Genomic DNA, 230,686 nt, shown 5'->3' on the forward strand with positions numbered 1-230,686 from the left:
ATCAGGAAGTAAAAAATCCGAAAGCAGCCGTCATTTCGGTAGTTTTGCCAGGGCAGGCTCCTCTAGAAGCAGAACCCGAGCAAATGACGCTAACATCCCAACTAGAGTCAGTAGTATTAGAGCCAGTAGTAGCGGCACCGAAGCCGAAACAGCGCGTGATTGAGACTGTGCCAACAGGTAGGCAAGCGAACACAGACTTGCTTGAAGCGAAAGAAGTGGCAGACGTTGCTTCAGCGCTGGAGCCTCAGTTTGACAGTGTCGAGACTGACAGCATAGAGCCGGAGGCAGTAGTACCCCCGCTAGATGAGTTGATCGAGGCTGAAGATGCACCTGTGACCCGTCGTCGCCGCCGCCGTTCTTCGGCAACAACGTCAGATTAGTGATGAGCCAAATCAAAGCTGACACGTATGCCAAACTTCGGGTGCTAAGTCAGGTTGAGTTTAAAGTCTTGACCTGACAAAATTTTTTGGCGCATACGCGTTGCTTCTTGCCTAGTTTTGATCGCCCTCGAGTGTCCTTTATGGAGCAACAACAACCTCTAACGCATCAGTTAACTCTGCCCGTTTTGGATGGCATAGTGCTGCCAGCACTGGTGGCTGGTGTAGACGAGGTGGGGCGGGGTGCCCTTTTCGGTCCTGTAGTAGCAGCGGCTGTGATTTTGTCTGTAGAGGCAGCGCCTATATTGACTAAAGCTGGTGTAACTGACAGCAAGCTTCTATCACCAGAGCGTCGGCTGCTGTTGGCAGAGGTAATTCGTGCTCATGCCCTGGCATATCAGGTAAGCTACGCTTCGGTCTGGGAAATCGATCGCCTTAATATCTTGCAAGCATCGCTGTTAGCGATGAAGCGCGCTGTACTTAAGCTAAAAGTAACACCAGCACTTTGCTTAATTGACGGTAATCAACGCATTCCAGGACTGGCGTTATCACAACAGACCGTTGTGCAAGGCGATCGACAGTCACTAGCGATCGCTGCTGCCAGCATTCTTGCCAAGGTTTGGCGTGACGAGCTAATGACACGTCTGGACGCCAAATACCCTGGCTACAATCTGGCAGCTAATAAAGGGTACGGCACGCCTGCCCATCGCCTAGCCTTACAAACGTATGGAGTTTCACGTCTGCATCGGCGATCATTCAGCCCGTGCCGCATCTAAAAGGTAACGGTGGGAAGTGAGAGTAAGGCAAAAGTCAGGCAATCGGGTTATTTGTCGGTGCAACAGACGGCTTCACTGCTGACATTTGACCCAGGTTTGAGCTTGCCCACGCACCGTAATCTGCTAAAAGATGGTGCATGAGGCGCTGCTTTACAGTCAGCAAAACGCTTTTAAGCAGCCCGTTACCGGTTGCTTCTAAAAATGGTTTTGGCGTAAAGTCGAGCGGTGGGGGCACATCAACCTGTACTTCTAGATCTGCCCTACCTTTCAAAACGGTTTTGCCGTTCGACTGCTGGGGCTGTAGCTTGCCCACCAGGTTCAGCTTAAAGCGCTGGTTAATGTACTCAACACCCCGAATTTCACAACCAACTGACTGTACGTACACGGTACCATCTGAATCAGCCCAAACGCGCAAATCTACAATTGGCTGAATGGTCAGCATCATGAAGTTCAACGGGCGCATCTTCAAGCGAAAACGATCGTCACCAAACGGCTCAATTTGGCTTGAAGCAGCGAGAGCAGCCACAACGCGCTGAGGCTGCCGCAAATAGTGTTGAATCGGAACAGGCTGCTCTGGAACTGCCATTTCAACAGCTTGAGAGGCAGTAAAGCGTGTATACATAGCTGAAAAGCCACGAGTAAGTGGTAGAAAAAATCAGGTAGTTACTATTAATCTTAAATAGATATGAAGGAATGTGACTGCACCTTTTTCAGTAGATCTACTTCAGTAGATTCACGCGCTTTCCTCTCACAGACTATTCTTGCAGAATTCTGAGCCACAACGCCCTTTTCGATGAGAAACATGAGAAGAATCATTGCTAGGGTGAGTTTTGATAGCGAGTTGATTTTCATCAGTAGAGGAAACAAATTCAGTCGGAGAACTAAATTAAGCACTACTTAGAAACTGGTTTCGACTGCGCTCAACCCGCCAGCCTACAGAACTGGGAGCCTTGAGCTTTTGACCTAAGCGCTCAACCCAAAGAGCACTCAAGCCGAGGGGTGCTTGGTCAAACGCGAAGTCGAAAGGCAGCTTATCAATCATTACGCCCAGCTACTTAAAGCTAAGAGAGTAATTAATGGGTAAATATAACTAAGTAAAGCTGTTTGGATTACTTACCAACCCGATCGCGCAACTGATTAGCCACCACTGATCTCATGCGTTATAGCTACCTGTCTTGCGGCTGAACAGGGTAATTTTAATGGCAAGCTAAGTAATGGCAGGCAGAACTAGAGAAGAAACGCTATGGCAGTATCGATCGCCCACCTAGGACCTATTGGCACCAATGCCGAAGCCGCTGCTCTTCAGTATGCAAGCTGGCTCACTGCAAGCACAGGACAAGAATCACTGCTCTGCCCTTACCCCAGCATTGCTCTCTCACTACGAGCCGTTGCTGAAGGTAATGCTGATGTAGCAGTTGTGCCGATCGAAAACTCGACTGAGGGCAGCGTTCCTGCCACATTGGATGGGCTATGGCGGTTTGGCAACTTGCAAATTCAGTGGGCGTTGATCTTGCCAATTTCACATGCGCTATTGTCTCAGGCTCCCGCGATCGACGCAATCCAGACGGTTTACTCTCATCCACAGGCGCTAGCTCAATGTCAAGGGTGGCTCGAAAAGTTTCTGCCCACAGCCCAGTTAATTCCCACTAGTTCGACCACTGAAGCGCTGCAATCGTTGGGGGAAGACGCTACAAGCGCCGCGATTTCTTCCCCTCGCGCTGCTGAATTGTATAACCTGCCTGTGCTCGCTGACTCGATCAACGACCATCCTGATAACTGCACGCGCTTCTGGATACTTAGCCAGCAACCGTCTCCTGGTGGTAGCCATACGTCACTCGCATTTACGGTTCACGATTTGCCGGGTTCCCTCGTTAAACCGTTACAAGTCTTTGCTAGCCGAGGCATTAACCTCAGCCATATTGAGTCACGTCCAACGAAGCGATCGCTTGGCGACTACTTGTTTTTTGTTGACCTAGAAGCCGATGCCCGCAAGCCCGACGTACAAGCAACGCTGGCAGAACTCGCCAAAGACACAGAAACGCTAAAAGTCTTCGGTAGCTATGATATTTTGCCCACTGCTAAAAGCTAAAGGAGGAAGGCCAAAGGCTAAACGTTTTGAGCATTAAGCTTGTTTTACCTTTTGCCTTTTCTCTACTCCCTGCTGCTTGCTACAGAGGGTTGAACAATGCTAACACCCAAAAACTCTCGAACAAGCTGAAGATAGGTTGACGGATCTTCTAGCATCGGAAAGTGAGCTGTGTCTGGTATTACGACGTATTGAATTTTGTCGCTTAAAGCAGCCGCTTGCCGCCCCATTTCAGCAGGGATGATGATGTCACGCTCGCCTGAAATCAGCAGCGTCGGGACAGTTAGACGTGCAAATTCTTGCGGCATCACCTCTGTTGCCTTTTTGCTGACGCAAGTAAAAATAGTGCCTAAGGCTGCACCATAATCTGCCATCAAAAAATCGTTCAGAAACGATCGACTAATAGCTGTAGGCAGGGGGCGGTGCAGAAAACGCTGCATGAACAGTCGATCGATAAATGGGAGTCCGTACAGCAAGCGTGGACGAAATTTGACGACGTACCCACCAAACTTATAGAAGGCATTAAAGGCTTTTTCGTCGTACTCAAAAATGCCGCTACAGGTAAGAACAGCGCGATCGACACGATCAGCATAGAGATTCAGGAAAAAAGTCGCAACAGACGCGCCCATCGAATGAGCATTCAAGGACACGCGCTGTAAGCCAAGCGCATCCAAAAGCCCAGCAAGATCGTCTGCGTAGCTTTCTAGCTCGTAGCTGAGTTCGGCAGCAGTTTCCGGTGGTTCAGCCAAAGGCGACTCGCTAACATTAGAGCGCGATCGCCCAAACCCACGCATATCGTAGAGAAGACAATCAAAGCGGTCGGAAAATTCCCTTGCTGTACTTTCCCAGTAGCGAGCAGAGCCACCCCAACCATGTATAAAGACAAAGACAGGTTTACCAGTAGGCTCCTGAGTGCCTGCCTCTGTAACCCACTCGTAATAGTGATTAAAACCGTTAACGCTGACGTAAGACATTTTTACAGATAGTAAACGTTGAGTGATGAGTTTCAAGTTCAACCGTCATGCAAAACTCATCACTCAACACTCACAACTATTTAAGCAGATTCAGGTTTTGTTAAGCTGATTCAGGCTTAGGCAACGACGATGGATGGATGATTAGTTCTGCGGTCGATCGCTTCTCAACCATCTCGCGCGTAATGCTACAGCGAGTCACGTCTTTACGAGAGGGCAATTCGTACATCACGTCTAGCATTAACTCCTCGACGATGCTGCGGAGCGCGCGAGCGCCTGTTTTGCGACGGTAGGCTTCTTGAGCGATCGCACGCACTGCATCCTGCCGGAACTCCAGCGTTACATTGTCCATTTTCAGAAGCTTTTGATACTGCTTCACCAGCGCGTTGCGAGGCTCGGTTAGAATCTCTGTCAGCGCATCTTCATCCAGCGGGTTTACTACAGCCATAACAGGCACTCGCCCGATAAACTCTGGAATCATACCAAACTTAACCAGATCATCCGGCTCCATGTGACGTAACACATCTGCCGTCCGTTTATCTTTCGGTTGTGCTTCTCCAGGCTGGATAAAGCCCATCGACTTCTTCCCAATGCGTTGCTCTACCGCTTTATCTAAACCAACAAAGGCACCACCACAAATAAAGAGGATATTGCCTGTATCAATTTGAATGCAGTCCTGATAAGGATGCTTGCGCCCACCCTGTGGCGGTACGTTGGCAACGGTTCCCTCCAACATCTTCAGCAGTGCTTGCTGCACACCTTCGCCAGAGACATCCCGCGTAATCGATGGGTTTTCACTCTTGCGAGCAATCTTATCGATTTCGTCAATGTAAATAATGCCTCGCTGGGCTTCTTCAACATCCAGATCGGCAACTTGCAGCAACCGCAGCAAAATGTTCTCGACATCTTCACCCACGTAGCCCGCTTCAGTCAGCGTGGTTGCATCAGCCACAGCAAACGGTACATCCAAAATTTCTGCTAGCGTTTGAGCGAGGAGAGTTTTGCCGCAGCCTGTAGGTCCGATTAAGAGAATGTTTGATTTTTGCAATTCAACGAGGTCATCAGTAGATGGCTTACTGCTGCCACCTTTTGATTGAATAAAGCTCAGACGCTTGTAGTGGTTGTAGACCGCAACCGACAACACCTTCTTAGCGTCATCTTGCCCGATGACGTGTTCATCAAGGTACTTTTTAATTTCTCTCGGTTTCGGGATCTGGTTAAGAGAAAGATTTGCAGACCGCGCCTTGCGTTTTTCGGGTGATTGTTCTCGCCGTGGCACTGGCTGCGGTGCTGCGGCGCTGGAATCGAACAACTCTTCATCCAGAATTTCGTTACAGAGGTCAACGCATTCATCACAAATGTAAACTCCCGGTCCGGCTATGAGCTTACGAACCTGCTCCTGAGACTTGCCGCAAAAGGAACATTTGAGATGGGAGTCATACTTGTTAGCCATATCTACCTCTTAGTTAACGGCGGCAACAGCCTCTCCAGCTTTAGGAAGATTTTGTCTGGAAATGACTTGGTCAACCAGTCCATAATCTTTTGCTTCAGCAGCGGACATGAAAAAGTCGCGCTCGGTATCCATTTCTACCCGTTCAAACGGTTGTCCCGTGTGGTGCGCCAGCAGTTCGCTCAACTTGCGCTTGTGGTAAAGAATTTCTTTTGCCTGGATTTCGATGTCAACGGCTTGCCCCTGAGCACCACCAAGGGGCTGATGGATCATGATGCGCGAGTTTGGCAAAGACATCCGCTTACCTTTAGCGCCTGCTGCTAGTAAGAATGCTCCCATGCTTGCTGCCAAGCCAAAGCAAATAGTAACAACATCAGAGCGTACTTGCTGCATGGTGTCATAAATTGCCATACCTGCGGTTACTGAACCGCCAGGGGAATTGATGTAAAGCTGAATGTCTTTTTCTGGGTCTTCAGCGTCCAAAAACAGCAGTTGAGCCACGATCGAGTCGGAAACGTTGTCGTCGATTGGTGTGCCCAGGAAGACAATGCGCTCTCTCAGCAGACGAGAGTAGATGTCAAACGCACGTTCACCGCGACCGGATTGCTCGACCACCATAGGCACCACATTGCTGGGACCTAGCGACGTGACATCTAGTGCATTCAAGCTGTTAATAGAGTAGTTAGGGGAACGGGATACAAACATAGTGGGTGTTATCGCCTGAAGTCACTGTAGACCGGGTTTACGAATCGGCATCAGCGATTTGCTGTGGGAATCGCATACGTATATCCAAACATTATGCCTTAACTAACTTGTGACTTGTGGGCGCATCGAGCGAAAAGCTCTGCTATTGTAGCCCGGTGTTGTGAGGCGTAGCGTCTTGCTCACATATCCTACTGACATAGGATAGACGAAATGTTACTCGCTGTCAGAGGATTCTGCTTTTGCTTTCGCCGCCTTACGTGCTTTTTTGGGTTTCTCGGTATCAGTAGTATTGTCGGTTGCGCTCGTCTCATCGCTAGCTCCTACGGCTTCAGTTGCTGGCAAGGCTGCGTCTAGAGCCACTGGTTCAGTTTCGGTTGCGTCAACGCCATCGGTGGTGCTACTAGCTTCAGTATCAACGACTGGCGTGACATCAATGGTGCTGTTAGCTGCTATTTCAGTTACTTCTGCATCATCGGCTTCCATGTCGTCCGCATCGGCATCATCCTCTGGCTTTGCCAGTGTGCCTTCAGGAACAAGCTCGACCGTAGACCGCTCAAGCAGCCAGTCCACAATTTTTTCTTTGAGTAAATCTTCGGTGACAACGGCTTGCAAACGATCGGGATCAATGTCGCGATCGCCAAGTTCTGCCATCAGTTCAGCCACTTTTGCCTTCACTTCATTCGGCTCAACCTTGATAGACTCCCGCTTAGCAACTTCGCCCAATGCCAGGGTGCGCTTGATGCGATCGATGGCCTCGGGGCGCGATCGCTCTTTCAACATCGGAATTGTGTCCTGGTTAAATAACCGCTTGACATCAATGCCCTGATTTTGGAGTTGCATCGCTGTCTGGTTGAGGAGATAGGTCATTTCTCGCTCAATCAAGGTTTCTGGCAGCTCAACCTCAATGTGTTTAAGCAGTTCATCTAGAATTGCCTGCTCTTTATTTGCCTTGGTTTTCTCGTCGGCTTCTTCGACGTAACGCGCTTCAAGTGACGATCGTAGCTCTGCCAGTGTTTCAAACTCACTGACTTCTTGAGCAAAATCGTCATCGAGTGCGGGTAGCTCTTTTTCTTTAATCTCTTTCAGAGTAATCGTAAAGATTGCGTCTCGACCAGCCAACGTTTCCTGTGTGTAATCGGCTGGAAACGGGATTGGAAGGTCTTTTGTCTCGCCTGGGTTCATCCCTACAATGCCATCAATGAAACCTTCAATGAACTTCCCTTCGGCCAGCTCTACCTGAAAGTCTTCCGCTTCGCCACCTGGAAATGGCTCCGGCTCGGCATCAGGATCATCGCTGACCAGCACGCCCTTGTAGTCAATAACAGTAGTGTCGCCGAATTGGGCAGCACGTCCTTCGACGGGGATCAAGGTTGCGGTTTGCTCTTGATATTGCTGGAGTACCTTCTCGACTCGTTCAGCATCGGGCTTGATTTCTTCTGCCTGAAGCTGAAAGTCAGTATATTGCTGGAGCGTTACCTCGGGCTGCACATCAACCGAAGCAGAAAACGTGAGTGCTGAACCAGGCGCAAACTGGCTCACCAACTCCTCAAAGGACGATCGCAGTTGAAAGTTACCCAGTGCGTCAATTTTTTCTTGCTCGATCGCCTGTTTCAGCGTCTCATCAATTAACTCTTCTAGCGCTGTTGCTTTCAATTGCATAGAGCCAAAACGCTGAACCAGCACCTGTCGTGGCACCTTGCCTTTACGAAACCCAGGAATATTGGCAGTACGAGTAAATTTTTGAATGACTTGCTCGTATGCCTTTTGAGACATTTCCGGCGTAATTTCAATTTCCAAGCCAATTTGGCTAGCGGGAAGTTTTTCCTGAGTAACTTTCATCGGTATATTCGCTACAGACAATTACTATTAGTGATGGATTCGGTCAGGCATGGCTCGAGGGTCGCAGAATCACTCACTCAACGTCAGACAAAGATCAAACATTCAAGAGCAGGCGATCGCTGTTCTCAACATCACCGCAGTAAGTAATCGTAACTGATTCTGCCAGAGGGTTAACGCTTAGTTTAGAAGAATCTTAACCATTGGGTCGATAGAGTGAAGCAAGATGGCAGCGATCGCTACAGAGTTTACTTAGGTTTACGAAAAATTGCGCCAGCCTTTGAACGCTACCCTCAGTTGTATGCTGGATGAAATGTATGCTGAATAAAAGTGCTAACTGAAGCCGCCGCAGCTTGCATTAATAACGTGTGATGAATGCGTAGAGCTTAAAGGCTCGTCATAAGGTAAGCAGACAGCAGTTAGCCCCAAGCGTAAGTTCATAGAGCAGTTGATTGTTTCTTGGCATGTAAGTTTCTTAGCGTGTAAATGATGAAGCTAAAAGCTGACGACTGAAAGCTCACACTTTTTATTGAAGGAGACTACGTTGGTTCATCCCTATCGGGTTGCTATTTTAGGGGCAACCGGTGCAGTCGGCACCGAACTACTAGAGCTATTGGAGCAGCGAGACTTTCCCCTGGCAGATCTGAAGCTACTGGCATCAGCACGATCGGCAGGACGGACGCTTACTTTCAAAGGAGAGCAGTTGCCTCTAGAAGCCGTCAATGACGATAGCTTCAAACAGATTGATCTAGTGTTAGCTTCGGCTGGCGCATCAGTGTCAAAGGCATGGGCAGCTAAAGCGGTTGCTGCTGGTGCTGTAGTTATTGATAACTCCAGTGCCTTTCGGCTGAACCCGACTGTGCCCTTGGTAGTGCCAGAGGTAAACCCCCAGGCAGCCGCAGCGCACCAGGGCATCATTGCAAACCCCAACTGCACAACGATTTTGATGGCAGTTGCCATCTATCCGTTACATCAAGTGCAACCTATCCGGCGGATTGTCGCAGCGACTTATCAGTCTGCTAGTGGCGCTGGGGCACGAGCAATGGAGGAAGTTAAAACGCAGACGCAGGCAATTTTGCAGGGACAAGAACCCGTCGCAGAGCTTTTCCCCTACCCACTGGCGTTCAATCTGTTTCCGCACAACTCTCCACTAAATGGAGAGGGCTATTGCGAAGAAGAAATGAAAATGGTTAACGAGACGCGTAAAATCTTTGGTGCTCCTAATTTGCGGGTAACAGCAACGTGTGTGCGGGTTCCCGTATTGCGGGCGCACTCTGAAGCAATTAACCTGGAGTTTGACCAACCGTTTGATGTGGCACAAGCGCGGGCTATCCTAAGTCAAGCCCCAGGCGTTAAGCTGGTGGAAGATTGGGAAGCAAACTACTTTCCCATGCCAATCGATGCCAGTGGCAAAGATGAGGTGCTCGTCGGGCGCATCCGCCAAGATCTATCCCATGCTGCTGGTTTGGAACTTTGGCTCTGCGGCGACCAGATTCGTAAGGGTGCAGCACTGAATGCGGTGCAGATTGCCGAGCTGTTGGTGCAGCAGAATTTAGTCCGACCAGCGATCGCTCTTGCCAATTAGAGCAATGAGCGGTTAGCTAGTGATCAGCATCTACCAGTCAGGCTGTTTAACCAGTCAATACATCAGTCCGACTGGCAAACAATTAACTAACAACTGAAACAATGTGGTGAATTTTGGACGTGTTTTAACTGCAATGATCACGCCGTTTAAAGAGGACGGCAGCGTTGATTTTGCGATCGCCGCCAAGCTTGCGTCCTACTTGGCAGAGCACGGCACCGATACGCTAGTCGTCTGTGGCACGACCGGCGAATCACCGACTCTGACCTGGGATGAAGAATACGAACTCTTCCAAGTGGTACGGCAAGCAGTGGCAGGCAACGCGAAGGTAATTGCGGGTACAGGGTCAAACTCAACGCGAGAAGCGATCGCAGCCACCCAAAAAGCAGCTAAACTAGGGCTAGATGGTTCGTTGCAGGTTGTGCCATACTACAACAAGCCTCCCCAAGAGGGGTTGTATCAGCACTTTAAGGCAATTGCGGAAGCTGCACCAGACATGCCGTTGATGCTTTACAACGTGCCAGGGCGCACTGGTCAGAATTTGCAGGCTGAAACAGTGGGTCGTCTTGCCAAAATCGAAAATATTGTGGCAATTAAGGAATCGACTGGAAATCTTGATCAAGCAAGTGAGATTCAGCGTTTGACACCACCCGAGTTTGCACTCTACTCTGGAGATGACTCAATCACTTTACCGCTGCTAGCAATCGGTGGTAAGGGTGTTGTCAGCGTTGCTAGTCATCTAGTTGGTTTACAGCTCCAGCAGATGATCCAGGCTTTTGAGACGGGTCAGCATGCGATCGCCACTAGGATTCACCTAGAGCTTCTCCCGTTGTTCAAAGCCTTGTTTATCACAGCTAACCCGATTCCTGTCAAAGCAGCGCTCAGGTTACAAGGTTGGCAAGTGGGTTCTACCCGTCTCCCGCTTGTTGATTCCACCACTGACTTGACTGAGACGCTAGCCTCAGTGATGGCAGAGTTAGCTCTCATTTAGGCATTAGCAACGCCATAAAGTTTCTCGACAACTAAATAGTTCACTACCTGCACCAACGACTTTTACCACCAAAGACGTTTGAATGACTGGCGCTAGTTTGAGCAGACCAACGCCTACACTCAATCCTTCGGAACGGTTTTATTAAAGCGTTTATCAAGAATTTTTATTCTTAAGCACCGTTATTGATTTGGGTCGCTGGCTGCAATTGTTTTAACCACCCTCAACTGCTCGTTTTTTACTCTTTACACCTCAATTAAGGATGCCAATGACCCAAAAGAACGCTTCACCTGTGCTGAAAATTATTCCCCTTGGTGGACTGCATGAGATCGGCAAGAACACCTGTGTCTTTGAGATCGATGATGAAATCATTTTGCTCGATGCTGGTCTTGCCTTTCCGACAGACGGCATGCACGGGGTAAACATTGTTCTGCCAGATATGACCTATCTGCGAGAGAACCGCCACAAAATTAAGGGCATGATTGTCACGCATGGTCACGAAGACCATATTGGCGGTATCGCATTTCATCTCAAGCAATTCGACATTCCTGTCATCTATGGTCCTCGTTTAGCCATGTCGCTACTGAAGGACAAGCTGAATGAAGCAGGTGTTGCGAAACGAACAGAACTGCGAACGGTTGGTCCACGCGACGTAGTGCGTTTAGGCAAATCGTTTTTCGTAGAATTCATTCGCAATACCCACTCGATGGCTGATAGCTTTACCGTCGCGATTCGTACCCCAGTCGGTGTGGTTATTCATACAGGCGACTTCAAAGTTGACCACACACCCGTTGATGGCGAGTATTTTGACTTTCAGCGACTGGCAGAATACGGCGAAAAAGGCGTTCAATGTCTGATCAGTGACTCGACCAATTCGGAAGTTGCAGGCAGCACACCCTCTGAACGGGCGGTCATTCCGGGTCTCGATCGCGCCTTCTCCCAAGCGCAGGGACGTTTGTTGGTCACGACGTTTGCATCGTCCGTTCACCGCATCAACATCATCCTAGAACTGGCGAAAAAGAACGGGCGCGTGGTGTCAGTGGTTGGGCGATCGATGCTGAATCTTATCGCTCATGCTCGTACTTTGGGTTATATCAAGTGCGAAGACAGCCTGTTTCAACCCCTGCATGTGCTCCAAAAGCTATCAGATGAGCATGTTTTGATCCTTACCACTGGTTCACAGGGTGAACCAATGTCAGCGATGACTCGCATTGCTAACGGTGAGCATCGTCAGGTCAAAATTCGTGAAGGCGATACAGTCGTCTTTTCGGCAAACCCGATTCCTGGAAACACGATCGCAGTCGTTAACACGATCGACAAGCTGATGATGAAGGGTGCCAAGGTCATTTACGGTAAGGAACATGGCATCCATGTGTCTGGGCACGGTTGTCAAGAAGACCAAAAGCTCATGCTGGGCTTAACCCGACCCAAGTTCTTTTTGCCCGTTCATGGGGAACACCGGATGCTGGTCAAGCATTCTCAGACGGCTCAGAGCGTTGGTGTACCGGCTGAGAATATGGTGATTATTGACAACGGTGATGTGGTGGAACTAACTGAAACCACAATGCGCGTAGCAGGCAAAGTGCCATCTGGTATTGAACTTGTTGATACGTCGCGCTCTGGAGTGGTCAACAATAAAGTGTTACGCGAGCGTCAGCAGCTTGCCGGTGACGGTATTGTTACAGTGGCTACAGCGATCGACTGGGCTGGTACAGTGATTGCAAAACCACAGGTACATTTGAGCGGTGTGGTGACATCGTTAGAGCGACCAAAACTGCAAACGGCAGTTGAGACAGCGATTAATGGCGTACTGCGCGATCGCTGGCAAGAATTTGCTCGGCCTGTGGGTACTGATGGACAGCTTGAGGTTGACTGGGTTGGTCTACAAACACAGATTGAACGCGAGATTCAACGGATGATGCGTCGAGATCTGCAAAGCAATCCGTTGCTAGTGTTTCTACTCCAAACACCGAATGAGCCACCTGTCCGAGAAGCAGCCCCTCGCGGTCGTCGTACTGCTGTCATTGCGTCGTAAGCGGATGATGGCGCTATCGGTAGCCAAAGCACGTTAGTCAAAAGCAAATTAAGCCGAGGCGTTAGTGATAGCGCCTCGTTTTTTGCGTTATACCCTGCTACGAGTAGCGGTCGTGCGGTCTGCCAGCACACAACTTGAAAGAGCGCGATCAGACGCAGCGCGCTTGGAGACCGCACACTCGTACAATGCCCGTTCGCGTGATTCTTGCCGAACTGAACCAGACATTGCCGCCTGTTGCAGCAGCATAAACGCATTAAAGTCATTGGCATCATACTTTTTCCGCAGAAGTTGCCGCAGTTGCTCTTCTGCTTCGACTGTCAGGCATCCAGTTGTAAAAGCATGTTGGACAATTTCACGAATCAGCATCATGGTAGGACTCGAAACCTTGCTAATACAATCAAATTGGTAATCAATGTAAAGAAAACGTTTTTAACGACTGATGTCTGGGCAGAATATGTTCTCTAAGAAAAAGTGAATTTGTCTTCGCCTATCTAAAAAATAAAGTTCTGTTAAAGATGTTAGAAAGTCGATGACGGAGGCGCAACGGAGTGAATAAAGTTATGTACCTAGGCTTTTAACCCATAAAGCCTACTGCTATCAAGGTAGAGACACTTGTTGATGCAGACAGCGGAGAGACTGTCTACAGAGCAGCAAGAAGCTGCTTAGAGTGTGATTTGAGTAATGGCGATGCGACCCGAGAAGCAGACATCGACATCACTCCCCACATCTCGCCGCCGCTTAGCGTACTCTCCCGCATACTGAAAGTAATCACCTTCAATACGATAGTTTCCGGGCAAAGGCTGCGTACAAGGTTGGCAAAAAACCATTTCTGGCATCGCTGTCGTCGCCTCTAGATGTGGCAAGTTGACGTTCCAAAACGTTCCAGGTTCCCAAGTACGCGAAAAAAGGGTCAGTAAAACCTGAGTCGTTAGGTGTGCAGCAAGGTTCCAATCGATCGCTCGTTTGCCCTGACGATAGTGCGATAAGGCAATGCCAGGGATGCGATACAGCGCTGCTTCGCGCACAGCCGCCACTGTACCGGAAATATAGACATCTGCCCCCAAGTTGCCGCCTGCATTGATGCCAGAGAGTACCCAGCGAGTATCGGGAGCCAAATGGTTAAGGGCGAGGCGGGTACAGTCTGCCGGAGTACCGTTAACAGCATATTCAGCCGTCGATCGCCGCTGTACGTGAATAGGCGTCGTCGTTGTTACCTGATGCCCACAGCCTGAGTGGGGCAATTGGGGTGCCACAATGATTGATTTGTCATCAATCTGACTAACAGCTTGGAGCAGCGATTGGATTCCAGGTGCGTCTACACCGTCGTCATTGGTCAAGATTAAAGTCATGAGAGTAAGAAACGTTTGAGTTTTGGGCGCTGCTGGATAGGCGTTAGTGCGTAAACTAAAGTAACAGGCGGAGCGGCGATCGCGGGTCTAGTAACAAGGTACAGGTTAGAGACTGAATGAGTGAGCTTAACGACCATGATCAAGCAGGATTTGGACTTATTCCTGCCTCACCACCTGGATTTCGATCGGGGTTTGTTGGCATTATTGGTCGCCCAAATGTCGGTAAATCAACGCTGATGAACTATCTGGTGGGGCAGAAAATTGCCATCACCTCTCCTGTAGCGCAAACGACTCGCAACCGCTTACGTGGCATTCTAACGACACCGACCGCTCAACTCATCTTTGTTGATACCCCTGGCATTCACAAGCCGCACCATCAGTTGGGCAAAGTCCTTGTCAAGAACGCCCAGGTTGCAATTCAATCGGTGGATGTTTTGCTATTTGTCGTAGACGGTTCGGTTGAGGCAGGCGGCGGCGATCGCTTCATCGCTAATTTGTTAACACATTGCCAAATACCAATCATTTTGGGCATCAACAAGGCAGATCAGCAGCCAGGGCAGGACGAAGTAGAAGCGCCAGAGAGCGAAGGGACAGGGGATGCGGATGCAGACAAGCAACAGTCAGATGTAGAAAGTAAGGCATCAAACACCAAAAACGCTGACAAAGCTGGCTTGACTCCTCACCCCACCGCCATACGGAAGCAAGATACGCCTCTCAGCCCTCACTTATTCGATCGCAGTTATCAGGAACTCGCCGCCAGCCAACAGTGGAACATTGCCAAATTCTCAGCGCTAACAGGCGAGGGACTAGAAGCACTACAGCAACAGCTCATTCAGCATTTGCAGCCGGGTCCTTACTATTACCCGCCCGATCTGGTCACGGATCAACCGGAGCGCTTCATTATGGGCGAGTTGATTCGAGAGCAGGTGCTGTTGCTAACGCGGGAAGAAGTGCCCCACTCAACGGCGATCGGGATCGATCGCGTTGAAGAAGAACCCACCATTACACGCATCCTCGCCACCATTTACATTGAGCGATCGTCCCAAAAAGGCATTCTCATTGGGAAGGGGGGAGAAATGCTGAAGGCGATCGGCTCAGCATCCCGTCAGCAAATCCAAAAATTAGTTGCAGGTAAGGTTTATCTAGAATTATTCGTCAAAGTACAGCCGAAGTGGCGACAGTCCAGCGCTCGGCTTGCTGAACTAGGCTACCGGGTCGAACCGTAGCTCAGTAAGTCTTCGGGTTAACCATCTAAATTGTCATCAGGTGTGACTGCTTAAAGCAGCGACAGGATGGTGAGGGAGCGATTGCCTTGACAGTGATACACTCTAGGCAGCATGAACAACCTGGCAAACGATTGTACGCTGCCAAGACCACCCATCGTACCTTGAACTGCTTGATAGTAGGCGATCGTGCCATGGACTGGGCAGCGAAAGCCGCCATGACGCGCTTCTAGCTCTTTCATCAATTCGTAGCCATGCTGGGGGCGCTCCGATAGAAGCCCAAGCAACATGAGTTTGATGTCCTCACGACGGGCGCGAGGCTCATCTCCCTACCCCCCGACAAACGAACCTCTATGCACTTCACCAATCGAGTGAACCGCAAGCACTAAGTGCAGACCGTCTGTCAGTAGCTCAAGCGGCATAGAGCATTGGCAGTTTGAGCCTCTGGTGGCAGCGTAAGATTAGTCGCACATTGCCGTTAACGGCTGGCGCTTCACAGGCGGTAGACAAAGTATAAATCAGTATCAGTGTGCATCGACCGGCCTGTGCAAGCGCTAGTTATGTGCAGGCACTAGATCTGCAAAATTGAAGAAGAGTATCGGGCTTACTGACGTCAACTTAACTTGCAATACTAATAATCTCAATCAATTGCCTACTCTAACAATCTCTTCTACAGAGCTATATTCTAGATAGCGCTCTATTTCTAAGACCCTATTCTTTACTATCGCCACCCGTCTATAGGCATTAGAATTACGGCTCACACTACCTGCTCCTTGAGGATAAATGTTATTTACCAACTCAAACTCCTTATCTCTAAATTCGAGCCACTTCAATTGAGCGCTTTCTAGAGCTTCTTGACCTTGGGAGCCAAGCTTAGCCTTTAGGTTTTTATAGACTCGATTTAGTTCTGTATCCCATCGATCGTACGCCTTGACCACGCACTGAAACTCACCGTTAGTACTTGAATTTTTTGCTATGCAATCCTCCAATTCTCTATCAATTGGATGCTTAAATATCAGCTCATAACTGACTGAATCAGGGCTAAGTAACCGAGGAAGGGTTGAGAGAAAATTTTTCCATTTAGAAATCTTTTCACCATAAATACTAAGGGTAGGAACATCAACCTGGACAATTCCCCTTTCCCAGTAATTTATCGTTGTTGATTCTGGAGTAGTTAATTCAAAATCCTGTTTGACTTGATCTGCAAGTTGCTTTGAAATTCTAAAAATTCCTTGTGACTTTTGCCCACCTTTAACTTTTGTAGTCGTTTCTGTAAAAAAAGACCACGCAAGACCGTAAAAAGCTCGATCCCTGTCAAACTCATAGATAGATATTTCGAATATTTTGGCAATGTAGACATCTAAAAAACTTAACTGACCGCCAGGATATACAGGTTCACCTAACCGTTCGTAAGGCAATGGTGCTACAAGTCTCCAAGGTCCTTGCGTTAGAGGCTCATAGCCTTCTACAGAAATTAACTCTGTAATTTCAAGAGGTGACTGAGATCTCAAATTCTCTAAACTTTCTTGCCCTTCTTGATACATGATGTAATCTCCTTTCTTTACACTCACATTCTAAACAATTCGATCAACTAGAGAAACATATCAATCAAGGACTGCCCATTGAAAACCTCTGTTCGATCAACTAGAGAAACATATCAATCAAGGACTGCCCATTGAAAACCTCTGGTGCAGCAGCATAACTATGTATTAAGTGTCAAAGCTGCTGCATAACACCCTGACTTTTCAGGATTATCTTGCATATTTGCGGGACAATATCCCTTTCTTAGGGAATTAAAGAGAAAATTTATAGTTTAAGTCCGGGAATTTGGGGTGTTATCCGTCATTTTTAATGGTTAATCCTGGAGCTTGAGGTGTTATCCAGCCTTTTTGCTGAATACCATCCTTAATGACGGAGTTATCAAGCATCGATCGAGTGCTGCCCCCCAGCACCTCGGTTACTTACTCAAGTTAAACCAACGATCGCTGGCGACCTCTAAACAGTTTGCATCTGCTTAAGCACCTGTCGGATGACGGTAGTGGGCACTTGATCGGTAACGATCGCGGCTCCAATCTGAGTGGGCAACACAAAGCGTACCTGTCCTGCTTCTACTTTCTTATCGGCTTGAAGAGAAGTGAGAATGGCATCAAGGTCAATGCCAGCCGGTAAGCGAGTCGGCAAGTGGGCGTTTTGCAGCAACGTGAGTTGGCGCTGGGCATCGGCTTTTTGCCAAAGTTGGAGCGCTACGGCAATCTCTGCGGCAGCAACCATGCCGATCGCGACGGCTTCGCCATGATTGACGACCTGATAACCTGTGAGGCTTTCGACTGCGTGACCAATCGTGTGTCCATAGTTCAAGATCGCCCGTAGTCCAGCTTCTTTTTCATCTTTGCTGACAATGTGTGCCTTTGCCTGACAGGAATGGGTCAGCATTGCTTGCAAGAGATCGGCACTTAGGTTAGCAAGCTGATCGAGCTGGGGCGCAGCTTCTAGTTGAGAGAATAGATCGGCATCCCAAATCACACCGTATTTGATGACTTCTGCGATCGCGGCACGAAATTCTCGAACAGGTAAGGTTTGTAAGACTTGCGGATCAATCAGCACCAAACGCGGCTGGTGAAAGGCACCAATTAGGTTTTTGCCATGAGGATGGTTGACCCCTGTTTTGCCACCGATCGCTGCATCCACCATTGCCAAAAGGGTGGTGGGTACTTGTACTACGTTTACACCACGTAGCCAGGTTGCTGCCGCGAAGCCTGTCATGTCACCAATGATGCCACCGCCAAGGGCAACAAAGGTAGACGAGCGCTCCAGATGGTTTGCCAGCGCTGCGTCGTAAATTTGGGTTAACGTCTCCAATGTTTTGTGTTGCTCACCGTCTGGTAAGAGGCAAGTCGCCACCGTAAAGCCCGCCTGCTCTAGAGCGGCGATCGCGCGTGTGCCATAGTGCTGAAAAACCGCTGGATTTGACACTAGCAAAACGTTTTTACCTAACTTTAGCGGTCGAGTTTCAGTGCCTTGCATCCAGGTACCAAGCTGATCCAGGCTACTAGGGGCGATCGCCACCTCGTATGAGTGCTGCGGAAGGTTAACGGGAATGAGAGCTTGCATGATGAGTGAGGAGAGGTGAGGTGAGGAGTGAGGGGATAGGAGTTAGAGCTTAAACAGGGGCATAGATGAGCAAAAGCCGGGCGAATGTCATGCTTCCCAGCAGACTTATTGGTTGAATGTCCTTTTGATTGCCCCTAGCGCATCAAGGCAAAAGTAAGCGACAAGTGATGATCTAGCAAAGAGCCTCTCTCGCAACCATTTTGTACTTCTGCCTTTTGCCTTCTGCCTTCTGCCTTCTTGCGCTACAGCTCTAGTTTATTCGCTTCGATCGCCCTGAAGTGCTCCATAGTTTTGTATAGTTTTGCTAGTCCTACGGAGCATACACATGGAATTTTTGCTTTTCCCCCTTCTCTTGGGTGGTGTCTTTACTTTAGCGATCGGGCTGTTTTTTACCTTCCGTGCCGCTAAGTTGATCTAGCTACCACTTTCTCCTGGCTGGTGATCGCGGTAACTGCCTTTTCTGGCTCTGTCTGATGAGTCGCTTTCTCTGCCAGATAAGCAGCTAGCTGCGTTTCAACTTCATGGCGCACAAGCTGACGGTAGTGGAGAAAATGCTCTAGCAAACCGCAGTTGCTCATATAAGGCACAAAGACTGCTGGGTTGCGCTGGAGCATTGAGAAAAGCTGCCGCCAGAATTGACCCCGTGTGCTGCGCTTAATGCCTTGCCGCCAAAAAATGGTCAATACAGCACGTAGTTCAACCCATTCCAACATCTGAAACGGGCGCTTGTGCGGTGCTGGTTGCATGTTCATAAAATGGCGATAGACGCGTGCGAGGTAACGACTGGGTTCGTAAAGCTCCCAGAAGCAATCAACGTATTCCTTCGCCAAATCTTCGATTGGGCGTGTAGGAATAAAGTTCATCAGCCCCATCTGTTGTCCAGTTAGATTTTTACTGGATGCCAGCAAGCGTCCTTCTTTTTCCAGCCGATGCCACAGGGCAGTATTGGGCAGGGCATGGAGTACGCCGAACATCGCTTTGGGGATGGCAGTAGCTTCGACGAACTCAATGATGCGATCGCCCGCTCCAACTTTTTCGCCGTCAAAACCGAGGATGAACCCTGCCATCACTGACAGACCTTTGCGGTTAATCGTTTGCACCGATTCGATCAGCGAATTGCGCGTATTCTGAAACTTCTGGGTCATTGCCAGACTTTCTGTATCGGGTGTTTCAATACCCAAAAAGACAGCCGTAAAGTTCGCGGCAATCATCAAGTCGAGCAATTCTTCATCCTGCGCCAAATCTACCGATGCTTCGGTACTTAACCGGAAGGGATACTGGCGCGCCGCCATCCAGGGACCCAGTTCGCGCAGCAACAGCTTCACGTTTCGCTTGTTGCCAATGAAGTTGTCATCCACCATGAAAACCGATCGCCGCCAGCCCAGATCGTACAGCGCTTGCAGTTCTGCCAACAGTTGCGCAGGCGTTTTTGTGCGCGGCTTGCGTCCATACAACACGATAATGTCGCAAAACTCGCACTGAAAGGGGCAACCTCGCGAGAACTGCACCGACATTTCAATGTAAGCGCTGAGATCCAACAGGTCAAAGCGTGGAACGGGCGTACCTGACACATCAGGCTTTTCACCCTCGGGTGCACGCAAAATGCCTGACGTTTCGCCTCGTTGCAGTGCGTCTACTAGCATTGGCAGAGTAATTTCTCCTTCATCCAAAACCAAAAAGTCGGCTCCCGCTTCCTGCGCAGCATCAGGTACAGATGTGACATACGGACCACCCACTGCTACCCGCTTGCCCCGGCGCTTGGCTTCATGAATGAGGTGGAGCAAATCAGGCTTTTGAACAATCATCCCCGATAGAATCACCAGATCTGCCCAAGCCCAGTCAGCTTCGGTTTCTGATCGCACATTGCGGTCAACCAGCCGAAACTCCCACGTCTGCGGCAGGATAGCAGCAACCGTAATCATGCCGAGCGGTGGCAGTGACGCTTTGCGATCGATTAGCTCCAGTGCTTTATCAAACGACCAAAACGATTCTGGAAACAACGGGTAAAGAAGTAAAACATTCATCAAATAAAAAGCCTCAAACCAAAACTGATAGCGTATGCAAAGTCACTCAAGCTTACCCCGTACTTTCAGCTTTACGTTGCTTGTTGAAGCGGTCAGGAGGCAGAAGGCAAAAGGCAGAAGGCAAAGGGCAAAAGGCAGAAGGTAAAAAGCTAACCGCTGATGGCTGAACGCTGAATACTGATAGCTGAACGCTCATAGCTCACCAGTACATCAAAAAAGGCTTCCCAAACAGCGATTGGGAAGCCTCAATGCACTTAATTACAATCAGTCACAGAAGCTAATGCTTTCAATTGCCTCATGGCAGCTCAAAACCAGGTATTGCGGGAAGGGTTTTGGGCTGCAAAATGAGTCCAGGTACCAAGCGTGGCAGCAATAAGCCAACCGCTGAAAAGTACTACTGCTAAGGTCAACATAAGTCCTCCTTTGAGTGATTAAGGTTCACTATTGGTGGTCTGTACCGAAGTACATGCTCACGCTAACAATGGGATCAAGCGCCTGCAACGTTTCTTAATGAAAACGAGGAATTGTAACGGATTGATACATGAACCTCAGTTGTAAGGTTTAGCCACTCATCCACAGTCCGGCTTCTAACCCTCGAAACCGTACACCTTTAAACCGAATTGCGATCGCCCCACATCATCACAGCGCATGAGAAGACGATCGCGCCCGCCTAGAAATCTGAGTAGTCCAATTGAGCCGCATTGCTCTAGTAGATTAATGTCCTATCTTCTCGGTAACAGTGGTGAGATTAATAGTGAACAACGGGCAGCAACCCCTTAGAATTTCAACTAGCAACCCATCTGGCACCACAAAGGGACAGCATGAGCGAACCAACCGAAACGATCTTTAGCAAAATTATCCGTAAAGAGATTCCCGCCGAAATTGTCTATGAAGACAACCTGGCACTCGCTTTTAAGGACGTAAACCCGCAAGCACCAGTGCATATTCTGGTGATTCCCAAACAGGCGATCGCCAAATTGTCGGATGCCGAAGCACCAGACCACGCTCTTATGGGTCACCTGCTCCTTACCGCCAAGCGCGTTGCCGAGCAGGTTGGTCTTACTAATGGCTATCGTCTTGTCATCAACACGGGTGCGGACGGTGGGCAAACCGTTGATCACCTCCACTTGCATATTCTGGGTGGACGATCAATGGGATGGCCGCCGGGGTAGGAGAGTGAAGGGAGTGAAGGGAGCAAGGAAAGGCAAGAGGGAGAGCGGCAGCAGCAATAGAAATGTTTTGCCTTTCAAGGTTTGCTCTTTCTAAGTCGAACCAAGGGGAATGTTGCAGCTTGTGCATTGCGCCCCCGACTTCTCTTGCCGCCTCCGCCTCCCTTGCCCCCTCTGCTTCCCTTACCGCTTCTCACTCTCCCTACACGCTAAAATGAACCTAGAGTCGGAGGTAGACCAACGGTTTATACACGCCCCCTTGCCCGCTTAATTGAGCAACTGCAACACCTTCCAGGTGTTGGTCCTAAAACAGCACAGCGATTGGCACTGCACATTCTCCGGCGATCGGAAGATGAAGTGAAAGCGCTGGCAAATGCGCTGCTAGAAGCCAAGCAGCAAGTTGGCTATTGTTCGGTTTGCTTTCACCTTTCAGCCGAACCTGTCTGCGAAATTTGTCGTACACCCAGTCGTGATAGCCAGACAATCTGTGTGGTTGCAGACTCCAGGGATGTCATCGCGCTAGAAAAAACTCGTGAGTATCGCGGTAAATATCACGTTTTAGGCGGCTTGATCTCGCCAATGGATGGCATTGGTCCCGAACAACTGCACATTCAACCGTTGATTCGGCGGGTGAAGCAGCAAAATATTGCTGAAGTGATCATGGCGATTAGTCCCAGCGTGGAGGGCGAAACGACTACGCTTTACGTTGGACACTTGTTGAAGCATTTTACAAAAGTCACGCGCATCGCCTTTGGGTTACCAATGGGCGGCGACCTAGAATATGCCGATGAGGTAACACTAGCGAGGGCTCTAGAAGGTAGACGAGAGTTGGATTAGAGAAGCGATCAGCAGCCAGCTTTTGATAGCCTCCTCTCTCTTCTAACTTTTGACCTGAAACTTGCTTAAACAATGACCGCGATCGCTCGCTTAAAACCATGCTTACGCTGGGCAATTCTGGGCGGAACGCTTTTCTTTTTGGGCACCGTCCTCAAGCAGCACTGGCAAAAGGTTCTAGCCATCCGTTTAGAAAGCACGGGTTTAGCCTGTCTGGCGATCGCCCTTGGTATGACGCTACTTGCCCATATCTGTGCTGGCGGTGTCTGGAGTCGTCTTTTGCAAGATTTTCGCCAACCGGTGCAGGGAGTTTGGCTGGTGCAAGCCTATTTGAAAACGACGATCGCCAAGTATCTGCCTGGAAATGTCTGGCACTACTATGGGCGCATTACTGCGGCAACAAAAGCAGGCGCAACACTGGAAACTGCCACCGTGAGCGTCTTGCTAGAACCACTATTGATGGCGGCGGCGGCACTATTAATCGCCTTAATGGGGAGTCAGCCGATCGCAGCACAGTATGGCTTGCCTGTTCTAATGCTTCAGTGGTTGAGCCTGCTGGTCGTTTTAGCGTCTGTGCATCCCCGCATCATCAATCCATTAGTGCGGTATCTCGGCAAACTGAAGCAAAAAGCGACTAAAGCGCCGTCATCAATGTCGTTTGATCTGAAAGATTATCCCCTGGTGCCATTGCTGGGGGAGGTTGGTTTTTTGCTACTGCGGAGTGCAGGCTTTTTGTTCACCTTTCTGGCACTTAGCCCAGTGCTACCGAGTCAACTGCCGCTTTTGGTGAGTGCGTTTAGTGTGTCGTGGCTGCTCGGTCTAGTAGTTCCAGGCGCACCCGGAGGCATTGGCGTTTTTGAGGCAACGGCGATCGCGCTCCTGGGTCAAACGTTTTCACCGGGACTCTTGCTTAGTGTCGTAGCGCTCTATCGACTGGTCAGCATTCTGGCAGAAGTCGCGGGTGCAGGCTTGTCCTGGTTGGATGAACGGCTGTGAGTGGAGGACACGTTCGAGCGATCAACGTTTTTGGACTGACTCACAACCTCAACACACAACTGCAAGAACTCAATTTGAGAACTCATGGGCCAGCAATTCTGCGATCGCCTCAAGTTCTTCATTTTTTTGAAGAAGATCATCATCTAATGGTGGTGAAGTTAGATGCTGTTTGTTCAGAGATAAAAAGTCAATGAAATCTAAAACTTTCAGGACTTTAACTTCAGATAGGGAATGGAGCTTCCGCTCAATTTCTGCAATTAATGTTTTCATTTTCTCCTACTTAAGATACGAAGTTGCCCAACCATAACGAACCGGATCTTTATTGAGAAGATACTCTGCAACATCTCTACGTTTATCTTTATCTTTTGTCATTCTGACAATTCTTTCAATTTCATCATCTGTATCATCTGCTCCACGTTCGGCTGCCATCTCAAACCACTTATCACCCTCTGAATATTCACATCGGTCATAGTAAATTGCCCCCATTAAGGTGTAAGGCTGGTGGCTATCAGATTGACATTCCATCGCTTGGGCCACACATTTTTCTGCCTCATCTAGCTGACCAAGATCCCGAAATGCTGCGCCTCTTGTAACTAGCAAAGCAGCTTTCAGATCAGATTCTTGAATCTTATTCCAGTTAACACTTTCTGTAACTTTTAGCGCATTTTCAGATTCATCTGCTTTACGCCAGTTACTACTTGCACTGGGTAAGTTCCACCTATTGCCAGTTCGTTGATATTCTTTTTCATAAAACATTGCCTCCAGCTTGTAATAGGCAATCGCTATTTTTCCATGTCGAGAAAGGCGCCTTTCTTCAATAAGTTGAATTACTTGTTTGGGATCGAGTCGCTCCCCTCGCTCAAGCTTGAGCATAATTTCATAAAATGGAACGACTGCTAATTGCCCCACGATCTGATATTTTACTTTCAGTATCCTAAAGTGATGTTCTTTAGCAATCTCTGCTGTTTTAAGCAACGCTTCCTTGAGCAACCACTGGATATCATCCTCAGTTATCTCAGATTCTATATTTTTAAGAATCAGAAATAATTTGCTGGAAGGTTCAGAACTTTTATATTGAGTCGCTTGATATTTGGCTTTGAGTTTTTTGAAGAACTTTACATCCTTACGTTTTCGATCGATCGCAATTAACTGAGTTAGTTCCTGTTGCTCAAGCCATTCACATTCGCTCTTTTCAAGATCTTGTTTCTCTTCTAGTTTCTTTAGAGTGATATAGAGCGGGCTAGAAATAGATGCTTCTGGAAAAGAGTCAATACGATACTTTGCCTTCAAGTCTAAGAATTTAACTATAGCTTTCCTCTCATCCTCCTGCTGCCAATGAATTTGTAGTGTTTCCTCAAAATCACGATCCAAGAGCCAATCAGCCTCAAAATCAGACAATGGTTCTCTTGCATCCAGTTTTTTCAGAATTGCATAGAGAGGTTCTTCAAAAAAGTGACCTAGATGCCTGGTTGCTTTATAGCTAGTTTTTAATTTTGAAAAATTCAGGATATCTCGAATCAAGCTAGTCGTTTCTACAAGGTCATAACTATCTAGCAACTCAAGTTCTGAGTCTGCAGGAAAATCTCCAACCTCTAATTTCCAAAGTATCGGATAAATTGGACTAGCAATTGAAAGCTCTAAGGTTTCTGGAATTTTGTACTTAGGTCGCAGGCTCAGGAATTCAATTTCTAGTCTTTTGAAATCATCTGCCTGGTACTGCTGCAAGGAAACAATTTCAATGGCTTTGAAAAGGGAGTTCTGTTTCAACCATTGCAACTCTAAGTTTGTGATCTGAATGCCTAGTTCAGCTTTTCTTAGTATCAGATATAGGAAACTATCAGATCTAGCACTTTTATACTGATCTACTTGATATTTCTCTCTAAGAGCAGCAAAGTGCCTTTTCTGTAGCTCACTATTATCCATGCCTATATGACATTCAGTATTGATCGCCTAATCCCATCTTACCCACTATGCAATCAAGGAGCTACAGTCTGATAGGGAGGAGCCTCAAAACCACCTAACAACTTATTGGACTGAAACTTTTCGTGTAACACCCCAAATGGGTGGATAGGCAGATGGCTTTCGGCTAACACCCTAAATCGGGTGGATAGGTAGAATCTTTCCGAATAGTGTGCTCATTGGGTGGATAGGCAAAACATTTCTATATATTTTCAGAGTCACTGCGTAGGTGAGCAAATAAACTATCAAACACACTGTATGCTCTTTCTCCACGCTTGCTTTGCATGGGTGCCTAAAGCGCTTCTACCCAGTCGATCGCACCATACTCAATGCCACTGCTTCCGCTACTTTAATGCCGTCAATACCAGCCGAGAGAATGCCGCCTGCATAACCAGCGCCTTCGCCAGCGGGGTAAAGACCATTTGTATTCAGGCTTTGGTAATCGTCTTTGCGCTTAATGCGAATGGGCGATGAGGTACGCGTTTCAACCCCCGTCAACATGGCATCCGGCATAGCAAAGCCTTTGATCTGTTTGTTGAAGGCAGGCAATGCTTCGCGGATGGCTGCGATCGCATACTCAGGCAAGCTTGTACTCAAATCACCCAAACGCACTCCTGGCGCATAAGACGGTTGCACAGTACCGAATGACTGCGAGGGGCGATCGGCGAGAAAGTCTCCGACTAGCTGCCCCGGTGCATCATAAGTGCCGCCACCGAGTTCAAAGGCGCGTTCTTCTAGGCGACGTTGCAGAGCAATGCCAGCTAGTGGATGACCAGGATAGTCATCGGGCGTAATGCCCACTACGATCGCGCTATTGGCATTGCGTTCGTTGCGCGAGTATTGGCTCATGCCGTTGGTGACAACTCGCCCTGGTTCAGAGGCAGCGGCAACTACCAGACCGCCAGGACACATACAAAAGCTGTAAACCGATCGACCATTCTGGCAGTGATGCACCAGCTTGTAATCGGCAGCGCCTAAGAGTTTGTGACCCGCCTGTTCACCAAAGCGACACTGATCGATCAATGTCTGCGGATGCTCTACCCGAAAGCCAATGGAAAAGGGCTTCGGTTCGATATAAACGCCGCGATCAAACAACATTTGAAACGTGTCGCGGGCACTGTGACCCACTGCAAGCACCACATGATAGCTGGCGATGAATTCGCCGCTGGCAAGGGTTACGCCCTGCACCTGACCGTTTTCAATATGCAGATCTTCAACGCGACTTTGAAAGCGAATTTCGCCGCCCAGCGCTTCAATGCGGGCACGCAGACTTTGGACAATGCCGACCAGCTTGAAGGTGCCGATATGCGGTTTGTTGACGTAGAGAATTTCCGGTGAGGCTCCAGAATTAACCAGTTCGTTCAGCACCTTCCGCCCATAGTGGTTGGAATCTTTCACCTGGCTGTAGAGCTTGCCATCCGAAAACGTACCCGCGCCGCCTTCGCCAAACTGCGCGTTAGATTCTGGGTTCAGCCCGTCTTTCTTTTTCCAGAAAGCAAAGGTGTCTACGGTGCGATCTCGCACCGCTTTCCCACGTTCCAGCAAGATGGGACGAAATCCCATTTGCGCCAGCATCAGTCCAGCAAACATCCCGCAAGGTCCAGTCCCAATCACAATAGGACGGCTTGTGAGCTTAGCCGGAGCGTGAGCCACTAGCCGATAGCTCATATCTGGCGTAGGCATCACATGGGGATCTTTCTTGAGCCGCTGGAGGAGTTGCTTTTCTTGGGTCGTCTCAACATCCAGAATATAAACCAGCGCAATTTCCCCTTTCTTGCGAGCATCATGGCTACGCTTGAAAATGGTGTAGCGAATTAATGCCTCTGGCGCAATTTGCAGCTTTTTGAGAATCGCTGCTGCGATCGCCTCTTCAGGATGGTCAAGCGGCAGCTTGATTTCAGTAAGTCGTAACATAATCAGAAATTAAGATTCCTACCTGTAGGAGCATTCCATGGAACGTCCCTACAGCATTTGTTATTAGAAGGGCTACCTTTCTATTTTGCCTTTTACCTTTTGCCTTTTGCCTCCTACCCTCTGCCTTCTCAATACAGTTCATACTTCATCAATTGGCAGGGCAACGTACCGTTCAAGACGGCGATTCGTTGAGACGATTTCAGCCCGATCGACTGCGAGAGTTCTTTATTGCCACTTAGCACAAACGCCGTCCAGCCTTTGAAACGATGTTTCAACACATTGCCTAGCTGTTTGTAAAACGCACCTAAATCGCTGTCTCGTCCTAACCGTTCACCGTAGGGCGGATTGCAAAACAATACGCCGCTGTCTGCGGGGGCGGCAACGTCGGCAAGGTCGATCGGCGCAAAATAAACGTGCTTCAGCACACCGCAGTTGGTGGCGTTGACGATCGCCTGCTCAATCACTGCTTCACTGCGATCACTACCCCAAACCGGTGCAGGCAGGCTTTCTCGCTGACTGTCTTCTGCTTCCTGGATCAGTTTTTCTAACAGCGGCAGGTCAGCATCCAGCCAGGTTTCAAACCCAAAATGCTCTCGAAACAGCCCTGGTGCAATATTGAGCGCTTTCAGGCTGGCTTCCAGCGGTAGCGTGCCAGAGCCACACAGCGGATCGTAAAACATCTGCTCTGGCTGCCAACCCGATAGCTGAATGAGCGCTGCTGCCAGCGATTCTTTTAAGGGTGCTGCACCTACAGCCGGACGATACCCTCGACGATGCAGGCTTTTGCCGGAACTATCAAGACTAACGGTACACACATCGCGATCGATATGGACGCTGATCTGCACATCCGGCGATTGCAACTCCACATCCGAGCGATCGCCCACTGTTTCTTGCTGCTGCTCGACGATCGCCGTTTTTACCTGGAGCGCTGTGAAGTGGGTATGGTTAAGCTGATCGCTTTTGCCCGTCGCGTTTACCGCTAACGTCATCTCTGGCGTGAGATGCAGCGACCAATCGATCGTCTGAATGCCACGATAGAGATCCTCCGCATCCTTACAAGGAAACTCACCCAGCTTCATTAAAATGCGAAACGGCAAACGTGCCCAAAGGTTGACGCGATAGAGGAGCGAGCGATCGCCCTCAAACGCAGCCCCACAGAAACCTGGTACGACGGCATGAGCGCCTAGTTGCTCTAATTCCTGAGCTGCCAGCGTTTCTAGCCCCCGTGCCACTGTTGCAAAGTACTGATTCATACTGGCTAATTCACGCAGACTATCTGCACCTAGAGATGCACTAGCATAACGTTCCTCGAAGTTTCTCGTTGCTTAAGTAGCCAGAGGTTATAGAATCGTCTGGGCTAAGGAGTGCGATGATCGATAGCACAGCAAACCCATGTAGACGGTTTTGTAATGTTCTGTGGGGAGAGTCTTTGTGTCTCAGCAAACGCAGCGTGGGTTCAGTCGCCGGACAATTATTCGCAGTCTTTTAGCAGCGGGTGCTTTTGGAGCCACGTCGCGCCTCTGGACAGGCTGTACAGCACCGCCTCAACAAGCAGCATCTCCAACGCCAACAGCCGAAAAACCGCTGACGATCGGCTTTATCTATGTCGGGGCAAAAGACGATTACGGCTACAACCAGTCTCATGCTGAAGGCAAAGCGGCTGTTGCTCAACTAAGCGGCGTGCAGACCGTTGAAGAAGCAAGCGTGCCAGAGACAAAGGAGGTGGCAGAAACGATGCGTAACATGATTAAAGACAATGGCGCAACCGTTCTGTTTCCCACCTCTTACGGCTATTTCAACCCTCATAGCTTGCAGATTGCCCGCGAGTTTCCAGAGGTGCAGCTTTTTCACCCCAATCAGCCCTATAAGGACGGCTATCCCAAAAACGTGGGTTCCTTTTTTAGCGAGCTGGCTGAGCCTGCCTATCTGGCAGGGATCATCGCTGCCTATGCGTCCAAAACAGGCAAGCTAGGCTTTGTCGTACCTAAACCCATTCCAGTGGTCTTGCGGGAGGTCAACAGCTTTACCTTGGGGGCACGCAGCGTTAAACCGTCGATCGTCGTACAGGCTATCTTCACAGGCGATTGGTCGTTGCCTGTGAAAGAAGCAGAAGCAGCCAATAGCTTGATTGACCAGAACGCCGACGTGATTACCGGACGAGTAGATAACTTGAAGGTCATCATTACAACTGCTGAAAAACGTGGAGTCTTTTCGTCTGGCTACCACATCAATCAGGCGAGTTTAGCGCCAAAAGGCTACTTGACCGGAGTAGAGTGGAACTGGGGTAAGATTTACGCCCAGTATGCCGAACTGATTCGCGCAGGCAAAACGTTGATGAATGGGGGGATTCCACCGATCGTTGCCGGTGGGCTGAAGGAAGATTTCTGTCGGCTGTCTCCCTATGGTGCGGCAGTCAGCAGTGAGGCACAAAAAGCGGCTGAAGCAGCAAGAGCGAAACTCTTAGACGGGAGTTTAGCAATTTTCAAAGGCGAACTCAAAGACAACAAAGGCAACGTAGTGATTCCAAGCGGCATTTCCTACACACTCCAAGATCCTAAATTACAAAGTATGAATTGGCTGGTAGAAGGAGTGCGCGGTAATCCCTAACGAAAACTTGGAGGAGAAAAGTCTGACCGCTAGCGTGTTCGTCGATCGCCAGCGTTAGTTACGCTCCACCATGCTTTGCCGTCGATCGATTGATACACAGGAGCGTTAAGTATGTATGTGCGTCGAGTTTCAGAACTGTCTGCACAAGGGGCAAAGGTTGTTTTACGAGGGGCGATCGACCGTGCCACTGCGATGGGTGTACCTCAATGTGTAGCGGTAGTGGACACAGGCGGCAACCTGTTGGTGTTTGAGCGGATGGATGGAGCCAAGCTGCACAGCCAATTTTCTGCCATTCAGAAGGCATTTACAGCTATCTCTGCTAAAGCGCCAACCGGGCAACTCCCCACCGAGCTAGCGTTTGGTATTGCGCTGGCAACTAACAACCGCTTTGCTACGATCGCAGGTGGACTGCCTATCGAGCTTGAGGGAGAAATTGTTGGCGCGATCGGCGTCGGGTCAGGCAATGATGAGGAAGATATAGAGGTTGCTCAAGCTGGCATCGAGGCGTTGCAAAACGCGATCGCACACCACGCTTAGCCCACTGCTGCCGAGTGTTGCAAGAGCGGAATTTCGATGCGGAATTCGCAACCCTTGCCCGGTTCTGACTCACAGGTAAGGCGACCATTGTGTCGATCGACAATGATCTGATAGCTAATCGACAGCCCCAGACCTGTGCCTTTGCCCACTGGCTTTGTGGTGAAAAAGGGATCAAAGAGGCGAGTTCGCACCGCTTCTGACATGCCAATGCCATTGTCGATAATCCGAATGACGATCGAGTCGCCTGTGGTCGATCGCTCCGTGCAAATGGTAATCGTACTAGGATTCTCTCGAAGATCAGCCGCCGATCGTTCCTCATCCGCAGTCTCCAAGGCATCGATCGCGTTTGCCAAAATGTTCATAAAGACCTGGTTGAGTTGACCCACGTAGCACTCCACGTCCGGCAACACACCGTATTGCCTAATGATTTGAATGCCGGGATGATCGGATCTTGCTTTCAGCCGACTTTGCAAAATCATCAAGGTACTGTCAATGCCGTCATGGATGTTGACCGCTTTCACGTCGGCTTCATCCATGCGCGAGAAGTTACGAAGTGCCAGCACAATTTTTTGAATGCGCTCGGCACCAACCTTCATGGAGGTTAAAAGTTTAGGCAGATCTTCTAACAAAAACTCTAGATCGATCGCTGCAATTTCCCCTTGAATCGCAGCAACAGGCTGAGGATAGTGCCGCTGATAAAGCTCAATGAGATGTAAGAGATCCTGCGTATAGCTAGTCGCGTGGTTGAGGTTGCCATAGATAAAGTTAACGGGATTATTGATTTCGTGAGCAATACCCGCAACCATTTGCCCTAGGCTCGACATTTTCTCGGTTTGCACTAGCTGCATTTGCGTTCTTTGCAGCGTTTGCAAGGTGTGTTCAAGTTGCTGCGTTTGTTGGCGTAACTGAGCTTCTGATTGCTGTAGAGCAAGCTCTGCTGCTTTGCGTTCCGTAATATCTTCGATCGTGCCTAACAAACCGATGACATTCGCTTCGGAGTCATGAATCGGAATCTTGTTGACATCAATCCAGGCTGGTTTGCCATCTGCCTGCAACCGCTGCTCGATTAAATGTAGCACGGGGGTATCCGTTTCCATCACGGCTTGATCTTGTTCCTGGTAGAGCTTGGCTTCTTCCGGTGTCCAACAAAAGTCGTAATCGCTTTTCCCTACGACATCGCTCAGAGCACGCAGACCCGCTGCCTTTGCCCAATTACGGTTGCAGCCCAAATAATTTGAATTAATATCTTTCCAAAAGAGCGCCTGCGGAATACTGTCCAGGACGATTTGTAGCAGTTCAGCGCTTTGATTCAACTCTTGAGCACGCTGTGCCTCAGTGATCATTGTCAGAATGCAAACGATACCTACGTTCTGACCATTTGCGTCGTACAGTGGTATTTTTTGAGCATCGAACCAGAGCTGTTCGCCATCATTTTTAAGGCGAGAAGTAAGGCGATGGCACTGCGGTATGCCCGAAAGCATGGCTTCGCGATCGCGTGCCTCATATGCTGCCGCATCCTCCTTGCTCCAGGGCAAATCGTATTCTGTTTTGCCTTGAATCATCTGCGGATCAGCCAACCCAATCAGCGTTGCCCAACTCTGGTTACACCCCTGAAAAACCGAGTCACGGTCTTTCCAAAAAACGCATTGTGGGAGATGCGCCAAGATGGACTGAAGCAAATTGGTTGGTGCTGGTACTGACATTGTGGGGGCAGAAATACGCATAGTCCTTGAATGGGGCATGACAGAATATTTGATCAATTAGATGGTATAAGAGACCTCAAAGCGTTCTATAGCATTGCATGAGCAGTCAAACGGAGCATCGTCTTGAGTTATGCAGATGTTTTGACGCAGCAAGCTAAAGATAGATTGGAGGGGTAGAGCGCTTAACCGAAGAGAATGTTCCCATCCTTCAGTGGCTCTCGAGCACCAAAGCTGCCTGGCAGTCGCCGTAGCACTTGATAGTTTGAGAGCTATCATCCTATTGTTCCCCTGGCAGCCGAAGGGATGGCAATGAGCTTGAAAGTAGTCAGTATGACTACTGCTGCAAGCATAAATGATGATGATTAAAGAACGGGTTAACAGTGAACCGTTAACGGTAAGCAGTGGATGGGAAGCAAGACAAGCCAACTTCAGGTGCGATCGACGCTTGATGAACTCAGTCCAGTGCTGGATTGGTTTAATCAACTGCATCAGCCTGCTATACCAAAAACAATTTGGATGCAGTGTCAGACTGCTCTAGCTGAAGGCTTAACCAATGCGATTCGCCATGCACATACGGGTAAACCAGCAGAGACCCCTATTGAAATTGTGGTGACAATTCAAGCCCGATCGATCGAAATTCGGATCTGGGATGAGGGTGCTGCGTTTGATCTAGCCCAACGACTGGCAGCACTACCGCAGACAGTCAGCCCTGATGCGATCGGCGGACGTGGACTATTGCTTTTGCAGCAATTTTCTGACCATCTGAGCTATGTGAGATCGGGCGATCGTAACTGCCTGCTCATCGTCAAACACTACGCTGCAATGGCTTAGATGGGTGTAGCAAGGCGTATCATGATGTTGCCTTTGCCTCAAATCGGTAAAGTGAGGGAGCATTTGCAGTAACCGAATCACGTGTTGCATAATCAGACGGTTCAACAAGGGGAACCCAGGCAGCATCGAGCGTTGCCGAAAGCAAAATGCGTTGATCTGTGCATCCACTCTCAATCTTAGTCAAACTCTGTGAGGCATCCCGATGAGCTATCGTATGAATCGCCGCGCCTATGCGGAAACGTTTGGTCCCACCGTGGGCGATCGCGTCCGTTTAGCTGACACTGATTTGATCATTGAAGTTGAGCAGGATTACACGATCTATGGCGATGAAGTTAAATTTGGCGGCGGTAAGGTAATTCGGGACGGCATGGGACAGTCGCCAATTACAAATGCCGATGGCGCAGTGGATACGGTGATTACCAATGCGCTCATTCTCGACTGGTGGGGTATTGTCAAAGCGGATGTTGGGATCAAGCATGGCAAGATTCACGCGATCGGCAAAGCGGGCAATCCCTACATTCAAGACAATGTGACGATCGTGATTGGTCCCGGCACGGAAGTCATTGCAGGCGAGGGCATGATTCTCACCGCAGGCGGGATTGATAGCCACATTCACTTTATTTGTCCACAGCAGATTGAAGTGGCGATCGCCTCAGGGGTGACAACACTCATCGGTGGCGGAACGGGTCCCGCAGCAGGCACCAACGCGACAACCTGTACACCTGGCCCCTGGAACATGCACCGGATGCTACAAGCAGCAGATGCGTTTCCGATCAATATCGGCTTTTTGGGTAAAGGCAATAGCGCCAAGCCAGAAGCACTGGTAGAACAGGTGGAAGCAGGCGCAATGGGCTTAAAGCTGCACGAAGATTGGGGCACAACACCTGCAGCGATCGATACCTGCCTGAGCGTTGCGGATGAATACGATGTGCAGGTCGCTATCCACACCGACACGCTGAACGAAGCAGGCTTTGTCGAGGATACGATCGCTGCCTTCAAAAATCGCGTCATCCACACCTATCACACCGAAGGCGCAGGCGGCGGACACGCACCCGACATCATCAAAATCTGCGGCGAGATGAATGTGCTGCCCTCCTCCACTAACCCCACCCGTCCCTATACGCAAAACACGCTCGATGAACACCTGGATATGTTGATGGTTTGCCATCACCTTGATCCAGCGATCGCTGAAGATGTTGCCTTTGCCGAGTCCCGCATTCGCCGCGAGACGATCGCTGCTGAAGACATCCTGCATGACCTAGGCGCGTTCAGCATGCTATCGTCCGACTCACAGGCAATGGGACGCATCGGCGAAGTCATCATCCGCACCTGGCAAACCGCACATAAAATGAAGTTCGATCGCGGGTGGCTGGCTCCCACCACTGAAGACGGCGTCGAAGCACACAACCGCAACGACAACTTCCGCGCCAAACGCTATATTGCCAAGTACACAATCAATCCTGCGATCGCTCACGGCATCGCTGCCCATGTCGGTTCCATCGAAGTTGGCAAACTAGCAGACCTGTGCCTCTGGCGACCCGCTATGTTTGGCGTGAAGCCTGAAGTGGTGATCAAAGGTGGCTTGATTGGCTGGGCACAGATGGGTGATGCCAATGCCAGCATTCCAACCCCACAGCCTGTTCATATGCGCCCGATGTTCGCTAGCTTTGGAGGCGCGATCACGGCGACATCTCTCACCTTTGTCTCCAAAGCTGCCCTCAAAAAAGGCATTCCTGACCAACTCGGCTTGCAAAAAAAGGTAGTTGCGTCTTCCGGCACCCGCACGCTCACCAAAAAAGATCTGAAGCTCAACGATGCCACACCCAAAATGGAGGTAGACCCCGAAACCTACGAAGTCCGCGCTGATGGGCAACTCCTTACCTGCGAACCCGCCACTGTCCTCCCAATGGCACAACGCTACTTCTTGTTTTAGTCCAATGAAGAGCAGTGTTACATCGAACTATGCCGTTTGAGTGGGACGAAACCAACGCTCAGGCTAATCTTGCAAAGCACGGAGTAGCCTTTGCTGCTACAAGAACCGTATTCGACGATCCACTTGCTGCCTTTGATGATGAGTGGCATTCGATCGACGAGAAACAGAAAATCAACATCGGGGATGATCCTAATGCGATCACGCCAAGATACCGATGCCCTCGTATAAGAGACGCACGTTAAGATAGGCTGGTATCCTGTTCTTGATAGGAAGTTCTTGAGAGAAAGCGGGCTGATCGCTAACGGCTGATCGCTAAAAGTATGGCTATAATTCGCCTGATTCTGCTGCTGGGGCTGGCTGGAGGTTTGTTTCTCCTGGTTCAGTTCAACTGGTCGCCCTTACCACTGACGTTTTTGGGCATCCAAACCCCTGCCTTGCCGCTGGCGATATGGGTTTTAGGCGCGATCGGGGCTGGCATTGTCACCAATTTGTTGATCACCAGTTTATTTAGCGTCTCCAACTATTTTGCTGTTCGTGCCGCACGATCGCGGATGCGGCAAGCACCGCGTCAAACTGGCTTTCAAGCGCGTTCGACCGCACCATCATCGGAACCAGCCTCCTACGCACGCACAGCAACCGCACAAGCAACTGATAATGATGCTGACTGGAACAACTGGGAAGGCTATGAGGAGCCTCGTCAAGCAACCAGTGCGCGATCGCCTGTAGACAAAGACCCCATCGATGATTGGGATGAAGAACCTGAGGATGATTGGGATCTAGATGATTTTAGAGATGAGCCTGTTGATGCTCGCCCTGCGTCAAGAACCCGCAATGACTACGAAGCCAAGCAAGAACCAAAAACTACGTCTCGTAACGGCTCTGTATACTCCTATAGCTATAGCGACCCCAAAGATTCTGGTGTGGGCAAAACCGAACCAGTGATTGGTCAACCAGTAGTGGATGCAGACTATCGTGTCATTGTACCGCCGCTTCGCTCGTTAGATGATACCCCTGCCCCTACAGAATCCCCTGATCCAGACAGTGCTGATGACTGGTTTGAAGATGAGTTTGACGATCGCACCCCTCGACGCGATCGTCGTTAAATAAACATTACTGAAAGTAACGTTTGCAAACGCCACAGCGAATTCAACTTGAAGATAGTAGCGTTGCAGGGACCACAGGTGGGCAGATGCGAGTGCGATCGTGCTTACTTCTGTCAAGTGCGATCGTCCTCAGACAATTTCCTCCTCCAGGTCAGGTTTTCAGTTCATAGGATTGTTAAAATCCTGTTACATTGTTGGTGCAAGCTAGAGGTGACAAGCCTTACCTCATTGCACAAACTCTAATTAATGAGGACTGACGGACTGCCGCTAGCTACAAGCACACAGCCAAACCTCGTAACCCAAGCTAGCATCTGTAAACCAAGAATCTGCCCTCATGCCCAACGCTCTGCCGCTTAAGAAGCATCAACTCTCAACAGTTCCATCACCAGCCTTACCCATAGCCATTGCACCAAGCCAGCGAGGATTATTTGTCGCTGGCTTCATTATGACGATCTGGGCAGGGAGCCTAACGCTACTGCTGATGTCGCCACAACAGCATTCTTTCTGGACACCGTTTGCCGTACTTTGGCAGACCTTTCTGTATGCAGGGTTGTTTGTCACTGCTCATGATGCTATGCATGGGGTTGTGTCACCGCATCCTAAAATCAATCGTTTCGTTGGCACTTTGACACTGCTGCTGTATGGTTTGTTTTCTTACAGTCAGCTGTTTAAGACTCACTGGCAGCACCATCATCACCCAGCGAGCGAGCAAGACCCCGACTTTCACAATGGCAAGTATAAAAATCCATTTGCCTGGTATGTTTGCTTCTTACAGCGTTATTGGAGCTGGGGGCGTTTTCTGGGGCTAATTGCGTCGTTTCATGCCATGCATTTGCTGCTCCATGTGCCAGAAGCAAACTTAGTGCAGTTTTGGATTGTGCCTTCCATCTTGAGTTCAATACAGCTTTTTTACTTTGGGACGTATCTGCCTCACCGTGAGCCAGCAGGCGGCTACCAGAATGTGTTTCGTACTCAAAGCTCGTATCGTCCTTTATGGTGGTCGCTTTTAACGTGCTACCACTTTGGGTATCACCATGAGCATCACGAATACCCCCATGCCGCATGGTGGCAATTACCTGCGATCGTCGCACGCAGGGTTGATTAAGCCCCTATTGTTGGTTAAGACCTTCTTGATTGCAGGCAAACCAGAGAGGCTAAATGCGACCAGCGCTGAACGTATCACACTGCCTAACGCTGCCCGACTTCAAGCCGCGGGTAAACCACGCGACGCGCTGCTCCGACGACCCATGTGTAAAGCTTTCTGGCACGACGTAGCCGCCTGATTGCTGTTGTAGATAGTCATCCCCAATCTGACTGGCGGTGTCCATTGCCGCTTTGACATCTTGTCCATTGATGAGGTTACGCTCGGCAGTGAAATGCCCCCAAACGCCAGCGAAGCAATCAGCCTGTAACTCCAGCCGGACGGATAAGTTATTGGCTGTTGCCTTGTTCGAGCGGGTTTGTAGTTGCCTTACTTTTGTAGCGATGCCAAGTTCATTTTGTACATGATGCCCGACCTCATGAGCGATCGCATAGGCGCGAGCAAAATCAGCATCGGCACCAGCCGTTGCCTGCACCTGCTTGAAGAAGCTCATATCTAGATACACTTTGTCATCAGCGGGGCAGTAGAACGGTCCAGCGGCAGCCTGGGCAAACCCACAAGCTGAATTGACTCGGCTACTGAAAAGCACTAGCTTCGGCGGTTGATAGGTTGCCTGAAGCTGCTGCTTGAAAACGCGACTCCAGGTATCTTCCGTATCGCCTAAAACGGCTCTTACAAAATCCGAATCACGATCCTGGATAGGTTGCCCTTGTTGTGGCGGGGTAGGAGCAACATCACCACCTTGCAACAAACTTAAGATCTGAAGGGGACTAACGCCGAAGATTAGTCCCCCTACAACAGCGATAATTAACCCACCAATACCGACACCGCCTACGCCTCTTGGCACACCCCCAGACCCGCCCCGGTTGTCTTCCACATTGTTACTGCGGCGCAGGTCACTCCATTTCATAATGTCTTTCCCGTTCGTGTGTTTTTAAGAGGGTGTGCAGGCTTTTCAGCACTGAGATGCCTTGCTTTAATATCTACAGTAATCAGCAAAGGCGATCGCTAAGGCAAGAATCAAAAGATACAGATTTATAAGCGTTGTTTGAATGTTGCGTCTGGTTCAAATGCTGCTGGAACCACAGTAAACAAAATCACTTCAAGCCTTTGCTTCTTCAGGGCTACAGCAGGGCAGTAATGCTATAAAACTTAGCCCTTTCTGTCGGTTACAGAGGTGCTGTCGAGATCAAAGAAAATCCTTCACAATAGAGAGATGAGCTGATCATCAAGCCTGAACAAGGCGCTGAACTTTAGAGTGTTCAAGCTATCTGAGCAGTTCTACATCTGCCAACTCAACAGCATTAATAGTGAGCGGATACGGAGATACGATCGTGAAGTGGCAATTACTAGGATTGGGACTCAGCCTCGCCGTTAGCACTGCTGCTCCGGCTTTAGCAGTCGCACCAGCTTCAGTCGATGCAGGTGATAATGTAGCGTGGTCAAAGGTCGTCGAGAATCCTTTTGACGGCAAAGTTGTTTACGACCGGAACTATAAGTCTGGGTTTGTCTTTGTTAGCAGTTGGTCGAAGAATGGCATTGGCGTAACCTACAATCGCATCGGATCACGGTTCATTGGTTACGACACCGGCTTTGGTTACTCTGGCTTTGGCTTTGGGCGCTATCGAAAAGGCTTTGGGCTGGGCTTGGGGCTGTTCTCTGATATTGAGCCAGTCTATAACTACTACCTGACTGAAAGTGTACCGGACTCGATCAGCCTTGCGATCGGGGGCAAAATTTATACCTATAAGGATGGACCCGTCTCGCCGGAGCTAGCGGTTGCCCTCGCCAGCGCACCGTCCGGCAACATTGCGATTCGTCTCATTTGGGATGACGGCAGGACGAAGGATACGGAGATTGGCAAAGATACTGTCAAAGCCTGGAAGACTGTTTTTCAGCCCTTGTGAGGTAGTGCTGTCGATCGCTCCTATTCCTTTTCCATCGCTGAGGCTGCACTGGGTAACCAGCGATTCGCGATTGGCATCCGCCAGCCTGTACCAAAGGCACGATCGGTTACTTTGAGACCCGGAGGAGCCTGTCGCCGCTTAAACTCAGCCCGTGTCACCAGCTTCACAATCATGTTCACAATTTGAGGGTCGTAACCGCCTGCCACAATCTCGTCAGGGGTTTGATGGCTGTGGATCAACCGTGACAGAATTGCATCTAGCGTATCGTAGTCAGGTAGAGAATCTTGATCGACCTGTCCGGGCTTGAGTTCGGCGCTAGGAGGCTTGGTGAGAATGTTGTTGGGAATGAGTTCAGTTTTAAGTTTTAAGTTTTGAGTTTTAAGTACTGATGGCTGATGGCTGATGGCTGATAGCTGATGGCTATTCAACCATCGACATAAGGAATAGACGCGGGTTTTGGGGACATCGGCGATCGCGGCTAGCCCACCGTTCATATCGCCATACAGCGTGCAGTAGCCAACTGCCATTTCAGATTTATTGCCCGTTGAAAGCAGCAGGTGCCCAAATTTATTGGAGATTGCCATCAGCAGATTGCCGCGAATCCGCGACTGAATGTTTTCTTCTGCCAGCCCAAATTCGGTGCCTGCAAAGAGATCTATGAAGGTCTGGTCATACGACTGCATGAGGTTGCCGATGGGCAAGGTTTCGGTACGCATCCCCAGATTCTCAGCTAGTGCTAGTGCATCTTTAACAGAATGATCGGAACTGTAGGTGGAAGGCATAAGGACACCTAAAACATTCTCGCGACCGAGTGCTTCCACGGCAATCGCTGCCACCAGAGCCGAGTCAATCCCACCACTTAAGCCAATCACAACTTGCGAAAAGCCGCACTTCTGGGCGTAGTCTCGTACACCCAAAACCAGCGCTGCCCAGATCTCAGCATCATCACTGTCGGGCACGGCGTTAACGACACTGGGTTGCAAATCACCATCCCGAAACTCCAGCAGCACCAAATCAGTTTCAAAGGCGCGGGCACGGCAGACCAGGTCGCCCTGACGGTTAAAGGCAACGCTACAGCCGTCAAAAATCAGGTCATCATTACCACCTACTTGATTGGCGTAAATGACGGGTTGGGCAAACCGAGTTGCACTGTGCTTGAGCATCGCTTCGCGTAGCCGCTGCTTACCCACTGTGTAAGGCGATGCAGACAAGTTGATGGTGAGATCAACGCCTTGCTGCGCTAAATCGGCGATCGGGTTTACCGTATAGCTGCGTTTGCCCCAAAATTCTTCGTCGTTCCACAGGTCTTCGCAAATGGTGACACCGATGTGGAGAAAGGGGGGTGGAGAGAGGGGAGAGGGGGAAGGGGGAAAAGCAGTTTGAGTTACTTCTGCCTTCTGCAATGCCAGCACAAAATGATTTGCCTGCTGCCCTGGCTCGAAATAACGGTCTTCATCAAACACGTCGTAGGTCGGCAATAAGCGTTTGTGAAAGACGTGGCGAATTTTGCCATCTTCAAGGAGCGCCATGCTGTTAAACAGGGGTTTGCCGCCATGCAAGAGGGAGTTCGGGTTAAGCTCTACGGTGCCGACTAGGGCGATGAGCGATCGTGGTAGGTCGTGAGCTAGCTGCTCTAGAGTTTTTGCCATCGATGCGACAAAACCAGGGTGCATAAGCAAATCGCGGGGTGGATAGCCACATAGCGAAAGCTCTGGAGTAAGCAGCAACCGTGCGCCCTGATCGGCTGCTTGCTGTGCGGCAGCAAGAATTTTTTGAGCGTTGCCAGCTAGATCGCCGATGGTCGGATTGAGTTGTGCGATCGCAATTTTCATAGGAACCAACAACTAAAAATTAAATAAACACTAGAGGCTTATCTTTTAACGGTGCAAAGGCTTCGGCATCAAAACGATAGAGACTTGCAGGTCTGCCAGCACCTCTGGAGGCTTTTACACCCGTATCGGAGAGAAAACCCATCTTGAGAAGGCGCGATCGAAAGTTGGAATAATCCGAAAAGTTTTCACCCAAAACCGTTGTATAGAGTTGATACAAATCGCTGAGTGTAAACAGTTCCGGCAGCACTTCAAAGGCGACTGGGCTATATTCCAGCTTGTTCCTCAAACGTCGATGACCGTATTCCAGCACTTTATTGTGGTCAAAGGCGAGTTGAGGCACTTGATCGAGCGGATACCAGGCAATGCCGCTTACACCATCAGCAATCAGCTCCGCTTCGGCAAAACGGACGAGGGCAAAGTAGCTGACAGAGAGATAACGGACGCCGTAGCTATGTGCAGACTCGCGTGGGTCGCGATCAGGACCGCCAAACGTATAAAGCTGCTCCAGATAAAGGTTACGGGCACGGATTTTCTCAGCAAGGATGCGGTAAGCAGCATCTTCGAGCGATTCACCATGTCGTACCAGCGTGCCAGGAAAACTCCACTGTCCCAAAAAAGGTTCTTCTTGCCGCATGACCAGCAGCACCAGCAAGCGATTTTGTGCCGTATCGACGGAAAAAATGACGTTGTCAACGCCGACTTTGAAGTCTGCAAGGGCGCGATCGCTCAATGAATGGGTTGGTGAATGGGCTGTTTTTCGTTGGAGGCGTTCTGGCATGGGTATAGGTGCTCCCGGTGGATGTAAGCTTCGATGGGAGGTGTCAGGGCATCAGTGTCTCCATGCTCACGATACGCGGTGGAGGATATATCGGGACCCGTCAAATCCGCGATCGTCAATCGTGCGCCTCTTTGCCTCAATTCTGCCAGAGCCATTTCATTTGGTATAAAGCCTGGTCTTGGAATAATCAGTAGATTAACCCGCTCTAGCAGCGTTTCAATTTGATACCAGTTAGGCAGTTGGTAAATCAAATCAGACCCAACGACTAAAGTGAAGCTGGCATCTGTCCAAAGCGTTTCGGCAATTTCAAGCGTATGAATAGTACGCGGTTTACTGAGTTCTGGGTAAAGGAGCAGGTTGTGGCGAGGTGGGTTAATGTCGTCCAGCAACAGTTGCAGCATTGCCGTCCGATGGAGCAGCGACGTTTCATGCGACTTAAAAGGATTGTCGGCTGCCCACACGGCAACGCGATCGAAGTGCTGCGATAACCAAACTAAGATTGCTTGATGTCCGGCGGTCGGTGGATCAGCGCTGGTGCCAAAAAGAGCAATGTTAAGCATGGGGAGTGGGGGAGGGGTAGAGGGGTGAAAGGGGGGCGAGGGGAAAGGGGAAGGAGGTAAAGGGGTGAAGAGAATGGCTGATGGAAGTAAAAGTGTCTGGGGAAAAGGGCGCAAAGGTTGATTTGAGGCTCTAGGGATGCCGTTGGCGTTGGGTCTGAGCGATGAGGTCGAGTAGTGCCGTGGACGGTTCGACTGGGAGAGAAACTGGCTCGTCAATCTGGCGTACTGTGGCGGGGAGGCTGGCAACCGAATGGGTTGTGCGTTGAGCGATCGTCTCTAGCGTTTCAGCCGAGTGCAGGCGCTGTCCTTGTTTCATCACTAGCTGCATGAGCGGTTGTTCTCCAGTGAAGGTATCGGGTGAAGGTTCTGCTGACCGCTGTTCTACCATCAACCCGAGGCGATCGCCCACAGCCTGCCCCTGCTCATAGCTCCGAAAAATCTGCTTGCGTCCCGGATAACTCACTTTGCCTGTAGCCTCTTTCATCACAGGGATGCCATCAATTTCTACCAGTTTATAAACACCATTTACAGGTGTCCCTGTTACCAATTGAGTGCCCAGTCCGTAGCCATCAACGCAGGCTCCTGCCGCTTGAAGTTGAGTAATCTTGTATTCATCCAAATCGCCGCTGGCAAAGATGGGGACACTTGGCAGGAGTTGGCGCACTTGTTGAGATAGAGCTGCTAAATCACCAGAGTCAATGCGAATGCCTACCAGCTCGATTTCGTGCTGTTGCAATTTGGCAGCGAGGTGTTTGGCGGCGGTGATCGTATCAAACGTATCAAGCAACAGCGGCGCACCGGGAAAGTAGCGATGAAAAGCGGTGAATGCCTCTGCCTCCGTGCCTTCAGTTGCTGCTAATGCCATCACCAGAGAATGCGCCATTGTGCCGACGGGTTTGCGTCCCAGCTTCAGTGCTGCCAGCACATTAGAGGTTGCATCCAAGCCTGCTGCCAGGGCTGCACGCGCTGCCCAGAGTGATGCCTGAGGGCTGAAGGCGCGTCGCGTACCAAATTCATACAGCGTTGCGTGCGGTCCTGCGACATCGCGCAAACGGGCAGCACGGGTTGCAATTAAAGATTGATAGTTGAGCGTGTTGAGCAGGTACGTTTCGACCAGTTGTGCCTGCCAGAGGGGTGCTTCCACACGTAGCAACGGTTCATTAGCAAAAACGATCGTGCCTTCGGGGACTGCCCACACATCACCGCTGAAACGGCTGTCTGCCAACAATGACCAGAAGCGATCAGGCGCATGGGTAAAAATACCACTTGCCTGTAATGCCTCAATCTGCGCGTCATTAAACGCAAAGCGTTCTAAATAATCGAGTGCTTGTGCCAACCCCATTGCGACCAAATACCCAAAGCCTGGGGGCAGCCGACGGGCGAAGAGTTCAAAGCTGGCACGTCGCTGATCCAACCCTTCACCCACATAGCAGGCGGACATTGTGAGCTGGTAAAGGTCGGTTAGCAGGCTAGAGTCCTGCGGCAAAACAGTAAGCGACTCATCTGTTAAAAGGGAAGGGAGCGATGCCGCTACGCTTGCAGTTATCTGAGGCGCGATCGAAGTGGCTTGTTTGAGCGGCGATCGACTCGGCTCAAAACGACCGTCACCGTCAGTTGCTTGCTTTGTAGTCATTGGCGTACCTGGGCGATCGACTCGTTGCAGTGGTTTTTCTAATTATAGTTAGAAAAACCAAAACTAGAAAGAGCAAATTGCATCGTTTATCTAATTTTTTTGTTTTAACGCCTGCAATAAGACCAAAAGACAAGGACAAAGCTGTTTGCCCACCATTAAAATTGTTTCTTTTATAGTAATTTTCATTAAAACAGGCGGCTTTCGGCTCTATTCTCTATGTCGCAGTAGCAATGCAGCGATGTCTATTCCTAGGCAAATCTGCATCAACAATCGCTTATGCAGGGATGAACTGCTTCTTCTGCCTACTGCTCATGAGAGCGTATCCTAGCTTTGCCTCAGGTCAGGAGCGTGACGCTACCAGCATCAAGGTCATAGCAACCGCCCACAATCTTTAAAGTGCCTGCTTGCAGCCGTTCTGCCAATAGAGGCGATCGCTTAAGTTGTGCAATTTGATAGCGCACATTTGCCAGGACTGCTGTATCAATTAGAGCGGCTGTCGCGGCCTTGTGAGGTTCGATCGCGGGCAAAATAGCTTTCACAAGGCTACCAATCGCACCCGGCAGCACTTCACTGTTGACCGCAGCCGTAACTGCACCACAGCGCTCGTGACCCAGCACCATCAAAACAGGCGTGTCGAGCAGAACGATCGCATATTCAATGCTGCCAATCACTTCAGGCGTAGCAATATTGCCCGCAATACGGACATCAAAAATATCGCCAACGCCCTGGTCAAAAATCAGCTCAACTGGCACCCGCGAATCGGCACAGCTCAAAATAGTGGCAAACGGATGCTGGGCTTGAGACACTGCCTGCAAGCGAGCCGCCGATTGATCGGGATACTGGGGGTGGTGCTGCCTGAACCGCTGATTTCCTGCCATCAGTTTTTGGAGCGCTGCCTCTGGCTTAAGGGGTTGAGCCGTTGTAGGGGATAACTCAGCCGCTTGCGCCTGTTTGCTACGCCAGAAAAACGTGCTAGCGGCTACTAGCAGACTTGCAGCACTACTGGCGCTTTGTTTTAAGAAGCCGCGACGATCGATGAAGCGTTCTCTAAAATCCTGTCTCTCCTGTTTCATAGTGCTTTTGTAGGGACGCGGCAATCAAACAAAGTTAAACCGTCATTAGCTGGTTATGTGCTGAATCGTTAGAGCGGGTATATCTCCTGGAACCAGAGTGATAATGTACATCTCGAAGGAAACGTTGAAGCTTCAGTATACGGATAAGCGATCGTCAATGCTGTGACACAAATGCCGTGACAGACTGATACGATCAACGCCATCAGGTTTCGACTTTGAATAGCGACTGTGGATAAGAATGAGAAAACGCATGCTCATACTGCGGCAGTCAGGCGTGTTGCCTTACCGAATGACAGCGGGAAAGGCAGAAGTGCTGCTCGTTACTTCCACTCGGCGTAAACGTTGGATTGTGCCAAAAGGTTGGATTGCGCTGGGTTTGAGTGCGGCTGACTCAGCCGCCAAAGAAGCGTTAGAAGAAGCAGGCGTGAGTGGTCATGTAGTGACACCCGCGATCGAAACCTATGTCGATCGCAAGTGGGGTTACCCGTGCGAGATGGAGCTTTTTCTAATGCGCGTTGAAACCGTGCTTGACGATTGGTCAGAAGCCAAGCAACGAAAGCGGCAATGGTTGAGTCTGTCAGAAGCAGCGAAGCGTGTCAAAAGTAAAACGCTCAAACACCTTTTGATCAGGCTTGAGGCACAGCCAGCGCTGCTCGACCAGCATTAACTTGACCCGTGTTAACGAGCGGGTCAAGGTGTACCGCCCTTCACTGGCAGAGCCAATCCCTCTGCTATGATGGGAAACGCCTCTCACTTTTCGGTCTGGAGGTAGATTTCGTGCAGGGTCAGGGCGATCGCGCCTGCACGTGACCTAAATTAGAGGTTGCGGTGGCTGTTAAGCGCCTGAGCCTCTTACCGTAGCTAGAACCCTTATTTTTTGAAACTGACCCGTGCCAAAACCATCTATACCCAAACGCAGCCCAGCCCCCGCGCAGCGTGCCCCTCAAACACCTGTCTTGCCCCCACCTTTGGGCTTTGAGTATCAAGCCTTTGGTTTCTTAGCAGGCGAATTGTCCGCAGGTAAGGAGGGTTACTCCTTACGTGTTGATAACAAGCTGTTGACGTTGAGCGGCTGTAACGATCGGTTGCAGCGCTGGTTAAACACGCAGGAACTCCCGCTCACAGGCTTTTTCGGCTTGTATCCTAAATCGACTCGCAGTGGCACAACCTTTTGGCTAAAAAGCTTTGAAGCCTCTGCACCAGCAACGGAATTGGGTGTTTTTAACATTGATGGTCAACTAGTTTCAACGAATGGCGCACAGCAGTTATTGCGGATTCACCGTAATCAACCCAACTCCACTGCAAAACCTTTTTTGATTAAAGTGTCAGGATTTTTACCAGAATCAAAGCTAGGACAGTTTTGGGAATTAGAGTGCCTATGGGAAGATGAGCGGTTCTCGCTCCTAGATGGGCGACGTTTTGAGCTTTAGCCCCCTAACAGCAGTGGGAGCGTTACTTCAATCAAATTGCTTAGAGACTGTATGGATGTGGCAGCAGGTAAAACAAGCCTACTTAGAGACTGAGTTTCGACTGCGCTCAACCCGCCAATGCACAGGACTGAGAGCATTGAGACTTCGGCATGAACTTTCGACCTGAGCGCTCAAGCCGAAGGGCGCTCAGGCTTCGACGTTGATCTCAGCCGAAACGTTGAGCATGGAGTCGAAATGCGTCTTATCAATCATTACGCCTAGCTACCTAGCATGACGAGTTGTTGCGTTCTCGCTGCCTAATGTTCAGAAATTAAGCGCAGTAGATCGTCAGTCGATACCTTGCTGCTCATTTCTGCGCCTTCGAGCAAGCTATCAGCTAGATCACGTTTTTGCTGGTGTAAATCGACAATCTTTTCTTCGATCGTATTTTTCGCCACTAGCCGATAGATGGTGACAGGGCGCTGTTGCCCGATGCGATGGGCGCGATCGCTAGCCTGATCTTCTACTGCTGGGTTCCACCACGGGTCCATATGGATCACATAATCCGCTGCGGTAAGGTTCAAGCCGGTACCACCGGCTTTAAGGCTGATTAAAAAGACATCACCTTCGCCTGCTTGAAAGGCATTGACGCGCTTTTTGCGATCGGCAGCGGGGGTACTGCCATCTAAATATTGGTAGGTGATTTTCTGTTCATCTAAATACTCTCGAATCAAGTGCAAGTGCGCCACAAATTGACTAAAGACTAGCGCTTTATGCTTGTTTTCTAATAGTTCAGTCAGCACTTCGCCAAACAGTTGCAACTTAGAACTCGGCAGCACAATTTCTGGTTTGACAAGACGCGGATTGCAGCAGGCACGCCGCAAGCGCATGATTTCTGCTAGCACTTGCAGATGTTTGGCACCTGCTGTGGCGTCACTGTCAGAGAGCTTGGCAATCGCTTCTCGCCGCAAGGCTTCATAGAAGGCTGTTTCTTCTCGACTCAAATCAACCTGTAAGAGAATTTCTGTACGAGAGGGCAACTCTTGCAGGACTTGATTCTTTGTACGACGCAGCAAAAAGGGCTGGATTAGTTTTTTTAAGCGGTTACGAGCATCTTTATCCCCATAGCGTTCGATCGGTGTCGCAAAGCGTTCATTAAACGTATCTAAAGAACCCAGTAGGCCAGGATTGATGAAGCGAAAGAGGTTCCACAGTTCGCCCAGATGGTTTTCGATCGGCGTGCCTGTCGTCAGCACTTTAAACCCGCCCTGCAGATTCATTGCAGCTTGCGATCGCTTCGTAGCAAAGTTTTTAATGGATTGTGCTTCATCCAGGACGATCGTTTGCCATTGCACCTTTGCCAGCATCTCTGCTACATCTTCTTGCTGCAATAACCCGTAGCTACAGACCACAAAATCGAACGGTTGTAGCTGATCGAGTGTTTTTTGGCGATCGCCCCCACCAAACTGCATCGCGTTCAACGTGGGTGCAAAGCGCTGCGCTTCACTCAGCCAGTTCATGCAAACGGAGGTGGGAGCCACAATCAGCGTGGGACCTTCGGGCGCACGGGTGAGGATCACTGCCAAACCTTGCAGCGTTTTGCCCAAGCCCATATCATCCGCAAGGCAGGCTCCTACACCCCAATGCGCTAGGCGTGCCAGCCAGCGAAAGCCCTCCATCTGATAATCGCGCAGATCGGCTTGCAGGGTTGATGGCAGTTGGGGTTCAAAGTTTTGGATCTCCTTGAGGCGCTGAATATGCGCCTTCCAGTGTTTGTCTGCTTTGAGATCTCCCACTTCTTCCATCCAGTCTTCGACAGCAACGGCTGCAAGGGGATGGAGTTTCACGCCTTTGCCCGATCGCTCTGAAAAGTTCCGTAACTCATCCAACCGTTTGCGAAATTCTTGCGTCAGCGCTAGAAATTGTCCGTCACCCAGAGGAATAAAGCGACTGGGGCTTTTTTCTAGCAGTTGCATGAGCTGCTGCATATCTAGCACGAGTTGGTCATTAACTCTCAACTCACCTTCGGTCGCAAACCAATCGTTCTGGCGCTTGATGTTGAGCTTGAAATCCTTTAGACCAGACTGGTGCGACACACGGAATTTTTCACCTTCAGGATGCTCAATAACAATGCTGTCGCCCAGCGCTTGCAGTTCCAGCAATAGCTCCAGGCAGGCTTCTGGGTCGTCGATGAGCCATTCGTTATCCTGCTTTTCTTGGTGCAAAAAGGTGGGGCAGGCTGCGATCGCGGCATTTGCCAGCGTCTTTTCTTCCTTCAGGTTGCGCGTTGTCTGCAAGCGTTTGCCCTCGATCTCTGCGATCACCGTTTCGCCACCCGCGCCGGGACGATAATAAGGACCACCCTGAGCAAACGGACGCGCCAGCACTGCTACTTTCAACCCGCCGCTAGCAGGCAACAGGTGAACGTGCGGTTTGGGATCAGCAGGCACCTCTTCGGTGATCACGCCGCCCCCAATATCGGAATGCACCGTGACAATGCTGGACACCGCGTGAATGGCAGCTAGCACCCGTTCCTTAGCGGCAGCAGGCACTTCCAGACGGTTTTGAGTGCCCAAAATTTCGGCAATGCGACGATGCTCTGGCGTAATGTCAATGATTTTGAGCCGGGTGGGGCTTTCTTTGACCGTCAGAATCTCTTTGTTGTCCTGAAGTGCGGGCGAAAATTGCAGCGCGAGTCTATCGTCTTTAATTTTCTTCACCAGCAGTTCGGGTTCGCCTTTTACCACCTCGACCCGCGTAGTAGGTGCGTCTTCCCAAAAAACGAGCGGATGCCCGGCCAGGAGCGCGATCGCTTTGTCAGTAAAGGTGTAGTCCGTTTTGTTGCCCCAGCCGTAAGCATAGGTTTTAATTTGAGCACAAAGCTTCAGGTCTTGTGGGGTGAGATAGCCAAATTCCTCGGCGTTACTTTTCAGTCGCTTGAGGGCGATCGGTCTGCCCTTGCTCCAGTCACCTTTGGCATTCAGGGTTTGCTCACGCGGTTGCAGCACACAGCCACTGGTGGGATAGAAAGTGATAAACCAGGCAAGGCGCTGAGTCATGTCCGCTTTCGCAACCGCCTGAGGCTGATCTTTCCGCAAGTGGGACAGCGCATTCAGGCTCAGTTCCCACGCTTCTTGCGGTTGGATGAGGTCTGCCAGCGATCGCAGCTTACTGTCGGGTAGCAAGGCGGCTGCTTGTTTGCCGTAAGGGCTACGCGGCTTAAGTTTAACAAGCAGGTCGCCAACGGTTTTTGCTATCCAGAGATAGCCAGCAGCGGCGGCATCGTCGTAAAAGGGTTCTAAGAGCTTCGGCAGGTACTTTTTCGCCTGATCCAAATCAACCCAGTAGAGGCACAGGCAGGCAATCAAGGTTTGCAAGCTGTTGCCAGCTTTGTGGGTGGCGATCGACATCTGACTCACCCATGCTTTTTTGCCCAGATCGCCCTGCTGAACTTTGATCACATTCTCTAGCACTGCATAAGTGGGGCTGAGCCAGTGCTTTGTCTGTCGTGCAATGCTGGTGTACTCTGCGGCTTCTTCGAGGCGATCGGCAGACCCATCTTTGAGCAACGCCAGGATAAAAAACAAGCCACTCATGGACTGGAAGTAGACCTTGCGTTTTCCCGTGCCTTGCTTCAGCGCTTTCAACGCGGTGGAGTACTGGGCGATCGCAATCGCATCGTCCCCTTGCAAAAAGGCGAGATGACCCCGCAGCGACGCAAACTGATGCTGATAGTCTTCTGGCACCCGCTCAAGCAGTTGCTGTGCTTCTGGCAAGCGACCCCGCAACAACCATTGCTCCGTAAGCACAACCCGTTGCAAAACGGCACTCTGCTTGACACCATGTTTGGCGCTCTGTTTGTCAGCATTGGCGCTATCGTCCTTTAATAACGCCACCGCCGCATCCGCCGCTGTTAGCTCCAGAATGGAATAGTTGAGGATGCTGATGAGTGCCCCTTCATATAGTTCCGACGGCAGCGTCCGAAACCATGCCGGATCAAAGGGGTTATTGCAGATTTGCTGATAGATATCATCCAGAGAAAGCTTTTCTTTCTGATAGCTGTATCTGTAATAGTCCTCTAACTGCTTATTAATGAATTTGAGATCTTTGCGGTAAACGCCAACCCGAATTTCGCGAATCAATTGGCGATCGTTCCCAAACGAAACTGGTCCATCTTTCCAGCGCCGGGGAACTGGAAAGCCCTTTTGCACTGCCTCAACCAGACGTTCAAAGCGATTGACCTTGACCGCATCACGAGTCGCAATTTCTGCCAGCAATGGATTACATTGAGGACCTGCACCACTAGCTTGAGTTAACACTCCCAACTCAATTAAGCGATCGATATATGGCTTAATTGTTACCGTTGTGAAGTGTTTACCGCCGCGATCGTTCTCACTAAGGTAATTCCAACAGTTGAGAAACAAAGCGCGACTCGTTGGCTCATAAATCACTGAAGACAGTTGCACCATCACTTGCTCTAGCAACGGTAACTTGCGATATATCTGAACAAGGTGACTGCGAACTTGTTCGGGGTGAGGAGCTGCCTGAGTCATGATGCTTTGAAGATAGCGCGATCGTTTTCATCAGCCGTTGAGACAAACAAAGTGGCGATCGAGATCAGACCAATCATTTTTCAATGGTCATAAATTCTCTCACATTGCGCCAAATTCTGCTGTTTGGCTCACCTAATGCCAGCAAACTGAGGTGTCTTAAAAGGGCAAACTGCGAAGTCTCGGCAAGATCCCCACCTTTTGTATTAGAAGCAACCAGCTAGGATTGAACCAAAGAAGCCGGAGATCTATTGGGATGTCACCGTTTTTGTGTAGACGACGCGCTTTCTCTTCAAGTGTAGAGTAGACACTTTAGAAGTGAGATCGCAGCCACTTCTTCACCCTTCACTTCTTTAACAGAACCAGAAATCAGAAGCGTCCTGACGCGATCGCCGCTAAGATGCACGCGCTACAGGATAATGAGGCTGGACTGTTTTTGCGTTGCCTCCTAGCGCTATCTGATGCCCATGAAGTTTCGTTCGTTCCTCACCGTTTTGGCAGTTGTGGTGCTGGTGCTGCTGTTGTCCAGCGCTGGTGGGTTCTACTGGTTAGTGGGTCGCAATCCCAGCCGCCTGCTAAGTAATGAGCAGGGAAGCGTTCCCGGTGCCGCAATTTTTGTGCCGAAGCAAGCGCCAGTCATGGCATCACTGCTGTTGAACCCCGATCAGCTAGAAGCCTTTCAACTGGTATCGACCCGACCAGCAGAACGACGAAAGGTACGGCAGGAGCTAGCCCAGTTGAAGCAAAGTCTGCTGGCAACGACGGGCCTGGACTACGAGCGAGACGTGCAACCCTGGCTAGGGCAAGAAATTACGCTTGCCGTGACCACGCTGGATATTGATCGTGATACGGCAAATGGGCAACAGCCGGGCTACTTAATGGCGATCGCGACTCAAGAACCACAGCGATCGCGCGAGTTTTTGGAGTTGTTTTGGCAAAAGCGGGCGATCGCAGGTAGCGATCTAGTCTTTGAGCAATACAAGGGCGTGAAAATCATTGCTGCCAAAGCCTCAGCAGCAGAACCCGAAAGCGTCGCTACAGCACGCAAACCGAAACCATCCAAGTATCGTCTGCAACTAGAAGAGCCATCCGCACCGCCGACAGCCGCACCTCTGCCAACGCTTGCCAGTGCGGCTGTCGGCGATCGCTTCATCCTCTTTGCCAATCATCCTAAAGTGCTGCGCGAGGCAATCAACAACGTGCAAGCGCCTGACCTTAGCCTTGAGCGATCGACCGTCTTCACTCAGGCGATCACGGCGCTCATCCAGCCACGAGTGGCGCTAACATTCATCGATGTGCCCAAGCTCACTCAACTACTAGGAAAGAAGCTGACCGCCCAGGCAGTACAGCCAAAAACGGCAACGAATACGACAGGAACACTAGAGAAGTCACCAACACTCAATCAAACACTCATCGTTGGATTTGCACCTAATCAATACGGTCTGCTTGCTGAAACTGCCTTGCTGGCATCAGACAGGCAGACAGCCGATAACGACGCTGAGACGAAGACAACAGCCTTGCCCTTGCTAGCTCAACCTGTGGGAGCCTTGCAGTATATGCCCAGCAGCAGCGCGATCGCCGCTTCGGGGGCAGACCTCGATCGTCTGTGGACGCAGCTTACAAACGGGTTAGCACCCTATAAAACAGCAGCCCAAATCCTTGAACAACCACTGCAAGCCTTGCAAACCCGCTGGCAGCTTGACATTTCCGCCGATGTGTTTAGCTGGGCGAAGGGCGAATATGCGCTGGCAATGGTGCCTCCTGACCCAATCAGCGCTCCTGGAAAGCAACCTGACTGGCTTTTTGCAGCGCAACGCCCACAAACTGAGGCAGGTCAGCAGGCGATCGCCCATCTTGACGACCTCGCCAAACAGCAAGGCTTGAATGTAGGACCACTTACGATTGGCGATCGCACCGTTTCAGCCTGGACACGCCTTACTGCCGCTACAAACCGTGTGTCGCAACCGCTCAACTTACAGGCAGACGTGCAAGGCGTTCATGCCTCTTTAGGCAACTATGAACTGTTTGCAACCTCAGTGGCAGCAATGGACACAGCCCTCAAAGCTTCCGAGCATCCACTGTTGACCGATCGATTGTTCCAGCAAGCAACAGCATCCCTCTTACAGCCCAACAACGGCTACCTGTATTTCGACTGGGCAGCTAGCCAGACCTTTTTAGAGCAGCGCTTTCCAGTGCTGAAAGTACTTGAGCTAGCAGGTAAACCACTTTTCAGTCATCTACGATCGCTCACCCTTAGCAGCTACGGCGAGCAAGCAGGTGTACAGCGTGGCGGCGCACTGATTCAGCTAGAACAGCGCTAGGGCGTGTTATCAATTAAGCTACAGCAGTCGAAAAGAACGTTAGGACAGACCTAAACCTTGAAACCTCCTTGGAGCAAGGGCTTCTCCTCATCCCTCATCCTTTTTGTTATCGATAACGGTAGCCACCAGAAAAATTGCCCCTAGAAAATGCTTCGAGCGCTTGTCACCTGTTATGGCAAGCGCTCAGCATGGCTTAAGTTTTGCAAAAAGTGCTCAATCAAAGGATGGCTGACACATCCTAGAAGTTCAACTTTAGAAGAAAGAAGAAGAAAGATCTAGAAGTTCAACCTTAGAAGCGCAGAGTCCTACTTAAAGCCTGAGGCAAGACTAAATCAAGCGGTACGGGCTTAAGCAATATTAGGTGGTAATTCTGAGTCAGGCATACCCTGAGTTTGCGCCAGGTAAGACGCAATGAGTTCACTCACGTGTTCGCGCTGAATTTCAGTCCCTGTAACAGTGTTGCCAGGTGTATCAAAGAAAATGATGCTATGGATAATCTCCATGGCTAGCATCTGAAAAAGAATATGTGTGACGGGTATGGGTAGCGCTATCATCTGCGGATCGTGCATCGGATAAGGGCTGTTTGAGACATCCTTCAAGCTAGAGAAGGCGTAAATTACGTTTTTCTCCAGTTCTACTTGTGACTGATTTTGTAAAGTTGTGATCGCCCAGTCTTGATCTAACGTCTGCACAATGTAGTACTGTTCATGACGCAGTTGTGACGCTAAAGATTTCAGCACAGGGGCGATAGCTGTAACTAAGGCAGGCGTATTACCGTCTTGAGGAGCATCGTTGATGAGTTCCTGAATTTGTTTGTCAATATTCATTTTGAAGAGTAAACTCCTAATTAAATGAGTAAGTTGTAAAGCTTCCCTGCTTTGATCTAGACGTTGCCATCGTATTGTGGTCACAATTAGTTCAATTAATTCCAGTTATCGTTGAGTATGTAAGTACCGTGGGGGATATCTGCCGAAGCGTGGAGGCAATTTTTCAACTACTGCTTGATGAGTTAAAGCTGTCAACTAATGCGTCTGAGCAAAATTGCTTGGATGTATCCGATCGACTGGCAAAAGAAGTCGCTCGCATTTGTGTTGAGAGTAAGCGTATTCAAGCGTCTGGCGAGATTGATACTTGGGCAACAGCACTGGCACGACACCGCCTTCAGCAATGCTTGCATTATTACAAGCTAGGCTCGAAGCGAGGACGGGTAGAACTGCACAGCACGCTCAGTGCGATCGTGTATCGTTACATTACTCCCCCTCAGACCCAATCAAGCTATCAAGCACGTTTGACGCTGATCGAAGACTTTCTTCAAAGCTTCTACATGGAAGCGCTGAATGCTTTTCGACGTGAGACTCAGCTACCAGTAACCTACCAGCCACGGACACTGCTACAACTAGCAGAATACATGGCTTTTACTGAACGCTATGGTAAGCGTCGCATTCCTCTACCGGGACGGCGTAATCAACAGCTTATTATTCTGCGTGCCCAAACTTTTTCACAACAACAGCCGCTCGAAACACTAGTTGATATCGAACGTGCGGCTGATGGTGGCTCTAGTGAGGGTGACAGTCAATGGACAGCTGCTTCCATGCAGCAAGTGCGAGAGCAAATGGTGGCTCAGGAGCCAGAGCCGACGGAGGATAGCTTGCGTCAGGCTGTTGTAGCTGAGTTAATGACGTACCTGGAAGAGCGGAAGCAAACCGATTGCGCTGATTACTTTGCGCTCCGTCTGCAAGATTTGCCTGCCAATGAAATTGAGGTAATCTTAGGGCTGACACCCCGTCAACGGGATTACTTGCAGCAACGTTTTAAATATCACCTCATTCGCTTTGCGCTCTCGCACCGCTGGGAACTGGTGCATCAATGGTTGGAGGTAGACTTAGAGCGCAATCTCGGTTTAACGTTGCAGCAGTGGCAGACGTTTCAGGCACAGCTTGATCCTCAGCAGACTGAGTTGCTGCAACTGAAGCGAAAGCAGCTAACTGATGCGGCGATCGCTCAGTCGATCGGCTGCACGATAACACAAGTTCGCAAGCAGTGGTTTAAGCTACTTGAGCAAGCTTGGGAAATGCGTAATTATTTAGTGTCCGGACAAAGTGCGTCTTCCGATGAATAGGAACATATGCCATGAATGATGACTCGGACGCTCTCCAGAGGAATCTGCTCGAGCTACTTCAAGATCTGGTTCTTTTTACCACTTCAGATGACTCTGAGGTGGTTAATCCAGTTATTGATGGGAGCGATGGGCAAAGCGGCGCTTCAGTAATGAGTGCGCCGGATTTACTCATTTCACAGGATGCACCCTCTGTAGATTCCAGCCAATTTAAATTCGATGCTTCCTCTCAACGGAAAAACTTACTAAAACTTGGAGAGACACCTGCTGTGCAAGACCGTTTTCATACCCTGTTGAAACATCGGTTACAAAGCGAGATTCAACAAAACCTCCCCCTGTTCCCCTGGGAAACAGAAGTTCATGATTACGAAACCGAAAGTACCGTTGGGTTCGTAGACTCGGCTGTACTTGCTGCGCCTCCCGCAGCCGTAAACCAGAGCATTCCAGCTCAAGTTTGGCTCCATCAATTAAAAACACTGAATTTGCCTGTTGCTTTACCCGATCGACTTTTGGGGCAATTGCTAGAGCGCTGTCAAAACGTCGTTCAATCCTCTCTTTTAGAGGGTGCAAAGCTTGTAAAATCTGTCGAGGACTTGTTTCCTGGTCAGTCTCAATCACTGAATCAGCTTGCAGGGATGGTGATGACATCACCTGCTCGTTCAGGTGCTATGCCGCCGCCCTCTGGTGCCAACTACCCAACTAACTACGAGTCAGCAGTTCCAGCCCAGCAAATGGTGTTATCGCTTTTAGCGGCACGCGAAATCATTGCAGCACTAACGCTGACGGTTTCTCTTAGGCAGCCAACCTTAGAGCGCCAGTGGCTTACTGAATTAGGGGCTTTAAGCTTACAAGTAGATTACGGCTTGGATGCAACGGCTGCAAAACTACGCATTCAAGGCACCTTGCCCTGTGGTGGAACGCTTACACTGCGGAGTGAGCATTTAGAAGCAAGCGCTCAACGTGCTACGGCTGGTGTCCTAAGTGTGGAGCTATTTGACCTTGCCCCCCATCAGTCTGGCGTGTTGGAAGTTTGCTTGCCTGAACAAAAGCCGTTAGTTTTTGCCGTTCGCATTACTGACTAAACTGTGGATGAACATAGGATGAACGTCAGGGTGACAACTTTAGTGCATCAGTTAGCCTTTTCAAGTCGTGGGTATGATGGATCTGGTTGCATGACGATCGGACGTTGAACGTTAAAAGTAGATTGGACAGTCTCACTGATGGCAGAGAGGAAGTTCAGAGAGTGATTTCTGTTTCTCAGGCATCGCTCTGGCATAACAGTTTTGGATCAGGGAAGCGAGTTTAACGTTGTCGTCATTGCAGCCAGCAAACCGCATGATCTTTTTACCTGCTGATGTTTAGTCATTCTGGGGCTGGTGTTTCTGAGGGTGCAACGGTAGGAACGATCGCAGCTCGCTTTAAACAGCGCTTGCAGACCCTACCACCGGAAGTTGAAGAGTCGCTCTTACTACGGATACTAGTGCAGGTGATGGTGCTAGCTGGGATCGCCGCAACAGACGTAGCGGCATCGACTAGCATGAGTGTCTGGGCAATCCCCTTAAGCATTACAGGAGCATTCTGGAGCTGGCGACAGCGGCACAAGCGCAACATAGCGGTAAAGTTCTGCATTGCGATCGGAATGCTGCTGGCAATGGCAGCCTTTTTTGTGGGATTACGAGCCGAACTAAATGATACGCGGTTGGTTTTAGCGGAACTACTGGTGCAGCTTCAGGTGTTGCACAGCTTTGACCTTCCACGTCGTAAAGATCTAGGCTACTCAATGGTGATCGGGTTAATCCTGATTAGCGTTGCCTGTACGCTGAGCCAGACGATGACGTTTGGGCTGCTGCTGTTGTTGTTTTTGGCGATCGCGCTGCCTGTACTGGTATTGGATTACCGTTCCCGGTTGGGGTTGTCGAACCAGTTTTATCAGTCACCGTTACAACGCGCAGGGCTGTCTCCCAAACGATGGCTCGGCTTTATGTCGGTGATTTTGGTCATCGGGCTAATTGTTTTTGCTTGTTTGCCGCGTTTTCCGGGCTACCAACTGCGGTCATTTCCTGTCAGCCCACAGATTCAGCAAGATTTTCAAGACAACAGCCGTATTATCAACCCTGGCTATGTGCGCCCAGGTGATGGCAAAGGCGGCGGTGGCACTCCAGATCAGGGTCAAGGGAGTGGACCGGGCAAACTGAATGAGAATTTTTACTATGGTTTTAGTAGTCGTATTAACCAGAACTTGCGGGGAGCGCTGAAGCCTAGAGTCGTACTGCGGATACGATCTCAGGCAGAGGGCTTTTGGCGAGTGCTGGCGTTTGATCGCTATCTTGGGCAGGGTTGGGAGATTTCTCAGAATGATAAGACAGTCACAATTACGCGCCCTGAGTGGTCATATCAGTTCTTTTTGCCGCGACCGATCACACTAAATAAAACGAAAGAAATTGTTCAGACCTACACGGCTGTTTCAGATTTGCCGAATCTACTGCCATCCCTAGCCCAGCCAAAGGAGCTTTATTTTCCGACACGGCAAGTCGCGATCGACCTTAATGGCAACCTGCGATCGCCCCTGGAACTGCGTGAAGGGCTAACTTATACGGTTGTTTCGGAAGTACCGTATCGCGATCGCACCCGCCTTAGAGAAGCGTCGCCGAACTATCCAGCCAGTATTGCGGCTGACTATTTGGATGTGCCACCCAAAATTTTGGCGCGGGTACGGAAGCGCACACAAGAATTGCTCGCAACCTCGCCGAAGCCAATTACGTCTGCTTATGAAAAAGCGCTCTTTTTAGCTCAAGTTGTAAAGCAGCGCTACACGATTCAGCCTGAGTTGCCATTTCTGGAGCCAGATGAAGACCTGGTAGAAGCCTTTTTGTTCAAGTATCAAGGTGGCTACCCGGACTATTTTTCGACAGCACTGACAGTTATGCTGCGCTCAATTGATATACCAGCAAGGCTTGTAGCGGGTTTTGGACCGGGAGAATTTAATCCCTTTACAGGTTTGTACGTCGTTCGTAATACTGATGCTTACGCCATTACAGAGGTCTTTTTTCCTAAATATGGCTGGTTTGGCTTTGACCCGATTCCTGGTCATGAGTTAATTCCACCGTCGATTGAGGAGAGCCAAACCTTTAATGCCCTGCGATCGTTTTGGCGCTGGGTAGCAGGTTGGCTACCGTCACCCGTTACCAGTTGGCTCAGTCGGATTTTTGGCACACTGGCTGGTTGGATCGCGATTGCTCTTACACGGTTAATGGGGCTGCTTTCGCAAGGCTGGGTTGGACTCTTTGCAGGCTTACTACTGGCGATCGCGCTCGGATTTATAGGTTGGCTTCTATGGCGTGGTTGGCGTAGTTGGCGCTACCGTCGCTGGCTGGCAAAACTACCACCGATGGAAAGTCTGTATCAGCAAATGTTGCATTGGCAGGCACTTCAAGGCTTTCGTAAACGTCCGGCTCAAACTCCGCTGGAATACGCGCAGCAGGCACAGACAGTTCAACCGCTAGCTCAGTCAAGGGCGATCGACGATATTTCTCAAGCGTATGTTCGCTGGCGCTATGGGGGTCAAGTCCCCAACCTTACTCAGCTAAAGCAACGATTGCGCGACTTGAAACGTCCATCAACGACCCAGCGCCGTGTTACTTTAAAGCACCTGCTCAACCGTTCAACTGAAACGTAAGGCTATTTAGAGCTACAGTCTGCACTTAAGGTAAAGCTTACGTAGCCGGATATGGACAGTAAGCCAATAGCAGTCATGATTCAGCAGTGTCCTGGTTAGCTGTTTGCAGACAAGTCGACTATTTTTGTAGCTGGGATCTATTGCGATAGCTTAGGGAATAACGTTATACGATAGACAAACTGATACAAGTAGGAGGGGAAGAAAGTCAGAGATGCCCCTACCTGACTCTAAGCGCTATAGCAGCAACGGTACTTTCTAGGCTTCATACAGTGCAGCATGATGCTTAGAATGGGTTGGAGAGGCATGACGCGGCTGTTCAATAGTTACAAAAGCCTTTCAATAGTCACAAAAGCCTCATTGTCAGAAGGAGCACAGATAACTTACTGCATGAAGATTCTGTGTATGCCAGCCAATCACTTGTCGGGGATGTTATTGTCGGATGGAGACGGGCATACTGTAGGTAATGACTCTGTACGTTAATACAATTCATATTTTTAACGTCCCGCTGTAGAAGTAACTTTGGATGAGAAAGCTTATTTCTAGCTACGTTGCTTGACTGCTACTGCTAAGGCAGTAAGATTTATTAAGGGATGATGGTCAAAGCTTGCTTTAAGTCATCTGTAGATCGAAGGGAAGAAAAATCCTAAGTTTTACATTGATATCTGTCATTACTTGTCCTGAGAGAGCTAGTGGCTCTCCACTTGAAACTTAAACCTCATTATCATTATGCTTCGACCAGAACATCGCCAACCCGTTAGCCTGGATCGTCTACCAACCGCTTCAGACCGTAGTACGATACAGCCAACGCAAAGCCGTGTTTTGGCTCAGTCTTCTGACATTGAGGCGCTAACAGAAAGCTTGATGCCCAAAGGTATTAGTGCCAGTAAGCAAGCTGTGATTGAACGTCTTATTACCATGTGGGCTACAGCGCCCGAGCGTGATGTGGCTTAGGTTTTGATACTATTGGTTCTCATCTGCCAAGTTGTGTCATGTCTTCCTCCAACCGTCTTCCGCTTCTGATTTCAGTTGGATTGGTACTTTCAAGGCTTACTAAATTAAGCTTCGTTGAGTAATATTTTATCCGACAACAATTTATTTATTAGCAACCTCATCTACAATAACGCTATGGGGTTGTTTTTACGTGTTAATGTTTCAGCTTGAGTACTGCTGGAGTAGAGTTTGGCAGCCGCAACTAAGAGCATCGATTGAGGGTATTGCGAAACTGGCTAAGATGGCACTGTAGTCTTAGCAGTCTGTGTTCCTCGATCGCCGCCCTATACTCGTCGGGCAGTTGGCAAAATGGTTAGTGAAAGATCTCTGAAGCGTCTTCGAGAACTGATTCAGCGCATTGTAGAGGCAGAGACTGACGACTTCTTTGAACTTGCGAAAATAGCTGGACTTAATCCTTCTAAAGATTTTTCTACTGCAAACTTGAGTGGTCTAGATCTGCGCTCTGCTCAACTGAAAGGGGCAAATTTTATAGCGACCGATCTCTCGCAAGCCAATCTAGTAAATGCCAACTTGGCGGAAGCTAATTTAATTAATGCCAACCTAATTGGTGCAAAGCTCATTAATGCCACTTTAGATAGTGCCAGTTTGGTAAGCGCTGACATGATGGGCGTTAGCCTGGTCAATGCCACGCTTTTGAGTGCAAACCTTACAGGTGCGAACTTGACTAAAGCCAATTTAAGTCATGCTGATTTACGTCGCGCTGTATTAGTTGGCTGCAAGCTAGATGGTGCCATTCTGTACTTGGCATCGCTCAATCATGTCGATTTACGCCGTTCGAGTCTGACAACGGCTAACTTTAGAAGCGCTAATCTCTATGGCACAAACTTGAGCTATGCCGATCTGCGAGGAGCAGACTTGACTGATGCAAATTTGGCAGGTGCGACCTTTGAAAAGGCATTGCTTGGTGACAATCAGGGGTTGACTAAAGAGGTGATAGCAGATTTGCAACAGCGTGGTGCGATCGTCGATCACTAATTAGCTGACTCTGATTAGCTGACTAAAGATTACTGGTCTTAGCCTCAACGGCTCTAGCATTGCTGCTTCCTGGCACAATAGATTCAATGCACTACGAGGCAGTTCAAATGGGGTATCGATGCGAATGGGCGACAGGACAGTCTGTTGACCTCGAAAACGTTGATGAACAGACTCGTGTGACCCTCACTAATAGCAGCCCAGGACAGCAGCAGCAGTCGAGCAACCATGTTCAAACAGGACGCTGGACTGCACCACCCGAAATCTGGCGAGTCGCGATCGGTCTTGTAGTCAAATTGCTTACAGCTCAGGGCGAACAGTTTATCTACATACAGGGCAACCAAGTTAGTACGTCAACAGAAGCGCCATCCTGGGGTGATGCTCAACCCCTGCCAGTACACGTTGATTCAATGCCTGCTGCCATGTCTCCAAAGCCTTCGATGGCACCCATGCTGCCTTTACCACCGATGAAAATGGGTGATATGCAGATGGATCAAACGACGATGACGATGCAGATGGGAAACATGCGGATGGAGATGAACCCGATCAAGGCATCGAGTAAGCCATCACCTCAAACAGGAGGAGAACAACCATCCACGTCGGCTGTGCAACGAAATTTTTGTAGTCAATGTGGTAGCACGCTTAAACCTAGCGATCGCTTTTGTGCGCATTGTGGACATCGCCTTGACTAAGCTTAAGTAACGCTGCAAAACCTCTGCCGTTATGCGTTCGCTGCTTTAACTATGAGCGTTTATGTTTCCATCGGCTAAGGGCAACGTAAACCAAAACTGGGAACCTTTGCCAGGATGGCTAGCAACACCAACCTGCCCACCATGTGCTGTAATCACTTGCCGACAGCGATGTAAACCTAGCCCAATGCCCGTCAGATGCTGGTTGTCGATGCCCCGCACATAGAGTTGAAACAGTCGATCGCATTGGTTTTGGTCCATCCCCCGCCCATTGTCTGCGATCGCGCAGTGGATCATGCGGGGCGCAGCCGTTGTGGTGTCGATCGTGGCGTTGAGTGTGATAGTCAAACCGGGTGCATTGTGTTTAACCGCATTAAGCAATAAACTCTCAAACACTTGCCGCAGTTGCTGTAAATCCGCTTTGATGGGCGGCAGATCGCAAGGTACCTGAGCGCAGAGAGTAACATGGTTTTCTGACAAAAGTGGTTTCAGATTTGACAGAGCAATGTCTACAACTTGATGCAGATGCACGGGCTGGCAATGAAGTACGGTTGCAGGTGTGTCATCTGTATGACCTTCTAAAAGAGAATTCAGTAGATTGAGCTGATGGTCGCAGCTCTGCACCATGCGATCAAATTTTCCACAGGGCACGGGTACCGCTTCACAGTCTTTATGACGGCTTCTTAAACTGTTTAGCACCATTAACATTCCCTGTACCGGAGTCCGTAGGTCATGGGCAACGGCATGTAGGAGCAAATCTTTCACCTGATTGAGACTTTGCAGTTCCTGCATTCGCTGCTGCAACTCGGCGGTGCGGGCTTGCACCTGTCCTTCCAAACTCACTGTAAGCGTTTGAAGGTGCTGATAAAGCTGCCCTTGCTGGATCGCAATTTCCACCTGTGTCGCAAGTTGTTCTAGCAAATTGGTTTCTAGCGGCAACCAGTGGCGCGGTCCAGAGCATTGATTGACCAGCAGAATGCCAAACATTTTGTGATGCACCATGATGGGTACACCAATGCTTGCTTTAACTTGACAGTAGCGATAGTACTCAGCAATTAGTGGGGGCTTGTCTGCTTGAGCGGTATCGTCGATCGCCTTCACAGGCTTTATATTGCAGGGATTCTCTGAGGTTTTTTGCTTAAAAAGTGCCTCGATTTCCTGAGCCACCCGCTGATCTGATACCCAGCCTTGCACTGAAGTCCAACCGGGGCTTACTGACTCGGCGACCGTCAAGTTGTGTCCAGATAAGCCCTGCCCACAGGGATCGAGCCGTATGATAAAAACCTGATCAGCTTGTAGCAAATGACGAACTTCAGAAACAGTCGTGTTGAGAATTTCGTCTAGCTCTAGCGATCGCCGAATGCGCTGTGCTGTCTCCGCCAATAACCGCTCACGATCTGCTGCAAACCGCAGTTGAGCTTCTGCCTGCTGCCGTTCCGCTACGGCTGCCGCCAACATCAGCACAATGCCCATCGTGACACCCACAAAAGTCTGGAGTAGGAGGGTCGCCTGCTGTGTGTTGCCATTTGCATCCATCAAGAAAGGTCCTCGATGTTGCGTTAAGCCCCAAAAGGCAAGACTAGAAACAATAAAACCACTTACTACGGTACCCTGTTGCCCAAACCGCAGCGCCGCCCAGACAATGGGAGCAAGCGGTAAGATTTCTAACGGATACCGTGCTTTACCTGCGTGCATAGAAGCACAAAAAACAAACCAGCTCACGCTTAAGAGCAGCGTTACCCACAGCAAGGCTTCAAGGGTTCGCCATCGACGCCATTGGTGCTGCAATTGCTGCCACCATACCGACGCATTTGACCCGAATGGAACATTGTTAGGCAGGGGTTTGCTCAACCAAACCAGCAGCAGCGGAGCCATGACCAAAATGCCAATGCTGTCTCCCAGCGCGATCGCCCACCACTGACTGCTAAATTGCTGCCAGGGACTTAGACCAGCGATGCATGCATAGAGAGTACGAATAGTGGCATTGGGTATAGGGGATACCACAACTGCCAACGCGAGAAATTTGAGGGCACCCCGCAGGCTGTTGAGAGACGAAGACCAGCCGACCTGACGCAGTAGCGCTTTGCCAACGATCGCGCTTAGCGTCGTGCCAACGGCAGTGACTAGAGCAGCTGCCCCTGTCACTCCTACCGATACGGCTAGCAAAGAACTTCCCAGGCTAATGCCAACCCAGACATTAGTGCTGCCCAGTAGCAAAACGCCCAGAGCAATGCCCGCAGGAAACCAGATCGGTGAGGCTTCTAAGCCCAAATTTGCTACGAAAACCGTTAACCTACCCACTACAAAATAGGCTAGTGCGATCGCTCCCGTCTTGAGCAGGTATGCTCCTAATGGCACGGTCTTACGCTCCCCAAACAAGGGCGCGATCGCGACAGCAGACTGGCTAATAGTTTCAGTACTAGCATCTCTTTTCCCTTCTGGATAGCCTCTAGTGTTCCACCAAGAATTGCTTGAGCGTTTAAAGCCCTCAAACGACTCTTTAGATCAGCAGTAAGCCGCCTACGTAGATGTGACGGATAACCCACCATACATACTAGGGTGGCGTGTTAAGCGGAGGGATGGCTTCCCCCATCTGGATGAGCAAAGTAAGCAGCGGCAGCCATCAGGATTAAGGGACTGTTACTCTACTGTTCTACGTCTGATGTTGTATTGACTGTCACTTTTGCTACAGGGCTTGCAGGGGTGGCGATCACAGACGATGCTTTCTGTGCTAACAAAACTGTCACGATATGCGACAACAGACCGACCGGACCCGCGAACAAGCAGAGTACAAGGGAGTGAGCTGTCCAGACATTTGTCCGCTGCCCTTCCCAATAGATCCAGCGACCAACGAATAAATCCATCACTAGAAAATGTGCCCAGCCTGTTGCAGCAGCTCTTTCATCGCTAAAAAACTGAGCAATGTCTGCTAGTTTTGGGTTGGAAAGTGCCTGCGCCGTTTCAGTATTCAGCGTACCGAAAATGAAATAAAGGTAGAGTAACGCTAAAGCAACAAAGGGCAAGTAGGATGTCATCACTCGTTTAGTGATGTTCCAGTTAGGAAGCACAATCATCAAAGCCCAAAAGGGCAAGACAAAAAGATTGGCACCGTCAAAAAGTTGGGCGATCGTCATGAGAGAGTATGTCAAAAGTAAATGGCAGTCGTACTAAGCGGTAGTTATGGTCAGTCTAATCCTGAGTGAAAGGTCGTGTCGAAACTGCAAGGGAAACCGTCAGGCTCGCTTATTTGTTACGCTTCGTAACAGATAGTTTTTCTGGTACGGTTATGTCCCTGCTTCAAGTCCACCATTTGCATAAAGCCTATCGCGCTCAAGGCAAAACGACCCGTGCTGTCAAGGATGTATCACTTGAGATTGAGGCAAAGCAAGTGCTAGCGTTCTTGGGTCCGAATGGTGCAGGCAAAACGACAACCATCAAAATGATCGCCGGACTTGTGCTGCCGGATGAGGGAACCGTGAGCATTGCCGGACGCGACCCCCATCGCCAGCCACAAGCACTACGATCGGTGGGAGCAGTTTTGGAGGGTAGCCGCAATCTTTACTGGCGGTTGACTCCATCAGAAAATCTGGAGTATTTCGGGGTTTTAAGGGGTTTATCACGACGGGTCGCACGGCAGAGATCGCGAGCGTTGCTCGAACGGTTTGAGTTGAGCCATAAGAGTACGACGCGGGTACAAAAGCTCTCGCGGGGGATGCAGCAAAAGGTGGCGATCGCCGTAGCGTTGATTCATGAGCCACCGCTGCTGCTGTTAGATGAACCGACCCTAGGGTTGGATGTAGAGGCAACCCAAACGGTGAAGCGTCTGGTGCGCGAGATTGCCAGCGAAGGTCGAGCAATTCTTCTAACGACACACCAACTTGACATTGCCGAGGAATTGTCCGATCGCGTCGCGATTATCAACAATGGCGAAATAGTGACTGAGCAGCCGACGAAGGCGCTGATCCAGCAGTTTTCCAGAGCAGTCTACCGGGTGGAGTTGTCTGAACTGCCTGACGATCGCAGCGCTAAGTTGATGGCTCTGGGCGCGATCGTGGAAGGCACGGTGATTCATATTCCCGACCCTGCGTTACTTTATCCCGTGCTAGAGGTTTTGAACCCCTTACCGATCATTCGACTCGAAACCGAACGCGCCACGCTCACCGATATTTTTCTGAAGCTGACTCAAGCGCCGCCAGCCCAAGCGACCCTAACGCCAATGAATGTACCTGGAGGTGCCCATGTTTGAACTTCTTTTAGCAGAGTTAACGCGGGCTGGTATTCAGTTTCGGCGCTATCTCTTTGAAGCGGTCGGCGGCATTGTGATTTCAACTGCCGTCTTTTACGGGCTTTTCCTTAGCGTCAGCTACATTGCTGGTCCGGGGCTAGCGTTTGGCGATCGACTGGACGCCATTATTGTTGGCTACGTGCTTTGGACGCTGGTGCTGTTTATCATGGCAAACATTTCTGGCACTCTACAGCGAGAAGCTCAAACCGGCACGTTAGAGCAACTCTTTATTTCGCCCTTCAGTGCCTCACAGGTGTTTTTGGCGAGGGCAGTGGCGGATCTGCTGCTACAAGCGGGTCTAATCGCTGCCATTTTGGTGATTATCATGGCGTTAACTGGGCGCTGGCTAGCCTTTCCGCTGACTCTTTGGCTACCACTGCTAACAGTGCTGTTAGGAGCCTACGGATTGTCGTTTGCGATCGGCTCCCTAGCGTTGATGGTCAAACGTATTCAGCAGGTGTTGGGGATTTTTCAGTTTGCGCTCCTGTTTTTGCTTAGTGTACCAACTGAGGAATGGACGGGGAACCTGCGTCTGCTCGGTGATTTGTTGCCCATGAGTCCTGGTGCAGGGCTGTTGCGAAACGTCATGGCGCGACAGCAAGCGTTGGATCTACAGCAACTCAGCATTGCCCTAGTAAATGGTGGAGTTTACTTTGCGATCGGTCTCGTCCTTTTTCGTTGGGCAGAACGCTACACAAAGCGCCACGGCAACCTCAGCGACTACTAAGAAAACGTCTACGTAGCTGGACGTAATGATTGATAAGCTGCATTTCGAGATCAGCTGCATTTCGATTTTGCATTCGACTGAGCGCTCACGCCGAAGTCTCCATACTCTTAGTCTTGTATAGGCGGGTTGAGCGCAGTCGAAACTCGGTTTTTGGATGGTGATGGTGCTTCATTTAGCCCTTCTACTTGCAAACAGAATACTTGTAGGAGCAGGTTTAATAAAAAGGTGAGCGGCTAGGAAAGACTCTGACAAAACCGTATCCAACAGTCAATTTCTGCTTGGATCTCGTAAGGTGATTCTGTCGAGCCAACATTGTGGAACGAAAATGAGCCTGCGTACCGTCATTGCGACAAGATATGTCACCCCATTGCGCGAGGGTGGCTCACTGCCTGCCATAGTGGAAGCTGATGATGATGGCATGTATGTACTTAAATTTCGTGGCGCTGGTCAGGGAGCCAAGGCACTCATTGCCGAATTGGTAGCAGGAGAAATTGCCCGCACCATCGGGTTGCCAGTGCCTGAAATCGTCTTTGTTGAACTGGATGCTGACCTTGCCCGGACGGAACCTGACCCAGAGATCCAAGACCTGATTCGGGCGAGTGCTGGTCTGAACATTGCACTTGATTATTTACCTGGCTCCATTACATTTGACCCAATAGCAGGAAACGCTGAAGCCGATCTTGCGTCAGCGATCGTCTGGTTTGATGCGTATGTAACTAATATCGATCGCACGCCGCGCAATGCCAATCTGCTAGTCTGGCATCGGCGACTCTGGCTGATCGATCACGGTGCGGCGCTCTACTTTCACCACACCTGGAACCGTTACCGCGATCGGAGCCGTGACCGCTTCCCTGCGATTCAAGACCATGTGCTGCTCCGCTTTGCCAGTAGCCTACAAACGGTTGATGCAGCCTTAACCGAACGGCTCACGCCAGAACGCATTCATCAAATCGTGCAACTGATTCCTGATGCCTGGTTAGTAGACTCACCTTTTAGCGATAGCCGCCAACATCGCGATGCCTACAGTGAGTATTTGCTGAGACGATTGGAGCTACCGCGTGTTTTTCTAGAGGAGGCGCTCCATGCACGATCGCTTAACGTATGATTACGCCATCATTCGCGTGGTGCCAAAAGTAGAGCGCGAAGAGTTTGTTAACGTTGGTGTCATTGTTTCATGCGCTAGCAGTCGCTTCCTTGAGGCTCGCATTGAGCTGGATGAGCAGAGACTGTTGGCGATCGATGCCACGTTAGATCTAACGACAATTCGAGATTATCTAGCCGCCATTCCAATTGTTTGTGCAGGTGGTAAGCAAGCTGGCTCGATTGGTCAACTGCCGCAACGGGAGCGCTTCCACTGGCTCGTAGCACCCCGAAGCACCATGATCCAAACATCGCGGGTACATACAGGGCGTTGTAACCACTTACCTGCCATCATCGAACATTTGCTTAACACAATGGTACGTCCGTTGCGCACAACCCATTCGGCAATGACAACAGAGCCAACAGGAGGATACGAACAGCCGAAGTAACATCAGTGGGAAATGTTTCGGATGATACATTCTCAAGCGGAGCGATCGCCTTAATTGGAAAGCAGAGCCGCGATCGCTAACGCAGCCATGCCAGTGTCACGAAGGGCAGTGTCTAGCAGCCATCATCCCAAAACCGTCACCTAGAACCTTTAGTGGTTTGCTTCCACATAGCTCGTGTTTTTGGCAAGTCCTTGCGAATCAAAAATCATGCGATAGAGAGCGCTAACCAATGTCCCCTGATCAGTTAAAGTCCATAAAGTCTATGAATCAACCTGTTAAAGGCAACGCTATGTCTTTTGTCGATCGCTCCTTTGCTCTCTCACACCGTTTTGGGTACGTAGCTGCACTTGGAATGCTCGTCGGTGCATGCAGTAGCCCTACCCCTACACCGACTGCTTCTCCCTCAGCCCAGGCAAGCGGTAACGACTATACCGTTGGCATGGTCATTGTTGGTCCTAAAGATGACGGTGGGTGGAATCAGGCACAGTATGAGGGGATGCAGGAAGTCGTGCAAAAGGTGCCAGGGGTCAAATTTGACTATGTAGATAAGGTCAACCCTGCCGATCGCCCCAACGTGAAGGGCGCGCAAGTTGCTGACGAACTGATTGGCAAAGGTGCCAAGCTCGTGATCTTCAACTCCGACGACTTCAAAGACGATGCCCTGGCAACGGCAAAGAAACATCCAAACATCACCGTAGTCCATGCCTCCGGCGACTATGCATGGAAAGACGGCAAAAACTTCAAAAATCAGCCCAATCTCAGCAACATCATGGGGCGCATGGAATACGGCAAGATGATGGCTGGTTGCGCTGCCGCCTTAGGCACTCAAACAGGCAAAATTGGCTATCTGGGTCCCTTGATTAACGATGAAACCCGTCGCTATGCCTCGGCTGCCTATCTGGGTGCCAAATATTGCTGGGAAAACTACCTCAAAAAGAAGCCAGCCGATCTGAAGTTTAAAGTGACCTGGATTGGCTTCTGGTTCAATATTCCTGGCGTGACGCTTGACCCAACAAAGGTGGTCAATGACTACTTCAACGGCGGTTATGATGTGGTGATGTCGGGTATCGACACGCCTGAAGCCGCTACCGAAACGAAAAAAGCAGCGGCGGCAGGTAAAAAAGTGAAGTATGTTCACTATGACTTAAAGACAGGCTGCAACCTCGCTCCTGATGTGTGTCTTGGCGTACCCTACTACAACTGGGGTCTGCCCTACACCGATGCCGTCAAGAAAGCTAAGGACGGTAAGCTCACCAGTGAATTTGTCTGGCTGGGTCCCGATTGGAAAGACATTAACAGCCCTGACTCGATGATTGGCTTCTTACCTGGTAATGCACTGGGAGAGCAAAAGGCGACGATCGATACATTTATCAAAGGGTTGGGCGATGGCAGCGTCAATCCTTATAAAGGTCCGTTGAACTTCCAGGATGGCTCAGCGTATCTCAAGGCAGGTGAAACGGCGACTGAGCAACAGATTTGGTATATGCCGCAACTGCTAGCAGGCATGGAGGGGTCGAGTAAGTAGAAAGGTATAAAGGCTAAAGTATGAAGGCTAAAAGCTTTTACCCTTTAGCCTTTTCCATTCCCTTCGTCGCTTCTGCTATGAAAGTCGAGCTACAAAACATCTGCAAGCGGTTTGGCACGGTTCAGGCGAACGATGACGTTTCGCTGACTGTAGAGGCGGGCAGCATTCATGGACTGCTGGGCGAAAACGGAGCGGGCAAAAGTACGTTGGTGAAGGTGCTGAGTGGCTTTATTACCCGCGATCGCGGCACTCTGCTCCTTGATGGTAGGCCTGTAGAGGTGAAAACGCCTGCCGACGCGATCGCCGTTGGCATAGGGATGTTGCACCAAGACCCGCTCGATTTTCCGCCATTGTCGGTACTGGACAACTTTTTGGTCGGCAAATCGGGCAGTCTCTTTACCAACCGACGGCAAGCCTTTCGGGACTTTCAACGACTGGCGGCACAGTTTAACTTTGCTCTCAACGCTAACGAAAAGGTCAGCAACCTTACTGTTGGCGAACGGCAACAGCTTGAAATTTTGCGTCTGTTATCGCTGGGTGTAAAGACACTGATTCTAGATGAACCAACCACCGGCATTTCGGCATCGCAGAAAGACGAACTCTTTGCAGCGGCAGAACAACTGGCGGCACAGGGAAAGTCGATTATTTTTGTGTCGCACAAGCTGGAGGATGTGAACGCACTGTGCGATCGCGTTACCGTCATGCGTCACGGGCAGGTCGTTGGCAATTTGGAAATTCCCTGCCCTGACGAAGCCCTAGTAGAACTGATGTTTGGGCGCGAACTGGCACCACCTGTAAAACCAAAGACGCGGCAAGACGCGATCGCCCTGGAATTAAAAACGATTAGTCTAAGCACCGATCGCCTCAGCGTTAAAATTCCCGATCTCACCGTGCATCAAGGCGAAGTCATTGGGCTGGCAGGGCTGGAAGGCGGTGGTCAACAACTGCTGCTGCTGCTCTGCGCGGGGTTGCTCAAAGCGTCATCTGGCACCATTCGGGTCAATGATGTGGATATGACCGCCAAACTTTACCGCGAGTATCTCACGGCTGGCATTGGCTATTCACCTGCCGATCGCCTGCGAGATGGACTCATTCGAGGGCTATCCATTCACGAACACGTCGCCCTTCGCACACCCCCCAACGGTTTCTTTGTTGACTGGAAAGGGACGTTAGAAAAAGCGCTGCACGCGATCGCCCTGTTCAACATTCGTGGCAAACCCCAAACGCACGTCGAACGGCTTTCTGGCGGCAACCAGCAGCGGACTCAACTTGCCCTCCTACCTGTACCGCTCAACCTGTTACTGATGGAACATCCCACTCGCGGGTTGGATATTGAGTCGGTGCTCTGGGTCTGGCAGCAACTCATCGCTCGATGTGAAGGCGGCACTGCCATCATCTTCACCTCTTCTGACCTGGATGAAATCATGCAGTACAGCGATCGCGTGATCGTCTTCAGCGGTGATGTCGTCTCAGAACCGATCGATGTCGCAGAGCTGACGGTCGATCGGTTAGGGCAAATGATCGGTGGGAAGATGGGCGCTCAGTCTCAGAAACTATCCGTCAGCACCTAATTTGACTCTTTACAAGCCATTTTCTGCCTGTTCACCTTTGGGCAAGGACATTGAACGAACGGATGAGCAAAGTCCACAGTGGGTATTTGCTTCACCATCGCGGACATAGCGATCGCACCACCGAACTTTACCGTTGCTTTAACGTTAGTAACCACGCATGAAGCGTAAGTAACCACAGCTTCATCATTACTTACTCACGCTTGAGTGAACGTAACCATAGCTTGTCTGGAAGTAACCAACGTTTGAGCATAAGTAACCAACGTTTGAGCATAAGTAACCACAGCTTGAGCGTTAGTAACGATGACTTGAGTAGAAGTAACCACAGCTTAAGTGGAAGTTAGACGGCGTGTTTACGGTATACGCTCAATGATCTGGAGGCTTGCGATGCTCGATTTAGTTGTGGGGACAACCAAGCTTATAGCCCTTGTAGAAGGTTAATATACAGACAAGCTGCGGTCTAACGACCTCAATCAGGCTCTTAGACCGCGAGGTTTCAGCCTAATTATCTAAATCGAGATCTTAGACTGCAAGCGTCTGTCTAAGTGCCCTAATTAGGGTAGATAGACGGACGACATCTATCTAAACAGTAGTTAGCTTGCAGCATAACAAAATAGCAGTAGTTTTTAATGCCTGGTATCACGCAATTTTTTGAAACTGATTTCCCTGGGATTTTCTCCCTAGAGGTTCCAGTAGTTGTTCGACAAAGCACAAAGGAACATGTAGTTAAAGAAAGAATATTATTGGATTTTGAAGCACGAGTAAAGTACATTACGTTACTGCTTCCTCAAGGAATAGAGATCCGGTCGTTCCTCCTCTACATAACTACGAACTATATTGAACTGCTTAGTCTAAAGCAAGGAAAGATTTTAGTACCAGGGGGGAAAAGAATTCCAATAGGTACTAAGCTAAACGTGCAGGACTTAGGAGTGCAGGGAATAAATCTGATTTACAACGATTACAGTGGTCCTGAAGTTGATGCCAACACCCTTCCATTCACGGGTCGAATTTTTATTTATTCTGAAGAGGAGGTAGATTCAGACTTTCAAGCTCAAATCATTAGTCACGCTGAACCCCTCGGCATCCACTTTAGATTTCGAGGACCATTGTTTGCACAGGAACAAACTAGTCATATGGAGCCTATAGCGTTTATTTCACATGACTCTCGCGATAAAGACACGATTGTGCGTCCTCTTGCACAAGAGCTTCAAAGGATGATGCTTTCTGTTTGGTACGATGAGTTTTCTTTAGAAGTTGGAGATAGCTTAAGGGGAAGCATTGAGGCGGGACTGAAGCGATGTCAGAGGTGCATTTTTGTGCTTACTCCAAACTTCTTGGGCAAAGGTGGATGGCCCAAACGAGAGTATGATTCTATTTTTACAAGAGAGCTAGTAGAAGAACGCAACTTGATTCTGCCAATTTGGTCTGAAGTTACAAGAAACGAAGTTTTTGAATACAGCCCAACTTTAGCTGATCGTGTTGCATTGAATTGGAATCTAGGTCTTGATGAAGTTGCCAGTAGGTTGTACCGCAAACTAACCAAAGATGGAAGTTAAAGCTACAAGCTAACAAGCCCGTTGCACACTGAATCAAGGGGACGATTGGTTGAGCGGGAAGGGTTGCGGCGGCGGGTGAACGGACCCGTTAGACAGCCTTAAGTTGTCGATAGGGACAATATGAGTTTAGCCATCAAGGTTTAGAGACAGCTAGTGCGATCGTCTCTCTCGCCATCAATTAGGTTAAGCACCGTTAAGCTCTCGCCTGCAAATCATTGGTCGCAGCGAAACCAAACAACACTTATGCTTGAGCGTTTGAAAAGTGATACAAAAGAGAGCTTAAACAATGAAACCTAAAGAGTTTTATGTGGTGATTGAACGGGATGAAGACGGTATTTATGTGGGTGAGGTGCCGCAACTTAAAGTGTGCTATAGCTAGGGTGAAACTGTTGATGAACTAATGCAAAATATCCGTGAGGTCATTGCAATGTGCCTTGAGGAGCTTGAAGACGAAACAACCACTGAGTTCATTGGCATTCAGAAAGTGGTGGTCTAGTGGCAAAACTCCCTAGCCCAACTGGAGAAGAACTGATCGCTGCGCTTCAAAAGATTGGCTTCTCTGTAGTGAGGTAAAAAGGTAGCCATGTTTGCATGAAGCACGAAGACAATCGAGTGGTGTCTATCCCTGTTTATGCCCGTAAGACGATTGGCAAAGGTCTACTTCTGAAGATTCTTCGCGATGCTGATTTGACCAAAGAGGACTTGATCAATTTGTTGGGATGATTGGGCTACCGGAAAGAGGTTTTTGAGTACGATCGCTCAGGCTTAGCGACAAGAGGCGATCCGAGTCATTGTTAAAAGAACCCCTACGGCACTATTAGAGTCGCTGTCTGCCCTTCAACCAGGCAAACACATCATTCACGGTAAGAGCCAACGTTAAAGTGGGCAACACTGGAAGCACGTCATCACCGATCAATTCAGTCGGTAGTTGCTCTGGGCGAAACACTAAAATTACCCGTTCCTCTGGGTCAATTAACCAGCCCAACTGGGAACCATGCTTCAGGCAGTGCAGAATGTTGCGAATAACCTTAGTTGTTGTTTGGTCTGGCGAAAGAATTTCAATTGTCCAGTCAGGATAAGTTTCAAACGCATTGGCAACTTCACCATTTGCATCAAACGGAATCCGTTCCCAGTGGAAGACTGTGGCATCAGGCACGATCGATCTGCCACCAAAAGTACAACGTAATTCTGGGAATGCCATTGCGACCTGAGCAGCCTCTGCGATCTCATTGATCTGCTCACAAAATCTGAGTTGGAGACGAGAGTGTTTCCCCTGAGGCATCGGCTTTTGTTCTACTCGACCGTCGATAAATTCTCTCGCTGGCTTTGTTTCTGGTTGTTTTAGAAACTCTTCGAGTGTAAGGGTTGAGGGCTTTACAACACCTGTCATGTAAAAATGCTCCTGTCGCATCAATCACAGTTTGGCTTGGTGTGGCTGATCCTTGTAAGCGACTGTTTCTTTATGCTACTACCTCACCAAAGCGCGATCGCCCCTCGCTGTAAGGTTGGTTGAGTACCGTCAAGCATCTGTCAGGTGTCGGTTGATGCGAAACTCAACAGCAAGCGGTGCGATTGTTCATCTTCCTAATGCTATTGTTCTTCTCACCAGATGATGTAACGATGCCAAGACGGTAGAATCCTACACATCTAAGATCGAGTAGAACCTACTAAATTAAACCGATCGTGCTTACTTCTACAGCTATTGCGTGACACCCACGAGTCATTAATGTCTAAAACGTACTACTACCAGCTTGGCTCGATCGTCCTTGCCCTCATCTTGATTGCCGTCATCATTGTGCTAGCTGGCGCGTCTCCAGTGCAGGTCGTTAGCCGTATGTGTTCAGGCGCGTTCGGTACACCCGATCAGTTTGCGCGAGTCATTGCAACGTTAGCTCCGCTGCTGCTGTGTACCTGTGGCTTGCTGTTCACCTTTACGGCTGGACTGTATAACTTGGGGATTGAAGGGCAGATTGTGGCAGGTGGGATTGCCGCAACGGCTGGTATGCGCTTACTGCAAGATGTGCTTCCGGCTCCGTTGGTGATGCTGCTGGCGATCGTCATTGGCGCAGGCGGCGGCTTACTGTGGGGTTTATTGGCAGGCATTTTGAACGTCTACGGTCGCATTAACGAGATTTTTGCGGGACTGGGACTGAACTTTGCGGCACAGGGTTTGGCACTGTATCTCATTTTTGGTCCCTGGAAGCGAGAAGGCGTTGCATCTATGAGTGGTACTGAGCAGTTTCGTGAATCCCTCTGGCTACCAACCATTGGCAACACCGAAGCGAGTCCTATTTCACTGCTGCTGGCGATCGCGGTGCTTGCTTTGACGATCGTTGTGATGCGCGGCACCTACTTTGGCTTGCAGCTTCGAGCCGTTGGTCAAAACCTGAGAGCATCTTACGTCCTGGGCATTCCATCAGTACGTCAGTTGCTGAGTGCGTTTGCCATCTGCGGTGCGTTTGCAGGCATTGCCGGAGCGTTGCAAGTGCTCGCGGTTTTCCATCGCCTGATTCCTAGCATTTCCAGCAATCTCGGCTTTCTGGCATTGCTGATTGCCATGCTGGTGGGCTTTAATGCCTGGTTGATTCTGCCTGTCTCGTTCTTCTTTAGCGCTCTCAACATCGGTAGCCTCCAATTACCGTTGTCGCTCAATCTAGAATCATCTTTGGCAGGTGTAATCCAGGGAATGCTAGTGCTGTTTGTCCTGCTCGGTCGTGGGTTGAGCGATCGCAAACGCGCTGATGCCAGTTCTGGTACACCGCAAACCCGTCTTGAACCACCCACTGAGCAGTTGGGAGTCAAGGTTTAAAGGTAGCGCCAGAGTAAGCTCATGGTGTGCCAGGAATGTTTAAAAAGGCGTTGGGTTGGCTTGTCAGTGGATCGGAGGTGTTCAGCAAACTGATCGTCCTACTAAACACCTCCTCAAGAGCAAAGTATGCCCAGGCATCGCTCACCGAAATTGTCACCATCATGACCGGACGCATTGTGTCTGAGGCATCCATCACCATCTCCTTATTGGGTCGGAATCTAGATGCCTATGGAATTGTGACTGACCCAGAATTTTTGGCAGCGTTGCAAGCTGCGATCGCCACCTTTGTAAACGCGATTCAACAGGGTCAAACGGAAGGGACAGACTAGATTGATTGAAGGAAAGCTGTTCGATACGAACTAGAAGAATTCTTCAGCATGGAACCAGCCATTTTCTTTTCAGTTCCAGCCTTTCACATCACTTCCGCCGATAGTGTGCGGTCATGAAGTGATGCCACTGTCCATCATCACCCAACATATGCGAGGTCATGACTCGGTAATCGTCACTCTTGAACTCGATCACATCCCTGTACTTTGCCATCTTCTCATCGCCCGTCATGGAAGGTCCGTCCGAGTTGAGCGTTAGCACCGTTTCATTAGCATCCAATTCGCCCTCGTATACCCAGAGGTAGGTCATCATTGACCCAATCCAGGTGCCGACATAGCGCTGCTTTTGTGGGTCGTAGCCGAGAGTCATCAGTGTTGTTGCCGCACCGCCACCCGGCATCTCGCCCTGCCCTTCAGCTAAAAACCAAAGTCCACCCACGGATCGTACAGTCTCAGTTCCCGTTGGGTTTTCGGTAGGTTGACCTGATTCCATTTTTACTTCAGTTTCATATGTCCACTCCCCAACGAGTTTTTGCAGCCACTGATGCTCTTTTTGTGGCTCAGCATGCATGGGTGAGTCCGGTTGTGTTTGAGTTGTTTCCATTGTTTTTGCTCCTTGTGATGAATGATTTGGGAAAATTATTTGCTTTTCTCTTCCCTATACCGGATCTGTTGTGCTCTCAACTTTGCGTGGTAGCACTTGGCTCCATGTAGACGAGTTCCCAAATGTGACCGTCTAAATCCTGAAACCCGTGTGCGTACATGAAGCCGTGGTCTTGAGGTTCGTTGTAGGTTGTGCCCCCAGCGGCAACTGCCTGATGAACCAGTTCATCCACTTTTTCTCGGCTCTCAGTGGATAAGCACACCAGCACTTCAGTGCTTTTTGTGGCATCACAGATTGCTTTGGGTGTGAACGTCTTGAACTTCTCATGAGTCAAGAGCATGACGAAGATGGTTTCGGAGACAATCATGCAAGTAGCCGTTTCATCGGTGAATTGAGGATTGAACTGAAAGCCGAGTTGAGTGAAAAACTCGATCGACTGCTTGAGATCTTTGACGGGTAGGTTGACGAAAATTTGAGTACTCATGGTTTTCCTAATGTGATTTGTTGCCGTAGGAGTGGAAAGGTGTTGTGGATTGAATTTAAGGGCGATTACGAAGGCTCAAGTTACTTGCTCGCAGTTGATCATCCATGGTGTACCAAACTGATCAATCAACATGCCAAAGCGGACAGACCAGAAGGTTTGAGCGATCGACATCTTAACTTTTCCGTTTTCTGCTAGAGCGTGAAAAATGCGTTCTGCGTCGGCTGGTTCGGCAACGCTAATCTGCACGTAGAAGCCTTGAGGTGCTTCAAAATAATCAGGTGGACTGTCAGATCCCATCAATAGGCGATCTCCCAGGTCAAGACAAGCGTGCATGATTTTGTCGTGCCATTCAGCAGGTACGTGTTCTGCCGAAGGTGCTTCTTTATGAGTCATCATCATGGTGATCTTGCCACCAAGACATTGTTCATAGAACTTGAACGCTACCTCACAGTTGCCGTTGAACATGAGGTAAGGATTGATTTTCATGATTTACTCCTTGTGTTTAGTGCATGTAGGGGCGAGTTTAGATGGATTGCTTTGGTGTGTTCGATCGAGGTGCCAAACGCGCCTGGACAATCGTTCTACGGGTTGAGCGTGAAAACTGCTTGAGAGGTTTGTGGATCAAATGGCACTGAGATGTGTTCATGCAAAATCTGCCAGTTGCCCTGATTTTTCTGGCAAACAGCGGTGGCGCGCATCCACATTTGCATGGCGGGGTGGTCTTGTTCTCCCTTAAAGCGAAAGAGCCAGTGGGCAAACGCCAACTCGTCATTGACAGTAATGGTGAGGTCTTGTGTTTCCATCCCGAAAGCATCTGGAAAGTAAGGCAGGCAGTCTTTCCACAGTTGGCGAACTGCGTCTTTGCCTTGAGTTTGGAACGGGGGTTTGACATCAAAGAGAATGACCTCAGCGGCATAGCGAGACATGATTTGATCCACGTCTTTGGCACAAATGGCACGCTGTTGATCGCTAATCAGTTGACGAATTTCAGCTTCGTTGTCTGTATGAATGCTTTCTGGTGCCATTGTGGTGTCAGAACCTTGCATTTCCTGAAATCCGGCAGCGGCTTGCTGCACATCTTCTGGGAAATCCTCGAATTCCTGCACTTGGCGGATTTCGATCGTCTCGTTCTCTGAGGCAGGACAGCGAGATGCCCAGGCGATCGCTTCCTCTTGCGAATTCACTTGAATCATCCAGTAGCCACCCAGCACCTCTTTCACCTCGGGGGCAACCCCTTCTGTTACTTTTGGGTTTCCTCCCTTGAATGTGACTCGCGCTCCTACTGATGGGGGGCGCAACCCTTCAACGGTAAGCAGCACACCAGCCTGTTGAAGAGCTTCGTTGTATTTCATCATGGCTTCAATCGCTTTAGCATCCGGCATCACATCGGGAGCCGCACTCTCGTAACCTTTAGGAATCATGAGCATCATAAAGCGCATTACAGTCTCTCTTTGGGGTCTAAGTTTGTGGATAAAGGTTGTGGATAGTTGGATCGAGACGATCGGCAAATGAGCCGACCTAAAACAGGTAGATATTAGGGTTCTGGTAAACCCGCCACTTCAAGCACGGGACGAATCTCGACCGTGCCAACTCGCGCACCTGGAATCTGAGCAGCGATCGCGATCGCTTCATCGAGATCCTGCGCATTAATCAGAAAGAAGCCGCCCAGTTGTTCGCGCGTTTCGGCAAAGGGTCCATCTGTCACAAGTGAGTTACCCTCGCGCACCCGCACGTTGGTTGCCGTGGCGACGGGATGGAGCGGAGCGGTTGCCAAATACTGTCCCTTCGAGCTAAGTTGCTGCGCGAGTTGTGCAGATTCGACGTAACATTTCTCCCGCTCGGTTTCGCTCAGGGCGTTTTCATCCATGTAGATCAGCAGTAAATATTTCATTCGCTTGCCTCCATGCTTTCTCTTTGCAAGTAAGTCGAACGAGGTTAGCTCAAATCGACACCTCGCAGAAAATTTTTATCATTCGCTACGATCGAGCCTGACTGTCTTCGGTTCCTTCTGTAATTAAGTCGAACGGCAATGGCTCAAATCGACAGCTTGCCAAAATTTTTAGGTCAGGTATGGTTCTAAATGCAGAAACAGATGTCACCCAGGCGATCGCCTCGGTTTATCGCACTGATTGGGGGCGGATTGTTGCCACTCTGATTCGGCTGATAGGAGATTTCGATCTGGCTGAAGAAGCAGCACAGGAGGCTTTTGCAGCCGCCGTAAAACAGTGGCAAGCCAGTGGGATTCCTGATCTTCCGCGTGCCTGGCTCATCCGCACCGCTCGTTACAAAGCGATCGACCGTCTCCGACGACGGACACGGATGACGGAAAAATTGGAATGGTATGCCGCCTCTGGGTTAATTCCAAGTAGTGAGGAGCCAGCCTATGACTCGGATGAAATTCCGGATGATCGCTTGCGGCTTATCTTCACTTGCTGCCATCCAGCACTGGCGATCGAGACTCAGGTGGCTTTAACGCTACGAATGCTAGGCGGGCTGGAAACAGACGAAATTGCTCGCGCGTTCCTCGTACCCACAGCAACAATGGCACAACGACTAGTGCGTGCTAAACGCAAAATTCGGGATGCAGGTATTCCTTACAAGGTGCCCGACACGGCTGATCTGTCTTCACGGATCGGCGCAGTGCTGACAGTGATCTATCTCATTTTTAATGAGGGCTATGCAGCGACCAAAGGCGAGGCACTGGTGAGGGCTGACCTTTGCACCGAAGCCATTCGGCTGGCGCAACTGGTGAGGCAGCTCATGTCGCCCCAAACATCCTCAGAAGTAACGGCACTGGTAGCACTGATGTTGCTCCACGACTCCCGACGCGATGCCCGTTTGGATGAGGTTGGCGATCTAGTGCTGCTCGAAGATCAGAACCGTCAGCGCTGGAACCACCAACAGATTGCTGAAGCGTTGCCCCTTGTGGAAGAAGCATTGCGCGGTGGGACGGGGGTGTTTGCGCTGCAAGCGGCGATCGCAGCACTTCACTGTCAGGCAGCACGAGCCGAAGCAACAGACTGGGCGCAGATCGTGCAGCTTTATGAGGTGCTGGAACGGTTACAACCATCTCCGATCGTGTCGCTGAATCGGGCAGTGGCGATCGCCATGGTAGACAGCCCGCAGACAGCGATCGGGCTGCTGGATAGGCTTGCCACCGAACTCGACGGCTATCACCTGTTCCACGCTGCCCGTGCCGATCTACTACGCCGCATCGGAGCCTTAGAGGAAGCCGCTCAGAGCTACAAGCGAGCACTCACACTGGTCACGAATGACAGCGAACGTCGCTTTCTGGAGCGTCGGTTGCGCGAAGTTCAGCCCTAGAGTTCAGCATTGCTGGATAGGAACTGCGCTCCTAACTTCTGCAAGCGTCGTCCAATCCATTTGACGGGTGATGCCTTATCCACTCATCTTTTAGGTAATGACTGTTGGCTTATCCATCCCTGTATGAGTATGAATGCCAGCAATTTCATCTGCGATTTTGATCAGATCAGCAAGTGCTTTTTGAGGATCAAGCTGATGTTTGGCGATGTTCGGTTCGTAGCTTTCGAGATAGAGTCGTAGCGTTGCGCCCTGAGTACCCGTGCCCGAGAGCCGGAACACAATGCGAGAATCATCGGTAAAGCCAATCCGTACACCCTGCTTGGTGCTGATGCTGCCATCGATCGGATCGGTATAGCTAAAGTCATCCGTAAAGGCAACTTCGTAGGTACCAAACTTTTTGCCCTTTAGCGTGGGCATTTGCTCATAAACGCCTTGCATCAGTGTGGCAGCGCGATCGCTATCGACCCCTTCATAATCATGGCGTGAGTAAAAGTTGCGTCCGTACTGCTGCCAATGTTCTGTCACAATTTGCTCAACCGATTCTTGTCGAACTGCCAGGATGTTGAGCCAGAACAACACTGCCCACAGACCATCTTTTTCGCGGACGTGGTTGGAGCCTGTACCAAAGCTTTCTTCACCGCAGAGTGTAGCTTTGCCAGCATCAAGCAGATTGCCAAAAAACTTCCATCCTGTTGGCGTTTCGTAGGCTTCAATGCCAAGACGCTTCGCTACACGATCGGCAGCCTGACTCGTGGGCATCGATCGGGCAATGCCTGCTAAGCCATCTTTGTAACCGGGCACCAGTTTGGCGTTGGCGGCGAGCACAGCGAGGCTATCGCTAGGGTTCACAAAAAAGTGACGACCGAGAATCATGTTGCGATCGCCATCCCCATCAGAGGCGGCACCAAAGTCCGGTGCATTCTCGCCAAACAGCACCTCGACCAGATCATGCGCGTAAACAAGGTTGGGATCAGGATGCCCACCACCAAAGTCTTCTAAGGGAATACCATTCTGCACGGTGCCAGCAGGTGCACCCAGCGTGCCTTCAAACAGCGCATGAGCGTAGGGACCTGTGACCGCGTGAAGCGAGTCCATGCACATCCGAAACTGTCCGCTGGTCAAGAGCTGACGAATGCGATCGAAATCAAACAGCGATTCCATCAACTCAGCGTAATCTGCTACCGAGTCAATCACTTCAACGGTCATAGCGCCCAGAGAGAACTGACCGAGTTGATCGAGATCGATCGCCGGCGCGTCCAAAATTTTGTACTGGTCAATGACCTTACTGCGGGCAAAAATCGCGTCTGTCACCTTTTCGGGCGCGGGACCGCCATTGCCAGTGTTGTACTTAATGCCAAAGTCTTCTTTGGGACCGCCTGGATTGTGGCTAGCCGAAAGAATAATGCCGCCAAAAGCGTTGTTTTTACGAATGATACAGGATGCCGCAGGAGTAGAGAGGATGCCGCCCTGCCCCACTAGCACACGCCCAAACCCGTTTGCAGCTGCCATTCTAAGAATCAGTTGAATCGCCTCACGGTTGTAGTAGCGACCATCGCCACCGACCACCAGCGTTTGCCCTTCAAAGCCCTCTAGACTGTCAAAAATAGACTGAACAAAATTTTCCAGATAATGCGGTTGCTGGAACGTAGGCACTTTTTTACGCAGCCCAGAGGTTCCCGGTTTTTGATCAGCAAAGGGAGTGGTTGAAACGGTTTGTATATTCATGTAAATAGTCTTCTTACGCCGATGGTTGGGTCGTTACATTAGGGCGATCGCTGTCTGAACGTTAAGCAGAGAGGCGATATTTTTGGTGGGTGATTGATTGCCCGTAGGGGCACAACAATCTTATGCCCCTAACGAACGTATTGCCTTCTCGCGTTGAATCAGTGTCCGCTCCAAGCGCTTGCCGTCCGCAGATGCTACCCGCACACGATTATAAGCGCAATTGTTTCGATCGCTTAGTCTGACGCATCCTCGTGCGCAGGGGCAGTAGCAGCAGGCGTACCCGGGTATCGCCAGTTCAAAATTTCGGGCATATCAACACCGTACTCATAGGCATAGCGGATACACTCAATCTGCTGGTTCTTAAACGCTTCTTTGGCATGAGCGCCCGCCACATGAAGGCTGGGCACACGATCAATCACATCCATCGCAATGCTGTAGCGATCGATCTGGTTTTGAATTGCCAGTTCCAGAGGCGTGTTGATACTCCCTTTTTCCTTGTAGCCGCGCACATGGAGATTGTTATGGTTAGTGCGGCGATAGGTCAGCCGATGCACCAACCAGGGATAGCCGTGGAAGTTGAAAATAATTGGCTTATCAGTGGTAAACAAGCTATCAAAGTCGCGATCGGATAACCCATGCGGATGCTCCGTCTCTGATTGCAGCTTAAACAAATCAACTACGTTAATAAACCGCAGCTTGAGATTAGGAAAATGCTCCTTCAGCATCACGCTTGCCGCCAACGCTTCTAGTGTAGGAATATCGCCCGCACACGCCAGCACAACATCCGGTTCAACGCCTGCATCAGTGCTTGCCCACTCCCAAATGCCAAGCCCTTTAGTACAGTGCTGAATGGCTGCATCCATATCCAGATACTGCAAGTGCAACTGCTTGTCAGAGACAATGACGTTGACGTAATCCACACTCCGCAAGCAGTGGTCTGCAACCGACAGCAACGTATTGACATCAGGCGGCAGATAAATGCGAGTGACACTTGGGCTTTTGGTAAGAACAACATCCAAAAAGCCAGGATCTTGATGGGTAAAACCATTGTGGTCTTGCCGCCAGACCGTTGAGGTAATGAGCAAATTCAGCGAAGAAATGGATGCCCGCCAGGGAATGTGATTGCAGATATCCAGCCATTTGCAGTGCTGGTTAATCATGGAATCGATCACATGGACGAAGGACTCATAGGTGGAGAAAAAGCCATGCCGCCCTGTAAGAAGGTAGCCTTCTAGCCAACCTTCTAGCGTATGCTCACTCAACATTTCCATGACCCGACCATCTGCCGCTAGTTCGCCGCCATCAGCATCTTCGGGAAGGTACTCTGCAAGCCAGAGTTTTTTGCTTACCTCGTAGATGGCTGAGAGCTTGTTAGAGGTGTTTTCATCCGGTCCAAAGACGCGGAAATTGGTCATATTGAGGCGCATGACATCGCGGAGAAACACACCCAGCGGTCGAGTATTCTCTACCTGAAGGTGCCCAGGCGGAGAGGTAGCCGCAGCGTACTGGCGAAAATCAGGCAACTTGAGTTCTTTCCGCACTGAGCCACCGTTGGCGTGAGGATTTGAGCCTATACGGCGAACACCCTTAGGTGCGATGTCTTTTAGCTCTGCCAGCAGCGCCCCGCTCTCATCAAAAAGTTCCTCTGGCTTATAGCTCCGCAGCCACTCTTCCAAAACTTCAAAATGTCCGTCGTTTTTGGTTACATCGGACATAGGCACTTGATGGGCACGCCAAAATCCTTCAACCTTGTGTCCATCCACTTCACTAGGACCCGTCCAGCCCTTGGGTGTCCGTAAGACAATCATGGGAAAGCGGGCACGTTTGGCAATGCCGGTGCTGCGAGCCTCGGCTTGAATCTGTTTGATTTCGGCAATGCAACGATCGAGCGTAGCAGCGAGCGCCTGGTGCATCGTTTCAGGATCAGACCCTTCGACAAAGTAAGGGTTGTAGCCATAGCCCTTAAATAGAGCTTCCAGTTCCTCATGACTGATGCGAGACAACAGTGTGGGGTTGTTGATTTTGTACCCATTCAAATGCAAGACAGGCAAGACAGCCCCATCGCGAATCGGGTTGATAAACTTGTTGGAATGCCATGCGGTTGCTTGCGGTCCTGTTTCGGCTTCACCATCGCCCGATAGCGCCACCACAATCAAATCGGGATTATCGTAAGCGGCTCCATAGGCATGAGCGAGACTGTAGCCCAGTTCACCGCCTTCGTGAATCGAACCGGGAGTTTCGGGAGTGCAGTGGCTACCAACACCACCCGGAAAGGAGAATTCCTTAAAAAAGCGCTTCAGACCCTCTGCATCTTCGCTCTTACCTGGATAGATCTCAGAGTAGCTGCCTTCTAAGTAACAAGGACCAAGAAAACCGGGCGCACCATGACCAGGACCAACCACATAAATCATGTTGAGGTCTTGCTGTTTGATGACCCGATTTAAGTGTGTATAAAGAAAGCTAATGCCAGGGCTTGAACCCCAGTGCCCTAACAAACGACGCTTGATGTGTTCTGGCTTGAGTGGCTCCTTTAAAAGCGGGTTTTCTCGCAAGTAAATCATGCCAACCGCGAGGTAATTACAAGCACGCCAATACGCGTGCATTTTGCGTAGTTCTTCCGGTGTAAGTGGTGCTCCCTCAACGGTCGATCGCGCGGTTCCGAAGGCACTAATGGAGTGGTCAAGGGCTGGTTTAGAAGGCGTTGCTACCATGATTTGTAATCCGTTTGCTGAAGGTTTGTGTGAATCGGTTTACGTCGGCACGGATGGTAATGAAACTTATTTTTGAGGCTCTGTTTTTAAGAGTCGAGTTGGAGTGGTACTGCCAGTCAGCAAAGGCAAACCAGCAGTCAATCAGACATCCGTTACTAAAGCGTCAAACTGAGCATTCGGACAACAGACTACTTTAGGTAGCCATTAATCTTCATAAAGAACATCTGTCGATCGAGCGATTCTGTTCCAGTGACGCGCACTTAAACCAGCACTTACTTCCTTAAGGCTCATGCCTAAATCTGAATAAAGCTTAAATCAGACTGAAATTCTGCCCAGCGTCGTTGTACTTGCTCACAACACTCAGCAGGAGAAATCGCCAGATTTTGCAGTAGGTTAATATCTACAGCTCCATTGCCAATGACCAAAACGACGATCGCCTCAGTCGGTTCGTAAGTTACGATCGCGCTCAGCACGGCTGTGACAGCCTCTGGCGCTAAGGCAACCGCTTGCAGATAGCCTTCTGCCTGAGCGTGCGGAATGAACCACTGCTGAAAAGCTACAGTATCCACACTCCAATCGATCGAGGGGGTGACTGTATCTACCACATCGCACACGACAACACCACGACCGTGCTGCTTATAACCGATCCAGGCAGAGTAGCCGATTGTCAAAAGATGGTGGTGAATGAAGCGATTCTGCCAGTAGCCAAAGTATCCCTGCCAAAGTTCATTTCGCGGTCGCATTGGCTTCTTCTCGCTGGTTTGCTGCTTCCAATCCACTTCGGACAGCACGAAACATCCCAAAGCGGCAAAGACCCGTGCCAAATGCCAGTCGCATCAGCAGGAGCGTCGGCACTTCTCGCAGTGATTTGAGCAAACCTGCGACACCAAACCGCACCAACCCACTTGGCCGAGCAATGCCTTGCCAGATGGAATCAAGCCAGGACGGTAGGGTTGGTTCCGTCCAGTCTGCAGTGATTACGTCTCCGGCAACATAGCCCGTTGCTGCTAACAATTCAGCAAACCCTTCAATGCTGGCAAAAGCGGGGTGAGACCACTGATCAAGCAATTGCCGCATCACGGGTCGTTCCCACGCATTAAGCGGCGTTTGGCGATCGTCGCGTTGGTTCCAGTCTGCCACTACCAGCACACCACCTGGTTTCAGCACGCGTAGCAACTCTCGAGCAAAAATAGCTTTATCGGGCATATGAGGACCCGCTTCGATCGACCAGACCACATCAAAACTGCCATCTGGAAACGACAGCGCCATTGCATCATCCACCCTAAATTGAGCGTTTAGCCCGTCTGGTGTCAGTGCTTGAGCACGCTTCACTTGCTGAGGACTGATAGTCACTCCGGTGACGGCAAACCCGTAGGCTTCTGCCAGAATGCGACTGCTGCCGCCAATACCACAGCCCACATCTAAGACCGTTGTGCCGGAAGGTAATGTGTCTAACCCGCCCCAACGCACCATTTCATGCACAAAGTCAGACTTCGCTGCCAAAAAATCCTTGCGTTTTGGTGGCACACCATAGTGACCGAGGTGAATGTGCTCGCCCCAGTAGAACTCTAAAATGCCATCGTCTGTCCATTCGTCATAAGACGTGGCAACAGAGTCCGCGTTTTGATAGCGACGAGCCGTAAGGAGATAAAAAGCAATGCCTACTATTAATAAGGCAAGGAGAATACCAAGAACGAAAAAGAAACTCATAGGGTTCAGCGGAGCGTATGCCGTAAACTGCGTTGATGGTTTAGCACAAAGGCAGTGTAGAGGGTAAAAAGAGCGATCGCCCAGACAAGCTCGCGCATAAAAAGCCGCAAGAGCACATCAGCCGTAAAACCGTGTATTCCCACCCATTGATTCACAAACAAAATGCTGCTCTGAGCAATGCCAAACCCTAGCAGCATGACCACTCCCAGCCACACGGCTTGCCCCAACCAACCTCGATCGCTAAACTTGGGCTGCATAGAGGCGAGCAAAACAACTGCAACAGTGCCCAACCCCATCGTGACACCCCACAAGAGTGCGATCGGGCTTAAAGGATAGTCTCGCAAAGCGAAACCATAAACCTGATTGACAAACCAAATCAAGGCAACAGAGGCAACTGCCTGCTTACGACGAAGGGTAATGCCTGCCAGCGCTGCAAAACTAACTAGCGGCACATGAGGATAGATCAGGCTACTGGCACTACCAATTGCAATCAAGCTATAGCGCCACAGCCGACTGGCTGCCACAGCCTCGCGTCCGATTCCCCACCTGGGATCAAAAAAATTTAGACCCAATCTGTACCTCGCAGAAACTGGTAAACCACGATCGACGGGCATTCTGACTCCTACAAGTTAATCGCAAGCAGCACATAGTAAAGCACTGCTGACTTTAGTTCACAGTTGCGGGACAGCGCCGGATTCAAACCGGACTTTCCCCCTTGTGTTTGACGGCTGCTCCCCATCAAAACCGATCATGTTCTCAACCCTAACACGGTTGAACGAAGGACTGAAACGGCTGTACTCGATCGCCATACAGCAGTAAGCCGCGATCGCTGTAAACACGTTGTCACAGCTTCACCTAACAGGCAAATTACTTTTTACGGCAATTGCTGTAGAATGAGCGGGTGATAATGATTCTCATTGTATAAACATGGTTCCTCTCAAAGTAGGGTTACAACGATCGAGCCGTGCCCGTCGGTTGTCGATGATCGTTGTATCTGTGATCGCCCTTAGCTTAGGCAGTTGTGCAACCAATACACCTTCAGATCAGACACAAGCGTCCCAAGCAGCATCATCTCCAGTGGCAGCGGCTAAAGAATTGCAGATTGTCACCACGTTTCTACCGATGAGCCAGTTTACAAAGGCGGTAGCGGGCGATCGGGCAGACGTGATCCAACTCTTGCCTACCAATGTGGGTCCCCATGATTACCAGGCGAAACCAGACGATGCCCAAAAACTGGCTAAAGCCGATGTGCTGGTGCAAAACGGGCTAGAGACAGAAGATTTTTTGGAAGATCTGGTTAAAAATGCAGGCAACGCTAATCTCCAAATTATTGACTCTAGTAAAGGCATTCAAACCATTGCCACTGAAGATATCGAAGGTAGCCATAAAGAGAATCACGACCACGATCATGAAAATGAGAAAAAAGCTGAAGCCGGACATGAGCATGGAGCATTCAATCCCCATATTTGGCTTGACCCTAAACGCGCAATTCAACAGGTAGAAAACATTCGGGATGGGCTGATTACTGCCGACCCTGCTGGCAAGGAGACTTATACTGCCAATGCGGTCGCTTTCACTCAGAAATTGCGGGATCTGGATGCCGAAACCGCGAAGCTGCTGCAACCGTATGCAAATAAAACCTTTGTCGCCTTTCATGACTTTGCACCCTACTTTGCCCAAAGCTATAGCTTGAAAGCCAACTTTCTGGTGGATGTACCAGAAGAGAACCCATCGCCTGCTGATGTCAAGCAGGTGATTGATACCGTTAAGGCAACCAATCTGAAAACACTGCTAACGGAACCGCAGGGAGGGCAAGATGCCTTTGCTGCGCTGTCTAACGACCTAAATGTGGGAGTCAGCACCTTTGACCCGATGGAAACTGGAGGCACAGAGGCGCTGCAACCTGACTACTACATCACCACCATGCGGCAGAATGTCAAAACTTTGGTAACAGCATTTACGCGTCGATCGACCCAATCTTGGCTGCCTCTTAGGTTGGCGAAGTCCGTAGCGGTAGTGCCTCAGTGGGTTGAGGTGATGGAGTGATGGGGTGAAGAGGTAAAGAGACGGAGGGGTAATTTATCTCCTGATCCTTCTACTCCCACTTTCCAACCTTTCCACTCCTTCACTCTTCCACTCCTTTACTTTTCTACCCTTCCACTCCTTCCCTGTTCTACTTAATAAATGAGGTGTTGATTGAGCGACACGGTGTTATCAATTGAACGACTAACCGTTTACCGGGAGACTTATGCAGCAGTGCAGGATGTTTCGTTTGCACTAGAGGCAGGCACTGATACAGCGATCGTGGGTCCCAATGGTGCAGGCAAAAGTACGCTGGTGCAAGCGTTGCTGGGAATTTTGCCTAGACAAGCGGGTGAGATTGTGATTCTGGGGCAACCCCTTAGTCGCAAAGGTTTTCTGCCACCACGGCTCCGTCAGCAAATTGCCTATTTACCGCAAAACTTCTTGTTCGATCGCCGCATTCCCATGACAGTGGCAGAACTGGTGGGGCTGGGGTGGGATCGGTTGGGGTTTCAGTTGCCCTGGGCAAATTATAGAAAACGTCATTACGCCGTTCGAGAAGCGCTGGCACGGGTTGATGCAACGCACCTTAAAGATCAACTTATCAGCAGACTTTCCGGCGGCGAAACTAAGCGCGTCTTGCTGGCTTATTGTCTGGTTTACCCGCGCCGTTTGTTGATTCTCGATGAGGCTCCTGCTGGCTTAGATGTGCGTGGCGAGTCAGAGTTTTATCAACTGTTGTATCAACTCAAGCAAGAGCAGGGCTGGGCTATTTTGCAGATTTCCCACGATCTAGATATGGTGCGACGACACTGCGATCGTGTCCTCTGTCTTAATCGCACTCTACTCTGTCAGGGTGTCCCGGAATTGGCACTGTCTCCCGATAACCTCTCCGCTGCATATGGTTCTGAGTTCGTTCGCTATCGGCATCAGCATTAAGGGTGAAAGGGTTATGGAGTGAGAAGTGAAAAAGTAGAAGGGGACATTATTTCTTCACCTCCTTACTTCACTACCACCTCACTGCTTTCCCCCTTCACTCCACTCCCTTTACTCCATTAACTCAATCCCATGTCTCTTCAAGCTGAACTAGCTCGCGTCATCGAACTCTTTCAATTTCCCTTCATGCAGCGAGCTATGATCGGCGGCGTTCTTACAGGGTTAATGGGTGGAATGCTCGGCAGCTTTACGATTTTGCGGCAGTTATCTTTTTTTAGTGATGCACTCGGTCATGCAGCACTATTGGGTATCAGCATTGGTCTATTGATGGGCATCAATCCATCAGTGGTGTTGCTGCCGTTTGCTGTTTTGTTTGCGCTGGGCGTGACTTACTTGCTGGAGCGAACTCGGTTGTGGACGGATGCGTTGCTCAACATTATTTACTCGTCTTCTTTAGCGATCGCCATTATCATCCTCAGTTTTGTGGGGGAGTACAAAGGGGGACTCAATAACCTTTTGTTTGGCGATATTCTGGCAGTCCGAGAACTCGATTTAGTGTTTAGCAGTTTGCTGCTTATTGTCTGCGTAGTGCTGGTTGGGCTAACGTTGCGAACGCAGATGTTGGTAACGCTGCATGAACCATTGGCGATCGCCCGTGGGGTGTCAGTATCGGCTCATCGCACCGCTTTTATTGTGCTGTTGTCGTTGGTCGTGGGCATCTCTATCAAGGCGATCGGGGTGTTGCTAGTGAGTGCCTTTGTGGTCATTCCTGCCTGTGCTGCACGATTGCTTAGTCGAAACTTTACCAACTATGTTTTGCTGTCGGCAGGGTTAGGAGCCTTCAGCGCCGTAGTCGGAATGGTGCTTTCAGCCGCATTTAATTTGCCATCTGGTCCCACCATTGTCGCAGTGCAATTAACGATTTTCTTAATCGCAACAGTGTTGCCTTACGTTGGTTCAGTCCAGGGTTATGGCAGTCACTAAGCGCCATGACAACTGCTCTTTTCCTATGGATGAAGCTTGCTTTCCTCTTAGTAACAATGTAAGAGTGATCAAGCAGTACGAGTTGTTATACCAATGCAAAAAGTGCTGGCGGTAGATTCCCCGATTGATACCCCTCAATTTCTTTAAAAAGAGAAAATTTGCGATAGAGGAATCTTGATTTGTAGCGTATAAAAAGAGACTCAGTACTAGACGATCGAGTTGGAGTAGCAGAAAGAGAAAGCGATCAATGCAAGGCTGTTACAATCGGAAGCAAGATAAATTGTCGAGTTTTCGTTCTCCTATGACCGCCCAATCTAGCCAACCGTTGCCTCAAATTCGGGTTGCAGAGTTAGCACAGCGTTTAGCCACGCCCTCTGATGCAGTGCAGTTTGTGGATGTGCGCGAAGCGAGTGAACTAGCGCTTGCTAAACTTGACGGCTTTGAACATTTACCGCTCAGTGAGTTTGCCGAGTGGTCGGGCGATATCCAAACGCGGCTCGACCCACAGAAGGAAACGATCGTCCTTTGCCATCATGGTGTGCGATCGGCGCAGATGTGCCAGTGGTTACAGACTCAGGGCTTCACGCAGGTTAGAAACGTAGTGGGTGGTATTGATGCGTATGCGATCGCGGTTGACCCATCCATAGCCCAATACTGATGACAGACTGCTGGTTTGATGTTTAATCCTTCAGTGTCACGCCATCAAAGTGTTGTAACAAATTGTCTAATGATAGTTTCGCTATGTATGCCGTTTACTTAGTGGCACCTAAGGCAGAAACGGCAGCAGTGCATCTGCTATCTTGATCATAGGTTGTGCATCTTACCTTTGATTTCCTTGATCCCGTTAAGTTTTGCCTTCGTTCTGTCGATGTGACCTCATAATGCATTGACACCGCTTCAAACCTTTTTACGATTCGCCCTTTAAAGAATGTCCAATTTGGTCAATCTTACAAACCGCCAGCAGCAAGTACTTTGGGCAACTATCCGCCACTATATTGCCACTGCTGAACCCGTTGGCTCCGAAGCCTTGGTGAGGGACTATAACTTGAGCGTCAGTTCTGCCACGATCCGTAATGCGATGGCGGCACTGGAAAAAGGTGGGCTGCTCTTTCAGCCGCACACGTCAGCCGGTCGCGTGCCATCTGACTCTGGTTATCGCATCTATGTGAACCAGTTGATCGTGCCATCCCACGACTCGACCCAGCAAATGGCGCATCTGCTTAACGATCGCCTGAATGCGGAAGACTGGAGCTTTGAAGCGGTACTGCGGGGAGCCGCGCAAATTTTAGCAACTGTCAGCGGCTACATCACGCTAATCACTACACCGCAAACACACACCAGCCATCTGCGTCATGTACAGCTTGTGCCAGTTGATACGACTCGGGTGATGCTGATTTTTGTGACGGATTCTTACGAAACTCAATCAGCCCTCATTGAGTTGCCGCTATCGGCTGATACAGCTAACCTGGATGCCGATTTGCTAGAGCGCGAACTGCAAATCTTATCCAACTTTTTAAACAGCCAGTTGCGGGGTCGCGCGATCGCTGAGCTGGCAACCATTGACTGGAGTGAACTCGATCGCGAATTTGAACGTTACGCCGATCTCCTGAGAACGATCCTGGTGGAGCTAACCCGCCGTTCGCAGCCGCCTGCTCCTACCCAGATTGTTATTAGTGGGCTAGCAGAAGTGCTGCGTCAGCCAGAATTTTCAGAACTCCAGCAGGTGCAAACAATTATTCACCTGCTAGAAGAAGAACAACATCAGCTTGTGCCGCTGATTTTTGAGCGGTCAGACTTGCAGCAGCCCGGTAAGCGCGTCACCATTCGGATTGGTGCAGAAAACCCGTTAGAACCTATGCGAACCTGCACACTGATTTCTTCGACCTATCACAAAGACTCTGTACCCGTTGGCAGCGTCGGCGTTTTGGGACCGACACGCATGGTTTATGAAAACGCGATCGCCCTAGTAGAAGCGGCTGCCGACTATCTTTCTGATGCGCTAAGTTCGTAATTTCGTTTGCTAAGGTGGGATTGCAGGTTAGGAGCGATTGTTGTGATGAAGTCTGCCCAGAAAATATTAACTCGCACGGTCTTGGCGCTGCCGCTGGCGATCGCTGTCCATACAACAGCAGCCACCGCACAGACAGTACCCACTCAACCAGAACCTAAAACAGGCTGTATTTCTGGCACTCCCAATGGGATGTATCAGGGCGATCGCCCGATCACCCGCTATGAATTTGCCGCTGGGATGAATGCGTGTCTGGATCAAGTCAATCAGCAACTCCAGTTCAGCAGAGCAAACTTTGCCACACGCACTGACTTCGATACGTTGCTTCAGCGTCAGCGAGAGTTGAATGAGCAATTAAGAGAGTTGAGCGATCGGGTTGGCACCATCTCAGGGGATGAATCCACTGCCAAGTAGCGAGCTTACTGGCAACTGATTCCCTATTGCTCCTAATCGGACGTGCTGCTACACGCTCACTTGTAGTTGCGCTTAGACCACATTGCCCCTTGCCGCTTCCGTGCTAGCGGAACCAAAGGGCTTCAGCACTGCGTCAGGAATACTCTACAGAGACGCCATCTGGTAGCCTAGAGTGGCTAAAGCAAACTAAAGTGCGTAGTTGTACTGCAACACGCTCGATTGCGAGCAACGAATACAGCCCCATCTATTTACTTGCAGTAAGAGAGTTATCAAAGACTTCGTTGTTAGTTTTTAGAGTGCATTGTGCGATCGCCAAATTAACAACCAATAACTGACAACCAACAACTTTCCCAGGAGTCGCCGTGTTTTTCAGTGTGGTCATTCCGACCTACAACCGCAAACCGATTTTAGAAAAGTGCCTGAAAGCGTTAGAGCAGCAGACATTTGATGCAGGCGCGATCGCAGGCTACGAGGTTGTCGTTGTGGATGATGGTTCTACCGATGGCACCGTCGATTGGCTCCAAACCAACGCCAGCATATTTCCTCATGTTCGACTGTTCCAACAAGATCACCAGGGTCCCGCTGCTGCACGTAATCTAGGTGTTGAAAAAGCGTCTGGTGACACCATCATCTTCATCGACAGCGATCTAGTCGTCACTGAGGGTTTTCTCCAGGCACATGCCGAAGGCTTGCAGCGTGGTCAGCAGTCAGCGGTCAGCGGTCAGCCTTTGAAACAAATTCAAAATTTCCCCACTCCCCACTCCCCACTCCCCACTCCCGTCTTCACTTACGGTCGCGTCATCAACACCGCTAACTTTGACGATCCAACTGCAGAACCGTACAAGCTCACCGATTTCTCAGCCGCCTATTTTGCCACTGGAAATGTGGCGATCGCTCGTACCTGGCTGGAAAAAGCTGGGCTGTTTGACACCCGCTTTCAACTCTACGGTTGGGAAGATCTGGAGCTAGGTGTGCGTTTGAAGCAGCTAGGCTTAACGCTCATTAAATGCCCTGATGCTGTCGGCTATCACTGGCATCCGCCCTTTGCTCTCAGCCAACTCCCAAACTTGATCGACAAAGAAATCGAGCGCGGCAAAATGGGCGTGCTGTTCTACCAAAAGCATCCGACCTGGAACGTGCGGCTGATGATCCAGATGACCTGGCTGCATCGCTTGTTGTGGGGCATTCTGTCGATCGACGGACAGCTCAACGAACGCACAATGGCTCCCCTCCTACAGTGGCTGATCGATCGGGGTAAACCCCAACTTGCTCTCGAAGTTGCCCGCATTTTTCTTAACTGGTACAACGTCCAGGGCGTTTACGAAGCATATGCAAAAATGCAGCAAGAGCCTTAAACTTCTCGTCAAAAGAGAGACGCTTAAGGCATCAGCTTAGTCTTGAATACTGGCAGACAAACTTCAGAAACCCTAAAACTGTTAGTTGAGAGAAAACAAAATATTATCTGCTCAACCGAAGTAATTTAAGGGTTTGACCGCAGTTCTTGCAGCATTGTTCGCAAGCTTTGTCGCCAGTAGGGAGGGTGCGTACCTAAGAGCGTCGAGATTTTTTTGAGCGAGAGGACAGAGAAAGCAGGACGTTTGGCTGGGGTGGGGTATTCGGGCGTAGTAATAGGGATGACGCGCTGGATTTTAAGGGGAAAGCCGAGTTGCTGTGCCTCTTCAAAGATGGCGATCGCAAAATCGTACCAACTACACACGCCGCTGTTAGTGTAGTGATAGGTGCCGACCGTATCGGCAGATAATTGGGGTGCAAGTTGGGCGATCGCCCTAGCCAAATCTTTTGACCAGGTGGGCGCACCAATTTGATCAGTCACGACGCGCACTTCTTCCCGATCGGCTCCCAGCCGCAGCATTGTTTTGACAAAGTTGCCCTTACCTTTCGCACCATAGACCCAGGCAGTACGAATGATGAAGTGACGATCGCACTCAGCACGCACCGCTGCTTCACCTGCCAGCTTTGTAGAGCCATACACCCCTAACGGATTGGTTGCATCCGTTTCCAGGTAGGGCGAACTTTGCGTGCCATCAAACACGTAATCGGTAGAGATGTGAATCAGCCCTGCGTCAATGCGGCTTGCGGCTTTTGCAAGGATTCCGGGCGAAACAGCGTTCACCAACTTGGCGAGGTCAGGTTCGCTTTCGGCTTTATCAACCGCAGTATAGGCAGCCGCATTGACGACGATCGTGGGTTTCACAGTCTCCATCACCCGTTGTACGGCTTCTGGTTGCGAAAAATCGACGCGATCGCGCCCCACGCTAACGACTTCTCCCAGAGAAACCAGGGTTTGCTGGAGTTCCTGACCAACCTGCCCAGTGATACCTGTCAGTAAAATTCGGGTCATAGGTAAAATTTTTGAATGCTGATGGAGCTACTTTACCTAAATACTCTCTCCACGCAGCCTCATAAGTACTTAAAATGCTTCTTTAAACAAGAAAAATCTAGAGCAACGTTGCTCTAGATTTTTCTTCACGATCAAAACATCAAGACATTTGCTGTTCAGCAAACTTAAAGGTTACTGAGCAACAAAGCTCAAATATTTCTGGAATAAGGCGATGTTTGTCACTAAGCCGTAAGCAAACACAGCACCGCCAACACCACCCAGGAAAAAGCCAGTGGCGTATTCGTTCCAGCCTTCAGACGTGCTTAACAGTTGTGGTGGGCTAGGCACGGTGACAGTTGCAATCGGGCTTGGAGGATTGCTAGCGGCATAGAGCGAAAGGCTCAGCGTAGCTATCAAAAGAGTGCCAAGAGTAGCAAGTAACCCTGCAATGGAACCCACCTCTGTATCGCGCAGCGGATTAAATGTGATAAAGGGACCGAGTAGCCAGTAACCATGAGCCAAACCAACTTCAAGTCCTCTCCGCAAAGGAGACAAATTTTGGCGGTAGGCAGGCAAGTTATTGATATATGCGCGTACGAGACCAGACGCATTAATGGGGGTAGCAAGGTTACCAATTTGAGGGTCATCCCAAGCCGCATAGACGACTTCACGATTTCTAGGATCGTTAGGATTCGTGTTAGACCGCTCAATCTTGTCTACAAAATTAGCCATATGCCTTGATTCCTCTTACATGTACATGGCAGTGTGGCACTTATAATAAAGGATTTTGGCTACTAAGTCCTCTTTCTCAAGCTACAGAGTGAGTAGATGGGGATCGTCTTCGGAAGACAGTTGGATTAGTAGGAGATTGGAAGCATGGCGCGATCGCTGAATGGGCTAACGCTCTCTTACTAACTCTGACAACTATGGGTGCAACGCCTAGAGCAGCTTGAATTGTGGAGCAGCTTGAATGAGGCAAGAAGCAGCTTGTTTAGCTCTGCACCAACTGCTCAATCGCCTCCGCTTTCGTCGGTAATGCCGCTGTCAGCACTTCTGAACCCGTTGCCGTCACCAGCACATCATCTTCAATGCGAATGCCACGGACATCAGCAAACTGAGCCAGACGATCCCAATCCACAACCGCTTGATAGCGTGATCGACGCTCTAGATCTTGCAAAATGGCGGGCACTTGATAAAAACCTGGCTCGATCGTGACGACCATACCTGTTTGCAGTGGACGATCGAGCCTCAGATAATTCAACCCAAAACGATCGCTCCGCACGCGCCCAGTTTCATAGCCTGCCAGATCGCCCAAATCTTCCATATCATGCACATCCAAGCCCAAAAGATGCCCTACTCCGTGAGGAAAGAACAGCGCATGAGCATCCTGCTCAACCAGATTATCTACCTGCCCACGCAGAATACCTAAATCTACTAAGCCCGCCGCGATCGTCCGTGCTGCTAGCAAGTGCAGTTCACGATACTCCACACCGGGGCGTATAGCGGCTATACAGGCATCATGCGCTGCCAACACCACATCATAAATTGCCCGTTGTGCCGGCGAAAATTTGCCCGCTACCGCCCAAGTACGGGTAATATCCGATGCCCAACCAGAGGCAGCTTCTGCGCCCACATCTGCAAGCAGCAGATCCCCTGGTTGCATTGGGTGGTGATACTGATTGTTGTGCAGCACTTCGCCGTGAACCGTGACGATGCTTGTGTAAGCACAGGTCATATTGTTAGCAATAATGACACTCTCCATAGCGGCTCGTACTGCTGCTTCTGTACGGGCGTAGGGCGTTGCTGCCATACCTGCTTTGTGAGCAGCAATGCTGACCGTAGCTGCTTTTCGTAATTCTGCCAGTGCAAAGTCATCATGGGTCGTTCGTAAGGAGACGATCGCCTGTGCCAACGCCAAGTCAAAACCTTGGGAATCATCGGCTGATGCAATCGCACGCTTGAGAACTCTAGCTTGGTGCGAGCGAGTCGTAGCATCCTGCACTGCGATCGTTGCCATCTCTGACTGAGAGTCTAGCTCTGCTAAGGGATACGCATCATAGGCACCGATCGCCGCGGCAATTTCATCTCGCGTTGGCGACTCTCCATGCCACAGCGCGCTTCCTGGACTCGCCTCATCCATAAACAAGACCAGCTTGCCACTATCTAAGCAAATCGCAGCATTTTCCAGCGGTAGCCCTGCAAAGTAGAGAAAGTGGCTGCTAGCACGAAACGGAAAGGTATTTGCCCGAAAGTTTCGCGGACTGCTGCTCCCAGACCACAGCAGCACAGGCACGTTTACTAGAGCTGCCAATTTAGTCCGTCGAGTCTGTAACGCAGCGATCAAAGAGGGATTTCGGTCTAGAGTTTGCATGACGCTGGAATTAGTGAGAGAACCGCCTGCTTCATTCTGTCATTTCCAGCCTTGCCAATCAGAAGAAGCAGCGATTCAGATCCCCCACTGCTTGCTGTAGCCATCCTGCAAGCTAACCAGGATCTAGAAGTTGGGGATCTAGAGCTACTCTCATCTTCTTGCAGTTGCCCGTTTTGGTTTCGCGGCTCTAGATTCGATCGTAAACTCAGGAATCTCCTGCAACTCAGCCGCACTCAAACTGTATTGCTCACATACCAGACTCAAGCGTGTGCCGCTAACTCTCACAGGGTTTACAGCATGAGTCAGATCGCCCTGAAAGTGAAGCAGCGTATTAAATGTTGGCTTAATCTGCCCCACCTGCTGCCGATGATTTCGTAGTACCAGTTCCCCACCCTGTAGATTGGTTGGCACCTGCACGTAAAGGACGCTTACGATCGCTGGTGGCTCCACCGTTTTGCAGTACGATCGCAGCGATCGATCAATATGGGGATCAACCCGCGACCCTTCCTTTAGCAGCAGCGGATTGAGGTAAAAGGCATTGCAGTAAGGTTGCAAGGCACGATCGAGATAGGGCGTGAAAAAGGGAAACTGTTGCTTCACTGTCTCTAGCCCAGTTTGCTGAAACACAACTGAGAAGCCCTTCGTACCAACAAAATCGCGGTTCAGATTATTCACCGCAAAATAGGGACACGCCAAGATTTCTCCACGCAACCGATGGAGGTCGGCGATCGCAAAGACATCAGGTTCTTGACGGTAGTAACTCAACGGTGTAGTTTCACTTAACGCAAATTGCAGGCTTTCTATCCTAACCCACCCAAACCTTTTAGCCTTCATCCTTTAGCGTTTCAGCTTCCATTCTTGACCAGCACGCCATTCAAAAAGATGTCTGCCAGCCCTTCCGCCATTTCTTGCATCTCAGCAGGCGATGACCCTTCTCCCATAATCGTGTCCTGACTGAAGCCCGCCACCGCAAACATACCCAGGAACACCCGCGCCACAATCTTTGGGTTCATGCGCCGATAAATGCCCTGATCCATTGCAGATTGAAAAAAGACTTCTGCAACATCCGTCATTTTATCAATGACTTCAAGCTGGATGCGATCGCGCAATTCTGGGTGAAACTGTGCCTCCATAAAGCAGACCTTCAGCATATCGGCGTTCTTGTGCAAATTCAGCATCCGTCGCCGCATCACTTGCGCTACTGCCTTATAGCTACCCATTTCGCTCAGTTCTGTTAGCAAGTCCGTCAAGATTTCGACCCACCCTTGCGTCGCCACCTCAATTAAAATCGCCTTCTTATTCGGAAAGTGACGAAACAGCGTACCCTCAGCGATCCCAGCAGATTCAGCCAAGTCACGAGTTGTTGTACCGTCGTAGCCCAATTTTGCAAACAGCTTCAGCGCCGACTTAAGAATGCGGGTACGCGTTTCGGTCTCAGGTGATGACGGCGGATGGGAAAGACGCATAACGTTCTAGAAATAAGCAGGTTGAGCAAAGACGTAGCGCTATTCTGTATCGCATATTTACTAGGACGGTAAAAGTGTCATAGATCATTACAGATTTGCTAAGGGTGAGCAGTCAAAACGGTGCTGCCGATCAATCTTCCGTCATCCCACCCATTTCCTGGGTAAAGTCGCTGAAAACTGAAATAGCAGCGACCGATCTTTCAGTAATCCTGCCCATTAAGATTTCTTTAAAGGCTGGCAGCATAAACGTATCAGAGTAAATGATTCACAGCACCACAAAACGCTCATCAGAACGCTCTGTGGATAACATCTGCCTCACTAGCAGACGACCACCAAAAAGCTTTCTCATATCTCATTCTTGAGAGGAAGAAATGAACCACTCTAACGCCACCGCTGCCAGTGCTCAAGTCGAACAGTTTGTTTGGATTACTACAGAAACAGCCCTTGACCTAACGACATCATCCCAGCAAGTCACGCCACGGATCAATCGGTTCGCTCCACTTCAACCGATCCGCCAATGGCTGGATAACATTGCTATTCATGACGCCGGAACAGCAAGAACCTTTTGCCAAATCATCCCAGGTCGCTGCCCCTTTGAGCGCACCATTAAACTCTTCGATCGCACCCTTTTCTCCATCCCGCCTCTCTGCAAGCTCAACCCTTTCTATGAACAGGTTGTAGCGCTGCGCTTTCGATCGCTGTGTTACCTAGCTGATGAATGCGGCGAGGATGTGAGCCGCTACTGCTAACTCCCTTGATTAGCTAGTAGAAGGACTGCATTGTAGAGGGATCGCTCACTAAAGGTTGCAAGCGTTACTAGACAGACTGCTAAATGCCCATAACTTAAAGGCATAGATTGCAGCAGCCATGTCCTCAGCTTTTCTGACTTCTTGGAACTTACGTAACAATTAAGCAGAATTTTCGACGGACTGAGTAGAATAGCAAGTAGCTAGTCCATGCCCGACTCACAAACTGGTCATCTATGACTACTTGTTTTCTGGCACCTTTGTACTCTAGCAATTGACGACACGCCATCCAGTCCACGCTTGAAGACTGATTTCCAGTTGTCAACCCCTACTTTGCCAACCATCAAATGCCTGTGATTGAAAGAATTGAGAGAAGACCAAATCGCGATTTACCAGCAATTAACGAACGGATTCGCTTTCCGAAAATTCGAGTGATCGACTCGGATGGTGCGCAGCTAGGGATTATGGTTCCCCGCGATGCCATGCAAATCGCTGAAGAAAAAGACCTGGATCTGGTTCTTGTCAGCGATAAAGCCGATCCACCTGTTTGCCGCATCATGGACTACGGCAAATTTAAGTTCGAGCAAGAAAAGAAGGCTCGTGAAGCGAAGAAGAAACAGCACACCGTTGACGTTAAAGAAGTCAAGATGCGCTACAAGATTGAAGCGCATGACTACGAGGTGCGGATCAACCAGGCGAAGCGGTTTTTGAAAGATGGTGACAAGGTAAAGGCAACCATTATGTTCCGGGGACGCGAGATTCAGCATAGCGACATTGCTGAAGATTTGCTAAAGCGGATGGCAGGCGATCTTCAGGAGCTTGCCGAAGTGCAGCAAGCGCCGAAGCGAGAAGGACGCAACATGATGATGCTATTGGCTCCTAAAAAATAGTGAGTAGCGCTGTTTGATAAGCTGACTAAACGCGCTACTGATAGAGGCACTCCGATTACGTTTGGGGTGCCTTTTTAGTGTGCTCACAGGGTTCATGTCAGAAATTTTTGCCCTGAATGGTCAGCAGCTATCTAAAATGAAAGCCATTCGGGGCAAGCTAAGTTAAACCAATTTAATTCTGCTCGTAACCGATCGCTTGTAGGGGCAAACAACGGCTTGCTCTATCCAACGATGACTCCGTAACAATCGCGCTTTCAAAAGTTACAAGGTGCGATGCTAGCGATCGACAGGTGCCTGTTGGGGTCAAAGAGACATCAGGGTTCGGCTACGCATATAGGATGCAAACGCGGCATGGAACTCAAGCGCCAGTGGCTTAGTGATCATAGTTTGAAGCAGAAACTTCTGCGGTGGGTCAATCTCCGTCCTGAGGAGAGTGAGCGCACGTTTCTGATGTTTGCTTTTTACACAATCACGTCGATCGGGCTGGTATGGTTTGAGGCAAGCACAGTCGCGCTGTTTTTGCAGAAATACAATGCGGAAGATGGGTTGCCCTGGATTTATATTGCCAGTGCGGGCATTGGTTCAGGCTTAGGCTTTGTCTACTCACAGTTGCAGAAGGTGCTACCACTCCGGCGAGTGCTGGTGCTCACGGCATTGCTCATGGCAGCACCGCTACTGCTGTTTTGGTTTGGATTAGACAATCAGTCGTCCCTTTGGGGGGCAACTGTCATCGCGATTACAATCTTTCTCATGCGGCTTTGGCTAGAGGCGATTTATGTCCTCAATGACCTCAATACGTCGATTACAGCCAATCAACTTTTTAATATTCGGGAGATTAAGCGTACCTATCCGCTGATTAGCAGTGGCATTCTCGTTGCCGATGTCATCAGTGGCTTTTCCTTGACCTTTCTAATCGCCTGGGTCGGGTTAAAAAACGTTGTAGCGATGGCTTGCCTGATGATGATCATTGGCGCAGGCATTCTCTTTTATTTAAGCCAGTCGTACCAGCAAGCGTTTCCAGACTCGCTGCGACGCACTTCTGAAGATCGCTTGAGTGAGTTTGCTAATCGCCGCTTGCAGGGTCCGCTCAGGCGCTATGTCGTTTTGCTGTTTACTTTTTTTGTTCTGGCGCAGGTGCTACTGCTGCTGATCGATTTTCAGTTTCTCCGTCAGCTTCAGCTCTTTGGTAATGCAGGTACGATCGCTCAGTTTTTGGGACAACAAAATTCTGACGCAGCGATCGCTAGTTTTTTAGGCTGGTTTAGCGCCATTTTAGGTGTTTGTGAACTGGCAATGCAGTGGCTAGCCTCTAGTCGTGTGATTGAGCGCATTGGCGTCTTTGCAACCGCAATGCTGCTACCAGGCATGATTGGCATTCTGGGGGCAGTGGCAATGACGATCGCGCCAACAGGATGGGTACTAGGACTCTTTGTCAGCCTAGTGGTGCTCAAGTTTCTGGATGAATTGTTGCACTACACTCTGTTTGCCAGCTTAGGTCCTGTACTGTTTCAGCCGATTCCCGACAGTATGCGGAGTGGCATCCAGTCCATCGTGCGAGGCATTGCCGAGCCACTGTCTACTGGTGCCACTGGGCTAGCGCTGCTGGTGTTGGTCTGGTTTAGCCGTAACACTAGCCTGGGTGACATGGGAGTTAATTGGCTTCTGCCCGTCGTCGTCGGTCTATCGTTGCTTTGGGTTCTGACGATCTGGCTGTTGCGTAGCAAGTATGTTGGTCTCCTAGTCATGAGCGCCGAGCGGGGACAACTCAGTGGGGATGTTGATCTGCGGGAACTGAAGCGAGCAGTAATCGAAGCGTTGGATCAGCCTGGAACGGACGTACACAAAGGGTCTTGCATTGAACTGTTAAGCCAGCTTGACCATAAGAATGTCGGTGAAGTACTAGCTCCCTTGCTGGCAAAACTATCACCTGGTTTGCAGCGCAAAAGCCTAGAAGCAATGCTGGCATCCCCTAACCCAGCTTATTTGGAACAGGTGCGATCGCTGATTGATCAATCGCCCTCGCCAGAAGTGCTAGCGGTGGCATTACGCTATGTCTGGTTGACTGAAGACCAGCCAGATATTCGTCAATTACGCCCTTACCTGCGTCCAGAGGTCGATTCAGTGGTGCGAGGGACAGCAGCATCACTGATGATGCGACGGGGCAACCCCACACAAAAGGCAGAAGCTACCAATACGCTACGGTTTATGCTGACCCATAAGCAGGAGAAAGAACGCGTTATGGGTTGTCGTGCGTTGGGAGAGGCCGTTTATCTACAAGCGTTGCGGCTCTATATTCCAGACTTGCTACAGGACGAGTCGTTACGGGTACGCTGTGCGCTGTTGGAGGCGATCGCTTCCACTCATCTTGAGGAATTTTACCCATCGTTATTACGTGGGCTGTACTACAAGTCCACCCGCGAAGCAGCGATGCAGGCATTAGTGCGCTTGGAGAATGATGCCATTCCCATGCTAGTAGAACTAGCAGAAGACACGCATAAGCCTGAGCTAGTAAGACTCCATGCATGGCGAGCGATCGGGCAAATTGGCACCTTAGAGGCACTAGATGCGCTGATTGCTCACTTGATGACAGCATGGGGCACCGATCGCCGAAGCATTCTGCGTATTTTGCTAGAAATGCCTCGTGATTTGGGGATTGATAGTGTGTCCGATCGTTTAGGCAGACGTGGCATTGAACGACTGATTGACCACGAACTCATGTTTGTAGGGCAGCTTTATGCCGCGCTACTTGACTTGACACCGACGCAAGTCTGGGGGCGTGAGGCAGACCTTTTGCGACGCTCCCTACGCGATTTGCAGGCTGATGCTGAAGAGCGCCTATTTCTACTCATGAAGTTTTTGTACCCGATCGGGTCAATTAAAGCCGCTGCGTTTAACTTGCAGTCAAACTCGCGCAGTAGCATGGCACGTGGACTCGAAATTTTGGACAATACGCTTGATATTCCCAGTAAACGTGCCTTGTTAAGCTTGCTCGATCGCAACTCTGACCTAGACAAATTACAAAGTTTGTCAGACTTAATGAGCTATGAACCCATGGCTCCCAGTGATCGACTGCGTCATTTACTTGATTTGCGTCACTTTTTGTCGGATTGGTCGCTCGCCTGCTGCTTTCACTTAGCGCGGCAGGCGCGTTGGAGTCTGACACCGGAACAGACAATTGCCTGCCTGCGACATCCCAGGGGGTTTGTGCGTGAATCAGTGCTCGCATACCTTAAAATGGCATCGCCGCGTGCTTTGATGAGGTTATTGCCGATGCTAACTCATGACCCAGACCCGTTAGTGGCTGATCAAGTGCAGACGATCATGCGAGAATTTGCATCAAATTCGGCAAAAACAGTGAACCAGACCGCAAAACGAGGCAATAATGTGATTAATTTTCCAAATCGAACTGGATTGGAACCAATCTAGTTAGGTTTCCTGACACATCATGGGCACTCTAGGAAAAGCCTTGTCTCAACCGTAGATTTTTGCGATCGTCTAACATCGATCTGCTCACTACGTAGCCGACACTTGGTATAGCCACTCACGTCTCCATGTCTCGGGTCTAGAGTTCTTTGTCTCAGCTCCAGCTCAAGCCGCTATCGATTTATGTTAACCAGCGTCGATCGCTTACTGTTTGTCCGGCAAGTTCCCATCTTCAAAGAGTTGCGGGATGACTTTCTGGTACGGTTGGCATCCATTATGGATGAGTTGTCGTTTCCAACCAACCACACGATTTTTACGGAAGGGCAGGAAGGGCGATCGCTCTATGTGGTAGTGTCCGGCAAAGTGAGCGTTCACATCGGCAAACAGGAAATTGTGCAGCTTGAGCAAGGAGCTTGCTTTGGCGAAATGTCTCTTTTTGACGCAGAACCTCGTTCTGCCTCTGTTACCACGCTGGCAATCTGTGATTGTCTGGTGCTGACACAGCAGCAGCTTTACGAGGCGATCGACGAAACGCCCGGTATTGCTGTTAACATCATTCGCCTGCTTTCACGCCGTATCCGCGAACTAAACCAAAAGATGAATCACATGAAAGCACCTGTGGTTCCTCCCCCGCCGCCACCAGTATTTAGAACGGCGCGACGTTAAAAGACGTTCAAACTAGGCAGTTTCAAGCCAGTCAAAAATTCGGTCAAGCTCTTCTAGCGTCACCAGTCCATACTGCCAGAGAAGCATCGGCAGCAGGGTTGCACTGAATTCTTGGTGACGCTTGACTGTGGCGATCGCTGAGTCCGAAATCGCCAGTTCTTCTTGTAAAAATTTAATTAAACGGGCTTCCATTGAGCCTCCATCTAGCCGCTCACGGCAGTCTTATGTTTGTTGAACTACTTTTGTTAACTTTTACAACGTACTCTCATAAATAATGTAAGCCATTCTACAAGAACGTGCTGCTCAAATCACAAATTTGAGCCATTAGATAGAGACTGTTACAATGCGTGGAGGAAATACCCTCAGTAGTTAGCCTGAAAGCACTCGCTTCAGACTGGCTAAGACTGCCGTCTGACTGGTAACAAATTAGTCTCTTTCATCTTCACTGTCAGGCTCTCATTTTCCCGATCGGAAAACCGAACCGCTTAAGTCATCACAGAGGTAGGAAACCGTTCCATGAGAGCTGGTAGCACCGGACATGGCTCACGGTCTTGTAGGTTTTCGGGCTTGTTCCATGTGAACGGCGCTTTCCGTGCTGCGGAGAGCCACAGCAAACGTTTTGCCCGCGTCATTGCCACATAAAGGAGACGGAATTCCTCAGCGGTTTTAAGGTTTTTAGCCCGCTCCCAAGCAGAGGCAAGCGATGGCAGCGGAAACTGGTTATGTAAACTGGCACGAATCTGGGCACGGGCAACTTCTGCTAGCGTAAAATCGCCCAGAAACTGTGCCTGCGGTGGCACCCATTGGCTACCGGGAATAGTTTGCTCATGCAAAAACGGAATGAACACGTAATCCCAATCCAGCCCCTTCGCTTTATGCATGGTAATCACAGTAAGCTGCCCTGAGCGAGTGTAGCGCTCTTCAGTATCGTCTGCATCAACCGGCTCGAACTGCTCTGAAGCCACAATCTCGCTTAAGATCCCTAGAATTGCTGAAAGCGCATTGTTTTCTGTCTGCTGGACAAGGCGTTCTGTCAGCTTATCAGCAGTTGCCAACTCGGTCTGCTCGTAGTCAAGCGTCAAAGCGAGGAAGGGGATGAGCTGGGCAGGCGGAAGCTGCAAGCGGGCGTTCAAGAGACTATTGCAGTAACGGCGGGCTTCAACAACGGCTTCTGGTTGTACTGGATCAAGAGGACCGGGATAAAGGAATTGCTCTGGAAAGCTAACAAGAGCGTTGAGATCTTGAGTGGAAATACGCTTTCGCGTCACCAAAACGGTTAAAGCGGCTTTGAGATAATCGGGCGAGTGGGGGCGATCGAGAAATTGCAGTAGGGTTAGCATTTCTGCCGGAACGTGGGACTGGCGATCGCGCTGCCCCACCTCATACACAGGTAGGGTATCCCCGTACCAGCGATACAGTTCCTTTGCTACAAAGCGCCCCTGGTCATTTGTCCGCACTAGCACAGCCGCTCGCCCGTCTGGATGTTGCTTGAGTAATTGCAGCACTCGCTGACCGATATGCTCTACTGTCTGGTACACATCTTCGGGTGTATAGAGTTCCAGTCCTTGTCCTTCTGGCACAGGGTTAGCATTGGGCTGAGGATCGTTAGACGCAACGGGGCGAATGGTCTGCACACGAAACGGTTGCTCTGTGCCTGCAAGGTTTGATTGGTTCACCCACTGAAGCACAAAGTTTGCTGCCTCGATAATCGGACGGCTACTCCGTCCCGCTTGCGTCATCGTTGCAAGCCGATTCTGAGTGCGGCACGCTTCGCAAAACTCCCGAAAGAAGATGGGGTCTGCGGGCGTAAAGGTAGAATTGATTGCCTGGTTTGGATCGCCAACTCGGACGAGATTGATGCGATCGTAGCTCGTTGGGTCAGCCGGGTCAGCCGCCAAAATCTCTAACAGCCGCGTCTGTAGGGGACTGGAATCCTGTGCTTCATCCTCAAAAACAGCAAATACCTGCTGTTGCCAAGACTGACGCACCTGGGGATCGTCCAGCACACGCAGCGCTGCCAAAATCATTTCGTCGTAGTCGATTAGGTTGCGAAAGCGGAGTTGGGTTTGGTAAAACTCGTACAAACCTGCCGCGATCGTCAGCACAGAATAGGGATCGTCTATGTCATTGCTCTGCGATCGCAAATCGTCTGGCAATAAACCAGAACTCTTCGCCTCATGAATCACTGTGGTTGCTAACGTAGGCAGCACCTCTGTTCGCAGCACTGACTGGCGGCGTAGACGCTCCGTTTCCTCACCGTCAAACTGCCGTCCTTCTAGCAGCGTTTGATAGTGGCGCGCATTTGCCGAAATCCACTGCTCAACACAGGTACGAATCAACCGATGGTTCTGATCGGGTGTTACCAAGACGCTATCTGGGTTCAAACCTGACAAGGCTGGATGGGCACGAGCGATCGACCAGGCAAGCCCATGCAGCGTTTGTACGACAAAGCCCCCTGGCGGCAGCCCCAATGCTTTCAGGTTGGCGCGAATCTTTGTCTTCAGGTTTGCTGCTGCCGAGCGCGTAAAGGTCACTACTACCAACTGACGACGAGCGTGCAGTTGCTGCTGTGCAATAGCGATCGCGGCGGCAACTGCCATCCCCGTAGATTTTCCCGCTCCTGGTACTGCTGAAACCGCCAATGCTCCGCCTGTCCATAACGCAATCTCACGCTGTCCCGGTCGTAACGTATCGCGAAGTTGATCGAGTGAAGCGTTGGTAGAACCTGTAAGCATAAAGCGTGATGAGCATAAACGAAGTGGAAAGACAGGCTTCTAAGGCTGAAGTACTTTACCGTACTCATTTTGGTGAGCAGCTTTTTCTCACACTGCCGCTCTCATACTGCCACTGCCTTCCTATTCTGCCTGATTCGCCAACGAGTCAATTATCGTCTGTTTAAACGGATGCTCCACACTCCTTCTAAAAGCATGAACAATCAGCTCTTGCTTCCTTGAAGCGGTAGGGATAGAGGCGTATTAACGCATGAAACTGGACAATGCTTGGGCATAACCCAGACATTTAGCGAGGGGATGAGGAGAAAGCCGTCCTTGCAACAGCGCTAAAAGTCAATCACGCCAAAAGTATAACTGTTGCCACAGAAGTTAGGATGTTGGGATTAAAAGAGTCGTGGCAATGTTACCCCTTACCAGGAGTTTTAGCCCTGCACCTCGCTCTCGTCAATCTGACTTTTGCTATAGCAACTTACAAAAGATAGAAACACTATGACAACTGTTGTTGAGCGCATTCAGCAGTTTAATCAAAACCGTAAACCAGAGCTTCTTGACCTGAAGTATCAAACGATGCGTGAAAATGCGTTTGCCTTTTTGCGCGGCACCTGTCACTTATTTTACAAAGATCTTCCAGCTAGTTCCCCACTTAATACAGCACCACCAGTTTGGGTTTGTGGCGATTTGCATTTAGAAAACTTTGGCAGTTATAAAGGGAACGATCGCCTCGTCTATTTTGATGTCAACGATTTTGATGAAGCGGCTCTTGCACCTTGCACCTGGGATTTGGCACGATTTCTTACCTCAATCCTGGTAGCAGCTCATAACCTTAAGCTGGAAGAAGCCGAGGCTCGGGCGCTCTGCCAAAATTTTCTCATTGCTTACACTAAAGTGCTGGCAAAGGGGCAAGTTGGCATCGTTAACCGGGAGACAGCTACGGGCTTAGTGAAAGAGCTACTGCAAAGTCTTAAAAAGCGTAAACGTAAAGACTTTTTAAACGAGCGAACGAAGAAGGTTGGCAAAACTCGACGGCTTCTCATTGACGAAAAAACACTAGCGATCGACTCAAACCAGCGGGACAAGATCGAGGCATCGCTTGAAATTTGGGCAGCCAAGCAAAAGAAACCAAAATTTTTCCGCCTGCTAGATGCCGCTTATCGCGTTGCTGGTACTGGCAGCCTGGGGCTTGAACGTTACATTCTCCTGGTTAAAGGCAACGGTTCACCTGACAGCAACTATCTTTTGGATCTTAAAACGGGCGTCTCCTCTTCCCTTCAGCCCTACGTACTTTTGCCACAGCCGTATTGGGCAACCCAAGCAGAACGCATTGTTACCATACAGCAGCGCCTACAATGGGCACCACCAGCTTTGTTAGACACAGTATCACTTGACGGTCAGTCTTACGTTCTGCGCGAACTCCAGCCTACAGATGATGCCGTGAAACTCGAGCAGTGGAACGGCAAATTAGGTCGTCTGCGTAAGGTAATTGAGACGATGGCAGGCATAGCGGCCTGGGGACATTTGTTAAGCAGTGGACAACAGGGTCCGGCGATCGCGGGTGACCTCATTGCCTTTGCCCAATCCATTGACTGGCATCAGACTGTATTGACCTATGCCCACGATTACGCCATCCAAGTCGAAGCTGACTACGAGACATTCCGCCATGCCAAGTTGTAAAGAAGAAAATAGCAGGATTGCCTGCTACAACAAGGTGACAGGGAGGAGGCATATAGTTGAGGAGGCATACAGTTTCAGTATGGCGCGTAAGGGTTAAGAGGAAATTGCACAGCAGTAGGCGGTATCTTACGCCAGAAGGCTGTAAAAATGCGCGTTATCACGGTTTCAGTTACGAAGAGATTGCAGAGACAATAGAGCTATTCCAGTAAAGTTTCTTTTGATTCTTAAAATCATCCCCTCTGGAGCCTTTTAAAAAGGTCAAGTTCATGCCATCCCCCAGCCGCTCTCAAACACCCACAAATCACCTAGACCAGACTCCTAAAATACTAGAATCTCGCGACCAATATCGTTCCTGCCATATCTGCCTACCAGAGGAAGAATATCGGGTTGCCGCTGTGATGGTTGATGGCAAGTACTATGGTCTTGCAAAAGTGGTTCCAGACCGCCAACGATCGCTGGAAATTGCCAATCGGCTGCTCACAGCAGGCACCGAAGCTGTAATTACCAAACTGGCAAAAGGCTATGCCATTTGGCGGCTAGAGCCTGAAGCTTACACAGAGCTATGTCCTAGAACGACTCGCCGTCAACGTAACCGTTAAGCAACAGTCTACGTTGTAGAGCTTTAAAGCTGAGGCAACGAAAATAAACTAGCTTCAACATAAATTAGCTTCAACAAAAGCGGGGTCAGACAATTAGTGTCCGACCCCGCTTTTGCTAGGTGACTATTTGGTCTGTGAAAGCAGTCTTAGCTCAGAAGTAGGCTATAGAAGGCTTCCAACAAGACTCTTAATTAACTGGATTTACAGAACCCGATGCTTGAGGTGCTACTTCCATGCTTACCTGCACATCAGGAGGCAAGATGACCTTGTTGACTGCGTGAATAACGCCGTTACGAGCTTCAATATCAGCTTGAATCACTTGAGCATCGTTAATCGTCACACTGCCAGCATTAGCCTGAATGTTTAACGGTGAACCCTGGACAGATTTTGTTTCACCAGATTCAATTTTGCTGGAATCAACTTTGCCAGGAACAACATGGTAGCTGAGAATTTTGATCAGCGTGGCGAGGTTTTCAGGTTGCACCAACCGCTTGATCGTGCCTTCAGGTAAAGCAGCAAAAGCACGATCGGTCGGTGCGAAGACAGTGTACGTTCCCCCGCCTGCTAACTGACGGCTCAACTCACCATTGCGATCGGCAACACGCAGTAGAGAGTTAAGGATGTTGAAGGAATCGCTTTTTTCGACGATCGTATCAATACTAAGTGAAGCCGAAGACTCTGGAACCGATACGCTTGACTGATTAGGGCTTTGCAGGGGTGTACTAGAGGGTTGAACTGGAGCACTTTGCGTGGGCACTTGTTCCATTGGAGCTTGCTGCGTTGGCGCTTGATCGCCAGGTGCGGCTTGAGCAGGGCTGGGTTGTATTGGGCTGTCTACCTGACCTGCACCAGCAGGAGCCGTCATTGTATCCGGAGTCTGCTGGGCATTAGCAACGAGATTAATACCTGTGGTTACACCAGCCGCAGCCAAAAAACCTACAAGTAGCTTAAGTGAGTAATTCACGGTTTGCTCCTTGGTTACAAACGTTAACATTGCCTAGCTTAAATAGTGATTTATCTATTCACCTCTGCCATGTGAAGTACGCCTGAAGGTAGATTTGGTACTGTGATATTGCATCTTTTCTATAAAAGGAGCCGTTCTAATAGGCTTAGGATGGTTACGTCAGCACTTCTTCGCTTACGCTTCAGCTTTTTACCCCTTAGCATTTACCACTCATGGTTGCTTTTCCTCAGACTTTAGATGATGCGATCGCGCAGGCGCAAAGTGCCACTCAAGCGGCGATCGCGGCTGGCTATACCCGTTTACAGATTGACCTCTTGTTACCAGAGCTAAAGCCTACGCCAGTCGCCCTTCAGTACCTTCCAGTGTTTAGCGAGCTAGGTGCAGGGCTGAAAATATTTTTTACTGATGCTGGAGCTGCTGCGTTAGCCCGACGTGACTGGGGAATGCTATCGCATCAAATTTGTAGCTTAGATGTAGCCGGTGCGCGGCAAACAACCCCGGTTGAAGAGCTAGTAAGTCCCAATGACCAGGTTTTTCTCTTTGTCGCACCATCTACGGTCGAAGTGTCACCTGTTGAACAAGTTTGCACCGTTGCTGGCGATCGCCCTGTTATCTTGCTGGCTCCCCGTCTAGAAGATATTGGCGCAGTTGGGATCGGCTACACAGCGCGTAAAATTCGCGAACGTTTTCTCAGTACGTTTGAGCCTTGCTACTATGTACGCCCACTCGATCAAGCGGCTTTATTACGCTGTTACCCGTCGCCTTGGCAAATTTGGCTAGAGTCAGATGAGGCTTACACACTGGCTGCAGAAGAACTGCTCAAGCCAAGCTCTGAAAAGCTAGAGGAAATTTTGCTTCGAGTGGGTGGTGCTCAAGCAGCACCAAAGCGGAGTTTTATAGAGGAAATGCAACGCTTCCTTAGGGCGCTGGTGCAGTAACCGATCGCTAGGGATGAATAAAGGTTTAATGAACTTTGGGCAGCAAGTGTAAGCTTTAATACCTGGCACGAGAACGTCAAATAAATCAGGGCATAATGAATATATTGCTTACAAAGTATCCTCGTTATAAAGGGTTTGAGTAAGCCTCTGCTTGGTTCATTAGTGCTCTGTACCTCGTTTTGGTAGGCGTACAGTTTTTTAAGCTTAGACAAGACTATACAAAAGGCGATCGCAGATGGGTGAAGCTAATCATCGTCGTATTATTATTGGCGATGTTCACGGTCACTACGAAGGTCTGATGCTACTGCTAGAAGCGATTGCGCCTGGCACGGATGATCAGGTTTATTTTTTAGGCGACCTAATCGACCGTGGACCAGAAAGCTCTAACGTGATCAGCTTTGTGCAGCAGCATGGCTACAACTGCTTACTGGGCAATCATGAACAGCTTTTGCTAGAAGCCTTTCCTAATGGACGAACGTTTCATCCAGCTCTGCAAGCGTGGCTATACAGTGGTGGACGCGCCACGATCGCTAGCTACGGTAGCAATGGTATTCTCGCCGACCATCTCGACTGGCTGAAAACGCTACCGACCTATATAGATCTAGGCGATTTATGGCTGGTTCATGCTGGTGTCCATCCTAATTTGCCTCTTCAAGCACAAACAAAACAAGAATTTTGCTGGATTCGCGACGAGTTTCACAGCAGTTCTAAGCCTTACTTTGCCGACAAACTGATTATTACCGGTCACACCATTACGTTTACGCTGCCCAGAGTTGCTCCTGGTGAGCTAGCGCGTGGAAATGGTTGGCTAGATATTGACACGGGCGCGTATCATCCTAAGAGTGGCTGGCTCACTGGTGTCGATATGACTAATCGCTGCGTTTATCAAGCCAATGTCTTTAATCGCTCCATCCGAATGCTACCGCTTGATGAGGCTATCACAGATGTTGAGCCAGCGCAGGTTGTAGCACATCGGCAGGCACTCTTTCTCTAGTGCCGCGCTGCTTCTGTATGGGTCGAGAGAAAGCACATTTCTGAATACAACTTTGGATGTTGAACGCACATTTTTGTGCAGTAACTCCAGCTTAACTTCAAGCTAGATAAGGAGCTTCTCAAGAAAGAATTGAACCTTTGGTGGGGTAGGTTTAGCCAAGATTGAACGGTCTAGCTCGTCAACCAGTGGTAAAACGTGCCCCTACGAATACTTTGTTTTTCAGAGATTAGCTAAGAGAGCGATCGTAGCCGCGCCTTGTAAGCAACGGTATCGAGTCCTGCCCCGTTCTCCATTGCTGGATTGATTGACTGCTTTAAGCGAGCTACGCGGTCAGATGTGGCTGGGTGAGTACTCAAGAACGTTGGTGTAGAAGACTGTCTCAACAGCTTGCTCATAAAGGCGGGTGCTGCAGACTGGGCATAGCCTGCCCGTCCTAACATACTGAGACCGGCTTGATCGGCTTCAAACTCAGCATTACGGCTATGGGGACGGCTCAGTGCCAACGTGGTTCCTAGATTAATAATGGTGTTGCGATTGACATTTGCCAGTGTTGCGACCCCCCGTAACGTGGCTTCTTCTTTCAATTGATTCACTAGATGCCGCCGTACAATATGACCTGTCTCATGCCCAATAACACTGGCAAGCTGGGCTTCATTGTCAGCTGCCTGCATGAGCCCAGTAGTGATATAGACAAAGCCGCCCATTGTTGCAAAGGCGTTAACGCTTTTATCTTCCACAATTTGATACGTATATGGAATTTGCGTTCGTTCGCTTTGAGCTGCTAGCCGCTGACCAATTTGGTTCACGTACTGATTAAGCTCAGCACCGCGATAGAGCCGAAAACGGCGTGTAATCGTTTGCTCGTTCATCTGCTTACCAATTGCCACTTCTTGTTGGTCAGAAAGTTTGGCAAGCTGGATTACCTGTATGCCACTTGGAATGATGCGAATGAGATCACCTAGCGAAAAAGCTCTAACCAGCAGCGGTTGCCCGACCCATACGCTAAGCGCAACAAGAACCGAGAGTAAGGGGTAAACCCAGCGAGAAGAGCGGCGCAAGAAAAGTTCAGAGAGCTTCAGCATGGCTAGAGGATGGCGGTGAAAAGGATTAAGGTCATGGATCGCGAACCTGTTCATCTGAATATCGGCTCCACTAACACGTTAGTCAATAAGTGAAGCAGTGATATCCTTAAAAGAGGCGATCGCTGTATCAGCTTGAAAATGAAGAGCGTTAAAACGCTAAAAAATGTACGACTGGCAGCAACAAAGGCTTATCCCAGGCACTTACTCAAAGATTCCCCGAATGGTAACGATCGTGTACTTTATGACCGTCAAAGCTCCGTTTTGTTCCTTAATTTATTCCTTAAACGGCTAGCAGACCGTAGCCTGAAGCGCTAGAGTGAAAGGTATGGGCGATAACAGTACTAGCTATAAGATTGTCAGCGATAACCGTCAGGCTCGCTATCTCTACGAAATTCTGGAAACCTACGAGGCAGGCATCGAGCTGATGGGCACGGAGGTTAAATCTATTCGGGCAGGTAAAGTTAACCTGAGAGATGGCTTTGCGCTTATTCGCAAGGGCGAAGTGTTGCTGATGAATGTGCAAATCTCGCCGCACCAAACCACTAGTCAAGCGTTTAACCATGAGCCGACTCGCACCCGCAAGCTGTTGCTGCACCGGGAAGAAATCCGCAAACTGATCGGTAAGGTTGAACAGCAGGGGTTAACGCTGGTACCGCTCAAGATGTACATGAAGCGTGGTTGGGTCAAGATCGATCTGGCGCTAGTGAAAGGTAAGAAGCTGCATGACAAGCGCGAAGACATTAAAAAACGCGAAGACCAACGCACAATGCAGCGCGCTTTGAAGAATTTCTAAACGCGCACTTCGGTTTTTGATACGTCTTCTTTCGTTTCAGTGGGCAGAGTGTAGTAGCTGGCAATGAGGGCAATCATTAACCACCAGAGCGTATTGATTTGGGGACGATACCAGACGGTATCAACCAAGCCGTGACTCAGCAGACCGACCAGCGTTGCGATCGCGCCCATGAGCCAAAACCCATCTAAATCTCTAGTTGCGCGTAGCCGCTGAAGCTGTTGCCAACCAATATTGAACGTGACTAACAGGAGCCAAACAAAACAGGTCAGTCCAATAATGCCCGTTTCAACTGCAATTTCGAGTGGAATGGAGTAGGCGCTAAGGGCACTGAAGCGAGGGCGCTGATAGTAGGGATAAATACTGTTAAAGGCAACGTTACCAGGACCAATGCCCAGAATGGGTCGATCTCTAATCATTTCTAGTACCGACATCCAAACGTTGATGCGGAAGTTATTGCTGCTGTCTTGGCGTCCAACAAAAACGGTGCTGGCGCGATCGCGGAGCGGTGCTACTAGCAAAACTGCTAAAACAATGACTGCAATACTTGCCCCCAGGACAGTAGGTAAGGCGAATGTACGCCAAAAGCGCGGTAGATAGACACTCCACCAGTGGAGCAGTAAGACCAACAGGATAAAAATCATCGCGGCAAAACCAATCCAACCGCCCCGACTACCCGTGTAGTAAAGGCAAGCGGAGTTAGCGATCACCATTGTAATTGCTAGCAGTTTTGGTCCCTTGCGCCGCCAAACAAAGAAGGCGACAAGACTTAGCGCGATCGCTGGCAACAGATAAGCTGCCAGTAAATTAGGATTGCCTAGATAGCTATAAACGCGAGGCTCTTTAGCAGAAGGAGAGGTTGGATCAACCCACGTAGCTAGAGCCTTTACGCCAAAGGTTTTCTGCTGAATGCCGTAACAACTGACAAGCAGCGCTGCATGAAGATAAATGCCTGTTACCCAGGAACGGACGCGGGGCGATCGCAAGACCCGTGCCATCAGTGCAAATAAAATCAGGTACAGGGTGAGTTTGCTTAACCCAGTGAATGCCGCCCGTTTGACCGGAGACAACGCGGTGGCAGCGGCTGAAACGCCCCAGTACAGCACCACCATAAAGTGAATCGGTGTTGCCAGGGGAGAACGGCTGGGATTTAGCCAATTTTGCCAGCGCTGAGGCGATCGTGTTGTTTCCGCCTGATTCCCCACAGCTTGCTCACTGCTATCGTCACCATCTGACAGCGTTAGCAGTACCCAAAAACCTGCACAAGCAGCCAGCAATACTGCTAGAGAACTCTTGTCATCTGAAACAAAGGGAGCGATCGCAAAGACTAAACAGACAAACGCGGCTCCTATAAAATCGCCCCACTGGAGCATAAAGCTACTTTGTCGCCAGCGCCTCAACGGGCGCAGCAGACCATGCAGGTAGCTGGCACTCCTCCACTGATGCAGCGACAGAGTTGATAGCGTTAATTGGTGCCAGAGCGGCAGAGCTGATAGCGTCAATTGGTGCCAGAGCGATAGAGTCAATAGCGTCAATTGGTGCCAGAGGGATTTCATATACGCGCCATAAGTCGGGATAGTCTCTGGCTTATTTTAGGGGAGAAGGTGGAAGTTTTGAGTTCTGAGTTTTGAATCACACTCTGCACCGTCACGCTAGGGACTTTGAACTTAGGAGAAAAAATAAATGTGTATGGCATTGAACAGCAGCAAAAACGGGAAACGATCGCGCTGGACTGGTAGTTATCTCAAGGAAGGAGCGATCGACCAAGCATTTTTTCTACAATAGAAAGGAGATCGGTAGCACCCCAATCTGAAAAATTGGTGTGAATCAACTTCTTACTCCTGTACACCCTTTCGCCTCACACTTCACATGGAGCAGCACAATGGCACAACGACTCAAGCGATGGGAGTCTCCCCGACGCGAAGGACGAAATGATAAAGGTAAAGGTGGCACCGCCCGTCAACGTCAACGCCGCAAGCAATTTCAAGCACTGCGGAAAAAGCTGAAAGAACAATCTGACCAACATAACCAAAAACGGGGAAGCAATGATGCTTCCCCGTTTTTTAAAGCAGGCTAACGGTAAAGATTAGCCATGTTTTAGCAGTCCATTAAAGTACAAAGATTAAGCTGAAATTAGCCGTCTCAGTTAACCAACGAGTTCCTTGACTTTAGCGATAATGCCGTCTGGGTCGATGCCCTGGTGGGGATACTGTTCCCATAGACCGCCAGAGCCTTCTTTGTGAGTGCCAAGGTGGGCATATTTTGGGGTCAAGCCACGCTCCAACAGCCAGGTGCCAAAGCGGCTGCCTAGACCTGTTTTGCGGTTAAAGGCTTCTACTACTAGCACAAAGGGGGTTGCGCCGATCTTGGCGATCGTCGCTTCATCCACCACGTTTAGCGTCGGTTTGTTGATCAAACCCACGTCAATGCCTTCCTGCTTCAGACGATGTACTGCATCGAGGGCGCGGTACAAGCCATCACCAAAGCTAACAATGTAGCCAGCGGTGCCTTCTCGCACAACTTCATCCTTGCCCGACACAAATGTATAGCCTTCACCATACAAATCTTTGGCATCAGCATCAAGAATGTTAGGCGTTTTGGAGCGAGTAGAGAAGATGAATCGCAGCCCTGGATCGTTAAACACACTTGCAACAACAGCTTTCATTTGACCCGCATCAGCAGGGAAGTAAAGGCGAGTTTCGTAGCCATCATCCAAACCGTTATCAGCAAAAAAGTTGTTGATACCAAAGTGGCAGGTATTATCTGCCATGTCATCAATGCCAGAGTGGGAGAAGTGGCAGAGCAGGTTGGAGTAGTTCAACCGCGCCATCGTAATTTCGGAAATGCACATTTCTAAAAAGGCAGCGAAGGTGGCGAAAATGCCCTGCTTGCCTTTTTCCATGCCGAAGCCTGCTGCCGCAGAAATGTTGCCCCGCTCCATAATGCCGGAAGGAATGAAGACTTCGGGATGGGCGTCGTGAATTTTTTTCAGACCACAGGAGCCTTCCAAATCGCTGTCAATGACAACAACGTTGGCTTTGCGATCGGCTTCACTCATGCCATCCAGGACTGCATTTACTGCATCACCAAACACGTTGCGGTTAGAGTCCCACTTGTCGCCCGCACCGATGAATTTGTAAGGGTTCTTGGGTGTTTCAATCGCCTTCAAAAAGTCTACTGCTGCCGTCAAACCGCGCTTCTCCAGGTAGGCGATCGCCAGCTTAACCGAGATCACGTCATGCCCATGAGTGGAGCCTTCCAACCCTTCAATGCCAACGGACATAGGGCGCTTGTTGACCACGGCGATCGGTCCGGGCGTTGTCACCGCTTCGATAATCCGAGCGTACAGATCGTCCAGATCTTCGCCATCACCTTCCAAAACCTTGAGTCCATGACCCGCCAGGGTTTTAGCAACTGTAAAGCCAGGAAGGTATTTGGAGGGATGTCCGGCGATCGTCACGTCGTTGTCGTCAATGAGCAGCTTGACGTTGAGATGCTGGGCAACCGCTAACCGTGCTGCTTCCGCATCGTTACCTTCTTGCTGAGAGCCATCCGAGCCAAGACAGAAGACAGTCTTGCCAGGGTTCGCCATTGCCACACCATTCACATAGGGCCACATATGACCCAGACGACCAGAGCTAAACTTCACACCAGGGGTCAGTCCCAGTTCTGGGTGCCCAGGCAGGTGAGAATTTGCTTCTCGATAATGGGCTAGCTGTTCCGCAGGCAGATCACCGTTCAAAGTGGCGATAAGGTATTGAGTGGCAACACGGTGCCCCGCTTCGTCAAAGAAAATCGGCACAAACTGATCAGGGGCACTCTGAAAGAGAGCGTGCAAGATCATGACTTCGGGCACAGTATCGTAGGGTCCGCCGGTATGACCACCCACACCCCTCGCAGCACCCGTAGCGGTGAAAAAGATGATCGCGTCACGGCAAAGCTGAATATTAGCTCGGAGAGTCTCTTTTTGTTCGGCGGTCAGGGTTTTGTTGGCAGGATCTAGCGTCAGCGGCTTATAGGCACCGAGGTCGATCGGGAAGCGGGTAGTCGTTGTCGTCATAGGTTAGATCCTGAATAGGGCAATGTGAGGCAAACGAGCACGAAGTTCAACAGAGCAAAAGCAAAGACTACCACTAGAGAGACTAGCGATATTTTTTGAATGCCAAAGTAACGTTATGTCCACCAAATCCAAAAGAATTGGACAGTGCTACGTTTACTATCTGCTCACGGCTGTGATGAGGCACGTAGTCCAGGTCACAATCGGGGTCAGGGTTCTCGAGATTGATAGTGGGGGGAACGCGATCATTTGCCACAGCCATCACTGCTGCCACCGCTTCAATGCCACCAGAGCCACCCAGAAGATGTCCTGTCATCGATTTAGTCGAACTGACAGTAATCTTGTAAGCGTGGTCGCCCAGCACCTTTTTCATTGCTGCCGTCTCAGTCGAGTCGTTGGCTGGCGTGCTAGTACCATGAGCGTTGATATAGCTCACCTGGTCAGGCGTAAGGTTAGCGTCTTTCAACGCGAGAGAAATCGCTCGTGCAGCACCCTCGCCACCGGGAACCGGAGAGGTAATGTGGTACGCATCACAGGTGGCACCGTAGCCGACAATTTCAGCGTAGATACGGGCACCTCTTGCCAGAGCGTGTTCCAGTTCTTCGAGAATCAAAATGCCGCTGCCTTCACCAAGCACGAAACCATCTCGGCTTTTGTCAAAGGGACGGCTGGCATGGGCTGGATCGTCATTGCGAGTAGACATAGCTTTACAGGCGGCAAAGCCAGCGACGGAGAGAGACGTGACAGCAGCTTCAGTGCCGCCGCAAATCATTGCCTGAGCATAACCGTTTTGCACAAGCCGAAAGGCATCGCCGATCGCATTTGACCCCGCAGCACAGGCCGTTACAGAGCAGGAGTTGGGTCCCTTTGCGCCTGTATGAATAGCGGTCAATCCTGCTGCCATATTGGCAATCATCATTGGAATCATGAAGGGGCTACAGCGATCGGGTCCCTTCGTCAGGTTAATTTCTTGCTGATCTTCCAGCACTTTCAGCCCGCCAATGCCAGTGCCAATCAACACGCCAACTTGTTCTGCATTTAGATCGTTGATGACAAACTGGGCATCGGCGATCGCCTGCTTGCTAGCAGACACGCCAAATTGGGCAAACCGATCCATTCGCTTGGCTTCTTTACGATCCATGTAAGCGTGCGGATCAAACCCTTTCACTTCTCCAGCAATGCGACACTCATGCCGAGACGCATCAAAAAGCGTAATGGGACCAATGCCATTCTGTCCGCTTAACAAGCCGTCCCAGTAAGCAGTTAAGGTATTTCCGATTGGTGTAATCGCGCCGAGTCCTGTAACGACAACGCGCTTACGGTCACTATTTGTCATGGCTTCAACGATAGGGGTCGATACCCAGAATGCAGAACAAAGAAACACAAAAACAGTGAAGAGGCTTCAGGTTTTAGTAAGAGGTTTCAGTGAACAGACTTCTGCCATTAATTCTTCAATGACTCTCAGAATCAACGATTAGAATAGAGCTTTGCTGTTCACTGTTCACTTCCTACTGTACCTAAGCTGACGCTGAGACCTTATTGCTGATGTAGTCTACAGCAGATTTGACAGTAGCAATCTCTTCTGCCGCTTCATCGGGAATTTCGATCTCAAATTCTTCTTCCAGTGCCATGACCAACTCGACGGTATCAAGGGAATCGGCTCCTAGATCGTTGGCAAAGCTAGCTTCTGGCTTGACTTCACTGATTTCAACACCTAGCTGATCAGCCACAATCTTCTGGACTTTCTCAAAAATTTCTGTCTCGGTGGTCATAAGCTTCCTCAATCAATGCAGCGGCAACGTTATCTTTTTCGAAATGCTTGAACGCTTAGTAAATGGTAATCCGAGCGGTTTAAGACTCGTACTGCCCCTTTGAGCAATTACAAACATTTCCTGATCTTATCTGAAAGCGCGATCGTCCGAATCATTCCCAGACGCTTTCCTAAGTGACTCTGAAAATGAAGGCACACCAGTCAAGGGACAAAAAACAGGAAGACAGTTGTGTCGAAACGCCACTCTAGCAACCATTAAGGGCATACTGAGGCTGCTTTCTTAGTAGTCGCAAAGCATCCTCGGTGGTCCCTAAAAAGACAATGATCGTTAAGAACGTGCAAAATATCTTAGTAGCTCGTCAGTTTTGGTAAAAGGGGTTGTGCTTCCCCCATACTCTACAAATTTTCGGTTCAGCACTCTTTGGTTGCGCACATCGATCGAACGTTCGCATCGAATACCTCTTTACATCCGGCTCCCCACACTCTACCCCCACCGACTATGCCATCGTTACCGCTCAGATACGCTTACTTTCCTGGTTGTGTTGCTCAAGGCGCTTGTCGCGAACTATATCAATCAACGCAAGCACTGACTCAGGCATTAGGCATCGAACTTGTCGAGCTTAAAAAAGCATCCTGCTGTGGTTCTGGCACCTTTAAGGAAGATTCGCAGTTCTTGGAAGATACCGTCAACGCCCGCAATATCGCGCTGGCAGAGTCGTTAAACTTGCCGCTGCTGACCCATTGCAGCACCTGTCAAGGCGTAATCGGACACGTAGATGAGCGTCTTAAGGAGCGTCAGACGAATGACCCTGCTTACGTCGATCGCATCAACGGGTTGCTTCAGCAGGAAGGCTGTTCGCTTTATAAAGGCAGTACCGACGTTACACACTTGCTCTGGGCGATCGTCGGCGACTATGGCTTAGAAGCGCTGGCTCAAAAAGTTACTCGTAAGCTTGAGGGGCTGAAATGCGCTGCCTTCTATGGCTGCTATTTGCTGCGCGCTCAGGACCATCTACCCTTTGACGACCCCTTCAATCCCCAGTCAATGGAGAACGTGTTTCGGACGATCGGCGCGACACCCGTCGACTATCGCGGACGGACTCAATGCTGTGGGTGGCCGCTCTCCAGCTATGCCACAGACCAATCTTTTAAGATGGCAGGAATGCACATCCAGGAGGCGATCGCGCAAGGTGCTGACTGTATCGTGACGCCCTGTCCTCTCTGCCACCTGAACCTCGATTCACGTCAACCGGAAGTCGAAAAAGTGATTGGGCAAAAACTGGGGCTACCCGTGCTGCATCTGCCACAACTGATCGCCCTGGCGCTTGGCATTGAGCCAAAACAGCTTGGACTCGATCGTCATATCGTTTCGACGCGATCAGTGTTGGAGAAATTGAGGTTGCAATAAGCAAGTAAACAAAACCGCATCGTACGACGCTTAAATCCGTAGCAAGTGAGTCGATCCTTAAGTTAAGACTATGCCAGTGCTACTGAGTGGTTCTTCCCTGTTACGTTGTGATGTAGCAGGGAAGAGCCGCCACAAGATTTTGAGACTCAAAGCGTTGTAATGCAAGAAAGTAGAGCTGGTAGAAATCTAAGTCAGGATTGTAGAAAACAACACACATCTTTGGATCTCCTTCATCGTTGGATCTCCTTTTTGTTAATCGGTATTGTAGCTTTGGGTGGCTGCAAGAATACTTCAGTAGATGATATCGAACTTAACCTAAAACAACTCCCCCCGCACAACGGTGTTCCACAGTTTGAAGGAACAGTTTTAAATACAGGGAAAAGCGAGATTGATAAGGTCTTTGTGAGAATTATGATCTACAACATGAGCATTACTCCTAAAGAACTCAGCAACAGCAAACTAATGGCTTTCCGATCCATTAAAAATCTGAAACCTGGTGAATCTAGGAACGTAACCATACCATTGAGCATAGACAGTTTCTGCCTTGCCGAGTTTCCCAAAAACTATAAAGGCGAAGAGTATACAGTATATTTGGGAGAACATTATTGGTGGAATATTAAAGCTTTAGATCAAACAAGCTTTGATATTCTTTCCAAGCAGCTTCACTGTAAGACCTGGAAGCCGAGTTAGCCATCGAGCTGCTTTTGCCACGCCAGTCGAGCAGCACCGACCATACCTGCCTGATTGCCTAGTTCTGCCCGCAGCAGTTGTAGCCCAGAACGAGAGCTAGGCAGCACGCGACGTTCAATTTCTGCTAACACGGCTGGAAAGAACAGATCGGCACTGGCGCTAACACCACCCCCAATGACGATCGCCTCTGGGGTCAGCACATAAATTAAACTTGCCAGTCCTGCGCCCAGATCGCGTCCATAGTCGTGCCAGAACGCCAATGCCTTGGCATCGCCTGCTGCTGCCAGTTTGCTTAATTTGTCTGGTTCCATACCTGTTCGTCGTCGGATTGCCTGCACCGAGGCGTATTGCTCCAGAGAACCGTGATTACCGCTGTTGCAAACGGGACCGTCGGCGTTAATTGTAATCAAACCTAATTCACCAGCCGCGCCATGGTGTCCTGTAAACAGCCTGCCATCGAGAATAATTGCGCCACCAACGCCTGTGCCCAGCGTCAGCAGGATGGAATGGCGATACCAGCGACCGGCTCCTAGCCACGCCTCGCCTAAACCGGCACAGTTAGCATCGTTAGCGATCGCAGTAGGGCAGCCTGTTTTCGTTTCGAGCCAGTCTGCCAGTGGAATATCGTGCCAGTCAGGGAGGTTGATGGCAATCCGGGCAATGCGTCCAGTGGCATCGGTGGGACCAGGTGTACCCACCCCGATCGCGTTTGCTTGGCGCTTTGGATCCACCTGGGCGATCGCCTCGACCATAGCAGTCAATACAGCGTCTGGTGTGGCAGGCTGAGGCGTGGGCACAGTCAACGACTGCAAACAATTGCCATCATGGCTAAACCGTCCAAGCTTGATGGCGCTGCCGCCCAGATCAATGCCCAAAACCTGTTCCAGAGCCTGAGCCGGAAGGTTCTTTTCAGCAGCGTCTATGCCCATAACGAATTGTGAATGCTTTCTAAAATAGCTAGTCAGCAATTCTAGAGGAATTTAAGAACGTTTTGAAATTGTGAGCAGATTTTTGATCGCTGGCTTGGTGCTAGTTAAGAAGCGTTTTAGAAACTTTGCCACCCTGAAACTGCTTCTGTGCTACTCAAAAGACAGGTTTTTGCTTTCATAATCCTGTTCCTTTAAGGTTTTAATGATGCAGCCAAGCTGCTTGCGAATCGTTAGCGTTTGCTTTGCCATCCTACTGTCTGTTGTTGCTTGGAAGGTTGCTACCTGCAAGCGATCGCTTCCAATACGCCTACCGAACTAGCTAAAGCGATCGAGCAGAATATCCGCTCGTTGGTTTAAGTCCCAACACTCTGTCTCTGGATGCGGTGGTAGTTTAAAACAATAGCGATCGCGCAATCAGCTCATACCAGACTCAATGTGGTCAATAACTTAGCAGGAGTCAGACGGCGGTACGATACGTTTGCTCTTTTTCTCTGATGCTGTTTTTCGCTGCCTCAGGCACGCTGTAGTTGCTATGCCATACTCGATCGCCCAGCTAAATCAAATGAGTCAGGATGCTTTTGTAGCAACTCTGGGAGCAGTGTTTGAGGCTACACCGACCATTGCTAGAGAAGCCTGGACACAGCGCCCGTTTACAGATATCACAGACCTGTACCAGGCGATGATCGATGTGGTAAATGCCATGACGCAGGCTGAACGGCTAACGTTGATTCGGGCACATCCCGACTTGGGCAGCAAGGCAAAAATGGCGGATGCCTCAGTGGAAGAGCAGGCAGGCGCAGGGTTAGATCGACTGACGGTAGAGGAATACGATCGCTTCCATACGCTTAATCAAGCCTACAAAGAAAAGTTTGGCTTCCCGTTTATCATCGCCGTCAAACTGCATACTAAAGCCAGCATTCTAGAAGCGTTCGATCGACGCTTGCACCATACGCCTGAGGCGGAAGTCAAGCAAGCGCTGACTGAAATTACGCAGATTGCCCGCTTGCGTCTAGCGACGTTGCTGACAGAGACCTGAAGCGATCAGTCTGCAAGAAGCGATCAGTCTGTAAACAGAAAAGACCTGACAGGGAGCTGCCAGGTCTCAGACCGTTTGTACCTGAAGTACTTGATCGATGCTTTCAGAATAGGAGTTGTGGGCGACGACACCTTCCTCTGCACAGGCTACCGCATCAGGTGATTTTCCGCTCACCCTGTTGGATGAGTGTTAAGCGCTCAGTCAAACTCTAGCGACCACAGTTCACTAATCAACAACTCCCAGCCAGGGAGTAAATCGGGAACGGTTAACACATCGCCATCCTGCAAAGTAACAGGTGTCTGAAGCGATCGCCGCACCTCCATTCAGCGCTGCTCTGGATTAATCAGAATCCCTACTTTGGTGCCTGCTTCTAAAAACACGTCAATCTTCTCTCGCAGTTTCGTCAAGCTGTCTGTCCGTAGGCGACTTCACTTCTACCATCAAATCGGGCGCTAGTTCTGCAAAGTTACGAGGGCTACGACGCAACCGCTCTGCCTGCACAAACGACACATCAGGCGCACGAGTACCGGCATTTGGCAAATTAAACCCAGCACTCGACCCAGTGATCGGTCCTAGCTTACGGGGTCTAACCCAGTTGCGTAGCTGTGCGCTGAATTCAGATGCAACCTCGTCGGATTCGTAGCCTAATGGACTCATGACAATAACTTCTCCAGCCACCAAGTCCAAACGGTGGTCAGGGATTCACTCCTGTATTTTTTCCAGATCCTTAACAGTGAGAGCCATAACGCCTCCAGAGAGACTTCAGTTACTTCAATCTTGCCATGCTTGTTAGTAGTCAGTAATCAGCAGTCAGCATTGAGTTTAAGGCTGAAGGTTGACAGACAGAAATCAAGACATAACTTCGCAAGCAAACGTGCGTCTTGTGATGCATTTTGGCAGGGTCGATCGCGGTACACTCGCATCCAAAGCACTCAGCTTTAGAACACTCAGGCACTTGCTCATTCAACCTTCTCTATGCCAGAACATTATCCCCGCGACATGGTGGGCTATGGACAACACACCCCCGATCCCAAATGGCAAAAGCAGGCGCGGGTTGCCGTGCAGTTTGTCATTAACTATGAGGAAGGGGGCGAAACCTGCATTCTGCATGGTGATGATGCCTCAGAAACGTTTTTGTCTGAGATTGTCGGCGCAGTGCCGCTTCATGGCATCCGACACATGAATATGGAGTCATGTTACGAGTACGGTAGTCGATCGGGCTTTTGGCGACTGCATCGCATGTTTACGCAGCGCAAAATTCCTGTCACGGTCTATGGTGTGGCAATGGCACTAGAGCGAAATCCCGAAGCGGTGGCTGCCATGCTAGAAGCAGACTGGGAAATTGCTAGCCACGGCTACCGCTGGATTGACTACAAATATTTTGGTGAAGCGGCAGAGCGAGAGCATTTGCAGAAAGCGATCGACCTGCACACAAAGGTCACGGGCGATCGTCCCCTCGGTTGGTATACGGGCAGAACCAGCCCCCATACGCGCCGACTGGTTGTAGAAGAAGGCAGTTTTCTCTACGATGCCGATAGTTACGGTGATGATTTGCCCTACTGGGTGCATGACTATGGCAAGCCTCACCTGGTCATTCCCTACACCCTGGATAACAACGATATGCGCTTTGCCAGCGTTCAGGGCTTCAACTCAGGCGATCAGTTTTTTGCCTATCTGCGCGATGCCTTTGATGTACTCTATGCCGAAGGTGACACCGCACCAAAAATGATGAGCGTTGGGCTGCATTGCCGTTTAGTAGGACGACCGGGACGCGCTGCATCGTTAGCCAGATTTCTGGATTACATACAAAAACACGATCGCGTTTGGCTCTGCCGCCGCCTTGATATTGCCCGCCACTGGCATGAACACCACCAGCCATGAGGAAAGTGCAGATGGGAGGGGCAATTGTACTCTCCTATCTGCGCTTATCCGTTTAGTCTCCTAAATAGATATTCAGTCCCCGTGCCGTTTTTACCAGCGTGCCTTCAGGATTCACGGCGGCATAGTGCAAAATCGCTTCACGGATCGACACACTCCTGACGTGCCGATTCTGCCACGTGACCACGCAATCGTACTTTTCCTCCGCGATTAGATCCACGGCTGCTACGCCAAACGTCGCGCCAATGAGGCGATCGAGCGGTGAGGGTGTACCACCACGCTGAATATGACCTAAAACAGTCACGCGCGTTTCGGCATCAATGCGGCTACAAATTTGCTTCGAGAGATATTGACCAATGCCACCCAACCGACACTGCTCCACATCAGAATCCAGCGTGACCGACTCACCCGCTTCGGTGCGAACCGCTTCTGCCACAATCACCAGGCAATAGTTTTTGCCTGCTTCCTGACGTTGTTTAATTGCCTGACAAATCCCATTAATGGTGTAAGGAATTTCGGGAATCAAGATAATATCGGCTCCGCCTGCAATACCTGCACTGATGGCAATATGCCCTGCATCCCGTCCCATCACCTCTAAAATCATGACACGGCTATGGCTGGCAGCAGTAAAGTGCAAGCGATCGAGCGCTTCTGTCGCGATGCTGACTGCCGTATCAAAGCCGATCGACAACTCGGTGACTCCCACATCATTGTCAATGGTTTTGGGAATACCAACCAAATTCAAATTGCCCTGCTGCGCCAGCCGTTGCAGAATCGCCAGACTGCCATCGCCGCCAATGCCAATGAGCGCATCCAAGCCGAGCAAACGATAGCCTTCAATGATTTCATGGGAACGATCGCGCAGGCTGCCATCTGGCAGCGGAAACGCAAAGGGGTTGCCCTTATTCGTGGTGCCCAGCATCGTGCCACCCGCCGTTAAAAACGGGTCTACTTTGTCAGGTGTGAGACTACTTGCGAGGGGTGGACGCACCATCAACCCCTGCGTCGCCTGACGAATGCCCAACACTTCCCAGCCGTAGGTATTGAATGCGTGATGCACAACCGCACGAATGACGGCATTCAAACCAGCACAATCCCCACCACTCGTCAAAATGCCAATTCGTTTTTGAGTTCCCATAAGTTATTTAGCCAGAGTTAGAAGCGGTCTGGAAAAATGCGTGAAGCGTTCACATCACCTCGATCGCAGAGAAGCTACTCAGCTCAAAATCCTTAACAAGACAGAATCGGCGAGGGGACGGAACATGCGCACGAGAAGACACACAACCCGTTTGCTCTGGATTGAGAGCAGACTAAGCCATGTTGCTGATGTCACTACAAAGTGGTTCACTCACAGCGCCAGCAGCCTCGCAAACACTGTGAAGCCGCAAACGTTGGAGTAATTTAAGAAGTCGTCTTTGACTTTACCCTTTTGTGGGAACGAAAAAACTTAAGAAGGTTTAAGGACTGGTTTGCTTATTACTAGCGTCCAGCGATCGCGCTAGAGCATAAATGTTGGGTTTCGCAGTCTCGATTCAATTATGATGAGGGGCGATCGTACTCATCTTTTGTTGCTTTGATTCACGAGTATGAATGATATGAACCTTCGTCAAAAAACACTTACTAAAAGTCAAGACTCATCATTCACTTAATCGTCTTTCCAGGGCTTGGGTTAACGCCTCAATTAGGTCGGCATCTGATAAGGTCAGCAACGCTTGCTGCTGATCACCATTGAAATCAATGGCATTAGCGATAAACCAACCTAACTCTCTTGGGTTCGTGAGAGATGCTACTCTCTCTGCATAGAAATGGTGGAACTGAATGCGCTCTTGGTAGGTGGCATTTTTGTCTGCGTAGTCGGCAAACAGTTGCTTCAGACGAGTGATCGCACATAGGTCAACAGAGACAGGAGGTGGTTCATAAGGTTCGACCTCGACCCAGAGATCTTCTTCTTTTTCAAACACTCGATTCAACCGTACTAGCCGCGTTCCCACGCCCTGCAAGTAGTCATAGTCATACCGCTGTAAGCGCTCCATGTGGTAGCTATAGATCAAGTAGCACATATTTCTACTGGGCATCTGGCTGACACTGAACAATGTCCCGATCGCTTGCTCGTCAATAGAGTAACTGATGACCATTTGCCCATCTACAACCTCAAAGGGTGCATCCGGTTCAAGAGAAAATTTTTGTTCTATGCCTGGAAAGATCACTTCATGCCAGTACAAAAGTGGATATACAGGGGCAAGGGGTTCCGTGTACTCCTCATTTGTGAGCCAAGCTGCTTCAGGTAAGTCACTGTCTTCAAACGTGTAAAGAATAGGATCTAGGTCTGGAATGGATGTAGGTGGAACAATCTCTTCCAAACTCGCTACAGACTGAAGCTCGACAACATACGTGGTCAAGGCTTGAGGTGTTGAATACCCGTTCTCATCCATAGCGCCCGGTTCCTCAAACCAGGCAATGGCATACACTGTGGCTCGATAATCACCATTCGGTAACGTAATCCAGGCATCGTCAGAAGAGTAACACTCCTCCGGGTTAATTTGGTTTACCTCTGGTACAGCCCAACCACCATCTAGATAGAGGCGACCATGCAACACTCGCAGTCGAAATGCCGCTGTTTTTCTGACATAGGTTTGCTCGCGCTCGGTCAAGCCCCGATTCGTAAAGCGAATTTTGAAACCGCCATCTTTACCAGTACTGACCGCAACTAAACTGCCAGCCGCAAACTCCTTGCTTACGGCAAAATCTTCAATCCACCAACTAGGGGGAGCATGCCAACGGTGGGCCAGATCTTCTGGATGAAAGAGAAACCACTTAGCAACATCAGTACCGCCAGAGAGTTCAAAATTAAGCTCATTGCTCATTGAAGGCTTAACTCCTATGCAAAACGCTTCTAGAAGTACCTAGACTCTTATGATTTGTAGGACGGGTGGCGAAGTGTAACTCATACTTCTTAGAGTGTGTAACTCATACTTCTTAGAGTATTAATGCATTACGTTAGAGCAACGCATCGTACATTAAATTAGCAAGCAAGAAGCTCGATCGCACTATAGGAAAGGGCTGAGCAGCCGTAATGGGAAAGCCGTCAGCGCTCAGTACAAAATGGGATGTACTAAATGCTAACGGCTTAAAAAGTCCTCAGACTTGCTATTAAGGTTCTACTGAAACTATTATTTGGTCTCTAGTAGCTCAACGTCGAACAAAAGAGTAGCGTTGGGAGGAATAACACCACCTGCCCCACGCGCACCATAGCCCAACTCGGAGGGAATGGTGAGCTGACGACGACCGCCGACTTTCATGCTGCCAACACCTTCATCCCAGCCTTTAATCACTTGTCCAACACCAATCTTGAATTTGAATGGTTGGTTGCGATCGCGCGAACTATCAAACTTCGTGCCATCTTCCAGCGTGCCAGTGTAATGCACCGTCACTGTTTGACCAGACTTTGGTGAGTCGCCCGACCCTTCCACCAAATCAACGTACTTCAAGCCAGAGGGCGTTGTAGTAGAAACCTTGTCTCCAGTTTCTTTCGGTGTAGGTGAAGTTGAAGCATCTGCCATGAGTGTGGGTGCAGCCGAGGCGCTGCTTTGAGGGTTAACAGTGGCTGGCACTTGGGATGCAGCCAGTTCGCTGGACTGCTTTACTTGCAGAGGCTGTGCTAGCGCGGCATCTTGCTTGCCACCAATTTGAGACACAACCAGCACGACTACACAAGCAACCATAACGCCCAGGCTGACTAAAATTTCCTTCAAAATGATCCTCCTGTTCAAACAGTAGTGTGCAGCGATTAGCATTGAGTGAGCGCGATCGACAGACGAATGCCGACGTTTGCTCACTTTACACCGCTCATTGTACAAGGATTCAGGTGGTAGAAGCCCTGGATGAGTGCCGTAGATCTTGGAGATATTGCGCGAGTTTGATGTCAAAAAAGGTGCTGCCGCCGGTCTCCCCTGCTAATACCTCAAACGGTAGATTTGGCTCTCCCAGATGATCAACAACTAGCGACGCGCCTGTAAAGTCTTGCTTCTGAGTATAGTCATTAACCGTAATTACGGTGGCTAGGTCTGCCTGTCGCGATGACTGCAAGCCTGCGTGGGAGTCTTCAAACGCTAAACAAACGTGAGGTTCAAGTTGCAGTGCCTTTAGCGCATAGTCGTAAATATCCGGTGCGGGCTTTTTGGCAGGCACAATGTCACCGGCTGCAATGACCTCAAACCAGTCAAGGCTATCGGCACCAAGTGCTGTTTGTAAAAGAGCCGTCACGTTAGCTGGCGTAGTGGTGGTAGCGATCGCCAACCTTAGTCCAGCCTCGCGCGCGTCCTGAAGCAACCGTTTCACACCAGGGCGTAGCGGCACCACATTTTCCTCAATAAGCTGCGTGTAGTGTGCTGTCTTAGCTTTGTGTAAGCCTGCGATCCACTCCCGTCGATCGCCCGGTGGCTCAAAGTCTGGATGGTCAGTCGTTAAGTACTGTTGAATCCGCTCCTTGCCGCCCGTCACCGCTAGCAATTCGCCATAGCGTTCAACTGACCACTCCCAGTCCAAACCAGCTTCAGCAAACGCCCGATTAAAGGCAACGCGATGCCCGTCTCTCTCGGTGTCTGCCAACGTACCATCAACATCAAAAATGAGCGCTTGAAGTTTAGACATGAAGATCTCAGTAAAGTGAGGATATCTTAGATGTGCTGCTGCCTGGCTACCAATGCCGCCTAATCTTTGTTGAGCGGCGTATCATCTGCTGGTTTTAGCGCCGCTTCATCCGTCGGTAGGGGACGGGGATGTAGCACAGTTTCCGTAATCACAGGTGGAGCATAATCATCAGTTGGCTGCTGACCATCTAACGAAGGAGACAGGCGCTTTTGATGCTTTACGCCCCATTGATCCATTACGTCTTCGATCAAAACCCGACGAATCCAGATCTGGCTGACGACTGTAAGCGGCAGCGCTAACGCCAAGCCCAAAAAACCAAAAACTGTTGCAAAAAAGACCTGTGCTAACAAGCTCGCGGCAGGCAATAAAGAAACCTGCTGCGCCATGACAAACGGAGTCAGCAGATTACTTTCAAACTGCTGAATTGCAATGTAGAGAATAAAAACAAAGAGCGATTTAATGGGTGAGTCCAGAAGAGCGGTTGCCATCGGCAATACGACGCTTAAGGTTGGACCAATGTTGGGAATGAAGTTGAGTAAACCCGCTAAAATGCCCTGTGCTAGCGCAGCTTTGACACCCAATAATGCCAGTCCAGTACTGCTGAGGACGGCAACAACGCTCATACTAATGAGTGCACCGACAATCCACCGACCCAGTGAAGACTCGCACTCTTTAAGAATGTAATCGATTCGCTGACGATAGAACGCTGGAAACAGACGGATGAAGCCACGTCGATACGCTGTTGGATTAATTAACAGCATCAGTCCTAAAATCAACACTAGCAAGATGTTGACCACCGCTCCCAGTGAGCTAGAGAAGAAAGCAAACGAACTGCCAAGTAGTCGATTGATATACGGCTGAATCTGTGCACCCAAGCTGTCAAGATTAGGCAGGTAAGGGCTGAACGTACTGGGCACCATGCGAATGAGATTGTTCGTCCAGCCATTCAGGCGATCGACCCCTGCTGGCACCAGCACAATCAACTCCTGAAACTGATTGGCGAACGATGGCACAATCAGCAGAAAGAAGCCAACCAGAACAGCAACAAAGCAACCAACGGAGAGCAAGACTGCTACCGATCGCCGCATTCCAGCCTGTTGAAAGCGTCGCGACAGCAGATTTAAGCTATTTGCCAGCACGACAGCGGCAAACACCAGCAGCAGCACTTGACGGATTTGCCAGACGATATAGAGGCAGACCACCAGCGCTAAAAAACCAATCCATTGACCCAAGTTCACCGCACACTCCACATGAAAGGGGCAGAAATTTTTAGCCATTAATGAGCCAGAGCAGGTAAGCCCACTCAATGCTCAGTCTTCATCCCTTAACCTTTGTAAGTTCGGCTTTCGCTTACGGCGGCAGCCTTCATCCCCTTTCGCTCTCGCTGCCAACGCCAGCCAAGCGTAAATGCGGCGATCGTGGCGGGTAGCCAGACCGCAAGGAGTGCATTCGTTGTTGTCGGAGCAAGGGACAGCGCTGGGGCACCATATTTGATAGCGATCGCTAGCGCTGTAGAGAACACCAAAACCTTACCAATCAATCCAATCATTGCTAGTGGCAATTCATTGCTAACGGCACACACTGGCGGCAATAACCCAACATCACAAAACTAGTCTGGCAATGAGAGGCATACCGTTAAAACGATCAAGGGGATGATTGCATCAAGTATCAACTGCTTTGAGGTTTGGTGCGTACTGCTCGTACAATCTTTCACCTTAGCAGTCATTTTGCTTACAGCCCGAATTATTTCTCTAGAATCACGTGCTCTTAGCATTCAGGTCGGCTATTGCTCAACCGACTTGATGATGATGCGCCAAATCTGGGCATTCTACCGTTGAAGTTATGAGTGCCCTTAATAAAGCAAGGCGCTCATACCAAAGCTGACAAGTCACCGTGTGTTTTCGTGAGGATTCTTATGCTAGAAGTGCTACAAAGTTTTCTTAATCCACAGGGGTTTGTTGCACATGGGCACTGCTATCTTTGGCAGCCGGAGTTAGTCTGGCTGCATGTGATCAGCGACGGCGCGATCGCGCTTGCTTATTTCTCCATTCCTGTGACGCTAGTTTACTTTGTTTCTAAAAGCAAAGACATTCCTTTCAACTGGATTTTTTGGCTGTTTGGTGCCTTCATCATTGCCTGCGGTGCTGGGCACATCATGGATATTTGGACAATCTGGCATCCAACGTACTGGGTAGCGGGCGCAATCAAAGCCTGCACTGCACTTATCTCGGTCATTACAGCGCTAGAACTCATTCCGCTGGTGCCCAAAGTGTTGGCGTTGCCCAGCCCGGCTCAGTTGGAGGCTGCAAACCAGGAGCTAGAGCGAACAGTCAGCCAGCTTCAGCAAGCACAGTTACAGCTTATTCAAACCGAAAAGATGTCTGGACTGGGGCAGCTAGTTGCAGGCGTTGCTCATGAGATTAATAATCCGGTCAATTTTATTCACGGCAATCTAATACATACGACAGAGTATACGCACGAGTTGCTGCGGCTTTTGCAGACCTATCAGGAGGCGTACCCCCAACCCACAGCAAACGTGCAAAGTGCGATCGCTAGCAGCGATTTAGAGTTTCTCAATGAAGATTTGCCGAAAATGCTGTCATCCATGAAAGTTGGCACTGATCGAATTCGTCAATTGGTGCAGTCGCTCCGCACTTTTGCACAGTTAGACGAGACTCAAAAAAGGCCTGTCAATATTCATGAAGGTATTGACAGTACCCTTATGCTTTTGCAGAGCCACCTGAAGTCAAAGTCCGATCGTCCTGGTATTCAAGTGGTCAAAGCCTACGGCGATCTGCCTCTAGTAGAGTGCTATGGGGGGCAGCTCAACCAGGTTTTTATGAATCTCCTTAGCAATGCGATCGATGCACTCGTAGCTGAAACAAAGTTTTCACAGACAGTCAAGCCTTTTTTACCAACAATTCGTATTCAGACAAGACAAGAGACTGGCTGGCTGCTGATCGAGATTGCTGATAATGGAACAGGCATACCAGAGCCTGTAAGACATCACATCTTTGATCCTTTTTTCACCACTAAAGCAGTCGGCAAGGGCACTGGGCTGGGCTTGTCAATTAGCCATCAAATTGTCGTCGAAAAACACGGTGGACATCTGCATTGCGCGTCTACAGCAGGGCAAGGGACGACATTTCAGATTAAAATTCCTGTGCAATCGCTAGAGTATGGGGTTTCCCCAGCCGTTTTTGCCTAAAAAGGAACAATTTGTAGCAAGTGCAAGCGAATCTGTGTTACCTTTGTCAGCGGTGTTCAAGTTAATACACCTCGCGGGTTGCTAGCTCAGTGGTAGAGCATTCGGCTTTTAACCGACTGGTCCCGGGTTCGAATCCCGGGCAACCCATTTAAACAAGCGTGCCCTAAACAACATAGTTAACGCTTTCTAAGACGTTATCGACGTTGCACGCTAACTCTCGCTCTCTGGCAAAGGTGCCTCTCGAAGTGGTTCACTCACTGAAACGGTAGCGACTAACGGTAGCGACGCTACAGGCTCCACTGCTGGCACGATCCATTGGCTAGCTTGACTAAGCGCGTAAAACCCACCGCAGAGCAAGAGACGATCGCCTGCCTGTAAATCGCTTTTGCCATCGGGGAAGCGGATAAATTTCCCTTCTCGACGAATTGCCTGAATCAAAACACCAAACTGCCGTCGAATATGTAGCTCTGAAAGAGTCTTACCAACAACCCTGCTAGTTTCGGGCACTAGCAGCCACTGACAGGAAGCGTTTTCAGTCGGAACAGCGGCTTCTCCTTTTGCCAGTTCGTCAAAGGCAGCAAGCTCGGTCGTTTCTCCTACAACCAGTAGTCGATCGCCTGCTTGAAGGGCAGTTTTAGCATCGGGGTAATCTAGCTCTTCACCATCGACTCGCTGAATTGCCATCAGGCTCACCCCTGTCAAGCGACGCAAGTCGGTTTCTTCTACCGTCATGCCAATCAGGGGCGAATTGGTTGGGAGAGGATACCACCGATTATTCATGTCCTGAGTTGCTTCTTTAAGCTCCCGCGATACCTGATAAGAGGGCTTTTCCGATCGCAACCCCAAGTAGTGAGAACTGCGAATCTGCCCCACTTCTCGTTGGATGACAGGTAGCGGTATACCAATACCAGTCAGCAAATGGGAGGATAGCTCTAAACTTGCCTCAAAGTCTGGTTGCACCACTTCTTTGGCACCCAACTGGTAGAGCAGTTCCAAATCTTTATCCTGAGTTGCCCGCACGACTACATCCAGGTCTGGAGCTAGCTCCAGAGAGCGTTTGAGGCAAAGCCGGGTACTCATAGGGTCTGGTAGGGCGATCGCCATACCCTGCGCCGTCTGCACCCCAGCCTTCTCCAGCACATGCAGGCTGGCAGCGTTGCCGTAAACGTAGGGAATGCCAACCTCTCGCATCGCTTGAATACGGCGCTCAGACTGGTCAATCACAATCACGGGGTAGCTATGTTCGCGCAAAAGTTGCACGATGTTTCGTCCGACCTGACCATAACCACAGACGACAACATGGTTTTGCGTCGGTAGATCATCTGCAACTGCAAGGGCAACGTCTGTACGTTCTAAATACTTTTGGAGCCACGGAAGCGATTCTGCCCAGGCAAAAAGCTGTGGGATCAACCGCAGAATGAAGGGAGTCAGCACCAGTGTGACGGCAGTTGTACCCAGTACCAGCAAGTAGACGCGGCGCGACACCAACCCCAGCGACAGCCCTTCACTTGCCAGCACAAAGGAGAACTCCCCGATTTGAGCCAACCCCAGCCCGGCGATGAGTGCTGTTTTGAGCGGATAGCGGAAGAGAAGTACTAACGGCGTGACAATCAGAAATTTGCCGACAAAGACCAGCGCCACCAGACCCAGAATCAACTCCAGGTTATGCCATAGAAAAACGGGATCAATTAGCATCCCGATCGTGGCAAAAAAGAGGCAAGCAAAAATGTCGCGCAGGGGTTCGACGTAATTCAGCGTCTGATCAGCATACTCAACCTCTGAAATCATCAGCCCTGCAACAAACGCACCCATCTCGATCGATAGCCCCAGGTGCTCCGTCAGCAGCGCAATGCCCAGACAAATAGCAACCACACCAAGCAGAAACAATTCCTTACTTTCTGTGCGTGCCAGCAACCGCAACAACGGCGGAATGACCCAAATGCCAGCAATCACTGCGCCTAAGCCTAAAAGCCCTGTTTGCAGCAGTGCCCAACCAATTGCGATGCCAATTTCTTCTACAGGTTTATCAAGGGCAGGCAGCACCGCCAGCATCAGACCCAACGCCAGATCTTGCACGACCAGAATGCCCAACATCACCTGACCATGCGGCGTTGCTGTTTCATTCCGCTCCATCAGGCACTTGAGCACTACAGCCGTTGAGGAGAGAGACAGGGTTGCGCCCAAAAATACGCCCTGAGCAGGTGATGTCACCCACCCCATGCCCAGTGAGACTAGCGCTGTAATGACGATCGTCAACACGATCTGCAAGCCGCCTCCACCGAGGCTAATACCTTTTACCTTTCTTAGTTCTGAGAAAGAGAACTCTACACCCAAGGCAAACAGTAGGAAAGCCACACCAAATTGCGCCAGCGTTTCTACCTGGATGAGTTCTTTAATTAACCCCAGTCCGGCAGGACCCACAATCATGCCCGCCAGCAAATACCCCAGCAGAATCGGCTGCCGCAACACTGCCGCTAGAATACCGCCTGCTGCCGCTGCCGCCAGCACCGTGACCAAATCAACAATCAGTCTAAAGTCTTCTTGCACGGCAGCTTAAATGTTAAAAAACGTATCGACTCTCTCATCAGAATACAAACTTTTGGGGATGAGCGGGGAACGGCTAGAGAGAAAATTTGCGGTACGAGCGATCTACCAAGCAAGACGTCTCGTATAGTTGCGTGCGCTCTACGGCTGCGGCAGTTCCCGCCACCGCAGGCATGGGATGTTAAAAACTAGACATATTATTACTGTTCTGCTTTTCATCCTGACTAAGCACCGCAGCTATAGAAACGAGAGCAAAGGGGCGCTATTCTAGCTGCCAGTCATGCAAACGAAACGGAACTGACGGTATGCCTATTCTTTATCATGTGCGTCAAGCGTGGCAAACGCTCACTAGTGGGCTTGCTCCTACAGCACACCGCAATAAGTCCAGTATGAAGCAACAGTACGGGTCGCGGAACGTAAGGCGAGCAGTAATAGCAACGTTGGCGATCGGTGCTGTAGGGCTGGCATTCATCAACCCTGCGACCGCGCTGCTAGCTCAGGTTACGCCAAGTCAGCCTCAGCTCGGCGATACGTTAGCTGTCACCATTAATTCTACTGCTGCCAGCACAGCACCAACAGTAAGCCTGGGCAACCGGACCTATCCTACCTTTCCAGTCGGCAACGATCGATTTCGGGCGCTGTTGCCAACGACCCCACTTGATAAACCCGGTGCCCTGAAGCTGCGGGTAAGCGATAGCAACGAAACGAAAGAACTGGCACTACAGCTCCGGGGGCGCAAATTCCCTACCCAATCAATTTGGTTGCCGCCTGGTAAAGATCAAGATTTGTCAGACTTTGAATTCGATCGCGTCGATGCCTTCAAGAAACTTGTCACACCTCAAAAAATGTGGAGCGGCTCCTTCCGTAAACCGAATAATGGACCCATCACCACAGGCTACGGCGTGCGTCGCTACTACAACGGCAAGTTTGCTAATGACTACTACCATCGCGGTGTAGATTACGCAGGAGCCTACGGATCACCAATTATTGCGCCTGCGGCTGGACGGGTTGCGTTAGTAGGGCAAGAAGCAAAAGGGTTTGTGATCCATGGCAACTGTATTGGCATTGACCATGGGCAGGGGGTAGAAAGCATCTTCTTACACTTGAGCCAGATCAAGGTCAAAAATGGTGACATGGTGAAAGCGGGTCAAGTCATTGGAGCTTTGGGCGGAACCGGTGCCTCCACAGGTCCACACCTCCACTGGGGCTTATATGTGAACGGTCAAGCAGTTGACCCAGTGCCTTGGCGTAATAAAGGGTTTGAATAACTTTACCGTTGGAAAGTTCGATTAAGTTGATACTGGATGTGCATTCTGGGGCAAGATTATGCAAGGCTAATCGTCGAAAAACGGCGCTGCGGAGTTTAGAGGCATTATGAGCATTGAAAAAATCGTGGAGCAGGCGCTGCAAGACGGCTACCTCACTCCAGCGATGGAAGCAGAGGTTGGCAGGATTTGTGATACGGCTTCAGAACTGTCGATCGAGGAGTATATGTCACTCGATCGATTGATGGGGGCGCTCTTGACTGGGGAAGTGGTAGCAGTTCCTCGCAAGCAGTTTATCAACGTGATGGAAGAATTGGTACTCACGGAGGCAATCGCCCGCGTGGCTGAAATTGAGGCAACGAGCGATCGCACCCTAGATTTGGGTGACATTGCCGCCTATGCGCTGAACCGCTTGCTGCCTCTCTATGCCACAACGGAAGAAGGGGCAACCTATCAGCGGCAGCGAGCGAAAGAAGAACTACAGGGCTTAATTGCTCAACAGGTCGGTGAAGCGATCGCCCGCAACCTCGATCGTCCCGAGTTCTTTCCAGAGCGGCAGGCAATTGGCAAAAACTCTGGCGATGAGATCCTGACTCAAGTGAGTGCATTGCTGCAAGCATATGCGCCCAGCTTTGAGCCGCAGCCAGGAGCACCGAATTAAAAAGTAAGACGTGAGAAGGCAAAAGGTAAAAGTAAGCCCATTCTCACTTTTGCCTTTTACCTTAATTGCCCTCACGGACGTACATTCACTGTTGTTCCTGGTGCAACCTGCTCATAGAGCGCCAGCACATCTCGATTACGCATACGGATGCAGCCATGAGACACTGCCTGCCCAATCAGGTCTTCCTGGTTAGTACCGTGAAAGCCAATGTGTGTGCGTCCTGCATACAAAAACCCAATCCAACGCTTGCCGAGCGGGTTGTCCGATCCTGCCGGGACTACTTCACCTGTAATTGGATGCTGCCATTTGGGGTCACGCTGCATTTCCAGCACCTGGAAAGACCCGCTTGGCGTTTCCCAACCCGCTTGCCCAATGGCGATCGGATAGCTTGTTACTAATTGCTCCTCTCGATACACCGACACTTGGCGATCGCTCAGGTCAACGATCAGCTTCACACCTTTTTTTGCCAATGCCGTTGCATCAGTAGTAGAGACCTTTGCATTCATGGCATTCTTGCCGTTGCTAAAGGCTTGTTTAACCTTTGTAAGAGCGTTTCTGTCCAAGCTTGATGTGCTTTGAGCATCGGCTGCCCAGGCACGCCACTGAATACCCAGCAGCACTAATGCAGCACCGACACAGATAAACATCATGCTCCGAGAAAGGCGATCGTCTCGAACAGTTGCAGTCATTGTTTAGCGCTCGATAGCCTTACCTTCAATCTACTCGGATTAATCGACTCCGGCAATGGCAGGCAGTGACTCTTTGAACTGGGTACCGACAGTAGCAGTTGTGCGCTACTTTCCCTATTGCTCGATCTTCAGCATATACAAAATCAACGTTCCATAAAATCAACGTCAGGAATGATGGGGGATCAGCAGCCAATAGAGTAATGCGCCCGTTACAAGAGCTTCAGCTTATAAAATTTCGTGAGCAAGCTTTATTTTCTCTTGATTATTTTAGGCAAATCCTTTCATCAAAATGGGCACATTATGGACAGGATTTCGTTGAAGTGATGTAAGAGCCTTCTGGAATACCAGCCGGGTTTCCTGTAACTGAACCTTAGTTTTGGCCAAGAACCATGTGGTGTGGTTTGAATGCAAGAGGAGCGACTATGTTCGAGAAATTACTACTAGCTGGCACAATTACGTTCTCGCTCAATATCTTTATCGGTATGGGTGCTCAGTCTCCCAGTCAGCCTACTGTCGTAGCTCAGGCAGCCCCACATTCTGTTAATGTCGCCCAGGCGCTGCACGATAGCCCGCTTCTGCGGAGTTTGTTCCAGTAAAAACATGGTTTGAGCGCACCCGGTTTAACGCTTGTTATGGGAACTTTAGCCAGAGCAGAACCGTCACTGAGTATGGAATGTCTAAGAACGACGCAGTCCATGAACCAGTCCGTTTTTACCTCTTGGTCACTGCCCAGAGCTGCCGAACCATCACTACCAGCCGAAAAACTTTCTAACGTTGACCTGGTTTTGCAATGTCAGCTTGGGCATAGCCCAGACAAAGCGGCTTTTGCAGAACTGCTCCGTCGTCATCAGTCCCATGTTGAACGGGTGCTTTACCACTTAGCGCCTGACTGGCAAGATCGGTCAGACCTAGTGCAGGAAGTATGGATTCGGGTCTATCGGCACATCAAGCGTTTGCAAGAGCCAATGAAGTTCCGGGGGTGGTTAAGCCGTATTGCTACCAATCTCTTTTATGACGAGTTGCGTAAGCGCAAGCGTCATCGCCAGCCGCTATCGCTGGATGCCCGTTTGGCGGTTGAGGATGGGGAAATGGATTGGGAGATCGCCTCGGATACGCCGGGACCAGACGAGACTCTGACAACACGAGAGTTTTACGATCAGCTACAGTCTGCGATCGCTGACTTGCCAGACGTTTTCCGCACAACGATCGTGCTACGCGAAATTCAAGGCATGGCATACGAAGAGATTGCGGAGATCACTGGCGTTTCGTTAGGAACGGTAAAGTCAAGAATTGCGAGAGCGCGCTTGCGCCTACAATCTCAACTTCAAAGCTATTTAGATGGAAACGAATGACAGCAACGATAGTTAACAACTTCTTCTTTAAGACTATCGCCTAATCCCGTCACTTAAGCTTTACTAATGACTAGGTAGCATACTGTTTCTGGTGATTCGTTCTGTTTTTTCCAACTCATATCTCTCTCCTTGCTTGTTTCTCAGTTTCTAGGTGCGTTCTCTCAACACACGACGTGGTGCCCCAATGTCCTCTAACTTCAACCCTTCAAACGATCACCGTCAGCCGCCTCCCATGAATGGTCAAAATTCGTCTTCATGCTCACCCAATTCGATCCAGCGCGATCGGTTTGAACTGCTCAGTGCTTACCTAGATGGGGAAGTGACTGCAGCCGAACGCAAGCAAGTAGAGGAGTGGTTGGACAACGAACCAACGGTACAGCGCCTCTATGCTCGTTTGTTGAAACTGCGTCATGGTCTGCAAGGTTTGCCTGCACCAGTTTCGTCGCCTCAGGTTACAGAACAAACAGTGAGTCAAGTGTTGGCTCGCGTAGACCAAAAGCCAAAGCTGTCTCTTATCTGGGGTGGTGCAGCGATCGCCGCTCTGTTTGTTGGTGCACTGGCAAGCAGCATACTACCCGGTCAGCAGTCTCCCCTCCCTCAGCTTGCTAAAGAAACGCAGCAGCCAACAGCAATTGATCGTCCTCAAGGAAATGCTAACGAGGTCTTATTGGTCGCACTCGATAAGCCCTTAGTAGATATCCCAAAAACGCCCGTTGTGGTGCCTAATGCTCCTAGCAAGGAAGCGACGATCCCTGCGGCTCCCAGCACAAGTACTCCCTAGTATTTGAGCGAGTATCAGTTGCCAGGTTAAACCCTTTAAACCAGAGTCTTGTAAGTATGCGCCATTGGTTAGCTTAAAGTTGACGGCAACTCGGCATAGTATTGCTCTGACTGCTGCCACTGACCACTTGGCAAGTAAGTGCCACCCAATCGTTTAATTTGTTCTAATGACATCACATACGACCAGGCAAACCCTAAAAAGCGTTGAGCCTGGTCGTATGCTTTTATTTGCGTACGATCGTACTGATGCTGCGCTAGAACCAAATGGGGGACGTAACAACGAAATATTTCTGGATCATGCTGCTCATAAGTATCTAGAACGTCCAAAATGCCTGAATCTGCAAAGGATAATAGGATGCCATGAACAATCGAGCTTCTATCCCATGTTGTCGTGCTAAGCACCATCGCTGGGTAGCCAAAGGGTAAGGCGTACAATTGACCCTGCGCGATTGCAGGACGCGCTTCTAAAACGCTACTCGCACAGATTTGGTGATTACTTTCACCTGGCTTCAGCGTGCCATAAACGAAAACATGAAACATGACTGCCGCTATATGACAAAAGCTGCTAGCTATAAAAGCATAGGGGCATAAAAATCGCCGTGCCAATCGTAGTAGAATGACACGGCGATTCTTTGAGGGACGGGCTAGGAGGGATTCGAACCCCCGACACCGCGGTTCGTAGCCGCGTGCTCTAGTCCACTGAGCTACAAGCCCCTGCAAGATCACAATTTTATCATACACTATGGCAATGATACAAAATTTCTCTGATATTCCTGCTTCTCCTGCCAATCAAGCCCTAACGCATCTCGATTCTCAGGGACAAGCGCAGATGGTTGATGTGTCTACGAAACAGCAGACCGTTCGAGAAGCGATCGCAGTTGGGCAGGTACGAATGCTGCCTGCGACCTTTACGGCGATTGCGGCAGGCAATGCTCCTAAAGGCGACGTGCTAGGTACAGCACGACTCGCAGGCATCATGGCAGCCAAGCAAACGGCTCAACTGATTCCCCTTTGCCACCCCCTACCGCTGCATAAAGTCGAAGTTCAATTGCTGCCAGAACCAACTCTACCGGGCTACCGCATTGAGGCGACTGTGAGAACCAAAGCTGAAACGGGTGTCGAGATGGAAGCGCTTACTGCTGTTTCGATCGCGGCTTTGACTCTCTATGACATGGCAAAAGCGCTCGACAAATCAATGCAAATCGAAAATATCCACTTGCTTAGTAAAACAGGCGGCAAAACAGGCGACTATCAGTTTGAAGGCTAAGACTGACGCGCCATAAGTGCCCTCTTAGGTTAGGAGAGAGCATTAGAAATGGCTCAAAGTTCTTCTACTGAGCAGGTGAAAAGAGGGCAGGTATGGTTGTATCCCAATTTACGCACGCCATTTGACTGAACAACCCACAGGCTGGGTAGAGGTTGGCGTAATCGGGGCATTGCTCAAAATTTGAGCGATCGCGTCACGCAGATACTGTACCTGCACAGAATCAGGATCGTTGGGGCTGTCATCTACCGAGCCGCTATAGCACAGCACACCCTGCTGGTTCAGTAGAAAGATATGAGGTGTTTTTTCAGCGCCAAAGCTTTGGGCAACCTCTTGCGTCACATCCCGCAGATAGGGAAAGTTCAGTTGATTGGCAGCGGCAAACTGCTTCATATTGTCAAAGCTATCATCAGGATAGCGATCAGCATCGTTCGCATTGATACCAATTAAGGTCACGCCCTGGTCTTGGAATTCTGCCTGAATCTGCTTGAGGCGATCGAGATGGCGATGCACGTAGGGGCAGTGATTGCACATAAATACAACCCCTACAGCGCGAAACCGCTCAAGATAGCGTGCCAGATGATGAACGGAGCCATCAATGCCTGGGATCTCAAAGTCAGGAGCATAGCAGCCAATCACGGTACTCATTTTTTCCATGCAGTGAATCTTGGTGAAACGAAGGGGATAGAGGCGTCGTTAAGGAGTAGTTTTAGTTGTTAGCGGAGCAAGAGGGTTTGGGGAGGCGAGAAAATTTTGAATTGCACATCTGCTTTCCCTAAGCCCTCTTTCCTACTCCCTAAATTCTGACTTCTTCTAAAAACTAACGACTAAAAACTAATAGCTATTACCAACTTTGCGCGATCGCGTGATAACCAATTAGTTTATAGACCAGTTTAGCTGCCGTAAACTCTGAGACAACAGAATCAGTAATGGGAGCAAGCTCCATGACATCACAGCCAATAACATCATGAGCCGCAAAGATGCGCTGAATAAAGGTGAGCAGGTTATACCAGTTTAAGCCACCGGGTTCGGGGGTGCCCACACCGGGAATGAGCGTAGGATCGATACCATCAAGATCAATTGTGATGAAGACCTTCTCAGTTTTGATGCTGGCAAGGGCGCGATCAATCCAGTCTGGTTGAGCAACAATTTCCCGCGCCCGGAAGACAGGAAGCTGCTTCTCTTTAATGAGATCTGCTTCTTCTTTACAGATGCTGCGAATGCCTACCTGTAATGTTGGCAAACCCATATCGACAACCCGACGCATAACGCAAGCGTGATTGTGGATGGAACCCTCGTATTCATGGCGCAAATCGCCGTGGGCATCTACCTGTACGACTGTAAAGGCTTCTCCTGGGTTTGCCTGCCGATACGCTTCGACAACACCTGTCGTGATGCTATGTTCCCCACCCAGCGAGATCACGAACTTACCGTCTGAAACGAGCTTGTAAACCGTCCCCTGCGTCACACGGAGCATTGCTTCAGAGGAAACTTTCTGAGCGTTACGGGTATCAGCGATCGCCTCATGCGTGTAAAGCCCAACCTCCCACAATTCACGATCGAGTTCTTCGTCGTAATACTCGACCTGCTGTGACGCATTGAGAATGGCATCTGGACCATGCTCACAGCCCCGACGATAGGTCGTTGTCGCTTCATAAGGAATCGGCAAAATCACAACTTTGGCGTTGTCGTAAGTCGCCGCGACATCAGAACCTAGGAACGGCAGCGAAGAAACACTCGTTTGCACCAGCATGGCAGACCTGATTTAAGCAACACCTGATCCTGACACAATCTTGAGGCGATCGGCTACCACCAATAAAAGAACGGTAGAACCTAACGTATGTTGTCATTGCCGCCTCAAGTTAAAGAGTGCTGACCCTATTTTACTGAACCAACGCCCGCTGCACTCGGAGCCAGAACAGGAGCCTTGCGGACTGCCAAAGTACGACGTTTTTGCTTGACCCCCCGTGGCGTAACCACCCATTTGTTATGACCATGCAGATGATCATAAAGACCGACAACAGCAATCATATTTTTCAAAATGGTATACAGAAAAATAGTCACAGCATGCTGTAAGAAGTAGAACAATGGGTAGCGCACGGCTGCGACTTTCATTGTAACTAGCGTTTGATAGATACCACTAGAAAACGTAATGACCGTACTCAACCAAAGGAAGGGGTTTTCTGAGGCAGGAAGATCGCCCTGATACAGAAACAAGCTGATGAGCAGCGGCAGAATTTGGAGGGCAATCAGCGAGTAAAGTACGCAGAAGTAAAGCAGATATGTCCAATAGATTTTTTGCCACAGGGTAAAGTGCACAGACTTCCACACTCGACGCTGATACTTGAAGCTAACCTCAAGCCAACCCTGTGCCCACCGCTTGCGCTGAAACCAGAAAGAGTTGAAGTCAGCAGGAGCTAATTCAGTTGTGACAATACTGCGATCGTGCAGGATACGATAGCCACTTAACAATGTCCTCATTGAAGCATCAATATCTTCGGTCAGCATTGCCGGGTTAAAGCGAATCTGCTGTAAGACTTCGGTGCGCCAATAGCCGTTTGAGCCACCAAAAATGCTGGAGTCAGTCAAAAACGATTTTGCTGCATGGCTGACACCGTAGAGTGTTTCAAACTCGATCGCGATATTTAGCGTTAGTAAGCTGTGGCGGTGATTGCGAATAATATTGCGCCCCTGCACCACATCATAATCATGCTCTAGCCAACGCCAAGCGCGAACAAAACAGTCGGCTGCTGGAAGGTGGTCAGCGTCAAGAATGCAGGTGATTTTGCCTGTCACAATGTGCAGTGCTGCATTTAAATTTTCGGCTTTAGAGTGGCTACCTTCAACCCGCAACAAACGTAACTCTGGGTGAACTAGGGCTAACCGTCGCAAGTCATCTTCAACAGGCAGATCAATAGGCGTATTGTACGCAAGAATCACCTCTAGTCCGTCTGCCGATCGCTGCACAGTTCTCAGAATATGCTTGAGCGTGTCGAGAATAATATCTTGCTCGTTCGGCAGATAAGCTGCCACCAGAAAAGAGCAGCGTGGCAAAGGTTTCGTGGACAAGTAGCTGGTATTGCCGCTGACCCCTAACACTGACTTAGCAGACTGCTTAAATTGAGAAAAACGATTGGCATCAGAACGTTTATTTTTGACAGCAAAGCGTCGAAACAACGCATTAGTAGCTTCCAAAAAGATAATGAGAGAGCTGAGGAGAAAAAACGCGGCGATCGCCATGTGGATTCTGATCAGCGGCATTCCACCTACTCGCAAGCAATAGTAGAAAATCGTAGGAACACCGATCAACAAAACATGGGTATAAACCACCTTAGGAATATCGCCCGTCCATTTCCTCACTTTAGCCATCCTCCAATCATCAAGGTTCGGTGTATCAAATCTTGGCAAACAGTTGCTCTGGTCAAAAGAAAGCTGAGTTCCTATTGACTTCCCCTAGGGACGACCACTTTACGGCAGGCTCCAGATCATTTTCATTCACCCACAGCGATCGTTGTCCATCACTAATTTGACACAGGAAAAACTCCCGCTCGTCCAGCAGTTTTTCGACTTTCAACACCGTCCAACCTACTTTACTCTGGTAGATTACCGTATCGCCTACACATGGACTCCAACTTCGACGATGCGGCACTTTAGTAGGGGTCAGAACATAGTCTAAATCACGCAAAAGACCCTTAACTAACCGCTGAAGTAAGGGGCTAGCATAATCTGCCAACACTGCCAGAAGCAGCGTACCGAAGACCATCAAAGGCAGTAACCAATAGTACAGAGACAAATCATCCTGCACTACAAGTCTGATAGTACGATCGACCACAAAGTTGTGAATCAAAAAGTAGGTATAGCTATGAGCACCCAACCATAACAGCACTCGTTGCATTGGTTGCGGCTGAGCGATCGCACGAAACAGTACCATACAGCAAAGGGTAAGACCGATTGGTAGCAACAAATCGACCAACACCCAACCAGCAGTATAAAACTGACACACAAACCCCAGGACATAAACAGGTACACCTAGCAGCAAAGCCCGATGAGACCGCCAAAAAAGTGGTCCTTTGCCCTGCATATAAAGCTGCGCTACCACCATGCCCAACACAAATGTACTGAGCTTAGAAAGGAAAATCAGGAAGGGATGCCAATCTGTAGGTGTATCCAGAATGACATAGGTTGGGTGCCCTCCAAACTTGTAGATTGCTACAGCACGGTATGCAACCGTTAACAGCGTGCTTACTAAAAGTAAATTTGCTGCGCCCCAGCGCTGTAGGAGATGCCACAGAAACGGAAACAACAGCGTAAAACTCAGAATCAGGGGTACAAACCACCACGGACCGCTCGTCGCTAAAAGTAGCTCTCCGCCATAGTCAAAGAGTAGTGGAAATGTCGCTCCAGCGAAGGTATGCCATAGGCTGGGTATGTAGCTCTGGGTTGCAACTCCGATCGCCCAGAGTATGGGGTATGAGAGCCACGCCACCGTCCAGAAGGGCCACAGAATTCGTAAGACGCGGCGCTTGAGAAACTTACCGACTTCTAGTGGTTGCCCCTTGAGAGAGAGCACCAAACTAAAGCCGCTGATAAGCACAAACACATCCACAAACTGAAAGCCAAACCAGGCAGAAATGCCAAGTAATCGTAGTAGTAAGCCTGGATCGATCGCCCCTTCCACCGGTGTTACTAACTGTCGTAGGTTATCTGCCAAACCAGTAGGCTGTGGTGTGTAGGCATAGCCCGTAAACAACAGTTGAGAGTGGTAAAGCAGCAGCAAAACTGCCGCAAAAATGCGAATTCCTTCGAGCCATGCTAGACGCTGCGATCGAGGCATTTTTGAATTAGTCATAAACGTCTCAAAGCTCTTCTACTGATAAAAAAGAAAACAGGAGTATTTCTAAGCTGTGCATGACGCAAGAGTAATAGACTAAGCCGTTAATGGTTGGCTACACATAGCCAGTAAGCCTTTACTGCCAGCACCACTCAAGGCAGATAGTTCACTTAAAGGAAAACGCTTAAACTCATATCCTCTTACGAACGTCATCCCTAGAAAAAAGTAACTAATGGCGACCAGCCTGTAGTTAAAGCCTGGGTTAGCGCTTACGACACAAATCCTTCTACTGATAGCAGTAATTCAAAAGATTTATCTTTTAATACGGGAATATCAGTTGCAATCACATCCCCCTCGAGAAGTACATATTTCTTTATAGTTTAAGTGAAGAGTGCCAATTGGTCTCAAAGTTGTTTTTGAGAAACTCTGTTCACTTGCTTTACTGGACATTACATAAGACTTTTTTATCAGTTAGTTTCTAGATTCTTATCGGTTCATTCGTAAACGATAAGGCTATCGCAGTGACTGCGCCTTTAGTTTGACTGCAACAACTTAATTATCTGCAAGCCCCTGACTGCTAGTAGCTTCTACACACTTTGCAGTGCCATCGTGTTAATGGTTGATCGGTGGAAGCAGATGTATATCCTTATCTAAAGTTGCTTCCCCACAATGTTTTAAGCGCCAACCCTGAGCAAAGTAGCGATCGCATACTAGCGTTGTAGCACCTGCAAGAGTAGATGAGATTTAGACCCAATCCCACCTCAAACTCGAGCTACAATTATTAGCTATCTGGACATAGGGCAACTGCTCTTGTATGGAGTCCTATAGTGCCTTAACGAAGCTCCTGTTTGACGCGAAAGCGTTAGTTATTGGTCTGTCCAGTCGGTCTGTCATAGATCTTTCATCAGCTTAATAGGGTCGTTAGTGCGATCGTATTGCTCTTGTACACCACACTCATGCTTTTGCAATCGCGGTTTTATATCTCGTGGCTATGCAGGTTTGTGTGATGTCATCCTCCACTGCTAATGTTCATGATCATTCCCTGTTGAGTAATTGATATGTCCCAGCCATCGGACTCAGAAGCAGGATTTTTCTTGCAGCAAGGGTTACAGCTCAATCAAGCCGGGGCTTTTGAAGATGCTCTGCTCAACTTCGATCGGGTTTTGCAACTTCACCCTGACTGGCATCATATCTGGCATACCCGTGGGGTGGCGCTGTCTGAGTTAGGGCGCTATGAAGAAGCCGTCGCAAGTTTTAACCAGGCGCTTGACCTGAAACCGAACTATCCAGAAGCCTTAAATAGTCGTGGCATGGCACTTTACAACCTGCGTAGCTACGAAGAGGCGATCGCCAGCTACGACAAAGCGATCAAGCTAAAACCAGATTTTCACCAGGCATGGCACAATCGCGGTAATGCGCTTGACAAATCAGGTTGTTACGAAGCTGCACTCAAGAGCTACGAAAAGACCCTGGAGTTTGAACCAGACTACGCTAAATCCTGGTACAACCGGGGGATCATGTCTTACAAGCTAGGGCGTTATCAAGCCGCGATTGATAGCTATGACCAGGCAATTAAACACAGACCGCACTATTCCCATGCCTGGTATAACCGCGCCAACACGCTCAATCAGCTTGGTCGCTACCAGGAAGCACTTGCTAGCTACGATCGCGTTTTGACCATCAAGCCTGAATGGTATGGAGCCTGGTATAACCGAGGCAATGTGCTGCACAAACTGAGGCGGCATGAAGAAGCCATCGACAGCTACAACAAAGCGCTGGCAATCAATGCCACTCTTTATGAAGCGTGGTACAACCAGGGCAACGCTTTTGATGCGCTAGGGCGCTATGGTGAAGCGATTGCCAGCTATCGCAAAGCGCTAGACCTAAAGCCAAATCTGCGTGAAGCCTGGTACAACTGGGGCAGCGCATTGTACAAATCTGGTAGCTATCGCGAAGCAGTTGTCAGCTACGACCGGGCGATCGAACTAAATCCTAGTTTTGCCAAAGCCTGGTTTAGTCGTGGTTCTGCCTTTCGCAAGTTGGGGCTTTATGCTGAAGCAATCGCCAGCTACGACAAAGCGGTGCAGTTTCAACCGGATATGGCTGAAGCCTGGTACTGTCGTGGCATTGCTCTAGGGCACCTGGGGCACAACGAAGCAGCGATCAAAAGCTACGATCGCGCACTCAGTATCAATCCTGGCTTCTACTCTGCCTGGTACAGCCGAGGCGCAGCATTGGGTCATTTAGGTGACTATGAAGCGGCTGTCGCTAGCTATGATAAAGCACTGGAAATTAAACCCCACTTTCCCGATGCTCAAAGCCGCCGCGCACTGGCGCTTGACAATAACCAGTCGCTTAAGTCCTTGCCCCGCTCTAACGCGAGAGAAGGCAGAATTGCTGAAGAGCGCACAGGCGAAGAATCTCCCTTTGATGACCATCCTCCAGTCACGGAAGCATCCTTCCAAGCGCTGCCACGGATCACCTAGTTAGACAGTTGGTTGTGCAGGGACGTGCCCGTAAAGCTGTCATGAGACACTTGTGATGCGAAAACTTGTGATGCCAAAATTTGATGATCAGCTAGAAACGATTTACGCCAGCGATCGCAAGACATGGAGGCAATGGCTGGAAAGCAACTATCGCACCTCGATCGGCGTCTGGTTAACTTACTACAAGGTCAAATCTGGTCAGCCTAGCGTGCGATACAGCGAAGCAGTCAAAGAAGCCCTATGTTTTGGTTGGATTGACAGCAAAGTTAAATCGTTGGATGCAGACCGCTACAAGCAGATTTTTACACCACGGAAACCCCAAAGTGTCTGGTCAAAGTTAAACAAGCAATATATTGAAGAACTGCTTGAACAGGGGTTAATGACCGAAACAGGGCTGAAGAAAATCGAAGCAGCTAAGCAAGATGGCTCATGGCAGATGCTGGATGCGATCGAAGCGTTGATCATCCCCATAGATTTGCAGCAAGCCCTGGACGGGAACAAAGTCGCCAGCAGCAACTTTGCAACGTTTAACAACTCCTCAAAAAAGAACATTTTAGCCTGGATTAATAGTGCGAAACGTTTAGAGACCAGGCAAAGAAGGATTGAACAAACTATTAGTTCAGCGTCACAAAATAAAAACCCCTTAGTACGATCACAATAAGTGGCTGTGCACATTCCATGTATATCAATAATTCACTCTGTAGTCTCTCTTGAGAGAGTGAAGACAGCGGCAGCACAGAATGGCATAAAGCTATTTTTCCACTCAGATGCTTCTTTGTCTTTGCCCATTACCAGACCTTTTGTCTTATTCAGTAAACAGCCGTCAGCCAATGATGAAGTAAGACGTTGTTGCACTAAGTAGGTCGCCCCAATTAAACGTAGGATGTGTTAGGCGTAGCCGTAACGCATCAAGTCCTTATGGCAAACGTGTATGTCAGCAGGCAGCTTTAAATCTTCTGCTGACTGTAATGCTATGGGCACGTCATCAATTTTTGTTTCTTTTCGAGCAGTTTTGTCTTTTGCAGACAATAAGCTTGCTACCAGCTTCACAAACTAGAGGCGTAAATTCACGGAAACTTAGACAAGCATGAGAGAATTTACCCGTTGTTTGGCAACTCTAGGAACAGGAGTTCTTGGGGTTAGGGGTTTATGGATCATGATCTGAACTCTGCTGCCTGGTACAGTCATGGCAATATTCTCTACAGTTTGGGGCACTACGAAGGCGCGATCGCTGGCTATGACAGGGTTTTAGCCACCCAGTCTGACCTTTATGAGGTGTGGACAAATCGTGGCTATGCGCTCGAAAACCTGAGCCGTTACAAAGAAGCACTGGCTAGCTTTGAGCAGGCGCTGAGCATTCACCCTGAATTTGTGCTGGCATTGCATGGCAAGGGCATTGCTTTAGCAAAATTGGGGAGCTATGACGAGGCTCTCACTAGCTTCAACAAAACACTCAAGCTTGCTCCTACTGACCTTAAAGCTCGTTACAACCAGGGTAATGCTTTAGCACGCCTGCACCGCTATGAAGAAGCGCTCGCTAGCTTCGATCGTGTTCTAGAGTCCAGCCCCGATGATTACAAAGCCTGGTATAGCCGCAGCAAAGTGCTTACCAGCATGGATAAGCCTCATTTAGCACTTGCCAGTCTCGATAAAACGCTTGCCATCAACCCCTTTTGCTACTATGCCTGGAATTACCGAGGCACTGTACTGACTCAAACAGGGCACTATGATGAGGCGATCGCCAGTTTCGATCAATCGTTGCAATGCAAACCAAACAACCCAGATGCCTGGTATAGCAAAGCCCGTTGCTATGCGATGAAAGGCAATACTCAACTTGCCATAGGCTACCTCCAACGGGCAATTAAGCTCAATGCGCCTTTGTATCGTGCCCTCGCAAAAGGTGATGTCCACTTTCAGGTGCTCCGGCAAACACAACAGCTTCACACGTTGCTAAGTAAGTAGACTTCACGGCTTGCAACAGGATAGTTGGTAGCTTAAACCCAAAGATTCAGTAATATTCGGTAAACATTGGTCACATCAAGTTTGTCATACCTACTGCCCAGTCGTGTTCTTCCAAGTTTGAATTTCTTGCTGAGCTTCAGCGTAAAGGCTAGAGCGGGAAGGAATTTTTTGGGCAACTGCGATCGCGCCTGGCACGTCATAGACTGCCTGGCTTCTTGCCACTTGCAAAAGTTGAGCGCTCCATTCGTTGATGGCATTGTCAGCCTCCGATCGCAGCGCGCTACTGGTCGGCACTTGGTCGGCAGCCTTGATTGCATTTGCCAACCCTTCTGGAGAGCCTGAATTAGCTAGCTGACGAGCATTTTGGAGGCTTTGCTGCGCTTGCACCTGAAGCTCCTGGGCACGGAGCTGACTGCGCCATTGCTTCACGTCTCTCTGGGCATCGGCATAGAGCGATCGCCCAGCTCCAATTTGTTCGGCAGTCCGAATAGCAGAGCCTAGATCGCCAGCATTGGCAAAATCTCTGGCGCGATCGAGCAGTGGCTGATCCTGAATCTGCTGAACCTGCCCTGTCCAGATACGCGCTTTTCCCCTGGCTTCTCTATAAAGTGCACGTCCCTGAGCAATTTGATTAGCTTGAGCAGCGGCTGCCTGCAAGGACGCAAGATCGCCCTGCGCTGCAATTTGATCTGCCTGATCGAGAATAGGACGGTCCTCAATGGTTTGAATCTGCGCTGTCCAGGTCTGAATCTGCTGCTGTACTTCGTTCCAACGCGGATTGGAGCGGGGAATGGTAGAGGCTTCGGCGATCGCGGCTGTTAGATCATTAACAGTGCCAGGTTGCGAAAGAATCCGCGCTTTTTCCAGTAGTGCGATCGCTTCGATCTCAAGCTGCCAGCGAACAATGAACTGCTGTGCCTTACGATAAAGCGGACGAGTTGATTGAATGCGCTGTGCTTGGGCAATGGCTTCTTCGATATCGGGTATTGTATTAAGCCAGGCTTGAGACTGAGCATTTGCCAGCACCGTCATGTCTTTCACTTGCTCTTTTAACTTGGCGATATCAGGAATCTTGCTCAGTACATTCAAAGCGCCCTGCAAATTACGCTGATCGAGCATCGTTTGTGCCAGGGCGACCATTTTCTGCCCAAACTCTTCGATCGCCTTCTGAGCAGCTTGATGCACATAACTAGTCTGCTTAATAGACTGTGCCAGCTTGATGGCTTCTAGCAAATTGGTGAGTCCGCCCTCATCGGCAAGTCGGTGCGCTTGACCCAGCGTATTGCCATCGTCCCGCGAACCGTTGATTTTACCCGTTAGCTCGTTGTACTTGGTCGTTTGCCAGAACGTATTCTCCACTTCCAGCAGGCGCACAGCAGAAGAAAATGCCTCTCGCCAATCGAGTTCACGTAAGGACTCTTCAGCTTTACGGTAAATTGCCTCTGCTTTAGACCAAATGGTTTGCCAGCGTTGGACCCGCTCTTCCACCACCTCGTAGGCGGAAACCTTGGGCGATATTCGTCGGGCTGCCGCGATCGCCTCATTCAGCTTACCTGCGTTGAAAGCCGCTTCTGCCAGTTTTAATACTTCTAACGACCACAGTTCGACCAGCCGATCGGCTTCATCTCGTAGCGGGTGATCGGCGGGCAGTGAATCGATGAGGGCGATCGCCTCCAGTAAATCGTTTGAGGTCTGTTTGCTGGCTGCCAGTCGCGCGCATTCAAAGCGCAAGGAAGCCGAAGCCAAGGGCCAAAAAATCGCTGGACAGTTAGGTAAACCGGGCATTTGCAGCAACAAAGCTAGCGCCAGCAGCCCTGTACCTACAGAACCGATACCTGTTACCAAAAGCCACAACTTCCAGTTATACAGCCAGCGTAGCCATCGGCGCGGCAACCTAGTTCGCCTCGCTCTACGACCCAATGGCGAACGCTCTTGCTCGGGTAAGTCAACCGATCGTGGCTTTGGCTGTTGAGACGGTCTAGGCGGTGGAGGTGGTAGAGCACGCGATCGTGTGGGTAGGGCGGCTCCATTTGCCTGAGAACGTGGCTGAGACACCGAAGTCACAGGCAAACGCTGAGAAGCTGGCTGCTTTGGCAACGTTTCATCTCTAGGCTTTGGCGATCGCCCCAACGGCTTACGGTCGGGTGTTCCTGGTTCTCTAGTCATACTCAAAACATAAGCAGCAGTTGCTGCACAAAGTCCTCAAACCTTATGCATAGATGCCATGCTACTCTTCAAGCTCCAAAAAGCCAAACTGGTTTATGAGGTGGGCAGCAGAGAACACATGAAAGAGTAGAACCTTGTATAACAGCTACTACAGCTTAAAAGAGCAGATAGCAGGACATTCTCTAAAGTTTGCGGTCCTCAAAACGCCCAACTCTGAGCCAGTGATCGTAGCCGCTGCGAACACTTCTTTGCCTTACAGCCGCTGCAACATCAGGGTTTCTTGCCAGGTAGCTCGCTTCATTAAAGCGTGGAAAGCGACCCTCAAACCGCCCAGTACGTTGATAGTGCGTGTACGCATCTCTCACTTGTCCACGCTGGATCGCTGCTCTCACATCTGGATAAGCCATCAAATAGAAGCGCTCATCAAAATTGCTGGCATCGTTACCACGATTGTTGTAGCGGCTGTCATAGCGATCGTTGTAGCGATCATCATTACGGTTGTTGTAACGATAATCATTGACAACTCTGCCACAAACAATTCTGCCATTTGACTCTGACTCAACGCAGACTCGTTGCGCCATTGCAGGCTGCGCTACTGAAGTGATGAATGTTGCCATTGTCACTCCAGCTAATCCCAAAACTTTTGTTGTACTCATTGCTTTAGCCTTCTAGTTAGCCATCACGTTAATTGCCGTCGATCGAGTGCTATGCAGTGGAATTAGGACTGCGATCGACAATTCCCTGTTGGCAAAGTAGACGCATCTAGTGCTTCTAAGTTCCTGCTGCTAAGGCTTTGGGAACTGACAGAGCGTGCAAAAATCACTGCTCACTTGTTGCAGTAGGGGAGCGACGCTGCAATTTGGTCTGACCAATTAAACGTTACTGGCTCTCAAATTGGGCAGCTTAAATCACCAGCGCGCTGAGTAAAGCGGAGGTTTTCTCGATAGTCCACAGGGCAATCAATGACCGTAGGCACATCCTGTTCTAGTGCCTCTTTAAGAATGGGAATTAAATCTAGGCAGGATTCGACGCGGTAGCCTTTTAAGCCCATACTTTCGGCAAATTTTACAAAGTCGGGATTGCCAAATTTAATAAAGGCAGAGCTACCAAACTGATTTTGCTGCTTCCATTCAATCAAGCCGTAGCCACCGTCATTAAAAATGAGTGTGACAAAAGGCGTGCCAATCCGCAGCGCTGTTTCAAGTTCCTGGCAGTTCATCATGAAGCCACCATCGCCCGTGACAGCAACGATCCGCCGTTCGGGGTGCACCAGTTTAGCGGCAATCGCCCCTGGAATGGCAATGCCCATTGCGGCAAAGCCATTAGAAATGATGCAGGTGTTGGGTTGCTCACAGTGATAGTGCCGTGCCATCCACATCTTGTGAGCGCCGACGTCAGAAATGACGATATCTTCGGGTGCCATAACCTGCCGCAGATCGTAGATGACCTTTTGCGGTTTGATGGGAAAAGCATCATCTTTCGCATATTGCACGTAGTCGTTGCGAATATCGGTGCGTAGGTCTAGCGCGTGAGGATCTGGCTTATTGGCGCGATCGGCACGGTACAAGATCTCTCTTAGTGAATCTGAAATATCGCCGACTACTTCGGCAGCAGGAATGTAGCTGCTGTCTACTTCGGCTGGCATTGCTCCAATATGGATGATGGGAATAGAGCCATCGGGATTCCACTTTTTGGGCGAATACTCGATCAGGTCATAGCCAACACAAATAATGAGATCAGCGCGATCGAACCCACAGCTAATATAGTCACGCTGCTGCAAACCTACAGCCCACAGTGCAAGCGGATGGGTATAGCGAATGACACCTTTACCCATGAAACTGTTGGCAACCGGAATGTTTAACCGTGTAGCAAATTCGGTCAGCCCCTCGCTGGCGTTTGCTCGGATGGCACCATTACCAACAAGGATCAGTGGATTTACCGCCCGCGAAATAAAGTCTGCTGCCTTTTCGATGCTTTGAAACGAGGCATAGGTTTTTTCTTTGTTGTCCTTCAAAAGGGGTTTACCAGGCGCAGTCATTGCTGCAATATTTTCTGGCAGATCGATATGAACAGCTCCCGGCTTCTCTGCCTGAGCAATCTTAAACGCTTTCCGCACAATCTCTGGTGTGTTGCTGGGGCGAACGATTTGGGCGTTCCATTTAGTTACAGGAGCAAACATCGCCACCAGATCGAGGTATTGGTGGGATTCAATGTGCATGCGATCGGTGCCTACCTGTCCTGTAATGGCGACTAGAGGCGCACGATCAAGGTTCGCATCGGCAACGCCTGTCATTAAATTAGTTGCGCCAGGTCCTAACGTCGAGAGGCAGACCCCTGGCTTGCCTGTCAGCCGTCCATAAACATCTGCCATAAACGCGGCTCCCTGTTCATGGCGGGTAGTAATGAATTGAATCGACGAGTGCTTTAGGGCTTCTAGCACGTGCAGGTTTTCTTCGCCCGGCAACCCAAAGATGTAGCGCACACCTTCGTTTTCTAGGCAGCGCACTAGCAGTTCAGCAGTATTCATCTGACCCATGATTCTTGCCCTCATCACAAAAACTAAGTATGCCCTTCACCGAACCGTTACGCGCTCTCGACGTATCGCTTAATCGATCACCGAACCCTTAACGATCTGTCCCCACACTCGTTTGCTGAAACAGCGATCGACCCTAACCCCTGTCTTAACACGTTTCAAACGATCGCCCCTTCATTCTGTTACAAAGAACACAGTTATAAAAGGGAAAATGTTGTGCATCGCTGACATTTGCTTTAACAGTCAGAAGCTAGAAAGGGTAATAGAGCGTTGCGTCGCACTCCATTACCCTTTCACTCCCTTACCCCTTCATTCCCTCTCCCTTCTCGCCTACTTCATCCAGACGGTTTTGATATTGACAAACTCATGGATGCCTTGAATGCTAAGTTCGCGTCCAAAGCCCGATCGCTTAATGCCACCAAACGGCAAGCGCGGATCAGATTTAACCATGCTGTTGATAAAGACCGATCCGGCTTCAAGCTCATGGGTTAACCGTTCTTGTTCTGCGGCATCAGTTGTCCAGGCGCTAGCTCCTAACCCAAAGGGAGTGCTGTTAGCAAGTTGGATTGCCTCGTCCAGGGTCGCCACACGAAATAGCATTGCAACAGGACCAAACAACTCCTCTTGAGCCGTAGAGCTACCCAGTGGAATTTCTGTCAGAATCGTCGGCGGATAGAAGTTGCCTGCACCGCCCAGTGGTTTACCACCAATTAGCACTCGCGCACCTTGCTGGATGGCAGTCTGCACCTGCTGATCCAGGTCTTTGAGAATACCAGGCGTTGCTAGGGGACCAATGTCAGTCTCAGGCAGCATGGGGTCGCCGACTTTAAGCGCCTGGTATTTCTCAACCAGTCGTGTCTCGAATTCGTCGTAGAGGGTGTCTATCACGATAAAGCGCTTGGCAGCAATGCACGACTGTCCACTGTTGAGCATCCGCGCTGTCACAGCAGTGGCGATCGCTGCCTCTAAATCGGCGCTGGCTAGCACGATAAAGGGATCGCTACCGCCTAGCTCTAACACAACTTTTTTAATTTGCTTTCCGGCGATGGCTGCTAGGCTTGCGCCCGCGAGTTCACTGCCTGTAAGGGTAGCGGCTTTGACACGCTCGTCCATGACCAGATCGGCAACCTGATCTGCCCCAATCAACAAGGTCTGAAATGCGCCCTTCGGAAAGCCGGCTTGGTGAAGAATGGACTCGATCGCCAGCGCACACTGAGGCACGTTAGAAGCGTGTTTAAGCAAGCCTACATTGCCTGCCATGAGCGCTGGAGCCGCAAAGCGAAACACCTGCCAAAAAGGAAAGTTCCAGGGCATGACGGCTAAGACAGCACCGATCGGTTGATAGCGTACAAGACTGAGACTGGCATCAGTTTGCACTGGAACATCAGCTAGAAACTTAGCAGCGTGATCGGCATAGAAACGGCACACAGCCGCACATTTTTTCACTTCACTGATCGCGGCTTGCAGTGGTTTGCCCATCTCTAGGGTCATCACTTTAGCAAACGTCTCTTCTTCAGCCTCTAAAATCTGAGCAGCAGCATGGAGCCACTGCGATCGCTGCTCAAAGGTTGTGTGCCGATACTGCTCAAACGTCTGTTGTGCCAGCGCTAACGCTTGCTCAATTTGTGGAGCTGTTAGCGCCTCAAACACTTTCACTGTTTCTCCAGTTGCCGGATTAATCGTAGCAATAGCCATAAACGTTCTCCCTTTTAAGTTCCCTGTTTAAATAGGCGATCGACAACAAATTCATGTCCTCCGAGCGATCATGCCTCTTTCTCTTTGGCTTTCAATCGCTTAACCGTCTATCACGTTTGTCAAGTAGCGATCGTGAATGAAGCGACGACGGCACGACTAAAGTGAGCAATAAATCTGCTTTGGTATCTCTGTACACAGAATTTTTTGAATCACCTTCTAATAGCATATCTATAGATTCAATGTCGCAGGATCTCCTAGCAGAAACAAAGCGAATCATTCGCCTTCAAAAATTAAACAAAAATTAAGATTTAGCATTAGACTGTAAAAAAGCATTTGCTTTTGCCCTTTCAGCAGCCACAGTTCAGCATAGGCACATTCAGCACACAAAGATTTTTGTCAGCGTATGCTTGCGTTCGCAATGTCTCTCTCTGCTTCTGCTTTACTGCTCTTTTCTTATTGAAACGTATGGACTTTCGCTCACACAGCCTTCACCAGACGATTGTCGCCACACACCTAATTCTGGCAGTGGATGATGATGATGACAATTTGTTGCTGCTCACACAAGCATTGGCACGTGCTGATCGATCGTTTCTAGCTGCGCCTGATGGTAAGACTACCTTAACGCTAGCGCAAACCCGGCAACCGAATTTGATTCTGCTTGATATCCGACTACCTGATTTAAGTGGGTTCGATGTTTTGCACCATTTACGCCGCAATGTCATCACAGCGAAGATTCCCGTCATTGCCGTGACGGCTCTTACGAGAGAAGATGATCACCGAAAGCTGCTGCAAGCAGGCTGTAGTGATTGCGTCACTAAGCCCTACCTCTTAGAAGATCTTGAACGGGCAGTCGATCGTTGCCTAAGTGCGTTAGCGCTCTCCTATCCGTCAGACTCAGATTTTGGCTCTACAAAAGTTTTTGGTGCAGCAGTAGTGTAGTGCAGCGGTAGTAAAGATTGACGACCGTAGCCCATTGCTTCTAGCCCTATAGCATCTATCTTTAGCTACTTGTTATAGGCAGTGTGCTTATACAGCTCGTCGCAAACTGGTTCGGTTGGGCACACGAAGCCTTAAACTGGAGGATGCAATAAATGATGCCTTCACCCCCAAACAACGACCGTGCGAAAAATTGTTATAGCTGGCAACTGGAAAATGTATAAAACCCAGGCAGAAGCAATGGAGTTTCTCCAGGGTTTGATGCCTCATCTTAACGAGATGGCAGACGATCGAGAAGTCGTGCTGTGCGTTCCCTTCACGGCGTTGGTCAGTCTGTCCCAGTCTTTGCACGGCAGTTTGATTCGTCTAGGTGCCCAAAATGTCCATTGGGAAACATCTGGAGCCTATACAGGAGAGATTGCTGCCCCTATGCTCACTGAGCTTGGAGTCCGCTATGTCATTGTGGGACACAGCGAACGGCGGCAGTATTTTGGGGAAACAGACGCAACAGTGAATTTGCGCTTGCATGCGGCACAGGCGGCGGGCTTGACCCCTATTCTCTGTGTAGGCGAAACAAAACAGCAACGAGACAGTGGTGAAACGGAATCTGTTATCTTGAGCCAGCTTGAAGGTGCGCTCAGTGCGATCGATCAGACGAATTTGGTCATTGCCTACGAGCCAATTTGGGCGATTGGCACCGGCGAAACGTGTCAATCATCTGAAGCAAACCGAGTCATAGGGCTAATCCGCGCACAGCTCACTAATCCTGACGTGCCGATTCAATATGGTGGCTCGGTCAAACCCGATAACATTGACGAAATCATACAGCAGCCTGAAATTGATGGTGCATTAGTAGGCGGGGCAAGCTTGCAACCAGACAGTTTCGCCCGCATCGTAAACTTTGTAGCGGTTTAGTAACACCACGTTGCCGCGCACTGACTAACACTGAATTAATTACAAAACTGCTAGTCACGGTACGTTCTCTCGTGACTAGCTTTTGCTATGAAATTGACTTGCGTTCTAGGGGGAGATGCCACTACTTCAAGGTGTTGCAGATCCTCAGATACTTGAAGAACCCAGGTCTTTCTCGATCAATTCTTGCTTATTTCCGTGCCATGTAGCTAAAGCGCAATATCAGTAAAAACCCTTAACGAGTGATCCCTGCTTGCTTCCTAACTAGCCTACGTAAAACATTAGAAAGTATCGAGAACGTAACGAAACTGATCCTGATAACAACTCTTTAGCCAGCAAATAGTATTGCCAAAGGGAATGCATCTTAGAGACTGAGAGCCTTTATGCTCAGCTTTCTAGCTCCTAATATCTGGTTCCTGTGCTCTAAATTCTGAATAGCTTTTTTAACGCTTGACTAAGATTTTCTGAGTGCTGCTGTAAGTAAAGCTTCCATAAACCTACAGCAATTTTTCTGGATTTCAGCTTCACACCCCTGTAATGGAAACAAGTAGTCGTTCAAAGCCTTCATGAAGATGAACATCAGACTTCAAAAACATCAGGAAATTGCCCTACAAGTGATGTAGGTTAACCTAGCAACTGATTTGGGTCACTCATTTATCTGCAAGCTTGTACTTATACTGACACCCATCAAGTTGATACAGCCTAATCACGATCGCAAGCTCTGTAGCTAATTAACCGGAAGATGCATCCAAACGCCAATGTACTAGAGGACGTAACGGAACTCTAAGGGATGTTCTTTAGTCGTGAATGGCGGGAACACTATTAGCAAGCTGACTGAAGCCCACTCTTACCTGGAGCAACTGAGACGAGCACTATGCCAGCATCTTCTTTTTACGCTGAAGCAGAATACGACGAACAGCTACGCGCCCAGAACCTTCGACCGGGTCGGGCTGATGAAGAGCATACAGTGGATGACCTCATCAGCTTGGAAATGGAGTATGCCGAAGCGGCTGACCTCCAGCGTAGTGTGAGCCGTCGCACCACTGATTTGGTTCGTTTGTACCTCCAGGAAATTGGTCGCGTTCGGTTGTTAGGTCGCGACGAAGAAGTATCGGAAGCGCAACGAGTCCAGCGCTATATGCGACTACTTGAGACACGGGCAGAAGCGGCTGCAAAGGCAGATGGTCCGATTCAGCTCTACGTTCAGCTTGTTGAAGCGCACGATCGCCTTGCCTCTCACTTGGGGCATCGTCCGTCTCTAGAGCGATGGGCACTCGAAGCGGGTATTACCGTCGTAGACCTGAAGCCTACCCTAGCAGAAGGAAAACGCCTCTGGGCAGAAATTGCCAGCTTAACGGTTGAAGAACTGGAAGCCATTCAAGCTGAGGGTGTGCAGGCAAAAGAGCACATGATCAAGGCGAACCTGCGCCTGGTTGTCTCGGTCGCTAAAAAATATCAGAATCGCGGTTTGGAACTGCTCGATCTGATCCAGGAAGGCACCCTTGGACTGGAACGGGCTGTCGAAAAGTTTGACCCCACCAAAGGTTATCGGTTCAGCACCTATGCTTACTGGTGGATTCGTCAAGGCATTACACGAGCGATCGCTACTCAAAGTCGTACGATTCGCTTGCCTGTCCACATTACCGAAAAGCTGAACAAAATCAAGAAGGCTCAGCGCAAAATCTCTCAAGAAAAAGGGCGTACCGCTTCGATCGAAGACATCGCGCTAGAACTAGAGATGACTGCGCCTCAAGTGCGTGACGTGCTGCTGCGTGTCCCCCGTTCCGTTTCGCTTGAAACCAAAGTCGGCAAAGAGAAAGATACAGAACTAGGCGATTTGCTGGAAACAGACGATGTCTCACCCGAAGACACGCTGATGCGTGAGGCACTCCGCCGCGATCTCCAACAACTCCTGGCAGACCTGACGACTCGTGAGCGGGATGTCATTCAAATGCGCTTTGGCTTAGGCGATGGACACCCCTACTCGCTGGCTGAAATTGGTCGTGCGCTCGATCTTTCACGCGAGCGAGTCCGCCAAATCGAGGCAAAGGCACTGCAAAAGCTGCGACAACCCAAGCGTCGCAACCGAGTACGTGACTATCTGGAGTCTTTAAGCTAAAGCTCACCCGCTGAATTTCACCTACAGTTGCAAGTTGTTGAGCAGCTTCCAGTGTCTCTAGAAGAGATTGGGAGCTGTTTTCTCTTTTTGGTCGCTTAAACATCGTCATTGCGTCCCCTCTAAAACAAACGAGCGATCGCCTTGCCCTCTTTCTCAAGATTAATTCTCAATAAGACGAGCTACTTGAAAATAATTTTTTTATTGTGTATCATTCTCATTAATCTAGAGTTATTGAGAAGACGACTATGGCAGCTCCTTACACAGTCACTTCACTCAAAGCAGAACTAAACGAAAAGGGTTGGCGATTAACGCCACAACGGGAGACCATTTTGCAGGTTTTTCAGAATCTGTCTAAGGGCAATCACCTGAGCGCTGAAGATCTTTACAACCTTTTGGAAGGTGAGGGAGAAGCAATCAGTCTCTCAACCATCTACCGGACGCTCAAACTAATGGCACGGATGGGCATTCTACGAGAATTAGAGCTGGCAGAAGGGCACAAGCACTATGAGCTGAATCAGCCTGCTTACCATCACCATCACTTAATCTGCGTTCGCTGCAACAAAACGATCGAGTTTAAGAGTGATTCCATTCTTAAAGTCGGTGTCAAAACAACGCAGAAAGAAGGCTACCATCTGCTGGATTGCCAGCTCACCATTCATGCAGTGTGTCCTGCCTGTCAGCGATCGCTTCTACCAATTTGATATCTTTCCTTCTAGCAGAAGAAGCGCACTAGCTTTTTGCCTTCTTAGTCTAGAAGTACCGAGGCTAGAAGTAGCGCACTTGGGCATCCAGCTTGTTAGCGCGCAGTAGTGTTGCTCGTGCCTCTGCATAACCGCGCTCATCAAACGCGCCTGCTTGCACATACTTACCCAGGTTAGATGCTGCGTAGACAGCGCCGGGAAAAACGGCACGTACCTGCGATAACGTTGAGCTGCCTCTTGCTGGCACAACAACAACATAGCGCTTGCGAACACTTGAAACAGCTGCACTACTCCCAGATAAGTTGTTGGAAAAGGTAGGCTCAGGGAAGCTAACACTCACACCGTTACCGTCCACGCCGCTAGCGAGAGCATTTCGTGTAGCAGGTCCAACGACACCATCTGTTACCAAGCGATTGGAAGCCTGAAAACTACGTACCGCTCGGTCAGTATCTGGACCAAAAACACCGTCAACACTAACGTAGTAACCCACATTGTTCAACTGCTGCTGAAGCGCACTGACTTCTGATCCCCTACTGCCAAGCCGTAAGCCGCTACTGTAGCTAATGGGGCGAACGTTTCCTGAAACTGGCAGGGATTCACCTCTTAGTGCCCGCAACGTAGTGGGTCCAGCGATACCATCAACGGTTAACCCACGTGATGCCTGAAAGCGCCTCACTGCATCAGCTGTAATAGAGGCATAAATCCCAGTTGATCTACGGTTGAAGTAGCCAACTGATCGCAACTGGTCTTGCAGGTTGGTTACAGAAGCACCACGATCGCCGACCTGAAGCGCAGAGGCGTGACCAGCGACAATTAAAATCGCTGCGGGCACCAGCAGTTGCAGCAGCAATAAACCCGCTTGGGTAGACAACAGCTTTAAGTTCAGTCGATCAACATTCAACCTTAGTTCTGCTTCAGGCTCTTCGTAGACACAAGCAGTATGCAGATAGGCAAAAGTTTCCATAGATTTCCCGCAACGTGTTAATGGTTCGTTTAAAGACTGAAGCTAAGAGTCAACCATAGTAAAAATCTTAACTTTATTAATCCCCTATGGGAAGTATTAACAGGACGTTGTGCGGCAGACGATTCAAGAGCTTTGAGGTAGCAGGCGATCGCCTCACATGGTCAAGCACCCAAGGGCTTTCGACCGCTCTCTCTATTCTTAAGAGACAAGGGCGACGGTGAGAGAACATTAGTTGCACGTCGCGTTACTTTGAATCAGCAGCATTGCCTATCAACTACTGACGATAGCCTTTCTGACCAAGATTACCGTGCAGGAACAGTGACGGGCAATCGTCTCAGGGATATTACCCTGAATTGCTTGTTGGAGTAGACCTTCTCTACTTGCACCGACTACAACCACGTCACACTGGTCTTTCTGCGCCATATCAATCACAGCATCAGACACTGAATTGGCACAGACTGGCAGTGTAATCACATTGGCTTGAAGCTGCCGTCTGAGGAAGCGAGCATCTTCATCTAGTAAGACCTCGCTTTGAGTCGTATCAGAGGGATGGAACACCTGACATAAACGAATTTCAGGCTGTTTGCTGAGGGCAACAAGAGCTGGCAGGAGCTTGAGTGCGTGCTGTGAGTTGGGTCCACCGGCGATCGGCAGCAGCCAGCGCTCCAACGGCAGTAATGCTTGGCTCAGTTCGTTGCCTGCTGTTGGGGCATTCTTGCCGATTCGATGCGCACCAATGAGTTCACGGTAAGCACTATGCTTTTCTGTTCGGCGTTTACTAAAACCTTCGCCACTTTTAACTAGCACCACATCGCAACTTGCCTGTCGAATGATGGTATCGACAACGCTACCAAAGATGCGACCGGGGGTAGTGGTACTGCCTTTCCAACCCATTAGCAGCACATTGATGTGGCGATCAGCGATCGTTTCTAAAATGGCTTGCTCGATCGTGTGTGACGCTCGAATTTGAGTATGCACCGGAATTTGTTTTGCATTTCCCTGCCTGACTGCTTCCTTTAAAAGACGACGGCTTAATGTAGTGTTTACTGCTACCTCTGCCGGTGAACTATGGCGCGGCACAGAGATCACCTGCAAACATTCGATTTCGTAATGATGCTCTTGGGCGATCGCAAAGGCTAGCTGGAGCATCCCATTTGCTGTTTGAGGGTTGCTAAGTGGCAGCAGTAAGCGTCCCCGTCCGGTAGCGGGCGATCGCGTTTGGTAAACTACATAGGATGGTTCTGCTCGTCCTCCTAAGCGATCGCCACCCCTTAGCTGATCCGACTCAACCCGTAAAATGTCGCTGCGAGTGATAATTCCCACTAGCTTGCGGTGATCTGTCACGGGTAGGCGAGAGAGCTTGTAGCGAGAAAGCAAATAAAGGACGTGGCTCAACGTATCGGACGGGCTAACCGTGATGGGTTGCGGCGTCATGATCGCTTTCAAGGAGGCGGTGTTCGATAGCTGTCGCTGCGCCACCTTATCAAGGTCAGTTAAGGTGACAATGCCGACCAAGCGACTGTCATCCACTACTGGAAAACCACGGTGGTGCGATCGCGCAAATGCCTGCACTACTTCATCTAAGGACATTTGACTCGCCAGGGTTTCGACCTTTTGCTGCATCACGTCGGCGGCCGTTAGCCTTGCCCATAATCCGTCCTGGATAGCGGCTGGCTCAATACGGATACCTTTAAGCTCCAGAAGATGCGTATAGATTGAACCTGGAAACAGCCGCTCTGCTACAAGGTACGCTGTGACGGCGCTAATCATTAAAGGCAGCACTAGACTGAAGTTCGTTGTGATTTCAAAGACAACGACGATTGCTGTAATGGGTACCCTAACAGCTGCGCCCAAGAACGCTCCCATCCCCGTCAGAGCATAAATCACCGGGTCGCCGCCCAGAAACGCGCTTTCAGCCATACCTACCAGATGTCCCAGCGATGCGCCTAAGATCATACTGGGAACAAAAAGCCCCCCTGGCACTTCCACACCACAGGCAATCATAGTTAAGCCAAACTGCACAATAAAGGCAAAAGCCACCATGCGCCAATCAGACTGGCTGCTAGTGAGAAAGGCTTCCAGGGTATAGCTGCTACGGAAGGGCACAGGTAAGAGGGCAATGATCGTACCAGAGACTAACCCTGCTAGACCGATACGCCACATGGGACTCCAGGGCATCATCCGACGGCACCACCGAATGCTGTAGAGAATGCCGTGATTGAACAGCGCCGCTAGCATACCTGCCAGTAGCCCCAAAAGTAGAAAGAAAGGAATTTCTGATAGCGCAAAGCTTGCCTGATAGCGGATTGGGTCGATGCCTAGATGCAGGTTTGGTCCTGCTAAGACACGCGATGTCACGCCACCAATAAACGATGCCAGGATAGCTGTACCCAATGTCAGACTGGAGAAATCCTGAAGGAGTTCTTCAATCACAAACATCACGCCCGCGATCGGGGCGTCAAAGCTAGCAGCTAAACCCGCAGCGGCTCCGGCGGCAATCAGTTGACGTTGATGTTCGGGCGATGCTGGCAGCCAACGGCTTAATTGTGCTGCCAGGGATGCCCCAATTTGTGTTGTCGGACCTTCGCGCCCCAGCGCAAACCCAGAACCCAAAGCTAAGGTTGTACTGACCAGCTTGACGGCAGCAACGCGGAGATTAAGTGCAGTCGGCACATATGCCAATGCTGCTTTCACCTGAGGAACACCACTGCCCAAGGCTTCTGGAGCGACCCGCTCGATCAACAAGCCAACCAAAAGCCCGCCGATCAAACCTACTGTTGGTATCAGCAACCAGGTTGGCCGTGACATCGCTTCTTTTAGCCGCCAGCCACCTAGCCACTGAATGCTTTGCTTCAGCAGCACGGCTGCCAGTGCAGCAACGAGACCAATCAGGATTGCCTCAAGAATTGCTAATCGCTTGGGAGTGAGCAGCAGAGCGATCGATTTGAACGTGACTGGAAACGGCATTAGCCAGCACTCATAAGGATATCCAAAGTAGCTGCTACCAAACTAGTGACAGCAACACCATTAGATTAACCAATTGCTCAAGTCGCGCACGCAATATCTCTAATTAACTGCACTGCTGCTTTCCATGAAGTTTGCAATACAGCCGTTAGTGCAGGCAGTCAATATGCCCCATTATCTTTTGGGTAAAGAATAACGCTAAGCGTCCGAGCGACAATACCCAAGTCCATTAAAAGACTCCGGCAGTTGACGTAATAGACATCAATTTGAACGCGTCTAGGGTAAGGAATGTCATTTCGCCCAGACACCTGCCATAGACCAGTGATGCCAGGACGAATACTGAAAACGCGATCGGCATAATTACCATACCGTTCTAATTCTTCAGTTACAACTGGGCGTGGTCCAACGACACTCATATCTCCCTTGAGGACGTTTAAAAACTGCGGGAACTCATCCAAACTGGTAATCCGTAAGAAGCGACCAATGCTTGTAATGCGTGGATCGCGTCGCAGCTTGAAATTGCTTTGAAACTCTTGACGTAGACCAGGTGAGGTCTCCATCATCTCCATCAACACCTCATCGGCGTTTCGTACCATCGTTCTGAATTTAATGCAGCCAAACGGTTTGTAGTTTCTGCCAACGCGCTCTTGAACGTAAAAAATGGGACCACGGGAGCTGAACGCAATCAACGCAATCAGCAGAAGATAAACCGGAGAAAAGACAATCAGAACAGTCAGGGAAAATGTAATATCAAACAGCCGTTTGGCAAACTCTCCGTTTAAGCTTCTCTCAAGCAGCGATGTAAAACCACGCCTTAAGAATGCACGAATTGTCTTGCCAGAGATTAATTGGCTTTCGGCAGTCATTTTACTCCTTCACACATCCACACCACACCACACAGTCATTATCATAAAGCCACTCACCCCTTCTACGCAGTTTTTGCTGCCAATTCAGTTAAAAAATGATGCGATCGCAAAAAGAGGCAGCTCGTTACTAGTATCCAAAGGGCAGCTATGAGTGCTGACGGACAAAGCAATAAAGGCTTGCTCCGTGAGCGTTCTATCTCATATATCTGTCGACTGACTATATTCGTCTGCCCTCTTATTGGTAGATGAAAGATGCTGATGAAACTCGCCATAACAACGCTCGATAAAGGATCGATAGCGATCTTGAAAAACGGTAGGGCTAAACGAGAGTGCGTGCGATCGCACAGCCTCCAAATTCAGTGCTGATTGATACCGTTCAAACGTTTTGACGGCAGCCACAATCGCGCCTTCCGTTTGCTCATAAAATAAGACTCCAGTGCCCAGATCACCATATTCTCTGACATCACGCACCGTCTCTAAAGTTCCCCCCAATCCATAGGCAATGACAGGAGTACCGCATGCCTGCGCTTCTACTGGGGCAATGCCAAAATCTTCAAATGCCGCATAGACAAACGCTTTCGCCTGCGTCATGTATTGCTCCACCACGGCATCAGATTGCCAGCCCAACACCTGTACATTTGAGCGAGCAAGCTGCTGAATCTGCTTTAGCTCTGGACCATCACCGATAACGACTAAGGGTTTACCCAACCGATTGAACGCTTTAACAATCAGCGAGATTTTTTTGTAGCTGACGAGGCGCGAGACTGTCACGTAAAAATCCTGCTTCTGCGGCTGAAAGCAAAACCGCTCGGTATCAACGGGTGGATAGATGACTGCTGCGGGACGACGATAGCAGCGCCAGATCCGACGCGCTGTATGGTTAGAGTTAGCAATAAAGTAATCGACGCGATTTGCTGAAAGTACATCCCATTGCCGTATACGGTGGAGCAAGTAGCGTGTGAGCAGACCCTGTGCCCCTCGCCCAGCAGTACTGCTATGCAAATAGTCAAAAGTCATATCCCATGCATAGCGCATAGGCGCATGACAATAGCAGACATGGAGTTGATTCGCTCCTGTCAAAACGCCTTTTGCTACTGCATGAGAAGATGAGAGAATCACGTCGTAACCACGCAGGTCAAGTTGCTCGATCGCCAGCGGCAGCAATGGCAGATACTTTTGCACGCCGTTACGGGCAAAGGGAAACTGCTGTAAAAATGTGGTGCCGATCGTGCGTTTAAACAAATAGCTATCAGGATTAGTCGATTCAAAATCAATCAGCGCGTAGACATCAGCCTCTACACTCTTGAGAATTTCCTGCACAACCAATTCGGAACCACCCGTAGCTTTGGGCGTTAACCATTCATGCACCAGCGCATACTTCAATGCCACAGCAGCCTTGCCTACAGCGTTTAACGATTTGTTCTGGTGCAACTATAGACGAATGACAGACGAATGCTGCGATCGATCGGTTTTCCAGTTCGTTCGCTTTGCTGTGATAGAGAAAAAGAGGCGTGAACGATTGTGTTTGAAGGGAATTTGACCTTTTACAAAAGGCTCAGCAGACATACTGTCGTGATCGCAGGGTTTCAAAAAAAAAAAGACCAGCACTAAGGCTGGTCAGATCAAAACATACGTTGTTCTCTCAAATGGAAGGAAACTTGCCTGCGCGCTCCCAAACGTACAGTTAAGTTACTACTTTTTAGTATTCCCCCGGTTAGACATCATTGTAGCAAGATACACAAACTTTTTTCATAAAAATTCACGCTTCTTGAATTTAAATCTTCCTAAAGAGCGATGGTAGAGTGATAAAACTCACTTGACCTCAGCAGATACACGGTAATAAGCTCTGGCTCCAATATGCAGCAGTTCCTTAATCGTCTCTTTATTGCTCCAACTCCAAGAGCAATTTGAAATCCTAATCTCCTAGTACTCCTAAGCTTTCCACTGCACTTAGGATTAAAGCCCTCAACTTAAAAGCAAGGTTTTGAGAGGGCAATAACACTGAGGCACGACGCCTCGTCCAGTTCAGTTATTGCAAGACATCGCACAGCAACATTGCTGCACGGAAGAACGGTCTGCAATACATTTATTTATTTGTAGCAAGATTGTTCATCCACGAACCTACTGGCTGCACTCGTGCTTACTTACGCAACTACCTCTATTAAAACGATCCGTCTAGGGTTGAATGCGTTTGCTGTTTAGGAGACGGACGATCGCTGCACGTTCGCGCTAGGTTGACACAGCAGTTTAATCTTTGGTGCTTAGGAGTCCTTCCTCTTCTAGGCAGGGATAAATAATTCGCGAGAGAACAAAGAGCAGGAGGAAGCTGTGTTTAACATCACCTAGGACTACTTGAACCGCTGTAATCCTAGAGAACCGAGCGACTACAGCCCTACTACACGTCGTGAGTAAGGTGACGACTCATACTTAATCGTTCCCATCAGCAGTGGCACACTATTGTGATCGTTATAGCAACCTTCTGTATCTATGCTGATGTTGTGGTCAGTCTAATGACCCTAAAGCTAGGTGTAAGGTTTAAAGAAGATAGCGTCAATTAGATTCGGCAAAGGAGTCAGTCTCACATCCACAAAGCTTTGATCCCCAGCGTTTGGACGTGTGCCACTGGCAGGAGGTGTGTCACATGAGGTTGTGTTATGTGAGCCTGTTCCGTATGGGTAGAGATAGCACTGTTACAAGCAGGTTCTGCTGATTCGCAACAGCGTATTGTCATACTCTCGCTCAAGCTTGAAGCACCGACTCTTGGAGTGTCTGACAAAGCCTCAGTCATAGCTGACTCCGCTGACGCTTGCATTGCAACCAGATTTTTTTGCTGCCACGCCATAATATCCTCCAGGTTTTCCCATGCTGGAGAAAAGGGTGGGATCGCTAGTGCACAAGCAGTCCAGGCACCCTGAACAGCAACATCAAGCTGCTGGCAGTGTCCCCCACGCCGCCCCTCTGGCGCGTAGTATTGGCAACGCCGACAAACGGATGTGGAGGAAGACAAGGATTTCATATACGAGGCTTTTAAAGGTGTTATTCACTCCATTTTGGATGCAGCTTTTTTCTGACATTTACTTGATAAAGCGCTAGAGGCAGGATGGCTATTGAATCTGAGCGATCCCGGTTACAAAACAGGTTTTAGATTGTTTTCACTTTTATGAAATCAAGAGCAACATTTTTAATAGTGGATCTGACTTAGTCTCTTTACAAAAGGGCTGCATTTTGTTTGAAACGCCAGAGGGATCAAAGGCTATACAAACCAACCTCACTTTATATCAGGACATTTTTTGTCTCAAGCGAAGCTTTAAAAGAGCATCACAGAGTCCGTAAAATTAAGCAACTGGGTTGTCAACTTATAACTATCTGTATGTAATTCAACGGATGCTCCCCGTCCCAAGCTTGCTAGAAAAGTAGAAAAGCATATTCGTACATTTGCTCAAAGCATTTAGCAGTTCAGATAGAAAGCAAGCATCTGAAATTATTACAATGCGGCTGAGTCGTCACTCTTACCATTGTTTCGCGGCACAAAGCGAACAGAGCGCCCAACGCTTTAGTTCACCAGAGGGGGTAGGGCACTGACATTGCGGACAAAGGGGCATATTTTGAGTGCGTGTCCGCATAATCTTTCTCCAGTGCTGGAAAGCAAGCAGCGGGTCTGTTAAGCGCTCTGACTGCGGCACGCCAGGCGATCGCACTGCATCCGTCAGACGGCTAGGGTGCTGCTGCCAGAGTTCTGTCTGTAGCTCTTCATTAAACGCTGATCGAGATTGTGTTTGCCATTGAGCATTAGAAAACCGAATATCCGTCAGCGATGCCGAGAGTAACACGTTGAGTTTTGCCAGAATGCGTTGACGCTCGAAAACTAGATTCTGTGCCCAAGCAGCACTTGATGTTGCTACTCGCAGCACCTCGTTATGCATTGAGAGTGGTCGAGTTTGAGCTGCCACTACTGGACCGACCGCTTCAACCCAAGCTTTGAGCAGCCGTTGAGAATACTGTTGGTCGCGCAACCGATAGCGATCGCCAAGTTGATCTAAAACGTGATCAATAGACTTGAAAGACATAGCGTCAATGAAAGTATGAAAGGAGTGCAGAATCGTGCAAAAAAGTGTATAACGTTAGCTCAGTGCCTAATGTAAACTGTGAGCAAGCAGAAAAATTGGGCGACAATGCATCTACAGAACACTCAAGGTTGATAGCCAGAGTTATATCAGAGTTATATATAGTCTCAAATGTTATAGCCTGAATGCATAACAGGCGGCAGAGAGCAATCTAGCCGTTCAAAAAGAAGTTTTTTAATTGAGCAATTTAAAACAAGCTAGCGGCTCAATCATAGTTCGCTTCAAAAACCAACATTAAGTAAGCGTATTAGTAGAAGGTGAGTAATGCGTCAAAATCCTAAAGTAGAGCCACCGAATCAGTCACCTCAGCCGATCGCGCTTCATCCAGTCTTAAGTACTGCTTTGGCACATCTGGACATTCAGCTTGAAGATGAGTTGGTGCGCTACAGGCGGCAACGGACGGCTGCTGGACGTACTGTACGTCAACCCGGTCGCAAGCGCTCATCCGAGTCCCTTGATCTAATTGCAGTTTCAGCAACGGCGGGTGGAGTCAACACACCTGCCGCAAAGCCAGTACCATTGCTAGATCAGCGCCTGGCAGATGTTGCTGGACAAGCGGCTGTACCCGATACATATAAGCCAATACCCGCTTTTACAGCCACCCCCCAACCGTTTGACGGCGCGATCGCCCTTAGAACGGACAAGCAGTCCCAAGACAACGCCAATAACGACGTATCGCTGTCTGGGGGAGAGGATGCCCATGCCTTAGCTCAAGCTGGCAACCCTGACTTGGACGATTATTTGGAGTCGTCTGAAGAGTTGCTACGTAGCCTTGCAGACCAGCAAGCCGAAGTGCAAGCAGAACGGCATTTTATGCAAAGTTTGCTTACACCATTAGGGGTGGGCGCGATGCTGCTGTTACTGCTTTCTAGCGCTATGTTTGGCTACGTCATCATGAATCCGTCTAGTTTGCCGTGGTTAACAGCAAAACGGACTAATGATGCTGGTTTGTCGCCAGAGCAAGCCGCTGGTCAAAGGGCGATCGCTCCACCACAGCCCGATCTAGCCAAACGGGAACTCCCAGAGCTGAATTTGAACAATCTGGGCACTATTAACGTTAGTCCAGGAGTACCGTCTTCTACCGCTCTAAGCAAACAGGCTACGGCTACGCCTAGCAGTAAGACAACGGTAACAACGACCGCACCTGTAGAATCTCAATCCAGCAACGAGCCTGCTGCACAAGCACCCATTCCAGCCGTAACCTCAAACTCTAGCCGTCCCTACGCACGCACTAGCGAACCACCCCAAACCGCTCCGCTCCGTGCCCCAGAGCCAGTGCAGCCACCTGTTGCACCCGTGCGTCGTACTCCCGCAGTTACGGCTCCAGCCACAACTACAGCTCCAGCCGCAACCGCTAGCAGCCAGTCTACAGGAGAGGCATCTAGCGCCTATCAATACAAAGTTGGGATTCCCTTTGAAAACGACCAGACGCTAGAAAATGCCCGAAAAGTCGTACCTGATGCTTTTGTCCGCACCTTGCCAGATGGCAAAACGATCGTGCAGGTTGGGGCAGCCCGCAACGAAACTGAAGTGAAAGCAAACGTGGAACGCTTACGTGATCAGGGGCTCTCTTCTACTGAGGTCTATAAACGGTAGGAGGTACGAACTGAAAAGGTACGGTAGGATTGAGAAACGCTTTGAGTTTGGTATGGGAAGGCTTGCATTGAATTGCGTTACCACACCAACGGAAACTCAAAACTCGAAACTATAATCTCCGGAGAGCATATGGGACTTTTCGACCGAATCATGCGGGTGATTCGCGCTAACCTGAACAGCTTGGTAAGCGGTGCCGAAGATCCGGAGAAAATCCTGGAGCAAGCCGTGTTGGATATGCAGGAGGATTTGATCCAGCTGCGGCAGGCTGTAGCACAAGCGATCGCAACCCAAAAGCGCACAGAACGACAATGCTCTCAGGCACAAACAACGGCTGATGAATGGTACCGTCGGGCACAGCTAGCGTTGCAAAAAGGCGAAGAGACACTGGCACGAGAAGCATTAACGCGACGAAAGTCTTACCAGGACACGGCAGAGGCAATGCGATCGCAGATTGAACAGCAATCCACGATCGTGACTCAGCTTAAACAAAACATGATGAAGCTGGAGAGCAAAATCTCTGAAGCTAAGACTAAGAAAGATTTGTATATTGCTAGAGCGCGATCGGCAAAAGCATCCCAGCAGATTAATGACATGATGGGACGAGTTGGCACAGGCAGCGCAATTTCGGCTTTTGAGCGTATGGAAGAAAAAGTTTTGCAGCTTGAAGCCCAATCGGAAGCCGTTGCTGAACTTGGCACTGATGATTTGGAAAAGCGTATTGCTGCCCTTGGGGAAGCTGACGAAGTAGAAGCTGAACTTGCCGCGATGAGAAACCAACTCACTGGCGGTTCTCCAACTGCTCAGCTTCCAGCGAGCCAGACGGCTACTAATGCTGAAACCGATCGAGAGCTAGATAATCTACGTAGACAAATGCGAGAACTCTAGCGGAGTTCATAGTAGTAATAGCAGCTTAGTAGTGCCGTAGATCGGTGAAAGATTAAAGGGGTAATGCATGACAGCAAGCCCTGCAAGTTAGCGATCGCGTCGGCATAGCATAAGGCTCTGAGATGAGGTTCATAGCGTTTCTGCTTGCCTATACTGCCATCCCTTGACCTATGGCATCATTCAACAAGTACTTGCAGTTGATCCCCGACTAGAGTCTGTCTATTTTCAGTGCTGCTCCTTTCCAAGAGTTTCTCAAGAGTGTGCAAACTAGCAGCATCTTGGGAACCTTGAAGATAGATGATTGCTGAAGAAAAAAGGACGCACATGATATCAGCGAATACAAAGTATCGGTTAGTGACTAGAAGCGACTTTGATGGGCTGGTCTGTGCTGTTCTACTGAAAGAACTGGACATGATTGATGAGATCAAGTTTGTTCATCCTAAAGATATGCAGGATGGCAAGATTGAGATTACGGCAAATGACATCACGACCAATTTACCCTACGTCGAAAGTGCTCATTTAGTCTTTGACCATCACTCCAGTGAAACGCTGAGAAATCAGGGGCGAAAAGAGAATTACATCATCAAACCCAACGCTCCTTCAGCTGCCAGAGTCGTTTACGAACATTTTGGTGGGCACGAGCGCTTTCCTAATGTTTCGCCGCTGATGATGGCAGCCGTTGACAAAGCTGATTCTGCTCAATTTTCGATCGAGGAAGTACTCAATCCCAAAGGTTGGACATTATTAAACTTCTTAATGGACGCGAGGACAGGTTTAGGTCGCTTCAAGGATTTTCGCGTTTCTAACTACAACTTAATGATGCAGTTAATTGACTGCTGCAAAACACAGCCCATCGACGAAATTCTCACTTTGCCAGATGTACAAGAACGGGTTGACCTGTACTTTGAACAAGAGTCACGCTTCAAGGCTCAAATTCAAGCGTGTGCAACAGTCCATCAAAATTTAGTCGTGCTTGATCTACGTAATGAAGCGGTGATTTACGCTGGCAATCGATTCATGGTTTATGCACTCTTTCCAAAAACTAATATTTCAATTCATGTCATGTGGGGACGGCAGCAGCTCAATACCGTTTTTGCTACCGGAAAATCGATCTTTCATCGCTCGTCTAAGACGAACATTGGTGAGTTAATGCTTACCTATGGTGGCGGTGGACACGCCAATGCTGGTACTTGCCAAGTAGAAAACGATCGGGCAGAAGCAACACTAAAAGCGCTCATCGCCCAAATTACAGCCGACGGTTAAGCTAAAAGCTAAAGTGCAGAAATCAGTTTAAGAGCGCTGCCGTACGAATGCTAAGTATCAGAGGTGCATTCCATACAACAGCCCTTACTCCGATTCTCGGAATACCAATTAATTTCTGAGTGTAGGTGCATCACGAACGATCGAGTCCTCAGCCTCTACAAGATCAATATGGGATGTGTCGAGAGGCGCGATTGTCTCTTTTGGTTGAGTCGGCGATTCACCATTTATCGCAGGGTTAGACTGGCTGCTATGCGACTGACTGACACCCATTCCTCTGGACGATCGCATCGCCACAAGAATATTTTTAAGAACGACAGCAGTTGGTACGGCTACAATCACGCCCAAGAGTCCACCGACACGCGCACCCGTTAGAATCGAGACAAAAATCCAGACTGGATTCAGCCCAGTAACACTACCCAGTACTCGTGGTGCCACTAAATTTTCGAGAATCTGCTGCACTAATAACGACGCGGCTAGCACCTTAACGCCTAAGCCGATGTCTCGCAGGGCTACGAGTAGAGTTACCAATGCAATACCAACAGAGCCACCGAAAGGCACAAGCGCCATCGCACCGATCGTTAATCCGAACAGCAACCCGAAGGGGACGGCTAGCCACAAAAAGATGAGGGTTAAAATTGACCCCATACAAGTGGACAGGATGAACTGACTTAAAAAGTAGTTCTGAAAGCTCAAGCGCAGCGTTTCTGAAAACGGCTTTTGCACTCTTACAGGTAGCCATTCTACAAGACTCTCCCAGAGCAAATCGCCATTTTGTAACAGATAAAATGTCAACACCAGCGTGAGCAACACATCTAACAAGCTGGTAACAGTGAAGACAGCAACACTTAACGCCTGTGCCGCAATAAGCTGCAACTGACTCTTAAGGCGATCGTTTACCTGTTCTGCCAAGAGGCTTAAATCAAGCGGCAGGTTTGTCCCTTCTAGCTGTTGATTGAGAATAATGAGTTGCCGCTGTCCTGAGTCAAACCATTCAGGTAAGCGTGCTACAAGTTGACGGGCTTGATCAAGCGCACTCGGCAGTAATGTAATGCCACCCGCTAACAAGAGCGACAATGCCAGCAAGAATACAACGATTGCGGCTCGTCCACGTGGTACCCCCTGTCGCTGCATGAGGCTGACAGGGTAGTTAAGCAGGAAAGCAATCAGCGAAGCCGCTACCAAGATGACAATGAGAGAATGGAAGTAATCAGCGATCGCAAAGAGCGCCCAACCGTTCAGCACCAACAGCGGAGCCGCTAACAGAATGAGTAACGCCTTTGCAAGTGGAGAAAGCGTTTCCCACCAGAGCCGCAAACGTCCCTTATGTACCTCGTGAGCTTCAGCCTGGTGATCCGACATGGGCACCCGTAGTTCTTTACTCTACACCCTCTACCCTACACCCTAGACTTCGCAGTCACCCCTACCGATAGTTAGTAAATTGCAACGCGACGGGTAACTCTTCTTGCTTAAGACGCTGCATTACAGCTTGCAAATCGTCTTTTGCCTTAGCACTCACCCGTACCGAATCACCTTGAATCGATGGCTGCACTTTGTTGAACTCATCCCGAATCAGCTTGGAAATTTGCTTGGCAATCTCCTGGCTAATGCCCTTTCGCAGGGTAATCTCTTGCCGTACACGGTTGCCGCTAGACGATTCAACTTTGCCGTACTCAAAAATCTTTAGCGACAAATTACGTTTAGCAGCCTTCATATTCAGCAGGTTATGAACAGCTTCAAGGGTAAATTGGCTGTCAGTGCTGACTGTAATTGTGTCTTCGCTTAACTCAAGCGTCGTTTTAGTATCTTTCAGGTCATAACGACTCTGAATTTCGCGCGTTGCTTGATCCAGGGCGTTAACTAACTCCTGACGATCGAACTCACTTACGACATCAAAGGAAAAGGATGCAGCCATAGGACTTGAAACTCTAGACTTTGGACGTTAATCGTTGGGCTTAGTTGAATCTTTGAGCTTTGCCCAGATGCCCTAGTCTATAGTCTACGATCGATTGTCTCAAGTCCAAGCACTAAATCTAGCCATCCTGAAGGAGCAACCACTTGTATAAGCAGTTAGCAGCTAGCGTTAAGATTCAAACGCGCTAGCATCTTGCAAACTAGACCAAAAGCTAAAGAAAGTAGCGCTTGCGTCTTCAAACCCTACATCCTGACATTCATTTATCACTTTATAAGTGGCTTAATCTGCCGTAGGCGTGATGCTAATTTCAGAGCATTTTATTAAATCTTAGTCAAGTTTACTAATGGTCATTAAGCCCTTATATCAATTGGTAGCGGCACGTTGCTACTTTCTATACCCAGAACCCCTTTGTAACGTAAAAGGTTTTAAGGCTTAGTGCCATGACCTGAAGCGTTAGAGACACTTTAATGCCAACGTAAAACAATATCCTGTCAGGAGTCGCCATGATGTTCAAAGCGATCGCAGTGTTTGGTACCGTTTTGATGCTAAGCAGTTTTGGCTCTGCTGCCTATGCCCAAGCAGAACCAATGGGTTCAGCCGCAGCCTTAGATGGATTGGAAGAACGCTCGGTGACAAGACCAGTACCTAACGCCCCTGTGCCATTATCACCGCAACGCAGTACAGATGTTCCAGGTGGTAGTGAGAGGGGATTTCAGTTAAATGACGTACAAATACTCATCCGCCCAGAGCGTGGAACTAGTCAGGTTGGTGTTTATCCAGCCGACGATCCGTCATCAGGCAATAAAGTGCAGGTACTTTATAGGCTTGACGAGTAAAATCAGCACTGCCCAGCTTTAGGGCAGACCTGCCTGGCACATAATCAAGCAATCGATTAACGCCTTAAAAACTGTTTATTTAAGAGGTAGCGGTAAGCTTGTAGCTTGTTAAGCCCCTAGCCTCCCGAAACACGATCGCACCAGTGTAAAACTGCTATTTCAGCTTTTGGCGGATGAAGTTGAGAATTTGACTCATTTGCTTTTTCAAGCCATCAATTTCAGCTTGCATCTTCACAATTTTCTCGTTTAATGCTTCAATATCGCCTGCCGGAGCAGCAGCAGTGCTTGGTGGAGCCACTACTGGAGTAGGAGCAACTGCAGCAGGGCGACGCTTTGACTTCGCCATTGCGGCTTTGATGGCATCAATCAGTTCTTTTTGGTCAAACGGCTTCTGAACAAATTCAAAGTATTCAAATGGTTCCTGAAGTTTTTCAGTGACCTCTTCCTTGCGACCAGACATCAGCACCAGTGGGATCGCCTGCAAGTCTTGTTGAATCTGGATTTGCTGATAAACTTCCCAACCGCTAAGTCGTGGCAGCAAGAAATCTAACATGATTAGGTTAGGACGTTCCTGACGGATTAGGTTGAGTCCCTGAACGCCGTCTTTAGCCTCAAGGACTTCAAAATTGCCCTTTGGCAGCATATCCCGAACCATGTTTCGGATGACGTTGCTGTCATCAATGACCAGGATCTTGTGACTTGCCACAACTGAACTCCTCTGGTAGCGACTGCAAGGTGAATGAGTAATGAGTAAGGTGAAACGCCACAGTGTTTAGTGTGACTTGCTTCAGTGTGATTGTTTAATCCATTTGACAGCTTAGAAGCTGAAGGTGGACTAGCAACCACACTGCTAAGGATGAAGACTTAGATAGTAACAACTAAACAAGAAAATGTATCCAGGGTGAGCGGTAATCCTGCTGTAGCACCATCTAGTTTATAGCCTCAACGGGTCAGAATTATTTCTGATTGAGGGTGCTACGTCGATTTAGGGCAGTCGTACTGCTGCCTCGAATCCTTTAACGAGCAATCCTTTAGAATTTGAGACAGCAATGTCTCATCCAATGTAGTGTGCCCAACTTTATGCCTGCTGAAACAAATGCCCTTGATTCCGTAGCTGCCCGTCGCGCTTCGTCCCTAGAGAACCTGCCAGCATGGTTAAAACGTCCAATCGGAAAGGCAAGTGAGCTTTCGACGGTGCAGCGGATTATCAAGCAGCGTCAGATTCACACGATTTGTGAAGAGGGGCGTTGTCCCAATCGAGGCGAGTGCTATGCCCAAAAGACGGCAACGTTCTTGCTAATGGGTCCTATCTGTACGCGATCGTGCGGTTTTTGTCAGGTGGATAAAGGACACGCACCGATGCCTTTAGATCCAGACGAGCCGCGAAAGGTGGCTGAGTCGGTGAGTCTGTTAGGACTGCACTATGTGGTGCTGACATCAGTGACACGCGATGATTTGCCTGACCAAGGCGCAGGATGGTTTGCACAGACGATCGCCCAAATTCGTTACCAGAATCCAGAGACGAAGGTCGAGGTGTTAACTCCAGATTTTTGGGGTGGACGAGATAATCCAGATGCTTTACAGCAGGAGCGCATTGCTAGGGTCGTAAGTGCCCAACCTGCTTGCTACAACCACAATATTGAAACCGTGCAACGGCTTCAAGGTCCGGTGCGACGTGGGGCAAAATATGAGCGATCGCTGCGTGTTTTTAGTGTCGTCAAAGCATTGAATCCAGCGATCCCCACGAAATCGGGGCTGATGCTGGGGTTAGGTGAGACAGAGGCAGAGGTGCTGGAGACATTAACTGATTTACGTGCCGTAGGGTGCGATCGCCTGACGATCGGGCAATATATGCGCCCTTCACTAGAGCACTTGCCTGTTGCAAAGTACTGGACACCCGCCGAGTTCGATTATCTGGGAGCAATTGCCCGTGAAATGGGCTTTGCCCATGTGCGATCGGGTCCACTAGTTCGCAGTTCCTACCATGCAGGAGAAGAAGACGCACAGCCAAGACGTTAAGATTCACCCAGAGATATAACCAACGTTAGCAATTCTTTGGTATTTCTTAAAAACGACACTTAAGGAGATCTTATTTATGACTGCTCGGGCTAAAAAACCAGCTTCTCCCGTAACAAAAACAGGTAAACCACCGTATCCGTTTCGCACCTTTTGGGCACTGTTGCTGCTAGGGGTCAATTTTGTGGTGGCGGCAATATATGCAGGCTATCTGAACATTTAATTCAGTTCACTGGTAGGGGCATTAGGTGTAGTGCCCCTACATAAGCGTTCGTGCACGATCGCCCCTCTCTCAAAGGGTGCCCCTGAAGATACCTTGCGGACGAAACAGTAAGACCAGCACCATCATCACCAGGGCGACTGCAAGCTTGTATTCTGATGCTAGCCAGTACGTGCTGACTTCTTGGGCAATGCCAATGACGAATGCTCCAGCGATCGCACCATAGGGATTGCCGATGCCGCCCAGAATGACCGCCGCAAACAAGGGCAAAATCAGAAACCATCCCATGTTGGGGCGTACTGCTTCAACCAAGCCCAACATACTGCCGCCGAGCGCAGTCAAACCACCCGCAATAATCCAGGTCCAGATGACCACGCGATCGACATCGATCCCCGTGACGCGGGCCAGATCAATATCATCCGCAACGGCACGCATGGCTTTACCAATGCGGGTGTTTTGCAGGAGATAGTGAAGAGCTACGATCGCCGCAACTGCCAGCACCATGACGACAAGATTGTAATAAGCGATCCGCAACCCCAGCACGGGGATCGCTTCAGAAACGGGTAGGTTATAGCGCTGGTTGCCGCCGCCCCATAAAAAAATAATGCCGTTGCGAAGAAATAGCGCTAGACCGATCGAAATAATGATTAGCGTGGTCGAATTAGCGCGACGGGCACGCATGGGCGACCAGATAAGCTTCTCACTTAACAGCACTGCCAAAACCGTCATCCCTGCGCCTACTAGCATGGAGAGCCAGATATTGAGTCCCGCTGTATTGACCAGCAGTGTCAGGTAGGCACCCAGGGTCATAAAATCGCCGTGGGCAAAGTTAGAAAGACGCAGAATGCCGTAGGTAAGGGTTAACCCGATCGATGCCAGGGCAATAATGCTGCCCACTGCAATGCCATTAACAACTAATTGCGCGAGTTGAGGGTCCATCAAAATTCGTTAAGTCGATCGCTTTGATTGTCCAGGATCACGGCGACCTTTGGAAAGTTTTTGTCGATCAACACACGACATTTGATGTCCTTACTTTTGATAAGTATCAAGACTCACAGATGGTATCTCATCAAAGTTTCTGTGCCTTTAAAGAGCTGACGTTGCTGTAGAACAATCAGCTTAAATTTTATGCTAACGGCTGACGGCTCACGAGCGACCAACCTTGTCTGACGGCTGTGACCAATACCCACGGTAAGCAATCACAAGACCGCCTGTCGCTGTCGCTGCGAACGCAGGTGCTATAAGTGGAATCCAGCCTTGTTGCAAAAAAAGGCTGAAGACGATAACAGCCAAACTGAGTAAGAGCAACGTACCACTTAATGCCAACACCATCGGTTGCCGGATGTACCATGCCAGCGCGCCACCGATCGCTGCCCAGACTGCAATCCATAATGCTTCAACCCATTCAGACCAAAACCAGAAGAGCGATCGTCCTTCCAGAGCTGCGTCTAAAAGCTGGCTAACCATCTGTGCGTGCAGCAACACTCCAGCCATGCGGGGCGTCTCGTCACTAGCAGCACTATAGGGGGTAGAAAAGAGATCTTTACCGCTGGGTGCCGTTGTGCCAATCAGGACAACTTTATCCTTCACCCAATCAGGCTGAACCTTGCCGTTAAGAATATCGCTTAGGCTGACCTGCCGCGCGATCGCCCGTCCCCGGTATTTGAGCAAAACTTGATAGCCGCGAGCATCGATCGCCTGGTAGCCACCCGCCTGACTCTCTAACGGACTAAACTGTGTCTTGCCAAGCTGAAACAAGCCAGGATCATTGGAGCGTGGCTGAAGCGAAAGTTTTTGATTGGCAAGATAGGTCAGCGCCAACCGCAACGAAAAAGAATAAAAGGTCGTGGGACGTTTATCGACAGTCGCAGTGTGATTTACGGCACTGTCAGCAAACAGCAGGTTACGCCGCAATACATCACCTGGGTCAAGTACAAAGTCGTTGAACCCAATACGGTCGAGAGGCACTCCTGGAGGCGCTGGTGCTGCCGGTGTAGCCGCGCTGCCCAGGTTGGTAATCGCAATAACGTTCGGTGCGTTGATTGCAGCCAAAAATTCTGTACGACCTGGCGGTTGGGGAATATCGCGTAATAGATCAAGCCCAATCACTCTAGGTTTAGCAGTCTGAAGTGTCGTGATTGCCTGCGCAAGGGTATGATCGGCGACCGGAAAGCGCTTTTGAGCAGCAATATCAGCCTCGGTAATGCCCACCACCAGCAAGCGGTGATCCAAACCGGGGTCTGGGCTAACCTGCACCAAGCGATCGTATGCCGCCAACTCTAGCGGTTGTAACCAACCCAACTGGCGCAGACCGAGTATCAACCCCGTGACTGCAAAGCTGGCAATGCCCACAGCGACCCTTGCCAACTTCCCCCTTGGTCTATTGTCAACGCCTAACACGCTTTCTGAGAGTGGCTGCGAGTGCGTTAACGCTAGTTGATCCGTTTGAGGCTGACTGGCACGATCAAGGGCACGGTTTAGAACCTCCGTTGGCAGGTACGTTGACAGCGTCATAGGTAGCTGCGTGTCATCTGCAACGATCTCAGTTGGATGATCTAAGGCATATAGTGCTGACTGAGCTGTCTGATAACGCTGACTAAAGTGGTAGCGCGTCATTTTCGTTAAAATGGCTGCCAAGCCAGGGCTTACCTGCGCCTGGTCACACCAAATTGCTTCGCCTGTTTCAGGATGAGTTGGCAGTTGAAAGGGCTGTAAGCCCGTCAGTGCCGTGATTGCCGTCATGCCCAGCGCATACAAATCACTGTTGTAGCGCGGTTTGCCCATCATTTGCTCACTCGGTCCATAGCCGTGTGTGCCAATGCCTACAGTCAGTTCGGTCTGACCCGGCACCATGCTTGTGATCTGCGTTTGAATTTCTTTAACAGCGCCAAAATCAATCAGCACGAACTTGCCGTCTCGCTGCCGCCGAATCAAATTTCCGGGCTTAATATCGCGGTGAATGACATTGTTTTGATGCACAAACGTCAGAACTTGCAGCACGTCTCGGAGGAGAGCAGTCACGGTTGCTTCCTCAAGCCGTTTTGCCGCTGCCAGTTCATCACTTAACGGCTGCCCTTCAACGTATTCTTGCGCTAGATAAAACTCCTCGTTTTCCTCAAAATCAGCTAAGAGCGTAGGAATTTGGTCATGGCTACCTAACTTTCGCAAGGTCTCGACTTCGGTCGCAAAGAGGCGACGTGCGATCTGCAAGAATCCTGGTTCTTGATAAGCGGGCTTAAAGTGCTTAATGACACACTGAGGACGATCGGGTTGCAGAATATCTTCTGCAATATAAGTCTGCCCAAAACCACCACTGCCCAAAACCTGAATGATTCTGAAACGTCCGTTTAGCAGGGTTCCCATCATATAGCCCAGCCTTGATGAAGTTCACGGCTGCGAAAAAAGGGCATCCTGAGTGAGCAGTTGCAGCGCTGCTACCGATTGTGGCACACAAGTTTGCAGGTTTAGAACTGCTCTTAACTTCGCTGTACCGTTGCCAGAATCTCGTCGAGAATCTCCTGTGCGCCCTGTTGGCGAAGACGTTGAGCAAGCTCCAGACCTAACGCCTCAGCCTCTGTTGCCAAGCCTGTCACGCTATCTTTTGCCACTTTCTGTCCATCCAGGCTAATGACGATGCCAAGTAGCGTCAGCTGATCGCCCTCTAGAGTAGTATTCACACCGATCGGCACTTGACAGCCGCCTTCCAATGATCGCAAGAAAGAGCGTTCCGCATAGCAACGGTAGGCTGTTGGCTTATGCTCCAGTGCCTTGAGCAGTAACAATACCTCAGCATCATCGCCTCGACATTCAATACCAAGCGCCCCTTGCCCAACCGCGTGCAGCGAGATTTCTGCAGGAATAAATTGATGAATGCGGTCTGCCATGTTCAACCGCTGCAAGCCTGCCGCCGCCAAAATCAGCGCGTCATATTCGCCTGCATCCAGCTTCGCCAGCCGCGTATTCAAGTTTCCCCGTACATCTTTAAAGCTGAGATGGGGATAGTGGTGTCGCAGTTGCGCTAAGCGTCGGAGCGAAGACGTACCGACGATCGCCCCCTGTGGCAATGTGTCTAGCTGCTTGTCTTTGTGCTGTTCGTGAACTACCAGCGCATCGGCAGGGTTTTCGCGCTCAGTGACGCAGCCTAGAACCAGACCTTCTGGCAAGTGAGTCGGCAAATCTTTGAGCGAATGAACAGCAAAGTCAATGTCACCATTGATCATGCCAACTTCTAACTCTTTCGTGAATAAACCTTTATCGCCAATTTTTGCCAGCGCTACATCCAGAATCTTGTCGCCCTGAGTACTCATAGTGTGTACTTCAAAGGTTCTCTCTGGAAAGGCTTTTTGCAATTGCTCTTGCACCCAATAGGTTTGCACCAGGGCTAACTGACTTTTGCGGGAACCAATGCGAATCGTACGAGCGGCGATCGGAGTTACGGTAGGCGACATAAATTCCAGGGCTTGAAACGAGCTTCAAAAGTCACTCCCTCCACATTACCGCAGTGTGTAACTCCTTTGGTGTGGGTCTTAAGCGGTGAAGCGTTACAGATAATTAAGCTGGAAGACAGGATATTCTGTGTAAACAGCAGCAAGCTTCAGAGCCTATGCGGGTCAAAAGAGTACTGCTTGCCCAGACCGTATCGTTAAAGACAATGGACAGAGGCACATACTGGAAGACTTAGATAGACTTGCTCCCCTGGCAACCTGCCCTGTATTGCTTTGTGTCATGCTGAATGCTGGTAAAAAATCCCCTACTGCTGTTAATGGGGATGGGAATGAATCAGCAAAAGCGAATTGCCATCACGCTCTTTAGACGTTTGCACGATCGCCAATGACTTCTACAACCGCTCAACCCGCTGATCTGGAAAGCTTTTCTGCCGAGTTAACTGGACTAGAGATCATTACGGACCCGGCTCAACTCACAAAACTTTCGCAGGACTACTACACTTTTAGCCCTATTTTGCAACCGCTACTAAACGACAAGCGGGGCGATGTTGTGGTGCGCCCAACGACAGAAGCAGAGGTCATACAGGCGGTAACTGCCTGCGTCAAATGGAGACTCCCCCTGACAGTGCGTGGTGCGGGGACAGGTAATTATGGACAGTGTGTACCGCTTCAGGGCGGAGTTATTCTTGACTTGTCGAAAATGCAGGCAGTGAAATGGGTTAAACCGGGGATCGCATGTGTGGAACCAGGAGTGAAGCTAGCGGCTCTGGATAAAGAGACACGAGGTAGCGGCTGGGAAATTCGGATGTTGCCTTCTACCTACCGTACAGCGACGATCGGCGGTTTTATTGGCGGCGGCAGCGGTGGCATTGGCTCGATCACTTATGGGCAAATTCGCGATCGCGGCAACCTCCTTGCAGTACGAGTCGTTACGGTAGAAGATGAACCTCGCGTGATTGAGCTACGCGGCGATGATGTTTACAAAGTTGCTCACGCCTATGGCACCAACGGCATCATCACAGAGCTAGAAATTCCCCTTGCACCAGCTTATGCCTGGGCAGAGGCAATTGTAGCCTTTCCCGATTTCATGACAGCGGCTCGGTTTGGGCAAGTCTTTAGCGATAGTGATGGCATTATCAAAAAGCTCGTCTGCATCTGCGCCGATCCCATCCCCACCTATTTCGCCGCGTTTCGCAATGTGATTCCTGTTGGCAGTCATTGCGCTTTAGTTTTAGTTGCAGAATCGTCTCTAGAACCCTTTGCAGCCCTGGTGAACGAGTACAACGGCACTATCTGTTTGCAAAAAAGCGCCCAAGAAGCGAGCAAGGGAAGCACACTGGTTGAGTACTCCTGGAATCACACCACGCTCCATGCCCGCAGCGTTGATCCATCTCTCACTTACCTGCAAACCATGTTTCCGTCCGATAAGGAATTGAAGTTGGTGGAGCGGATGTATCAGCATTTTGGCGATGAGGTGATGATGCATCTGGAGTTTATTCGGATGGGTGGCGAAGCAATACCTGCTGCCTTGCAGATTGTCCGTTACACCACTCCAGAGCGCTTAGCAGAAATCATTCGTTACCACGAAGACCATGGTGCCTTCATTGCCAATCCACACACCTTCGTTTTAGAAGATGGTGGCAGGAAGACGGTTGACGTAGAACAGTTGCGCTTTAAGGAAAGGGTTGATCCCTACGGGTTGCTAAATCCCGGCAAGATGCGAGCTTGGGCAGAGCGGAAGTAGGGAACTGAGGGAACGGAAAAGTTTTAGTTTTGTAGCTGCTGCCTCTGCCTCCCCTACTCTCTTGCCTCTCCGCTTCCTCTAAGAACCAACAATAAATAACTCCGATCGCCTCCTCCCAAAACTTCTTTACCCAGGACGCTATGATTATACTGAGGTTAAGTTGTGTAAAGAAAATTGTCTACAACGGTTGAGTCTCCTGACAGCGTTGCGTTGCCAACAATCTGGCACCCGATCGATCCCCTTTGGCAAGGAGACGACAAAGTGGTGCAGCAGGGTCTCCCTCATCACCAGTTAGCACCAACCTGGCAAATGCTGATGCTGGGCGACGGTTCACCCACACGCCACTTGCAACTCCTGACTGGCGAACCAACAGAAGTTGACGTAATTGATATGTCAGCCATTGGGATGGATGAAGACAATGCTCCAAGGCAACTTCAGGTAGTGCCGGGTCCGCGTGTACGGCGGCAGGTGTGGTTACGAACCGCTTCAGGGCAACGTCTCGCTTATGCCACATCCTGGTGGGAAGCCAGCCATGTGGATGACTACTTGCAAAATCGATCGCTCCCCATCTGGGCAAGCCTCGCACGTCTACGCACAGAACTGTATCGCGATGTGCAGGGTATCTACTACGGTCATTCAGCGCCGTTGGAATTAGCGTTTGGGCAAACGGGACCACTCTGGGGGCGACATTATTTGTTCTGGCATCACGGTCAACCGCTGACGCTCATTTATGAGGTCTTTTCGCCATACCTGACCAAGTACCTTGGCGCGACCCGGTTAGACTGCTGAAGCGATCGCGTCTCTCGCTCAAGAGTGTCAATGGAGCGATCGCCTCATTCAAAATCAAACGGCATGATGAAGGACAATCGCAGTAGGAGCGAGCTTTGTGAGACTGTTCAGGAAGCCGTCAAAATTGGGCATCCATTGCTAATTACGCTATCCTGAGCAATATCTGAAGTTTGAAACAAAGCCTCAAAAATCACCTCATTTCTGGAGAATGCAACATGGCTTGGCGCGGGTCTATTTCTCCCACAGACCGGATCTTTGCTTGCTTAGTTTACTTGTTACCGCTGCTAGACGTGATTGGCATGGTCTATAGAGTAGTTGGCTCTGGCTCCTTCCTCAGTCCAATTTTCAATGCCATTGCGCTGCCGCTTGCACCGCTTTTAAGCGCCTACTATGGTTTTGGCGGCTTCATGCCCCTGATCATCTTTTTTGCACTCTTTTTGTTGGTAGTCAGAAACGAGTCGATCGTGCATTTCATTCGTTTTAATGCGATGCAGTCAATTCTGTTTGGCATCGTGTTGAGCTTAATTTCGATCCTCTGGCGCTATGCTCTCTCGGGGATCTTACAAGGCACCTTGCTAGAACAGACATTGTTTAACACGATCTTTCTAGGTGTAGTAGCGGCTGTGGGTTACTCGGTCGTGCAGTCGGCAATGGGTCGCTACGCTGAAATTCCAACCATTTCGGATGCGGCTTATACTCAGGTTCGTTAAGAATTAGGGTTTGTCAGATCAAAAAAGTCGGCTTACAAGTGGAAAGCTTTAGCGATTAGAGGTCTTCCGCTTGTAGCTGAGAATCTAGCAGTGGCTCGGGCGATCGCAGCGCAACAGTGTTGTCAAGGTAGCCAATGCCTTCGATCTCAACACGAACGCGATCGCCCACTTGTAGTGCTCCCACACCTTCAGGCGTACCCGTTAGTACCACATCTCCTGGCAGCAAAGTAATCGCTTGACTGATGTAAGACACCAAAACGTCTGGTGGAAAAACCATCTGATCGATAAAAGCAGACTGTACGGGTTTAGATGCATCATTCACAAACGTTTGTAGCCGAGCGCCAGGACTCACGTCTCGCACAATCCACGGACCTAAAGGGCAAAACGTATCAAACCCTTTAGCGCGTGTCCACTGACCATCCTTGCGCTGTAGATCGCGGGCAGTAACATCATTGGCGATCGTGTAGCCCCAAATTTTTCCTTGCGCCTGTTCAGGCGTGCAGTCTACACAGCGTTCGCCAATCACCAACGCTAACTCGCCCTCATAATCGACGCGACGCGACTGCGAGGGATAAAGAATGATGCCATCTGTAGCAATGACAGCAGTAGACGGCTTCATAAACAACAGTGGTTCGTCAGGCACAGGCGTTCCCATTTCGGCTGCATGATCCGCATAGTTTTTACCAACAGCCACTACTTTTGAGGGCGCACAGGGTGCCAGAAGGCTGTAGGTTTCCGCCGCCAACTCTAAATCTGTTAAGTGACCATTCAGCCAGGGTGGCGCATCTAGCACCTGTACTTCTCGTCCAAGCTGGAGTAGCCCGTAGTGAATCTGCCCATCTGCCGCTTGAACCCGAACGTAGCGCTGTGCCATAACTCAGACGATTCCTCACACATCGAGAAAAACTTTAAACTATTCGTTCGACGCTGACGACAGAATCGCTCGATCACTCTGCCTTAGCAGACTCGTATTTAAACCTATCACTACAGTTTCCGGCATGGTGGTATTCGTGATGCATCATTAAGCTGATGTTTGTCGTCTTGCCCCATTCAGCCCGAAAGGCGATAGAATTATGAATCCTTGCTTCTAAAACAGGAATCAGCGATCGCTTACGTGGTGCTTGCACTGAATCGCCTTCGCGTCTTCGCTCTATCTAAAGAAGCCATCAGTCCATAAGGAGATTAACGAACATGGAATATTTCTACGAAACGATGTATATTCTTCGTCCCGACCTGAACGAAGAAGCCGTTGATCAAGCGATCGAAAAGTATCAAACCATTCTGCGTGAAAACGGTGCAAACGTTCTAGAAACACAGCATCGCGGCAAGCGCCGTCTCGCATACGAAATTCAAAAGAACCGTGAAGGCATCTATATTCAAATCAACTATCAGAGTGATGGGAGCCAGGTTGCTTTACTAGAACGTGCCATGCGTTTGAGCGAGGAAGTGATCCGTTTTCTTACGATTAAGCAAGAAGTTCCAGAAGTTGAATCAGAAGCGGTAGAGGCATAGTTCTAGCCTCCCAAAATCGCTGTAAACTGCTTACACTGGAGAGGTTAGGGGAAATCCTCACCTTCATTGTCTTTAAACGTAATCAGTCTCTCAAATGCAGTAAGCCCATGAAGCTTTCCAAAAAGAATCTGGATCAGCGGCTGGACCACCTCTACGATGTCATTATCGTGGGCGGTGGTGCGGGCGGGCTGGCGGCGGCAATGTATTTGCAACGCTATCGGCTTTCTTGCTTAGTCATTGAGAAAGGTCGAGGGCGATCGTTCTGGATGCAGGACTTACGAAATTATCTGGGGCTTTCCCCTGATACGCCTGGGCGTACACTCTTGCAGCAGGGGCAGCAGCACGTACTCTCTTTAGGGGGTGACTACCTCGCTGGTTTTGTTGAAGCAGTACGCGATGAAGGTGAAACCTTTGCAGTCAAGGTGAAAGTCGGCAAGCAAGACAGCATCTACCCTGTGTTTCGCAGTAAGTATGTGGTGGCAGCAAGCGGCATTATCGATCAACTGCCCCATCTTGACGATATGCAAAACGTGTACGACTACGCAGGCTACAATCTGCATGTCTGCATGATTTGTGATGGCTATGAGATTGCCGACAAGCAGTGCGGACTGTTTGTTGCGTCTGAAGCAGCTATCAACACAGCGTTTGTGTTGAACTGGTTTACACCCTACATCACTGTCTTTACACAAGGACTGTGTGAAGTGGGCGAAGAGATGCGTCAAAAATTGCAAGAGCATGGCTACCCATTAGTAGAGACACCGATCGCCAAGTTTCTGGGGCATAACCACGAAATGACAGGTGTTGCGCTTACTGATGGCTCAACGGTAGAGCTAGAAACAGGGCTTGTGGCTATGGGTTCGCACTACTTCAACGAGTATCTCAAAGAGTTGGACTTGCAGTGGAAGGGTGAGAACTTAGTTACCGATACGATGTGTCGCACCTCTCATCCTCGCCTCTTTGCTGTTGGTGATTTAAAAGAAGGCATAAATCAGGTATCAATTGCAGTTGCAGATGGTACATTAGCTGCAACCGCAATTTGGCGGGAGATTCGCCGCACCTCTGCCCCGCGCCGTTGGGAATCTAACTTGAGCCAACCTGATGCTATTGAAACCGGAGTTCTAAAGACGTGACCTATTCTGAGAGTCAAACACTACCCAATCTGCAAACTGAGGCAGCCCGCCTCCGCGAAGAGCTACAGATGCGCGATAACCTTGTGCAGCAGCTATCCCAGGAGCTTTTTCGCCTAGTCAAAGGCAACGCTAGCTTTATGCCTAGCCCTGAAGTGTCAGAGCGCCACTTATCCGAAGTGCGTGCCCTGCGCGAACAACTGCAAGGCGTAGAACAACAAGTAACGTTCTATCAGGAACAGATTGCCGATCGCGATGCAGAAGTTTACCAGCTACGGCAATCGGTGCAAGAACTGACTGATCGCTCCCGCATGTTGGAGCAGGTTGTCCAGGAACTGCCTAAAATTTATCGTCAAAAATTTGCCGAACGGATGGTGCCCATTCGCGAAAAAGTAACTCAAATCCAGCGCGAAAATCGTCAGCTTCATGCCGAGCTACAAAGCGTTAGCTACCGTCTGGCAGTAAGAACTCGTCGTCAAACCCATCTTGACCTACCTAGCTTTCCAAAAGGCATGGATGCTGCTTTTCCCAGCTTTGGGAACGCTTAAGGTTTAATGACTCAGGTGCTAATTGTTGTTGAGTCTATCGGTTCAGCAGAGACTACAACGATAGTGTCTGCGTTGGAACGTGCCATAAGTGTTGGGTCTGGTGCTGGTTTAGAGACAACAGATGTGAAGGTGATCTCAGCTTCCGATCTGTCCGTTGATGCTGGAATAGTGGGCGTTCATCTCCTTTGCCCACTGACACTTTCTGTACCAGAGAAGTTAGTGTTTCCAGGACAGACACTTTATACAGTCTGCCGTGATGTAGCTGGCTTACGCAAACAGCTTGAGGCGTGGCAATACATTACGGGGGATGGTACATTCTGGCTACCCATCGTCCTTACAGCAAAAGGCGCGCTCTATGGCGAAGTGATTGGCAGCGCTCAGGGCGCAGACTTGGTAAACGCGGCATCAGCGTCAGGATACATACAACCTGTCCATCTCTCAGATTACCAACGGCAACCTCTTTATGCGCTCGGTCAGCGATTGTTGCGATCGCTCAATGCGTCGCCTGCCGTTTACCTGATACAGTTTGGCTGGCAGGATGGCGCGGTGTGCTTCGATCGCCTATTTCCCTTTCCAGCAGCACCAGCGATCGCCAGCCTCAAGGTTCAAACCCCTGATTTGTTTGCGTGCCATTGGGCTTGCCTAACAGGTCAACCGCTTCTAGATTTAACGATCAGTTAAAGCAGCAGACATTGCAAGTAGCGGTAGTAGAGAGCAACTACAAATATTTTGAGCGCTATCTTGTACTCTAAGCGCCACCTTTCACTTTGCTTGTCACATTCACCATCTCTTGTCCCCTCCGTATTCCTTCCCGACCGAAAACAGCGATGAGGTCGAAAGTTCAGTAATCTCCGTTGCCTTACCAGCGTTCATCCCAGCAAATGTTAGGGAACGATGAGTATAGTTAAAAGCCCTTCAGGTTTGGCGAGGGCTGTACGGTGACATACGGGGGATAGAGGTCGGAATGATACATCCTGACAATCGGTTGTTTTGTCGCCTTGATGGTGAAACTGTCTCAACACGAGAGCAGCGACGTGCGTTGGCGATCGCAGCATTAAATCTCTTAGAAACCGTAACCCTCCCTGTCTTCGACGAAGCCACTCAGACAGCCGTCCACTCGCTCAATACGCCCATCTGCATCCTGAGCTTGATGGATCAGCAGCAGCAACATTTCAAGGCTTCTGTTGGCTTGTCTCGGCTAGGGCTAATGAATGACTTAGCAACCTCCCGCCAGTTTCCCCGTTCTGAGTCTTTCTGCGCTCATGTAGTTGATAGTCACCAGGTCTTAGCAATCGATGACACGTTTACCCACCCCGCTTTTGCTCATAGTCTCCTAACGCAACAATATGGCGTACGAGCGTATCTAGGGGTACCACTTATCACATCGGGTGGTGTATGCATTGGGACTCTTGCTGTAATGGACTTAAGACCCCACAGCTTTACTAATCAGGAAGTCGAATTTTTAGTACTGACTGCCCGCTGGAGCATCAGCGAATTTGAGCGCCAGCAAGCAGTGAGCCGAGCGGCAATAGTATCAGCGGTTGCCAAAAGCGATATTCGCAAGCAGGCAGCTAAAACGACTATCACAACTACGACTGCTGCAAGCCCGTCGATCGCCAGTCAGCTTAAAGCAGAACTCCTGAGCCAACTGACGCAAGAACTCTGCACGCCACTGACATCAGTCATGGGCATGGCAAGCGTGCTAACTAGTGAAATTTATGGTCCCCTCACAAGCAAACAAAAAGAGTATTTAGGCATCATTCACCATAGTGGACAATACCTGCTGTCGCTGGTCAATGAGATTTTAGAATTGTCAAATTCTAGAGATAGCAATCAGCTACAGCTTGCCTCTGTAGATATTGAAATGCTCTGTCAGCAGGCAATCAACACACTAGAACAGGCAGCGCGTCGCCGCGAACAGCAGATTCGTCTCTCAGTTGAACCTGGTCGTCGCATTTGGATGTTGGACAAAGATAAAGTTCGTCAGATGCTTTACCATCTGATCTTTAGCGTAATTCAAGCCTCCAGTACTAGCAGCAATATTCGTATCCATGTGTCCTACCGGAGCGGCAATCTTACTATTTCTGTATGGGTGTCCCATCCTTGGTTAGGAGAAGGTCTGCCGTACAGCGAGGTGAATGGTGCCTCGCTACCCTTGCCTCTGTCGATCACTAGCAGCACTACTGTAGAATCACCAGAAATTCACCGTGCGTCTCGTCTAGTAGAAAAAGACGCTGCTATCAGTGAGGTATCGATCATGAAGACAGCAGAGCCTGTTACTCGGTTGCACGATGCCCAGGAAGAAGCGTTAGTAGCCAATCCCCATCGAAACCTCGGCTTGCTACTCAGTCGTCAAATCGCTGAAATGCACAATGGACAAATTACTATCCAAAGCTCTCCTGAATCAGGCTACCGTTATGTGATCAGCCTGCCACAAAAAGCTGAAGCTAGTGAATCTCGTTAGGGGCAACCAATGTACCACCGCCTTTCCTAATGGAAAGCGTTACAACAACTTAGGGTGAGGCTTCGACGTAAGCAGTTCTCGTCAAGAGCCACCGTCGAGATGCTTAACCAAGAGATGCTTAACTAAACAATGCAGGATAAAGGGAATGCGAATCTAAACTGCATTAGCAATGGCAAAGGCTGCTTACGCTTAAAGCCTTCATTCTTATAGAATTCAGTATGTTGCTAACCGTTTTATCACTGGCATCTACCCTTCAAAACGCTTGACAGAACACTAAAGTGTCACCGTAGTAAAACTTGCGCCAGAGGTTTCAGCGCTCTCGTTTTGCTGAGCTAATGCGCCACATTGCTTCTAGTATGGCAATCTGTCGCTTCAGCAAGTGCGATCGCCGATAAGCACGATACTTCTTATAGCCAAAGGGTGTGAGCACAAGACTGAGAGCAAACGCGATGACGAGAAAGCCGATCAGGTGAGCGTTGGGTACAGGCTGGGGTGACACTGCTACTACTGGAAGCGCTGAATTCTGCGAGGCTTGAGAAGAGGGGTACGACATAAAAAGTTTGATGGGGTCAAGCAGAACGATCGCGACAGAAAGAAACCCGTCTCTCAATTCTCCACACCTAATAGCAGTCATTCCGCAGTTTTTTCATCCTGCCCGGAAAGTTGCACTGCCCCTCAAAACTTACAGAAGGTTGACAAGTACAAGCAAATTTAGTACATTTGAACCACTCGCTTCATTACTTCTTCACACACAAAAGCCCCCAGCGACCTCCGGGGGCTTCTTTCTTGTTTTTGGCGATCGTTGCTGTCAACCGACAGTAGCTACAACCTTCGCCCACTCTGCTAGAGCCGTTATGTTTTGGCAGAGCTATTGCCCTCGGTACAAGTCGATTTTGTTAGCCGTAAGTAAGGAGACAATTGCACTGAGTCTCACTTTGCCAGCTTGTCTACTTTACTAGCCAACTCAATGTCTTTGCTTGTAATTCCACCAGCATCATGAGTAGTCAGGTCAATCGTGACGCGGTTGTAGACGTTAAACCATTCTGGATGATGCCCAGCAGCTTCTGCAACTAACGCAACGCTTGACATAAAGCCAAATGCTTCGACAAAGGACGCAAATTGAAACTGACGATGAAGCTTACCATCCTTAATACTCCAGTCGCTAATTTGGCTCAACGCCACATTTAGTTCTTCTTTAGATAATGGGGCAGGAGTAGCCATAGCGTCATGTGTAGGCGTTGTTGGAACAGTTGATTGATTTGCGATCGCAGCAGCGGTTGGGCAAACCATTAACGCAATCGCCGCTACCAACCCTAGAGCGAGGTTAATAAGCCTGGGTCGGCTTTGTTGCCGCATTTGGTGAAAAGAGTGGCAAATCGACATTGCTTTCATTCGTGCTGAGGTCAATAAGCGCTGAACATCTGGGCACCAAGTCGAGAGACGGCGGCAATGTAGCTCTAGGCTTATCAGGTTAACCAGCCTTACAAGCCTAGTTGCCAAAAATCGTAGTAGACACAGTTGGCTTACAAAAGGGTTTTAACATTGTCCAGACTTTCGATTCAGGCAAATCGTTATCCGCATCAAAATGGCAGAGACTAGAAAGCCACTGCTTTACTCCATCTTAATGAAGAGCCTAGCTCATAGCTCCATGCCGTTGAAGCAATTGAGAAACGGGCAATTAATTGACTTTAACGTTTTCGATCGCTACATCTACCGACGTTTGAAGTGACAGAAACTGCTCTAAACGTACAAGCTTTACCGTCTGAGTAACACGAGGGTTGGTAACAATCTGCAATGTTCCCTCGGTCGTTTGAGCTTTTTTGGCAAGCTGCACTAAGGCACCTAAACCAGAGCTATCAACGAAATCGATGGTTGATAGATCCAAAATGATGTGTTTTGGTCCTTCCTCAATACATTTGGTAAGCACCTTACGAAAGGTAGGCTCTGAGAAAGCATCCAAAAGACCGGTGAGGCGAAATAACTGGTAGTTATTGTCCCTAACTTCGCGCGTGCCTCTTAAGCTGACTGTCAGGGTTAGTGGTTCCGGAATAAAGCCCTCCTAGCTGTTTAGTCCTTGATTCGACGTTTAAGTATACATCCTGGCTAGCAAGTTTGCTACTGCGGATATGGCGCTTAAATGCCAATATTTTAGCGAATAGTGGCAGATCAGAGACACAAAAGCCTGGATTAACGAAGAAAAGCTGGTGAAAGTCAGCAGACACACCACTCAGATTCAAGGCTGACAGTAAAAATGGAGCGGCAGCGGGCAAAGCTAACTACACGGCTACGAACTACACAGCTACGATCGACGGCAGGGATGTTTGCTCACTGCTGTTATGTTGCTTTTACTAGTACTTGAGCACGCATTGTTTGCACAAAGCGATCGAACAGGTAGTCAGCATCATGAGGTCCAGGGCTGGCTTCGGGGTGGTACTGCACCGAGAATAAGGGGAGCGATTTGTGGCGTAATCCAGCTACTGTCTGATCGTTCAGATTCAGGTGCGTAATTTCGACATCGGCAGCAGTTAAAGACTCGGCGGCGATCGCAAAGCCGTGGTTCTGGCTAGTAATCTCCACTTGTTGATTCAGTCCACAGGGTTGATTCAACCCCCGATGACCAAACTTAAGCTTAAACGTCTCCGCCCCAAGCGAAAGCCCCAGAATTTGATGTCCCATGCAAATGCCAAAAATGGGCTTTTGGCTGGTTAGCAGTGCTTTGGTCGTCGCAATGCCTTCGCTTACAGCCGCAGGGTCGCCCGGTCCGTTAGAAAGAAAGATGCCATCTGGGTTGTACTTGAGGATTTCCTCTGGTGGAGTGTTTGCTGGCACGACAATTACACGGCAACCATAGCTGGCAAGACGGCGCAGAATATTACGCTTAATGCCGAAGTCGATCGCAACGACAGTAAGTGGGGCCGCATCGGTAGACTCGGTAATCGGACCAAACTCCCAAATTGCATCTGTGCTGTCTGACCACTCATAACTAGCTTTAGTACTGACCTCGCGCACAAGGTTTAGCCCTGCCATGCTAGGTGCATCTTGCACATATGCCAGCAGTTCCGCGGGGTCTAGCATTTCCGTCGAGATTGCCCCATTCATTGCTCCAGCAGAACGAAGCTTACGGGTCAGGGCACGGGTATCAATGCCGTAAATTGCCAGAATGTTGTGCTGCTTCAAATAATCAGGCAGGGATTGGGTCGATCGCCAGTTGCTAGGCTTAAAACAAACGTTACGGGCGATCGTTCCTCGCACTTGAGGGTGAGCTGATTCTTCATCGTCAGGATTCACACCTGTATTACCCAGTTCGGGATACGTAAAGGTCACAATCTGACCACAATAGCTTGGGTCGGTCAACACTTCTTGATAGCCCGTCATACCCGTATTAAACACAACCTCGCCGATCGCGGTGCCAGTTGCCCCAAACGACAACCCCTGATAAGACGTACCATCCGCCAAGACCAGCAACGCAGGCTGAGTGGGAGAAACCATAATCACTTTTGCAATCGGATACTGATCGTTTATTATGCCATGCTCAATCAGCGCCAGGAGTTCAGCACAAACAGATGGCGATTGATCTCAGTTAGTGAAGGGGTGAAAGAGTTAAGGGTGATGTCGTAGGACGGCACAACGAATCCAATTTTTCTTTGTTATTTTCGTAGAGTGAGTTAGTTCAGCAGCCTTAGTGCGGAACCCTATGGTAAAAGCGTGAATTTATTTCCAGCAAGTGGGCGATCGCGCTTTTAGCTTTGTACCGTGCTTGCACTCGTATATTTTTCATGAGTTTTCTTACCCCATGCTCTTTGTGAGTTTTCTTAGCCCATGCTAAAGTTCTCTTGCTCTAATGCCATGCTGCTCATGCTAACGAGCGTGGTTGTGCTGGGTAGCACAGCCTGTAGCCGCACGACAACAATCAAAGCGGCTACTGAGAGCACAGAGGTTGCTTCTGTCGCTTCCCCAGCTCCGGCTGCTAGCCCAGTAAAACCTTCACCAACCACACAGCCACCCGCAGCTACGTCCAGGGCTGATGCTTACAAGCTTGCTTTGGAAAAAGCTGATAGTGCTGGCAACATTGCTATTTCAGCGCAGTCCCAGGATGACTGGAATCTAGTTGTGAGTCGCTGGCAGCAAGCTATTCAACTCATGCGATCGATACCACGCTCTAGCCCCTATCGATCGACCGCTCAAACAAAGCTTACGCAGTATCAGCGGAACCTTGCCGCCGCTAAAAAACAGGCAGCCCGTGCTGGAGTTGGTGAAATTGTGGCTGACACTGGTGTGTTACCGATGGTACCCCGTAGTTACAGCACGTTTGACAACAAGCCAGCAGCAGTTATTACAAATCCCCCTCCCAGTGCTAGTGGTGTCTACGTAGCTAGAATCAAGCGTCGCGCTGGTGGCACACCGATTATTGATGTCACCTTCAATGGCAACCGCACCTTTGAAATGATTGTTGATACAGGAGCCAGTGGCACTGTCATTACCCGTGAAATGGCATCCGCTTTGGGTCTCGGCATTGTTGGCAAAGCAAAAGTAAATACTGCTAGTGAGAGAGGTGTAGAAGTTCCCCTAGCGTACCTCGACTCGATCGCAGTCGGTCGTGCCGTGGTTAAAGGCGTTGTTGTAGCGATCGGCAACTCAGCACTTGATATAGGCTTGCTGGGTCATGACTTTTTTGCTGATTATGATGTCACCGTCAAACGAAACGTAGTTGAATTTAGGCAACGGTAAAGGTTTAGATCGAAGGAATGCAACACCCCTACTAATTCTAAGAAGGCTTCCCTGGTGAATAGTAAGCAGTGATTGAGGCACATAGCCGTTAGCCGCTTTGAAGAAACTCTACTAGTTGCTCTAGTTTGCTCCAGGCAGCGCCACTACTTAGAATGTCTCTGGCAATAGCAAGACCATCCGCATAAGCGGTAGCAGTCTCCGGCAACGCCTCACCAACCTGGAGTGCGAAGGCAGCATTAAGTGCCACTACATCTTGCTGCGCTTGCGTTCCCTTGCCTTGCAGCACTGCACGTAAAATCTCAGCATTCTGCTGTACGTTACCGCCTGCAATAGCGCTTAATGGAGCAGACTCAATACCCAGTTCAACAGGATTTACGCTGGTTAAACTTACAGTCTGATTAGATAACACCGCTAGATCGGTCAAGTTTCCTAGCCCAGCTTCATCCAATTTTTCACGACCATGCAGCACGATCGCACGACGTACACCCAACTGCTGTAATGCGTCTGCCACTGTTTTAAGCAAGCTAGCGTCATAAACCCCCAACACCTGCCCTGTTGGACTCATGGGATTAACCAACGGTCCCAGCAGGTTAAAAACTGTCCGCACTTTCAACGATCGACGCATGGGAGCCACAGCCTTTAATGCAGGATGCCAACCCGGTGCAAAGAGAAAAGTAATGCCAACCACATGGATAGCGGCTTGAATTTTTTCTAATGGCGCTGCTAAGTTAACGCCTAAGGCTTCAAGGACATCCGCAGAGCCAACGAGACTAGAAGCAGAACGATTCCCATGTTTGGCAACTAGAACTCCAGCCGCTGCTGCTACAAGAGCAACTGCCGTCGAGATATTGAACGTGCCTGCTCCATCACCACCAGTGCCACAGGTATCGATAACGGGCGTTGATACCGTCTTATAGGATGCAGAAAGCTGAGACGCTTGTCCTTGCAGCACCCGCGCCATGCCAACTAGCTCGCCTGCAGACACTCCCTTAAACTGAATTGCCATCAAGATTGCACCTGCTAAGACAGGCGGGACGGCATCACTTAACCAGCCTTGCATCAGAAGTGATGCCTGTTCTGTTGATAGCGATTGGCGATCGAGCAACTGCTGAAGCAAGTCAGACCACTCACCGAAATCTTTAAGCAAGGCAACTGGTGTATTCAAATTCAGGTCAGTACTTTGTGCCACAAAAAACCACAGAACGCTAAGTCACTAGACAGCATCGTACTAAAAATCTGCTCAGTCACAAAATCAATCTTTGGTTTAGAAAAAGTATGGCAGCATCAATTTGAAGAGGCTTAGCAATGTAGAGGTGTGTTTAGTGGTCAGCAGACAACAGCAGAAACCCCTCTAGAAAGCGCCTTCAAACTGAGATGAAATAGAACACTTAACTGCAAGATGTAGCCATAGAGAAGAAAGCTGCTGTGTAACCTTGCAAGCAATCACTACCAGTAAAAATTAGTATCAACGCAATAGCTCACTTAAAAGACCGACTCTTGCCGACTACCGAATCGTCACAAAAAAGGGACATCGCGTGATGTCCCTTTTGCTTTTTGATCGGTTAGATTTTATTAGCCGTGATTCAGAATCATCGTTCTTCTAAACGTTGTCGAGAGTGCGCTTAACACCATCTTTCAGATCTTCTTTGGCGTTACGGGCTTGGGCTTCCCCTTGTTTTGCTTTGCCTTCAGCTTGGGCTTGAGGATCACCTGTCACATCGCCAACAGCATCTTGAACTTTGCCTTCAACGTTTTTAGCGGCAGCCTTAGCTTTTTCATCTAAACCCATGTTCGTACTCCGTTTCTAAAAGTTATGAAGTTTGGATAGGACGTACAGCGTATTTCCTATTCATGCTCTGATAGTACGGAATGCGTAAAGCTGAGTCCTCTCTCAGAGGTTGTATTCTAGACAACAATTCCTATCACTTTACTATGCTGAAAGAGCGAGATTAAATAACGTTAGCACTGTGCTGCTTACCATCTCGTTCAACAGTGCTTAAGTTTAGAAGAAAGAAGGTTTGGAGGGCTTTGCCCATACGCAAGAAATTTTATCTTCGCCCCATAGCCACGATTATGCTAGTGATCTCATTGTGCTGCTGACGTACAGCCCTTGGCTAGAATCTTGCCATGCCTAGAGTCAAGAGGACTCTTCCTCGGGAGCGCAGACAGCTTTGATACAGCAATTAGACATATTGCCGCGTTGGTGCCAGCTGTGGCAGGAAGTAGGAGCAAGATCTATACCTGAACCACTCTTTGAGCAGATTGTAGCTGCCTATAGCGAACCGCATCGGGCGTACCATACGCTGGCACATCTTGAGGACTGCTTTGCAAAATGGGAAGCCGTGCGATCGCTGGCTCATCAACCCAATGCTATAGAACTGGCACTCTACTTCCATGATGTCATTTACGATCCGCATGCCTCTGATAACGAGGAGCGTAGTGCGGCGATGGCAGTGCAATGGTTGCAGTGTGGACAGGTATCCCAGTCGTTAGTAGAAGCAGTGAGTCAGCTTATTTTGGCAACAAAGCACCAAACGACACCGAAGGACGAGGATGCAGCGCTGCTAGTGGATATTGATCTAGCCATTCTGGGTAGTCCAATCGCTGAGTTCGATCGCTACGAAGACAACATTCGCTATGAGTACAATTGGGTGCCAGAGGCACTATATCGGGCAAAGCGAGCCGATATTCTAAAGCAGTTTCTTGATCGATCGCGCCTGTTTCAGACAGACTTTTTTCATCATCAGTATGAGCAGCAAGCGCGGTCTAACCTCCATCGATTAATCGAAACGCTTAATCCTTAAACAGGATCAGAGCTGTCCTCGTTTGAATTAAAGATGAATTAAAGAGTTAATGACAAGCGCAGAATGAGCTATAAAGCTCATGCCGCACGTACTTGTACGTAGGCTGGCGTAACGCTCGGCTCCGAAGTAACGCTTGGCTCAACTACATTAGCCTTGCTTTCGTTTGCCGCTAAAAAGGTGCTGAGATGATTGATAACGTGGTTGCTCTCCTCTAGCGCCCGCGTTGCCTGACCGGAGAATGCCTCACGAGCAGCTTCAAACTCAGCAATTAAAGCGGCGCGATCGCCCTGAGCCAACAGTTTAGAAAGTCGATCGTACACATTTACTAACCGCTCTATGGCTTCGCAACGCTCCTCTGATGCCAATAGAATATCGATATAGAGTGCTGCGTCTTGTGCCAGGAGGCGGCTCACTGTATTAATTTCGAGGCGGTAAAGCGGGCTGGCGAATGTCAGGCTACGCTCAATGTCAATGCCTTCTTCTGCTAGAAACGTTCCCAGTGTGAAATTAGAAAAGAAGCGAATTGCCTGCACTGCCACCATCATGCGATCGTGTTCTTCTGGCGTAGAGTGAATTAGGTTGCCACCATCTGCCTCAATCAAATGCAGCAACCACTGGTAGGCGGCAGGCTTGCGCCCTGGGCAGACAACTACTTTTTGCCCCAAAAAGGATTTTCCGCCTGGACCAAACATGGGATGAAGACCAACAACAGGTCCCGGATGACTGTCCAGCATCGTTTGCACCGCCGCGCTTTTGGTACTGGCGATATCTGCCAGCGTAGTAGTGGGGGAAAGGTAAGGAGCAACCTTCCGAATCACAGCGAGAGTTGCTTTCAGCGGCACACACAGCAACACCAGATCGGCAGTGCCCAGTAAAGTTTCAGCCTGCCCCCAGCCGTCATATTCCAGCACTCTCACATCATGTCCGGCATTAGACAGGCGATCGACAAAAAAGCGTCCCATTAAGCCATGACCACCCACGATCGTAATCTTACGTGGTTCAACGATCGCGCTAAGTGACGGTTTTTTGGCTAACGTTGCCATGCAGCCAGTGATTACGCTGCTCCAGAGATGCTCTGGAATACCAGCCACTGCCAGTTGAGCTTGGTAGCGGGTGAGTTGCTCTTGCATAGAGGGCGTTTCTAGCGCTGCTAAGAGAGCGAGCCGTTCGCCTAGCAGTGTAATTAATGTCTGGTCAAGCTGTTGAAGTTTTTCAGGTGTGGGCATGATGACTACCAATAAAAAGGGGATCGTTCCTGAAGGCACCAGCAATGAATGCTCTTAGGTTCAAGCGTTGTTGCGTTAGAGATTGCCTCGGAGTGCTTGTTCGCGCTCTAGTGCCACAAACAGAGATTTAAAGTTTCCGGCTCCAAAGCCTCGTGAACCGTGACGCTCAATAACTTCAAAAAATAGGGTGGGTCGATCGCCCATTGGCTTTGTAAACAGTTGCAGGAGATAACCGTCTTCATCGCGGTCAACAAGAATCCCTAACGCTGCTAACTGCTCAACGGGAATTTCAAGCTCCTTCACCCAAGCTTCTAACCCGTCATAATACGTTTTGGGAATCGGCAGAAATTCAACGCCAGCCTGTTTTAAATAAATGACAGTTTGGACAATATCATCGGTTGCCAAACCAAGATGCTGAATTCCCGGTCCATAATGGAAATCTAAATATTCTTGAATCTGCGATTTACGCCGACCAGGTGCTGGCTCATTGATATTAATAATAGTTTTGCTACCGTTTTCTAGCACTTTTGACATCAAGGCTGAATATTCAGTAGAGATTGCCTGATCATCAAAATGCATTCGTACATCGAAGCCCATTGTCTTCACAAAAAAGTTGACCCATTGATCCATTGCGCCGTATTCAACATTGCCAACAATATGATCAATGCGTTTTAACCCAGCGGCATTGCTAGGTGTATTGGCGCGTGCAGCAAAGCCAGGTGCAAAGTTATCGCCGTAATTGCTGCGATCAACAAATTTAACTAGCACATCACCAAACGAACGAATAGCGGCATAGCGTAAAACACCATGCTCATCTTCATGATCTGTTGGTGGAATCGCACCGATCGCACCACAAGCAATTGCTTGCTGATAGGCAGTAGCGACATCTGAAACTTGCAAAGCAATGATAGCGATGGTGTCTCCATGCTTCAAAACGCTTTGCGCTATGGGATACTCTGGGCTTAACGCTGAACTCAAAACAAAGCGAATCTCTCCTTGCTCTAAGACATAAGAGGTTACTTTGCGATCGCCCGTTTCTAACCCTCGGTAGGCAGTTGTTGTAAAGCCAAAGCACTGAGCGTAAACGATTGCCGCTTGCTTGGCATTACCAACATAAAACTCCAGATGGTCAACACCTTTGATTGAATAGATATCACTCATCCTATTGCCTCTAGTACTAATAATGGAACGAATAAACCAAGCCTTAAGGCACGCAACGAGTTCTTAGCTAGATTTAGCTCACTCTATTTAAGGCAGGGAAAGAAAAACAAGTAGAACCACTTAGTCTTCATCAAAAAGCAGGAGTTTGTGAAGATTCATCTGGTCAGTGCTGGAAGCCCTTAGAGGCTCACACAGCTACAGGTGTAGGACGAGACTTCCTTAATTTAGGACGTCTTTCTCCGAGAATTCACAGAAAGTTTAAATCCATCTTTCTCCTTATTTTTACTGGCAAGCCCGTGAAAACATTGCGAAACCAGGCATCGCCATTGTTTTCTATGCCGTAAGTCCTGGCATGACATCAGTAGTATGTGTTTTCCCAGTGAACTTTTTGAACAGACGCTAGTTACAGCAGATAAAGCCGTGTTAGCTTCCAGATGAATTGGGCTTGGTGTTCCTCAAGGCTATCGATTCAGAGGAGCAAGTAACGGCAGTTTTTTAGTTAAGCAAGTGTCAATACAGAACGTTAGTCACTGCAAAACGTTAACTGCTAACTGCTCTTTCTGGCGGCGATCGAATTCATTTGATTACCTAACTTAGAGATTCAAACGGCTACAAATTTCTTCAGCTTTGAACCTGTACAGATAAAAGCCGTATGAACTCTTAAGCATTTTGAGCGCTGGCTCTATCTAGCAACACCAACTGCTTTCTCTTTTCACAATCGTTGGTAACTTGCTGTTGCTCTTGACTATGCAGGCAAGTTGCTCATGACAGCAAACTTAAATCAATCTGCTCTCTAAACGTAGGAGTTCTACCGTGGTTGCCATTAATCAAGACGTGCTTTCCTCTACTGAAGATGCAACTAGCAGCGCTAAAGTAACGGCAGAAAGAGCAGATTTAACGACAGCAAATCGACAAACCCCATTGCTAGAGAACGCGGGCTTAGGGTCAACGGCTAATTTAGAACTATCTACTTTTTCATTGCCAAGTGATTTTCTGAAGACGCCTGCTACTATCTACCAGCCCAAATATTGTGCGCTCACCCTGCCAGATTGCCTAGTAGAGACGTTACAGGCGCAAGCACAGCAAGACGGTGTTGATGAACGATCGCTTTTGTTAGCAGCTTTTAACGCTCTGCTATATCGCTACACTCAGCAAGAAACCATTGACTTAGCGCTAACCATTTCAACCGATGCAAACAGTGGCACTCGCCAAACAGAAACCTGCACTCAGATTCACAGCGAATTAAAGGTTCATGCCTTAATTAAACAAATCTCCACCGCACTGAGTGCTGTTCAAGCAATGTCACTGCCAGTGGTTCCAGCTCAGTTAGAGAAGCCATCCAACGATCGCTCCTCATTACCAGTCGCTGTTACGTTTATAGAAGATTTTTTACGCATTGGCGGTAAAGAACAATGGCTGGCAGACTTTCCATTGCAAGCATCCGTAGCCTCTGATGGTCCTGATTTACATCTGATCTTGCTCCAGCGAAAAGGAAGCGTTACAGGAGTTTGGCAGTACAACGCTAGCCTCTTTCACGCAGAGACCATTCAGCGGTTATCAGGTCATTTACAAGTGCTGCTTCAAAGCATCGTCAACGATCAGGATTGCACGATCGCGGAACTGCCATTGTTGACCCAGGCAGAAACACAACAACTGTTGGTGGAATGGCAAAGCGCCACTATTTCGTATCCTCAAGCTCTAATCCATCAACTGATTGAAGCTCATGCTATTCAGCGACCAGAGGCGGTCGCGCTCACATTCAATAACCAGCAACTTACCTACACAGAGCTAAACCAACGCGCTAACCAAGTCGCTCATTACCTGGTTCAAGCTGGTGTCAGTGCTGACGTACGAGTGGCAGTTTGTGTAGAACCATCGTTGGAAATTGTAGTAACGTTGCTGGGTATTTTCAAAGCTGGTGGTGTTTATCTACCGCTTGATCCAACCCATCCCATTGAGCGTCTGACCACTATTCTGGAAGAGACTCAACCCAAGGTCTTGCTAACGCAGTCCCATCTTTTGCCACGCTTACCAGCGATTGCAGACCACATTCTTTGCTTTGATCAAGAATGGACGTTGCTACACCAATTCCCCACGCATAATCCCGAAATTGAGGTTCGCCTTGAGCAAACGTCTCATTTGGTTTACACCTCCGGTACGACGGGTAAGCCAAAGGGTGTTATAACAAGCCACGGCAACCTGGTGCAGTACATTTTGTCGGCACAGGAGCGGTTTGGTTTTGACTGCCACGATGTTATGCCGGCGATTGCGCGCTTCACCTTTAGCATCACCATGTTTGAGCTACTGTCACCGTTAGTGGCAGGTGGCAAGCTTATGATCTTGGAACGAGAGCATATCTTAGATTTCCAGCGCATGGTGCAAACGCTGCAACAGGCAACTGTCATTCACACATCACCCAGTTTGTTGCAAAAGCTTCTGACCTACATCCAGGACAACAACCTGGATCTTCAATCATTCCAGCAGCTCAAACACGTTTCTACAGGTGGTGACATGGTGCCTACCGCGTTACTTGAAGCGATGAAGCGTATCTTTCAGTCAGCAGAAGTCTATGTTATCTATGGCTGTAGTGAGGTGAGCTGTATGGGTTGCAGCTACCCGGTAGTCAATGATCAACCGGTAAAAAGTCGAGTTGGCAAACCCTTTACAAATGTTTCTGTTCGCCTCTATGATTCGCACCTAAATCTCGTGCCGATCGGTATTCCCGGTGAAATTTATATTGGTGGAGCTGGTGTTACGCAGGGATATTTGCAGCGGGAAGCGCTCACGCAGGAAAAATTTGTCACGATCGATGGCTGCCGCTTTTACCGCACTGGAGATATTGGACGGTTTGACATGGATGGCAATCTAGAAATGCTGGGGCGGGCTGATTTTCAGATCAAGTTGCGCGGCATTCGGATTGAGCTAGGCGAGATCGAAGCAACACTGCGTCAGGCGCCCGGTGTGCGTGAAGGCGTTGTCATGGCACGGGAACTGGGCGCGCGTGCAATGGAACAGGGTGAAAAGAGCTTGGTCGCTTACGTAGTGCTTGATCAGGCTCAGAAACCGCCGATCGAGAATATTCGCAGCCTACTGCAAGAAAAATTACCAGATTACATGGTGCCATCTGCCTTTGTAGTGCTAGATGCGATGCCAGTCAACATCAATCAAAAAGTCGATCGGCGTGCTTTACCACTGCCAACGCCTGAAAACATTGCAGGTTACAAAGCATTCGTTGCTCCACGAGACGAATGGGAGCAGCAATTGACAACTATTTGGGAGACAGTGCTAGGTGTTAGCCCGATCGGCATCCATGACAATTTCTTTGAAGTAGGAGGACATTCCCTACTGGCTGCCTCTCTGATGATTCAAATTGAGGCAGTGTTCGGTCAAACGCTCCCCCTGAGCACCCTACTGACCGAGCCAACGATCGCCCAACTGGCGGCTTTACTCAGTCAACCAGGGCAATTGGATAGACCCAACTCGGTTGTCTTACTTAGAAAGGGTGGAAGCAAACCCCCAGTGTTCTTCATCCATGATGGCGAGGGCGAAACCTTGCTCTACCGCAATCTGGCGTACTGCTTGAAGCCAGAGCATCCCGTATATGGCATCCAACCCTACAGCCGAGAGCATCATCCCATTTTGCACACTCGCGTTGTAGAGATGGCAGCTTACTACATCGAACAAATCCGCACAGTTCAACCAGAAGGACCCTACCTACTAGGTGGTTTATGCGTCGGTGGCTTCTTAGCCTTTGAAATGGCTCGACAACTGCAAAATCAGGGTCAAACCATTGCAATGGTAGCGCTGCTTGACACGGCAGATGTAGAAGCAACGATGCGGAGTGGTTTGATTGCCAATCAACGTTTAAGCAGCTTTTCGCAATCCTTAAACCAAGGACAACCACTGAACCCGCAGCAGCTACTCCGTATTCTGGGCAAAGCTAGTCAGAAGATTTACAACGTGATCACCTATGAAGTCCGGTCAAAACTTCGGAAGGTTCAAAATCAAACCAAGATCAAGCTGTTCAGGTATTGTCTGGATCGGAATCTACCCATCCCATCCTTCCTGCACAACCTCTCCGTTCGGATTGTCTTAAAGTTTGCTGAAAGAGAATATATTCCTCAGGCTCCCTATCAAGGAGAAGTGTTTCTTACCTTAGCGACGCAGAAAAGCAGTAGCTTTGACGGCACTCTCATTGACGATACCCCCTACGCAGATATGTACAGTGATCCGCTGTTGGGATGGGGCAATCGTTCAACTGAGGGGGTGAAGGTTTACCATAGCCCCGGTGGTCATTCCAGTATGTTGCAAGAACCCAATGTCCAGGTCATGGCTGAAAATATGCAGTCTTACATTGATGCGGCACTTGCAAAGATAGCCAAAACTCAACCGTTGCCGAGTATTGCACAACAGCCAGAAAAGACCCTTGCTTCATAGAGCCTTTCCCCAGCCAAGCCCAGATCAGTTAACTAAAACTGAGTAAACGGTTCAGTCATGACCCACTAAATTTCTACTCTATAGATATGTCCCATCCAAACACTAATTCAGGTTCTTTACTGGTTGTCATCGTTAACTACCGCACTGCCCGTCTAACCATCGACTGCTTGCGCTCGCTTGAAAGTGAAGTGCGATCGCGTCCAGATACCTCTGTTGTTGTGGTGGATAATGCCTCTGGAGATAACTCCGCAGAATTAATTGATGCAGCCATTGAAACCAATGGTTGGGGAAAATGGGCTTCAGTCTTGCCCTCAGACCATAATGGTGGTTTCGCCTATGGCAATAATCTGGCAATTCGCCCAACACTTCAGGCTCCTAACCCACCCTCCTATTACCTACTACTCAATTCAGACACGCAGGCGCGTCCGGGTGTATTTAAGGCTCTCACAAGTTTTATGGAGCAACATCCAGAGGTTGGCATTGTCGGTAGCAAGCTTGAAAATCCAGATGGGACGAACTGGTCTACAGCCTTTCGCTTTCCCTCTCTGTTGAGTGAGCTAGAGAGTGGTATGCGCTTAGGAATTGTGTCAAAGCTCTTAGCTAAGTGGGTTGTGTCCCAAACAATGACCAACGAGCCACAGCAGGTAGATTGGTTGCCTGGGGCAAGTATGATGATCCGGCGGGAGGTATTTGAGTCGGCAGGTTTGATGGATGAAGGATATTTCCTCTATTACGAAGAGACAGATTTTTGCCTCCAGGCTAAACGGAAAGGTTGGTCTTGCTGGTATGTCCCTGAAGGCAGCGTTATGCATATTGCAGGAGCCAGTACTGGGGTAACAACCAGAGATGACACTCCTAAGCGATTGCCACAGTATCTCTTTGATTCTCGCCGACGCTATTTCGTGAAGAATCACGGTTTTCTATACGCCGCCTTAGCCGATCTTTCCTGGTCATTAAGTTTGGCTTTATGGAGAGTGAGACGAGCCGTTCAGCGCAAACCAGATGCGGATCCCCCCTACCTCCTATTCGATGCCCTGCGGAACAGTGTCTTACTGAAGTTGGGGAGTAAGGGGTTGTAAAGAAACAACTTCCCTGGTTGCTTTAAAAACAACTGGCGGTTCTTAAAGCAGCCTCTTAAGCAGAAAAGCTAACAGAAGCAACGTATGCTTTGCCCTTGACTCGGTTTAACGCTTAAGCGAGAAGTATTAGGTTAATCGAAAAGTAGTAGGGTAGAACGCAGCGTACAGTATCGTTTTTCAGGTTTCAGTCGCCGACTATTACATTCTTTGAAGTTTTAGAGTCTTTTGCCAGAGAGGCTTCCAGCGGTGATGTAAACTGGGCGTTGACTCTGAAAGCCTTCAGCGGATGAATCTACCGCCAGTTTGGCTGACCGATACTGCAAAGTGTCAAGCATTCATTTGGAGCGATTCATAATATGTCTCATACGGTCAAAATCTATGACACTTGCATTGGCTGCACCCAATGCGTCCGCGCTTGCCCGACCGACGTTCTGGAGATGGTTCCCTGGGACGGCTGCAAGGCAGGTCAAATTGCTTCGTCGCCAAGAACTGAAGATTGTGTAGGCTGCAAGCGTTGCGAAACTGCTTGCCCTACTGATTTCTTAAGTATTCGGGTTTACCTGGGTGCTGAAACAACCCGTAGCATGGGTCTGGCTTATTAGAAACGTCGTTATTACGTTTGTTTAATCCATGTAAGTTCAAAGTCAAAAGGGGAGCGATCGCTCCCCTTTTTTTGTTGCTTTTAGAAATTTCTTTTTCTTGCAAAGTGCAAACGCAACCAGTAATCAAGCACCTGCATTAAGAACTAGCATTACCCAATAAACCATCTGACTCTACTGCTGCCCGCTCTTTAGCTAGGCGGCGCTTGCGCGCATAGAGTTGAATAGCAATCGCAAAGCTGATTACCATCGCTACAATGCCCCATACGGTTAGGTCAGTGGGCAGATTGTTTTTGAACACTGCCAGCATGACGACAACGATAAAAAACACCGTCGGAAATTCATTGAACCAGCGGAAATGTTGCCCGGTCATCTTGCATTCATCTGCTGCTAACTGCTTCATCAGTCGCTTGCAGTAGTGGTGATAGCCAATTAACAGCACCACGCAGGCAAGCTTTGCGTGCATCCAGGGCTGCTTAAGCACATCGGGTTCGGTTGTAACTAGCCCGATCGCCATTGCCACAGTTAACAGCATCGCGGGTGTCATGATAATGCTGTAGAGGCGTTTCTCCATGATCTGATACTGGCTTTTCAAAATGCTACGGGCGGGTTCTGGCTGTTCGTTTGCTTCAGCATGGTAGACAAACAAACGGGGCAGGTAAAACATCCCCGCGAACCAACACACAATGCCAACAAGATGAAACGCCTTAAACCAGTAATACGCCATGAATCAGCCCTCTTAATTTCTTGCTTTCAACTTTTGCTTTTAGCTTTTTAATAAAGTCTTCGATCGCAAATTTGCAAACTTCAAGCTGCAAGCTCAAACTTACGATCACAAATTTGCTATTACTACACGGCATGGTTAAACAGAGCATCTAAATAAACCCGTGCGGCGCGGCGATCGCACTCTCCATTTTGCAACAAAAAGAGGGACAATGCAGCCGCAAAGACGCGATCTTGATCCCAATCAGGATGTGTTTCGAGGTAGAGAGTTAGTGCGTTGTGAAGTTCTTCAGGGATTTCAGCCAGAATGCTAACAGTTGTATGCATGAGAACCTCAGGAGATGCGGGAGCAAGTTGGCAGTGAAGCGATCAAAAAATGGTTCAACTTTGCACCCTGATAAAAAGTAAGCCGCCAAGAATTGGGTGCTACAGCATTAAAACTGAGGCACCAACAGCAGCAACCGCTCGATTCTCCCAGTCAAAGTCTTGTCGATTTGGGTTTCAGAGCGCCTGTGCAGGTGAGTGATTCATTGTGCCTAGAGGCAGGCTGCCTTGTCAATGCTGCCCGGATCCCTTTGCAAAGGCAGAAAAGGAATGCTCATGCCAACAACAGACTTTAGACGTGATCCCCGCAACATTGCTTCATCTTCAAGAACATTTTCTTCGTTCTACAGAAGGCACTCCTTGAGGCGAACTTCAAGACATTAAAGTCTGATTCTGTCGCTACTGGCTGTGGAAAACGAGCGCCTACCTGTGGAAAAACCACCCAAATCTGTGGAAAGCCTGTGGAATCAATGGGGAAAACTCCGCCCAAAGATAAGAATTGCAAAAAGTAGTTAAGTCGGAACTTTTTGAGTTTTTTAGCAAGGAGAGAAGAAGACGTTCCGCTGTATTACTCTCACTCGCTTCTACTTTTTGCTTTCCCTGACTCCCGTCCTTCTCCCCCGCTGTGCTAAGTTTGAACGGATTCGGAGTACGATTCTACAAAGCTTGATTACCATCTGAGGTTTTCTTAGCCAGTGCTCCAGGTTCCTTAGCCCTTAGCTTTGCGATATGAATTGGTGGCAACGCCTTAAGAAGAATCCTCTGGCTCGGTTGGGTGCGATTTTGCTGCTTGTCTTTTATGTGTCTGCAATTGCAGCCGAATTCATTGCTCCCTACAGCCCCTGCGATAGTGCATCCATACAACTACGTGCGTGCACTCCTCAAAAAGATGGCGCACTGTTGCCGCCGACCCAGATTTATTGGCGGGATCAGTCTGGTGCGTTTGTTGGTCCTCATGTTTATCCAACCACTCAAGGTCCAGTGGATCTGAAAACAGGCGATCGACAGCTTTTGGTCGATCGTAGCCAACCATCACCGCTGCGGCTGTTTGTAGCAGGAGACCCTTATCGCCTGTTTCAGCTCAAGCTACCGCTGCCCACACGCTTTTCTCTCACAGACCCTAAGTTTGATGAGGTAGAACTGCTTCCAGGCATTCCAGGCAATTGGCATTTGTTTGGTACGGCTGGACCAGGCAAGTTTAATTTGCTGGGCACAGACGAAGGGGCACGGGACCAGTTCAGTCGGCTGCTTTACGGCGCACGCATCAGCCTCAGCATCGGGCTAGTGGGCATCATTATTGCCTTTCCGCTGGGGATGCTAGTGGGCGGCATTTCTGGCTACTTTGGCGGTTGGGTTGATAGCGGCTTAATGCGCTTAGTTGAAGTGCTGATGACGATTCCCAGCATTTATTTGCTGGTCGCTTTAGCGGCTGTGTTGCCGCCAGGACTTAGTAGCGCTCAACGCTTTTTGTTGATTATTTTGATTACGTCGTTCATCCGATGGGCTGGCTTGGCGCGAGTGATTCGAGGACAAGTGCTGTCGATTAAGGAGCGCGAGTTTGTGCAGGCAGCGCGGGCAATGGGTGGACGATCGCTCTACATCATTGTTCGTCATGTGTTGCCCCAAACAGCTAGCTATATTGTCATTGCGGCAACGCTTTCCATTCCAGACTTCATCGTGGCGGAGTCGATTCTGAGCCTAATTGGGTTAGGTATTCAACAGCCCGATCCATCCTGGGGCAATATGCTTTCACTGGCGACGAATGCCTCCATTTTGGTGCTGCAACCCTGGCTGATTTGGCCCCCGACGTTGCTGATCATCCTTACAGTGCTGGCATTTAACCTGTTGGGCGATGGGCTACGCGATGCCCTCGATCCACGGAGTGTATCGCGCTAGGCTTGCGGGGCAGGGCTTACAACAGGATGCTGCCCGTAAAAGGGGAGGACCTCTGACCAATGGGGTTTTAGCCCCTGTTGTCGATCATGCTGCGCCAGTGCTAGAACGCTAGAGACAGACGTGCCCAAGCCGCCCGTTGCTTGAATGAGCTGGTATGGGCTTGTCCAGGCCGCAAGGGTCTGTTGCCAGTGGTCTAAACTCATCACGGCATCTGGAAGGAGCATGTGCAGTCCGTCGGAGGACGACTGGTAGATAGCGCCGAACACTTCACCCCGTTGTGCCAGCATTTGCACGGCAATGTTAGTGTGTTGTAGGCTCTCTACCTGGGTGGCTTGAGCATGTGCCACTGCTGCTAGCGTCGAAACAGCAAACAAGGGAAGTTCTAGCTGCTGCGCCAGAGTGCGTGCAGTGACAACACCCAACCGTGTGCCAGTGAAACCGCCGGGTCCCTGAGCAACCGCCACAAATGCTAGATCTGCCCAAGCTTGGGGTTGCAAAAAGGCAGCAAGGTGTACGTGTAGATGGGTAGACAGGTCGCGTCCGAGCTCCCAAACCTGCGATCGCGCATCACCCACAAAATTGTCGATCGCCAACCCTAACTCTGGGCTGGCTGTATGAATTGCTAAACCGTACTGTGCGGAGTCAAATTTCAAGGCTAGAAGCGTGATGGGATGATTTTAGGCGTTATGAAGCTGACAGTTTTCAGCTTTCGGCTGTCAGCTTTCAGTAATGAGTCCAGGGCTGGCGGTTAATGGCTGCTGACCGCTCTCCAAGTCCTACGGTTCAAGCATTGGCGACAATTGTCGATCGAGAATAGCCTGCCGAAAGCCCAACACCACGAGAATATTCGACAGTGTAAGAAACGATTCTGCACCACCATGGAGCCAATCGACATCTGCTAAATTGGCACCGTAAGCCGTTTTAGCGTAAAGCCCTGCTGGAATGGTAATGGCTACAAACACTAGCAGCGCGTAGAAGCCAATCAAGGCTAGCCGAGGCGTTTGACCAGAGCGCGTGAGAAACCAGAGAAAGCCAAGATAGGGGAAGAGCGAAACCGCAAACAGCGTTTCTTTAGCGATCGGAAAGACAGATGGCAGCAGCAGTAATATTGGCAATGGCAGTATAGCGTTGAGAGACGACGGTTTAGCTGCTGAACGCTGTGCTGCTGCCGATCGCCAGATCCACCAAGCCGCTACCATTTGCGTACAGTTGCCTACTACGGTCATCGAGGCTTGCAGCGTCACCAACCAGTCTAGAGAGGCAGGATTGTCAAAAAAGTGCCAGGTACAGGCACACATCGCGCTGACGAGAGCAGGCAGCATCGCGATTGATAACCCATACCACGCAGGGTTCTGGCTGACTTGACCATACGTCCAGATGAGCCAGAGGGCAGCAATCCATTCAACGACGCTAGAGATATGAATGATCCAGGTAGGAATAGAAAGAGCGTGCATGGGGGGATGAAAAGTAGTTTTGGCAAGCAGCAAGCCGTTAGCAATCAGCTATCAAGGCTGCACGTAGAGCAGTTCGCAACGCAAGAGAATAACGATTTCAGCCTGAACGCTACAGCTATAGCCTTTTACGGCACTGGTACATTCTGCTCTAGTGCTGACGGCTGATTGCTGATCGCTAATAGCTGCCTAACACTGTTTAAGCCCCGATCGCAGACAGAATATCGCTAGCGTGGCTCTCGGTTTGGATAGAGGTATAAACCTGAGCAATTTTGCCATCGCCGCCGATGATGTAAGTCACGCGCTGAGAGTAAAGCGTTCCGTTGCGATCACCCAATACATCGTACGCCCTGGTGATAGCCCCATCCACATCTGCCAACAGTGGAAACGGCAGGTTAAACTTTTCGGTAAACTGCTGATGCGAGGCTGAATCATCCATGCTGACCCCAAAGACAGTAATACCCTGGCTCAGGTATTGCTGGTAGTTGTCTCGAAAGCTACAGGCTTCTTTCGTACAGCCGGGCGTATCGTCTTTAGGATAGAAGTACAAGACAATAGTTTTGCCTGCATATTCAGACAGAGTGACAGTTTTGCCAATGGTATCTTTGACGGTGAAATTTGGAGCGGTATCACCCACAGATAAAGGCATACGATTACATTCCTTGCTGATACAGGATCATTTTGGATTGTAGTACCGATCGTGCTGCTTTGGTGCGTACCAGGTGGCATATAACGTTCTAAAACAAAATCACCACAGCTTGCAAAAAATTCTGTAGCATAAGATACGGATTCAATTTTCTGCGCCTTGATTCCGCCGCAAAGGGGTTATTTAGAGCTAGCACTAATAGCGGTTGAAGCAGTATGGCTACTGTGATCGTGCTTTTTGGCACTAGCAATGTCTGAGTGCCTCTGAATTCAGCCTCCTCACTCTGGCGCAGATGCTAACGAAGAACCATGAGACTTGAAACGGAATTTCGACTTTGCTTACAGCGACAAGGGCTAGAACGGCTATGGCAAGATGCCCTCGATCGCTCTGCTCTACCATCTGCGGCGCTTGTTAATCAACCTGCGATCGCAGCCTCAGTATGGGTGAAGCTCTTGCAACCGCCCAGTGCCTACAGCTCAGATGAGGCACTCTTGCTCTGCCAAACCGCTGACAACCAATGGCTTGCCTGGGTGCCTGACCACGGCGAAATCGTGCTGACGCCGGAACAATTTGAACCGCTTTTTGAGTAAGGGGTGAGGAGTGAGAAAATGGAGTCTTGAGTTTTCTTCTGCCTTCTGCCTTCTGCCCTTCTAAGAGCCACTCTTTAAATACTGCTGGACTTCTCGCAACACTTGCTTCGCGCCATCAAAGCTTAGTCGAGCGATCGCCTGCTCATAATCAGCCCAAACGTACGCCTGAATCTCTTTTTCCTGGCAGTGGACAGTTGCCGACTGCACCCAGGCAAGAAAGTAGATCACCGTTTTCTCAAACTTCTGCTTGCCGCGTGTGAACGGATACTGCTCGGAGAACGATACGCCATCTATCAGACTATAGTCTGCAATACCCGTCTCTTCTAAAAATTCACGGCACGCTGCTTGCAAAGCCGATTCACCTGGATCGGCGTGCCCTTTGGGAAAGCCCCAATGTCCGGCGTGGTGCTGAATGAGGAGAAACTGATTGGTCGTATCGGTATGCAGAATTGGGACAATACCAAAGGCTTCGTCCTTCGCGATCGTAGAATCAGCCATGCGCTTTTTTGACACTGATAAAACAATAGTGGCGAGAAATTTAATCTATTTTGACGCAAAAAACTACATCTGTGTCCTCTATGTTTCTTCCAAAACCTTTACTACGCCCGACGCCTACCGAGTGCCATCACTAGACGGCAACTGCTACCGCTTCCACCGCTTCCTGTCCATGCTTACGTAGCAGTTCCATCAGTTCATCCCGGTAATCGTGAAAAACAGCGTGGCGTTTAACCGCGTGACTGCGATCGGGCAACTGAATCACCATTTCCTTGCGTACCGTACCAGGACGCGCGCCTAGCGCATAAATCCGGTTCGATAAGAAGACCGCTTCTTCCACATCGTGAGTAATCATAAAAACGGTAATGCGGGTACGCTGCCAGAGGTCAAGCATAAACTCGTGCATGGCTTCTTTGGTATGCACATCAAGCGAGCCAAAGGGTTCATCCATCAGCAATACTTTTGGTTCAGAGGCAAGCGCACGGGCGATCGCCACCCGTTGCTTCATACCACCTGATAATTCCTTGGGCAACGCTTTAGCAAACTTTGACAGCCCTACAACATCTAAATAAGTGCTGGCTTTTTCTCGCCGCGCTTTTTTCGACAGCCCTTGCAGCTTCAACCCAAACTCAGCATTCTCTTGCACATTCATCCATGGATACAACGTGTAGTGCTGAAACACCATGCCGCGATCGGGACCTGGTCCCTTGACAATCTGGTTGTCGATTTTAACTTCGCCTGTAGTGGGCTTGTCCAATCCTGCAATTTGACGCAGCAGCGTTGATTTACCCGATCCTGAAGCACCAACTGCGCAGATAAACTCACCCTGCTCAATCAGCATATTGATATCCTTCAGCACAACCAAAGTGCCCTGTTTAGTTTCAAAATTTTTATACAGGCTGTTGACTTGTAAGTACATGGGTTAAACCTCTAAAGGGGAGGGATGAAAAGAAAGTTTTGAGTAGCACTTCGTGCCGCTGTGCTAGAGAGTTTTGAGTTAAAAAATTTAGCGGTTAAGGTTAAGCGCTACATGTTCCTGCCTTTTGCCTTCTACCTTCTGCCTTCTGCCTTTAAATCACCGCTTCTGGCTTGCCCAACTACAGGAAACCCGAAGTGCATACTGAAACAGCAAATCCAGCACCAAGCCGATGACTCCAATGACAATCAGCCCGACAAAGATTTCATCCGTTCTCAAAAAGCGACCGGCTACGCTAATACGACGACCGATGCCCTCGGTTGCCGCAATGAGTTCAGAAACAATCACTAACTGCCACGCGGCTGCAAGGTTGATTCGGCAAGCATCAATAATGCCCGGTAACACGTAGGGACCAATCACTTGTAACAGCGTCTGTAAGCGGTTACCGCCCAACATATACGTGGCTTCGATCAACTCTTTGGGCACAAATTTCACGGTGTCCATCACCATGAGAGAGTTGAAGAAAAAGACACCAATAAAGATCAGCATGATCTTCGGCTCTTCACCAATGCTTAGATACAAAATCAGCAGTGGAATGAACGCTGGTGCAGGCATGTAACGCACCAACCCAAAGAGAGGCTCCAACAGAGCGCGAATGCTGGCAAAGCTGCCCATTAACACGCCAAGAGGAATGGAGAAGAGTGCCGCTAAGGAAAAGCCAACTCCAACCCGCCACAGACTGGCGACCGTATCCTTTTGCAGATCGCCTGTACTCCAAAGTCGTTGAAACGCTTCGATGACATTTGCGGGAGAGGGCAAAAACTTTGGATCGATCACGCCAAAGGCAGTTACCAGCCACCACAGCACCAGCGGCAACAGGATTGAAGCCGTCATCAAACTCCAGGTCAGGGGAGCCGGAATGTCTTCAGCTAATCGCCAAAAAACGGTCGATCGCAGCGATTTTGCGGGTCTGCTAGAGCGGTCAGAGTTGATCGGGGTGCTGGATTGGCTCATGGGGAGGTTGTTGGTTGTTAGTTTCTAGTTGTTAGTTGTTAGTTGTTAATCAGAGGCAACCGCCTAAAGACTAAAAACCAAAAACTAACAACTATTTAGGCTTTCTTGGCTTTAGCGGCGTATGCCTTGACAAAGCGATCGTCAAACAGTTTGCTCAAGTCCGGCTTTGTTGTCACCAAACCAGCTTCATTGAGGAAATTAGTCATTTCTTGCGCTGCGAAGGTAAGAGAACCCATATCCTTACCGGGCTGAAACGCTTTTAAGTTGTCTTCAACAGTAAAAATCTTGGTGCCGTTTGCGTACTCCTTGTACTCAGCAACAGAAACCCCGCCTCGCTTCGCCATAATTTCGATCGCTTTAGCAGAATTTGCCTTGATATAGGCTTGTGTCTCAAACCAGGAGTCTACTAGCGCCTGCACCTGATCGGGCTTTGTATTCACAAATTGGCGGGTAAAGACAAGATGATCCGGAATGGCCCCTGGAAAGTCCTTCGAGCTAAACAGTTCCTTGCTGTTGGGACGTTTAAGCGCTTGAGTAGTAAAGGGTGCAAAGACGCCAACAGCATCAACTTGCCCTGCGACAAAGGCTGCTGCCGCTTTGCCTGTTTCTAGTGGTTGAAAGTTAATATCCTTCGGTCCCAAGCCTGCCTTCTTTAGCCCCAAAAGCAGTAAGAAGTGATCTACCGTGCCTTCTTCCGCCGCAACTTTTTTGCCCTTTAAGTCAGCGATCGAGTTAATACCTTCTCGCACAATGATTTTGTCGTTGCCCGTCGAATTGTCATTCACTAAAACCACAACCTGATCAGCACCACCAGCGACGGCGCTAATGGTGTCATTCAACGTTTGCGAGTTCGCGTCAATTTGTCCAGCAGTCAAGGTGCTAAGTGATTCTGTATAGCCATCGAACCATTTAAGATCAACCGATATTTTGTTTTTCTCAAAAATTTTTTCGTCTTGAGCCACCTGCCAGGGGAACCAACCAGGCCACGCGCTAAAGCCTAGACGCACACTCGCTGCACTGCCTGATGGAGCTGGCGTGCTGTCAGATTGGGTAGACATCTGGCTAGCAGGATTACTACAGCTCACAATCAACACTAGGCTGACGAGAAAAAGTCCAAGATTAGAAAGCAGCGATCGTAACTTCATTTCATTCCTTACAGAAAAACTAACCATTGACAAATTATTTTCGACCAGAAGAAAGGCAACATCAGCAAAAAGCCCAGAAGTACAGTCGCCATTGCACCTGGCTACCTGTTTCTCCCGGGCTTTGATCCCGCCGTGTAACTACCAGACAACTTTTATCAAAAGATGCCTTTTCAGCAGCTTGCCTCTCTCAGACCGATCATCTAAGCGAGGTGCTTAGACTGGAACCCTAGAGGCGGTTAAATTGTTTAGCCCCCTGATGACTTGCTACCTGACTGAACCGTTGCTCTAAGTACTCCAGCTCACTCAGAAAACCGTCAGCCAATGTCCCCATCAATCGCGTCAACACAGAGCCACTTGCTGAAAGCTCAATGCCAATAGCAAAGCCATGAGCTTACTTTTAGCAATGCAGATTAAGAAAAGATGTATCAAAGGTAACTAAATTGCCTCGATCGCTCACCGAACTCTCACTGATCAAGTTCAACCAGGTCTTGTGTTAGACAGCGACCTCTAGTTGTATATCTATGCGGGACGCAAATAAAACGCATACTATGGAGACAGCAAGCAACCTTAAACCTTTGCTTACTTTAGGATGCGCCTACTCCTACCTGGATTTTTAACAGCAAGGAGCTTTAACTGCGATGACTGCCACATCTAGCACTCGCAAAACAATTGATTACCCCGATCGCACCGTGTTGCGAGCAGAACGAGCGATGCGATGTGCGCCCTTTCAGCTCACGTTGTACACCACAATGGTGCAGCAAAGTGTTTCGTTAAACGCAATCACGGGGCAGGCTGGGCTGAAACATGGTTACACCCAGGCTCCTCTCTCTGAGCTAATTGCAGAGGCAGAGCTGCTCTGGTTAATTCAGGTTGGTCTACTACGGCGAGAAGTGGATGGACAGGGGTTAACAGACAGTTTTCGAGTCACACCGCTGGGTCGCCAACTGGTACAAAAATGGCAGGAGCAAGGATCTGTACGCATGACACCGACGTTCAGCGATCGCCTACACCATGTCTGGAATCGTTGGTTTCGGCTACCTATTTAAGTTTAAGGCTGAGAGATGAAGGAGGACCTGAACGCATTGGTGACCACTTATACGTTGCGAAGCTCTAAACAAAACAACTCTAGTAGTTTTTCATCCCTCAGCCTTCATCCTTTATCCTTCACAACGTTTCAAGGGAATCTTGCATGAAAGCCATTATGGTCGTGGGCACCACGTCTCACGCAGGAAAATCGCTGTTAACGGCTGCCATTTGTCGTATTCTCAACCGTCGCGGCTGGCGAGTGGCACCGTTTAAAGGGCAAAACATGGCGCTTAATGCCTATGTCACTGCTAGCGGTGGTGAAATTGGTCACGCTCAGGCAGTGCAGGCATGGGCGGCTGGGATTTCTCCCTGGGTTGAAATGAACCCTATTCTACTGAAGCCGCAAGGCGATATGACCTCCCAAGTCATCATTAAGGGCAAAGCCGTTGGCAAAGTGGGAGCCGCAGAGTATTACGAAGAATATTTTGATATGGGCTGGCAGGCGATCGAAGAATCTCTGCGTCGCTTAAGTGAAGAGTTTGATCTGTTGGTTTGCGAAGGCGCTGGCAGTCCGGCAGAAATTAACCTCAAGCATCGCGATCTCACCAATATGCGGATCGCCAAGCATTTGAATGCGCCCACGATTCTGGTTGTAGATATCGATCGTGGTGGTGCCTTTGCTCACGTTGTAGGCACGCTGGAACTGTTAGATGACGATGAGCGTGCCCTGATCAAAGGGGTTGTCATCAACAAGTTTAGGGGACAGCGATCGTTGCTCCAATCTGGCATCGACTGGCTGCAAGAGCGCACGGGTATTCCCGTCATTGGTGTGATTCCCTGGTTAGATCAGAGTTTCCCAGCCGAAGATTCATTAAGCATCATTGACGGTCGTGCCAGCAATCCCACTGCCGACCTTAATATCGCTGTCATCCGCTTGCCCCGCATTTCAAACTTTACTGACTTCGACCCACTGGAGGCAGAACCTACAGTTTCAGTAAAATACATCAACCCGAAACAACCGTTGGGTTACCCTGATGCGGTGATTATTCCTGGCTCCAAAACGACGATCGCTGACCTCATCGTGCTGCATAAAGCTGGCATGGCAGAAGAAATTCAGAACTACGTCGCAGCAGGCGGCACTGTGCTGGGCATCTGCGGCGGCTACCAAATGTTGGGCAAAATCCTGGCAGATCCAGAAGGCATCGAAGGGCAGGAAGGACGCTTTAAAGGGCTAGGGCTACTTCCGCTGAAAACCGTCATTGCTGGACAAAAAATTGCCCGCCAGCGACAGGTGACCTCCAATTTTCCGCAAGAAGGGCTACCGGTCGCAGGTTATGAAATTCACCAGGGCAGGACGCGCCTCATTGAAGGCGAAACGATCCAGTTGCTCTTTGATGATCCCAATCTTGGCGTAGTGGATGAAACCCAGTCAGTTTGGGGTGCGTATCTGCACGGCATCTTTGACAACGGTCCCTGGCGACGTGCCTGGCTCAACCGTTTACGCCAGCAGCGCGGCTTAAAGTCGCTGCCAACCGGCGTACCTAACTATCGAGAACAGCGCGAACTGATGCTGAATGCCCTGGCAGATGCCGTTGAACCGCACTTGAATCTTGCAACGGTTTTACCACAGAGTCATTAACTGGTATCAGTAATCCCGCTTAGCACTAAGAGATTAGCTTCTTTTGGAGCTTTGAGCAGGGTTACCTTACCTTAGGGTTGGCATCGCCTTCGCTGTTGACAAAAACGGCTGACCGGTTGAAAAAAGGCTTTACCGCGTTGGTACTGTCCACCAGGCGAGGGCATACGGCTGAATAGGGTTATTGACCTGACGGTGAAACTGGACGCGGATTTTGTAGCGTCCCGTAGAGGGCACTGGATGAAAGAGATGCTGCACACTATCGACATCACTAATGGATGACCATAGGCTTTGCTTGATATCGTTGTCATCGGCACGCATCAGGTAGAGAGTCAGCGTGTTTAAACCACGATCGCGAAAGCTTTCTTCCAAATCAAACTCCCCGTTGTTGTTTTTGTCTACCAGTTCCACCAGGCGATGCCACACTAATGTCGCTGAAACATAGCTGCCCTTCTGTAACGGCTTCTCCAGCACATAATCCTGAAACAGTGGTGCTTCTGCTTCTACGTTCTTAGCCTTCATCCCTTCGCCTTGAACCGTTACTCCGACCGTGCGATAGTCCCACCCAATCGCCGGAACAGTTGTTTCTGGGCTGTATTGTCCGGCGCTAAACTGCTGATAAGCGCGAAAAGCATTGAGTTGCCCGACCCCCATTTGCGTGTTCAGCGGCAGGCTACGATCGCGGTACGCATCTGACTCGACCCAACTACGATTGTTTTTGTCAAGAATGGTACGGCTCATGCCAAGCGCTAAACCGTCGCCTGCATCCTGAATTTTATCGGCTGAGTTAAGCAAGACAGCTTTCATTACCTGTGCCCGCCGAGCATCTAGCGTCCAGGGCAGGCTGCATCCAGGCTGTTTGCAACTAACGCGCAGTTGGCGATCGCCGTACTCTTGCAGCAGCGCTACCGTTGCCGTCACATGGGGAGCCGCAAAACTGGTGCCGCTGGAGGTCGTCAAATTCCCATTTAGCGCCACGAGGCTTACATCATTGCCAGGAGCCACTAGCCCGATCGCGCGTCGAGCACCCACGTTTGTTTCAATGCCTGCGATCGCCGCCCCCGACCCTGACGCATCGCCTAAATTGGCAAAATCCAGCTTGCGAAAAATCCCTTCCAGCCGCGTCGTAAATGCAACGTTGATGCCGTTAAAGTTGTCGGTTGGAATCGAAATGCCGCCCTTGCCCTGGTTGCCAGCAACAACGTACAGCACGTTGTGAATGCGGGTAGACCAGTCGATGCACTGAGTCAGCAGTGCGTTGCCGTCTAGCAGTGGGTTGGGGCGTGGATCTTGACGTAGCGCTTCGCCAAAACTGAAGTTAATTGCCCGGACATCACCGCCATTCTGCTCTGCTATGTACTGCGCTGAAAGACATTCTTCGGGTTGACCGTAGCGCTTAGGCGTGCCCGCCGCTGATGAATACAGCCGTGCACCCGGAGCCACACCCCGCAGACCTTTCACAGCGCCAATCATAATACTGGCAACATGTTGCGCGTGACTGTCAACGTTCGTGTTGATGCGGGCAGGCGCATCGCGAAAAAACACCCGCGTCAACGGCACAGCCTGATTTTGGGTTACTGCTTTGTCAACACCAAACTGACCAGGACGACCAATTTCTACCTGCCCGATCGCAATTTTGCGCCCAATTAAGTTGTAAGGGGGAGCGTGCAGCCGCAGTGCATCAATACCAGCAGCACCCACCGAGCTTGACTGCAAAAAGTCATTAGTTCCTGCTGTTGCGCTTAGGGCGATCGTACTTAGCGCGATCGTGCTGAAGCCTCCAGCAACCCAGGTCAGCGGTCTCAGAAGGTGTTGGCTAAGAGCAGGTTGCCTCAAAACTTGCCGCCGCATCACGAAGGTTTCTCCACAAGATGAGGGACTTGAATCACAGTTTGTTAAACTAACTACAATACAGCGCTGCTAGGAGAACCACCCAGCCATGACCCAAACGCCATCCAGTCAAAAACCGATTGTCATTGCTCCCTCGATTCTATCAGCCGACTTCAGCCGTTTAGGTGAAGAAATTCGCGCGATCGACGCTGCCGGGGCAGATTGGATTCATGTCGATGTGATGGATGGTCGGTTTGTTCCTAATATAACGATCGGACCGTTGATTGTAGAAGCAATTCGCCCCGTGACGCAGAAGCCGCTCGATGTCCACCTGATGATTGTGGAACCAGAAAAGTACGTTGAGGACTTTGCGAAAGCCGGAGCTGACCACATCTACGTCCACTGCGAACACAATGCGTCGCCGCACCTGCACCGCACGTTGGGACAAATCAAAGAACTGGGCAAGAAAGCAGGCGTTGTACTGAACCCCGGTAGCCCGCTCGAACTCATCGAACATGTGCTGGATCTATGCGATCTGGTGCTGATCATGAGCGTCAACCCTGGCTTTGGCGGACAGAGCTTTATCCCTGGTGTTCTGCCTAAGATTCGTAAGCTGCGCCAAACGTGCGATGAACGCGGACTTGATCCCTGGATTGAAGTTGATGGTGGCTTGAAAGCTAACAATACCTGGCAGGTTATAGAAGCAGGAGCGAATGCGATCGTCGCTGGTTCTGCTGTCTTCAATGCACCCGATTACGCTGAAGCAATCGCAGGCATCCGTAACAGCAAGCGCCCCACTCCGGAGTTGGCAACGGTCTAGAACCTGTCCATTAATGGCACAACGAAACGAAGAGAGAGGGCGATCGCAGTACGATCGCCCTCTCTTTTAACATCATCAACCAATTAGCTTACTGAATCAGTTAGTCTGCTGCGGCATAACAACTCTCTTTGCCAGACCCAGACGTTTGAGAACAGCGATCGACCACCAGGTCATATCAATTTCCCACCATTTCAGCCCTGCTTTTGCCACATTGGGGTAAGCATGGTGGTTATTGTGCCAGCCTTCGCCATAGGTCAGAATGGCTGCCCACCAAAGGTTGCGGGAGTTATCTTCAGGCTCAAAGGTGCGATAGCCGCTCATGTGGCTTGCCGAGTTAATTAACCAGGTGCTGTGCCAGAGCAAAACGGCTCTTAGAAACACACCGTAGATGACAAACGACCACCCGCCCAGCAGGTAAAGCGTTACGCCTACAGGCACCTGAAGCAACAAAAAGTAGCGATCTAAAAAGCGGTAGAACGGATCTTTATCAATATCTGGTGCAAACTGCCGATACGACTCGCGATCGAAAAAGCGTGCTTGCGGGTAGAACAACCACATCATGTGGCTCCACCAAAAACCCTTCTGAGCAGAGTAGGGGTCTTTTTCGTTATCTTCGGTGTACAGGTGGTGCATCCGGTGTCCAGCGACCCAAAAGGTTGGACCACCCTGTAGCGCCAGGGCACCAATGAGCGTAATCGTCCGTTCCAGCCACTTGGGCACCTGAAAACTACGGTGCGTTAACAGACGGTGGTAGCCCAGGCAGATGCCAATACTACCGAACAGCCAGTGGAGAAAGATAGCCGTCCCCAATGCCGACCAGGAGAAAAACCACGGTGCCAATAGAGCCAGTGCGTGAAACGCTCCAAAAAACACCACATTTACCCAACTGAGGGCTAGCGGCTGCTTACTTTCGGCAGCAGTTTCAAGAGAAGTAGAAGTCATGAAAGTCCTTTGCGAGATGACCAAAACAAACCAGTTTCCGACGAGGCAATCTTGGCAAGCTAGCTCTCTAGCAACTGTCTTTCAGGACAACTGCCCTCCAGTAGCGAGACGCTCCGCAACGATGAGCCAGTGGCTCGTTTGCCAAAGAAACGATTACAGTAGAAGAATGCAAGTGTTACTTACACCTGTAGCCTAACAGCGAACTCTAGATATTGCAAGTGTTACTTACATTTTGCCCATGCCTGCTCAACGAAACCCAACTCGACAGCGTTTAATACATGCCGCGTTAGAGTTGTTTGCCGTTCAGGGTGTAACCGATACCACCACGCGCCAAATAGCGGAATTGGCGGAAGTTAATGAAGTGACCTTATTCCGCCATTTTGGTAACAAGCATGGGCTGCTGCTGGCAGTGATTGAAGATGCTGGCGTTTTCGCCGATTTAGGACAAACGTTGATCCGGCAGGCAAATCAGACTAGTAGCATTTATCAGGCGCTCAAAGACTACGCAACTGCCTGTTTAGCCGCGATCGATCAGGTGCCTGCGGTAGTGAGATCGGTCGTTGGCGAAGCAGGGCAATATCCCGCTAAAAACCGAGAGGCGATCGGGCGAGGCTTTACCCAGGCAAATCGCTATGTTGCCAAATATTTTGAGACGGTAATCAAGCGGGGACAGCTTAACACCCATCTTCCCGCTGAAAAGCTGGCGAGTTTACTTAATGGCATGTTGCTAGGCTATGCCGTCATTGAATTTACCAGCGAATTTCACCAGCTTTGGCACGATCGGGACGATTTTCTAGAGAATTTGGTGACCCTGTTTTTGCAAGGAGCAGTGTCGCCTTCATCAGACCTAACGCCAGCCTTTTCAGGTCTTGTCCCCTTTGCAAATCTAGAGGTACTAGAGCCTGCAATAGTCACCGAACCGATCGCCGATTTACCTGCGCCCTTAGTCCATGCCCTTTTGCAGCGTGCCAAAAAGCTAGGGCTACAGGAGTATGCGATCGTCTATGTTCTGTTTGGTGCTGGGTTGAGTCCGGCAGAGGTAAGCCACCTGGAGCGATCGCACCTTAGCAGCGATCCGCATCAGCAAAGCCTGCACATCACTCAAGGAGCAATGCGCCAGGTGCCTGTCAATCAATGGATTATGGGCAAACGCTACGGCTCCTACACGCGCAACCCCCTGACTCAATGGCTCCGAAGCCGCAAGGACAATCAGCCAGCCATGTTCTTGAACCAGGCAGAGCAGCCACTAGCAGAAAGTGAACTGCGCCAACTCTGGCAAACTGTCGCGGAGGGCTTGCTGGCACCAGATGGCAACCCGCCTGCGATCGAGCAAGCCCAGCAAACCTGGTGCATCGATCTACTCATGCGAGGCATCAGCTTGATCGATCTACGGCTACTTACTGGCTGGGATGCTGTCAAGCTGCAACCTTATGCTGCTAGAACAAGAGAAAAAACGGCACTGGAACAAGCAATTCGTCTCGATCAAAAGGCATAGATTAGAAGCCATCCGCACTCGCGATGAAACCTTTAGCAAGGCGTAAGATAGCCTGAAGTGAGCGGCTATCTCTAGTCCCAATCGTTCATAGCAGACAATGCAAATGCACTGGTATCCACTTAAACTCACGGCACATATACGACACTATGTTTTTGGCGATCGGCTGATTCCAGAGCATCTCCATAAGCCGGGGCTGCCCGATGGCATTATTGCCGAAACCTGGGAAATCAGCGATTATCGTGACACTACGGGGACAGTGACGAACAGCTCATTGGCGGGGCGATCGCTACATGACTTAACGCTGACGTATCCCGATGAACTTGTAGGCAAGGGTTGGCGTGGTCCTCATTTCCCCCTACTTGAGAAGTTCATTGATGCGTCTCATATGCTGCCTGTGCATCTCCATGCAGACGATGAAACGGCAGCACGAGTGCATCACGAACCGAATGGCAAAACCGAAGCGTGGCATATTCTTTGGGCAGCACCGGGCGCAACCATTTTGGCAGGGCTGAAAGCCGATTTTTCGCGGCAGCAGCTCTTTGACGCCTTCGTCGCTCAAGACTACGACACGGTAATGTCACGCTACCCGATTCAAGCAGGCGATACAATTTACGTTCCTGGTGGCATTATTCATTCGTTTGGACCAGACGCTCTCGTGTTTGAAGTGCAGCAAACCTCCGATCTCGGTCAAATGGTAATGCCTACTGATTTATACGGTCAGCAGCATGACCAGAAGCAGTGGTATGCCAACATCAACGCTGCATTAGACGAACTCAAAACTCATTATCAACCGCGTCCCAACCCAGGCTTAACATTAGAGACTGGCGGCAATCAACGGACTCTTTGCTGTGCCGGACCCTACTTTGCCCTAGAACGCTGGACGCTAACAGAACCCTACATCGAGCCCTCTCATCCTCAGCGCTGCATCACCTTATCCAATGTGGGTGCTCCAGTGCAGCTAGAATTTGCGAACGGTACCGAACAGCTACAACAGGGAGAGTCCTGCATTCTACCTGCTGGCATCGGTGAGGTGCGACTAGTACCAGAGTCTGAAGCGAGTCTAATCGTTTGCTATGTACCTGACTTACAGCTTGATATCATTGAGCCGTTAAAAGCCGCTGGCTATACCGATCGCCAAATCCAATCGCTGGGCGAAATCAGCTAACGCACAATACGTCCACCATGTAGAATTCCAGCTTTGGTAGCCGTTCACCTCTTCACCCCTTCACCGTTCCACAACAACCTCTGTGCCAAGGCTGACTAAATCAAACATGGCTGTCACATCTCGGTTACGCATCCGAATGCAACCGTGGGAAACCGCTTGACCTAACAGTTCTTCCTGATTGGTGCCGTGAAAGCCAAGTTGTATTTTGCCATCCGTCCAGATGCCAATCCAACGCACACCTAACGGATTTTCTGGTCCCGGCTTAATCAGCTTACCCGTTCTAAAGCTCTTAAAAACGGGGTTTTTCTCCTTTGACAAGACTTGAAAATTGCCCGTTGGTGTTTCCCAGCCGCGCTTCCCGATCGCAATCTGGTATTTTGCTAACACTTGCTCACCGCGATAAACATAGACCCGTCGTTGACCCAGTTTCACCACCAAACGGACAGCAAGAGCAGCATCCGCTTGAGTGGAATTAAGTGCAGGTAAGGGCGGTAAGGTTGTCAGCAACGCGGGCGGCGGTAAGGGAGTTATGACGATCGCCTGCCCCCTCGCGGCACCCTGACCCAGCAGTAAGGCTGCCGCACCCGCAATGACCAACCGCGATCGCCATGCTTTAACATTCATCATTCAGTCAAACATCACTCGGTAAAACATGAGGCGACAAAACATCAATCGGTAGCATCAGGATCGACTGGAAGCTCCTGGTAATGTTCCCAGTCGATATTGGGCATTCGATCAAAGGCTTCGTTTAACGAGATTTCCCATTTTTTGCGAATCTGCGCCAGGTAGGGTGCGCCTAAACTTAATTTGAGTTCATAGCGGATCTTGAATGTATCCGTCTCATACATCACTACATTAATGGGTGGTCCGACCGAAATGTTGGATTTCATCGTCGAGTCGATCGACAGCAGCGCACATTTTGCCGCCGCTTCAAGGGGAGTATTAAAGTCAAGAATGCGATCAAGGATTGGCTTACCATACTTTGCTTCCCCAACTTGCAAAAACGGGGTTTCTTTCGAGGCTTGAATGCAGTTTCCCTGGCTATAAACCAAAAACAGGGCGGGTTCTTCGCCACGCACCTGCCCACCAACCAGAAACGTACACTTGAAATCAATCCCATCTTTTTCTAACCAGGGACGGTCTTGTTCCTGAATCTGTCGCGCTTTGCTACCGACATACCGTGCCACTTCGTACAGAGTCGGTAAGGTATGTAAATTGACCGCTTCGTTAGCAAGCAAATCGCGCCGCAGCAACGTTAGTGCACCCTGTGTCGTGGACAAATTACCAGCTGTGCAGATGAGGATAACTCGCTCCCCAGGATTAGAAAAATCAAAAAGCTTTTGGTGCGTGGAAATGTAATCAACCCCAGCATTGGTGCGAGAGTCGGCAGCCATAACTAAGCCAGCGTGAGAAAGGATGCCGAGGCAATACGTCATGCAACCAATAGGATGAGTGATCTTCTAGATTCTAAGGGGTCGTTGACGGATCAAGGCATAGTTTTGAGGGGGGTGAACAGTGGTCAGCCTTGCAGTGGTAGCTGATCGCGCTCTAACCAGCAACTCCAACTCAATCAAGAACGCAAGCTTTCTGACTTTAGCGAGGCGTTAAGGGATCAGAACAGCAAGGTTTCCTTTCCTGAAGCGAATTGCTCTACCTGCTAGCGAACCGTTGTGAGAAGGTGCTTCATTGGATAGATGCCGTTTCGCCTGCACTAGTGATTAATGTCAACAGATGCCAATTCTGCCCTAAGTTAAATTGATGCTCCGAAGGGACAGAGGAATGGTAGATTGAGCGGAGTATCTGCAACAAGATTTAGCAAGATGAAAGTCCTTGTTATCGGCGGTGATGGCTATTGTGGTTGGGCGACAGCGCTCTATCTTTCCAAGCAGGGCTATGAGGTTGGAATTTTAGATAGCTTTGTGCGGCGACACTGGGATTTAGAGCTGTGTGTCGAGACGTTGACTCCGATCGCGCCTATTCAGCAGCGACTACAACGCTGGCATGACCTCACAGGCAAGACTATTGATCTGTTCGTCGGCGACATCACCAATTTCGAGTTTTTAGACAAGGTGTTGCACCAGTTTGAACCTGGTGCGATCGTCCATTTTGGCGAACAGCGATCGGCTCCTTTCTCGATGATCGATCGTGAGCACGCTGTCTTGACGCAGGTCAACAACGTCGTCGGTACGCTCAATCTGCTCTATGCAATGAAAGAGAGTTTTCCCGATTGCCACCTCGTCAAGCTGGGGACAATGGGCGAGTACGGTACGCCCAACATTGATATTGAAGAAGGCTACATCACGATCGAACATAACGGTCGCAAAGATACACTGCCCTACCCCAAACAACCCGGCAGTATGTATCACCTGAGCAAAGTGCACG

General features: G+C 49.6%; 206 protein-coding genes, 2 tRNA genes, 3 pseudogenes and 1 riboswitch (2 of these 212 only partly in view). Of the genes and pseudogenes, 102 read left to right on the forward strand and 109 right to left on the reverse strand.

The features are described 5' to 3' along the window. Positions 1 to 380, forward strand: the 3' portion of a protein-coding gene (locus H6F86_RS26990; RefSeq protein ID WP_190453171.1) for an Rne/Rng family ribonuclease. It extends 1,939 nt beyond the left edge of the window; 380 of the gene's 2,319 nt are visible here — the last part of the coding sequence; its start codon lies off the left edge, out of view; its stop codon occupies positions 378 to 380. 140 nt (positions 381 to 520) lie between these two features. Next, positions 521 to 1,153, forward strand: a complete 633-nt coding sequence (locus H6F86_RS26995; RefSeq protein WP_190453173.1) for a ribonuclease HII — start codon at positions 521 to 523, stop codon at positions 1,151 to 1,153. 34 nt (positions 1,154 to 1,187) lie between these two features. Here the strand turns inward: H6F86_RS26995 and H6F86_RS27000 are convergent, their stop codons facing one another. Continuing rightward, entirely contained in the window at positions 1,188 to 1,775 is a 588-nt protein-coding gene (locus H6F86_RS27000) for a DUF1997 domain-containing protein (RefSeq protein WP_190453176.1), read from the reverse strand. 264 nt (positions 1,776 to 2,039) lie between these two features. Next, positions 2,040 to 2,195 carry a hypothetical protein gene (locus tag H6F86_RS27005; protein ID WP_190453179.1) on the reverse strand — a complete coding sequence of 52 codons (156 nt, stop codon included), beginning with the start codon at positions 2,193 to 2,195 and terminating at the stop codon, positions 2,040 to 2,042. A 201-nt stretch (positions 2,196 to 2,396) separates the two neighbouring features. On the opposite strand from H6F86_RS27005, the gene pheA reads away from it, so the two are divergent. Next, positions 2,397 to 3,242: a prephenate dehydratase gene (gene pheA / locus H6F86_RS27010; RefSeq protein WP_190453181.1), complete on the forward strand. Its 846-nt coding sequence runs from the start codon at positions 2,397 to 2,399 to the stop codon at positions 3,240 to 3,242. A gap of 62 nt (positions 3,243 to 3,304) precedes the next feature. On the opposite strand, the gene H6F86_RS27015 is transcribed toward pheA, so the two are convergent. The 4 genes from H6F86_RS27015 to tig form a co-directional block, all read right to left on the reverse strand. After that, the gene (locus tag H6F86_RS27015; RefSeq protein ID WP_190453184.1) at positions 3,305 to 4,213 is read right to left on the reverse strand and encodes an alpha/beta hydrolase; all 909 of its coding nucleotides are present in this window, start codon (positions 4,211 to 4,213) and stop codon (positions 3,305 to 3,307) included. A 100-nt stretch (positions 4,214 to 4,313) separates the two neighbouring features. After that, positions 4,314 to 5,663 carry an ATP-dependent protease ATP-binding subunit ClpX gene (gene clpX, locus H6F86_RS27020; RefSeq protein ID WP_190453186.1) on the reverse strand — a complete coding sequence of 450 codons (1,350 nt, stop codon included), beginning with the start codon at positions 5,661 to 5,663 and terminating at the stop codon, positions 4,314 to 4,316. A 9-nt stretch (positions 5,664 to 5,672) separates the two neighbouring features. Next, entirely contained in the window at positions 5,673 to 6,365 is a 693-nt protein-coding gene (clpP, locus tag H6F86_RS27025; protein ID WP_190453188.1) for an ATP-dependent Clp endopeptidase proteolytic subunit ClpP, read from the reverse strand. A 213-nt stretch (positions 6,366 to 6,578) separates the two neighbouring features. Further along, positions 6,579 to 8,204, reverse strand: a complete 1,626-nt coding sequence (gene tig / locus H6F86_RS27030; RefSeq protein WP_190453190.1) for a trigger factor — start codon at positions 8,202 to 8,204, stop codon at positions 6,579 to 6,581. A gap of 541 nt (positions 8,205 to 8,745) precedes the next feature. Here tig and H6F86_RS27035 point away from each other — a divergent pair. The 3 genes from H6F86_RS27035 (at position 8,746) to H6F86_RS27045 (ending at position 12,806) form a co-directional block, all read left to right on the forward strand. Beyond that, complete coding sequence (locus H6F86_RS27035) at positions 8,746 to 9,786, forward strand: aspartate-semialdehyde dehydrogenase (RefSeq protein WP_190453192.1); 1,041 nt, start codon at positions 8,746 to 8,748, stop codon at positions 9,784 to 9,786. Positions 9,787 to 9,889: 103 nt separating this feature from the next. Continuing rightward, on the forward strand, positions 9,890 to 10,774 hold the full coding sequence (gene dapA, locus H6F86_RS27040) for a 4-hydroxy-tetrahydrodipicolinate synthase (protein ID WP_190453198.1): 885 nt from the start codon (positions 9,890 to 9,892) through the stop codon (positions 10,772 to 10,774). Between the two features lie 265 nt (positions 10,775 to 11,039). Beyond that, positions 11,040 to 12,806, forward strand: a complete 1,767-nt coding sequence (locus H6F86_RS27045; protein ID WP_190453199.1) for a ribonuclease J — start codon at positions 11,040 to 11,042, stop codon at positions 12,804 to 12,806. 87 nt (positions 12,807 to 12,893) lie between these two features. Here the strand turns inward: H6F86_RS27045 and H6F86_RS31785 are convergent, their stop codons facing one another. Next, positions 12,894 to 13,175 carry a hypothetical protein gene (locus H6F86_RS31785; protein ID WP_199305580.1) on the reverse strand — a complete coding sequence of 94 codons (282 nt, stop codon included), beginning with the start codon at positions 13,173 to 13,175 and terminating at the stop codon, positions 12,894 to 12,896. Between the two features lie 293 nt (positions 13,176 to 13,468). After that, positions 13,469 to 14,155, reverse strand: a complete 687-nt coding sequence (surE, locus tag H6F86_RS27055) for a 5'/3'-nucleotidase SurE (protein ID WP_190453201.1) — start codon at positions 14,153 to 14,155, stop codon at positions 13,469 to 13,471. Positions 14,156 to 14,271: 116 nt separating this feature from the next. Here surE and era point away from each other — a divergent pair, with 116 nt between their 5' ends. Then, positions 14,272 to 15,381, forward strand: a complete 1,110-nt coding sequence (gene era, locus H6F86_RS27060; RefSeq protein ID WP_190453203.1) for a GTPase Era — start codon at positions 14,272 to 14,274, stop codon at positions 15,379 to 15,381. Positions 15,382 to 15,431: 50 nt separating this feature from the next. Here era and H6F86_RS32570 read toward each other — a convergent pair whose 3' ends face one another. The 3 genes from H6F86_RS32570 to aroB form a co-directional block, all read right to left on the reverse strand. After that, entirely contained in the window at positions 15,432 to 15,668 is a 237-nt protein-coding gene (locus H6F86_RS32570; RefSeq protein ID WP_242033719.1) for a helix-turn-helix transcriptional regulator, read from the reverse strand. 354 nt (positions 15,669 to 16,022) lie between these two features. Then, a complete protein-coding gene (locus H6F86_RS27070; RefSeq protein ID WP_190453205.1) occupies positions 16,023 to 16,922 on the reverse strand; it encodes a lysozyme inhibitor LprI family protein in 900 nt (299 codons plus the stop codon). A gap of 451 nt (positions 16,923 to 17,373) precedes the next feature. Next, a complete protein-coding gene (gene aroB / locus H6F86_RS27075) occupies positions 17,374 to 18,489 on the reverse strand; it encodes a 3-dehydroquinate synthase (protein WP_190453207.1) in 1,116 nt (371 codons plus the stop codon). Positions 18,490 to 18,814: 325 nt separating this feature from the next. On the opposite strand from aroB, the gene H6F86_RS27080 reads away from it, so the two are divergent. Beyond that, the gene (locus tag H6F86_RS27080) at positions 18,815 to 18,907 is read left to right on the forward strand and encodes a cytochrome b6-f complex subunit 6 (RefSeq protein WP_190453209.1); all 93 of its coding nucleotides are present in this window, start codon (positions 18,815 to 18,817) and stop codon (positions 18,905 to 18,907) included. On the opposite strand, the gene H6F86_RS27085 is transcribed toward H6F86_RS27080, so the two are convergent. After that, entirely contained in the window at positions 18,894 to 20,513 is a 1,620-nt protein-coding gene (locus H6F86_RS27085) for a B12-binding domain-containing radical SAM protein (RefSeq protein WP_190453211.1), read from the reverse strand. The genes H6F86_RS27080 and H6F86_RS27085 overlap by 14 nt on opposite strands. An 821-nt stretch (positions 20,514 to 21,334) precedes the next feature. On the opposite strand from H6F86_RS27085, the gene H6F86_RS27090 reads away from it, so the two are divergent. From H6F86_RS27090 to H6F86_RS27100, 3 genes and pseudogenes are all read left to right on the forward strand, one after another. Next, complete coding sequence (locus H6F86_RS27090) at positions 21,335 to 21,685, forward strand: histidine triad nucleotide-binding protein (RefSeq protein ID WP_190453214.1); 351 nt, start codon at positions 21,335 to 21,337, stop codon at positions 21,683 to 21,685. Positions 21,686 to 21,928: 243 nt separating this feature from the next. After that, positions 21,929 to 22,519, forward strand: a pseudogene (gene recR / locus H6F86_RS27095) (recombination mediator RecR); the annotation flags it as partial. A 72-nt stretch (positions 22,520 to 22,591) separates the two neighbouring features. Further along, complete coding sequence (locus H6F86_RS27100; protein ID WP_190453217.1) at positions 22,592 to 23,512, forward strand: lysylphosphatidylglycerol synthase domain-containing protein; 921 nt, start codon at positions 22,592 to 22,594, stop codon at positions 23,510 to 23,512. 69 nt (positions 23,513 to 23,581) lie between these two features. Here H6F86_RS27100 and H6F86_RS27105 read toward each other — a convergent pair whose 3' ends face one another. The 4 genes from H6F86_RS27105 to H6F86_RS27120 form a co-directional block, all read right to left on the reverse strand. After that, positions 23,582 to 23,782 carry a hypothetical protein gene (locus H6F86_RS27105; RefSeq protein WP_190453220.1) on the reverse strand — a complete coding sequence of 67 codons (201 nt, stop codon included), beginning with the start codon at positions 23,780 to 23,782 and terminating at the stop codon, positions 23,582 to 23,584. A gap of 6 nt (positions 23,783 to 23,788) precedes the next feature. After that, positions 23,789 to 25,435 (reverse strand): hypothetical protein, encoded by a 1,647-nt coding sequence (locus H6F86_RS27110; RefSeq protein ID WP_190453222.1) that lies wholly within the window; start codon positions 25,433 to 25,435, stop codon positions 23,789 to 23,791. A gap of 339 nt (positions 25,436 to 25,774) precedes the next feature. After that, positions 25,775 to 27,385, reverse strand: a complete 1,611-nt coding sequence (locus H6F86_RS27115; protein WP_190453227.1) for an NAD(P)/FAD-dependent oxidoreductase — start codon at positions 27,383 to 27,385, stop codon at positions 25,775 to 25,777. Between the two features lie 128 nt (positions 27,386 to 27,513). Further along, positions 27,514 to 28,638: a THUMP domain-containing protein gene (locus tag H6F86_RS27120; protein ID WP_190453230.1), complete on the reverse strand. Its 1,125-nt coding sequence runs from the start codon at positions 28,636 to 28,638 to the stop codon at positions 27,514 to 27,516. Between the two features lie 178 nt (positions 28,639 to 28,816). Here H6F86_RS27120 and H6F86_RS27125 point away from each other — a divergent pair, with 178 nt between their 5' ends. Further along, the gene (locus tag H6F86_RS27125; protein ID WP_190453233.1) at positions 28,817 to 29,992 is read left to right on the forward strand and encodes a BMP family ABC transporter substrate-binding protein; all 1,176 of its coding nucleotides are present in this window, start codon (positions 28,817 to 28,819) and stop codon (positions 29,990 to 29,992) included. A gap of 111 nt (positions 29,993 to 30,103) precedes the next feature. Then, positions 30,104 to 30,529: a heme-binding protein gene (locus H6F86_RS27130; protein WP_190453236.1), complete on the forward strand. Its 426-nt coding sequence runs from the start codon at positions 30,104 to 30,106 to the stop codon at positions 30,527 to 30,529. On the opposite strand, the gene H6F86_RS27135 is transcribed toward H6F86_RS27130, so the two are convergent. Beyond that, the gene (locus tag H6F86_RS27135; RefSeq protein ID WP_206756113.1) at positions 30,526 to 32,232 is read right to left on the reverse strand and encodes a PAS domain-containing protein; all 1,707 of its coding nucleotides are present in this window, start codon (positions 32,230 to 32,232) and stop codon (positions 30,526 to 30,528) included. The two genes, H6F86_RS27130 and H6F86_RS27135, sit on opposite strands and share 4 nt — an antisense overlap. A 405-nt stretch (positions 32,233 to 32,637) precedes the next feature. On the opposite strand from H6F86_RS27135, the gene H6F86_RS27140 reads away from it, so the two are divergent. The 5 genes from H6F86_RS27140 to crtW all read left to right on the forward strand — a co-directional run bounded on the left by H6F86_RS27140 (position 32,638) and on the right by crtW (position 37,204). Continuing rightward, positions 32,638 to 33,063: an ATP-binding protein gene (locus tag H6F86_RS27140; protein WP_190453240.1), complete on the forward strand. Its 426-nt coding sequence runs from the start codon at positions 32,638 to 32,640 to the stop codon at positions 33,061 to 33,063. Positions 33,064 to 33,265: 202 nt separating this feature from the next. Then, entirely contained in the window at positions 33,266 to 34,996 is a 1,731-nt protein-coding gene (gene ureC, locus H6F86_RS27145) for an urease subunit alpha (RefSeq protein WP_190453245.1), read from the forward strand. A gap of 29 nt (positions 34,997 to 35,025) precedes the next feature. After that, the gene (locus H6F86_RS27150) at positions 35,026 to 35,238 is read left to right on the forward strand and encodes a BrnT family toxin (protein WP_190453247.1); all 213 of its coding nucleotides are present in this window, start codon (positions 35,026 to 35,028) and stop codon (positions 35,236 to 35,238) included. Between the two features lie 78 nt (positions 35,239 to 35,316). Continuing rightward, complete coding sequence (locus H6F86_RS27155; protein ID WP_190453250.1) at positions 35,317 to 36,099, forward strand: LapA family protein; 783 nt, start codon at positions 35,317 to 35,319, stop codon at positions 36,097 to 36,099. Positions 36,100 to 36,433: 334 nt separating this feature from the next. Then, entirely contained in the window at positions 36,434 to 37,204 is a 771-nt protein-coding gene (crtW, locus tag H6F86_RS27160; RefSeq protein ID WP_190453252.1) for a beta-carotene ketolase CrtW, read from the forward strand. Between the two features lie 49 nt (positions 37,205 to 37,253). Here the strand turns inward: crtW and H6F86_RS27165 are convergent, their stop codons facing one another. After that, positions 37,254 to 38,111 (reverse strand): neutral zinc metallopeptidase, encoded by an 858-nt coding sequence (locus H6F86_RS27165; RefSeq protein WP_190453255.1) that lies wholly within the window; start codon positions 38,109 to 38,111, stop codon positions 37,254 to 37,256. Between the two features lie 400 nt (positions 38,112 to 38,511). On the opposite strand from H6F86_RS27165, the gene H6F86_RS27170 reads away from it, so the two are divergent. Beyond that, a complete protein-coding gene (locus H6F86_RS27170) occupies positions 38,512 to 39,108 on the forward strand; it encodes a hypothetical protein (RefSeq protein ID WP_190453256.1) in 597 nt (198 codons plus the stop codon). 20 nt (positions 39,109 to 39,128) lie between these two features. Here the strand turns inward: H6F86_RS27170 and H6F86_RS27175 are convergent, their stop codons facing one another. The 5 genes from H6F86_RS27175 to H6F86_RS27195 all read right to left on the reverse strand — a co-directional run bounded on the left by H6F86_RS27175 (position 39,129) and on the right by H6F86_RS27195 (position 44,984). Continuing rightward, positions 39,129 to 40,940 (reverse strand): NAD+ synthase, encoded by a 1,812-nt coding sequence (locus H6F86_RS27175; RefSeq protein WP_190453258.1) that lies wholly within the window; start codon positions 40,938 to 40,940, stop codon positions 39,129 to 39,131. Between the two features lie 19 nt (positions 40,941 to 40,959). After that, positions 40,960 to 41,718 (reverse strand): NUDIX domain-containing protein, encoded by a 759-nt coding sequence (locus H6F86_RS27180; RefSeq protein WP_190453260.1) that lies wholly within the window; start codon positions 41,716 to 41,718, stop codon positions 40,960 to 40,962. Continuing rightward, positions 41,667 to 42,278, reverse strand: coding sequence for a nicotinate-nucleotide adenylyltransferase (locus H6F86_RS27185; RefSeq protein ID WP_190453262.1), 612 nt, complete (start codon positions 42,276 to 42,278; stop codon positions 41,667 to 41,669). The genes H6F86_RS27180 and H6F86_RS27185 overlap by 52 nt, the downstream gene beginning before the upstream one ends. Positions 42,279 to 42,408: 130 nt before the next feature. After that, on the reverse strand, positions 42,409 to 43,911 hold the full coding sequence (locus H6F86_RS27190; RefSeq protein WP_190453264.1) for a nicotinate phosphoribosyltransferase: 1,503 nt from the start codon (positions 43,909 to 43,911) through the stop codon (positions 42,409 to 42,411). A gap of 335 nt (positions 43,912 to 44,246) precedes the next feature. Beyond that, positions 44,247 to 44,984 carry a carbonic anhydrase gene (locus H6F86_RS27195; protein WP_190453266.1) on the reverse strand — a complete coding sequence of 246 codons (738 nt, stop codon included), beginning with the start codon at positions 44,982 to 44,984 and terminating at the stop codon, positions 44,247 to 44,249. A 238-nt stretch (positions 44,985 to 45,222) separates the two neighbouring features. Between H6F86_RS27195 and H6F86_RS27200 the strand changes: the two genes are divergently transcribed. Continuing rightward, positions 45,223 to 45,651 (forward strand): NUDIX hydrolase, encoded by a 429-nt coding sequence (locus H6F86_RS27200; protein ID WP_190453268.1) that lies wholly within the window; start codon positions 45,223 to 45,225, stop codon positions 45,649 to 45,651. A gap of 223 nt (positions 45,652 to 45,874) precedes the next feature. Then, a complete protein-coding gene (locus H6F86_RS27205; protein ID WP_190453270.1) occupies positions 45,875 to 46,414 on the forward strand; it encodes a hypothetical protein in 540 nt (179 codons plus the stop codon). Between the two features lie 296 nt (positions 46,415 to 46,710). On the opposite strand, the gene H6F86_RS27210 is transcribed toward H6F86_RS27205, so the two are convergent. After that, a complete protein-coding gene (locus H6F86_RS27210; protein WP_190453272.1) occupies positions 46,711 to 50,946 on the reverse strand; it encodes a DEAD/DEAH box helicase in 4,236 nt (1,411 codons plus the stop codon). A 464-nt stretch (positions 50,947 to 51,410) separates the two neighbouring features. Here H6F86_RS27210 and H6F86_RS27215 point away from each other — a divergent pair, with 464 nt between their 5' ends. Then, positions 51,411 to 53,264 (forward strand): DUF3352 domain-containing protein, encoded by a 1,854-nt coding sequence (locus tag H6F86_RS27215; RefSeq protein ID WP_190453274.1) that lies wholly within the window; start codon positions 51,411 to 51,413, stop codon positions 53,262 to 53,264. 347 nt (positions 53,265 to 53,611) lie between these two features. Here H6F86_RS27215 and H6F86_RS27220 read toward each other — a convergent pair whose 3' ends face one another. After that, the gene (locus tag H6F86_RS27220; protein WP_190453276.1) at positions 53,612 to 54,091 is read right to left on the reverse strand and encodes a hypothetical protein; all 480 of its coding nucleotides are present in this window, start codon (positions 54,089 to 54,091) and stop codon (positions 53,612 to 53,614) included. 128 nt (positions 54,092 to 54,219) lie between these two features. Here H6F86_RS27220 and hetZ point away from each other — a divergent pair, with 128 nt between their 5' ends. The 6 genes from hetZ to H6F86_RS27250 all read left to right on the forward strand — a co-directional run bounded on the left by hetZ (position 54,220) and on the right by H6F86_RS27250 (position 61,731). After that, a complete protein-coding gene (gene hetZ / locus H6F86_RS27225) occupies positions 54,220 to 55,383 on the forward strand; it encodes a heterocyst differentiation protein HetZ (protein WP_190453278.1) in 1,164 nt (387 codons plus the stop codon). 11 nt (positions 55,384 to 55,394) lie between these two features. After that, a complete protein-coding gene (locus tag H6F86_RS27230; RefSeq protein WP_190453281.1) occupies positions 55,395 to 56,462 on the forward strand; it encodes a PatU in 1,068 nt (355 codons plus the stop codon). Between the two features lie 272 nt (positions 56,463 to 56,734). Further along, positions 56,735 to 59,056 (forward strand): transglutaminaseTgpA domain-containing protein, encoded by a 2,322-nt coding sequence (locus H6F86_RS27235; RefSeq protein ID WP_190453284.1) that lies wholly within the window; start codon positions 56,735 to 56,737, stop codon positions 59,054 to 59,056. 726 nt (positions 59,057 to 59,782) lie between these two features. After that, a complete protein-coding gene (locus tag H6F86_RS27240; protein WP_190453287.1) occupies positions 59,783 to 60,007 on the forward strand; it encodes a hypothetical protein in 225 nt (74 codons plus the stop codon). A 348-nt stretch (positions 60,008 to 60,355) separates the two neighbouring features. Next, entirely contained in the window at positions 60,356 to 61,042 is a 687-nt protein-coding gene (locus H6F86_RS27245; RefSeq protein ID WP_190453291.1) for a pentapeptide repeat-containing protein, read from the forward strand. Between the two features lie 107 nt (positions 61,043 to 61,149). Next, entirely contained in the window at positions 61,150 to 61,731 is a 582-nt protein-coding gene (locus tag H6F86_RS27250; protein WP_190453294.1) for a zinc ribbon domain-containing protein, read from the forward strand. A 45-nt stretch (positions 61,732 to 61,776) separates the two neighbouring features. Here the strand turns inward: H6F86_RS27250 and H6F86_RS27255 are convergent, their stop codons facing one another. Beyond that, positions 61,777 to 64,086: an MASE1 domain-containing protein gene (locus H6F86_RS27255; protein ID WP_190453297.1), complete on the reverse strand. Its 2,310-nt coding sequence runs from the start codon at positions 64,084 to 64,086 to the stop codon at positions 61,777 to 61,779. 287 nt (positions 64,087 to 64,373) lie between these two features. Next, entirely contained in the window at positions 64,374 to 64,862 is a 489-nt protein-coding gene (locus tag H6F86_RS27260) for an ABA4-like family protein (RefSeq protein WP_190454344.1), read from the reverse strand. A 152-nt stretch (positions 64,863 to 65,014) separates the two neighbouring features. Here H6F86_RS27260 and H6F86_RS27265 point away from each other — a divergent pair, with 152 nt between their 5' ends. The 8 genes and pseudogenes from H6F86_RS27265 to H6F86_RS31790 form a co-directional block, all read left to right on the forward strand. Then, positions 65,015 to 65,974: an ABC transporter ATP-binding protein gene (locus H6F86_RS27265; RefSeq protein WP_190453300.1), complete on the forward strand. Its 960-nt coding sequence runs from the start codon at positions 65,015 to 65,017 to the stop codon at positions 65,972 to 65,974. Then, a complete protein-coding gene (locus H6F86_RS27270; protein WP_190453302.1) occupies positions 65,967 to 66,740 on the forward strand; it encodes an ABC transporter permease in 774 nt (257 codons plus the stop codon). Before H6F86_RS27265 ends, H6F86_RS27270 begins: the two co-directional genes overlap by 8 nt. Before the next feature lie 325 nt (positions 66,741 to 67,065). Continuing rightward, complete coding sequence (locus tag H6F86_RS27275) at positions 67,066 to 67,845, forward strand: HipA family kinase (RefSeq protein WP_199305539.1); 780 nt, start codon at positions 67,066 to 67,068, stop codon at positions 67,843 to 67,845. Then, positions 67,823 to 68,269 carry a DUF3037 domain-containing protein gene (locus H6F86_RS27280; RefSeq protein WP_190453307.1) on the forward strand — a complete coding sequence of 149 codons (447 nt, stop codon included), beginning with the start codon at positions 67,823 to 67,825 and terminating at the stop codon, positions 68,267 to 68,269. Before H6F86_RS27275 ends, H6F86_RS27280 begins: the two co-directional genes overlap by 23 nt. Before the next feature lie 262 nt (positions 68,270 to 68,531). Continuing rightward, positions 68,532 to 69,794, forward strand: coding sequence for a BMP family ABC transporter substrate-binding protein (locus H6F86_RS27285; RefSeq protein ID WP_206756114.1), 1,263 nt, complete (start codon positions 68,532 to 68,534; stop codon positions 69,792 to 69,794). A 20-nt stretch (positions 69,795 to 69,814) separates the two neighbouring features. Continuing rightward, entirely contained in the window at positions 69,815 to 71,365 is a 1,551-nt protein-coding gene (locus H6F86_RS27290) for an ATP-binding cassette domain-containing protein (RefSeq protein WP_206756115.1), read from the forward strand. A gap of 626 nt (positions 71,366 to 71,991) precedes the next feature. Further along, positions 71,992 to 72,918 carry a toll/interleukin-1 receptor domain-containing protein gene (locus H6F86_RS27295; protein WP_190453309.1) on the forward strand — a complete coding sequence of 309 codons (927 nt, stop codon included), beginning with the start codon at positions 71,992 to 71,994 and terminating at the stop codon, positions 72,916 to 72,918. A 585-nt stretch (positions 72,919 to 73,503) separates the two neighbouring features. Beyond that, positions 73,504 to 73,641, forward strand: a pseudogene (locus H6F86_RS31790) (type II toxin-antitoxin system HicA family toxin); the annotation flags it as partial. A gap of 94 nt (positions 73,642 to 73,735) precedes the next feature. Here H6F86_RS31790 and H6F86_RS27310 read toward each other — a convergent pair. After that, positions 73,736 to 74,308 (reverse strand): Uma2 family endonuclease, encoded by a 573-nt coding sequence (locus H6F86_RS27310; protein ID WP_190453312.1) that lies wholly within the window; start codon positions 74,306 to 74,308, stop codon positions 73,736 to 73,738. 336 nt (positions 74,309 to 74,644) lie between these two features. Between H6F86_RS27310 and H6F86_RS27315 the strand changes: the two genes are divergently transcribed. Next, on the forward strand, positions 74,645 to 75,727 hold the full coding sequence (locus H6F86_RS27315; protein ID WP_190453317.1) for an ABC transporter permease: 1,083 nt from the start codon (positions 74,645 to 74,647) through the stop codon (positions 75,725 to 75,727). 35 nt (positions 75,728 to 75,762) lie between these two features. Beyond that, positions 75,763 to 76,056 carry a hypothetical protein gene (locus H6F86_RS27320; protein ID WP_190453320.1) on the forward strand — a complete coding sequence of 98 codons (294 nt, stop codon included), beginning with the start codon at positions 75,763 to 75,765 and terminating at the stop codon, positions 76,054 to 76,056. An 88-nt stretch (positions 76,057 to 76,144) separates the two neighbouring features. On the opposite strand, the gene H6F86_RS27325 is transcribed toward H6F86_RS27320, so the two are convergent. The 5 genes from H6F86_RS27325 to H6F86_RS27345 all read right to left on the reverse strand — a co-directional run bounded on the left by H6F86_RS27325 (position 76,145) and on the right by H6F86_RS27345 (position 79,032). Beyond that, positions 76,145 to 76,657 (reverse strand): DUF1579 domain-containing protein, encoded by a 513-nt coding sequence (locus H6F86_RS27325; protein ID WP_190453322.1) that lies wholly within the window; start codon positions 76,655 to 76,657, stop codon positions 76,145 to 76,147. A gap of 76 nt (positions 76,658 to 76,733) precedes the next feature. Beyond that, positions 76,734 to 77,141 carry a VOC family protein gene (locus tag H6F86_RS27330; RefSeq protein ID WP_190453324.1) on the reverse strand — a complete coding sequence of 136 codons (408 nt, stop codon included), beginning with the start codon at positions 77,139 to 77,141 and terminating at the stop codon, positions 76,734 to 76,736. 75 nt (positions 77,142 to 77,216) lie between these two features. After that, the gene (locus H6F86_RS27335; RefSeq protein WP_190453326.1) at positions 77,217 to 77,627 is read right to left on the reverse strand and encodes a VOC family protein; all 411 of its coding nucleotides are present in this window, start codon (positions 77,625 to 77,627) and stop codon (positions 77,217 to 77,219) included. Between the two features lie 95 nt (positions 77,628 to 77,722). After that, positions 77,723 to 78,580, reverse strand: coding sequence for a YciI family protein (locus H6F86_RS27340; protein WP_190453328.1), 858 nt, complete (start codon positions 78,578 to 78,580; stop codon positions 77,723 to 77,725). Positions 78,581 to 78,675: 95 nt separating this feature from the next. Beyond that, positions 78,676 to 79,032: a YciI family protein gene (locus tag H6F86_RS27345; RefSeq protein ID WP_190453330.1), complete on the reverse strand. Its 357-nt coding sequence runs from the start codon at positions 79,030 to 79,032 to the stop codon at positions 78,676 to 78,678. A gap of 179 nt (positions 79,033 to 79,211) precedes the next feature. On the opposite strand from H6F86_RS27345, the gene H6F86_RS27350 reads away from it, so the two are divergent. Continuing rightward, the gene (locus tag H6F86_RS27350) at positions 79,212 to 80,465 is read left to right on the forward strand and encodes an RNA polymerase sigma factor (RefSeq protein ID WP_190453332.1); all 1,254 of its coding nucleotides are present in this window, start codon (positions 79,212 to 79,214) and stop codon (positions 80,463 to 80,465) included. 90 nt (positions 80,466 to 80,555) lie between these two features. Here the strand turns inward: H6F86_RS27350 and H6F86_RS27355 are convergent, their stop codons facing one another. From H6F86_RS27355 to H6F86_RS27375, 5 genes are all read right to left on the reverse strand, one after another. Next, positions 80,556 to 82,190, reverse strand: coding sequence for an alpha-D-glucose phosphate-specific phosphoglucomutase (locus tag H6F86_RS27355; protein ID WP_190453334.1), 1,635 nt, complete (start codon positions 82,188 to 82,190; stop codon positions 80,556 to 80,558). Between the two features lie 233 nt (positions 82,191 to 82,423). After that, positions 82,424 to 84,901: a phosphoketolase family protein gene (locus tag H6F86_RS27360; RefSeq protein ID WP_190453336.1), complete on the reverse strand. Its 2,478-nt coding sequence runs from the start codon at positions 84,899 to 84,901 to the stop codon at positions 82,424 to 82,426. A gap of 293 nt (positions 84,902 to 85,194) precedes the next feature. Next, complete coding sequence (locus H6F86_RS27365) at positions 85,195 to 85,644, reverse strand: hypothetical protein (RefSeq protein ID WP_190453338.1); 450 nt, start codon at positions 85,642 to 85,644, stop codon at positions 85,195 to 85,197. Beyond that, positions 85,628 to 86,611, reverse strand: coding sequence for a methyltransferase domain-containing protein (locus H6F86_RS27370; protein ID WP_190453340.1), 984 nt, complete (start codon positions 86,609 to 86,611; stop codon positions 85,628 to 85,630). Before H6F86_RS27370 ends, H6F86_RS27365 begins: the two co-directional genes overlap by 17 nt. Positions 86,612 to 86,616: 5 nt before the next feature. Next, positions 86,617 to 87,183 carry a hypothetical protein gene (locus H6F86_RS27375; protein ID WP_206756116.1) on the reverse strand — a complete coding sequence of 189 codons (567 nt, stop codon included), beginning with the start codon at positions 87,181 to 87,183 and terminating at the stop codon, positions 86,617 to 86,619. 15 nt (positions 87,184 to 87,198) lie between these two features. Next, positions 87,199 to 87,375: riboswitch (cobalamin riboswitch) on the reverse strand. A gap of 163 nt (positions 87,376 to 87,538) precedes the next feature. Between H6F86_RS27375 and H6F86_RS27380 the strand changes: the two genes are divergently transcribed. The 7 genes from H6F86_RS27380 (at position 87,539) to H6F86_RS27410 (ending at position 94,330) form a co-directional block, all read left to right on the forward strand. Then, positions 87,539 to 88,657 (forward strand): zinc ABC transporter substrate-binding protein, encoded by a 1,119-nt coding sequence (locus tag H6F86_RS27380; protein ID WP_190453344.1) that lies wholly within the window; start codon positions 87,539 to 87,541, stop codon positions 88,655 to 88,657. 162 nt (positions 88,658 to 88,819) lie between these two features. After that, on the forward strand, positions 88,820 to 89,572 hold the full coding sequence (locus H6F86_RS27385) for a metal ABC transporter ATP-binding protein (RefSeq protein WP_347241209.1): 753 nt from the start codon (positions 88,820 to 88,822) through the stop codon (positions 89,570 to 89,572). A 129-nt stretch (positions 89,573 to 89,701) separates the two neighbouring features. Continuing rightward, complete coding sequence (locus tag H6F86_RS27390; protein ID WP_190453348.1) at positions 89,702 to 90,553, forward strand: metal ABC transporter permease; 852 nt, start codon at positions 89,702 to 89,704, stop codon at positions 90,551 to 90,553. A 301-nt stretch (positions 90,554 to 90,854) separates the two neighbouring features. Then, positions 90,855 to 91,211 (forward strand): rhodanese-like domain-containing protein, encoded by a 357-nt coding sequence (locus H6F86_RS27395; RefSeq protein WP_190453349.1) that lies wholly within the window; start codon positions 90,855 to 90,857, stop codon positions 91,209 to 91,211. A 270-nt stretch (positions 91,212 to 91,481) separates the two neighbouring features. After that, positions 91,482 to 92,564, forward strand: coding sequence for a heat-inducible transcriptional repressor HrcA (gene hrcA / locus H6F86_RS27400; RefSeq protein WP_190453351.1), 1,083 nt, complete (start codon positions 91,482 to 91,484; stop codon positions 92,562 to 92,564). Between the two features lie 45 nt (positions 92,565 to 92,609). Next, entirely contained in the window at positions 92,610 to 92,975 is a 366-nt protein-coding gene (locus H6F86_RS27405) for an S-layer homology domain-containing protein (protein WP_190454355.1), read from the forward strand. 362 nt (positions 92,976 to 93,337) lie between these two features. After that, on the forward strand, positions 93,338 to 94,330 hold the full coding sequence (locus H6F86_RS27410; RefSeq protein WP_190453353.1) for a glycosyltransferase: 993 nt from the start codon (positions 93,338 to 93,340) through the stop codon (positions 94,328 to 94,330). Between the two features lie 125 nt (positions 94,331 to 94,455). Here the strand turns inward: H6F86_RS27410 and rfbD are convergent, their stop codons facing one another. The 5 genes from rfbD to H6F86_RS27435 form a co-directional block, all read right to left on the reverse strand. Then, complete coding sequence (gene rfbD / locus H6F86_RS27415; RefSeq protein ID WP_190453356.1) at positions 94,456 to 95,337, reverse strand: dTDP-4-dehydrorhamnose reductase; 882 nt, start codon at positions 95,335 to 95,337, stop codon at positions 94,456 to 94,458. Positions 95,338 to 95,508: 171 nt separating this feature from the next. Then, a complete protein-coding gene (locus H6F86_RS27420; protein ID WP_190453359.1) occupies positions 95,509 to 96,048 on the reverse strand; it encodes a photosystem I reaction center subunit XI in 540 nt (179 codons plus the stop codon). A gap of 259 nt (positions 96,049 to 96,307) precedes the next feature. Then, positions 96,308 to 97,687: an aminopeptidase P family protein gene (locus H6F86_RS27425; RefSeq protein ID WP_190453362.1), complete on the reverse strand. Its 1,380-nt coding sequence runs from the start codon at positions 97,685 to 97,687 to the stop codon at positions 96,308 to 96,310. A gap of 150 nt (positions 97,688 to 97,837) precedes the next feature. Next, complete coding sequence (locus H6F86_RS27430) at positions 97,838 to 98,452, reverse strand: 2OG-Fe(II) oxygenase (RefSeq protein WP_190453365.1); 615 nt, start codon at positions 98,450 to 98,452, stop codon at positions 97,838 to 97,840. Between the two features lie 80 nt (positions 98,453 to 98,532). Then, positions 98,533 to 99,153, reverse strand: coding sequence for a TetR/AcrR family transcriptional regulator (locus H6F86_RS27435; RefSeq protein ID WP_190453369.1), 621 nt, complete (start codon positions 99,151 to 99,153; stop codon positions 98,533 to 98,535). 371 nt (positions 99,154 to 99,524) lie between these two features. On the opposite strand from H6F86_RS27435, the gene H6F86_RS27440 reads away from it, so the two are divergent. From H6F86_RS27440 to H6F86_RS27455, 4 genes are all read left to right on the forward strand, one after another. Then, the gene (locus H6F86_RS27440; protein ID WP_190453372.1) at positions 99,525 to 99,902 is read left to right on the forward strand and encodes a Mo-dependent nitrogenase C-terminal domain-containing protein; all 378 of its coding nucleotides are present in this window, start codon (positions 99,525 to 99,527) and stop codon (positions 99,900 to 99,902) included. A gap of 344 nt (positions 99,903 to 100,246) precedes the next feature. Beyond that, on the forward strand, positions 100,247 to 100,789 hold the full coding sequence (gene infC / locus H6F86_RS27445) for a translation initiation factor IF-3 (RefSeq protein ID WP_190453374.1): 543 nt from the start codon (positions 100,247 to 100,249) through the stop codon (positions 100,787 to 100,789). A gap of 351 nt (positions 100,790 to 101,140) precedes the next feature. Beyond that, on the forward strand, positions 101,141 to 104,215 hold the full coding sequence (locus H6F86_RS27450; protein WP_190453377.1) for a HEAT repeat domain-containing protein: 3,075 nt from the start codon (positions 101,141 to 101,143) through the stop codon (positions 104,213 to 104,215). A gap of 180 nt (positions 104,216 to 104,395) precedes the next feature. Further along, the gene (locus H6F86_RS27455) at positions 104,396 to 104,878 is read left to right on the forward strand and encodes a Crp/Fnr family transcriptional regulator (protein WP_190453379.1); all 483 of its coding nucleotides are present in this window, start codon (positions 104,396 to 104,398) and stop codon (positions 104,876 to 104,878) included. Between the two features lie 12 nt (positions 104,879 to 104,890). Here H6F86_RS27455 and H6F86_RS27460 read toward each other — a convergent pair whose 3' ends face one another. Then, a complete protein-coding gene (locus H6F86_RS27460; protein ID WP_190453384.1) occupies positions 104,891 to 105,070 on the reverse strand; it encodes a DUF2949 domain-containing protein in 180 nt (59 codons plus the stop codon). Positions 105,071 to 105,363: 293 nt separating this feature from the next. Then, complete coding sequence (locus tag H6F86_RS27465) at positions 105,364 to 107,613, reverse strand: ATP-dependent helicase (protein WP_190453387.1); 2,250 nt, start codon at positions 107,611 to 107,613, stop codon at positions 105,364 to 105,366. 486 nt (positions 107,614 to 108,099) lie between these two features. Between H6F86_RS27465 and H6F86_RS27470 the strand changes: the two genes are divergently transcribed. Both H6F86_RS27470 and H6F86_RS27475 read left to right on the forward strand, forming a co-directional pair. Next, positions 108,100 to 109,281, forward strand: coding sequence for a DUF2252 domain-containing protein (locus H6F86_RS27470; protein ID WP_190453390.1), 1,182 nt, complete (start codon positions 108,100 to 108,102; stop codon positions 109,279 to 109,281). 266 nt (positions 109,282 to 109,547) lie between these two features. Further along, positions 109,548 to 109,880 carry a hypothetical protein gene (locus H6F86_RS27475; RefSeq protein ID WP_190453393.1) on the forward strand — a complete coding sequence of 111 codons (333 nt, stop codon included), beginning with the start codon at positions 109,548 to 109,550 and terminating at the stop codon, positions 109,878 to 109,880. A 187-nt stretch (positions 109,881 to 110,067) separates the two neighbouring features. Here H6F86_RS27475 and H6F86_RS27480 read toward each other — a convergent pair whose 3' ends face one another. After that, a complete protein-coding gene (locus H6F86_RS27480) occupies positions 110,068 to 110,844 on the reverse strand; it encodes a fasciclin domain-containing protein (RefSeq protein WP_190453396.1) in 777 nt (258 codons plus the stop codon). A 212-nt stretch (positions 110,845 to 111,056) separates the two neighbouring features. Here H6F86_RS27480 and H6F86_RS27485 point away from each other — a divergent pair, with 212 nt between their 5' ends. Both H6F86_RS27485 and H6F86_RS27490 read left to right on the forward strand, forming a co-directional pair. Then, positions 111,057 to 111,782 (forward strand): DUF1995 family protein, encoded by a 726-nt coding sequence (locus H6F86_RS27485; protein ID WP_190453399.1) that lies wholly within the window; start codon positions 111,057 to 111,059, stop codon positions 111,780 to 111,782. Positions 111,783 to 112,017: 235 nt separating this feature from the next. After that, the gene (locus H6F86_RS27490; protein WP_190453402.1) at positions 112,018 to 112,776 is read left to right on the forward strand and encodes a metallophosphoesterase family protein; all 759 of its coding nucleotides are present in this window, start codon (positions 112,018 to 112,020) and stop codon (positions 112,774 to 112,776) included. Positions 112,777 to 113,006: 230 nt separating this feature from the next. On the opposite strand, the gene H6F86_RS27495 is transcribed toward H6F86_RS27490, so the two are convergent. Next, positions 113,007 to 113,858, reverse strand: a complete 852-nt coding sequence (locus H6F86_RS27495) for a M48 family metallopeptidase (RefSeq protein WP_190454358.1) — start codon at positions 113,856 to 113,858, stop codon at positions 113,007 to 113,009. Positions 113,859 to 114,183: 325 nt separating this feature from the next. Between H6F86_RS27495 and smpB the strand changes: the two genes are divergently transcribed. Continuing rightward, complete coding sequence (gene smpB, locus H6F86_RS27500; protein WP_190453405.1) at positions 114,184 to 114,651, forward strand: SsrA-binding protein SmpB; 468 nt, start codon at positions 114,184 to 114,186, stop codon at positions 114,649 to 114,651. On the opposite strand, the gene H6F86_RS27505 is transcribed toward smpB, so the two are convergent. Next, on the reverse strand, positions 114,648 to 116,204 hold the full coding sequence (locus tag H6F86_RS27505; RefSeq protein WP_190453408.1) for an IctB family putative bicarbonate transporter: 1,557 nt from the start codon (positions 116,202 to 116,204) through the stop codon (positions 114,648 to 114,650). The genes smpB and H6F86_RS27505 overlap by 4 nt on opposite strands. Positions 116,205 to 116,530: 326 nt before the next feature. Between H6F86_RS27505 and H6F86_RS27510 the strand changes: the two genes are divergently transcribed. Next, positions 116,531 to 116,725: a hypothetical protein gene (locus H6F86_RS27510; protein ID WP_190453411.1), complete on the forward strand. Its 195-nt coding sequence runs from the start codon at positions 116,531 to 116,533 to the stop codon at positions 116,723 to 116,725. Positions 116,726 to 116,794: 69 nt separating this feature from the next. Here the strand turns inward: H6F86_RS27510 and H6F86_RS27515 are convergent, their stop codons facing one another. From H6F86_RS27515 to acpP, 3 genes are all read right to left on the reverse strand, one after another. Continuing rightward, entirely contained in the window at positions 116,795 to 118,708 is a 1,914-nt protein-coding gene (locus H6F86_RS27515) for a transketolase C-terminal domain-containing protein (RefSeq protein ID WP_190453414.1), read from the reverse strand. Positions 118,709 to 118,790: 82 nt separating this feature from the next. Beyond that, entirely contained in the window at positions 118,791 to 120,041 is a 1,251-nt protein-coding gene (gene fabF / locus H6F86_RS27520) for a beta-ketoacyl-ACP synthase II (RefSeq protein ID WP_190453417.1), read from the reverse strand. A 181-nt stretch (positions 120,042 to 120,222) separates the two neighbouring features. Further along, positions 120,223 to 120,477 (reverse strand): acyl carrier protein, encoded by a 255-nt coding sequence (gene acpP, locus H6F86_RS27525; RefSeq protein WP_190453420.1) that lies wholly within the window; start codon positions 120,475 to 120,477, stop codon positions 120,223 to 120,225. A gap of 498 nt (positions 120,478 to 120,975) precedes the next feature. On the opposite strand from acpP, the gene H6F86_RS27530 reads away from it, so the two are divergent. Both H6F86_RS27530 and H6F86_RS27535 read left to right on the forward strand, forming a co-directional pair. After that, positions 120,976 to 121,884 (forward strand): CoB--CoM heterodisulfide reductase iron-sulfur subunit B family protein, encoded by a 909-nt coding sequence (locus H6F86_RS27530; protein ID WP_190453423.1) that lies wholly within the window; start codon positions 120,976 to 120,978, stop codon positions 121,882 to 121,884. Between the two features lie 159 nt (positions 121,885 to 122,043). Beyond that, positions 122,044 to 122,574, forward strand: a complete 531-nt coding sequence (locus H6F86_RS27535) for a hypothetical protein (RefSeq protein WP_206756117.1) — start codon at positions 122,044 to 122,046, stop codon at positions 122,572 to 122,574. Here H6F86_RS27535 and H6F86_RS27540 read toward each other — a convergent pair. Next, a complete protein-coding gene (locus H6F86_RS27540; protein ID WP_190453430.1) occupies positions 122,571 to 123,503 on the reverse strand; it encodes an ROK family protein in 933 nt (310 codons plus the stop codon). The two genes, H6F86_RS27535 and H6F86_RS27540, sit on opposite strands and share 4 nt — an antisense overlap. Positions 123,504 to 124,035: 532 nt before the next feature. Between H6F86_RS27540 and uraD the strand changes: the two genes are divergently transcribed. Continuing rightward, positions 124,036 to 124,539 carry a 2-oxo-4-hydroxy-4-carboxy-5-ureidoimidazoline decarboxylase gene (uraD, locus tag H6F86_RS27545; protein WP_190453433.1) on the forward strand — a complete coding sequence of 168 codons (504 nt, stop codon included), beginning with the start codon at positions 124,036 to 124,038 and terminating at the stop codon, positions 124,537 to 124,539. Positions 124,540 to 124,736: 197 nt separating this feature from the next. On the opposite strand, the gene H6F86_RS33250 is transcribed toward uraD, so the two are convergent. Together H6F86_RS33250 and H6F86_RS33255 are read right to left on the reverse strand one after the other, a co-directional pair. Continuing rightward, complete coding sequence (locus H6F86_RS33250) at positions 124,737 to 124,862, reverse strand: hypothetical protein (protein ID WP_347241219.1); 126 nt, start codon at positions 124,860 to 124,862, stop codon at positions 124,737 to 124,739. Positions 124,863 to 124,920: 58 nt separating this feature from the next. Continuing rightward, on the reverse strand, positions 124,921 to 125,196 hold the full coding sequence (locus H6F86_RS33255) for a Uma2 family endonuclease (protein ID WP_347241221.1): 276 nt from the start codon (positions 125,194 to 125,196) through the stop codon (positions 124,921 to 124,923). Positions 125,197 to 125,514: 318 nt separating this feature from the next. Between H6F86_RS33255 and puuE the strand changes: the two genes are divergently transcribed. Beyond that, complete coding sequence (gene puuE / locus H6F86_RS27555) at positions 125,515 to 126,420, forward strand: allantoinase PuuE (protein WP_190453436.1); 906 nt, start codon at positions 125,515 to 125,517, stop codon at positions 126,418 to 126,420. 52 nt (positions 126,421 to 126,472) lie between these two features. On the opposite strand, the gene H6F86_RS27560 is transcribed toward puuE, so the two are convergent. From H6F86_RS27560 to H6F86_RS27585, 6 genes are all read right to left on the reverse strand, one after another. After that, positions 126,473 to 127,555: an ATP-dependent 6-phosphofructokinase gene (locus tag H6F86_RS27560; protein WP_190453438.1), complete on the reverse strand. Its 1,083-nt coding sequence runs from the start codon at positions 127,553 to 127,555 to the stop codon at positions 126,473 to 126,475. 499 nt (positions 127,556 to 128,054) lie between these two features. Next, the gene (locus H6F86_RS27565) at positions 128,055 to 129,281 is read right to left on the reverse strand and encodes an LON peptidase substrate-binding domain-containing protein (RefSeq protein ID WP_190453442.1); all 1,227 of its coding nucleotides are present in this window, start codon (positions 129,279 to 129,281) and stop codon (positions 128,055 to 128,057) included. Positions 129,282 to 129,587: 306 nt separating this feature from the next. After that, positions 129,588 to 130,169 (reverse strand): FKBP-type peptidyl-prolyl cis-trans isomerase, encoded by a 582-nt coding sequence (locus tag H6F86_RS27570; RefSeq protein ID WP_190453443.1) that lies wholly within the window; start codon positions 130,167 to 130,169, stop codon positions 129,588 to 129,590. Between the two features lie 109 nt (positions 130,170 to 130,278). Continuing rightward, on the reverse strand, positions 130,279 to 131,067 hold the full coding sequence (locus H6F86_RS27575) for an HAD family hydrolase (protein WP_190453446.1): 789 nt from the start codon (positions 131,065 to 131,067) through the stop codon (positions 130,279 to 130,281). A gap of 59 nt (positions 131,068 to 131,126) precedes the next feature. Then, the gene (locus tag H6F86_RS27580) at positions 131,127 to 132,344 is read right to left on the reverse strand and encodes an AI-2E family transporter (RefSeq protein WP_199305543.1); all 1,218 of its coding nucleotides are present in this window, start codon (positions 132,342 to 132,344) and stop codon (positions 131,127 to 131,129) included. A 47-nt stretch (positions 132,345 to 132,391) separates the two neighbouring features. Next, positions 132,392 to 132,616 carry a hypothetical protein gene (locus H6F86_RS27585; RefSeq protein ID WP_190453450.1) on the reverse strand — a complete coding sequence of 75 codons (225 nt, stop codon included), beginning with the start codon at positions 132,614 to 132,616 and terminating at the stop codon, positions 132,392 to 132,394. Between the two features lie 366 nt (positions 132,617 to 132,982). On the opposite strand from H6F86_RS27585, the gene H6F86_RS27590 reads away from it, so the two are divergent. Then, positions 132,983 to 134,275 carry an ATP-binding protein gene (locus tag H6F86_RS27590; protein WP_190453452.1) on the forward strand — a complete coding sequence of 431 codons (1,293 nt, stop codon included), beginning with the start codon at positions 132,983 to 132,985 and terminating at the stop codon, positions 134,273 to 134,275. A 75-nt stretch (positions 134,276 to 134,350) separates the two neighbouring features. Further along, positions 134,351 to 134,422 (forward strand) — tRNA-Lys (locus tag H6F86_RS27595). A gap of 63 nt (positions 134,423 to 134,485) precedes the next feature. On the opposite strand, the gene H6F86_RS27600 is transcribed toward H6F86_RS27595, so the two are convergent. Beyond that, positions 134,486 to 136,822 carry a cation:proton antiporter gene (locus H6F86_RS27600; protein WP_190453455.1) on the reverse strand — a complete coding sequence of 779 codons (2,337 nt, stop codon included), beginning with the start codon at positions 136,820 to 136,822 and terminating at the stop codon, positions 134,486 to 134,488. 386 nt (positions 136,823 to 137,208) lie between these two features. Here H6F86_RS27600 and H6F86_RS27605 point away from each other — a divergent pair, with 386 nt between their 5' ends. Beyond that, positions 137,209 to 138,087, forward strand: a complete 879-nt coding sequence (locus tag H6F86_RS27605) for a M23 family metallopeptidase (RefSeq protein WP_190454364.1) — start codon at positions 137,209 to 137,211, stop codon at positions 138,085 to 138,087. 106 nt (positions 138,088 to 138,193) lie between these two features. Beyond that, a complete protein-coding gene (locus H6F86_RS27610) occupies positions 138,194 to 138,745 on the forward strand; it encodes a late competence development ComFB family protein (protein WP_190453457.1) in 552 nt (183 codons plus the stop codon). A 71-nt stretch (positions 138,746 to 138,816) separates the two neighbouring features. Here H6F86_RS27610 and H6F86_RS27615 read toward each other — a convergent pair whose 3' ends face one another. Further along, positions 138,817 to 139,434 carry a L,D-transpeptidase gene (locus H6F86_RS27615; protein WP_242033720.1) on the reverse strand — a complete coding sequence of 206 codons (618 nt, stop codon included), beginning with the start codon at positions 139,432 to 139,434 and terminating at the stop codon, positions 138,817 to 138,819. A gap of 422 nt (positions 139,435 to 139,856) precedes the next feature. Between H6F86_RS27615 and H6F86_RS27620 the strand changes: the two genes are divergently transcribed. The 3 genes from H6F86_RS27620 (at position 139,857) to H6F86_RS27630 (ending at position 141,567) form a co-directional block, all read left to right on the forward strand. Next, the gene (locus H6F86_RS27620; protein WP_190454470.1) at positions 139,857 to 140,030 is read left to right on the forward strand and encodes a hypothetical protein; all 174 of its coding nucleotides are present in this window, start codon (positions 139,857 to 139,859) and stop codon (positions 140,028 to 140,030) included. 99 nt (positions 140,031 to 140,129) lie between these two features. After that, positions 140,130 to 140,786: a sigma-70 family RNA polymerase sigma factor gene (locus H6F86_RS27625; protein WP_190453461.1), complete on the forward strand. Its 657-nt coding sequence runs from the start codon at positions 140,130 to 140,132 to the stop codon at positions 140,784 to 140,786. Between the two features lie 184 nt (positions 140,787 to 140,970). Then, a complete protein-coding gene (locus H6F86_RS27630) occupies positions 140,971 to 141,567 on the forward strand; it encodes a zf-HC2 domain-containing protein (RefSeq protein WP_190453463.1) in 597 nt (198 codons plus the stop codon). Between the two features lie 68 nt (positions 141,568 to 141,635). Here the strand turns inward: H6F86_RS27630 and H6F86_RS27635 are convergent, their stop codons facing one another. After that, positions 141,636 to 142,106 carry a gamma-glutamylcyclotransferase gene (locus H6F86_RS27635; protein ID WP_190453466.1) on the reverse strand — a complete coding sequence of 157 codons (471 nt, stop codon included), beginning with the start codon at positions 142,104 to 142,106 and terminating at the stop codon, positions 141,636 to 141,638. A 100-nt stretch (positions 142,107 to 142,206) separates the two neighbouring features. Further along, positions 142,207 to 142,280: transfer RNA gene (locus H6F86_RS27640), tRNA-Arg, on the reverse strand. 34 nt (positions 142,281 to 142,314) lie between these two features. Between H6F86_RS27640 and moaC the strand changes: the two genes are divergently transcribed. Continuing rightward, positions 142,315 to 142,833 (forward strand): cyclic pyranopterin monophosphate synthase MoaC, encoded by a 519-nt coding sequence (gene moaC, locus H6F86_RS27645; RefSeq protein ID WP_190454369.1) that lies wholly within the window; start codon positions 142,315 to 142,317, stop codon positions 142,831 to 142,833. Between the two features lie 108 nt (positions 142,834 to 142,941). Here moaC and H6F86_RS27650 read toward each other — a convergent pair whose 3' ends face one another. The 4 genes from H6F86_RS27650 to H6F86_RS27665 all read right to left on the reverse strand — a co-directional run bounded on the left by H6F86_RS27650 (position 142,942) and on the right by H6F86_RS27665 (position 147,679). Next, complete coding sequence (locus tag H6F86_RS27650) at positions 142,942 to 143,487, reverse strand: thioredoxin family protein (protein ID WP_206756118.1); 546 nt, start codon at positions 143,485 to 143,487, stop codon at positions 142,942 to 142,944. A 187-nt stretch (positions 143,488 to 143,674) separates the two neighbouring features. Beyond that, complete coding sequence (speB, locus tag H6F86_RS27655; protein WP_190453469.1) at positions 143,675 to 144,583, reverse strand: agmatinase; 909 nt, start codon at positions 144,581 to 144,583, stop codon at positions 143,675 to 143,677. Between the two features lie 125 nt (positions 144,584 to 144,708). Next, positions 144,709 to 146,190 (reverse strand): glycosyltransferase, encoded by a 1,482-nt coding sequence (locus tag H6F86_RS27660; RefSeq protein WP_190453472.1) that lies wholly within the window; start codon positions 146,188 to 146,190, stop codon positions 144,709 to 144,711. Between the two features lie 61 nt (positions 146,191 to 146,251). Continuing rightward, positions 146,252 to 147,679: an acyltransferase gene (locus H6F86_RS27665; protein WP_190453475.1), complete on the reverse strand. Its 1,428-nt coding sequence runs from the start codon at positions 147,677 to 147,679 to the stop codon at positions 146,252 to 146,254. Between the two features lie 1,040 nt (positions 147,680 to 148,719). On the opposite strand from H6F86_RS27665, the gene H6F86_RS27670 reads away from it, so the two are divergent. From H6F86_RS27670 to H6F86_RS27680, 3 genes are all read left to right on the forward strand, one after another. Next, a complete protein-coding gene (locus H6F86_RS27670) occupies positions 148,720 to 150,147 on the forward strand; it encodes a tetratricopeptide repeat protein (RefSeq protein ID WP_190453477.1) in 1,428 nt (475 codons plus the stop codon). 70 nt (positions 150,148 to 150,217) lie between these two features. Next, positions 150,218 to 150,808: a YdeI/OmpD-associated family protein gene (locus H6F86_RS27675; RefSeq protein ID WP_190454374.1), complete on the forward strand. Its 591-nt coding sequence runs from the start codon at positions 150,218 to 150,220 to the stop codon at positions 150,806 to 150,808. A gap of 488 nt (positions 150,809 to 151,296) precedes the next feature. Further along, positions 151,297 to 152,109: a tetratricopeptide repeat protein gene (locus H6F86_RS27680; protein WP_190453480.1), complete on the forward strand. Its 813-nt coding sequence runs from the start codon at positions 151,297 to 151,299 to the stop codon at positions 152,107 to 152,109. A 90-nt stretch (positions 152,110 to 152,199) separates the two neighbouring features. On the opposite strand, the gene H6F86_RS27685 is transcribed toward H6F86_RS27680, so the two are convergent. The 4 genes from H6F86_RS27685 to H6F86_RS27700 all read right to left on the reverse strand — a co-directional run bounded on the left by H6F86_RS27685 (position 152,200) and on the right by H6F86_RS27700 (position 158,503). Further along, complete coding sequence (locus H6F86_RS27685; protein ID WP_190453483.1) at positions 152,200 to 154,275, reverse strand: chromosome segregation ATPase; 2,076 nt, start codon at positions 154,273 to 154,275, stop codon at positions 152,200 to 152,202. A gap of 182 nt (positions 154,276 to 154,457) precedes the next feature. Next, positions 154,458 to 154,931, reverse strand: a complete 474-nt coding sequence (locus tag H6F86_RS27690) for a hypothetical protein (protein WP_190453486.1) — start codon at positions 154,929 to 154,931, stop codon at positions 154,458 to 154,460. A gap of 233 nt (positions 154,932 to 155,164) precedes the next feature. Next, entirely contained in the window at positions 155,165 to 156,802 is a 1,638-nt protein-coding gene (locus H6F86_RS27695) for an acetolactate synthase large subunit (protein WP_190454377.1), read from the reverse strand. A 336-nt stretch (positions 156,803 to 157,138) separates the two neighbouring features. Next, complete coding sequence (locus tag H6F86_RS27700; RefSeq protein ID WP_190453489.1) at positions 157,139 to 158,503, reverse strand: NAD-dependent succinate-semialdehyde dehydrogenase; 1,365 nt, start codon at positions 158,501 to 158,503, stop codon at positions 157,139 to 157,141. 465 nt (positions 158,504 to 158,968) lie between these two features. On the opposite strand from H6F86_RS27700, the gene H6F86_RS27705 reads away from it, so the two are divergent. From H6F86_RS27705 to H6F86_RS27720, 4 genes are all read left to right on the forward strand, one after another. Further along, positions 158,969 to 159,442 (forward strand): response regulator, encoded by a 474-nt coding sequence (locus H6F86_RS27705; RefSeq protein WP_190453492.1) that lies wholly within the window; start codon positions 158,969 to 158,971, stop codon positions 159,440 to 159,442. A 180-nt stretch (positions 159,443 to 159,622) separates the two neighbouring features. Beyond that, positions 159,623 to 160,354, forward strand: a complete 732-nt coding sequence (tpiA, locus tag H6F86_RS27710) for a triose-phosphate isomerase (protein ID WP_190453495.1) — start codon at positions 159,623 to 159,625, stop codon at positions 160,352 to 160,354. 871 nt (positions 160,355 to 161,225) lie between these two features. Beyond that, complete coding sequence (gene sigC / locus H6F86_RS27715; protein WP_190453499.1) at positions 161,226 to 162,470, forward strand: RNA polymerase sigma factor SigC; 1,245 nt, start codon at positions 161,226 to 161,228, stop codon at positions 162,468 to 162,470. Between the two features lie 245 nt (positions 162,471 to 162,715). Continuing rightward, entirely contained in the window at positions 162,716 to 163,171 is a 456-nt protein-coding gene (locus tag H6F86_RS27720; protein WP_190453502.1) for a transcriptional repressor, read from the forward strand. 64 nt (positions 163,172 to 163,235) lie between these two features. Here the strand turns inward: H6F86_RS27720 and H6F86_RS27725 are convergent, their stop codons facing one another. The 7 genes from H6F86_RS27725 to H6F86_RS27750 form a co-directional block, all read right to left on the reverse strand. Continuing rightward, entirely contained in the window at positions 163,236 to 164,135 is a 900-nt protein-coding gene (locus H6F86_RS27725; RefSeq protein WP_190453505.1) for a peptidoglycan-binding protein, read from the reverse strand. Positions 164,136 to 164,405: 270 nt separating this feature from the next. Then, complete coding sequence (locus H6F86_RS27730) at positions 164,406 to 167,102, reverse strand: chloride channel protein (RefSeq protein ID WP_190453508.1); 2,697 nt, start codon at positions 167,100 to 167,102, stop codon at positions 164,406 to 164,408. Positions 167,103 to 167,260: 158 nt separating this feature from the next. Next, a complete protein-coding gene (locus H6F86_RS27735; protein WP_190453511.1) occupies positions 167,261 to 167,965 on the reverse strand; it encodes a sugar transferase in 705 nt (234 codons plus the stop codon). 198 nt (positions 167,966 to 168,163) lie between these two features. Beyond that, positions 168,164 to 169,354, reverse strand: coding sequence for a glycosyltransferase (locus tag H6F86_RS27740; protein WP_190453515.1), 1,191 nt, complete (start codon positions 169,352 to 169,354; stop codon positions 168,164 to 168,166). Positions 169,355 to 169,396: 42 nt separating this feature from the next. Continuing rightward, complete coding sequence (locus tag H6F86_RS33015) at positions 169,397 to 169,531, reverse strand: hypothetical protein (RefSeq protein ID WP_277881721.1); 135 nt, start codon at positions 169,529 to 169,531, stop codon at positions 169,397 to 169,399. A 1,012-nt stretch (positions 169,532 to 170,543) separates the two neighbouring features. Then, the gene (locus H6F86_RS27745) at positions 170,544 to 170,981 is read right to left on the reverse strand and encodes a hypothetical protein (RefSeq protein WP_190453518.1); all 438 of its coding nucleotides are present in this window, start codon (positions 170,979 to 170,981) and stop codon (positions 170,544 to 170,546) included. Between the two features lie 493 nt (positions 170,982 to 171,474). Further along, positions 171,475 to 172,032, reverse strand: coding sequence for a DUF721 domain-containing protein (locus H6F86_RS27750; protein ID WP_190453521.1), 558 nt, complete (start codon positions 172,030 to 172,032; stop codon positions 171,475 to 171,477). A gap of 321 nt (positions 172,033 to 172,353) precedes the next feature. On the opposite strand from H6F86_RS27750, the gene H6F86_RS27755 reads away from it, so the two are divergent. The 3 genes from H6F86_RS27755 to H6F86_RS27765 all read left to right on the forward strand — a co-directional run bounded on the left by H6F86_RS27755 (position 172,354) and on the right by H6F86_RS27765 (position 175,833). Then, a complete protein-coding gene (locus H6F86_RS27755; protein WP_190453524.1) occupies positions 172,354 to 173,685 on the forward strand; it encodes a hypothetical protein in 1,332 nt (443 codons plus the stop codon). Between the two features lie 129 nt (positions 173,686 to 173,814). After that, a complete protein-coding gene (locus tag H6F86_RS27760; protein WP_190453529.1) occupies positions 173,815 to 174,570 on the forward strand; it encodes a PspA/IM30 family protein in 756 nt (251 codons plus the stop codon). A gap of 324 nt (positions 174,571 to 174,894) precedes the next feature. Then, positions 174,895 to 175,833: an exopolyphosphatase gene (locus H6F86_RS27765; RefSeq protein ID WP_190453532.1), complete on the forward strand. Its 939-nt coding sequence runs from the start codon at positions 174,895 to 174,897 to the stop codon at positions 175,831 to 175,833. Between the two features lie 108 nt (positions 175,834 to 175,941). Here the strand turns inward: H6F86_RS27765 and H6F86_RS27770 are convergent, their stop codons facing one another. Together H6F86_RS27770 and H6F86_RS27775 are read right to left on the reverse strand one after the other, a co-directional pair. After that, the gene (locus tag H6F86_RS27770; RefSeq protein WP_190453536.1) at positions 175,942 to 177,192 is read right to left on the reverse strand and encodes an AI-2E family transporter; all 1,251 of its coding nucleotides are present in this window, start codon (positions 177,190 to 177,192) and stop codon (positions 175,942 to 175,944) included. A 61-nt stretch (positions 177,193 to 177,253) separates the two neighbouring features. Continuing rightward, positions 177,254 to 177,745, reverse strand: coding sequence for a YajQ family cyclic di-GMP-binding protein (locus H6F86_RS27775; RefSeq protein WP_190453538.1), 492 nt, complete (start codon positions 177,743 to 177,745; stop codon positions 177,254 to 177,256). A 503-nt stretch (positions 177,746 to 178,248) separates the two neighbouring features. Between H6F86_RS27775 and H6F86_RS27780 the strand changes: the two genes are divergently transcribed. Further along, positions 178,249 to 178,581 carry a hypothetical protein gene (locus H6F86_RS27780; RefSeq protein WP_190453541.1) on the forward strand — a complete coding sequence of 111 codons (333 nt, stop codon included), beginning with the start codon at positions 178,249 to 178,251 and terminating at the stop codon, positions 178,579 to 178,581. 154 nt (positions 178,582 to 178,735) lie between these two features. Here the strand turns inward: H6F86_RS27780 and H6F86_RS27785 are convergent, their stop codons facing one another. After that, positions 178,736 to 179,287, reverse strand: a complete 552-nt coding sequence (locus H6F86_RS27785) for a response regulator (protein ID WP_190453544.1) — start codon at positions 179,285 to 179,287, stop codon at positions 178,736 to 178,738. Positions 179,288 to 179,661: 374 nt separating this feature from the next. On the opposite strand from H6F86_RS27785, the gene lipA reads away from it, so the two are divergent. After that, on the forward strand, positions 179,662 to 180,600 hold the full coding sequence (gene lipA / locus H6F86_RS27790) for a lipoyl synthase (RefSeq protein ID WP_190453546.1): 939 nt from the start codon (positions 179,662 to 179,664) through the stop codon (positions 180,598 to 180,600). Positions 180,601 to 180,676: 76 nt separating this feature from the next. Beyond that, positions 180,677 to 180,820, forward strand: a complete 144-nt coding sequence (psaX, locus tag H6F86_RS27795) for a photosystem I protein PsaX (RefSeq protein ID WP_190453549.1) — start codon at positions 180,677 to 180,679, stop codon at positions 180,818 to 180,820. A 69-nt stretch (positions 180,821 to 180,889) separates the two neighbouring features. On the opposite strand, the gene H6F86_RS27800 is transcribed toward psaX, so the two are convergent. The 3 genes from H6F86_RS27800 to hemC form a co-directional block, all read right to left on the reverse strand. Then, positions 180,890 to 181,756: a branched-chain amino acid ABC transporter permease gene (locus H6F86_RS27800; protein ID WP_190453552.1), complete on the reverse strand. Its 867-nt coding sequence runs from the start codon at positions 181,754 to 181,756 to the stop codon at positions 180,890 to 180,892. A 207-nt stretch (positions 181,757 to 181,963) separates the two neighbouring features. Further along, positions 181,964 to 184,183, reverse strand: coding sequence for a CHASE2 domain-containing protein (locus tag H6F86_RS27805; protein ID WP_190453554.1), 2,220 nt, complete (start codon positions 184,181 to 184,183; stop codon positions 181,964 to 181,966). A 110-nt stretch (positions 184,184 to 184,293) separates the two neighbouring features. Then, positions 184,294 to 185,265: a hydroxymethylbilane synthase gene (gene hemC / locus H6F86_RS27810; RefSeq protein WP_190453556.1), complete on the reverse strand. Its 972-nt coding sequence runs from the start codon at positions 185,263 to 185,265 to the stop codon at positions 184,294 to 184,296. Positions 185,266 to 185,647: 382 nt separating this feature from the next. On the opposite strand from hemC, the gene H6F86_RS27815 reads away from it, so the two are divergent. From H6F86_RS27815 to H6F86_RS27825, 3 genes are all read left to right on the forward strand, one after another. Then, positions 185,648 to 187,006, forward strand: a complete 1,359-nt coding sequence (locus H6F86_RS27815) for an FAD-binding oxidoreductase (protein WP_190453559.1) — start codon at positions 185,648 to 185,650, stop codon at positions 187,004 to 187,006. 210 nt (positions 187,007 to 187,216) lie between these two features. Then, on the forward strand, positions 187,217 to 187,795 hold the full coding sequence (locus H6F86_RS27820; protein ID WP_242033739.1) for a chorismate lyase: 579 nt from the start codon (positions 187,217 to 187,219) through the stop codon (positions 187,793 to 187,795). 215 nt (positions 187,796 to 188,010) lie between these two features. After that, the gene (locus H6F86_RS27825; RefSeq protein WP_190453568.1) at positions 188,011 to 188,505 is read left to right on the forward strand and encodes a Tic20 family protein; all 495 of its coding nucleotides are present in this window, start codon (positions 188,011 to 188,013) and stop codon (positions 188,503 to 188,505) included. 55 nt (positions 188,506 to 188,560) lie between these two features. Here H6F86_RS27825 and H6F86_RS27830 read toward each other — a convergent pair whose 3' ends face one another. Next, positions 188,561 to 189,379 (reverse strand): fumarylacetoacetate hydrolase family protein, encoded by an 819-nt coding sequence (locus H6F86_RS27830; protein ID WP_190453572.1) that lies wholly within the window; start codon positions 189,377 to 189,379, stop codon positions 188,561 to 188,563. Positions 189,380 to 189,452: 73 nt separating this feature from the next. Beyond that, positions 189,453 to 189,632 (reverse strand): hypothetical protein, encoded by a 180-nt coding sequence (locus tag H6F86_RS27835; RefSeq protein ID WP_190453575.1) that lies wholly within the window; start codon positions 189,630 to 189,632, stop codon positions 189,453 to 189,455. Between the two features lie 64 nt (positions 189,633 to 189,696). On the opposite strand from H6F86_RS27835, the gene rpsF reads away from it, so the two are divergent. The 5 genes from rpsF (at position 189,697) to H6F86_RS27860 (ending at position 194,156) form a co-directional block, all read left to right on the forward strand. Beyond that, positions 189,697 to 190,017: a 30S ribosomal protein S6 gene (gene rpsF, locus H6F86_RS27840; protein WP_190453579.1), complete on the forward strand. Its 321-nt coding sequence runs from the start codon at positions 189,697 to 189,699 to the stop codon at positions 190,015 to 190,017. A gap of 107 nt (positions 190,018 to 190,124) precedes the next feature. Further along, positions 190,125 to 191,147 (forward strand): NAD(P)/FAD-dependent oxidoreductase, encoded by a 1,023-nt coding sequence (locus H6F86_RS27845; protein WP_190453582.1) that lies wholly within the window; start codon positions 190,125 to 190,127, stop codon positions 191,145 to 191,147. Beyond that, complete coding sequence (locus tag H6F86_RS27850; RefSeq protein ID WP_190453586.1) at positions 191,144 to 191,692, forward strand: Npun_F5560 family protein; 549 nt, start codon at positions 191,144 to 191,146, stop codon at positions 191,690 to 191,692. The genes H6F86_RS27845 and H6F86_RS27850 overlap by 4 nt, the downstream gene beginning before the upstream one ends. Before the next feature lie 63 nt (positions 191,693 to 191,755). Next, positions 191,756 to 192,373 carry a hypothetical protein gene (locus H6F86_RS27855; RefSeq protein WP_347241238.1) on the forward strand — a complete coding sequence of 206 codons (618 nt, stop codon included), beginning with the start codon at positions 191,756 to 191,758 and terminating at the stop codon, positions 192,371 to 192,373. Between the two features lie 283 nt (positions 192,374 to 192,656). Next, positions 192,657 to 194,156, forward strand: a complete 1,500-nt coding sequence (locus H6F86_RS27860; protein ID WP_190453592.1) for a GAF domain-containing sensor histidine kinase — start codon at positions 192,657 to 192,659, stop codon at positions 194,154 to 194,156. A gap of 310 nt (positions 194,157 to 194,466) precedes the next feature. Here the strand turns inward: H6F86_RS27860 and H6F86_RS27865 are convergent, their stop codons facing one another. The 4 genes from H6F86_RS27865 to carA form a co-directional block, all read right to left on the reverse strand. After that, on the reverse strand, positions 194,467 to 194,790 hold the full coding sequence (locus tag H6F86_RS27865) for a hypothetical protein (RefSeq protein WP_190453595.1): 324 nt from the start codon (positions 194,788 to 194,790) through the stop codon (positions 194,467 to 194,469). A gap of 296 nt (positions 194,791 to 195,086) precedes the next feature. Then, positions 195,087 to 195,539, reverse strand: coding sequence for a 4a-hydroxytetrahydrobiopterin dehydratase (locus H6F86_RS32580; RefSeq protein ID WP_242033721.1), 453 nt, complete (start codon positions 195,537 to 195,539; stop codon positions 195,087 to 195,089). A gap of 295 nt (positions 195,540 to 195,834) precedes the next feature. Continuing rightward, positions 195,835 to 196,206 (reverse strand): anti-sigma factor antagonist, encoded by a 372-nt coding sequence (locus tag H6F86_RS27875; protein WP_190454381.1) that lies wholly within the window; start codon positions 196,204 to 196,206, stop codon positions 195,835 to 195,837. A 284-nt stretch (positions 196,207 to 196,490) separates the two neighbouring features. Next, on the reverse strand, positions 196,491 to 197,645 hold the full coding sequence (gene carA / locus H6F86_RS27880) for a glutamine-hydrolyzing carbamoyl-phosphate synthase small subunit (protein WP_190453598.1): 1,155 nt from the start codon (positions 197,643 to 197,645) through the stop codon (positions 196,491 to 196,493). Positions 197,646 to 197,975: 330 nt separating this feature from the next. Here carA and H6F86_RS27885 point away from each other — a divergent pair, with 330 nt between their 5' ends. Next, the gene (locus H6F86_RS27885; RefSeq protein ID WP_190453602.1) at positions 197,976 to 198,884 is read left to right on the forward strand and encodes a retropepsin-like aspartic protease; all 909 of its coding nucleotides are present in this window, start codon (positions 197,976 to 197,978) and stop codon (positions 198,882 to 198,884) included. 88 nt (positions 198,885 to 198,972) lie between these two features. Here H6F86_RS27885 and trpD read toward each other — a convergent pair whose 3' ends face one another. Continuing rightward, positions 198,973 to 200,031 carry an anthranilate phosphoribosyltransferase gene (trpD, locus tag H6F86_RS27890; protein ID WP_347241335.1) on the reverse strand — a complete coding sequence of 353 codons (1,059 nt, stop codon included), beginning with the start codon at positions 200,029 to 200,031 and terminating at the stop codon, positions 198,973 to 198,975. 453 nt (positions 200,032 to 200,484) lie between these two features. Beyond that, positions 200,485 to 200,673, reverse strand: a complete 189-nt coding sequence (locus H6F86_RS27895; protein WP_190453609.1) for a CsbD family protein — start codon at positions 200,671 to 200,673, stop codon at positions 200,485 to 200,487. Between the two features lie 382 nt (positions 200,674 to 201,055). Here H6F86_RS27895 and H6F86_RS27900 point away from each other — a divergent pair, with 382 nt between their 5' ends. Beyond that, positions 201,056 to 201,688, forward strand: coding sequence for an N-methyl-D-aspartate receptor NMDAR2C subunit (locus H6F86_RS27900; RefSeq protein WP_190453612.1), 633 nt, complete (start codon positions 201,056 to 201,058; stop codon positions 201,686 to 201,688). 77 nt (positions 201,689 to 201,765) lie between these two features. Here the strand turns inward: H6F86_RS27900 and tyrA are convergent, their stop codons facing one another. Both tyrA and hppD read right to left on the reverse strand, forming a co-directional pair. Continuing rightward, on the reverse strand, positions 201,766 to 202,914 hold the full coding sequence (gene tyrA / locus H6F86_RS27905; protein ID WP_190453615.1) for a bifunctional chorismate mutase/prephenate dehydrogenase: 1,149 nt from the start codon (positions 202,912 to 202,914) through the stop codon (positions 201,766 to 201,768). Between the two features lie 75 nt (positions 202,915 to 202,989). Further along, the gene (gene hppD / locus H6F86_RS27910; RefSeq protein ID WP_190453616.1) at positions 202,990 to 204,075 is read right to left on the reverse strand and encodes a 4-hydroxyphenylpyruvate dioxygenase; all 1,086 of its coding nucleotides are present in this window, start codon (positions 204,073 to 204,075) and stop codon (positions 202,990 to 202,992) included. 813 nt (positions 204,076 to 204,888) lie between these two features. Between hppD and H6F86_RS27915 the strand changes: the two genes are divergently transcribed. The 3 genes from H6F86_RS27915 (at position 204,889) to psaC (ending at position 210,193) form a co-directional block, all read left to right on the forward strand. Further along, positions 204,889 to 208,512, forward strand: a complete 3,624-nt coding sequence (locus tag H6F86_RS27915; protein WP_190453619.1) for an amino acid adenylation domain-containing protein — start codon at positions 204,889 to 204,891, stop codon at positions 208,510 to 208,512. An 86-nt stretch (positions 208,513 to 208,598) separates the two neighbouring features. Continuing rightward, positions 208,599 to 209,591: a glycosyltransferase family 2 protein gene (locus H6F86_RS27920; protein WP_190453622.1), complete on the forward strand. Its 993-nt coding sequence runs from the start codon at positions 208,599 to 208,601 to the stop codon at positions 209,589 to 209,591. 356 nt (positions 209,592 to 209,947) lie between these two features. After that, positions 209,948 to 210,193: a photosystem I iron-sulfur center protein PsaC gene (psaC, locus tag H6F86_RS27925; RefSeq protein WP_009556083.1), complete on the forward strand. Its 246-nt coding sequence runs from the start codon at positions 209,948 to 209,950 to the stop codon at positions 210,191 to 210,193. Positions 210,194 to 210,329: 136 nt separating this feature from the next. Here psaC and hemJ read toward each other — a convergent pair whose 3' ends face one another. Further along, complete coding sequence (gene hemJ / locus H6F86_RS27930) at positions 210,330 to 210,917, reverse strand: protoporphyrinogen oxidase HemJ (RefSeq protein ID WP_190453626.1); 588 nt, start codon at positions 210,915 to 210,917, stop codon at positions 210,330 to 210,332. A gap of 122 nt (positions 210,918 to 211,039) precedes the next feature. Further along, positions 211,040 to 211,240 (reverse strand): DUF2811 domain-containing protein, encoded by a 201-nt coding sequence (locus H6F86_RS27935; RefSeq protein WP_190453629.1) that lies wholly within the window; start codon positions 211,238 to 211,240, stop codon positions 211,040 to 211,042. Between the two features lie 726 nt (positions 211,241 to 211,966). Here H6F86_RS27935 and H6F86_RS27940 point away from each other — a divergent pair. Next, complete coding sequence (locus H6F86_RS27940; protein WP_190453632.1) at positions 211,967 to 213,133, forward strand: ABC transporter permease; 1,167 nt, start codon at positions 211,967 to 211,969, stop codon at positions 213,131 to 213,133. Here the strand turns inward: H6F86_RS27940 and tsaB are convergent. The 4 genes and pseudogenes from tsaB to H6F86_RS27955 form a co-directional block, all read right to left on the reverse strand. Then, entirely contained in the window at positions 213,130 to 213,786 is a 657-nt protein-coding gene (tsaB, locus tag H6F86_RS27945) for a tRNA (adenosine(37)-N6)-threonylcarbamoyltransferase complex dimerization subunit type 1 TsaB (RefSeq protein WP_190453635.1), read from the reverse strand. The genes H6F86_RS27940 and tsaB overlap by 4 nt on opposite strands. 123 nt (positions 213,787 to 213,909) lie before the next feature. Then, positions 213,910 to 214,212, reverse strand: coding sequence for a DUF3593 domain-containing protein (locus tag H6F86_RS27950; protein WP_347241337.1), 303 nt, complete (start codon positions 214,210 to 214,212; stop codon positions 213,910 to 213,912). Between the two features lie 87 nt (positions 214,213 to 214,299). Next, positions 214,300 to 214,587: pseudogene (locus H6F86_RS32585) on the reverse strand (DUF2499 domain-containing protein); the annotation flags it as partial. 196 nt (positions 214,588 to 214,783) lie between these two features. After that, positions 214,784 to 215,233 carry a peroxiredoxin gene (locus tag H6F86_RS27955; RefSeq protein ID WP_190453637.1) on the reverse strand — a complete coding sequence of 150 codons (450 nt, stop codon included), beginning with the start codon at positions 215,231 to 215,233 and terminating at the stop codon, positions 214,784 to 214,786. A 305-nt stretch (positions 215,234 to 215,538) separates the two neighbouring features. Between H6F86_RS27955 and H6F86_RS27960 the strand changes: the two genes are divergently transcribed. Continuing rightward, positions 215,539 to 215,820, forward strand: coding sequence for a hypothetical protein (locus H6F86_RS27960; protein ID WP_190454475.1), 282 nt, complete (start codon positions 215,539 to 215,541; stop codon positions 215,818 to 215,820). Positions 215,821 to 215,880: 60 nt separating this feature from the next. On the opposite strand, the gene H6F86_RS27965 is transcribed toward H6F86_RS27960, so the two are convergent. The 4 genes from H6F86_RS27965 to H6F86_RS27980 form a co-directional block, all read right to left on the reverse strand. After that, positions 215,881 to 216,318: an NUDIX domain-containing protein gene (locus H6F86_RS27965; RefSeq protein WP_190453640.1), complete on the reverse strand. Its 438-nt coding sequence runs from the start codon at positions 216,316 to 216,318 to the stop codon at positions 215,881 to 215,883. 130 nt (positions 216,319 to 216,448) lie between these two features. After that, a complete protein-coding gene (locus H6F86_RS27970; protein WP_190453643.1) occupies positions 216,449 to 217,234 on the reverse strand; it encodes an ABC transporter ATP-binding protein in 786 nt (261 codons plus the stop codon). Positions 217,235 to 217,390: 156 nt separating this feature from the next. Beyond that, positions 217,391 to 218,245, reverse strand: a complete 855-nt coding sequence (locus tag H6F86_RS27975) for an ABC transporter permease (RefSeq protein WP_190453646.1) — start codon at positions 218,243 to 218,245, stop codon at positions 217,391 to 217,393. A gap of 95 nt (positions 218,246 to 218,340) precedes the next feature. Further along, the gene (locus tag H6F86_RS27980; RefSeq protein WP_190454387.1) at positions 218,341 to 219,390 is read right to left on the reverse strand and encodes an ABC transporter substrate-binding protein; all 1,050 of its coding nucleotides are present in this window, start codon (positions 219,388 to 219,390) and stop codon (positions 218,341 to 218,343) included. 638 nt (positions 219,391 to 220,028) lie between these two features. Between H6F86_RS27980 and H6F86_RS27985 the strand changes: the two genes are divergently transcribed. Further along, the gene (locus tag H6F86_RS27985) at positions 220,029 to 220,436 is read left to right on the forward strand and encodes an Npun_F0494 family protein (protein ID WP_190453648.1); all 408 of its coding nucleotides are present in this window, start codon (positions 220,029 to 220,031) and stop codon (positions 220,434 to 220,436) included. Between the two features lie 143 nt (positions 220,437 to 220,579). Beyond that, positions 220,580 to 222,055 (forward strand): cobyric acid synthase CobQ, encoded by a 1,476-nt coding sequence (gene cobQ / locus H6F86_RS27990; protein ID WP_190453652.1) that lies wholly within the window; start codon positions 220,580 to 220,582, stop codon positions 222,053 to 222,055. A 129-nt stretch (positions 222,056 to 222,184) separates the two neighbouring features. On the opposite strand, the gene H6F86_RS27995 is transcribed toward cobQ, so the two are convergent. Next, positions 222,185 to 223,903, reverse strand: a complete 1,719-nt coding sequence (locus H6F86_RS27995) for a S8 family serine peptidase (protein WP_190454391.1) — start codon at positions 223,901 to 223,903, stop codon at positions 222,185 to 222,187. Between the two features lie 88 nt (positions 223,904 to 223,991). On the opposite strand from H6F86_RS27995, the gene rpe reads away from it, so the two are divergent. Then, complete coding sequence (rpe, locus tag H6F86_RS28000) at positions 223,992 to 224,702, forward strand: ribulose-phosphate 3-epimerase (RefSeq protein WP_190453655.1); 711 nt, start codon at positions 223,992 to 223,994, stop codon at positions 224,700 to 224,702. Between the two features lie 96 nt (positions 224,703 to 224,798). Here rpe and H6F86_RS28005 read toward each other — a convergent pair whose 3' ends face one another. Then, positions 224,799 to 225,644, reverse strand: coding sequence for a fatty acid desaturase (locus H6F86_RS28005; protein ID WP_190453658.1), 846 nt, complete (start codon positions 225,642 to 225,644; stop codon positions 224,799 to 224,801). Positions 225,645 to 225,882: 238 nt separating this feature from the next. Between H6F86_RS28005 and H6F86_RS28010 the strand changes: the two genes are divergently transcribed. Next, positions 225,883 to 227,139, forward strand: coding sequence for a TetR/AcrR family transcriptional regulator (locus H6F86_RS28010; RefSeq protein ID WP_190453661.1), 1,257 nt, complete (start codon positions 225,883 to 225,885; stop codon positions 227,137 to 227,139). Positions 227,140 to 227,236: 97 nt separating this feature from the next. Continuing rightward, a complete protein-coding gene (locus H6F86_RS28015; protein WP_206756119.1) occupies positions 227,237 to 228,304 on the forward strand; it encodes a class I mannose-6-phosphate isomerase in 1,068 nt (355 codons plus the stop codon). Positions 228,305 to 228,364: 60 nt separating this feature from the next. Here H6F86_RS28015 and H6F86_RS28020 read toward each other — a convergent pair whose 3' ends face one another. Both H6F86_RS28020 and H6F86_RS28025 read right to left on the reverse strand, forming a co-directional pair. Further along, on the reverse strand, positions 228,365 to 228,931 hold the full coding sequence (locus tag H6F86_RS28020; RefSeq protein ID WP_190453668.1) for a L,D-transpeptidase: 567 nt from the start codon (positions 228,929 to 228,931) through the stop codon (positions 228,365 to 228,367). 41 nt (positions 228,932 to 228,972) lie between these two features. Continuing rightward, positions 228,973 to 229,740, reverse strand: a complete 768-nt coding sequence (locus tag H6F86_RS28025) for a proteasome-type protease (protein WP_190453672.1) — start codon at positions 229,738 to 229,740, stop codon at positions 228,973 to 228,975. Positions 229,741 to 230,124: 384 nt separating this feature from the next. On the opposite strand from H6F86_RS28025, the gene H6F86_RS28030 reads away from it, so the two are divergent. Then, on the forward strand, positions 230,125 to 230,686 hold the 5' end (the start) of the coding sequence (locus H6F86_RS28030) for an NAD-dependent epimerase/dehydratase family protein (protein ID WP_190453675.1). It continues 590 nt past the right edge of the window; only the first 562 of its 1,152 coding nucleotides appear in the window; the start codon lies at positions 230,125 to 230,127; the stop codon falls past the right edge of the window.

The sequence above is a fragment of the Phormidium sp. FACHB-592 genome (assembly GCF_014695795.1).
Taxonomy (GTDB): domain Bacteria; phylum Cyanobacteriota; class Cyanobacteriia; order Leptolyngbyales; family Leptolyngbyaceae; genus Stenomitos.

Coding starts and splice junctions, on each gene's coding strand:
- H6F86_RS27315 (WP_190453317.1), top strand. CDS start 74,645: ATGTCTAAAACGTACTACTACCAGCTTGGCTCGATCGTCCTTGCCCTC.
- clpP (WP_190453188.1), bottom strand. CDS start 6,365: ATGTTTGTATCCCGTTCCCCTAACTACTCTATTAACAGCTTGAATGCA.
- H6F86_RS27765 (WP_190453532.1), top strand. CDS start 174,895: ATGATATCAGCGAATACAAAGTATCGGTTAGTGACTAGAAGCGACTTT.
- H6F86_RS27610 (WP_190453457.1), top strand. CDS start 138,194: ATGAGCATTGAAAAAATCGTGGAGCAGGCGCTGCAAGACGGCTACCTC.
- H6F86_RS27290 (WP_206756115.1), top strand. CDS start 69,815: ATGAAGGCTAAAAGCTTTTACCCTTTAGCCTTTTCCATTCCCTTCGTC.
- H6F86_RS33250 (WP_347241219.1), bottom strand. CDS start 124,862: ATGGAGGTGCGGCGATCGCTTCAGACACCTGTTACTTTGCAGGATGGC.
- H6F86_RS28005 (WP_190453658.1), bottom strand. CDS start 225,644: ATGACTTCTACTTCTCTTGAAACTGCTGCCGAAAGTAAGCAGCCGCTA.
- H6F86_RS27440 (WP_190453372.1), top strand. CDS start 99,525: ATGAACCACTCTAACGCCACCGCTGCCAGTGCTCAAGTCGAACAGTTT.
- H6F86_RS27815 (WP_190453559.1), top strand. CDS start 185,648: ATGACTTCTACAACCGCTCAACCCGCTGATCTGGAAAGCTTTTCTGCC.
- H6F86_RS27615 (WP_242033720.1), bottom strand. CDS start 139,434: ATGACTGCAACTGTTCGAGACGATCGCCTTTCTCGGAGCATGATGTTT.
- cobQ (WP_190453652.1), top strand. CDS start 220,580: ATGAAAGCCATTATGGTCGTGGGCACCACGTCTCACGCAGGAAAATCG.
- H6F86_RS27590 (WP_190453452.1), top strand. CDS start 132,983: ATGCTAGAAGTGCTACAAAGTTTTCTTAATCCACAGGGGTTTGTTGCA.
- H6F86_RS27575 (WP_190453446.1), bottom strand. CDS start 131,067: ATGTCTAAACTTCAAGCGCTCATTTTTGATGTTGATGGTACGTTGGCA.
- H6F86_RS27625 (WP_190453461.1), top strand. CDS start 140,130: ATGAACCAGTCCGTTTTTACCTCTTGGTCACTGCCCAGAGCTGCCGAA.
- H6F86_RS27940 (WP_190453632.1), top strand. CDS start 211,967: ATGAATTGGTGGCAACGCCTTAAGAAGAATCCTCTGGCTCGGTTGGGT.
- H6F86_RS27965 (WP_190453640.1), bottom strand. CDS start 216,318: ATGGCTGATTCTACGATCGCGAAGGACGAAGCCTTTGGTATTGTCCCA.
- H6F86_RS27240 (WP_190453287.1), top strand. CDS start 59,783: ATGCTTCGACCAGAACATCGCCAACCCGTTAGCCTGGATCGTCTACCA.
- H6F86_RS27390 (WP_190453348.1), top strand. CDS start 89,702: ATGTCTCTTCAAGCTGAACTAGCTCGCGTCATCGAACTCTTTCAATTT.
- rfbD (WP_190453356.1), bottom strand. CDS start 95,337: ATGACCCGAATTTTACTGACAGGTATCACTGGGCAGGTTGGTCAGGAA.
- H6F86_RS27675 (WP_190454374.1), top strand. CDS start 150,218: ATGCCAAAATTTGATGATCAGCTAGAAACGATTTACGCCAGCGATCGC.
- aroB (WP_190453207.1), bottom strand. CDS start 18,489: ATGCAAGCTCTCATTCCCGTTAACCTTCCGCAGCACTCATACGAGGTG.
- H6F86_RS27700 (WP_190453489.1), bottom strand. CDS start 158,503: ATGGCTATTGCTACGATTAATCCGGCAACTGGAGAAACAGTGAAAGTG.
- H6F86_RS27985 (WP_190453648.1), top strand. CDS start 220,029: ATGACTGCCACATCTAGCACTCGCAAAACAATTGATTACCCCGATCGC.
- H6F86_RS27395 (WP_190453349.1), top strand. CDS start 90,855: ATGACCGCCCAATCTAGCCAACCGTTGCCTCAAATTCGGGTTGCAGAG.
- H6F86_RS27230 (WP_190453281.1), top strand. CDS start 55,395: ATGAATGATGACTCGGACGCTCTCCAGAGGAATCTGCTCGAGCTACTT.
- H6F86_RS27325 (WP_190453322.1), bottom strand. CDS start 76,657: ATGGAAACAACTCAAACACAACCGGACTCACCCATGCATGCTGAGCCA.
- H6F86_RS27360 (WP_190453336.1), bottom strand. CDS start 84,901: ATGGTAGCAACGCCTTCTAAACCAGCCCTTGACCACTCCATTAGTGCC.
- H6F86_RS27085 (WP_190453211.1), bottom strand. CDS start 20,513: ATGAATGTTTTACTTCTTTACCCGTTGTTTCCAGAATCGTTTTGGTCG.
- H6F86_RS27090 (WP_190453214.1), top strand. CDS start 21,335: ATGAGCGAACCAACCGAAACGATCTTTAGCAAAATTATCCGTAAAGAG.
- H6F86_RS27490 (WP_190453402.1), top strand. CDS start 112,018: ATGGGTGAAGCTAATCATCGTCGTATTATTATTGGCGATGTTCACGGT.
- H6F86_RS27845 (WP_190453582.1), top strand. CDS start 190,125: ATGAAGCTTTCCAAAAAGAATCTGGATCAGCGGCTGGACCACCTCTAC.
- H6F86_RS27960 (WP_190454475.1), top strand. CDS start 215,539: ATGAGACTTGAAACGGAATTTCGACTTTGCTTACAGCGACAAGGGCTA.
- H6F86_RS27750 (WP_190453521.1), bottom strand. CDS start 172,032: ATGTCTTTCAAGTCTATTGATCACGTTTTAGATCAACTTGGCGATCGC.
- H6F86_RS27380 (WP_190453344.1), top strand. CDS start 87,539: ATGGTTCCTCTCAAAGTAGGGTTACAACGATCGAGCCGTGCCCGTCGG.
- hemJ (WP_190453626.1), bottom strand. CDS start 210,917: ATGGCGTATTACTGGTTTAAGGCGTTTCATCTTGTTGGCATTGTGTGT.
- pheA (WP_190453181.1), top strand. CDS start 2,397: ATGGCAGTATCGATCGCCCACCTAGGACCTATTGGCACCAATGCCGAA.
- H6F86_RS27510 (WP_190453411.1), top strand. CDS start 116,531: ATGGCACAACGACTCAAGCGATGGGAGTCTCCCCGACGCGAAGGACGA.
- crtW (WP_190453252.1), top strand. CDS start 36,434: ATGCCCAACGCTCTGCCGCTTAAGAAGCATCAACTCTCAACAGTTCCA.
- H6F86_RS27970 (WP_190453643.1), bottom strand. CDS start 217,234: ATGTACTTACAAGTCAACAGCCTGTATAAAAATTTTGAAACTAAACAG.
- H6F86_RS27920 (WP_190453622.1), top strand. CDS start 208,599: ATGTCCCATCCAAACACTAATTCAGGTTCTTTACTGGTTGTCATCGTT.
- fabF (WP_190453417.1), bottom strand. CDS start 120,041: ATGACAAATAGTGACCGTAAGCGCGTTGTCGTTACAGGACTCGGCGCG.
- H6F86_RS27665 (WP_190453475.1), bottom strand. CDS start 147,679: ATGACTAATTCAAAAATGCCTCGATCGCAGCGTCTAGCATGGCTCGAA.
- H6F86_RS27705 (WP_190453492.1), top strand. CDS start 158,969: ATGGACTTTCGCTCACACAGCCTTCACCAGACGATTGTCGCCACACAC.
- H6F86_RS27735 (WP_190453511.1), bottom strand. CDS start 167,965: ATGACTGCCGAAAGCCAATTAATCTCTGGCAAGACAATTCGTGCATTC.
- speB (WP_190453469.1), bottom strand. CDS start 144,583: ATGCTGGTGCAAACGAGTGTTTCTTCGCTGCCGTTCCTAGGTTCTGAT.
- era (WP_190453203.1), top strand. CDS start 14,272: ATGAGTGAGCTTAACGACCATGATCAAGCAGGATTTGGACTTATTCCT.
- H6F86_RS32570 (WP_242033719.1), bottom strand. CDS start 15,668: ATGTTGCTTGGGCTTCTATCGGAGCGCCCCCAGCATGGCTACGAATTG.
- H6F86_RS27365 (WP_190453338.1), bottom strand. CDS start 85,644: ATGCGACCGCGAAATGAACTTTGGCAGGGATACTTTGGCTACTGGCAG.
- H6F86_RS27585 (WP_190453450.1), bottom strand. CDS start 132,616: ATGATTGGATTGATTGGTAAGGTTTTGGTGTTCTCTACAGCGCTAGCG.
- H6F86_RS27150 (WP_190453247.1), top strand. CDS start 35,026: ATGCCGTTTGAGTGGGACGAAACCAACGCTCAGGCTAATCTTGCAAAG.
- H6F86_RS27200 (WP_190453268.1), top strand. CDS start 45,223: ATGAGAAAACGCATGCTCATACTGCGGCAGTCAGGCGTGTTGCCTTAC.
- H6F86_RS27670 (WP_190453477.1), top strand. CDS start 148,720: ATGTCCCAGCCATCGGACTCAGAAGCAGGATTTTTCTTGCAGCAAGGG.
- H6F86_RS27330 (WP_190453324.1), bottom strand. CDS start 77,141: ATGAGTACTCAAATTTTCGTCAACCTACCCGTCAAAGATCTCAAGCAG.
- H6F86_RS27885 (WP_190453602.1), top strand. CDS start 197,976: ATGCTAAAGTTCTCTTGCTCTAATGCCATGCTGCTCATGCTAACGAGC.
- H6F86_RS27250 (WP_190453294.1), top strand. CDS start 61,150: ATGGGGTATCGATGCGAATGGGCGACAGGACAGTCTGTTGACCTCGAA.
- H6F86_RS27760 (WP_190453529.1), top strand. CDS start 173,815: ATGGGACTTTTCGACCGAATCATGCGGGTGATTCGCGCTAACCTGAAC.
- H6F86_RS27830 (WP_190453572.1), bottom strand. CDS start 189,379: ATGGCACAGCGCTACGTTCGGGTTCAAGCGGCAGATGGGCAGATTCAC.
- H6F86_RS27045 (WP_190453199.1), top strand. CDS start 11,040: ATGACCCAAAAGAACGCTTCACCTGTGCTGAAAATTATTCCCCTTGGT.
- H6F86_RS27485 (WP_190453399.1), top strand. CDS start 111,057: ATGGTTGCTTTTCCTCAGACTTTAGATGATGCGATCGCGCAGGCGCAA.
- H6F86_RS27295 (WP_190453309.1), top strand. CDS start 71,992: ATGCCTGGTATCACGCAATTTTTTGAAACTGATTTCCCTGGGATTTTC.
- H6F86_RS27405 (WP_190454355.1), top strand. CDS start 92,610: ATGAAGTCTGCCCAGAAAATATTAACTCGCACGGTCTTGGCGCTGCCG.
- H6F86_RS27860 (WP_190453592.1), top strand. CDS start 192,657: ATGATACATCCTGACAATCGGTTGTTTTGTCGCCTTGATGGTGAAACT.
- H6F86_RS27730 (WP_190453508.1), bottom strand. CDS start 167,102: ATGCCGTTTCCAGTCACGTTCAAATCGATCGCTCTGCTGCTCACTCCC.
- H6F86_RS27180 (WP_190453260.1), bottom strand. CDS start 41,718: ATGCCAGAACGCCTCCAACGAAAAACAGCCCATTCACCAACCCATTCA.
- H6F86_RS27495 (WP_190454358.1), bottom strand. CDS start 113,858: ATGCTGAAGCTCTCTGAACTTTTCTTGCGCCGCTCTTCTCGCTGGGTT.
- H6F86_RS27770 (WP_190453536.1), bottom strand. CDS start 177,192: ATGTCGGATCACCAGGCTGAAGCTCACGAGGTACATAAGGGACGTTTG.
- H6F86_RS27310 (WP_190453312.1), bottom strand. CDS start 74,308: ATGACAGGTGTTGTAAAGCCCTCAACCCTTACACTCGAAGAGTTTCTA.
- H6F86_RS27070 (WP_190453205.1), bottom strand. CDS start 16,922: ATGTATCAAGAAGGGCAAGAAAGTTTAGAGAATTTGAGATCTCAGTCA.
- H6F86_RS27215 (WP_190453274.1), top strand. CDS start 51,411: ATGAAGTTTCGTTCGTTCCTCACCGTTTTGGCAGTTGTGGTGCTGGTG.
- H6F86_RS27355 (WP_190453334.1), bottom strand. CDS start 82,190: ATGAATATACAAACCGTTTCAACCACTCCCTTTGCTGATCAAAAACCG.
- H6F86_RS27775 (WP_190453538.1), bottom strand. CDS start 177,745: ATGGCTGCATCCTTTTCCTTTGATGTCGTAAGTGAGTTCGATCGTCAG.
- H6F86_RS27605 (WP_190454364.1), top strand. CDS start 137,209: ATGAAGCAACAGTACGGGTCGCGGAACGTAAGGCGAGCAGTAATAGCA.
- H6F86_RS28025 (WP_190453672.1), bottom strand. CDS start 229,740: ATGACGTATTGCCTCGGCATCCTTTCTCACGCTGGCTTAGTTATGGCT.
- H6F86_RS27680 (WP_190453480.1), top strand. CDS start 151,297: ATGGATCATGATCTGAACTCTGCTGCCTGGTACAGTCATGGCAATATT.
- H6F86_RS27755 (WP_190453524.1), top strand. CDS start 172,354: ATGCGTCAAAATCCTAAAGTAGAGCCACCGAATCAGTCACCTCAGCCG.
- H6F86_RS27140 (WP_190453240.1), top strand. CDS start 32,638: ATGGGAAGCAAGACAAGCCAACTTCAGGTGCGATCGACGCTTGATGAA.
- H6F86_RS27175 (WP_190453258.1), bottom strand. CDS start 40,940: ATGAAAATTGCGATCGCACAACTCAATCCGACCATCGGCGATCTAGCT.
- surE (WP_190453201.1), bottom strand. CDS start 14,155: ATGACTTTAATCTTGACCAATGACGACGGTGTAGACGCACCTGGAATC.
- H6F86_RS27475 (WP_190453393.1), top strand. CDS start 109,548: ATGCCATCCCCCAGCCGCTCTCAAACACCCACAAATCACCTAGACCAG.
- clpX (WP_190453186.1), bottom strand. CDS start 5,663: ATGGCTAACAAGTATGACTCCCATCTCAAATGTTCCTTTTGCGGCAAG.
- H6F86_RS27530 (WP_190453423.1), top strand. CDS start 120,976: ATGCCATCGTTACCGCTCAGATACGCTTACTTTCCTGGTTGTGTTGCT.
- H6F86_RS27285 (WP_206756114.1), top strand. CDS start 68,532: ATGAATCAACCTGTTAAAGGCAACGCTATGTCTTTTGTCGATCGCTCC.
- H6F86_RS27580 (WP_199305543.1), bottom strand. CDS start 132,344: ATGGCTAAAAATTTCTGCCCCTTTCATGTGGAGTGTGCGGTGAACTTG.
- H6F86_RS27515 (WP_190453414.1), bottom strand. CDS start 118,708: ATGACGACAACGACTACCCGCTTCCCGATCGACCTCGGTGCCTATAAG.
- H6F86_RS27995 (WP_190454391.1), bottom strand. CDS start 223,903: ATGCGGCGGCAAGTTTTGAGGCAACCTGCTCTTAGCCAACACCTTCTG.
- H6F86_RS27505 (WP_190453408.1), bottom strand. CDS start 116,204: ATGAAATCCCTCTGGCACCAATTGACGCTATTGACTCTATCGCTCTGG.
- H6F86_RS27135 (WP_206756113.1), bottom strand. CDS start 32,232: ATGTCAGTACCAGCACCAACCAATTTGCTTCAGTCCATCTTGGCGCAT.
- H6F86_RS28020 (WP_190453668.1), bottom strand. CDS start 228,931: ATGATGAATGTTAAAGCATGGCGATCGCGGTTGGTCATTGCGGGTGCG.
- H6F86_RS27185 (WP_190453262.1), bottom strand. CDS start 42,278: ATGCTTAACATTGCTCTTTTTGGCACCAGCGCTGATCCACCGACCGCC.
- carA (WP_190453598.1), bottom strand. CDS start 197,645: ATGGTTTCTCCCACTCAGCCTGCGTTGCTGGTCTTGGCGGATGGTACG.
- H6F86_RS27630 (WP_190453463.1), top strand. CDS start 140,971: ATGTCCTCTAACTTCAACCCTTCAAACGATCACCGTCAGCCGCCTCCC.
- hppD (WP_190453616.1), bottom strand. CDS start 204,075: ATGAGTGATATCTATTCAATCAAAGGTGTTGACCATCTGGAGTTTTAT.
- acpP (WP_190453420.1), bottom strand. CDS start 120,477: ATGACCACCGAGACAGAAATTTTTGAGAAAGTCCAGAAGATTGTGGCT.
- H6F86_RS27220 (WP_190453276.1), bottom strand. CDS start 54,091: ATGAATATTGACAAACAAATTCAGGAACTCATCAACGATGCTCCTCAA.
- H6F86_RS27635 (WP_190453466.1), bottom strand. CDS start 142,106: ATGTTTCATGTTTTCGTTTATGGCACGCTGAAGCCAGGTGAAAGTAAT.
- H6F86_RS27720 (WP_190453502.1), top strand. CDS start 162,716: ATGGCAGCTCCTTACACAGTCACTTCACTCAAAGCAGAACTAAACGAA.
- H6F86_RS27260 (WP_190454344.1), bottom strand. CDS start 64,862: ATGACGATCGCCCAACTTTTTGACGGTGCCAATCTTTTTGTCTTGCCC.
- H6F86_RS27110 (WP_190453222.1), bottom strand. CDS start 25,435: ATGGATAATAGTGAGCTACAGAAAAGGCACTTTGCTGCTCTTAGAGAG.
- tyrA (WP_190453615.1), bottom strand. CDS start 202,914: ATGCCCACACCTGAAAAACTTCAACAGCTTGACCAGACATTAATTACA.
- H6F86_RS27120 (WP_190453230.1), bottom strand. CDS start 28,638: ATGAATCAGTACTTTGCAACAGTGGCACGGGGGCTAGAAACGCTGGCA.
- H6F86_RS27800 (WP_190453552.1), bottom strand. CDS start 181,756: ATGGACCCTCAACTCGCGCAATTAGTTGTTAATGGCATTGCAGTGGGC.
- H6F86_RS27190 (WP_190453264.1), bottom strand. CDS start 43,911: ATGACTACAAAGCAAGCAACTGACGGTGACGGTCGTTTTGAGCCGAGT.
- H6F86_RS27935 (WP_190453629.1), bottom strand. CDS start 211,240: ATGCATACAACTGTTAGCATTCTGGCTGAAATCCCTGAAGAACTTCAC.
- psaX (WP_190453549.1), top strand. CDS start 180,677: ATGACTGCTCGGGCTAAAAAACCAGCTTCTCCCGTAACAAAAACAGGT.
- infC (WP_190453374.1), top strand. CDS start 100,247: ATGCCTGTGATTGAAAGAATTGAGAGAAGACCAAATCGCGATTTACCA.
- H6F86_RS27435 (WP_190453369.1), bottom strand. CDS start 99,153: ATGCGTCTTTCCCATCCGCCGTCATCACCTGAGACCGAAACGCGTACC.
- H6F86_RS26995 (WP_190453173.1), top strand. CDS start 521: ATGGAGCAACAACAACCTCTAACGCATCAGTTAACTCTGCCCGTTTTG.
- ureC (WP_190453245.1), top strand. CDS start 33,266: ATGAGCTATCGTATGAATCGCCGCGCCTATGCGGAAACGTTTGGTCCC.
- H6F86_RS27560 (WP_190453438.1), bottom strand. CDS start 127,555: ATGGGAACTCAAAAACGAATTGGCATTTTGACGAGTGGTGGGGATTGT.
- H6F86_RS27015 (WP_190453184.1), bottom strand. CDS start 4,213: ATGTCTTACGTCAGCGTTAACGGTTTTAATCACTATTACGAGTGGGTT.
- H6F86_RS27955 (WP_190453637.1), bottom strand. CDS start 215,233: ATGCCTTTATCTGTGGGTGATACCGCTCCAAATTTCACCGTCAAAGAT.
- H6F86_RS27465 (WP_190453387.1), bottom strand. CDS start 107,613: ATGCTTACAGGTTCTACCAACGCTTCACTCGATCAACTTCGCGATACG.
- H6F86_RS27745 (WP_190453518.1), bottom strand. CDS start 170,981: ATGAAATCCTTGTCTTCCTCCACATCCGTTTGTCGGCGTTGCCAATAC.
- H6F86_RS27130 (WP_190453236.1), top strand. CDS start 30,104: ATGTATGTGCGTCGAGTTTCAGAACTGTCTGCACAAGGGGCAAAGGTT.
- H6F86_RS27975 (WP_190453646.1), bottom strand. CDS start 218,245: ATGAGCCAATCCAGCACCCCGATCAACTCTGACCGCTCTAGCAGACCC.
- H6F86_RS27540 (WP_190453430.1), bottom strand. CDS start 123,503: ATGGGCATAGACGCTGCTGAAAAGAACCTTCCGGCTCAGGCTCTGGAA.
- H6F86_RS27345 (WP_190453330.1), bottom strand. CDS start 79,032: ATGAAATATTTACTGCTGATCTACATGGATGAAAACGCCCTGAGCGAA.
- rpe (WP_190453655.1), top strand. CDS start 223,992: ATGACCCAAACGCCATCCAGTCAAAAACCGATTGTCATTGCTCCCTCG.
- H6F86_RS27865 (WP_190453595.1), bottom strand. CDS start 194,790: ATGACTGCTATTAGGTGTGGAGAATTGAGAGACGGGTTTCTTTCTGTC.
- H6F86_RS27455 (WP_190453379.1), top strand. CDS start 104,396: ATGTTAACCAGCGTCGATCGCTTACTGTTTGTCCGGCAAGTTCCCATC.
- H6F86_RS31785 (WP_199305580.1), bottom strand. CDS start 13,175: ATGATGCTGATTCGTGAAATTGTCCAACATGCTTTTACAACTGGATGC.
- H6F86_RS27825 (WP_190453568.1), top strand. CDS start 188,011: ATGGCTTGGCGCGGGTCTATTTCTCCCACAGACCGGATCTTTGCTTGC.
- H6F86_RS27080 (WP_190453209.1), top strand. CDS start 18,815: ATGGAATTTTTGCTTTTCCCCCTTCTCTTGGGTGGTGTCTTTACTTTA.
- H6F86_RS27535 (WP_206756117.1), top strand. CDS start 122,044: ATGCAAGAAAGTAGAGCTGGTAGAAATCTAAGTCAGGATTGTAGAAAA.
- H6F86_RS27210 (WP_190453272.1), bottom strand. CDS start 50,946: ATGACTCAGGCAGCTCCTCACCCCGAACAAGTTCGCAGTCACCTTGTT.
- H6F86_RS33015 (WP_277881721.1), bottom strand. CDS start 169,531: ATGTCTGCTGAGCCTTTTGTAAAAGGTCAAATTCCCTTCAAACACAAT.
- H6F86_RS27470 (WP_190453390.1), top strand. CDS start 108,100: ATGACAACTGTTGTTGAGCGCATTCAGCAGTTTAATCAAAACCGTAAA.
- H6F86_RS27265 (WP_190453300.1), top strand. CDS start 65,015: ATGTCCCTGCTTCAAGTCCACCATTTGCATAAAGCCTATCGCGCTCAA.
- H6F86_RS27980 (WP_190454387.1), bottom strand. CDS start 219,390: ATGAAGTTACGATCGCTGCTTTCTAATCTTGGACTTTTTCTCGTCAGC.
- H6F86_RS27450 (WP_190453377.1), top strand. CDS start 101,141: ATGGAACTCAAGCGCCAGTGGCTTAGTGATCATAGTTTGAAGCAGAAA.
- hemC (WP_190453556.1), bottom strand. CDS start 185,265: ATGTCGCCTACCGTAACTCCGATCGCCGCTCGTACGATTCGCATTGGT.
- hrcA (WP_190453351.1), top strand. CDS start 91,482: ATGTCCAATTTGGTCAATCTTACAAACCGCCAGCAGCAAGTACTTTGG.
- psaC (WP_009556083.1), top strand. CDS start 209,948: ATGTCTCATACGGTCAAAATCTATGACACTTGCATTGGCTGCACCCAA.
- H6F86_RS27270 (WP_190453302.1), top strand. CDS start 65,967: ATGTTTGAACTTCTTTTAGCAGAGTTAACGCGGGCTGGTATTCAGTTT.
- H6F86_RS27420 (WP_190453359.1), bottom strand. CDS start 96,048: ATGGCTAATTTTGTAGACAAGATTGAGCGGTCTAACACGAATCCTAAC.
- uraD (WP_190453433.1), top strand. CDS start 124,036: ATGCCATACTCGATCGCCCAGCTAAATCAAATGAGTCAGGATGCTTTT.
- H6F86_RS33255 (WP_347241221.1), bottom strand. CDS start 125,196: ATGAGTCCATTAGGCTACGAATCCGACGAGGTTGCATCTGAATTCAGC.
- H6F86_RS27895 (WP_190453609.1), bottom strand. CDS start 200,673: ATGGGTTTAGATGAAAAAGCTAAGGCTGCCGCTAAAAACGTTGAAGGC.
- rpsF (WP_190453579.1), top strand. CDS start 189,697: ATGGAATATTTCTACGAAACGATGTATATTCTTCGTCCCGACCTGAAC.
- H6F86_RS32580 (WP_242033721.1), bottom strand. CDS start 195,539: ATGTCGATTTGCCACTCTTTTCACCAAATGCGGCAACAAAGCCGACCC.
- tig (WP_190453190.1), bottom strand. CDS start 8,204: ATGAAAGTTACTCAGGAAAAACTTCCCGCTAGCCAAATTGGCTTGGAA.
- H6F86_RS28015 (WP_206756119.1), top strand. CDS start 227,237: ATGCAAATGCACTGGTATCCACTTAAACTCACGGCACATATACGACAC.
- H6F86_RS27115 (WP_190453227.1), bottom strand. CDS start 27,385: ATGTTACGACTTACTGAAATCAAGCTGCCGCTTGACCATCCTGAAGAG.
- H6F86_RS27685 (WP_190453483.1), bottom strand. CDS start 154,275: ATGACTAGAGAACCAGGAACACCCGACCGTAAGCCGTTGGGGCGATCG.
- H6F86_RS27280 (WP_190453307.1), top strand. CDS start 67,823: ATGCACGATCGCTTAACGTATGATTACGCCATCATTCGCGTGGTGCCA.
- H6F86_RS27370 (WP_190453340.1), bottom strand. CDS start 86,611: ATGAGTTTCTTTTTCGTTCTTGGTATTCTCCTTGCCTTATTAATAGTA.
- H6F86_RS27690 (WP_190453486.1), bottom strand. CDS start 154,931: ATGAGTACAACAAAAGTTTTGGGATTAGCTGGAGTGACAATGGCAACA.
- H6F86_RS27565 (WP_190453442.1), bottom strand. CDS start 129,281: ATGAGCAATGAGCTTAATTTTGAACTCTCTGGCGGTACTGATGTTGCT.
- sigC (WP_190453499.1), top strand. CDS start 161,226: ATGCCAGCATCTTCTTTTTACGCTGAAGCAGAATACGACGAACAGCTA.
- H6F86_RS27460 (WP_190453384.1), bottom strand. CDS start 105,070: ATGGAAGCCCGTTTAATTAAATTTTTACAAGAAGAACTGGCGATTTCG.
- H6F86_RS27105 (WP_190453220.1), bottom strand. CDS start 23,782: ATGAAAACATTAATTGCAGAAATTGAGCGGAAGCTCCATTCCCTATCT.
- H6F86_RS27725 (WP_190453505.1), bottom strand. CDS start 164,135: ATGGAAACTTTTGCCTATCTGCATACTGCTTGTGTCTACGAAGAGCCT.
- H6F86_RS27695 (WP_190454377.1), bottom strand. CDS start 156,802: ATGAATACTGCTGAACTGCTAGTGCGCTGCCTAGAAAACGAAGGTGTG.
- H6F86_RS27335 (WP_190453326.1), bottom strand. CDS start 77,627: ATGAAAATCAATCCTTACCTCATGTTCAACGGCAACTGTGAGGTAGCG.
- moaC (WP_190454369.1), top strand. CDS start 142,315: ATGATACAAAATTTCTCTGATATTCCTGCTTCTCCTGCCAATCAAGCC.
- H6F86_RS27275 (WP_199305539.1), top strand. CDS start 67,066: ATGAGCCTGCGTACCGTCATTGCGACAAGATATGTCACCCCATTGCGC.
- H6F86_RS28010 (WP_190453661.1), top strand. CDS start 225,883: ATGCCTGCTCAACGAAACCCAACTCGACAGCGTTTAATACATGCCGCG.
- H6F86_RS27235 (WP_190453284.1), top strand. CDS start 56,735: ATGTTTAGTCATTCTGGGGCTGGTGTTTCTGAGGGTGCAACGGTAGGA.
- H6F86_RS27320 (WP_190453320.1), top strand. CDS start 75,763: ATGTTTAAAAAGGCGTTGGGTTGGCTTGTCAGTGGATCGGAGGTGTTC.
- H6F86_RS27000 (WP_190453176.1), bottom strand. CDS start 1,775: ATGTATACACGCTTTACTGCCTCTCAAGCTGTTGAAATGGCAGTTCCA.
- H6F86_RS27100 (WP_190453217.1), top strand. CDS start 22,592: ATGACCGCGATCGCTCGCTTAAAACCATGCTTACGCTGGGCAATTCTG.
- H6F86_RS27195 (WP_190453266.1), bottom strand. CDS start 44,984: ATGAAACAGGAGAGACAGGATTTTAGAGAACGCTTCATCGATCGTCGC.
- H6F86_RS27620 (WP_190454470.1), top strand. CDS start 139,857: ATGTTCGAGAAATTACTACTAGCTGGCACAATTACGTTCTCGCTCAAT.
- H6F86_RS27155 (WP_190453250.1), top strand. CDS start 35,317: ATGGCTATAATTCGCCTGATTCTGCTGCTGGGGCTGGCTGGAGGTTTG.
- H6F86_RS27425 (WP_190453362.1), bottom strand. CDS start 97,687: ATGCAAACTCTAGACCGAAATCCCTCTTTGATCGCTGCGTTACAGACT.
- H6F86_RS27805 (WP_190453554.1), bottom strand. CDS start 184,183: ATGATGGGAACCCTGCTAAACGGACGTTTCAGAATCATTCAGGTTTTG.
- H6F86_RS27245 (WP_190453291.1), top strand. CDS start 60,356: ATGGTTAGTGAAAGATCTCTGAAGCGTCTTCGAGAACTGATTCAGCGC.
- H6F86_RS27780 (WP_190453541.1), top strand. CDS start 178,249: ATGATGTTCAAAGCGATCGCAGTGTTTGGTACCGTTTTGATGCTAAGC.
- H6F86_RS27005 (WP_190453179.1), bottom strand. CDS start 2,195: ATGATTGATAAGCTGCCTTTCGACTTCGCGTTTGACCAAGCACCCCTC.
- lipA (WP_190453546.1), top strand. CDS start 179,662: ATGCCTGCTGAAACAAATGCCCTTGATTCCGTAGCTGCCCGTCGCGCT.
- H6F86_RS27650 (WP_206756118.1), bottom strand. CDS start 143,487: ATGGAAAAAATGAGTACCGTGATTGGCTGCTATGCTCCTGACTTTGAG.
- H6F86_RS27165 (WP_190453255.1), bottom strand. CDS start 38,111: ATGAAATGGAGTGACCTGCGCCGCAGTAACAATGTGGAAGACAACCGG.
- H6F86_RS27350 (WP_190453332.1), top strand. CDS start 79,212: ATGGTTCTAAATGCAGAAACAGATGTCACCCAGGCGATCGCCTCGGTT.
- puuE (WP_190453436.1), top strand. CDS start 125,515: ATGCCAGAACATTATCCCCGCGACATGGTGGGCTATGGACAACACACC.
- H6F86_RS27340 (WP_190453328.1), bottom strand. CDS start 78,580: ATGCGCTTTATGATGCTCATGATTCCTAAAGGTTACGAGAGTGCGGCT.
- smpB (WP_190453405.1), top strand. CDS start 114,184: ATGGGCGATAACAGTACTAGCTATAAGATTGTCAGCGATAACCGTCAG.